Annotated in this window: 190 protein-coding genes and 11 pseudogenes (2 of these 201 only partly in view); 90 read left to right on the plus strand and 111 right to left on the minus strand. The window is 72.9% G+C overall.

Translation table 11 applies throughout. From position 1 onward, the window contains the following. Window positions 1–344: the 3' portion of a MerR family transcriptional regulator gene (locus QRN89_RS01365; RefSeq protein WP_290347489.1), read on the plus strand. The gene continues 661 nt to the left of window position 1, outside the view; 344 of the gene's 1005 nt are visible here — the last part of the coding sequence; its start codon lies off the left edge, out of view; its stop codon occupies window positions 342–344. A 508-nt stretch (window positions 345–852) separates the two neighbouring features. Here QRN89_RS01365 and QRN89_RS01370 read toward each other — a convergent pair. From QRN89_RS01370 to QRN89_RS01385, 4 genes are all read right to left on the minus strand, one after another. Beyond that, window positions 853–1866: a hypothetical protein gene (locus tag QRN89_RS01370; RefSeq protein WP_290347490.1), complete on the minus strand. Its 1014-nt coding sequence runs from the start codon at window positions 1864–1866 to the stop codon at window positions 853–855. A 369-nt stretch (window positions 1867–2235) separates the two neighbouring features. Continuing rightward, window positions 2236–2649: a CBS domain-containing protein gene (locus tag QRN89_RS01375; protein WP_290347491.1), complete on the minus strand. Its 414-nt coding sequence runs from the start codon at window positions 2647–2649 to the stop codon at window positions 2236–2238. Between the two features lie 154 nt (window positions 2650–2803). Continuing rightward, window positions 2804–3250, minus strand: a complete 447-nt coding sequence (locus QRN89_RS01380) for a DUF2267 domain-containing protein (RefSeq protein WP_290347492.1) — start codon at window positions 3248–3250, stop codon at window positions 2804–2806. A 118-nt stretch (window positions 3251–3368) separates the two neighbouring features. Further along, a complete protein-coding gene (locus QRN89_RS01385) occupies window positions 3369–3803 on the minus strand; it encodes an Hsp20/alpha crystallin family protein (protein ID WP_290347493.1) in 435 nt (144 codons plus the stop codon). A 777-nt stretch (window positions 3804–4580) separates the two neighbouring features. On the opposite strand from QRN89_RS01385, the gene QRN89_RS01390 reads away from it, so the two are divergent. Next, window positions 4581–5624, plus strand: coding sequence for an AraC-like ligand-binding domain-containing protein (locus QRN89_RS01390; protein ID WP_290347494.1), 1044 nt, complete (start codon window positions 4581–4583; stop codon window positions 5622–5624). Between the two features lie 317 nt (window positions 5625–5941). Here QRN89_RS01390 and QRN89_RS01395 read toward each other — a convergent pair. After that, a pseudogene (locus tag QRN89_RS01395) lies at window positions 5942–6257 on the minus strand (TetR/AcrR family transcriptional regulator); the annotation flags it as partial. A 78-nt stretch (window positions 6258–6335) separates the two neighbouring features. Continuing rightward, window positions 6336–6722 carry a winged helix-turn-helix transcriptional regulator gene (locus tag QRN89_RS01400; protein WP_290347495.1) on the minus strand — a complete coding sequence of 129 codons (387 nt, stop codon included), beginning with the start codon at window positions 6720–6722 and terminating at the stop codon, window positions 6336–6338. 143 nt (window positions 6723–6865) lie between these two features. Here QRN89_RS01400 and QRN89_RS01405 point away from each other — a divergent pair, with 143 nt between their 5' ends. After that, window positions 6866–7273 carry a RidA family protein gene (locus QRN89_RS01405; protein WP_290347496.1) on the plus strand — a complete coding sequence of 136 codons (408 nt, stop codon included), beginning with the start codon at window positions 6866–6868 and terminating at the stop codon, window positions 7271–7273. A gap of 222 nt (window positions 7274–7495) precedes the next feature. Continuing rightward, window positions 7496–8374, plus strand: coding sequence for an MBL fold metallo-hydrolase (locus QRN89_RS01410; RefSeq protein ID WP_290347497.1), 879 nt, complete (start codon window positions 7496–7498; stop codon window positions 8372–8374). Window positions 8375–8930: 556 nt separating this feature from the next. On the opposite strand, the gene QRN89_RS01415 is transcribed toward QRN89_RS01410, so the two are convergent. Further along, the gene (locus tag QRN89_RS01415) at window positions 8931–9134 is read right to left on the minus strand and encodes a cold-shock protein (protein ID WP_059190954.1); all 204 of its coding nucleotides are present in this window, start codon (window positions 9132–9134) and stop codon (window positions 8931–8933) included. Between the two features lie 386 nt (window positions 9135–9520). Between QRN89_RS01415 and QRN89_RS01420 the strand changes: the two genes are divergently transcribed. Beyond that, window positions 9521–9844 carry a hypothetical protein gene (locus tag QRN89_RS01420; protein WP_290347498.1) on the plus strand — a complete coding sequence of 108 codons (324 nt, stop codon included), beginning with the start codon at window positions 9521–9523 and terminating at the stop codon, window positions 9842–9844. Here the strand turns inward: QRN89_RS01420 and QRN89_RS01425 are convergent. From QRN89_RS01425 to tap, 3 genes are all read right to left on the minus strand, one after another. After that, window positions 9780–10250 carry a helicase associated domain-containing protein gene (locus tag QRN89_RS01425; protein ID WP_290353534.1) on the minus strand — a complete coding sequence of 157 codons (471 nt, stop codon included), beginning with the start codon at window positions 10248–10250 and terminating at the stop codon, window positions 9780–9782. The two genes, QRN89_RS01420 and QRN89_RS01425, sit on opposite strands and share 65 nt — an antisense overlap. 171 nt (window positions 10251–10421) lie before the next feature. After that, window positions 10422–10976, minus strand: coding sequence for a telomere-protecting terminal protein Tpg (tpg, locus tag QRN89_RS01430; RefSeq protein ID WP_290347499.1), 555 nt, complete (start codon window positions 10974–10976; stop codon window positions 10422–10424). Window positions 10977–10982: 6 nt separating this feature from the next. Next, a complete protein-coding gene (tap, locus tag QRN89_RS01435) occupies window positions 10983–13271 on the minus strand; it encodes a telomere-associated protein Tap (RefSeq protein WP_290347500.1) in 2289 nt (762 codons plus the stop codon). 621 nt (window positions 13272–13892) lie between these two features. Between tap and QRN89_RS01440 the strand changes: the two genes are divergently transcribed. Further along, window positions 13893–14366, plus strand: coding sequence for a lamin tail domain-containing protein (locus tag QRN89_RS01440; RefSeq protein ID WP_290347501.1), 474 nt, complete (start codon window positions 13893–13895; stop codon window positions 14364–14366). Between the two features lie 281 nt (window positions 14367–14647). On the opposite strand, the pseudogene QRN89_RS01445 reads toward QRN89_RS01440, so the two are convergent. Then, window positions 14648–15096, minus strand: a pseudogene (locus QRN89_RS01445) (transposase); the annotation flags it as partial. A 278-nt stretch (window positions 15097–15374) separates the two neighbouring features. Between QRN89_RS01445 and QRN89_RS01450 the strand changes: the two are divergent. After that, a complete protein-coding gene (locus QRN89_RS01450) occupies window positions 15375–17825 on the plus strand; it encodes a SpoIIE family protein phosphatase (RefSeq protein WP_290347502.1) in 2451 nt (816 codons plus the stop codon). 243 nt (window positions 17826–18068) lie between these two features. Here QRN89_RS01450 and QRN89_RS01455 read toward each other — a convergent pair. Then, window positions 18069–19300 (minus strand): annotated as a pseudogene (locus tag QRN89_RS01455) (RNA polymerase sigma factor). Window positions 19301–19308: 8 nt separating this feature from the next. Then, complete coding sequence (locus tag QRN89_RS01460) at window positions 19309–19716, minus strand: YciI family protein (protein WP_290347503.1); 408 nt, start codon at window positions 19714–19716, stop codon at window positions 19309–19311. 723 nt (window positions 19717–20439) lie between these two features. On the opposite strand from QRN89_RS01460, the gene galT reads away from it, so the two are divergent. Genes galT through galK form a run of 3 tightly spaced genes read left to right on the plus strand, consistent with a single transcriptional unit; the run spans window position 20440 to window position 23671 of the window. Then, window positions 20440–21516: a galactose-1-phosphate uridylyltransferase gene (galT, locus tag QRN89_RS01465; RefSeq protein WP_290347504.1), complete on the plus strand. Its 1077-nt coding sequence runs from the start codon at window positions 20440–20442 to the stop codon at window positions 21514–21516. Then, window positions 21513–22478: a UDP-glucose 4-epimerase GalE gene (galE, locus tag QRN89_RS01470; protein WP_290347505.1), complete on the plus strand. Its 966-nt coding sequence runs from the start codon at window positions 21513–21515 to the stop codon at window positions 22476–22478. The genes galT and galE overlap by 4 nt, the downstream gene beginning before the upstream one ends. Beyond that, entirely contained in the window at window positions 22475–23671 is a 1197-nt protein-coding gene (gene galK, locus QRN89_RS01475; RefSeq protein WP_290347506.1) for a galactokinase, read from the plus strand. Before galE ends, galK begins: the two co-directional genes overlap by 4 nt. Window positions 23672–23875: 204 nt before the next feature. Here galK and QRN89_RS01480 read toward each other — a convergent pair whose 3' ends face one another. From QRN89_RS01480 to melC1, 4 genes are all read right to left on the minus strand, one after another. After that, on the minus strand, window positions 23876–24724 hold the full coding sequence (locus QRN89_RS01480) for a poly-gamma-glutamate hydrolase family protein (protein WP_290347507.1): 849 nt from the start codon (window positions 24722–24724) through the stop codon (window positions 23876–23878). Between the two features lie 520 nt (window positions 24725–25244). After that, window positions 25245–25820 carry an AMIN-like domain-containing (lipo)protein gene (locus QRN89_RS01485; protein WP_290347508.1) on the minus strand — a complete coding sequence of 192 codons (576 nt, stop codon included), beginning with the start codon at window positions 25818–25820 and terminating at the stop codon, window positions 25245–25247. A 261-nt stretch (window positions 25821–26081) separates the two neighbouring features. Continuing rightward, window positions 26082–26900 (minus strand): tyrosinase MelC2, encoded by an 819-nt coding sequence (gene melC2 / locus QRN89_RS01490; RefSeq protein WP_290347509.1) that lies wholly within the window; start codon window positions 26898–26900, stop codon window positions 26082–26084. Between the two features lie 33 nt (window positions 26901–26933). After that, window positions 26934–27431 carry an apotyrosinase chaperone MelC1 gene (melC1, locus tag QRN89_RS01495; RefSeq protein ID WP_290347510.1) on the minus strand — a complete coding sequence of 166 codons (498 nt, stop codon included), beginning with the start codon at window positions 27429–27431 and terminating at the stop codon, window positions 26934–26936. Between the two features lie 520 nt (window positions 27432–27951). On the opposite strand from melC1, the gene cpt reads away from it, so the two are divergent. Beyond that, on the plus strand, window positions 27952–28473 hold the full coding sequence (gene cpt / locus QRN89_RS01500) for a chloramphenicol phosphotransferase CPT (protein ID WP_290353535.1): 522 nt from the start codon (window positions 27952–27954) through the stop codon (window positions 28471–28473). A gap of 56 nt (window positions 28474–28529) precedes the next feature. On the opposite strand, the gene QRN89_RS01505 is transcribed toward cpt, so the two are convergent. Further along, window positions 28530–29294 (minus strand): YqjF family protein, encoded by a 765-nt coding sequence (locus tag QRN89_RS01505; RefSeq protein ID WP_290347511.1) that lies wholly within the window; start codon window positions 29292–29294, stop codon window positions 28530–28532. 246 nt (window positions 29295–29540) lie between these two features. Between QRN89_RS01505 and QRN89_RS01510 the strand changes: the two genes are divergently transcribed. After that, window positions 29541–30035 (plus strand): MarR family winged helix-turn-helix transcriptional regulator, encoded by a 495-nt coding sequence (locus QRN89_RS01510; RefSeq protein ID WP_290347512.1) that lies wholly within the window; start codon window positions 29541–29543, stop codon window positions 30033–30035. Continuing rightward, complete coding sequence (locus QRN89_RS01515) at window positions 30032–30490, plus strand: winged helix DNA-binding protein (RefSeq protein ID WP_290347513.1); 459 nt, start codon at window positions 30032–30034, stop codon at window positions 30488–30490. Before QRN89_RS01510 ends, QRN89_RS01515 begins: the two co-directional genes overlap by 4 nt. Window positions 30491–30675: 185 nt before the next feature. Here the strand turns inward: QRN89_RS01515 and QRN89_RS01520 are convergent, their stop codons facing one another. Continuing rightward, window positions 30676–31134, minus strand: a complete 459-nt coding sequence (locus tag QRN89_RS01520; protein ID WP_290347514.1) for a hypothetical protein — start codon at window positions 31132–31134, stop codon at window positions 30676–30678. A gap of 251 nt (window positions 31135–31385) precedes the next feature. Here QRN89_RS01520 and QRN89_RS01525 point away from each other — a divergent pair, with 251 nt between their 5' ends. After that, window positions 31386–32225: an SDR family oxidoreductase gene (locus tag QRN89_RS01525; RefSeq protein WP_290347515.1), complete on the plus strand. Its 840-nt coding sequence runs from the start codon at window positions 31386–31388 to the stop codon at window positions 32223–32225. A 230-nt stretch (window positions 32226–32455) separates the two neighbouring features. On the opposite strand, the gene QRN89_RS01530 is transcribed toward QRN89_RS01525, so the two are convergent. Further along, window positions 32456–32935: a DUF6194 family protein gene (locus QRN89_RS01530; RefSeq protein ID WP_290347516.1), complete on the minus strand. Its 480-nt coding sequence runs from the start codon at window positions 32933–32935 to the stop codon at window positions 32456–32458. A gap of 40 nt (window positions 32936–32975) precedes the next feature. Beyond that, on the minus strand, window positions 32976–34190 hold the full coding sequence (locus QRN89_RS01535; RefSeq protein WP_290347517.1) for an RNA-guided endonuclease InsQ/TnpB family protein: 1215 nt from the start codon (window positions 34188–34190) through the stop codon (window positions 32976–32978). 183 nt (window positions 34191–34373) lie between these two features. Between QRN89_RS01535 and QRN89_RS01540 the strand changes: the two genes are divergently transcribed. The 3 genes from QRN89_RS01540 to QRN89_RS01550 all read left to right on the plus strand — a co-directional run bounded on the left by QRN89_RS01540 (window position 34374) and on the right by QRN89_RS01550 (window position 37786). After that, entirely contained in the window at window positions 34374–35123 is a 750-nt protein-coding gene (locus QRN89_RS01540; protein ID WP_290347518.1) for a MerR family transcriptional regulator, read from the plus strand. Window positions 35124–35477: 354 nt separating this feature from the next. Continuing rightward, a complete protein-coding gene (locus QRN89_RS01545) occupies window positions 35478–36644 on the plus strand; it encodes a tetratricopeptide repeat protein (RefSeq protein ID WP_290347519.1) in 1167 nt (388 codons plus the stop codon). Beyond that, window positions 36641–37786, plus strand: a complete 1146-nt coding sequence (locus tag QRN89_RS01550) for a polyprenyl synthetase family protein (RefSeq protein WP_290347520.1) — start codon at window positions 36641–36643, stop codon at window positions 37784–37786. The genes QRN89_RS01545 and QRN89_RS01550 overlap by 4 nt, the downstream gene beginning before the upstream one ends. Before the next feature lie 129 nt (window positions 37787–37915). Here QRN89_RS01550 and QRN89_RS01555 read toward each other — a convergent pair whose 3' ends face one another. The 4 genes and pseudogenes from QRN89_RS01555 to QRN89_RS01570 all read right to left on the minus strand — a co-directional run. After that, entirely contained in the window at window positions 37916–38533 is a 618-nt protein-coding gene (locus tag QRN89_RS01555; RefSeq protein ID WP_290347521.1) for a TOPRIM nucleotidyl transferase/hydrolase domain-containing protein, read from the minus strand. A 212-nt stretch (window positions 38534–38745) separates the two neighbouring features. After that, window positions 38746–39486: a lysophospholipid acyltransferase family protein gene (locus QRN89_RS01560; protein WP_290347522.1), complete on the minus strand. Its 741-nt coding sequence runs from the start codon at window positions 39484–39486 to the stop codon at window positions 38746–38748. 285 nt (window positions 39487–39771) lie between these two features. Then, window positions 39772–39924: pseudogene (locus tag QRN89_RS01565) on the minus strand (L-lysine 6-monooxygenase); the annotation flags it as partial. A 2-nt stretch (window positions 39925–39926) separates the two neighbouring features. Continuing rightward, window positions 39927–40341, minus strand: a pseudogene (locus QRN89_RS01570) (ABC transporter ATP-binding protein); the annotation flags it as partial. Between the two features lie 620 nt (window positions 40342–40961). Between QRN89_RS01570 and QRN89_RS01575 the strand changes: the two are divergent. Beyond that, window positions 40962–41456 (plus strand): peroxiredoxin, encoded by a 495-nt coding sequence (locus QRN89_RS01575; RefSeq protein WP_290347523.1) that lies wholly within the window; start codon window positions 40962–40964, stop codon window positions 41454–41456. Between the two features lie 68 nt (window positions 41457–41524). Here QRN89_RS01575 and QRN89_RS01580 read toward each other — a convergent pair whose 3' ends face one another. Then, a complete protein-coding gene (locus tag QRN89_RS01580; protein WP_290347524.1) occupies window positions 41525–41914 on the minus strand; it encodes a hypothetical protein in 390 nt (129 codons plus the stop codon). 70 nt (window positions 41915–41984) lie between these two features. On the opposite strand from QRN89_RS01580, the gene QRN89_RS01585 reads away from it, so the two are divergent. From QRN89_RS01585 to QRN89_RS01605, 5 genes are all read left to right on the plus strand, one after another. Next, the gene (locus QRN89_RS01585; protein ID WP_290347525.1) at window positions 41985–42251 is read left to right on the plus strand and encodes a hypothetical protein; all 267 of its coding nucleotides are present in this window, start codon (window positions 41985–41987) and stop codon (window positions 42249–42251) included. Window positions 42252–42404: 153 nt separating this feature from the next. After that, on the plus strand, window positions 42405–42947 hold the full coding sequence (locus QRN89_RS01590; protein WP_290347526.1) for a DUF1707 domain-containing protein: 543 nt from the start codon (window positions 42405–42407) through the stop codon (window positions 42945–42947). A 165-nt stretch (window positions 42948–43112) separates the two neighbouring features. After that, window positions 43113–44027 (plus strand): zinc metalloprotease HtpX, encoded by a 915-nt coding sequence (htpX, locus tag QRN89_RS01595; protein ID WP_290347527.1) that lies wholly within the window; start codon window positions 43113–43115, stop codon window positions 44025–44027. Between the two features lie 49 nt (window positions 44028–44076). Next, window positions 44077–44694 (plus strand): PspA-associated protein PspAB, encoded by a 618-nt coding sequence (pspAB, locus tag QRN89_RS01600; protein ID WP_290347528.1) that lies wholly within the window; start codon window positions 44077–44079, stop codon window positions 44692–44694. Window positions 44695–44918: 224 nt separating this feature from the next. Further along, on the plus strand, window positions 44919–46274 hold the full coding sequence (locus QRN89_RS01605) for a mycothione reductase (RefSeq protein ID WP_290347529.1): 1356 nt from the start codon (window positions 44919–44921) through the stop codon (window positions 46272–46274). 142 nt (window positions 46275–46416) lie between these two features. Here the strand turns inward: QRN89_RS01605 and QRN89_RS01610 are convergent, their stop codons facing one another. Both QRN89_RS01610 and QRN89_RS01615 read right to left on the minus strand, forming a co-directional pair. After that, a complete protein-coding gene (locus QRN89_RS01610; protein ID WP_290347530.1) occupies window positions 46417–50112 on the minus strand; it encodes a S8 family serine peptidase in 3696 nt (1231 codons plus the stop codon). Window positions 50113–50337: 225 nt separating this feature from the next. Beyond that, window positions 50338–50784, minus strand: a complete 447-nt coding sequence (locus QRN89_RS01615; RefSeq protein ID WP_290347531.1) for a DUF6463 family protein — start codon at window positions 50782–50784, stop codon at window positions 50338–50340. Window positions 50785–50885: 101 nt separating this feature from the next. On the opposite strand from QRN89_RS01615, the gene QRN89_RS01620 reads away from it, so the two are divergent. Then, window positions 50886–51443 (plus strand): TetR/AcrR family transcriptional regulator, encoded by a 558-nt coding sequence (locus QRN89_RS01620; RefSeq protein ID WP_290347532.1) that lies wholly within the window; start codon window positions 50886–50888, stop codon window positions 51441–51443. A 569-nt stretch (window positions 51444–52012) separates the two neighbouring features. Here the strand turns inward: QRN89_RS01620 and QRN89_RS01625 are convergent. After that, window positions 52013–53227 (minus strand): IS110 family RNA-guided transposase, encoded by a 1215-nt coding sequence (locus QRN89_RS01625; RefSeq protein ID WP_290347483.1) that lies wholly within the window; start codon window positions 53225–53227, stop codon window positions 52013–52015. A gap of 808 nt (window positions 53228–54035) precedes the next feature. On the opposite strand from QRN89_RS01625, the gene QRN89_RS01630 reads away from it, so the two are divergent. Then, a complete protein-coding gene (locus tag QRN89_RS01630; RefSeq protein WP_290347533.1) occupies window positions 54036–54509 on the plus strand; it encodes a VOC family protein in 474 nt (157 codons plus the stop codon). A 299-nt stretch (window positions 54510–54808) separates the two neighbouring features. Continuing rightward, window positions 54809–55138, plus strand: a pseudogene (locus QRN89_RS01635) (DUF6191 domain-containing protein); the annotation flags it as partial. Window positions 55139–55186: 48 nt separating this feature from the next. Here QRN89_RS01635 and QRN89_RS01640 read toward each other — a convergent pair. Then, window positions 55187–55639, minus strand: coding sequence for a MarR family winged helix-turn-helix transcriptional regulator (locus QRN89_RS01640; RefSeq protein WP_290347534.1), 453 nt, complete (start codon window positions 55637–55639; stop codon window positions 55187–55189). A gap of 285 nt (window positions 55640–55924) precedes the next feature. Here QRN89_RS01640 and QRN89_RS01645 point away from each other — a divergent pair, with 285 nt between their 5' ends. Further along, on the plus strand, window positions 55925–56830 hold the full coding sequence (locus tag QRN89_RS01645) for an NmrA family NAD(P)-binding protein (protein WP_290347535.1): 906 nt from the start codon (window positions 55925–55927) through the stop codon (window positions 56828–56830). Window positions 56831–56881: 51 nt separating this feature from the next. Then, window positions 56882–57030 (plus strand): annotated as a pseudogene (locus QRN89_RS01650) (TetR/AcrR family transcriptional regulator); the annotation flags it as partial. 100 nt (window positions 57031–57130) lie between these two features. Here the strand turns inward: QRN89_RS01650 and QRN89_RS01655 are convergent. Beyond that, on the minus strand, window positions 57131–58399 hold the full coding sequence (locus QRN89_RS01655) for an ROK family transcriptional regulator (RefSeq protein ID WP_290347536.1): 1269 nt from the start codon (window positions 58397–58399) through the stop codon (window positions 57131–57133). A 287-nt stretch (window positions 58400–58686) separates the two neighbouring features. On the opposite strand from QRN89_RS01655, the gene QRN89_RS01660 reads away from it, so the two are divergent. Further along, entirely contained in the window at window positions 58687–58971 is a 285-nt protein-coding gene (locus tag QRN89_RS01660; RefSeq protein ID WP_290347537.1) for a hypothetical protein, read from the plus strand. A 941-nt stretch (window positions 58972–59912) separates the two neighbouring features. Here the strand turns inward: QRN89_RS01660 and QRN89_RS01665 are convergent. From QRN89_RS01665 to QRN89_RS01675, 3 genes are all read right to left on the minus strand, one after another. Then, on the minus strand, window positions 59913–60422 hold the full coding sequence (locus tag QRN89_RS01665) for a hypothetical protein (RefSeq protein ID WP_290347538.1): 510 nt from the start codon (window positions 60420–60422) through the stop codon (window positions 59913–59915). 362 nt (window positions 60423–60784) lie between these two features. After that, entirely contained in the window at window positions 60785–61438 is a 654-nt protein-coding gene (locus QRN89_RS01670) for a response regulator transcription factor (protein WP_290347539.1), read from the minus strand. Next, on the minus strand, window positions 61435–62562 hold the full coding sequence (locus tag QRN89_RS01675) for a sensor histidine kinase (protein ID WP_290347540.1): 1128 nt from the start codon (window positions 62560–62562) through the stop codon (window positions 61435–61437). Before QRN89_RS01675 ends, QRN89_RS01670 begins: the two co-directional genes overlap by 4 nt. Before the next feature lie 160 nt (window positions 62563–62722). On the opposite strand from QRN89_RS01675, the gene QRN89_RS01680 reads away from it, so the two are divergent. The 3 genes from QRN89_RS01680 (at window position 62723) to QRN89_RS01690 (ending at window position 64471) form a co-directional block, all read left to right on the plus strand. Then, window positions 62723–63292 carry an RICIN domain-containing protein gene (locus tag QRN89_RS01680; RefSeq protein WP_290347541.1) on the plus strand — a complete coding sequence of 190 codons (570 nt, stop codon included), beginning with the start codon at window positions 62723–62725 and terminating at the stop codon, window positions 63290–63292. 353 nt (window positions 63293–63645) lie between these two features. Beyond that, complete coding sequence (locus QRN89_RS01685) at window positions 63646–63900, plus strand: EF-hand domain-containing protein (RefSeq protein WP_290347542.1); 255 nt, start codon at window positions 63646–63648, stop codon at window positions 63898–63900. A 280-nt stretch (window positions 63901–64180) separates the two neighbouring features. Then, window positions 64181–64471, plus strand: a complete 291-nt coding sequence (locus tag QRN89_RS01690) for a WhiB family transcriptional regulator (protein WP_290347543.1) — start codon at window positions 64181–64183, stop codon at window positions 64469–64471. A 145-nt stretch (window positions 64472–64616) separates the two neighbouring features. Here the strand turns inward: QRN89_RS01690 and QRN89_RS01695 are convergent, their stop codons facing one another. Then, entirely contained in the window at window positions 64617–65102 is a 486-nt protein-coding gene (locus QRN89_RS01695; RefSeq protein WP_290347544.1) for a PaaI family thioesterase, read from the minus strand. 94 nt (window positions 65103–65196) lie between these two features. On the opposite strand from QRN89_RS01695, the gene QRN89_RS01700 reads away from it, so the two are divergent. Then, on the plus strand, window positions 65197–65679 hold the full coding sequence (locus tag QRN89_RS01700; RefSeq protein ID WP_290347545.1) for a winged helix-turn-helix transcriptional regulator: 483 nt from the start codon (window positions 65197–65199) through the stop codon (window positions 65677–65679). 76 nt (window positions 65680–65755) lie between these two features. On the opposite strand, the gene QRN89_RS01705 is transcribed toward QRN89_RS01700, so the two are convergent. Beyond that, window positions 65756–66316, minus strand: a complete 561-nt coding sequence (locus tag QRN89_RS01705; protein WP_290347546.1) for a TetR/AcrR family transcriptional regulator — start codon at window positions 66314–66316, stop codon at window positions 65756–65758. 125 nt (window positions 66317–66441) lie between these two features. Between QRN89_RS01705 and QRN89_RS01710 the strand changes: the two genes are divergently transcribed. From QRN89_RS01710 to QRN89_RS01735, 6 genes are all read left to right on the plus strand, one after another. After that, a complete protein-coding gene (locus tag QRN89_RS01710) occupies window positions 66442–67128 on the plus strand; it encodes an SDR family oxidoreductase (protein WP_290347547.1) in 687 nt (228 codons plus the stop codon). A 104-nt stretch (window positions 67129–67232) separates the two neighbouring features. Further along, a complete protein-coding gene (locus tag QRN89_RS01715; RefSeq protein ID WP_290347548.1) occupies window positions 67233–68285 on the plus strand; it encodes an ABC transporter permease in 1053 nt (350 codons plus the stop codon). Between the two features lie 225 nt (window positions 68286–68510). After that, a complete protein-coding gene (locus QRN89_RS01720; protein ID WP_290347549.1) occupies window positions 68511–69152 on the plus strand; it encodes a chloramphenicol phosphotransferase CPT family protein in 642 nt (213 codons plus the stop codon). A 71-nt stretch (window positions 69153–69223) separates the two neighbouring features. Next, entirely contained in the window at window positions 69224–69925 is a 702-nt protein-coding gene (locus tag QRN89_RS01725; protein ID WP_290347550.1) for a ribonuclease H family protein, read from the plus strand. Between the two features lie 79 nt (window positions 69926–70004). Then, window positions 70005–70682 (plus strand): helix-turn-helix domain-containing protein, encoded by a 678-nt coding sequence (locus tag QRN89_RS01730; protein ID WP_290347551.1) that lies wholly within the window; start codon window positions 70005–70007, stop codon window positions 70680–70682. Then, a complete protein-coding gene (locus tag QRN89_RS01735) occupies window positions 70672–70812 on the plus strand; it encodes a DUF6126 family protein (RefSeq protein ID WP_290347552.1) in 141 nt (46 codons plus the stop codon). The genes QRN89_RS01730 and QRN89_RS01735 overlap by 11 nt, the downstream gene beginning before the upstream one ends. 665 nt (window positions 70813–71477) lie before the next feature. Here the strand turns inward: QRN89_RS01735 and QRN89_RS01740 are convergent. Beyond that, window positions 71478–71654, minus strand: coding sequence for a hypothetical protein (locus QRN89_RS01740; RefSeq protein ID WP_290347553.1), 177 nt, complete (start codon window positions 71652–71654; stop codon window positions 71478–71480). A gap of 227 nt (window positions 71655–71881) precedes the next feature. Further along, window positions 71882–72457: a CGNR zinc finger domain-containing protein gene (locus tag QRN89_RS01745; RefSeq protein WP_290353536.1), complete on the minus strand. Its 576-nt coding sequence runs from the start codon at window positions 72455–72457 to the stop codon at window positions 71882–71884. 240 nt (window positions 72458–72697) lie between these two features. On the opposite strand from QRN89_RS01745, the gene QRN89_RS01750 reads away from it, so the two are divergent. Continuing rightward, a complete protein-coding gene (locus QRN89_RS01750) occupies window positions 72698–73120 on the plus strand; it encodes an organic hydroperoxide resistance protein (RefSeq protein WP_290347554.1) in 423 nt (140 codons plus the stop codon). 183 nt (window positions 73121–73303) lie between these two features. After that, window positions 73304–73819: a peptide-methionine (S)-S-oxide reductase MsrA gene (msrA, locus tag QRN89_RS01755; protein ID WP_290347555.1), complete on the plus strand. Its 516-nt coding sequence runs from the start codon at window positions 73304–73306 to the stop codon at window positions 73817–73819. Window positions 73820–73856: 37 nt separating this feature from the next. On the opposite strand, the gene QRN89_RS01760 is transcribed toward msrA, so the two are convergent. Then, a complete protein-coding gene (locus QRN89_RS01760; RefSeq protein WP_290353537.1) occupies window positions 73857–75326 on the minus strand; it encodes an FAD/NAD(P)-binding protein in 1470 nt (489 codons plus the stop codon). A 289-nt stretch (window positions 75327–75615) separates the two neighbouring features. After that, entirely contained in the window at window positions 75616–76311 is a 696-nt protein-coding gene (locus QRN89_RS01765; RefSeq protein ID WP_290347556.1) for an SDR family oxidoreductase, read from the minus strand. A gap of 315 nt (window positions 76312–76626) precedes the next feature. Here QRN89_RS01765 and QRN89_RS01770 point away from each other — a divergent pair, with 315 nt between their 5' ends. Further along, window positions 76627–82107, plus strand: coding sequence for a DUF7507 domain-containing protein (locus QRN89_RS01770; RefSeq protein WP_290347557.1), 5481 nt, complete (start codon window positions 76627–76629; stop codon window positions 82105–82107). Between the two features lie 386 nt (window positions 82108–82493). Then, window positions 82494–83036: a tetratricopeptide repeat protein gene (locus tag QRN89_RS01775; protein ID WP_290347558.1), complete on the plus strand. Its 543-nt coding sequence runs from the start codon at window positions 82494–82496 to the stop codon at window positions 83034–83036. A gap of 67 nt (window positions 83037–83103) precedes the next feature. Here the strand turns inward: QRN89_RS01775 and QRN89_RS01780 are convergent, their stop codons facing one another. Then, window positions 83104–83490, minus strand: a complete 387-nt coding sequence (locus QRN89_RS01780) for an FAD-dependent oxidoreductase (protein WP_290347559.1) — start codon at window positions 83488–83490, stop codon at window positions 83104–83106. Between the two features lie 319 nt (window positions 83491–83809). Here QRN89_RS01780 and QRN89_RS01785 point away from each other — a divergent pair, with 319 nt between their 5' ends. Continuing rightward, window positions 83810–84655: a class I SAM-dependent methyltransferase gene (locus QRN89_RS01785; protein WP_290347560.1), complete on the plus strand. Its 846-nt coding sequence runs from the start codon at window positions 83810–83812 to the stop codon at window positions 84653–84655. Between the two features lie 329 nt (window positions 84656–84984). On the opposite strand, the gene QRN89_RS01790 is transcribed toward QRN89_RS01785, so the two are convergent. The 3 genes from QRN89_RS01790 to QRN89_RS01800 all read right to left on the minus strand — a co-directional run bounded on the left by QRN89_RS01790 (window position 84985) and on the right by QRN89_RS01800 (window position 87233). Beyond that, on the minus strand, window positions 84985–85545 hold the full coding sequence (locus tag QRN89_RS01790; protein ID WP_290347561.1) for a nitrobindin family protein: 561 nt from the start codon (window positions 85543–85545) through the stop codon (window positions 84985–84987). A gap of 160 nt (window positions 85546–85705) precedes the next feature. Beyond that, window positions 85706–86419, minus strand: coding sequence for a bleomycin resistance protein (locus QRN89_RS01795; protein WP_290347562.1), 714 nt, complete (start codon window positions 86417–86419; stop codon window positions 85706–85708). Between the two features lie 55 nt (window positions 86420–86474). Next, window positions 86475–87233 (minus strand): SDR family NAD(P)-dependent oxidoreductase, encoded by a 759-nt coding sequence (locus QRN89_RS01800; protein WP_290347563.1) that lies wholly within the window; start codon window positions 87231–87233, stop codon window positions 86475–86477. Window positions 87234–87410: 177 nt separating this feature from the next. On the opposite strand from QRN89_RS01800, the gene QRN89_RS01805 reads away from it, so the two are divergent. Continuing rightward, the gene (locus QRN89_RS01805) at window positions 87411–88295 is read left to right on the plus strand and encodes an AraC family transcriptional regulator (RefSeq protein WP_290347564.1); all 885 of its coding nucleotides are present in this window, start codon (window positions 87411–87413) and stop codon (window positions 88293–88295) included. Window positions 88296–88329: 34 nt separating this feature from the next. On the opposite strand, the gene QRN89_RS01810 is transcribed toward QRN89_RS01805, so the two are convergent. Next, on the minus strand, window positions 88330–89172 hold the full coding sequence (locus QRN89_RS01810) for a hypothetical protein (RefSeq protein ID WP_290347565.1): 843 nt from the start codon (window positions 89170–89172) through the stop codon (window positions 88330–88332). A 460-nt stretch (window positions 89173–89632) separates the two neighbouring features. Here QRN89_RS01810 and QRN89_RS01815 point away from each other — a divergent pair, with 460 nt between their 5' ends. Next, window positions 89633–89950: a hypothetical protein gene (locus QRN89_RS01815; protein ID WP_290347566.1), complete on the plus strand. Its 318-nt coding sequence runs from the start codon at window positions 89633–89635 to the stop codon at window positions 89948–89950. Window positions 89951–90027: 77 nt separating this feature from the next. Here QRN89_RS01815 and QRN89_RS01820 read toward each other — a convergent pair whose 3' ends face one another. Further along, on the minus strand, window positions 90028–91752 hold the full coding sequence (locus QRN89_RS01820; RefSeq protein WP_290347567.1) for an MOSC and FAD-binding oxidoreductase domain-containing protein: 1725 nt from the start codon (window positions 91750–91752) through the stop codon (window positions 90028–90030). 411 nt (window positions 91753–92163) lie between these two features. Between QRN89_RS01820 and QRN89_RS01825 the strand changes: the two genes are divergently transcribed. Then, window positions 92164–93033: an alpha/beta fold hydrolase gene (locus QRN89_RS01825; protein ID WP_290347568.1), complete on the plus strand. Its 870-nt coding sequence runs from the start codon at window positions 92164–92166 to the stop codon at window positions 93031–93033. 229 nt (window positions 93034–93262) lie between these two features. Next, the gene (locus QRN89_RS01830) at window positions 93263–93541 is read left to right on the plus strand and encodes a type B 50S ribosomal protein L31 (RefSeq protein WP_290347569.1); all 279 of its coding nucleotides are present in this window, start codon (window positions 93263–93265) and stop codon (window positions 93539–93541) included. A 73-nt stretch (window positions 93542–93614) separates the two neighbouring features. Here QRN89_RS01830 and QRN89_RS01835 read toward each other — a convergent pair whose 3' ends face one another. From QRN89_RS01835 to QRN89_RS01850, 4 genes are all read right to left on the minus strand, one after another. Further along, window positions 93615–95693, minus strand: a complete 2079-nt coding sequence (locus QRN89_RS01835) for an ABC transporter permease (RefSeq protein ID WP_290347570.1) — start codon at window positions 95691–95693, stop codon at window positions 93615–93617. A gap of 86 nt (window positions 95694–95779) precedes the next feature. After that, complete coding sequence (gene modA, locus QRN89_RS01840) at window positions 95780–96586, minus strand: molybdate ABC transporter substrate-binding protein (RefSeq protein WP_290347571.1); 807 nt, start codon at window positions 96584–96586, stop codon at window positions 95780–95782. Between the two features lie 97 nt (window positions 96587–96683). Then, the gene (locus tag QRN89_RS01845; protein WP_290347572.1) at window positions 96684–97082 is read right to left on the minus strand and encodes a TOBE domain-containing protein; all 399 of its coding nucleotides are present in this window, start codon (window positions 97080–97082) and stop codon (window positions 96684–96686) included. Window positions 97083–97428: 346 nt separating this feature from the next. After that, window positions 97429–98439: a glutathione S-transferase family protein gene (locus QRN89_RS01850; RefSeq protein ID WP_290347573.1), complete on the minus strand. Its 1011-nt coding sequence runs from the start codon at window positions 98437–98439 to the stop codon at window positions 97429–97431. Between the two features lie 321 nt (window positions 98440–98760). On the opposite strand from QRN89_RS01850, the gene QRN89_RS01855 reads away from it, so the two are divergent. Further along, window positions 98761–98985, plus strand: a complete 225-nt coding sequence (locus tag QRN89_RS01855) for a response regulator transcription factor (protein WP_290347574.1) — start codon at window positions 98761–98763, stop codon at window positions 98983–98985. A gap of 176 nt (window positions 98986–99161) precedes the next feature. On the opposite strand, the gene QRN89_RS01860 is transcribed toward QRN89_RS01855, so the two are convergent. From QRN89_RS01860 to QRN89_RS01880, 5 genes are all read right to left on the minus strand, one after another. Continuing rightward, entirely contained in the window at window positions 99162–99983 is an 822-nt protein-coding gene (locus QRN89_RS01860; RefSeq protein ID WP_290347575.1) for an SGNH/GDSL hydrolase family protein, read from the minus strand. A 188-nt stretch (window positions 99984–100171) separates the two neighbouring features. Further along, complete coding sequence (locus QRN89_RS01865) at window positions 100172–100489, minus strand: hypothetical protein (RefSeq protein WP_290347576.1); 318 nt, start codon at window positions 100487–100489, stop codon at window positions 100172–100174. Between the two features lie 223 nt (window positions 100490–100712). Next, window positions 100713–101900 carry a GDSL-type esterase/lipase family protein gene (locus QRN89_RS01870; protein ID WP_290347577.1) on the minus strand — a complete coding sequence of 396 codons (1188 nt, stop codon included), beginning with the start codon at window positions 101898–101900 and terminating at the stop codon, window positions 100713–100715. A 194-nt stretch (window positions 101901–102094) separates the two neighbouring features. After that, window positions 102095–102664, minus strand: a complete 570-nt coding sequence (locus QRN89_RS01875; protein WP_290347578.1) for a TetR/AcrR family transcriptional regulator — start codon at window positions 102662–102664, stop codon at window positions 102095–102097. Between the two features lie 194 nt (window positions 102665–102858). Then, complete coding sequence (locus tag QRN89_RS01880; protein WP_290347579.1) at window positions 102859–103950, minus strand: NAD(+)/NADH kinase; 1092 nt, start codon at window positions 103948–103950, stop codon at window positions 102859–102861. An 89-nt stretch (window positions 103951–104039) separates the two neighbouring features. On the opposite strand from QRN89_RS01880, the pseudogene abmR reads away from it, so the two are divergent. Then, window positions 104040–104455, plus strand: a pseudogene (abmR, locus tag QRN89_RS01885) (ATP-binding transcription factor AbmR); the annotation flags it as partial. A gap of 49 nt (window positions 104456–104504) precedes the next feature. Here the strand turns inward: abmR and QRN89_RS01890 are convergent. Beyond that, entirely contained in the window at window positions 104505–104723 is a 219-nt protein-coding gene (locus tag QRN89_RS01890; RefSeq protein WP_290347580.1) for a hypothetical protein, read from the minus strand. A gap of 306 nt (window positions 104724–105029) precedes the next feature. On the opposite strand from QRN89_RS01890, the gene QRN89_RS01895 reads away from it, so the two are divergent. Beyond that, on the plus strand, window positions 105030–105773 hold the full coding sequence (locus QRN89_RS01895; protein ID WP_290347581.1) for a restriction endonuclease: 744 nt from the start codon (window positions 105030–105032) through the stop codon (window positions 105771–105773). 137 nt (window positions 105774–105910) lie between these two features. Next, window positions 105911–106747: a DUF1206 domain-containing protein gene (locus tag QRN89_RS01900; protein ID WP_290347582.1), complete on the plus strand. Its 837-nt coding sequence runs from the start codon at window positions 105911–105913 to the stop codon at window positions 106745–106747. Window positions 106748–106913: 166 nt separating this feature from the next. Here the strand turns inward: QRN89_RS01900 and QRN89_RS01905 are convergent, their stop codons facing one another. Then, window positions 106914–107408: a hypothetical protein gene (locus QRN89_RS01905; RefSeq protein WP_290347583.1), complete on the minus strand. Its 495-nt coding sequence runs from the start codon at window positions 107406–107408 to the stop codon at window positions 106914–106916. A gap of 701 nt (window positions 107409–108109) precedes the next feature. On the opposite strand from QRN89_RS01905, the gene QRN89_RS01915 reads away from it, so the two are divergent. Continuing rightward, complete coding sequence (locus QRN89_RS01915) at window positions 108110–108373, plus strand: GlsB/YeaQ/YmgE family stress response membrane protein (RefSeq protein WP_290347584.1); 264 nt, start codon at window positions 108110–108112, stop codon at window positions 108371–108373. 148 nt (window positions 108374–108521) lie between these two features. Here the strand turns inward: QRN89_RS01915 and QRN89_RS01920 are convergent, their stop codons facing one another. Further along, window positions 108522–109568 carry a class I SAM-dependent methyltransferase gene (locus tag QRN89_RS01920; RefSeq protein ID WP_290347585.1) on the minus strand — a complete coding sequence of 349 codons (1047 nt, stop codon included), beginning with the start codon at window positions 109566–109568 and terminating at the stop codon, window positions 108522–108524. A 308-nt stretch (window positions 109569–109876) separates the two neighbouring features. On the opposite strand from QRN89_RS01920, the gene QRN89_RS01925 reads away from it, so the two are divergent. Further along, on the plus strand, window positions 109877–113122 hold the full coding sequence (locus tag QRN89_RS01925) for an AfsR/SARP family transcriptional regulator (RefSeq protein WP_290347586.1): 3246 nt from the start codon (window positions 109877–109879) through the stop codon (window positions 113120–113122). A gap of 27 nt (window positions 113123–113149) precedes the next feature. Here the strand turns inward: QRN89_RS01925 and QRN89_RS01930 are convergent, their stop codons facing one another. Together QRN89_RS01930 and QRN89_RS01935 are read right to left on the minus strand one after the other, a co-directional pair. After that, window positions 113150–114001: a PIG-L deacetylase family protein gene (locus QRN89_RS01930; RefSeq protein ID WP_290347587.1), complete on the minus strand. Its 852-nt coding sequence runs from the start codon at window positions 113999–114001 to the stop codon at window positions 113150–113152. Further along, on the minus strand, window positions 113998–115509 hold the full coding sequence (locus QRN89_RS01935; RefSeq protein WP_290347588.1) for an MFS transporter: 1512 nt from the start codon (window positions 115507–115509) through the stop codon (window positions 113998–114000). Before QRN89_RS01935 ends, QRN89_RS01930 begins: the two co-directional genes overlap by 4 nt. Before the next feature lie 332 nt (window positions 115510–115841). Here QRN89_RS01935 and QRN89_RS01940 point away from each other — a divergent pair, with 332 nt between their 5' ends. From QRN89_RS01940 to QRN89_RS01950, 3 genes are all read left to right on the plus strand, one after another. Beyond that, entirely contained in the window at window positions 115842–116750 is a 909-nt protein-coding gene (locus QRN89_RS01940; protein ID WP_290353538.1) for an endonuclease/exonuclease/phosphatase family protein, read from the plus strand. A 381-nt stretch (window positions 116751–117131) separates the two neighbouring features. Further along, window positions 117132–117893 (plus strand): hypothetical protein, encoded by a 762-nt coding sequence (locus tag QRN89_RS01945; protein ID WP_290347589.1) that lies wholly within the window; start codon window positions 117132–117134, stop codon window positions 117891–117893. 371 nt (window positions 117894–118264) lie between these two features. Beyond that, window positions 118265–119026 carry a metallophosphoesterase family protein gene (locus QRN89_RS01950; protein WP_290347590.1) on the plus strand — a complete coding sequence of 254 codons (762 nt, stop codon included), beginning with the start codon at window positions 118265–118267 and terminating at the stop codon, window positions 119024–119026. Between the two features lie 85 nt (window positions 119027–119111). On the opposite strand, the gene QRN89_RS01955 is transcribed toward QRN89_RS01950, so the two are convergent. From QRN89_RS01955 to QRN89_RS01970, 4 genes are all read right to left on the minus strand, one after another. Beyond that, the gene (locus QRN89_RS01955) at window positions 119112–120467 is read right to left on the minus strand and encodes a PP2C family protein-serine/threonine phosphatase (RefSeq protein WP_390702580.1); all 1356 of its coding nucleotides are present in this window, start codon (window positions 120465–120467) and stop codon (window positions 119112–119114) included. Between the two features lie 381 nt (window positions 120468–120848). After that, on the minus strand, window positions 120849–121886 hold the full coding sequence (sbnB, locus tag QRN89_RS01960; protein ID WP_290347591.1) for a 2,3-diaminopropionate biosynthesis protein SbnB: 1038 nt from the start codon (window positions 121884–121886) through the stop codon (window positions 120849–120851). Between the two features lie 101 nt (window positions 121887–121987). Next, entirely contained in the window at window positions 121988–122995 is a 1008-nt protein-coding gene (locus QRN89_RS01965; RefSeq protein ID WP_290347592.1) for a TauD/TfdA family dioxygenase, read from the minus strand. A gap of 67 nt (window positions 122996–123062) precedes the next feature. Continuing rightward, a complete protein-coding gene (locus QRN89_RS01970; RefSeq protein ID WP_356948601.1) occupies window positions 123063–125576 on the minus strand; it encodes a non-ribosomal peptide synthetase in 2514 nt (837 codons plus the stop codon). Between the two features lie 722 nt (window positions 125577–126298). Between QRN89_RS01970 and sbnA the strand changes: the two genes are divergently transcribed. Continuing rightward, a complete protein-coding gene (sbnA, locus tag QRN89_RS01975) occupies window positions 126299–127288 on the plus strand; it encodes a 2,3-diaminopropionate biosynthesis protein SbnA (protein WP_290347593.1) in 990 nt (329 codons plus the stop codon). 131 nt (window positions 127289–127419) lie between these two features. Then, window positions 127420–128043 carry a FadR/GntR family transcriptional regulator gene (locus QRN89_RS01980; RefSeq protein WP_290347594.1) on the plus strand — a complete coding sequence of 208 codons (624 nt, stop codon included), beginning with the start codon at window positions 127420–127422 and terminating at the stop codon, window positions 128041–128043. 116 nt (window positions 128044–128159) lie between these two features. Here QRN89_RS01980 and QRN89_RS01985 read toward each other — a convergent pair whose 3' ends face one another. Together QRN89_RS01985 and QRN89_RS01990 are read right to left on the minus strand one after the other, a co-directional pair. Then, window positions 128160–128588 (minus strand): TIGR03668 family PPOX class F420-dependent oxidoreductase, encoded by a 429-nt coding sequence (locus QRN89_RS01985; protein ID WP_290347595.1) that lies wholly within the window; start codon window positions 128586–128588, stop codon window positions 128160–128162. A gap of 12 nt (window positions 128589–128600) precedes the next feature. Continuing rightward, on the minus strand, window positions 128601–129425 hold the full coding sequence (locus tag QRN89_RS01990; RefSeq protein ID WP_290347596.1) for an LLM class F420-dependent oxidoreductase: 825 nt from the start codon (window positions 129423–129425) through the stop codon (window positions 128601–128603). Between the two features lie 1270 nt (window positions 129426–130695). Between QRN89_RS01990 and QRN89_RS01995 the strand changes: the two genes are divergently transcribed. Next, the gene (locus QRN89_RS01995; RefSeq protein WP_290347597.1) at window positions 130696–132810 is read left to right on the plus strand and encodes a SpoIIE family protein phosphatase; all 2115 of its coding nucleotides are present in this window, start codon (window positions 130696–130698) and stop codon (window positions 132808–132810) included. 132 nt (window positions 132811–132942) lie between these two features. Here QRN89_RS01995 and QRN89_RS02000 read toward each other — a convergent pair whose 3' ends face one another. The 6 genes from QRN89_RS02000 to QRN89_RS02025 all read right to left on the minus strand — a co-directional run bounded on the left by QRN89_RS02000 (window position 132943) and on the right by QRN89_RS02025 (window position 146760). Beyond that, on the minus strand, window positions 132943–136071 hold the full coding sequence (locus QRN89_RS02000) for a condensation domain-containing protein (RefSeq protein ID WP_290347598.1): 3129 nt from the start codon (window positions 136069–136071) through the stop codon (window positions 132943–132945). After that, entirely contained in the window at window positions 136061–137935 is a 1875-nt protein-coding gene (locus QRN89_RS02005; RefSeq protein ID WP_290347599.1) for a non-ribosomal peptide synthetase, read from the minus strand. Before QRN89_RS02005 ends, QRN89_RS02000 begins: the two co-directional genes overlap by 11 nt. Before the next feature lies 1 nt (window position 137936). Next, a complete protein-coding gene (locus QRN89_RS02010) occupies window positions 137937–140411 on the minus strand; it encodes an amino acid adenylation domain-containing protein (protein ID WP_290347600.1) in 2475 nt (824 codons plus the stop codon). After that, window positions 140411–143557: a non-ribosomal peptide synthetase gene (locus QRN89_RS02015; RefSeq protein ID WP_290347601.1), complete on the minus strand. Its 3147-nt coding sequence runs from the start codon at window positions 143555–143557 to the stop codon at window positions 140411–140413. Before QRN89_RS02015 ends, QRN89_RS02010 begins: the two co-directional genes overlap by 1 nt. A 369-nt stretch (window positions 143558–143926) precedes the next feature. Then, a complete protein-coding gene (locus tag QRN89_RS02020) occupies window positions 143927–145222 on the minus strand; it encodes an amino acid adenylation domain-containing protein (RefSeq protein WP_290347602.1) in 1296 nt (431 codons plus the stop codon). A 149-nt stretch (window positions 145223–145371) separates the two neighbouring features. Beyond that, window positions 145372–146760 (minus strand): MFS transporter, encoded by a 1389-nt coding sequence (locus QRN89_RS02025; protein ID WP_290347603.1) that lies wholly within the window; start codon window positions 146758–146760, stop codon window positions 145372–145374. A 338-nt stretch (window positions 146761–147098) separates the two neighbouring features. Here QRN89_RS02025 and QRN89_RS02030 point away from each other — a divergent pair, with 338 nt between their 5' ends. Continuing rightward, window positions 147099–147806 (plus strand): AAA family ATPase, encoded by a 708-nt coding sequence (locus tag QRN89_RS02030; RefSeq protein ID WP_290347604.1) that lies wholly within the window; start codon window positions 147099–147101, stop codon window positions 147804–147806. Window positions 147807–147994: 188 nt separating this feature from the next. Here QRN89_RS02030 and QRN89_RS02035 read toward each other — a convergent pair whose 3' ends face one another. Next, window positions 147995–149713, minus strand: a complete 1719-nt coding sequence (locus tag QRN89_RS02035; protein ID WP_290347605.1) for an acyl-CoA dehydrogenase family protein — start codon at window positions 149711–149713, stop codon at window positions 147995–147997. Between the two features lie 107 nt (window positions 149714–149820). Then, a complete protein-coding gene (locus QRN89_RS02040) occupies window positions 149821–150387 on the minus strand; it encodes a PadR family transcriptional regulator (protein WP_290347606.1) in 567 nt (188 codons plus the stop codon). Window positions 150388–150955: 568 nt separating this feature from the next. Here QRN89_RS02040 and QRN89_RS02045 point away from each other — a divergent pair. Continuing rightward, window positions 150956–151429 (plus strand): lamin tail domain-containing protein, encoded by a 474-nt coding sequence (locus tag QRN89_RS02045; protein ID WP_290347607.1) that lies wholly within the window; start codon window positions 150956–150958, stop codon window positions 151427–151429. A gap of 101 nt (window positions 151430–151530) precedes the next feature. Here QRN89_RS02045 and QRN89_RS02050 read toward each other — a convergent pair whose 3' ends face one another. The 5 genes from QRN89_RS02050 to QRN89_RS02070 all read right to left on the minus strand — a co-directional run bounded on the left by QRN89_RS02050 (window position 151531) and on the right by QRN89_RS02070 (window position 158527). Then, window positions 151531–153015 carry a peptide MFS transporter gene (locus QRN89_RS02050; protein WP_290347608.1) on the minus strand — a complete coding sequence of 495 codons (1485 nt, stop codon included), beginning with the start codon at window positions 153013–153015 and terminating at the stop codon, window positions 151531–151533. Window positions 153016–153280: 265 nt separating this feature from the next. Next, window positions 153281–155080, minus strand: coding sequence for a S8 family peptidase (locus QRN89_RS02055; protein WP_399011659.1), 1800 nt, complete (start codon window positions 155078–155080; stop codon window positions 153281–153283). Between the two features lie 351 nt (window positions 155081–155431). After that, window positions 155432–156655: an MFS transporter gene (locus QRN89_RS02060; protein WP_392855189.1), complete on the minus strand. Its 1224-nt coding sequence runs from the start codon at window positions 156653–156655 to the stop codon at window positions 155432–155434. A gap of 275 nt (window positions 156656–156930) precedes the next feature. Then, window positions 156931–157593 carry an NADPH-dependent F420 reductase gene (locus tag QRN89_RS02065; RefSeq protein WP_390701828.1) on the minus strand — a complete coding sequence of 221 codons (663 nt, stop codon included), beginning with the start codon at window positions 157591–157593 and terminating at the stop codon, window positions 156931–156933. Window positions 157594–157657: 64 nt separating this feature from the next. Beyond that, window positions 157658–158527, minus strand: coding sequence for an aldo/keto reductase (locus QRN89_RS02070; protein ID WP_290347610.1), 870 nt, complete (start codon window positions 158525–158527; stop codon window positions 157658–157660). Window positions 158528–158659: 132 nt separating this feature from the next. Here QRN89_RS02070 and QRN89_RS02075 point away from each other — a divergent pair, with 132 nt between their 5' ends. Both QRN89_RS02075 and QRN89_RS02080 read left to right on the plus strand, forming a co-directional pair. Beyond that, a complete protein-coding gene (locus QRN89_RS02075) occupies window positions 158660–159370 on the plus strand; it encodes a DUF429 domain-containing protein (protein WP_290347611.1) in 711 nt (236 codons plus the stop codon). Window positions 159371–159730: 360 nt separating this feature from the next. Continuing rightward, on the plus strand, window positions 159731–160153 hold the full coding sequence (locus QRN89_RS02080; protein WP_290347612.1) for a hypothetical protein: 423 nt from the start codon (window positions 159731–159733) through the stop codon (window positions 160151–160153). A gap of 115 nt (window positions 160154–160268) precedes the next feature. Here the strand turns inward: QRN89_RS02080 and QRN89_RS02085 are convergent, their stop codons facing one another. Together QRN89_RS02085 and QRN89_RS02090 are read right to left on the minus strand one after the other, a co-directional pair. Beyond that, the gene (locus tag QRN89_RS02085; protein ID WP_290347613.1) at window positions 160269–160892 is read right to left on the minus strand and encodes a TetR/AcrR family transcriptional regulator; all 624 of its coding nucleotides are present in this window, start codon (window positions 160890–160892) and stop codon (window positions 160269–160271) included. Window positions 160893–160931: 39 nt separating this feature from the next. Then, entirely contained in the window at window positions 160932–161516 is a 585-nt protein-coding gene (locus tag QRN89_RS02090) for a GNAT family N-acetyltransferase (RefSeq protein ID WP_290347614.1), read from the minus strand. Window positions 161517–161572: 56 nt separating this feature from the next. On the opposite strand from QRN89_RS02090, the gene QRN89_RS02095 reads away from it, so the two are divergent. After that, window positions 161573–162463: an NAD(P)-dependent oxidoreductase gene (locus tag QRN89_RS02095; protein ID WP_290347615.1), complete on the plus strand. Its 891-nt coding sequence runs from the start codon at window positions 161573–161575 to the stop codon at window positions 162461–162463. Window positions 162464–162773: 310 nt separating this feature from the next. Here QRN89_RS02095 and QRN89_RS02100 read toward each other — a convergent pair whose 3' ends face one another. Next, window positions 162774–163337, minus strand: coding sequence for a TetR/AcrR family transcriptional regulator (locus QRN89_RS02100; protein ID WP_290347616.1), 564 nt, complete (start codon window positions 163335–163337; stop codon window positions 162774–162776). A gap of 232 nt (window positions 163338–163569) precedes the next feature. Beyond that, a complete protein-coding gene (locus tag QRN89_RS02105; protein ID WP_290347617.1) occupies window positions 163570–163914 on the minus strand; it encodes a hypothetical protein in 345 nt (114 codons plus the stop codon). A gap of 292 nt (window positions 163915–164206) precedes the next feature. Here QRN89_RS02105 and QRN89_RS02110 point away from each other — a divergent pair, with 292 nt between their 5' ends. Then, window positions 164207–165925 carry an alpha/beta hydrolase gene (locus QRN89_RS02110; RefSeq protein WP_290347618.1) on the plus strand — a complete coding sequence of 573 codons (1719 nt, stop codon included), beginning with the start codon at window positions 164207–164209 and terminating at the stop codon, window positions 165923–165925. A 36-nt stretch (window positions 165926–165961) separates the two neighbouring features. Here the strand turns inward: QRN89_RS02110 and QRN89_RS02115 are convergent, their stop codons facing one another. Then, window positions 165962–168007, minus strand: coding sequence for a transglycosylase domain-containing protein (locus tag QRN89_RS02115; protein WP_290347619.1), 2046 nt, complete (start codon window positions 168005–168007; stop codon window positions 165962–165964). Window positions 168008–168377: 370 nt separating this feature from the next. Between QRN89_RS02115 and QRN89_RS02120 the strand changes: the two genes are divergently transcribed. Next, complete coding sequence (locus QRN89_RS02120) at window positions 168378–169952, plus strand: glutamate synthase subunit beta (protein WP_290347620.1); 1575 nt, start codon at window positions 168378–168380, stop codon at window positions 169950–169952. A gap of 682 nt (window positions 169953–170634) precedes the next feature. Here QRN89_RS02120 and QRN89_RS02125 read toward each other — a convergent pair. Further along, on the minus strand, window positions 170635–171798 hold the full coding sequence (locus QRN89_RS02125) for a 4-hydroxybenzoate 3-monooxygenase (RefSeq protein ID WP_399011691.1): 1164 nt from the start codon (window positions 171796–171798) through the stop codon (window positions 170635–170637). Window positions 171799–172152: 354 nt separating this feature from the next. On the opposite strand from QRN89_RS02125, the gene QRN89_RS02130 reads away from it, so the two are divergent. Continuing rightward, window positions 172153–173514, plus strand: a complete 1362-nt coding sequence (locus QRN89_RS02130; RefSeq protein ID WP_290347622.1) for an FAD-dependent oxidoreductase — start codon at window positions 172153–172155, stop codon at window positions 173512–173514. Between the two features lie 293 nt (window positions 173515–173807). On the opposite strand, the gene QRN89_RS02135 is transcribed toward QRN89_RS02130, so the two are convergent. After that, a complete protein-coding gene (locus QRN89_RS02135; RefSeq protein WP_290347623.1) occupies window positions 173808–174380 on the minus strand; it encodes an ATP-binding protein in 573 nt (190 codons plus the stop codon). Between the two features lie 404 nt (window positions 174381–174784). Between QRN89_RS02135 and QRN89_RS02140 the strand changes: the two genes are divergently transcribed. Next, window positions 174785–175501 (plus strand): trimeric intracellular cation channel family protein, encoded by a 717-nt coding sequence (locus QRN89_RS02140; RefSeq protein WP_290347624.1) that lies wholly within the window; start codon window positions 174785–174787, stop codon window positions 175499–175501. Between the two features lie 274 nt (window positions 175502–175775). Here the strand turns inward: QRN89_RS02140 and QRN89_RS02145 are convergent. Further along, a pseudogene (locus QRN89_RS02145) lies at window positions 175776–176948 on the minus strand (MFS transporter); the annotation flags it as partial. A 211-nt stretch (window positions 176949–177159) separates the two neighbouring features. Then, on the minus strand, window positions 177160–177657 hold the full coding sequence (locus tag QRN89_RS02150) for a GNAT family N-acetyltransferase (RefSeq protein ID WP_290347625.1): 498 nt from the start codon (window positions 177655–177657) through the stop codon (window positions 177160–177162). Window positions 177658–177770: 113 nt separating this feature from the next. On the opposite strand from QRN89_RS02150, the gene QRN89_RS02155 reads away from it, so the two are divergent. Beyond that, entirely contained in the window at window positions 177771–178826 is a 1056-nt protein-coding gene (locus QRN89_RS02155; RefSeq protein ID WP_290347626.1) for a hypothetical protein, read from the plus strand. A 398-nt stretch (window positions 178827–179224) separates the two neighbouring features. Here the strand turns inward: QRN89_RS02155 and QRN89_RS02160 are convergent, their stop codons facing one another. After that, a complete protein-coding gene (locus tag QRN89_RS02160; RefSeq protein ID WP_290347627.1) occupies window positions 179225–179803 on the minus strand; it encodes a hypothetical protein in 579 nt (192 codons plus the stop codon). 177 nt (window positions 179804–179980) lie between these two features. On the opposite strand from QRN89_RS02160, the gene QRN89_RS02165 reads away from it, so the two are divergent. After that, entirely contained in the window at window positions 179981–180496 is a 516-nt protein-coding gene (locus tag QRN89_RS02165) for a hypothetical protein (protein ID WP_290347628.1), read from the plus strand. Between the two features lie 144 nt (window positions 180497–180640). Here QRN89_RS02165 and QRN89_RS02170 read toward each other — a convergent pair whose 3' ends face one another. After that, window positions 180641–181477 carry a class I SAM-dependent methyltransferase gene (locus QRN89_RS02170; protein ID WP_290347629.1) on the minus strand — a complete coding sequence of 279 codons (837 nt, stop codon included), beginning with the start codon at window positions 181475–181477 and terminating at the stop codon, window positions 180641–180643. Between the two features lie 311 nt (window positions 181478–181788). Next, on the minus strand, window positions 181789–182547 hold the full coding sequence (locus QRN89_RS02175) for a nucleoside/nucleotide kinase family protein (protein WP_290347630.1): 759 nt from the start codon (window positions 182545–182547) through the stop codon (window positions 181789–181791). 146 nt (window positions 182548–182693) lie between these two features. Between QRN89_RS02175 and QRN89_RS02180 the strand changes: the two genes are divergently transcribed. The 5 genes and pseudogenes from QRN89_RS02180 to QRN89_RS02195 form a co-directional block, all read left to right on the plus strand. Next, the gene (locus QRN89_RS02180; protein ID WP_290347631.1) at window positions 182694–183527 is read left to right on the plus strand and encodes an ABC transporter substrate-binding protein; all 834 of its coding nucleotides are present in this window, start codon (window positions 182694–182696) and stop codon (window positions 183525–183527) included. Continuing rightward, window positions 183494–184324, plus strand: coding sequence for an amino acid ABC transporter permease (locus QRN89_RS02185; RefSeq protein WP_392855202.1), 831 nt, complete (start codon window positions 183494–183496; stop codon window positions 184322–184324). The genes QRN89_RS02180 and QRN89_RS02185 overlap by 34 nt, the downstream gene beginning before the upstream one ends. Window positions 184325–184332: 8 nt before the next feature. Next, window positions 184333–185196 (plus strand): amino acid ABC transporter ATP-binding protein, encoded by an 864-nt coding sequence (locus QRN89_RS02190; protein ID WP_290347633.1) that lies wholly within the window; start codon window positions 184333–184335, stop codon window positions 185194–185196. A 230-nt stretch (window positions 185197–185426) separates the two neighbouring features. Next, window positions 185427–185510: pseudogene (locus QRN89_RS35765) on the plus strand (IS200/IS605 family transposase); the annotation flags it as partial. Window positions 185511–185629: 119 nt separating this feature from the next. Then, window positions 185630–185776: pseudogene (locus tag QRN89_RS02195) on the plus strand (AMIN-like domain-containing (lipo)protein); the annotation flags it as partial. Between the two features lie 109 nt (window positions 185777–185885). On the opposite strand, the gene QRN89_RS02200 reads toward QRN89_RS02195, so the two are convergent. Continuing rightward, entirely contained in the window at window positions 185886–186635 is a 750-nt protein-coding gene (locus tag QRN89_RS02200; protein ID WP_290347634.1) for an SRPBCC family protein, read from the minus strand. Between the two features lie 22 nt (window positions 186636–186657). Continuing rightward, the gene (locus QRN89_RS02205; protein WP_290347635.1) at window positions 186658–187308 is read right to left on the minus strand and encodes an ArsR/SmtB family transcription factor; all 651 of its coding nucleotides are present in this window, start codon (window positions 187306–187308) and stop codon (window positions 186658–186660) included. A gap of 601 nt (window positions 187309–187909) precedes the next feature. On the opposite strand from QRN89_RS02205, the gene QRN89_RS02210 reads away from it, so the two are divergent. Further along, complete coding sequence (locus QRN89_RS02210; RefSeq protein ID WP_290347636.1) at window positions 187910–189304, plus strand: cytochrome P450; 1395 nt, start codon at window positions 187910–187912, stop codon at window positions 189302–189304. Window positions 189305–189476: 172 nt separating this feature from the next. After that, entirely contained in the window at window positions 189477–190925 is a 1449-nt protein-coding gene (locus QRN89_RS02215) for a PP2C family protein-serine/threonine phosphatase (RefSeq protein WP_290347637.1), read from the plus strand. A 122-nt stretch (window positions 190926–191047) separates the two neighbouring features. Here QRN89_RS02215 and QRN89_RS02220 read toward each other — a convergent pair whose 3' ends face one another. Beyond that, window positions 191048–192541, minus strand: coding sequence for a DNA-binding protein NsdB (locus QRN89_RS02220; protein ID WP_290347638.1), 1494 nt, complete (start codon window positions 192539–192541; stop codon window positions 191048–191050). A gap of 233 nt (window positions 192542–192774) precedes the next feature. Between QRN89_RS02220 and QRN89_RS02225 the strand changes: the two genes are divergently transcribed. The 4 genes from QRN89_RS02225 (at window position 192775) to QRN89_RS02240 (ending at window position 199854) form a co-directional block, all read left to right on the plus strand. Then, window positions 192775–193893: an aminoglycoside phosphotransferase family protein gene (locus tag QRN89_RS02225; RefSeq protein WP_290347639.1), complete on the plus strand. Its 1119-nt coding sequence runs from the start codon at window positions 192775–192777 to the stop codon at window positions 193891–193893. Between the two features lie 362 nt (window positions 193894–194255). After that, window positions 194256–195146, plus strand: a complete 891-nt coding sequence (locus tag QRN89_RS02230) for a universal stress protein (protein WP_290347640.1) — start codon at window positions 194256–194258, stop codon at window positions 195144–195146. Window positions 195147–195513: 367 nt separating this feature from the next. Further along, complete coding sequence (locus QRN89_RS02235; protein ID WP_290347641.1) at window positions 195514–197421, plus strand: N-acetylmuramoyl-L-alanine amidase; 1908 nt, start codon at window positions 195514–195516, stop codon at window positions 197419–197421. A 144-nt stretch (window positions 197422–197565) separates the two neighbouring features. Beyond that, window positions 197566–199854: a terpene synthase family protein gene (locus QRN89_RS02240; RefSeq protein WP_290347642.1), complete on the plus strand. Its 2289-nt coding sequence runs from the start codon at window positions 197566–197568 to the stop codon at window positions 199852–199854. Window positions 199855–200193: 339 nt separating this feature from the next. On the opposite strand, the gene QRN89_RS02245 is transcribed toward QRN89_RS02240, so the two are convergent. The 7 genes from QRN89_RS02245 to QRN89_RS02275 all read right to left on the minus strand — a co-directional run bounded on the left by QRN89_RS02245 (window position 200194) and on the right by QRN89_RS02275 (window position 205928). Next, on the minus strand, window positions 200194–200694 hold the full coding sequence (locus QRN89_RS02245) for a hypothetical protein (RefSeq protein ID WP_290347643.1): 501 nt from the start codon (window positions 200692–200694) through the stop codon (window positions 200194–200196). Window positions 200695–200799: 105 nt separating this feature from the next. Next, on the minus strand, window positions 200800–201198 hold the full coding sequence (locus QRN89_RS02250; protein ID WP_290347644.1) for an ACT domain-containing protein: 399 nt from the start codon (window positions 201196–201198) through the stop codon (window positions 200800–200802). A 182-nt stretch (window positions 201199–201380) separates the two neighbouring features. Then, window positions 201381–201623, minus strand: a complete 243-nt coding sequence (locus QRN89_RS02255; protein ID WP_290347645.1) for a DUF397 domain-containing protein — start codon at window positions 201621–201623, stop codon at window positions 201381–201383. A 152-nt stretch (window positions 201624–201775) separates the two neighbouring features. After that, window positions 201776–202945, minus strand: coding sequence for a thiolase family protein (locus QRN89_RS02260; protein ID WP_290347646.1), 1170 nt, complete (start codon window positions 202943–202945; stop codon window positions 201776–201778). Then, entirely contained in the window at window positions 202935–203987 is a 1053-nt protein-coding gene (locus tag QRN89_RS02265) for a thiolase family protein (RefSeq protein WP_290347647.1), read from the minus strand. The genes QRN89_RS02260 and QRN89_RS02265 overlap by 11 nt, the downstream gene beginning before the upstream one ends. A 2-nt stretch (window positions 203988–203989) precedes the next feature. Continuing rightward, window positions 203990–205006 carry a Zn-ribbon domain-containing OB-fold protein gene (locus QRN89_RS02270; RefSeq protein ID WP_290347648.1) on the minus strand — a complete coding sequence of 339 codons (1017 nt, stop codon included), beginning with the start codon at window positions 205004–205006 and terminating at the stop codon, window positions 203990–203992. Between the two features lie 121 nt (window positions 205007–205127). After that, a complete protein-coding gene (locus QRN89_RS02275) occupies window positions 205128–205928 on the minus strand; it encodes a crotonase/enoyl-CoA hydratase family protein (protein WP_290347649.1) in 801 nt (266 codons plus the stop codon). 176 nt (window positions 205929–206104) lie between these two features. On the opposite strand from QRN89_RS02275, the gene QRN89_RS02280 reads away from it, so the two are divergent. The 3 genes from QRN89_RS02280 (at window position 206105) to QRN89_RS02290 (ending at window position 210111) form a co-directional block, all read left to right on the plus strand. Continuing rightward, a complete protein-coding gene (locus QRN89_RS02280) occupies window positions 206105–207736 on the plus strand; it encodes an acyl-CoA synthetase (RefSeq protein WP_290347650.1) in 1632 nt (543 codons plus the stop codon). A gap of 183 nt (window positions 207737–207919) precedes the next feature. Next, window positions 207920–209221: a pyridoxal phosphate-dependent aminotransferase gene (locus tag QRN89_RS02285; protein WP_290347651.1), complete on the plus strand. Its 1302-nt coding sequence runs from the start codon at window positions 207920–207922 to the stop codon at window positions 209219–209221. 86 nt (window positions 209222–209307) lie between these two features. Continuing rightward, window positions 209308–210111 carry a GNAT family N-acetyltransferase gene (locus QRN89_RS02290; protein ID WP_290347652.1) on the plus strand — a complete coding sequence of 268 codons (804 nt, stop codon included), beginning with the start codon at window positions 209308–209310 and terminating at the stop codon, window positions 210109–210111. Window positions 210112–210141: 30 nt separating this feature from the next. Here QRN89_RS02290 and QRN89_RS02295 read toward each other — a convergent pair whose 3' ends face one another. From QRN89_RS02295 to QRN89_RS02310, 4 genes are all read right to left on the minus strand, one after another. Beyond that, window positions 210142–211056 carry a LysR family transcriptional regulator gene (locus QRN89_RS02295; protein ID WP_290347653.1) on the minus strand — a complete coding sequence of 305 codons (915 nt, stop codon included), beginning with the start codon at window positions 211054–211056 and terminating at the stop codon, window positions 210142–210144. Next, entirely contained in the window at window positions 211053–212252 is a 1200-nt protein-coding gene (locus QRN89_RS02300) for a glycine C-acetyltransferase (RefSeq protein WP_290347654.1), read from the minus strand. The genes QRN89_RS02295 and QRN89_RS02300 overlap by 4 nt, the downstream gene beginning before the upstream one ends. 80 nt (window positions 212253–212332) lie before the next feature. Further along, on the minus strand, window positions 212333–213361 hold the full coding sequence (gene tdh / locus QRN89_RS02305) for an L-threonine 3-dehydrogenase (RefSeq protein WP_290347655.1): 1029 nt from the start codon (window positions 213359–213361) through the stop codon (window positions 212333–212335). A gap of 132 nt (window positions 213362–213493) precedes the next feature. Further along, entirely contained in the window at window positions 213494–214351 is an 858-nt protein-coding gene (locus QRN89_RS02310) for an alpha/beta fold hydrolase (RefSeq protein WP_290347656.1), read from the minus strand. 191 nt (window positions 214352–214542) lie between these two features. Here QRN89_RS02310 and paaK point away from each other — a divergent pair, with 191 nt between their 5' ends. From paaK to QRN89_RS02325, 3 genes are all read left to right on the plus strand, one after another. After that, window positions 214543–215868, plus strand: a complete 1326-nt coding sequence (gene paaK, locus QRN89_RS02315; protein ID WP_290347657.1) for a phenylacetate--CoA ligase PaaK — start codon at window positions 214543–214545, stop codon at window positions 215866–215868. Window positions 215869–216204: 336 nt separating this feature from the next. Further along, window positions 216205–216750, plus strand: a complete 546-nt coding sequence (locus QRN89_RS02320; protein ID WP_290347658.1) for a hypothetical protein — start codon at window positions 216205–216207, stop codon at window positions 216748–216750. Window positions 216751–216921: 171 nt separating this feature from the next. After that, window positions 216922–217134 (plus strand): hypothetical protein, encoded by a 213-nt coding sequence (locus QRN89_RS02325; protein ID WP_290353978.1) that lies wholly within the window; start codon window positions 216922–216924, stop codon window positions 217132–217134. Between the two features lie 126 nt (window positions 217135–217260). Here QRN89_RS02325 and QRN89_RS02330 read toward each other — a convergent pair whose 3' ends face one another. From QRN89_RS02330 to QRN89_RS02345, 4 genes are all read right to left on the minus strand, one after another. Then, window positions 217261–218751, minus strand: a complete 1491-nt coding sequence (locus QRN89_RS02330) for an acyl-CoA synthetase (protein ID WP_290353543.1) — start codon at window positions 218749–218751, stop codon at window positions 217261–217263. Window positions 218752–218848: 97 nt separating this feature from the next. Next, window positions 218849–219949 (minus strand): calcium:cation antiporter, encoded by a 1101-nt coding sequence (locus QRN89_RS02335; RefSeq protein WP_290347659.1) that lies wholly within the window; start codon window positions 219947–219949, stop codon window positions 218849–218851. 362 nt (window positions 219950–220311) lie between these two features. Continuing rightward, window positions 220312–221889 (minus strand): acyl-CoA synthetase, encoded by a 1578-nt coding sequence (locus QRN89_RS02340; protein WP_290347660.1) that lies wholly within the window; start codon window positions 221887–221889, stop codon window positions 220312–220314. After that, window positions 221886–222995 (minus strand): NAD(P)H-dependent flavin oxidoreductase, encoded by a 1110-nt coding sequence (locus QRN89_RS02345; protein WP_290347661.1) that lies wholly within the window; start codon window positions 222993–222995, stop codon window positions 221886–221888. The genes QRN89_RS02340 and QRN89_RS02345 overlap by 4 nt, the downstream gene beginning before the upstream one ends. Before the next feature lie 257 nt (window positions 222996–223252). Here QRN89_RS02345 and QRN89_RS02350 point away from each other — a divergent pair, with 257 nt between their 5' ends. Next, window positions 223253–224965: a serine hydrolase domain-containing protein gene (locus QRN89_RS02350; RefSeq protein WP_435833234.1), complete on the plus strand. Its 1713-nt coding sequence runs from the start codon at window positions 223253–223255 to the stop codon at window positions 224963–224965. 299 nt (window positions 224966–225264) lie between these two features. Here the strand turns inward: QRN89_RS02350 and QRN89_RS02355 are convergent, their stop codons facing one another. After that, window positions 225265–226233, minus strand: a complete 969-nt coding sequence (locus QRN89_RS02355) for an NADP-dependent oxidoreductase (RefSeq protein ID WP_290347662.1) — start codon at window positions 226231–226233, stop codon at window positions 225265–225267. 95 nt (window positions 226234–226328) lie between these two features. Here QRN89_RS02355 and QRN89_RS02360 point away from each other — a divergent pair, with 95 nt between their 5' ends. Beyond that, window positions 226329–227444: a GlxA family transcriptional regulator gene (locus QRN89_RS02360; RefSeq protein WP_290347663.1), complete on the plus strand. Its 1116-nt coding sequence runs from the start codon at window positions 226329–226331 to the stop codon at window positions 227442–227444. Window positions 227445–227585: 141 nt separating this feature from the next. On the opposite strand, the gene QRN89_RS02365 is transcribed toward QRN89_RS02360, so the two are convergent. Next, a protein-coding gene (locus QRN89_RS02365; protein WP_290347664.1) for a phytoene desaturase family protein crosses the window boundary here: on the minus strand, window positions 227586–228238 show its final stretch. 913 nt of this gene lie beyond the right edge of the window; the window shows 653 of its 1566 coding nt (coding positions 914–1566); its start codon lies beyond the right edge, outside the window — the gene reads right to left on this strand; it ends in the stop codon at window positions 227586–227588.

Consider the following 228238-nt stretch of genomic DNA (forward strand, 5'->3'; position numbering starts at 1 on the left):
AGGTGCGTGGGTGTGCGGCGCTGGCGCTCGGGCCACGCGGAGTGGCCGAAACGGTCCCGACGCTCATCGACTTGATCGTGGCGGGACGGAACGACACCGAGGCAGCCGACGCACTGAGCACGCTGGCGAGCGACACCGCGACGGCCGATCAGATCGCGACCAGGCTCGTCGACATCCTCGCCCACGACACCACGGAAGCGCCTGCACGCGGACGGCTGACCCAGGCGCTGGCGGGCATTCCGGGGACGACGGCGTCACGTGCCCTCGTGGAGCTGTCGCATGACGAAGACCGTTCTGTCGCGTTGACTGCCGCCTACCTTCTCCAGCTCCGCGACGCGCGGTGACGGACCTCGCCGCGGATGCCCCGCACGGGGACCGCGGGGCGGCGGGCTCCGGAACCTGTCACATCCGCCGAGGGGGAGGAGCCGGCCAAGGTGACGTCGTCCACGCCACCGGCTCCCGCTCCGGACGGCTCTCGTGGATCTTTGGCTTGACTCCCGCTCCGTGGTGTCGGCGAAGGCCGGCGCCGGCAGGCGAGTTGTCGTAGTCCTACGCCGCGACGGACACGGGCCTGCTTCCCTAGCCCTCCGCGGTGGCGGCGGTCCTCGGTCCGTGACGCTGAGACCGGCTGCCTGTGCAGGGCGCCGCTCCCGCCGGCAGCGCTGTCCCGAAAGTAGCGCTGCAGGTTCGTCACGGCCTGAGCGTCGCGACGAAATATTGCAGCCGCTGCCCGAACAGTTGCGGAGAAGCTGCGAACGACATGGGTGCCACTGATCCGTTCTGACGGTGGTTCCAGGGAATGCTGGAGCGTGCTCGGGTTGGTGGCCGCGGCGTTCGACCGCGTCTCACGCGTCAGCGAACGGGATCGGCCACCCCGGCGAGGAGGGCGGCAGCCTCCTCCTGCGCGAGGGCGCGCTCGTACACGAGCTCGCCGGTCATCCCGGGAAGGAATCGGCCGGCGGGCCAACTCCTCCGGTACGGGGGCGGGTCGACGACCACCAGCCGCACCCCGTCCACGGCCGGGATGTCCGCGGGTTTGCCTTCGTTCCAGACCCACTCGCCGTCGGCACCGACCAGGTTGAAGGAGCCGAAGGTCGGCACCATCCCAGACTGGTCGCGGCAACAGGCGACGGCTTCGGGCGAGGGCGCCTCGCCCTCGACGAGGCCCCTGCCGATCAGCGCGTCTGCAAGGAGAGTGTGCAGCTGGAAGTTGTCGCCGATGCCGGACATGCGCAGCACGAATCCGGCGCCGGTCGCCCGGTCGAGCGCGATGAGCGGCTCGTCGTCGAGGACGGCGAGGGCGTAGGTGAGGCACTTGAACGGCTCAGCGGACAGCTCCGCGACCCGGGCGACCGCAGCCCACAGCCCCTCTCGACCGGGGGCCTCGCGCCGCACCCGCGGCGAGTTGAGCATCGCCACACAGGCCATCTCGAACTGCGGAAGCGCCTGCCAGGCCATCACGGGCTCGAAGCCGATCCGCTCGAAGTCGGCCTCTTCCAGGCCCTCACCCTCGTGGTCGGGCAACGCGCCACGTCCCGCGGCCGCCCATCGCTCGCAGAAGACGGCGGCCTGCTCGAAGGCATCCAGGGCGCTCGAGAACACGTCGGGCGCACACACCAGCGGGTCGGCACCCCGCTCGACACATGCCCCGGTCATCACGGCCACCACCGCTCGCGGGCCGGCCGGCACCTGGCCGAGCACGGTGGCCAGCCGGGGCCCGGCCGCCTGAAGCTCAGCAGGTGCCGCCTTCCCGAAACCACGCGTCAGCCGTGTGAAGGCACGCTCAGCCGCGTCCGCGTCCTGGGCCCGTACGGCCGCTTCGAAGTCCTCGACGGCGGCAGGAAACCGCCCACGTCCGAATATCATCCGCGCACACTAGCCGACGCCTGCGACAACCCCGGGCAGCCGCCGGCACGTTGTACGGGCCACAGGCGAAGCCGCTGCGCCACCCGGGAGTCCTGGGCAGGTGCGCCGGTCGACGCGAAACATGACAACCTCGGCGCCGCACTGGACGACTCGCTCAGCACCTGGCTCGACGCCCTCAAGAAGGCAGCGGAACAGCCGGCGACCCCGCGCCGAGCCTCCCGGTGAAAGGTGGTGCCGGGGGCGAGGGAGCCGTCGAGTCCTCCCTGACCGGGCACGTTCACGCCGGCGGTGACCGGCGGCCCATCGGGCCGCCGGCTCCGTCCCCGCCGGACGCCACCCGGGGCGGGCCTTGCAGGGGCCGGGAACTCCTCAGGCGGAGATGGCCTCGAGGAGGTCGCCGACCTTGGGATCGGGCAATGCGCGGGCCACGTCGGCCTGGGTCACGATGCCCACCAGGGTGTGGCCGTCGATCACCGGAAGGCGGCGGACCTTGTGCTCGCTCATGGTCCGCAGGATCTCTTCCGCGTCGTCATCGGCCCCGATGGTCACCGCTTCGCCCTGGGCGAGTTCCCCGGCCTTCACCTGCGCAGGGTCCTTCCCGGCTCCGAGGACCTTCACGACGATGTCGCGGTCCGTGAGCATCCCCTTCAGCCGTTCGTCCGTACCGCAGATCGGCAGAGCACCCACACCGAGGTCCGTCATCTTCTTCGCCGCGTCCAGGACGGACTCGTTCGCACCGACGCACGTGGCATCCGGTGTCATGATCTCTCGCGCGGTGGTCATGACGCTCTCCTCCTCCGCCTGTCGGAACCGTTGCTACGTGGCGCCTGCTCAGAGCACGACCGCGTACGCGCCGCGGCGCCTGATTGCGAGGAGGAAGAGCCCCAGCCTGCGGGCCGGAAGGGGGAGATCGTCGGAGCAGGTGACGTGGCGCTTCCTACGGTCGGCGGCCGAGAGGCTGCGTGAGTTCGGCTCGGCCGAACAGCAGCGCATAGCCGGGAGGCAGTGCCGCGAGTACGCGGTCGAGAAGGTCCGGGCCCGCGAGTGCGGCGACGACATGGAGAACCGCTCCGGCCTCCCACCGCGCGGTGGCGGGGGTGAGTCCGGCACGTGCGGCGAGGTCCTTGACGAAGCCCCACCCGGTGAGCGGTTCGATCTCGGGGACCTGCGAGGTGAACACGAGGGCCGCCTCGACGGGGAGACAGGCGGCGAGCTGCACGCGTTCGTCGCCCGTCAGCTGCCGGCCGAAGGCGGCGAGGACGGCCCGGACGGCTGTCTCGGCGCGTTCGCGGGTGGGGTAGGCGCCTTCGTAGCGGACTCTTTCGAGCAGGTGATGGAACGTCACACCCGGTGCGGTCGCAACCGTTTCGAGCTGGGGCACCATCGGCGGAGGGACTGCCTTTCTCGTGAAGCGGTCGCAATTCTGCTACCGCGCTGGAGTGAGGGGGTGCGGGGCGGGCCGAGCCGGGAGGCGTGTCCCGCCCCACGGAATTCGGGGTGAGTCAGCTGCTGAGCTGCTTGCGGGCGGATCCCTCACCGATGGCGATCTTGCGCGGCTTGGCGCGCTCCGCGATGGGGATGCGCAGGGTCAGGACACCCGCGTCGTAGTCGGCACTGATGCGCTCGGTGTCGAGCGTGTCGGCCAGCACGAGCTGGCGGGAGAAGACACCGAGAGGGCGCTCGGACAGCTCCATCTGCACGTCGTCGGCCTTCACCAGCGGCCGGCGCTCGGCCTTCACGGTGAGCATGTTCCGCTCGACGTCGATCTCGATCGCGTCCGGGGTGACACCCGGCAGATCCAGGGCGATCACGTACTCGTCGCCGTTGCGGTATGCGTCCATCGGCACCGCGGAGGGCCGGGACCACGTCCCCGTCGTCCCCAGGAGCTGCTGCGTGAGCCGGTCGAACTCCCGGAAGGGGTCGGTGCGCATCAACATCGTGAAACACCTCCAGTCGGTTCAGGCAGTACCTGCCAATGCGCTGCAACCTGCTTCCGTTGTAGCACGTCATCCAAACGATGACAACTATGGGTGTCGTCGAAACGATGACGGGCGGTCGAGTGCCCCCATGAACCGAACAGCCCGGGGACCCCGACCCGCCGCCGGCCTCCTTGCACGCCACCGCGGCGGCCCTGAACACGATCCGCCGACGACGACCCAGCCGCCCTTCTCACCCCGCTCGCCGGCACCCACCCACACCTTCGAACCGACCACCCGGCTCGCCACCCGCGACGAACCGACCACCTGGTCCTCGCCACCCGCGTCGAGCAGATCACCCGCCACGCCGGCACCTCCGTACCGACTCCGGCGAGCAGCGACGCGACGGCCGAACGCTTCGACACGACCCCGCGCCGGACGCGGACAGGTGGGCGGCGCTCGACGTTCGGGTCGCGTCGCAGGTTGACCTTCGACGAGGTGAGCGCCTACCGCATCTCTCGACGTACTGCTCCGCTTCGGGAGGCGCCGCGGTCGAGATACGGCGCCGGGGTATGCCTCTTCCCATGAGCGCAGGAGGAGCACGTCCGTGGAGTGGGCCTTCCCTGCGCTCGTGCGGGACAGCTTGGCGCGCAGCCCGGCCGGGGTGGGCACGCCGTCGTGATCTTCGTGTGCGAGGATGCCGCGTCGCCGCGGCGCCGCGTCCCCGTGCCGCCCCGCCGCCGCGACGGCAGGGAGTAAGGGGACGTTCGGCACGGGAGCGGCGGAGGGCGAGGCGCGATGATAGGGACGGTGTTCCGCAGCGAGGACGTGCCGGTCGAGGACAGGTTCGACTGCTGGCGGGACATGCTGGGCCGGACGCGCTCCAGCGACATGGCCAGCGCGCACGCCGACGCCTTCTGGGCGGAGTGCCGGCTGATGGAACTCGGCCCGGTGACCGTGTTGCCGATGGCGGCCCTCCCGGCGCGCTACCGGCGCGGGCCCGCGATGGTACGCCGCTCGGACCCCGAGCTGTACCACCTCTCCCTGCTCCTCGACGGCGGGCTGGGACTCGACCAGGCGGGCCGGGCGGACACCTTCGGCCCGGGCGATCTGCATCTGGTCGACAGCTCCCACCCGTACGACCTCGGCCCGGACCGGGAAGGGGACTGCCGTCCCGTCAGGGGCGTGGGCGTTGACTTCCCGAAGGCGCTGCTGCCGCTCCCGGAGGACCGGGTGCACGCCCTGCTGGGCCGGGCCCTGCCGGCGGCGGACGGCATCGGCGCCCTCCTGCGGGACTGCCTGACCGGCCTGGACCGGCAGGCCGACTTCCTCCGGCCCTCCGACGCGCCGCGTCTGGGCACGGTCGTGCTCGACCTGGTCGCGGCGCTCGTCGCCCACGTCCTGGAGGCCGAGACGGCGCTGCCGCCGGAGAGCCGCCGACAGGTGATGTTCCGGCGCATCTCCGCCTTCATCCGCCGGAACCTGCAGGATCCGCGGCTCACCCCGCCCGCCGTCGCGGCCGCCCACCACATCTCCCTCAGCCAACTGCACCGGATCTTCCAGCTCGAGGCACACGGCGAGACGGTCGCGGCGTTCATCCGCGCCCGGCGACTCGAAGGCGCCGGGCGCGACCTGGCGGACTCCCGGACGAGCGCCGAGCCCGTCCACGTCGTCGCCGCCCGCTGGGGCTTCCCGCGTGCGCCGGAGTTCACCCGCGCCTTCCGCACCGCGTACGGGTGCTCCCCGACGGAGCACCGGATGCGGGCGCTGTCCGAGCGCCGTGGGCCCACCCCCGTGGAGCCCACCGCGACCACCGAGCCGCCCCGCGGTCCGGTGCCCTGAACCTATGCGCAGCGCACGGGCCTCCCGGTCCGTTCGCCACCGATTGCGACGCACGGCCAACGAACCGTGGACGCCACGCCAACGACAACCGGCTCTCGTCCGGCAACAGTTGACGCCGCTCGGATGCGTGACCCGCGCACACGCACCGGCTCCGCGCTCCCACTCGCACCCGGCACCCCGGCACCCCGGCACCCCGGCACCCCGGCACCCCGGCACCCCGGCACGAAGTTCGCGTTCTGGTGCTCCGTCGTCAACGACCACGGCAACACGTGGGTCCTGGGCCGCATCACGGGCACCGACCACACCACGGGCCGGGTGCACGACCCGCGCGCGAGCCGGCCCGCGCAGAGGCGCCACACCCGGTCCGTGCCCGGCGGGAGCCCGTCCGCGGTCCACGACATGGTCGAGAAGGATCCCGCCTGCCGCGCGGACCGTGGCGGGCCGGAGGTCCTCCTCGGACCCGAAGAGCGCGAACACCCCGTTCTTGCTCAGCCCCGACTCGCTCGCCGGGCGCCCAGCGACAGTCCATCCAGCCCTTCCACCGAGGCGATGCCGACAATGCGCCGGAACCAGCGGCCGGGTCCGGTCGCCGCGCTCGATCCGCCCGTCCGTCCGCACATCAGCCCTGCCCAGCAGTCCAGTGACGGACCGCCCGGCGAAATCCACCGCCGGACCGCCCCGCCGGGCTGCGGCGAGAGCCCGGGCAGATCTTCACCGAGATGTCTCGAAGCGGCTGCGGGAGGCCTCGATCTCACCGAGGAACTGGTGGGTCCAGTCGCACAGGCCGGAGATCGTCACGCGCAGCGCCCGGCCCGGTTCGGTCAGGGTGTATTCGACCCGGGGCGGCACCGTCGGGTGCACGGTCCGCTCGACCAGGCCGTTGCGCTCCAGCATGCGCAGGTTCTGGGTGAGCATCTTGTGGCTGATGCCCTCTATGCCGTTGCGGACCTCGCTGAAGCGCAACGTACTTTCACCCAGGGTTTCGATGATCAGCAGCGCCCACTTGTTGGCGACGTCCGAGAAGATTTCCCGGGCCAACGAGTCCGCGCGTGTGAGGTCGGCGTCCATGTCCGAGCCGCTGAACTGCTTGGTCACCATCAGGTACCCCAGTCACTGAAAAGTGCGTTCTTCCCCGTCAGAAGCCAGTCTCCTACGGTTTCCGAGTAACCAGAAGAGACCGGGCCCCTTCACCGACGGAAGCGGGCCCGCAGGCTCGTACGAGACGAGGAGACGGACACAGCATGGCCATCACCCTGGTGAACCCCGAAGGACTGCCCAAGATCGATGCCTACCGACAGGTGTCGGTCGCGACCGGGTCGAGGCTGGTCTTCGTCGCCGGCCAGGTCGCCTGGGACGCCGATGGAGCCACGGTCGGCGAAGGCGACCTCGCCGCTCAGGTCGAACAGTGCTACCTCAACGTCGCCACCGCCCTGGCCGGGGTCGGCGCCTCCTTCGACGACGTCGCGAAAGTGAACGTGCACGTCGTCGACTGGACCCCCGACAAGATGCCCCTGCTCATGGAAGGCCTCACCCGGGCCGCCACCAAGCTCGGGACCACCGCCGCGCCGCCGGCCACCCTGCTGGGCGTTGCGGCCCTGGACGTGCCCGAGCACCTGGTCGAGATCGAGGCGACCGCGGTCCTCGACTGAACAGGGGCCCTCGACGCCGAGGTTGGCGCGACACCACCCTCCGTGCCACGTGTGCAGTGGGCGTGGGGGAACTTTCAGGCGGCCGTGGGTCCCGCTCCGCCTCCGCTTCCCCATGGGTCGAACCGCGTCGTGGTAGCGTCCGGGTGGAGTCATGCAGGTGCCCGCCCCGGACGAGATGTGCGCCGTACCCGGCCCGCCAGACCGCGCACTCGAGGAGACGTCGTGGACGCAGGCCCACCCCTGATCGATTTCGCCGTTGCGACTCCCGAGCCTCGTGCGCTCGACGTCCGGTGGATCCACGGCTCGCCGTCGGCCAAGCACAACACCGACCCGGACATCCAGGTCCACGCGTACGACGAGCACACGTTCATCCTGCGCCAGAACATGGCGATCAACTACGAGGCGCCCTTCCTGTTCCTGCTGTTCGGCAACGCCCAAGCGGTGCTGATCGACACCGGCGCCACCGCGTCCGTCGAGTTCTTCCCCTTGCGGCCGGTGGTCGACGACCTCATCGAGGGCTGGCTCTCCCGCCACCCCCGCGAGGGGTACCGCCTGTTGGTGCTGCACACCCACGCGCACGGCGACCACATCGCGGGCGACGGCCAGTTCGCCGACCGCCCCGACACCTCGGTGGTCGGCGCAGAACTCACCACCGCCTGGAAGTACTTCGGATTCAGCGAAGACCCCGACGCCGTGGCCCAGGTCGATCTGGGAGGGCGCATGCTGGAATGCCTGGCCACTCCCGGCCACCACGAGGCAGCGGTCACGTTCTTCGACCCCTGGACCGGGTTCCTGCTCACCGGCGACACGGTCTACCCCGGTCGGCTCTACATCCAGGACCGGCAGGCCTTCGCCCGGACCGTCGACCGCCTGATCGAGTTCTCCGACCACCGACCGGTCACCCACGTCCTGGGCTGCCACATCGAGATGACCCGGCAGCCAGGCGTGGACTACCCGATCCGCACCACCTACCAGCCCGACGAGCCCGCACTGCAGATGTCCACCGGTCACCTGCGCGAGATCCGTGCCGCGCTCGACGAGATCGGCGAGCGGCCCAGCCGGCGTGCCTTCCCCCTCTTCGTCCTGTGCCCCAGCGAATGAACTGCACCAGCGAAGCGGCCCCGCGTGCGGTTCAAGCCGACTCCCCGCCGCAGATTCCCGGCCTCGCAGACGGCACCGGCGTCTGGACCGGTGCCACGGCGACGGGGACCACGACGTTCACCACGGTCCGCACATCGCCGCGCGCCGGCGACGCACGGACCGAGTCGGTGTGGCCTGGGCACGGGCTCAGTACGCCCGGCGGGTGCGGCGCTCGCCGGTGACCTTCGAGGCGGGCAGGCGACCGGCCTTGGAGGTTCCCGTCAGGGTTCTCCGTCGATCTTCACGGTGAAGGCCAGGTTCAGATCATCGCCCGCCGACGGTTGCGGAGCAGCGCACTCCTGCTCTGGCATCGGCAGCTTGGGCGACTGAGCCGCCGAGTTGCCGGCGCCCGCTGCGTCGAACGTCGGAGAATCGCCCGGCCCGGAGGCAGGCGCGTCTCCCGGGCCCGGTCGGGCCACGGCACGAGCCGTTCCCTTGGCCTCGCTGGCCGATTCCCTCACACGGACCAGGCCCCCGGAGCGTCGCTCCGGGGGCCTGGTTCACGGCTGGGGCCGAATCAGGCGGGGGTGATGTTCTCCGCCTGGGGGCCCTTCTGGCCCTGGGTGATGTCGAAGGTGACAGCCTGGCCTTCCTGGAGCTCACGGAAGCCGCTGGCGTTGATGTTGGAGTAGTGCGCAAAGACGTCGGGGCCGCCGCCGTCCTGTGCGATGAAGCCGAAGCCCTTTTCCGAGTTGAACCACTTGACGGTTCCGCTGGCCATGCCGGTGCCTCTCAGTCGATAGCGGATCCGCACCGCGCGGACCCGGAGGTGATCGCCCTGGTCCTCAGGCACTGCACAGCAAAACGCCCACGCCAGGGCGCGGGCAGGTACTGCGAACCACGACAGCTAACGATGACGCTACACGGCGATACCGCCCATGACCAGAGAGCAACGTGTGTCCGTGACCTCGCGGAGTAGCACCTCCCACTCGCCCGGAGCCGTCTCCGTGCTGGAGGGAACCCAGCCGGCGTAGGTCCGCCGACGCGAGGTGGGCCCTCGGCCACGGTCGCTGCGGAGGTGCACCCGTGTCCTGGCCGTCTGTGGTCATTCTTGTCCCCTCGAAGCGACGCCCGTCGCTCGAAGGGCGCATCCGTTCCCTTGGCCTCGTGCCGGATCCTGGGACGGGTGACGCAAGACTGCACTGGCGCGGCCACTCGTACGACATCAGCCTTTCGGGCGAGATCCTGGCGGACTACGAGCCGGAGGAGCCCGAGCGGGTGAGAGCCCGGATCGGCGAACCGTACGCGGTCTACGTGTCGTGCCCGTCCATGGACGCCGCCCGGGCCTTCCTCCGCCACGTCCTGCCTGGTGGCGACGGTCTTGTCGACACCAACCATTTCGAGATCCTGCAGACGGGCGAGTTCCTCACGCTGCTGGCCCGTTATCCGCAATGGGACTGGCGTCGCCTACCGAGCACAGATCTCCAGTAGTCGGCGCCTCGTCATCTGTGGGACCGGACGAGGAGGGCGTGCAGGACCGGCCGCGCCCCTGTGCACGTGGTGACCTGCGAGGCGCAGGGCTCGCAGCAGGTGGCTGCGAACAGCGCATCCCGAGGGCGGTCAGCTGCTCGACCCTCTCGGCGGCGAGCGCGGCGGCGCGGGAGCGCTGGTTGCTGATCCGGGTCCCGAGACTGACGTCGCGCTGCTCCGGGCCCTCGCAGCTGGCCGGCGGAACGCCGACGGTCTCGATGTGCTCGCGGGGGACCTGGAGGTGCCCCTCGCGCTCGCGGTACCGGGTGGCGGCGGCGAGGTTGAGGGACCGCTCGTCCGCGTGTGTGGTGCGTGGTTCCGGCTGCTCGGCGGCGGTGTCCGCAGGCTCGACCCCGCCGGTGGCCATGACGACCTGGGTCCGCGGCCCGCGCTCCGGCACGGCTGTCCGGGGCTCGGCCTCCAGGGCGCGGAGCACCGCGTCCACGGCCTCGCGCCGGTGGGGGGACAAGGGCTTCGTCGTGCGCAGACAGCCTTCGTGTCGGTTCTGCCAGGCGGTGATCTGGGGCGCGCGACGGGGTCAGAGGTCGAACTCGACGTAGTCGACATCCGTGAACTCCACGGACAGGCCCGCCGCACGGCGGCCTCGGTCCTTGAAGTACTCCTCCTGGAGGGCCTCCGCCGCGATGGTCCTCAGCTCCTGGTCGGTGGCTCCCTGCGTCTGGGCGTCGAAGAGACGGGCCGCGTACGCCGGCGGCAGGTGATGCGTGATCAGCCGGACGCGGGCGTCGTCGGTGCTGCCCGGAGCCGCGGTGAAGCCGAACCTGGCGCGGGTCTCGATCACCATGCCCGTGGACGTGGCGGCCTGCTTCTTGGCCCGCTCCCGCACCCGGGGCTGCCAGCGCCGTCGCACTTCGGTGGCGAGTCGGGCCGCGAGTTCCGGGCGGGGCCGCCTGATCTGGTCCTTCACGTAGCGTTCGACCGTGCGTTGGGAGATGCCGAGCAGTTCGGCCACCGGCCTGGTGCCCTTGAGCTGCTTGACCAGGTACCGCATCTGCGCCGGGGCGCTCTTCGGTGCCGGCCGGGTGGCCTTGTTCGCCACCGCTTCGTCGAGGCTGTCGTCGAACATGCCCATCGCGTACTACTCCCCCTCGTGGGCGGCGTCGGTGCCCTTGATGTGCTGAGCGGGATTGTGTCCCTCCTCGAGCATCCGGACAGCCCACATCAGGTCCTGCGTTCCTTCGTGCTTGACCATGCCGGGGCTCACCCCCAGCCGGAACGTACCGGGCGCGGGCTTGCCGTCCGGGGTGTACGGCAGGACGTCCAGCGGCGAGGGCCCGTCGGAGAGGTACACCGCGCAGTCCGACAGCAGCGCGACCGGGACCAGCGCGTCGTCCCCGAGGACGAGATGCCCGGTGGGGGCGGGTGCGTGCTGGGTGGCGAGCGCCGTCTTGAGCAGCTTGCGGTGCATGTTGACGCGCGCGGTGGAGATGACGGCTGCCCGGATGTCCGGGCGCCACGTGGGGCGTTCCAAGGCAGGCCACCGCTCCCCCGCCCGGTATCCGGCGCCCTGCGGGCGCTCGCGGAGCTTGCCGATCCCGCCCTTGACGGTCGCCTTGATCGCGGACAGGACGGCGGCCGTGCCGGGATCGGCCTGCCGGTGCGTCTCCATCGCGGCGAGGAACTCGGCGTCGTCCATCCCGGCCACCACACCGAGGTCGGCCATCGTCGCCTTGTACGCCTCGCTGAGCTGCTTGTACCAGGGGTCCAGGTAGGGCCCCGACTCCGGCCGCAGCCACGCCTCGACCGGCTCGACGGTGACGGGCAGCCCGTGGTTCGCGACGAGTTCGGCCGCGTAGGCGACGGTCGGGGTGGCGTACCAGGCCGGGCCGTCGGGACGTTGGCCGTTCGGGGTGAAAGGGCTCGGCAGCCGGGGATCGAGTTCGATGCCGGAGAGGTCGACGAGCCAGGAGCCGGGGATCCTCTTGTCGAAGGCGGGCTTCTTCACGTGGACCGGGGCCGACAGGCCGACGACGAGGCGGTTCGCGGCGGCGAGGAACGCGGTGTTGACGTCGATCCCGACCGCGAACCGGCGCGCGCACTCGGCGCCGGTGAGCAGCTCGGGCTCGCGGATCCAGTCGAACGCCTCCTCGTCGAGGACCTGGTCGGGAGTGCGCTGGTGGTGACGCGGGTACAGGCCCGCGACGATCGGATGCTCGGCCGGTGCCTCAGGCGGCGCCGGGTCGACCGGCTCGGACAGCGAACCGGGCACCGCGCCGGACATCCACGTGCCCGACGCCTCGTCCCGTACGGCGCGGGTCGGCGGGCGCAGCGCCGTCATCAGCTCGAGCCCGCACACTGCCGTCGACCCGCGCGGCGTGATCACGCGGGACGCGTACCTGCCGAGCACGGCAGCGACATCCGGGGCGGGAAGCCGGGCGGTGCCGCCCCACGAGCGCGTGTCGAGCGCGTCCCACGGCAGGATCGCGAACTGCACACACTGCCGCCGGTCCCCCTCGGCAGGCCGGTAGACGCGCGCCCACGGCCCGAACCCGCGCTTCGTGAGCTTCCAGCCCGCCTTCACGATCTGCTTCACCACCGGATGGCTCTCCGGCAGCCGCAGGCCTCGCCGGTCCTCCAGCACCGGTGGCAGCCCGAGGCGTTCGGCGGCAGCCGCCGTGACCACGATGAGCGGATCCGCGTCCTTCCCCGAACGGTGCAGCCGCTCCGCTCCCAACCTCGCCTCGCCCAGCGCCCACTCCACGACCCCGACGAGTGTGTTGGCCGGGCACTCCAGCACCAGACCGCCCAGGCCGTACACGGACCCGTCGCCGTCGAGCACACCCAGCGGACCGTGCGCGAAACGCGCATCGGCGGTGACGCCGACCGGAAGGGACGGGCGCCCCGTTGTCGTCCTCCTGGGCTTCGTCGTCTTCGTCGTCTTCGTCGCCGTCGGCTGCGTCGCCGTCGTCGGCCCTGTCGTCTTCGCTGGGGCGGCGCGACGAGGTGCCGCAACGGGTGAGGCAGTGCTTGCGGAACCGGTCGCTCCGGTCTGGGTGCGGTCAGGGTCCGGTGTTGTGGGCGTAGGTGACGGCTGGGGTGTCGGCTGCGTATCGCCGGGCGCGGGGAGTGCGGCGTCCGGTGCCGTCGGGCCGGGCACCGCCTCCGGCGCCGGGTAGCGGGCCGCAAGTCCCTCCAGGAGCCGCGCGTAGGCGGCGCGTTTCGGCGCCCTCGGCTCCGTCCGGCCCGCCTCCCAGCCGCTGACCGCCTCCCGTCGGACCTGCAGGACCTTGGCCACCTGCTCCTGACTCAGACCGGCAGTCTCCCGCAGTCGCTTCCGCTCGGCCGGGTCCGGCAGTGGCTCCCTCGACGCCACCTCCTCCAGCAGAGCGTCGACCGCACCGAACAGCGTTTCCTCATCGCTCGACACGCCACACCTCCCTCCCGAACGCTACACCAATCGCACGCCATATCACGCACGAATCACACGTGTTGACATGGATCGTGCATTGCGACGGATCCGCCGGGCGGTTCCGGACGTGCCGAGCCGGGATCGAGGGGTGTTCAGCGCTTCCCCTCATGTGCCGATGGGAACAGCGAGGGCCGTTACCCGACGGCGAGTTCCCGGATCGCGGCATGGTCGAGGCGGCCGCGATCCGGACGGCTCGGAATCCGCGCGCCGGCGCGAGCGTGGGCCATTCGTGCGAACCGCCGCGCGGTGGCGCTGTTACACAGCGGGCCGAGCCGGAAGGCGGGCGCGGAGAGGCGCAGCCGAAGGGGCGCGTGGGGCGCTGGAAACCGCTTGTTGTTGATCAGTGAACGGATCGGTGCAACAGGAAACCAATTCCGTTCGGGACGGATGCGAAGTACATGCCCCTTGCAGGCAAGAGTTACGGACATGTCCGCATTTCGTCATAGCGTCCGGTTTGCGTCTCGTCGGGTCCGCGACCAGGCCACAGTGAGGGCCCTCGGCAGCAAGCCGGGAACCCGAACCGCCGCACAAGGCCCCCGAACAGGACCTTGTCAGGCACGTCCACGAAGGGGCATCCACATGTCTGCTTCCCGCATCACCCGCCGCGTCGTCGCCACCGCACTCGCCTCCGGCGCACTGCTCGCGGCGGCCGCGCTGCCGGCGACCGCGGCCGACCACGACCGGCACCACGGCTTCCGGTCGACGGTCGTCATCGGACAGGTCCAGTACGACAGCCCCGGACGCGACGACCACTCCAACCGCAGCCTCAACGCCGAATGGGTCGAGGTCCGCAACACCGGCCGACACGCGGTCAACCTCCGCGGCTACACCCTCAGCGACCGCGACGGCAACCGCTACCGCTTCGACCACCTCCGCCTCAACGGACGCTCCAGCGTCCGCGTCCACACCGGCATCGGCCGCGACACCCGCACCGACGTCTACCAGGACCGCCGCAACTACATCTGGGACAACCGCGACACCGCCACCCTCCGCAACGACCACGGCCGCACCATCGACACCAAGTCCTGGGGCCGCTTCGGACACCGCCACTGACCCCACACCCCCGCAAACCCGAGGGCCGGCCGCACCACGCGACCGGCCCCGGGCCATTCCCCGAGCAGGGCGGGACAGTCGGCGACCAGCCCGGGTACCGATCGCCCATAGGCCGACGCCAGTTGCTCACCCCCACGGTGGCCGCACCCGTTCCCCCGACCAACTGCTCCCGTGCGTCGGTCCGTCGGCGAGGGTCACCGCAGCGTGGCGGTGTCGGCGCGGTGACCGCCCCCAAGGTCGACAGCAGCGGAGACATCGACTGGTGAACTGAGCCCTGCCGATCAGCTTCGTGCCCAGACGGAGATGCCGAGGTGGAGTGCGGCCTGATGGGCGATCGCGAGCTTGCGTGTGGTCGGGCACCGCCACCGCTTGAGGTGGCTGATGCACCGCTCGACGGTGCTCCGATGCTTGCGTGCCTCGAAGCCGGGTGGACGGCCGCCGAGTCGGCCTCGTCGCAGGCGGTGGCCGACTCGGCCGGACGGCTGTGGCATGACCGTCCGGATGCCCCGGCGCCGCAGTGGGCTGCGGATGGCACGTGAGGAGTACGCGCGGTCGGCCAGAACGGACAGGGGCCGGGTCCGGGCCTGCCCAGGCCGGTGCGGGGTACGCGGATGCGGGACTTCGCCGTCTCGCAGGCGGGTGCGTCACCTGTCTGGCCTGCGGTGACGGAGTCGAGGGGCCGTGGGCGGCCGTCTGCGGCCAGGTGGACCTTGGTGCGCAGTGGCGCCCGGCGGCAGGCGGCCGGCGAGGCCCTCGGACCCGCCTTCCGGAACCACCGGCTGTGATCAGCCTCTGCGGGCGAGCAGTTGCGGAGCCGGCCCGCGACCACTCACCGCTCCCCCGGTGGCGCCCGCCCCGGCACGGGCGGCTCGCGGCGGCCGTTGAACATCCTGCACCGCGTGCGGAAAGTGTTCGGTGATCACCCTCTGCGGTCAGAGTGGATCGCGTGTGCGGTTGTCGTCCGTCTTGCGGCACGGGATGCTGGGGAGCACGAAGGGAAGCGGTGCCATGGATCGTTTTCCGCATGCGGCAAACGTCGATTTCCACAGCCCCCTGGACCCCTCCAAGGCGGCCACCGCGGTGCTCGACGACCAAGGCCGCATCGTCGGGTGGGGGTCCTCCGCCCAGCGCCTGCTCGGGCATTCCGCCGAGGAGGCACTCGGCCGGTCGGCCGGCCGGCTGCTGGAGACGTCCTCCGGGCGCCGCCTGAGCGCCCTCTGCAAGGCCCACCAGTCCCGCAGCGTCGTCATGGACCTCTGCCACCGGGACGGACGTAGGGTGCGTGCGGTCGTGACGTTCTGCCCGCTGTCGCACCGGAACGGAGCCGCGACCGTCGTGATGGCTGCCGAACTGGACGCGCTCCGCAGCTGGGAGGCGCAGCTGGCGATGCTCCAGGGCCTGGCGACCGAGTCCCCCGTGGGCTTGACGATCTTCGATACCGATTCGCGCGTCGTCTGGGGGAACGTCTCCACGGATCTGGAGCTCGGGGGGATCGCCCAGTACACCGGCCGGTCGGCCGCGGATCTCTTTCCGGAGGGCGAGTTCATCTCCCGCCACCACCCCCCCGACGAGGACCAGGTGATACATCACGTGCTGACGACCGGGGAACCGATCATCGGCATGCACTACCGCGGGCGGGCCCCCGCCGATCCGGTGCGGGAGCACGTCTGGTCCTGCTCGTACCACCGGCTCGTGGACGCCCGGGGTGAGCCACTGGGACTGTTCGAGGAGTCCCTGGACATCACCGACCAGTACCGTGCCCAGGAACGGCTGTCGCTGCTGGTGCGGGCGGGAAAGCGCGTCGGCGCCTCGCTGGACGTGCGTCGTACGGCTGCGGAGCTCGCCGACGTGGCCGTACCGCAGCTGGCCGACGAGGTGCTGGTGGATCTGCCTCCGGCGGTCATGGAGGGACGGCAGCCGCCGACGCGCTCGGCGCCGGGGCACGGACTGCTGCGGATGCACGGACGGACCCCGGAGGAGTTCCGGACCAGCCCCGTCTCCTACCCGCCCTCGTCACCGCAGGCTCTGAGCCTTGCCACAGGCCGCTGCGTCGTCGGCGCCGCCACTCCCGAGGCACCGGGCGAGGCGGGGTCGAACGCCTCGCGCTCCTGCCTCTTCGTCCCGCTGCTCACCCGCGAGGCAGTCCTGGGCCTTGCCACCTTCCGGCGCGACAGCAACCCCGACCCCTTCGGCCCCGAGGAGCAGACACTCGCCATGGAGCTGGCGGAGCGGGCCGCCGTCGGCATCGACAACGCCCGCCAGTACACCAGCCAGCATGCGGCAGCGCTGGTACTGCAGCGAAGCCTGCTGCCACGGCACCTGCCCCAACTGAGCGCGGTCGACGTCGCGTACCGCTACCTGCCTGCCGACAGCCGCGTGGGCGTGGGCGGCGACTGGTTCGACGTGATCCCGCTGTCCGGGGCCAGAGTGGGACTGACGGTGGGCGACGTGGTGGGCCACGGTATGCACGCCGCAGCGACCATGGGCCGGCTGCGCGCCACCGTACGGACCCTTGCGCTGCTGGACCTGGACCCTGCCGAGCTGCTCACCCGGCTGGACGACCTGGTCGCGCAGGAGTCGGAGCCCGACGGGGACGACGGGCTGGGCGGCGAGACGATGGTCGTGACCTGTCTGTACGCGATCTACGACCCGGTCAGCGGCCGGTGCGTCTGGGCCAGCGCGGGCCATCCCCCGCCGCTGGTCGCCGACGCGAACGGCTCGGTGGCCATGTCCCCCTTGATTCCGGGGCCACCCCTGGGGCTGGGCGTTCTGCCGTACGAGAACGTCGAGCTGGACCTGTCCGACGGCAGCGTGCTGGCCTTCTTCACCGACGGCGTCGTGGAGGACCGAGGCCAGGACATCGACAGCGGAATCGACCGCCTGGCGGAGGTACTGACCTGGCAGCGATGCCCGTTGGAGGAGTTGTGCGACCGGGCGCTGTCGGCCCTGCCGCCCGGGCCGCAGGTGGACGACGCCACGCTGCTGCTCGTCCGCACGCGGCGGCTCGGCTCAGAGCAGGTGGCGGACCTTGAGCTGCCGTCCGATCCGGCCATGGTGTCCCACGCGCGTACCCTGACCGAACGTCAACTGAGCACCTGGGGCCTGTCCGAGCTCTCGTTCACTGCCGAACTCGTCGTGAGCGAACTGGTCACCAACGGCATCCGGTACGCCGGCGGACCGGTCGTGCTGAGGTTGATCAGGGATCGCTGCCTGCTGTGCGAGGTCTCCGACAGCGCACACACTGCACCACACCTGCGGCGAGCGCGCCGGGACGACGAGGGCGGCCGCGGGCTGTTCCTCGTCGCCCAGATGTCCCAGCGCTGGGGCACGCGGTACACGTCCTCCGGGAAGACGATCTGGGCCGAGCTGACCATTCCCAAGGAGCTCTGCGGGGATCAGGGGCAGGAGACGCCGCTGGACGCGGCCCGCGGCGATCAGCGGCTCGCCGGCCACGCGTGATCCCGCTGAGCGAGGGCGGCATCGCGCCCGCGGGCCCCTCTGCGTGCGATCTTGTCGAGCCCGCGACGACAGCGGGCGTACTCCCCCTGGCTGCGCCGGAGCCACTGCCCCGTTGCGTCGGCGAAGACGCCCGGGTCGGGCACCTCGGCGACCGAGGTGATCGAGGCGACCGAGCGGCGGGAGCCGGGCAGCAGGTCGCAGGCCGGGCGCGCCCAGTCCGTGGGAGGACCCGGGCGCGGCCCGTCAGCGGCTTCGGCGGGCGTTGAGCCGGGCGGCCTGGCGCGTCAGGTGGTCGCGTTCGGCGAGGTTGGGCGCGTTGTGGGCCGCCTCGGCGTACAGCCGTGCCGCCGTCGCCAGGTCGCCGTCGCGCTCGTGGAGGTACGCGGACACAGCGGCGCGGCGGGGCAAGGACTGTCCCTTGCTCGAAGAGCTCGGGGAGGAAGCGTCCAGCGCGGCGAGCGCTGCGAGGCCGGCGCGCGGTCCGTCGGCCTCGCCGACGGCGACCGCGCGGTTGAGCCGGACGACAGGGCTGTCGGTCAGGCGCACGAGTTCGTCGTACCACTCGACGATCTGCACCCAGTCGGTCTCCTCGGCGCTGGGCGCGTCGGCATGGAGTGCCGCGATGGCGGCCTGGGCCTGGAACTCGCCCAGCCGGTCGCGGGCGAGGGCCGCCTGGAGGATCCCGACACCCTCGGCGATCGACGCGGTGTCCCAGCGGCCGCGGTCCTGCTCGGCGAGCGGCACGAGGCTGCCGTCGGACGCGGTACGGGCGGCACGCCGGGCGTGGTGGAGCAGCATGAGGGCGAGCAGCCCGGCCACCTCGGGGTGGTCGATGCGGGCCGCGAGCTGCCGGGTGAGCCGGATGGCCTCGGCGGCGAGGTCGACGTCGCCGGAGTAGCCCTCGTTGAAGACGAGATAGAGGACGCGCAGCACGGTGGCGACGTCACCGGGCCGGTCGAAGCTTCCCCGAGCTCTTCGAGCAGGGGAGACCCCATGGCCGGAGACGATGCGCTTGGCCCGGCTGATGCGCTGCGCCATGGTCGCCTCGGGCACCAAATAGGCCCGGGCGATCTGCCGGGTGGTCAGCCCACCGACGGCACGCAGCGTGAGCGCGACCGCCGATGCCGGCGTCAGCGACGGGTGGGCGCACAGGAAGTAGAGCTGGTGTCGTCCACGGCGGGCGCCGGACCGGGCGCCGGCTCGTCCTCCACGCGGTCCTCACGCCGGCGGCGGGCAGCGTCCGAGCGGGCAGCGTCCAGGAACTTCCGCCAGGCCACGGTGATCAGCCAGCCCTTCGGGTCCCGCATGGGGCCGCCACCGCCCGAAGAGCTGGGGGAAGGGTCGGCCGCCCAGGCCCGGAGCGCCTCGACCAGAGCGTCCTGGACGGCGTCCTCGGCCGCCGCGAAGTCGGCTCCGCGGCGGACGAGGACGGTGAGCACGCTCGGCATGAGGCTCCTGAGCAGGACCTCGTCCATCGGTGATGTCACTCCGTGATGGTGGGCGGTGCGGTGAGGAACGGGCGCAGCTCCAGCCACTCGTGGATCGGCTTGCCGCCGGCCCCGGGGGCGGCCGACAGTTCCCCGGCCAGCTCGACGGCGCGCTCGTCACTGTCGACGTCGATGATCATCCAGCCGGCGATGAGGTCCTTGGTCTCCGCGAACGGGCCGTCGGTGACCGGCGGGCGCCCCTCACCGTCGTAGCGGACCCACGCTCCCTCGGGTGCGAGCGCTTGGCCTCCGACGAACTCGCCCGTCTTCTCCAGCCGGGCCGCGAAGTCGTTCATGTACTGCAGATGCGCCGAGATCTCCTCCGGGCTCCACTGGTCCATCGGTACGTCGTTGACCGATGCCGGGGCGCCGCGGTAGTGCTTCAGCAGCAGGTACTTGGCCATCGTGGTTCTCTCCTCGGTACTCCTGCGACCCGTTGTGGTCGCGTCCACCCCGGGGACGGAGCCGGACGCGGGTTCTCGACATCGCCGTCGGACTGTTTTTCGGGATCTCGTGGATGAGCCTGAGTGAGCGTCCTCCGCGGCGACATCTCGGCCCCGTTCCCCGCGCCGATGTCGTCGCCGAGGCTGACGCCATCGCCCGGAGCATCGGTGGGAGCCCCTGCGAGTTCTCTCCGATGGACCACGCCTTCGACCCCGTCGGCAACCTCGGCGACACCGCCGAACGGAAGCACCTTGCCGACTCAGCCGCTGCCCCACCACGACGACTTCGGCGAACGCCCGGAAGGACAGAGACAGCCCGGCTTCCCCGTTCCATGTGTCGAACCGGAGGAACGCGCAACAGACGCGTGGTCCGATCCGAACGATCTCCGCAACGCCTTCGAAGGACCGCCAGGAGAGCTCCGGGAAGGTGCTGAACCCGACGCCGGGGAAGAGTGGGTGGTCGGCGCCGGTACGGCCGTGCAGGTTGTCGGCCGGCGCCCGGCGGAACGTCTCCGTACGGCGGCGAGATCGTCGGCGTACGTACGCGACGGACGGCTCCGGGCATGCCGCAGGCGGGCTGCCGCAGCCTCCCGCCCACCCATCCCCCTGTTGACGAAGCTGTTGACTCATGATTGATTATGTTTGGTTCTGTTGCATTGATGGGGTCACGGAGGAGCGCTCCGCGTGAAGAAGACGGTCACCCGACTCGCCGACGGCCGAGAGCTGCTCTACTACGACTCCCGCGACGACGTCGTCCGCGACGACGTCGACCGCCGGCCGCTGGAGTCGACCGCCACCACGTCCGAGATCCGGCACGACCGGCTCCTCGGCGACGCCGTCGCCGTCGCCTCGCACCGCCAGGGCCGGACCTACCACCCGCCCGTCGGCGAATGCCCTCTCTGCCCGTCCCGCGGCGGGCGGCTCAGCGAGATCCCGGACAGTGACTACGACGTCGTCGTGTTCGAGAACCGCTTCCCCTCCCTCGCGGGAGGGAACGGTCGCTGCGAGGTCGTCTGCTTCACCCCCGACCACGACGCGTCCTTCGCCGCGCTCACCGAGGAACAGGCCGCGCTCGTACTGGAGGCCTGGACCGACCGCACCGCCGAGCTGGCGGAGCGTCCGCAGGTCAGGCAGGTCTTCTGCTTCGAGAACCGCGGCGCGGAGATCGGCGTCACGCTAGGCCACCCGCACGGCCAGATCTACGCCTATCCCTTCGTCACCCCCCGCACGGCGCTGATGCAGCGCTCCGTCGCCGCCCATCGCGCCGCCACCGGCCGCAACCTCTTCGACGACATCGTCGCGAGCGAGCTGGAGTCCGCCGCCCGGGTCGTGCTGGCGGGCGAGCACTGGGTCGCCTTCGTCCCGTACGCGGCGCACTGGCCCTACGAAGTGCACCTCTACCCACGGCGCCGGGTCCCCGATCTGCGGGCGCTCGACGACGCGGCGCGCACAGAGTTCCCACAGGTCTATCTGGAACTGTTGAGACGCTTCGACCGGATCTTCGGTGCGGACCAGCCGCCGACGCCGTACATCGCCGCCTGGCACCAGGCCCCGTTCGACGACGGCACCCACGACGGCGGTACGCGTGACGAGCGTGGCGAGCGCGACGACTTCGCGCTGCACCTCGAGCTTTTCACCGTCCGCCGAACTCCCGGAAAGCTGAAGTTCCTCGCCGGTTCCGAGTCCGGCATGAGCGTGTTCATCAACGATGTGCCGCCGGAGAGAGCGGCCCAGCGACTGCGAGAGGTGGCGAGCGAGTGAGCAAGTACCTGGTGACGGGCGGAGCCGGCTACGTCGGGAGCGTGGTGGCCGCGCACCTGCTGGAGGCGGGACACGAGGTCACCGTTCTCGACGATCTGTCCACGGGCTTCCGCGAGGCCGTCCCCGACGGCGCCGCCTTCGTGGAGGGCCGGGTCCAGGACGCCGCCCGGCATGTCGTGCCCGCGTACGACGGCGTCCTGCACTTCGCCGCGTTCTCGCAGGTCGGCGAATCGGTCGCGCAGCCCGGCAGGTACTGGGAGAACAACGTCGGCGGGACGATGGCGCTCCTCGCCGCCATGCGCTCCGCCGGGGTCCGCAGGCTGGTCTTCTCCTCCACGGCGGCCACGTACGGCGAACCGGTCTCCACACCGATCACCGAGTCCGACCCGACCGCGCCGACCAGCCCGTACGGCGCATCGAAACTCGCCGTCGACCACATGATCGGCGGCGAGTGCACCGCGCACGGGCTGGCCGCCGCGTCCCTGCGGTACTTCAACGTCGCCGGCGCGTACGGCGCCTGCGGGGAGCGCCACGAGCCCGAGTCGCACCTCATCCCGCTGGTCCTCCAGGTCGCGCTCGGCACCCGCGAGACGATCTCCGTGTTCGGCGACGACTACCCGACACCGGACGGCACCTGCGTGCGGGACTACATCCATGTCGCCGACCTCGCCGAGGCACATCTGCTCGCCATGGACGCGATCACCCCCGGGGAGCATCTCGTCTGCAACCTCGGAAACGGCAACGGCTTCTCCGTCCGCGAGGTCGTCGAGACCGTCCGCAAGGTCACCGGCCATCCGGTCCCGGAGGCCGCGGCCGCGCGCCGCGCCGGCGACCCGGCCGTGCTGGTCGCCTCCTCCACCACCGCGCAGGAACGGCTCGGCTGGACCCCGTCACGGCCGGACCTCGCCGGGATCGTCGCCGACGCCTGGGACTTCGCCCGCGCCCGGCGGGCCGAGGCATGAGCGTCGCCGAGAAGTTCCGGGAGCTGTACGGGTACGGGCCCGAGGGCGTCTGGGCGGCGCCGGGCAGGGTCAACCTGATCGGCGAGTACACGGACTTCAACGACGGCTTCGTCATGCCGCTCGCCCTCCCCCACACCGCGGTCGCGGCGGTGGCGCGCCGCACCGACGGGGTGCTGCGGGTCCACTCGGCCGACACCGGGGAGGGTGTCGTGGAACTGGCCGTGGACGCGCTCGAGCCCCAATCGGGCACGGGCTGGGCGGCGTACCCGGCGGGCGTCGTATGGGCGCTGAGGGACGCGGGACACCCCGTCACGGGCGCGGACCTCCATCTCGCGTCGACCGTGCCGACGGGTGCCGGGCTGTCGTCGTCGGCGGCCCTGGAGGTGGTCACGGCACTGGCGGTGAGCGAGCTGTACGGACTCGGCCTGCCGCCGGAGGAACTGGCGCGGCTGGCGCAGCGTGCCGAGAACGCCTTCGTCGGTGTGCCGTGCGGGATCATGGACCAGATGGCGTCGGCCCACTGCACCGAGGGTCATGTGCTGCACCTCGACACCCGTGACCTCGGACGCCGCCAGGTCCCCTTCGACCTCGCCGCGCACGGCCTGCGGCTGCTCGTCGTCGACACCCGCCTGAAGCACGCGCTCGGCGACGGCGCCTACGCCGAGCGGCGCGCCGGGTGCGAGGCGGGTGCCCGGGCACTGGGTGTGCGCACGCTGCGCGACGTGGACTACGGGCAACTGGACGATGTCCTGCGGATGTTGGCCGACCTGCCGACCGGGGCAGGGGCGGGGGCCGGTGCGGGGGGCTCCGGGCCGGCGGCCGAGCAGGTCGTCCGCTACGTCCGTCACGTCGTGACCGAGAACCACCGTGTGGAGCGGACCCTCGCGCTGCTCGACGCGGGCGACGTCCGCGGCGCCGGCCCGGTCCTCACCGAGGGCCATGCCTCGCTCCGCGACGATCTGCGGGTCTCCTGCCCGGAGCTGGACCTCGTGGTCTCGGCCGCGAACGCCGCGGGCGCATTGGGTGCCCGGATGACCGGCGGTGGCTTCGGCGGCTCGGCGATCGTCCTCGTCGAGACCGCGAACGAGGACACGGTGAGCAGGGCGGTGCTCGACGCCTTCGCGGCGGAGGGCCGCACGACGCCCCGGGTCTTCCCCGCCGTCCCGTCCGCGGGCGCCCGCCGGCTGCGGTGAGCCGCGCCGGACGGCCGGGCATCCGAGCCGGGGCGGGGCCGGAAGGGCCCGGTCCGCTGCGGACGGCGCCGGCTCGACGGTACGGAAACCGCCGCGCGCCGGCTGCCGGCCCGGGTATCGCGGTGACGTGAGGCCACGCAGGGCGCAGGCCCGGGTCATCGTTCCTGCGGTTCGGGCTCCGGGCTGGGGCCCGAACTCCGCGCATCAGAGGATGGCTTGGTCCGCACGAGCCTCCAGCCGGGCGATGGCCTTGCGCGCAGCCGCCACAAAGGCCGTGAACCTCTCGTTGGTGTGGGTCGGCCTGTCGAGCCGGGTGAAGTGCCCCTCGTCGAAGAGGCTTTGGCGCAGCTCCGTTGTCATCTCCAGCTGGGCGCCCTTGCGAAGCAGCGTCCTGTTGCAGATGTTCTCCGGGTTCTCACCGGCCAGGGCGGGGACGGTGGAGCCGTCGACGGTCTGGAAACCGGCGGCCTGGAACTCTTCGTGCAGACAGGTCTTGAAGGCGGTGTCGAGACCTCCGACGACGACGGCCTCCGGCTTCCCTGCGGGTGTGCCGGCCTGCTCCTTCCTGCAGCCGTGCAGGCTCAGCACGTTGAGGCTGCCCGCGGCCATGGACAGGGCGACCCGGTCGTCGTTGTTGGTCGAGGTGACGTGCAGGTCACCGTTGTCGGCCGACGCGATGCCCTCGAACATCCAGTAGTCGTGGGCCGGCCCGTCCGCGGGGGTGGCCGCGAGCGTCGCGGGATGGTACCCGGCTATCGCGAGGCACAGTTCGGACGTACCGCCTTCGATACCGCCACCGTGGAGGGCCATGATCGTGGTCCGGTTGAACGGGTATCTCTGGCCGTCGCTGACATCGGTCATCTCGTGGCGCTTGTAGCGGCGGGCGAAGAGCGTCCCCTCCTTCCCCGCGAGCTCGGTGTAGAGGTCGGTGTTGGACGAGTACAGGTCTGCCGCGGCGTGTGCGGGCGCAGCGGTGAGCGCGTCGAGGGCGGTGGCGCCGAGAGCAGCCCCGGCGAGGCCGGCAAGTACCGTGCGGCGGTTGGCGTAGGTCATGCCTTTCATGATCAGGCACAGGTGTTCCTCGCTCGGCCGAAACGCGTGGGAAGCGTCACGCTCCCGGTACCAGGCGCCGGTTCCGCCGCATCGGTTCAGTGGTCGTCCGCGTGCTCATCGGCTCGGGGAGGACCAGGGCTCGGTTCAGCGGCAGGAATCGTCCGGACCATCGATCCGCTCAAGACGAACATGCCCGAAGCCGGGACCTTGGCTTCGCGGCGCTCCAGCAGTTCGGGAATCCGGTGCCGCTGCTCGTGCACCACGATTCTGCACCGTTGGTCCTGCCGCTGTCGGTGATCCCGGCCGTCAGGCACGAGGACGCCGAGTTCCGGCTCCACGGCGCCAACGGCCTGATCTGCGCGGCACACATCGCGCTGCGCGCCGCGGAGTGGCGACGGACAGGGACCACCGGGCCGCGGGCGACGGCGCAGGACGTGGCCCGAAGCCCCGTGTTGCGGGCTACCACCGTTGCCCCGGCAGCGGCAGGCCCGTCCCTCGTCCCGAAGGTCGGGCCGTCCGGTCACCACTTGTGGGCGACGTCCACGATCAGTTTCCCGTCGGTCTGGAGCACCCGGAACGGCAGCCTGGCCCGGACGCCGAGCCCGACCTGGGTCTGGCCTTCGAAGCTCGCCCCGAACTTCGTGTCCTTGAACGTCCTGAAGCCGGAGAGGTCCACACCTGGCAGCGGCTTCCCTGCCCGCCCCGCGTACACCTGGCGCATCGTCTCGGGGTCGTAGCTGGGTGCGGAGACGAAGATCTGGAGTATGGCGCCCCCGCCCACGGGTATCGGGTCACCGGATCCGTCCTGGTGGAAGGCGTCGACATAGCCGACGTGGTGGCCCAGCGGGCCCTTCGCTCCGCTGACGTCGAAGACCATGCGGTCGAAGCAGGTGTGCTGCCCCACCCTGATGTCCGTCAGAGGTTCGGCGTTCCCGTGTGCCGCCGACTTGACGCCGCTGCCCCAGGCGGTCGAGCAGGCGTCGGCGGGGGCTGTCGCCGCGGTGGAGTGCGGGGCCGCTGCCGCCTGACCTGCCGAGGCCGCCAGGCCCGCTCCCGCGAGCAGAAGCGCCGCGACCAGTGCCCATGAACGTCGCATGTTCACTCCTCAGAATCGTTGGTGACGTGCGTGTGCGCGCAGTGAGACGGATGAGCAGCGCGCAGGTTGCTCCGCTCCCGGCTTTCAGCCGGCACACGGTCCGAAAATCCCCTGAGGGGCCCGAGGGACGGTGAACCACACCCCGCCCTCAGGGCGTTGCGCGTACCGGACGGCTCGGCGGAGCCGGGAGCCGCGGCGAGAGCGCCGGATGGCGAGCCGCGCACCGGCGAAAGGAGCGCGGCTCGTCCCCTCCTGCCGGCGTCAGCGGTACGTGTAGAACCGCGTGTGGTCGAGCATGTCCTGCGGTGTGACGTCGTTCCACGGTTTCATCGTGTCCCGCAGGGCGACGACATTGCGGGTGGACGAGACGGGGGCGTACGCGGACGCGGGATGGAGACGCTGCCAGTCGGCCCACAACTTGTCGATGAAACAGTGGTGGAGCCAGAACACCGGGTCGTTCGGCGACGCCCCTGTCGTCATCTGGCCTCCGACCCACACGTGCACCCGGTTGTGAAGGTTCGGTCCCTGCCAGCCCTCGACGCTGTTGCGGAAGCCGCCGGACCTGCTGTTCCACGGAGCAACGTCGTACGTGGGATCGGCCAGGACGGCGTCCACCTCGGCCCGGGTGGGCAGTTCACGGACGCCCACGCCGAGGGCGCGCCGCAGGAAGGTCCGGCCGTCGACCCGTATGTTCATGGGCCAGTTGCCCCCGGCGAAGGCGAACGGGCCCGTGGTGACCCGGCCGTCCCCGGTGCGGCCGTCCCCTCCCAGGAAGTTGTCCGCCCACAGGGAGCTGCGCGGTGTGCGGTCGACGGTCCAGTCCCAGTACGGGAGCGTGACGGTGGGACTGACGCTCTGCAGCGCCTGCTCGAACTGCAGCAGGAACCTGCGGTGCCAGGGGAGGAACGACGGTGAACGGTGTCCCGTGCGCTCGCCGGTGTCCGTGTCGCTGAGGATGAACGCGTTGTGGGTGGTGATGAACTCGTCGTAACGGCCCTGGCGCTTGAGTTCGAGGACTGCGTCGACGAAGTTCCTCCGCTCGGTGGCGGACAGGTCTGCCTGGTTCCTTCGGTCTGCCATGGCGATCCTTTTGTGGGGGGTTCGAAGGCGATGTCAGACGGTGACCGGCACCAGGGACGCGCCGTGCAGTTCGCGGACCGCGGCGCGGGCGGCGTCCCGCGGCGTGCGGTACTTCTCGTAGTGGTTGACGACGCTGATCCACGTTCCGTCGGCGTTCTGCATGACGTGCAGATCGTCGTCGTCCACGCGGACGACGAACGCGACGGGGTCTCCCGGCTCGCCGGCGGGCCGCCCGCCGGTGCCGTGGCCCGCGGGACCACCATGACCACCGTGACCGGCGTGACTCCCGTGACCGCCGTCGGCGGGCCTGCCCTCTATGTGCCGACCGAGGTACATCTCGTCGAAGGCCTCCGGCTCGGCAGCGGCAGCCTGCTCCGTGCCGTGGTTCGGTCGATTCGCGGCACGGGTGGTCGCGGCTGATCCGGTCCGTAAGCCTTTCGCTGCCGCGACGGTGGCCGGTGCAGCGATCACGGCGCCGGTCAGCGCGAGCATGGACACGCGGACCGCTTCGCGGCGGGTGGGACGTTGCACGATCTGCTCCTCTCGTCGGTCCGCCCCGGACCGGTTGGGGCCTGGGACGGAAGACACTTCAGCGCATGACGGGACGAGAAGGTCCCGTGCCGCCACATGGTGGCAGCGGCGCGCGTGGCACGAAGGGGTGCGCAGAGGCGGATCGTCACGAACGAGACAACATTACGTGGAAGGTACACCGTTCAACGGCGAAGATCTTCTCAGTGCACCGGTGCGGGGAAAGGGAGCGGACGGAAATCCGGAACTCGTCCACGGCGGTTTCCGCACATCCTTCCTGTGGGCCGCCCTCGACGGGCAGCCGCACGGGTGCCGGAAACTCGACGGGAATGGACGGGCGCCCGTCGCTTTCCCGGGTACGCGGTCCGGTTGGCCCGCGCGCGGTTCCCGGAGCGAGGCACGCACGGCCGGTACCGGAGTCGGCGGCAGGCGACACCGGCCGTCACGCGCTCGCAGCGGTCCGGACCGATATGCGTTTCGCGCCGTGGGGACAGCGGACTACCGTGGCGCGGTGACGACTCGGATGATCATTCTCAACGGTGGTTCCAGCTCGGGGAAGTCCGGGATCGTACGGTGCCTGCAAGCCGTACTGCCGGATCCTTGGCTGGCGTTCGGGTGCGACTCGTTCGTCGACGCCCTGCCCGCGAAGTTGCAGACCTCGGACGGCGGGATCGTGTTCGCCGCCGATGGCGGGGTGAGCGTCGGGGCGGAGTTCCGGGCCCTTGAGGCGGCCTGGACGGAGGGGATCGCGGCGATGGCTCGCGCAGGCGCCAGGGTCGTCGTCGATGACGTCTTCCTCGGCGGAGCGGCGTCCCAGCAGCGGTGGCAGAAGGCCCTGGGCGGGCTGGCCGTGTTGTGGGTCGGCGTCCGGTGTGAGAGTGCGGTCGCCGCAGACCGTGAGGTCGCACGAGGAGATCGCGTTCAGGGGATGGCCGCGTCCCAGGCGGATGTCGTCCACGACGGGGTGTTCTACGACCTGGAGGTGGACACGACGCGGACCGAGTCCATGGTGTGCGCGCGGACCATCGCCGCCCACGTCTGCTGATCGCCGTGCCGATTCCCGGGTGCCCGGCGGGCGACGCGGCCCTCACCCGTGGGCCGTCAGGGCGTGGGGATGCCGCCCTGCCGTGCCGGTCGGCCGAAACGGACCGGTACGCCCGGGGAGTACAGCACGCTGACCGGCGCTCCGGTGGCCGCCGGAAGTCCGGCCACGCGCACCAGGTCCTCGTCGCACCCCAGCAGGTCCGCGCGGTGGAGGGCCCAGCGCGGATGGGTGTTGGGCAAGTACAGCGACCGGTCGAAGAACGTGCTGTGCATGACCCAGCGCGCCGTCAGGAAGTGCTCCAGTTCCGTCGGTTCCTCGATGCGCTCCCCCACGCGTATCACGATCCGGCTGTGCGCCCCGCGGGGCCCCGGCCGGCGCCGGGTGCTGGTGTAGGTGAGGGTGTCGCCGTCGTGCTCGACGGACATCCGGGACCAGAAGTACGGCAGGCGGAAGACGGCGCGCGCGACCATGACCGGGATCAGACGGGAAGCGTCCAGCGACCGGAAGACCACACCGCGGCGGCCGTGAGCGTCGACGGAGTACAGCCGGACGTTGGTCTCGGGAAACGTGCCCAGATAGGGGACACCGGGGAGGCGGAACCAGCCCACCCGGTGCATACGGAAGGCCACCAGCCCGACGTAGGTGACGCCGTCCAGGGTGTCGGGGAACGTTCCCGCAGGCAGGAGCCCGGCCACGTCGGCGGGGTCCGCCGCCCAGTGCAGGAAGGCGAGGTCGAGCCACGACTGCGTGAGCAGGGGACGGGCTGTGTCTCCTGGCGGGTCCGGGGTGATGTCGTCCGGGGTTCGGCGGAGGGGCGTCACCGGGCCAGTGTCTCAGTCGCGTCGCGAGGGCGGTGCGTTCCGGTCGGCAGTGGCCGTTCCGTCGACCACGGGGCCGTCCGCGACGCTCCGGGACGGTTCAGGCCCGATGAGCAGGCGGTGACGGCGCCGACGGAGCCGGGAACCTCCACCGAGCGGGACTCTCCGGACAGGCGGAGATCCCCCGCCCGGACGTCGCACCGGAATACATAGTAGCCATGGACATAATCGCCATGTACTCTATCGAGCATGAGCAAGGGCGCACCGGGTCCCACGCCCGGCTTCCTGGTATGGCGGCTCGCCAACAAGTGGCGCGTCGCAGTCGATCGAGCCGTGGCTCCGCTGGGCCTCACCCACGCGCAGTACTCACTCGTCGCGTCGCTGTACGGAATGCAGCGCGGCGGTGAGCGACCCAGTCAGCGCCGACTCGCCGACCACACCGGTCTGGAGGCGCTGTACGTGTCGAAGCTGGCGCGCGCCCTGGAGTCGGCCGGGCTGATCGAACGCACCCGTGATCCCCGTGACCCTCGCGCCGTGCAACTCGCCCTCACCGAGCAGGGACAGGCCGTCACGCAGCAGGCCATCACGAAAGTCCAGGAACTGCTCCAGCAGTTGCTGCAACCGCTCGGCGGTCTCGACGCGCCGCGGACACGCGCGTTCACCGGCGAGTTGACGACCCTGCTCGACGCACCTCTCGCTCCCTCCGTACCGAACGACGAGAGCACCAAGGGGACAGGACCATGACCACCACCGCATACACCGGCACCTCACCTCTCGCCGACGCCCGTGCCCTCGGGCTCGCCCACTACGCCGCCCGCGGCGTCCTCGAGCACGTCCTGGCCCGGCACGGCATCACCTTCCAGCAGCAGATCGCCCTGCGCGCCGCCGTCACCGCCGACGCCCGGCAGACGCCGGAGGAACTGGTCGCCCAGGTCCGGGGCTCCCTCAAGGCCGACCCCGCAGACATCCGCACCACCCTCGACGAACTACTGGCCAGGGAACTGCTCGTCGCGGACGGCGCGCACCTCCGCCCCACGGGCGCGGGCCGCGAATTGCTCACCGCCGTCGCTGCGGACACCGCCCCCCTCACCGCACATGTCTGGGGCGGGATACCCGCAGAGGACCTGGCCGCCGCCGGCCGTGTCCTCGCCCTGGTCACCGAGCGCGCCAACGCCGAGCTTGCGGCGCTGACCGCCTGACCGCCCGCTCCGGCGGGCCCCCGCAGGGCGAGTCCCGCGGGGCCCGCCGGCGCTCCCACGCCGGGCCGGGGTTGCGCCTGCCGCGTACGGTACGGCCGGCATGACGGCGGGGCATGCCGACTCCGGTCGGACGCCGACGTGCTGCCCGCCCCGGCTCAACGGCCGTGCGGGTGGCCGCGCTCGGATCACTCGGGCACCTGAATACTGGCGCTCCAACGCACGTTGCCGGCTGTCTCGATGTGGAAACGCCCCTTGCCGCCCTCGGCGAGGTCGAGTTGGTTGGCGCTCATGCGGGGTGTCGTGCTCGGGCAGGAAACGGTGAACTCCCCCACGGTGTCGATGACCAGCGTGAGGCTGCCGGTTCCGCTGTCGGCGACGCAGTTGACGTTCACCCAGGTGACGCCCCTGCCGAGTCGGACGACACCGAGGTCCGCCGCGCCGCGTCGAGGTCCACCGTGGGCGATCTGCCGGTGGCCGGGCGGAAGCTCCGGTGGAGTCAGCACCACGTCCGACGTCGCGTCGGACGGCGAGCCCCATGGTGCGCTCGGACCGGGTGCGGGCTGGTCGGTCCTCGTGCACCCCATGGCCGTCGTCGCGGTGGCGGTGATGACGACGGCGGTCGCGGCAATGCGGGAAAGGGTCATCGGGAACGGACCTCTGGATGGCTGAATCCCACGGCCTTGTCCCTCCCCCGGCCGGCCGCTGTTTCGGCGCCAGGGTACCCGCAGGGCCCCGGTCGCGGACAGTGGACGGAACCGCCCCGGTAATGCGCCGAGCACGCTCTCGCACGCCCCTTCCGGAGTGATGACCGCGGGCCGGGAGACGGACGACCATGAGGTGCCGCGGTGTTCACCTCCGCGACGGGGAGGCACAGACCGGACGCACAGGGGGAACGATGGCACGACGATGGCTGGTGACGGGGTGTTCCTCGGGGCTGGGGTACGCATTGGCCACGGCGGCCGCTGAAGCGGGCCACCGGGTGGCCGCCACCGCGCGCAGGTCCGAGGCGCTCGAAGGACTGGCTCGTGCGTGGCCCGGCCGGATCACTCCGCTGGCCCTGGAGCTGCGCGACGCGGCCCAGTGCGAAGAGGCCGTGCGCAGTGCCTGCGACGTCCTCGGGGGCATCGACGTCCTCGTCAACAACGCGGGAAGCGGCCTGTTCGGCACGGTCGAGGAGGTCTGCGATGCCGAGGTGCGGGACCAGTTGGAAACCCTGGTCGTCGGTCCCTGGCGCCTCACGCGACTCGTCCTGCCGCTCATGCGGGCCCAGGGCCACGGGCACATCGTCAATGTGTCCTCCGTGGCCGGCCGTATGGCCTTCCCGGGGCTGGGAACGTACGTGGCCGGCAAGCACGCCCTGGAAGGGATGAGCCAGGCGCTGGCGGCCGAGGTCGCCCCGCTCGGCATCCGCGTCACCGTGGTGGAACCGGGGAGCTTCGCCACCCGTTACGGGACGGCCCTCGGCGAGGCACGCCACCAGCTCCCGGCCTATGCCGAGTTGACCGGCGACATGCTCGCCGCCTGCCGGGGAATGGCCGACGACCCTGCCAGCGGACGCCCCGAGGACTTCGCCGCCCGGGTCCTCGACATCGTCGGCGCCGGCGCCTCGGCGCCCCTGCGGATTCCCATCGGCGACGACGCCTATGCCTATCTGGGCGTGGCCGAACAGGCAGCCAGGGCAGAGCTCGACGCGGCTCGCGCTCTCATGCGAGCGGCGCCGTCGCCTCAGGGCTGACGCTGCGGCGAACGACGGGCCGGGCCGCCCGAACACCGCCGGGCAGCCGGACGGCTCGCCGGCCTCCGGGACGGACAAACGGAAGCGGTCCACGAACACGACCTCCCCGGGCGGCGACGACCTCCGGCACCCGCCGGCCACGTGGTGGTGGACTCTCTGCGCCTCGTGTCGCGCTCGTGTCGCCCCCGGGCGAGGCGGACAGCGGGCCGTGCACGTACGCGTCGGCCGTGTCAGTCGCATCCGGGCGGCCCCGACCGTCCGCGTCGCCGCTCGCATCGGGCACGAGCGGCGTCGTGTGCATCGCGCAGAAGCCGGATGACCGTGTCCGTCGTGCGCTCGCCGGGATTGACGACCGAGATCCAGCCGAGCGGGCCGTGGACCGGGTGCGGCATCACACGGTCCACGGCCGCATGGTCGCGGGGCAGGCTGAGACGGCGCGGCTCCTCCCCGGTGAGTTCACGGAACGTCGCCCGGTCGACGTGGATGTTCACTCGCCATCGGTCCGGTGGGTCGAGGTCGGAAGCGGAGTCGTCCGGATAGTTCTTCGTGACGACGGTTGCGTACGGCTGCGCGGGCCGAGGCATCGGCCCGTCAGGGGCGTAGGAGAAGAAGACATCCCCCCAGGCCACTTCGGGAGAGCCGTCGCCCGGCCCAGGGACGACGACGAGGGCGCCTTCGAGGCCTCGCACGGCGGCGATGATCTGTTCCATACTCGTGACTCCTCCACCCCGTAAACGGGGTGGCTTCTCGCTATGCCGGTTGGGCTTTGCGACGGACCAGCCCGGCCCGTAGAACGTTGGTGGCTCCCACTGTGTCGGCGTGTGCGGTGTGGTTGCAGGCGACGCAGTGGAACTTCTCCTGCGTGCGCCGGTTCTCCTTGGCGGTGTGTCCGCATTCGGGGCACCGCCGGGAGGTGTTGCGGGGGTCCACGGCGATCACTTCCCGTCCGGCGCTTTCAGCCTTGGCGTTGAGGATCGTCAGGAACACCCCCCAACCGGCATCGTTGATCGAGCGGTTCAGCCCGGCCTTGGCGGCGGCTCCGTTGTGCAGGAAGCTGCCTGGTGTCTCGGTGTCGGGCCTCGGTGCGGGGGACCGGCTCATGTTGCAGATCTTGAGGTCTTCGTGCGCGATGAAGTCGTGCTCACGGACCAGCGCGAGCGCGGTCTTGTGTGCGTGGTCGAGGCGCTGGCGGCGTACCTTGCCGTGCAGCTTGGCGACCTTCTCCACCGCCCGGCGGTGATTCGCCGTGCGCTTGTCCCGGCGGACACGCAGGAACCGGGAAAGAGCTTTCTGTGCGGCTTCGAGCCGGGCGGCGTTGCTGCGACCGTGGCGGGGGTTGGGGACGAATCCGCCGCCTGAGTCGGCGAGGAAGTTGGCGATGCCCAGGTCGATGCCGACCGCGCTGCCGGTCGCGGGCAGCGGCTCCGGCCGCTCTTGCTCGGCGGTCAGCACGACGAACCACTTACGGCCCTCGTGCTTGACCGAGACCGTCTTGACCTTGCCGACCACGGGCCGGTGCTGATGCACCTTGACATGCCCGACACCCTGACATCGGACGCGGGTGACCGGGTCGTGCGGGGTGGAGTCCCACCGGCAGCCGTCGCCGTCCCTCGGGAACTCCACCGTGTCGAACCAGTGGACTCCACGGAAGCGGGGATAGCCCGGCACTTCCCGGGCCTTGATCCGCCGGAAGAACGCCTGCATCGCCTTGTCCAGCCGGCGAAGCGTGGCCTGCTGGGAGGAGAACGACCAGCGGCCCTGACGCTCCGGATCGAACGCCCTGATCTCTTTGAGCTGCGCCGACTGCATCCCGTACTTGACGCTCGTCTTCGAGCCGTGCCGGTAGGCGTCACGGCGTTCCTGCAACGCCCCGTTGTACAGGGAGCAGTGATCCCGCAGCATCTCGCCGAGCGCGGCCTGCTGACCCACGGTGGGCCGCATGAGGAACTTGTACGCACGGATCACCCGGCCCACCCCCTTCCAACTGGCCTGATCAACCTAATGCACGCCACTGACAACGCTGCGAACCCCGCCGCTGCGCGGCTCCGGCCCCAGGATCGGATTCCCTCCCCGCCTGAAGGCGGGGATTCCCTCCGAAGGGGAGCGATGGTTCAAGCATCACCTTCAAGTGCTCATGTGGGGTTGGCCATGGAGGAACCGGAGAACGGGCCGCGCGGAGCACCTCTCCGCACGGTCGACGTCGCCAGAGTGTCGGGATACTCCCTGCAGCAGGTCCGCGACCTGGAAAGGCTCGGAGTCATTCCCACGGCTGCCCGGTCGGGCAACGGCTACCGCTCGTACACAACGGTTCATGTGACGGCCCTGCGCGCGTACCGAGGTCTCGCAGCCGCCGTCGGCCCCGTCGCCGCCCGCCGGATGCTCCCGGAGCTGCGGACGGCGACGATCACGGAGGCGGCCTCGGCGGTCAGCGCGCTCCACGTCCAACTCACTTGGGAACGGGACGAGGCCCTGCTCGCTCAGGAAGCCCTGCGGGCGGCGCGGGCCGAGGTGGATGCTTCGGCGTCCGAGCGGGAGAGCGACGCCATGACGATCACCGAGCTCGCCGGAGCACTTGCCGTGCGCCCCTCGACCCTGCGCTTCTGGGAGCAGGAAGGGCTGCTCGTGCCCGAGCGAGTGACGTCGCTGCGGGCGCGCCGGTACGGCCTTCCCGCCGTCAGGACGGCACGGATCGTGGCGGCCCTTCGGGGAGCCGGCTACGGCATCCCCGCGGTGCGCGAGATCCTCGGCTCCCTGCAGGGGCCCGCCGGCCCGGAGGAGACCCGACGCATTCTGGCGCACCGCCTCGACCAGGTCGCCGCACGGACCGTGGCGCTGCTCCGGGCGGGCTCGGACCTGGCGGCCGTGGTCCTGTACGAGCGGGAGACCGACGCCGGTTGACGGGTCCGCGGCGTCGGTGGCCCGAGGCACCACCGGCGCGGAGCGTCACGACCCGGCCGCGGGTTCCGGCAGGGCCCGGTTCCGTCGCGGAACCCCCGGACCGGTCGGTGCCGCGGGTCCGGCCGGTCCGGCCGTCGTGACGGCGATGCCGGACAGCGGCGACCGGATCCGTCACCGCGGGCGGGCCGTCGCAGGGCGCAGGACTGCCGTACACCTCGCCGACGATCTCCTCCCGCGCCCGTAGCACTTGAGTATGACGCGGCCCCCGTACCGAGACTGATATCGCGGCTCATGCGGAACCTCCGCCCTCCGTCGGCATCTTGATCACCAAGTCGACCGGAGGAGAGAGTTTTGATGGCCAGTCAGGTGAGCGCGACGGAGCGGGCGAAGGCTTCCGCCCCGGAGTACCAGGGTGCTCTCGGGTCGCTCTCGGTGAACGCCTCGCTCCCGGAGGTGCTCGCCCGGGGCGTGGAGGAGTTGCGGGCGGCGGAGCGGGCCGGTGACCGGCGGGAGGTTGCTCGCTGCGGGCTGGCCGTGGCCGAGGCGTGCCGGCGGCTGGGGCGTGTCGAGGAGGCGGACCGGGCGTGGAAGGCGAGCTACCGGGCAGCTCGTTCGGCCGGTCACGAGGGCGCGATGGCGTGGGCCCTGTGGAGTGGGGGCACGCTGGCCCGGCAGCGGGGGTCGTTCGCTCTGGCGTACCGCTTGCTGCGGCTGGCGGCGGACATGGGCAAGCAGGGTGGCGACGTCGTCGTACGGGGCTATTCGCTGGCCGGGCTCGCCGAGACGGGGCGGATCCAGGGCGACTACGAGGCGGTGGGCAGGCTGCACGAGCAGCTACTGGCCGAGGCCCGCCGTCGTGGCGAGGCCCGGCACACGGTGTGGGCCCTGGAGGGCATCGCGCAGATGCACCGCAACACCGGTGCCTACGACAAGGCCCTGGCACTGTTCGAGGAGGCGGCCGACACGGCGCTGCGTGCGGAGGACCGGCGCGGGTGGGCCTGGGCGCTGCGCGGCATCGCGGACGTGGTGTCCGTGCGCGACGGCGAGGTGGAACGCGCCCTGTCGCTGTTGTCGCAGGCGGAGGAGGCCTGCCGTGACATGCGCTTGTCGAGCGCGCTCGCCTACAACCACAAGATGCAGGGCAACGTGCTGTACCGTGCGGGCCGTTACGCCGAGGCCCGGGAGCTCTACGAGCGGGCGCTGGAGGAGTTCCGCGACATGGAGGAGCCTCGGGGGACGGCACTGTCGCGGCTGGGGCTGGTCAAGGCACGTGCCCGACTGGGTCGGGACGCCTCCCGCAGCGCGGCCGAGCTGGCGGAGCTGCGCTCGACGCTGGACCGCATCGGGCTGCGCCACGCCCGGGAGATGGTGGAGAAGGCGGCGGCCGAGCTGGGGGTGGGGCCGTTGCCGGACGGCGGCGGGGAGCAGGTGCCGGACGGCGGTGTGGGCCGTGGGGAGCCGGTGCTGCCGGCGGGCGGAGCGGAAGCGCTGCGGGCGGCGGATGTGGAGGGCCTGCGATGAGCGCCTCCTCGTCATCGGTGTACGCCCCTGCCGGGTCGGCAGAAGCTGCCGGGGCGCCGGACGTTCCCGGGTCGCCGGACGCTGCCGAGGCAGGTGCGTCGCGCGGCGGCAACGCCGCTGTGGGCCGCGTTCTGAGGCGCTGTCGTGAGCTGGTGCGGCCGGCGCTGGTGGAGGCGGTGGGGCAGCTGCATCCGTGGACCGGTGAGATGGCGGCGTACGCGCTGGGCTGGCGCGATGCGGCCGGGACACCCGATCCCGGCGGCTCCGAGGGAAAGGGCGTGCGGCAGGCGCTCACCGTGCTGGGGGCCGAGGCGGTGGGGGCTGACGGCGGTGTGGCCGTCGCGGGGGCGGTGGCCGTGGAGCTGGTGCACACGTTCTCCCTGATGCACGACGACATCATGGACGGTGACGGCCTGCGGCGGCAGCGCGCGGCGGTGTGGAAGGCCTATGGGACGGGTCCGGCTGTCCTGGCCGGGGACGCGCTCCTCGCCCTCGCCGTGCAGTGTCTGGCCGAGGCACCGGGGCCGCGGACGGGGGACGCCGTACGGCTGTTGTGCGGGACGCTCAACGCGCTCGTCAGCGGCCAGGCGGAGGACCTGCGGTTCGAACGGCTCCCGTGGAGCGGGCCGGACGCGGTGCGGATGGACCAGTACCGGTCGATGGCGGAGCAGAAGACGGGGGCCCTGCTCGGCTGCGCGGTCGCGCTCGGTGCGGTGCTGGGCGGCGCTCCTGCCGGAACGGTGGGGGTGCTGGAGCGGGCCGGGCGGCATCTGGGCGTGGCCTTCCAGGCGGTGGACGATCTGCTGGGCATCTGGGGTGAGCCGGCGGTGACGGGAAAGCCCGTCCACGGCGACCTGCGAATGCGCAAGAAGACCTATCCGGTGCTCGCCGCGCTGGCGGGAGATGGTCCGGCCGCGCGCGAGCTGGGGGTACTGCTGGAGTCGTCCGGGCCGTTGGACGGCGCGGCGGCGGCGCACGCCGCCGTGCTGGTGGAGGAGGCGGGCGGGCGGGCCGCGACCCGTGCGGAGGCGCGCCGGCATCTCGGCGCCGCGCGCCACGCCCTGCCGGGTGGGGGACTCGCGCCGGGTGCGGCCGGGGAACTGGACGCGCTGTTCGCCTGCTTGCTGGACCGCAGGTGGTGAACGGGCGGTCGGTGAGGCGCCGGGGCGGCGACGCACGGCCCCGGCGTGTCCCCGGACCCGCCGGCCGCGCGCTCGGGTCGTGACCGGTCGACGCGACGGAGCACGAGACGGGCGCTCGGCGCCCGGCGGTCAGAGGCTGGTGAGCAGGTCGTCGAGCGGGGCCGGTACGCCTTCGGGGTCGAGTGCTTCGACGAGGACGTGACCGTAGCGGATCTTGCGCCCCTTCTTCGTCCCGAGGAAGCGCCGCAACTGCTGCTGTGGCGTGCGGCCCTGCTGCGCGGGCTGGCGCTGGAAGGTCTCCAGGGCGCGCAGGTCGCCTTCCGCCCGGACGAGTTCCTCCACGCGTGTCACGCCCAGCGCGCGGATGAGTTCGTCCTCCAGGTCCGCGGCGCAGACGAAGAACCCCTGCGGTGTTGCGCCGGCCCGCTCCCAGCCGCGGGCGTAGTACCGGCGCTCCGCCTCGTCGCAGAGTCCCGTGAGGCGGAGGCCCAGCCCGGGCGGGCCGAGGAGGTGGGCGAAGCGCCCGACGTTCATCGCACCGCCCATGGACAGCACGCAGACGCCCTCGGCCGCCAGGTCCCGGCCGCGGCTCGCCGCCAGCACGCCGACGGCGGCGACGTCGCTCGGCCCCTCGAGGAGGACGACCGTGCGGACGCGCGACCGCGCTGCCAGCTCCCGGGCTCCGTCGCCGGGCCCACCGGCCGCCCATTGGGTGACCGCCTCCTGGAACAACCCCATGTCACTCATGAACCGAGTCTCCGTTCTTTCCGGCGGACGCGGTAGGCAATTTCCGTGGGCGCGACGACCGGCGGTGGGCCTCGCGCACCACGCCCGACCAGCACAACGGCTTCCGGGCCACCGGCTTCCCCGGCCCGCCGTCCCTGCCGGGTTCCCCATCACGGCTTCCACAGGCCTCCGTTGCCGTCGAGTGGGGACCAGCGCGGCTCCCACCGTGTGCGTCACCGCCGCCGGGCCAGGCCGGGAACGGCGCCACGATCCGCCGAACGCCCCGTTCCGTGCCGGGGCGCAGCCGGACTCGGGAAGCGGTGCGCGGCGGGTTCGCCCAGCCGGGCGGCCGCCGTCAGCCAGGCAGCCGTCACCGCACCGTGCGCCTCGGCGGTACGGGCGGACCGGTCGCCCCTGAGACGGACCGGTGCTCCGACGTGGACGTGCAGGGCCGGGCGGCGCAGGGGCGCGGTGGCCAGACCAGCGATCTGCTTGGCGACGTTCCCCGAGGTGACCCGGCGGGCCCCGGCCTGGCCCACGGGTACGACAGGCGCACCCGTGCGCCCGGCGAGTCGCGCGAGGCCGCTGCGGAAGGCCACGGGCGGGGATTCGGCGGAGTCCGCACGGGGCGGGATCCCGCCCTCCCCGTAGATGAGGACGAGTCGTCCCTCCCCCAGTGCGGCCGCGGCGAGGTCGAGGCAGCGGGCGGCGCGCCGGTCGTTGCGGTGTACGGGGATGTGGCCCCCGCGGGCGAGCACGCCGCCCAGCACGGGGATGCGCCACAGACCCGCGGTGGCCATGACGACGGGTTCGACGCCGAGGTGGTGCAGCGCGGCGAGAACGACGGCCGGGTCGGCGAGCGAGGTGTGGTTGGCGGCGATGATGCTGCCCGGCGCGAGGACGGCACGGGTGTCCGTGGTCACGGTGAGTCGGCCGAAGGCCGGCACCAGGACCTCGGCGAGGCGGCTGAGCATGTGGTCTCCCGGTCTCGGCGGTGATGGTCCTCATCGTCGAGTGCGGGATCCGGCCGGGCATGAGCACGAGTACTCACCGTCGCCCGTGCCGGATACCCAGACCGGGAGCGCCGAGGTGTCCGGCAGCGCCGGCGCGCAGGACACGCAGGACAGGCAGGCAGGCTTACCCAAGGCATCGTTCAGGACGTGGGAGGGGATCACGGCAATCCGCCCCGGACGCACCGCGACGGCGACCGCGCGGCCCGCCGGACGCCAGCGGAGCCGCGGCGCCGGCGGCACGCACGCTCAGGCGGCGGAGTCCGTCCTGGACGTACGTGCCGCCCGGTCGGCGAAGAGCGCGCCGCAGATCTCCCCGGCCCGCACCGCGGTCGTCGACAGCAGGGTCGACGCGAGACCGTGGGTGTGCTCCGTGCCGCCCTGGAGACAGACGGCCGCCGTCTCACGGCCATGGACACGGCGCCGACCCGTTTGGCGTCCTCGGTGGCGATGTTCGCCAGTTCGCCCGGCAACCGGCCGTCCTCGGCGCCTCCTTCGGGTGCGAGGACGCGCTCGACGAGAGCGACGCGGAGCAGATGGGCGGCCGTCAACGAGGCGCGTTCGCCCGCCCGGGCGCCGTACCGGAAACTGAAGGAGAGCCCGACGTAGACGACGGCGAGCACGCCGAGCCACAGCATCAGACCAGCGGCATCCCCCTCGACGACTCCCTGATCGACGGCCAGTCCGAATGAGGACGGGCACGACCGCCTCGCCACCCTGATGGCACGCCCCGAGGAGCACGCCGAGCGCGACGGAGCGACGCTGGCCGCGGACTGCGCGCCACAGCACGTCCCGTCCCCGGAGCTCCGGCTTCTCCACGCATCCCTCCGGATACGGCTCAGAAGTGCCCGGGAACCGCACGACAACTTAGGCAAGGCTAACCATCTTTGACGCCCTTCGCCCCCCTCCTTCCGGACGGGAAGTCGTCGATCGGCGCGGCGGTCGTCTTGGCCGCGCACCGCTCGATGTCGCCACCGGGTCGCCCCGCGCACGGATGACCGTCGGCACACCATCGGCCCGGGTCTCCAACCGGCCTGGCGATTGCGCCACTTCATCGATTCCGCACGCTTCAGGTGGGCGCGGCCCGAGCACCATGTCGTCCCGCCGGCCCCGCCGCTCGCCCGAAGCGCAGGAGAGGACTTCCGTGCTCTGCACGAGAATCACCGACGCCCGCCCGGCGCCGGCCGGGAGCGGGGGCGCCCGCGCGGGCACGGGCCCGCGCGGGGGCCGGTCAGGTGCGGGGGCCGGTCAGGTGCGGTCACCGACAGTTCGAAGACCGCCCGCGGGCCCGGGCCCGCGCGCCGGCCGGGCCGCGGTCGCGGCTCCGAATGCCGGTGCCCCGGTGGCGCCGCCCCTCGGCGGGCCTGACACGATGGGCGCCGCTGCACCGGGCACGGTCGGTGACAGCTCATCACGGTCGTTCCGATACGGAGGCGTACATGAGCGCAGGCCCTCGAGTGGGCGAGCAGATCGCCGACTTCTCCCTGCCGGGCGGTGTCCTGGTGGGCGACTCGTTCGAGCGCCGCGAGTTCACCGCGTCCGGGCAGCGGGGCACACCGCTCATGCTCGCCTTCTACCCCGGTGACGACACTCCGGTGTGCACCAAGCAGCTGTGCTCCTACTCCAGCGGGCTGGAGGTGTTCGAGGACTGCGGCGCGCTGGTGTGGGGCATCAGCCCCCAGAGCGTGGACAGCCACGAGGCCTTCGCCAGGAAGCACTCACTGCGCATCCCGCTGCTCGCCGACACCGACCGCACGGTCTCGAAGGCGTTCGGCGTCAGCACCCCGGGCATCGGTCTGCGCCGCGCCGTGTTCCTCGTCGCCCCGGACGGAACCCTGCACTGGAAGCACGTCTCCCTCCTCGGCATGACGTTCCAGAGCGTCTCGACCCTCTCCGCCCAGCTGGAGGCGATGGGGAAGCACCCCTCACGCTAGATGATCAGTTCCAAGGGATGCCTCCGGAGGGTGTGGGGCGGGCGGCGGCCGAGGACACCGCGAGACGGTCAGGCGGCGGGGTCGACTTCGGGGTGCGTGAACCGCAGGGGCTTGCCCAGCGACCGGGCGTAGGCGATTTCGGCTCGGGTGCTGTCTCCGATGTAGTCGCCGACTACGAGCACCTCATCAGCGAGCCGGATCTTCGCCCGGTGCAGATCGTCGAGTCGAACCTTCAGCGCCTCGGCCTCGGCAGGATCGGACCAGAGTTCGTGCGGCGACTTCATGTCGCAGCCCGGTTTGACGACAATCCTTCCGGCTCCGGTCTCCCGCAGATCGGCCTCGTTCATCTCGATCATGAAGCGGGTGGAGCCGCAGATCACGACGATGTGCGGGAGGTTCAACAGCTTCTTCGCGTCGGCGAGCTTCCCCTCGGGGGTGAGCAGTTGCGGGTATGACACCGGTTCCTCCTGGTGGTGTGGTCCAAGGGGTGCCTGCGGAGACGAGAACGAGGGTGTCCAAGATCGTTTTGTGACGAACGACGTGGACACCCTCGCGGCAGCACTCTATGCGACGACCGACGACATGCTGAAGGAGCATCCCGACCTGGACGCTTCGCCTGGATCATCCAGTGCCGCATCAGGCAACGTTCGCCCCGTCGCGACGCCCGGCACGGCGACTCGCGGCGTTGCCGAATCCACCGAGTGGACCCACTGCGAGGTCGATCCGCGCCTCGCGATCCCTCCCCTCGGCCCGGAGGGGCCGGGGAGACCCCACGCACCGGACGCCGCTCCCTGACGGGCACTCCCCGCCCGACGCGGTACGAGTCCTCCGGCCGCGGGTCCGGAGGTCGAGGCACCGTGATCCGAGTGGCCGGCCTTCCCCTCGAATGCCGCGCCGGCGACGGACCTTGACGGGTTCGCGTCGCCTTCGCAGCACTAGAGTGCAACGGTGACCTCTCTGCCGGAAGACCCGACGCGACTGATCAGAGAAGACGACCGCGACAGGGCCGTGCAGCGCCTCCAGGACGCGTACGCCCAAGGTCACCTCTCGCACGAGGAGTTGGACGAGCGCCTTCACCGGTTGCTCACCGCCAGGACGCACGGCGAGCTCGTGTCGGCGCTGGACCCGCTCCCGCAGGAGGATGCGGCCACCCCGTCCACGATCGCCGTCGCGGGCGGACGGATCCGGCGGCGCGGTGCATGGCGGGTGCCCCGGTTCCTCAAGGTCGAGTCCGCATACGGAAGGGTGCACCTGGACCTGTCCCGGGCGGTCATCGAGCATCCGGTGATCGACATCGAGTTGCACCTCGGCACCGGCAAGGCCAAGATCACGGTGCCTCGCGACGCGATCGTCGACGCCGAGGAGGTGCGAACCGGGTGGAAGGACACGCTCTACAGGACCCGGCGGCGCACCCGCCCCGGCGGGCCGAGGATCCGGATCTCCGGGACCATGGGGTTCGGACGCCTCGAGATCCGCCACGCGTGGCGCTGACGGCGCGTCCGGCATCACGTGCCCGGGCATCGCCGTAACCACCGGTTCACGACGCCGGCCAAGATCCCGCCGCGCCGGCCTCGGCCCCCCTCGTCCGGCTCTGGGCGGCGGCGCATACTCGGTAGTGAGGGGTGGGGACGGAATTCCGCCTGGAGTGTGAGCCGGATGCCACGGACCCGATCTTCTTCACGTTATGCGGCCGACCGGGGACTGACCACCCGCATGGTGACGACCATGTTCCTGATCGGGCTGCTGTACGTCGTCCTCGTGGGCGTTCTGCTGGCCGTCCTCCGGGACTCCTGGCTCCTCGTCCTCGTGATCGCGGGCAGTCTGTTCGTCGCGCAGTTCTGGTTCAGCGACCGGATCGCCGCGTACAGCATGGGCGCCCGCGAGGTCACCCCCGAGCAGGCGCCCGAACTGCACGGAGCCGTGGACCGCGTCTGCGCCCTCGCCGACATGCCCAAGCCCCGTGTGGCCGTCGCCGACAGTGACGTGCCGAACGCGTTCGCCACCGGACGCAACGAGAAGACGGCCCTCGTCTGCGCCACGACCGGACTCCTGCGCCGACTGGAGCCGGAGGAACTGGAGGGCGTGATCGCGCACGAGCTGTCGCACGTCGCCCACCGCGACGTCGTCGTGATGACCATCGCCTCCTTCCTCGGCGTGCTCGCGGGGATGATGGCCCGGGTGTGGCTCTACAGCGGACTCGGACGCAGCAGCCGCGACAGCAACACCGCCATAGCGGTTCTGGTGATCCCGCTCGTGAGCGCCGTCGTCTATGTGATCAGCTTCCTGCTGACCCGGCTGCTGTCGCGCTACCGGGAGCTGTCCGCAGACCGTGCGGCCGCGCTCCTCACCGGTCGCCCGTCGGCACTCGCGTCGGCGCTCACCAAGGTGACCGGCCAGATGGCCAGGATCCCGACGCAGGACCTGCGCAAGGCGGAGCCGTTCAACGCCTTCTGGTTCGCCCCGGCCTTCTCCTCCAAGGAGAGCCTGGGCAGGCTGCTCTCCTCGCACCCGACGCTGGAGCAGCGCCTGGACCAGCTGGGCAGGATCTCCCTGCAACTGGGCCGCCCGTGACCGGCTCGGCACCCTGCCGGGCCCGCACCCGAGGAACAGGACACTTCCCATGGGACTCCTCGACTCCATCCTCGGCCGCAGCAAGCCGGTACGGCCCGATCTCGACCGGCTCTTCGGGCTGCCCGTCGCGGCGATCACCCTCCAGGCGGGAGCGGGCCTCGTCCCGACCGGGTCGGGCTCGGTGTGCTTCGCCGGGGTCGAGGGAGGGGCCTTCGCGAGGATCCGCGAAGACGTGCGCGACCTCCTCGACGCCGACACCGACCGGGGCGGTACACCGGTGGAGTTCACCGTCGACGCGTACGGATACACCTGGCTCCTGGCCCGGCACCCGGCCGACGACACGGCCTCGCTGGTCAACGACCTGCATGCCGTCAACACCCTCCTCCAGGAAGCAGGTTTCGGCCCGCACCTGCTGTGCTCGCTGGTCGGCTTCCACGACACCGCGGCGCGGCGCGTGCTGGCCCTGGTGTACCTGTACAAGCGCGGCACCTTCTATCCCTTCGCGCCCCTCCCCGGAACCGGTGAGAAGCGCGACAACGCCCTGGAGCTCCAGGTGCGGGCCCTGCTCACGGACGACCTGCCGATGGAGGAGGACCTGAGCCGGTGGTTCCCCCTCTGGGGCGCGCCCGGAATCGCCGCGCCGGAGGGGAGCGGCGGCAACGGTTGATCACGGGCGCGCGGCGGGGCGGGCGCTGCTCCGTCCCGCCGGCAGCGCTCGCACGGGAGAGCCGTGCCGCGCGGCGCGGACCGCGCGGCACAACCCCGAGAGGGCGTTTGCACGCCTATGGCAATCAGGACAAAATCGAAACGAAAGGGACTTGTGGCCTCCTGCGGAGGACCACGCGCCGCGCGCTGCGAGGCCGGCATTTCGCCGACGGAAGGTGGGCGGGCATGCGGCACTACGATCTCGCGGTTCTGGGAATGGGCAGCGGCAACATGCTGCTCGACGACGAACTCGCTCATCTGCGCACCGCCGTCGTGGAGCCCGACCGCTTCGGCGGGACCTGTCTCAACCGGGGCTGTATTCCGAGCAAGATGTTCGTCGTCACGGCAGACGCGGTCGAGGGCGCGCGGGCCGCGGCGCGGCTCGGCGTCGACGCGACCGTCGGCCGGGTGGACTGGAAGACCGTCCGGGACCGGGTGTTCGGCCGCATCGACCCGCTGCACGACAGCGCGCTGAACTACCGCAGGGAGCACGGCATCGACGTGTACACCGAGGAGGGACGCTTCGTCGCGCCGAAGGTGCTGCAGGTCGGAGCGGAGCAGCTCACCGCCGACACGTTCGTCGTCGCCGTCGGGTCACGGCCCCTGGTACCGGACATCCCCGGCCTCGACACGGTGCCCTTCCACACGTCGGACACCGTCATGCGGATCGACGAGGCGCCCGCGTCCATGGTCGTCATCGGGGGAGGCTTCATCGCGGCCGAGTTCAGCCATGTCCTCGGTTCGTTCGGCACCGACGTGACCATCGTGCAGCGCGGGCCGCGCCTGCTGACGTCGGAGGACGAGGCCGTGTCGGCGCGCTTCACCGAACTCGCCTCGCGTCGGCACCGCGTGCTCCTCGACACGGCGGTCGGCTCCGTCGCCGGGGATGCCGACGGCGTCGCGGTCACCGTGACCGGCCCGGACGGCGACCAGGTCCTGCGGGCGGCGACGCTGCTGGTGTGCGTGGGCCGCCGCCCCAACACCGACCGGCTCGACGCCGCGGCCGGTGGGCTGGATCTCGACGAGCACGGCCACATCGCCGCCGACGACGCCTACCGCACGTCGGTGCCGGGAGTCTGGGCCCTGGGCGACGTGGTCAACCACTTCCAGCTCAAGCACATGGCGAACGCCGAGTCACGGCTGGTGCGGCACAACATGGTCCATCCGCAGGACGTTCGCACACTGACCCACAAGGTCGCGCCGCACGCCGTGTTCACCAGTCCGCAGATCGCCGGCGTCGGGCTGACCGAGCAGGAGGCACGGCGTCGCGGGATCCCTTACCTGGTCAGTGTGCGCGACTACGCGGACACCGCGTACGGCTGGGCGCTGGAGGACACCACCAGCTTCGTGAAGGTCCTGGCCGATCCCCGGGAGCGGACGATCCTCGGTGCCCACCTCATCGGCCCTCAGGCCGCCACGCTCATCCAGCCCCTGATCCAGGCCATGGCCCTGGGGCAGACGGTGGACCAGGTCTCCCGGGAGGCGCTGTACATCCACCCCGCCCTCACCGAGGTTGTGGAACAGGCCCTGCTGGGGCTGTAGTCGGCGCCTGCGGGCGCGCCTCCGGGGCGGGCCGGCCGCGGTGGACTGCCGGCCCGGTGGAACCGGGCCCACCGCGCCGGCGCGGAACCGGGCGGGGCGACCGAGGCCGCCCCGCCCGTCGTGTCGCCCCGTCAGGCGTCCGTCAACGCAGGCCGAAGGCCCGGGTGATGGTCTGGGAGACACTGTTGCCGGCACGGTCCCGGGCGGTGACCCGGAGGCTGACGAAGTCCGCGGACTTCGGCGCGCGCAGCCCCGTGCGCCATCCCGCACCGCGGCGGTCGAGTGCGGACCGCTGCCAGGTCGCCCCGTCGTCGTACGAGATCTCGACGGAGACCTTGTCCATGGCGGAGGCGGTACCGGGCAGGTGCGAGGCGGTCACCGTCAGCCCGGCGCGCCGGTCGGCCAGGCCGGCCCGGTCGGTGTCGACACCGTAGTCGAGCTGGATCAGCGGCAGGACCTCGGCCGCGTCGCTGCCGGTGGCCGCGGAGGTGAACCGCCACTCCGTGGTCGTGTGCGTCGAGTACGGATGCGTCCAGGCGGCCCGGTCGTTGTCGACCACCAGCCGGTAGGGCTGCCGCTCCGCGGCGAGCCCGGGTACCTGGAGCCGCTCGGCATTGCCCCAGTCGAGCGGCCGCTCCCCCTGGTAGAGCGTCATCGAGTTCCTCACGTCGAAGTTCCCGTGCGTCTCGCCGACATGACCGGCGCCGGAGTCGCCCCAGCCGGGCGCCGGGATGTACACGGTGTCGAGGTAGCGCACCGGCTGATAGCCGATCGGGCCCATCCGGGGCCGCTGGATGGGCCCGAACCAGTGGGCCCGGGCGGGCTTCCCGGCCGGGTAGCGCAGGACGCCGAGGGCGTGCTGCCCGGTCTCGGCGGGGATGAAGGCGTCCTCGAGCCAGGCGGCTTCGGCGGTGACCCAGTCGGTGCGCTCTCCCTGAGCGGGTGCGACGAGCTGGTTCCCGACGACCCAGCCCCGCCAGACGTCGGCGCGGAACTCGTTGGCCTTGCCGGGACGGTGGTTGCGGAAGGACACGTCCACCCGGCCGAGGCCGTCCGGTCTCACCCGCCACGTCGGGTCGGCGGGCACGGCACCGGACCAGTGGTGGACCACGTCGTAGAGGTAGTCGGTGGTGGGCTGCGAGGTGACCTTCAGCGTGACCGCGCCGCGCCGGAGCGCGTCGATCAGGGCACCGCCCTGGTCGGCGTTGAGCGTCGCCACCGTGAGGGGTGCCGGGCTCTGCGGGCTCCAGGCGGTCTCGTCCCAGGGCTTGAGCCGGCCGCTGCCGTCGTTGACGACCAGGAGCATCCGCGCACCTGCCGCCGCGGCGGCATCGGCCTGCTCCCTGATCGCCACGGTGTCGCCGCGCCGTACGACCACGGCCTTGCCGCGCGCGTCGCGCAGGGCCCGCTCCCGGGCCGAACCCTCGCCCGCGAAGACCGCCCTGAGGGTCCGGGTACCGGCCGGCAGGGGATCGGCCGCGCGCTTGACCAGCAGGTCGTAGTTCGCCGAGGCCGTGCCGAGGGTCAGCGCGGGCTGTTCGAGGCGGAAGCGGGCGCCGAACTCGAACTCCCCGTTGGTGACCTTCCTGCCGGTCGGCAGCGCCCACATGCTGTCGTATGACTCGTCGGGCAGCATGGACGACTCGACCAGGCTGTCGCCGAAGGAGCGGTGGACGTCGAGTCGCGGGGCGACGGCGGTGGTCCGCCGCGGCACGTGCGCCAGGATCCGCCGGGTCTTCCGGCCGTCGAGGGTGACGGTGCGGTCCTGGTCCAGCCGGACGTCGTTGAAGGCGAGCAGCGCCATGCCGCGCGAGCGCGGCCCGTTCGCGCCCCGGACGTCGGCGGTCAGCCATCCGCTGTAGGTGCCGACGGGGAGCCGCGCGGTGCCGGTGCCGGACGCGTCGAGGTCCATCACCGTGAAGAGGCCGGCGGCGGTGAGGAGGACCCGGCCCGCCAGCGGCTTGCCCGAGCGGTCCTTGGCGACGACGGTCAGGGTCTGCCGCTGACCTTCCTTCGCGGTCCCGATCAGCGTCCGGGTCCGGACCTTTCCGGTGCCGTCCGTCCCGGTGACCATGCCGCTCACCGTCCGGTCGGCCGGGAGCCGGTCCAGGTCGGCGGTCAGGGTGACCGAGGCGGTGCCGTGTGCGGGCACGGTGACCCGGTCCGCGGAGAGGGCGAACAGCCCGGGCGGGACGTCCGCGTCGATGGCCAGGTCCAGGTCGACCGGGGTGTCCCCGGTGTTGGTGTACATCACCTTCCGCACGTCGGTCTCCCCCGGCTCATGGGGCCAGGAGTGGAAACCGGAGGAGACGCCGGCGGTCGCGAAGACCGAAGCGCGCACGGCCGCCAGGGCGTCGAGCCGCCCGGCACCCGCCTGGTACGGGGTGTACGACGGCGTGGCCTTGGCGCTGCTGACCAGTGCCTCCTTCAACTGCGTACCGGTCCAGTCGGGGTGCCTGGCGGCGAGCAGCGCGGCGGCGCCGGCGACGTGCGGTGTCGCCATCGACGTACCGCTCATCGTGGTGTAGTGACCCGAGCCGCCCCGACGGTGACGGGAGCGGGCCGCGAGGATGTCGACCCCGGGTGCGGTGATCTCGGGCTTCAGCCCACCGTCGCCGTCACGCGGGCCCTGGCTGGAGAACTCGGCGAGCCGGTCCTCGGAGTCGACGGCTCCGACGGTCAGCGCGGCGTCCGCCGCGCCCGGGCTGCTGATGGACTGCGGGCCGCCGTTGCCCGCCGCGATCACGAACAGCGCGCCGGTCTCGCGGCTGAGCCGGTTGACCGCCTGGCTCATGGGGTCCGTGCCGTCGCCGCTGCCGCCCAGGCTCATGCTGACGATCCTGGCCTTCTGGTCGCGGGCCGCCCATTCCATGCCCGCGATGATCCAGGACGCCTCTCCCCCGCCGTCGGCGTCGAGGACCTTGCCGACGGACATCCGGGCACCGGCGGCGACGCCTCGCTCCTTGCCGTCGGAGGCGCTGCCGGTGCCGGCGACGGTGGAGGCCACGTGGGTGCCGTGCCCGTGGTGGTCGGTCATCTCCGGCTCGTACGGGACGAAGCTGGCGGTCGCGTCGACCTGCCCGGCGAGATCCGGGTGTTCGGAGTCCAGGCCGGTGTCGAGCACCGCCACCTTCACGCCCTTGCCGGTGTTGCCCTCGGCCCAGACCTGCGGGGCACCGATCTGGGCGGTCGAGTCGGCCAGGTTGGCCCTCACTCTGCCGTCCAGCCAGACCTTGGCGACTCCGCCCGCGAAGGCGGGCTCGGCCGACCGGACGGCCGCGGCGGCACCGCCGGTGAGCGCGGACCAGAACGCCGGTGCCTGCGTGCGCTTCTGCGCGAGGGCCGCGCCCTGGATGCTGTCCAGCCGGCGGACGACCGTCGAGCCCGCGACCTTCGGCCGGCTGCGGGATCCGGCGGCGGCGTCGGTGTAGCTCACGATGAGCGGCAGCTCGGCGGAGTGCGCGTCGTCGTAGCCGTCGGCGATCAGCCGGGTCACGTTGAACAGCTGTCTGTCCAGTTTGCCGGAGCTCACGTACGGCAGGACGGAGTCCGGATAGACGTACGTCGAGCCGTCGATGACGGCGCGGTGGAAACCGGTGGTGGTGCCGTTCGCGCCTTCGAAGGAGCGTACGGCCGTGCCGTCGGCCGCGGTGCCGAGCGTGACCTTGTCACCGGTGATCAGGGTGACGGTGTGCGTGCCGGCGTCTCCGTGCGGCCCTGACGGGGCAGCGGCCGGTGGGACCGGCCCGGCCGGGTTCCCGGGGGAAGCGGCGGCCGGCAGGACGCCCAGGGTCAGGGCGGCGACCGCGGCCAGCGCGATCGGTCCTGACCTGGACATGGCAACAGCGGGCAAAGAGGACCCCCAGAGGGCGAGGAGGGACGAGGGACGTCCTGGATGATCGAGGGCGACTCCGGCCTCGCACAATGGATTCGGCTGGCGCTCCCGCGCCATGGCGCAGGTTCGCCACGCGGCACACCGCCCGTCCCCGGCCGGACGGCCGGGGGACGCGAGGCGCCCGGCGGGGCAGCCGCGGGATCGGCCACCGCCCCGGGCGGACCGCGCTCAGGCCGGGTCGCTCCCCCGGCCACCTCCCGCTCCCGCCTCGTCCCCTCGCCGCGACGCGAGGACGATGAGGACGCCGGAGACCGCGCCCACGAAATAGGGAGAAGGCACGAGCAGGACGCCGCCGACGCAGCACCAGACCGCCAGGCCCCAGCCGATCCCGGCGGGCACCGCCACCCCGCGTCCGGCGAGGTGCCAGGTCAGGAGGCCGAGCAGGACCAGCGGCACGGCGAAGCTTCCCGGCCCGGCCCAGAAGGTCAGCTGGTTCTCCAGAGACTCCTCCGACGCGGCGCCGCCGTCCGCGAGCGGTACCGCCGCCCACAGGCCGCGTTCCGCCCAGTCGGCGACGGCCTCCCGCGCCATGACGGCCAGCAGCAGCAGATGGCCTGCTCCCAGCCCGAGCATGATGCCGCTCGCCCACCGTACGAGTCGCCTGCGTGTGTCCATCGTCAGCCCCGTCCCCCTCGTTGTGTACGCACCCGTACATTCGATGTGTACGGTACCGTACACCTCTCTCGACACGACGTTCACCGGGAACAGGTGATCAGATGCCTCCCTCCGCGCGGACTCCCCGAAGCCGCTGGATCGAAGCGGGACTTGACGCCCTGGCCCGCGGCGGACCGGACGCCGTCCGGGTGGAGGCCCTGGCCGCCGAGCTGGGCGTGACGAAGGGCGGCTTCTACGGCTACTTCGACGGCCGTCCCGCGTTGCTCGACGAGATGCTCGACGAGTGGGAGCTCCGTTGCACCCGGGACATCCTCGACCAGGTCGAGTCCGAGGGCGGCGGCCCCGCGGAGAGGATCCGGCGCGCCGGTGAGCTGACCTTCGCCGACGACCTGCACCGCGTCGATCTCGCGGTCCGCGAGTGGGCCCGCCACGACCCGTCGGTCGCGACGCGGCTGCGCCGGATCGACAACGCCCGGATGGAGTTCCTCCGTGCGATGTTCGGCAGTTTCCTCGCGGACCCCGACGAGGTCGAGGCGCGCAGCACCCTCGTCTTCACGCTCGCGATCGGACGCCACTTCATCGCCGCTGACCACCCTGGACGCACCACGCGTGAGGCCGTCCGTCTCGCGGGCGAACTCCTCCTGCGGCCAGGGCCGTGAAGTCGCCCGCTCCCCCGCCGGATTCCGCGTGCGACCGCCACGGTGTGCTCACCGGCGTCGAGTGCGTCGGCCGGCCCGCAGCGGCGACGGCTCCCAGAGCAGGCGTGTCCCGCTGACTCGGGCGACGGCCCGCAGATGGGGTCCCGTGTTGCCGATGTAGCAGACCGGACGGTCCGCCCGCGGCCAGGCGTAGGCCGGGACACCCTCGTCCGGCAGCCGTTCGTTGACGGCACGCCACCAGGGGCTGCCCGGCGGGCCGGAGGTCTCCGGGCCAGCACGCCGCGGGCGAGCGACCAGCGCAGGAAACTCGGCTCGGCGCGGCCGTAGCGGCGGCGGGGGCCCGTGGCGTGCCGGTAGAAATCCCGCGCAAGCGCGTAGCGTCCGGCCGGATCGTCCCGTACGCGCGCGACCTCTTGCTCCGCGCGCGTGGCCGCGTCGGCCACGGCTGCTCGTTCGGCTCGTCGTCATGCGGGAGACCTCGAGGCCTTCCGGGGCCGGCGCCGCGGCGGGGGGTGTCTCTATGTCCTTCGTCAAGGACGTGGCGTCGGGTTTGGTGTTGTTTGGGGTGGTCATGCGGCGAGGGTGATGTCGGGGGTTCTGGATTCGTAGAAGGTGCCGTCGCGGAGCATGGCGAACAGGACGCTGATGCGTTGGCGGGCAAGTCGGAGGAGGGCCTGGGTGTGGGTTTTGCCGCGTGCTCGTTGCCGGTCGTAGTAAGCGCGGGAGGCCGGGTCGGCGTTCATGCAGGCGAACGCGGAGAGGAACATGGCGCGTTTGAGCTGCCGGTTTCCGCCCCGTGGTGCGTGCTCACCATGAATCGAGGTCCCCGACGACTTGGTCGTGGGGGCGAGGCCGGCGTAGGAGGCGAGGTGGGCGGCGCTGGCAAAGCCGGTGCCGTCGCCGACGGTGACCAGCAGGACGGCGGCGGTCCTGACCCCGACTCCGGGCATCGAGGTCAGGACCTGGTGAAGAGGGTGGGCCTCCAGCAGGGTGTCGATCTGGGCTTCCAGGGCCCGGCGCTGGTCGTGGACCGCGGCGAGCGAGCGGGCCAGCGAGGGGATGACCACGTTGAGGGTGTCTGTGCCGGGGACCACGACGGTCTGCTCGTCGAGGGCGTCGAAGACGTCGTCGATCAGGCGGGCGGCCATGCGCGGGGCCTTGGGCCGGATCACCTCGACGAGTCTGCGGCGGCCGGCCTTCCGCAGTGCGGCCGGGGATCCGTAGCGCTCGAGGAGCCAGGTGATGGCGGGGTGGTCCAGCCGCGGGCCCAGGACCCGCTCGAGGCTGGGGTGGAACTGGGTGAGCAGGCCGCGTATCCGATTGGAGGTGCGGGTGGCTTCCGCGGCGAGGTCCTGGTCGAAGCCCGTCAGGACGGTCAGCTCGGCGGTGATCTCGTCGGTCAGCTCCAGCGACCGCAGAGTGTGAGGCATCGTCCGGGCCGCGTCCGCGATCACCGCCGCATCCTTCGCGTCGGTCTTCGCCTCTCCGGGATAGAGATCGGCGATCCGCCGCATCGCCAGTCCCGGCAGGTAGGCGACCTCGCAGCCCGCGTCTCGGGCGACGGTCAGGGGCAGAGCGCCGATCGACGCGGGCTGGTCCACGATCACCAGGACGGTGCCGAACTTGGCCTTGAGCTTGTCGAAGACGGCCCGCAGCTTCGGCTCGCTGTTGGGCATCGGCTTGTCGAAGACCTTCTTCCCGGCCGGCGTGAGCCCGTGACCGTGGTGGGCCGTCTTGCCGACGTCCAACCCGAGGAAGACGCCTATGCCTTCGGTGTCTAACATCGCACCCTTCCGCAGGTGTTGATCGTGCTGGCCTCGGCGGTGGCACCGTGCTCGCGCATCCACGTTATGCAGACCTGCCGCCCGCGAACTGCCCGGCATTGCACCAGGCCGGGCGGTGGCCGGGTCTCTCATCAGCGTCTCCGACGGCACCTCCCGGGCCCGGCGACACCACCCCCCAGGTCATGCCTTCGACAGAGGGGACACAGTCATACCGGGCCCGGAGGCCAGCAGCCCCATTGCAGGACCGCGAAAAACATAACGGGGGGAGGGCATCACCTCGGCGTGGAACGTGAGGAAACCGCGAGTTGGCGGGCCGCCCTGGCGCGGGCGGCACCGGGCGTCCGAGGAGTCTCGCGGCCCCCTCGCTCCAGCCCCGTACGAGACCCGCGCCGTCGACCACGACCACGGCGGTCGTCGGAGCCGGAGAGGTGTCTGCTGCCGTGGAGAGGAATCTCCCGGGAGCACTCATACCCGCCATCCGGTGCAGCCGCCTTCCCGGCCTGCGGACCCCTGCTCGGACACGGCTGCCGGGCTGGTTCCACCCTACTCGCGGCGGATGCCCCGGCCGGTGGCGCCGGTCGCGGAGTGGCCGCCGGGAAAGCGGCGGTGGGAGCCCTCGGCCGCCCGGACGTGGCGGGCACAACACAACCCAAATCGGGACAACCTTGCCACTCCCCCAATAGGAGCATATGCTCATATACACCGAGGTCCACCGACACCGCCGCCCGGCCCCGGCCGGAGCGGCGGGAACGGACCCGTGAGCAGAGCGGTCGCGCCGTGCGGCCGTTGCACAGAACAAGGAACTTCCATGGATCTGAAACTCGAAGTCATCGTCCTGCCCGTCTCCGACGTCGACCGGGCCAAGGCCTTCTACGAGGCGGCGGGATTCCGCCTGGACCTCGACGCCGCCCCGAGCGACGAATGGCGCGCGGTACACCTCACGCCGCCCGGCTCCGAGTGCTCGATCATGTTCGGCACGGGCTTCACCCAGGCCGCTCCCGGTTCCGTCCAGGGCCTCTACCTCGTCGTCACCGACATCGAGGAGGCCCGCGCGGAGCTCGCCGGGCGCGGCGTCGAGGTGAGCGAGGTCTTCCACGACGCCGGGGGGATCTTCTTCCACGGCCACGAGGGCGGGGACGTCACCCACCGCGTGGCCGGCCAGGAGCGCATCACCGGCCCGCACCCCGACCGCTCCAGCTACGGCTCGTACGCCACCTTCAGCGACCCGGACGGCAACGGCTGGGTGCTCCAGGAAGTCACCCAGCGGGCCCCCGGCCGCTGAGTCACCCGCGGTCACCGGGCGTCGCCCCCACCGGCGCGCCATGAGCCCGCGGCCGCCCGTGCGGCGCCGGCCACAGGGGTCCGGGCCGGGACGCGCTCCCGGCCCGGACCCCGCACGGGGCCGGACGTTCGGTGTGCAGCCGAGGCACGAGGACGATCGCGGCTCCCCGGCGGACGTCCGAAGAGCCGGGGCGGCCCCGGAGGAGCCGTGCGCGAGCGCTGTGCGCGTCAGAGGTGCACGCAACGAGCCGGTCCATCAGGGCCGTGCGCGAGCGAGCCGCCGTCCCGGACACTGCGCGCATGGGGTCCGTCGTCTTCGTGATCGTGCCCGGACCGGTCATCCTGCTGACCGCCCTGGCCCTCGTCGACCAACTCCTCCTGCGCGCCGGGCGAGCCGGGCCGCTGCCCCGGCGGAACGGCGTCAGGCAGGGACAGCTCTCGGCGACGGGCTTCGAACTGCTCCGCACGACGTTCTCGCCGGCAAGCAGAGCGAACCGGCCGGGCAAGCAGAGCGAACCGCAGGAGCGCCGGACGGCGCTTTTGTTGCGGGACGACGAGGAGAACGGGGCGCCCCCGAACCGGACCCTGGTGGATCTGGACGGCGGTACCGCGGTCGTCCGCGTGCCCCCGGCCGACCGTCGGCGCCGGCCCACCAGGCCCGCGCAGCGCCGTCGCCGGCTACTCGGCCCACGGTTCGAAGCCGGTGCCGAGAACGGCCTTCAGCGAGGCGCGCATCCGGGCGGCCTCCTCCGCGCCGAAGTTCTCCTCGAACCGCTCCTGCACGGCCTCCCACAGCGGCATCGCCGCCTTCATCCGGGAAAGGCCCTCCGGGGTGATCGCGACGATGCGCGCGCGACGGTCGGCCGCCGACGGCTCGACGGTCACCAGGCCCTCCCGCGCCAGCGGCTTGAGGTTGGAGGCGAGCGTCGTGCGGTCCATGGCGATCATCTCGGCGAGATGGCTGATGGTCACCTCTCCGTGCCCGTTCAGCATCTGGAGGATGCTGAACTGCGTCGCACGAAGACCGGCAGGCCCCAGGGCCTTGTCGTACGTCGCGCCCAGGTAGCGGGCCGCCTTGCGGAGTGCCAGGTTGTTGCACAGGTCCCCGAGGTTCGTCGGTGCAGAGCTCATGATCTCCTCCAGAACGTACCCGTCCATGATAAGAGCAGCTACTCGTAAACGCGAGGAATCATCGCCACCCCGAAGGTACGAGCATATGCTCGTATCGCTCTGGGCGGAGGCGGCGCGCCTGCCGGGCACGCCCCCTGCAGCTCGCCTCCACGAGGCCGCCCTCGTCACGGATGTCCCCGCCGAAGCCGCCACTCGACGGGCGCGGGCGTGGACGCCGAGTGGCGGCCCCGACCACGCGGGAACCTGTGACCACGTCCCGTCCAGTCACCCGAAGGAGACCGACCGATGACTGCCGGAAACCCCGTACTCATCGCCAACGCCGGAGGCGTGGGCCGTACCGTCCTCGAACAACTGCGCGCCCAGGACGTGCCCGTACGCGCCATGGTCCGCCACGACGACGATCGTGCGGCCCGGCTGCGTGCGCTCGGGGCGGAGGTCGTCGTCGGCGATCTGACCCGGCCCGAGAGCGTCGCGGCCGCGCTGGAGGGCGTCCGGAGGATGTACTTCGCGATGCCCGTGTCACCCGACCACCTGCTCGCGACGACCGTGGTGGCCAGCGTGGCCCTGGAGCACGGGCAGTTGGACGGCCTGGTCGGCATGTCCCAGATGACGGTGTCGCAGATGACCGCCACCAGCACCGGGGAGTCGCACCAGCAGCGCCTGCACTGGCTGGCCGAGCAGGTGCTGAACTGGTCGGGCCTGCCCGTGGTGCACATCCGCCCGACGTCCTTCCTGGACAACCCGTTGTTCACCACCCTGCCCGCCCGGACGATCCGGGAGAACGGCACGATCGTGCTGCCCTTCGGCACGGGTCGCACGTCACCGGTCGCCGTGGACGATGTCGCCCGGGTGGTCTCCACGGTGCTCCGCGACCCCGCACCACACATCGGGCACGTCTACGAACTGACCGGGCCGCGCACGGTCGACATGCACGAGATGGCCGAGGAATTCTCCCGGGCGCTGGGTCGTCCGGTGGCGTACGTGGACGTTCCCCTGGACCGGTGGCGGACCGAGGTGCTCGCCAAGGTGGGGCTTCCGCCGCACACCGAGCAGCACATCGCCACGATGGCCCGGCTGCACCAGGAGAACCGCTACGACCGTGCGTCCGACGACGTGGAGCGCGTGACGGGCGTCGCCGCCCGGTCGGTCGAGGAGTTCGTGGCCGCCCGCAAGGACTTCTACGTGGGCTGACCCGGCCCGGTCCGCCGCGGGAGACCCGTCCCGAGGGGCCGCGCTCCCGCGGGCCCCCTGTTCGAGCGGGCCCGGCAGGCCGGGGAGGCACGCGGGGACATGACCTTCGACGACCTGCTGCGGATGGCCGCCGGGACACGGCGACGAACTTCCCCGACGACGACCAGCGCGATCGCGACCTGGCGATCGCGCTCGACGGGGGTTCGCACGGCGCGCTGAGAACGGGGCGCCCGACGGCATCCCGGCGCGCACCGCCGCGCGGCGATCGGCGGCCGGTCGCCCCGCGCCGGTACGACGTACTCAGTGCATGCGCAGCCCGGCCGGGGCCTCGGTACGGCCGAACACGGGCGCCAGAACCAGCTGCGCCGCGCCCTCGGCGATGCGGTAGGCGCTGCCCCCGGCCGGCGCCACCATCAGCCGGGTCCGGGACCGGAGCGCGGCCCGCACGCCTCGTACGAACTCGGCCTCGGCCGCGGCCACGGCCCGGCCGCCGAGCAGCACCTGGTCGATGTCGAGCAGCTCGGCGAGGTTGGTGACACCTACGGCGAGTACACGTGCGGCCTCGGCGATGTCGCCCCGGGCGATCGCGGCCAGGCACAGCGCCTCCAGGCACCCTCGCTTGCCGCAGGCACAGGAGGGGCCGTCGAGCTGGACGACCTGGTGCCCGAACTCGCCGGCCCCGGTCCGCACGCCCCGGTACACCGCCCCCTCCAGCACCAGCCCCGCGCCGATTCCGGTACCGAGGTGCACATAGGCGAACGAGCCGCTCTCTCCCTGGAGCAGGATCCCCAGGGCGGCGGCGTTGGTGTCCTTGTCGAGTGCCACCGGCAGACCGAGCCGGCCCGCCAGCTCGTCGCGAAGGCGGTAGCCGTCCCACTCCGGATATCCCGTGACCCGCAGCGGGACACCGGCGCGGTGGTCGAGTGGGCCGGGCATGGCGACGCCGACTCCCAGTACCCGTGCCGCGCCCTCGTCCACCGGGTCCACGAACCCCTCGGGCTCCCACCGTGCACGGGTCCGCTCCCCCACGTCCGGAAATCCCGCGACACGCGCGCGAGCGGGGCGCCCCCCGGGACCCCCGCCGAGCGACTGGGCGAGCAGCGCGCGCACCTGGTCCGCCACCTGGTCGGTCACCACGTCGGGCCCCGCACCGAGGTCGGCGGACACCGCCCGCGTCGCCACGCGTGTACCGGACAGATCCAGCAGGAGCGCGGTCATCTCGTCCCGGTCCAGCTGCACGCCCACGGCGTACGCCGCCGACGGCTCCAGGCGCAGCGCCGTACGCGGCTTGCCCCCCGTCGAAGGATGCCGTCCGGCCTCCGCGAGCAGCCCTGCCTGCCGGAGGCGGGCCGTGATCTTGCTGACCGCCTGCGGGGTGAGACCCGTGTAGTCGGCGATCTCGGGACGGCTGATTCCGTCCTCCCCGGCCTTCCGCAGCAGATCGAGCACCAGCGACGCGTTGTGGTTCCGGAGCAGGGAGAGATTCCCGCCCTGGCCGCTCCCCTGGTCTGCGGTCGCCGAGGCGGCCGCCTCCTCGCCCGGCGGGCCGATGGCATTTGCCCAGTGCACACGCACACTCTCATTGTGCGCCCGGCCCACGGTTCGGCAACGGCGTTGTCTAAGAGGTCGCTCCTTACGGCCGCGACAACTGTTGAACGGTCCATGTCGGACCGGGTCGAGCGGCTGGTCCACGACGGGGCGCGGTGGCCGGCGAGCCGTCGAGGATCCGCGCGGGCCGCCATTCGGACCACCTGCCGGTCCCTTCCGGTGATTGCCGCACGGCTCCCGAGCGGAGCCCGGGGCGCAGGGGTACGGCGTGGGCAGTCGAAGCCCGCCCACTCGTGAGGAGATCAGCCGTGTACGCAGCCGTCAGAAGGTACTCAGGGGTCACCGACCCGGTCGAGGCGGGCCGCCTCGTGAACGAGGGGTTCGTGCCGCTCATGCGGGAGATCCCCGGCCTGCTCGCCTACTACTGGGTCGACGCCGGGAACGGAGTGATGGTCTCCACGAGCGTCTTCGAGGACGAGTCGGGGGCCGAGGAATCGATCCGGAAGGCGGCGGACTTCGTCCGGGACCACCTCGCGCCGCTGCTCCCCAACCCTCCCGAGGTCATGGCCGGCCAGGTCGTGGCCTCCGTGTAGCCGGCCCCGGCCCGGCTGGAGCAGGTGCCGGGCGCCCTTGCCGCCCGGCTGCGGCACCTCGGACGCCGTGTGGCGCACCCGGAGGAGCAGCCCCGGGTTCGACCGGCCGACGGGCGGGTCCGGGCCCGAAGGCGGGCCGCCGGGTGGGGTCCGGGCCCGAAGGCGGGCCGCCGGGTGGGGTCCGGCTCCGAAGGCGGGCCGCCGGGTGGGGTCCGGCTCCGAAGGCGGGCCGCCGGACGGGTCCGCTGACGCGGTCGGCCTGCCGGACGGGTCCGCTGACGCGGTCGGCCTGCCGGGGGATGGGAACAGGACGCCGCTCGGGGCCGCCGTACGTGGGCTCCGGGGCGCGTACGAGGAGTCGATGCCGCGGTACGAGGGGTCGATACCGGCGCATGAGGGTTCCGCTGCGTCGAGCGACGGTTCCGTGCCGCCGCACGGCCGGGCGAAGACCTCGCACGCGGCCCAGGAGCGCCTCGTGGCGGACGCGGGGAAGGACCCCGAGTTCGCAGGACACGGGATCCCGTTCCCCGAGGGCGCGAAGGAGGTTCCGGCCTTCCTCGTCATGCATGCAGTTCACCCGCGACCTCCCCGGACGCGAGCGTGGGATCCGCAGGATCGGGGGTGGCCCGCCGCGCCTGGTGGGCGCGAAGCACTCCGTCTCCGAACCGCGCAGGACCCGGGCGGAGTTGATGAGGCTCGTGGCGGCGAGGACCCCCGGCTCCACGGGTGTCGGCCAGGCCCCGGAACAACAGGGTGCGGCACGCCGTCACGGCTCCGAGCGACCACGTGCTGCGCGATCTCGACCGCCGTTCCGGCAGGGGCATGGCCGGAATCCGGGCCGCCACCGCGATGGAGGCGGTGCCGTCGGCCGGACGGGCGCGGACGCGGGTGCCCCGGCCGACGGCCGCCGGGGCACCCGTCCGCAGGCGCCCGCGAAGGGCTCAGCAGCCGCCGCAGTTGTAGTAGGTCACGTCCCAGTGGTTGCCCTCGTCCGCGTAGATGTTGCCGGACGCGGACCGCCACTGCGGGGCGCCGTCGCCGCGCGGGCCGATGTACGTGAAGGTGTTCTTGATGTAGTTCCCGACGCAGGTGTACTTGCTGTAGTCGAGTTTGTAGCCGTTCCAGTGCGAGTACGTGCCGCCGGCGTGGCCGGTCTCCGTACCGCCGGTGATGTTGAGCGCGCAGCCGCTGGCGCTCTTCAGCGTCTGGGCGCCCTTCGCCGTGGCCTGGTTGAGCTGCTCGAAGGAGGTGCAGGTCGGGTTGTTCCGGTCCGAACAGCCGCCGGACGACGACCAGGTGATTCCTGACGCTCTGAACATCGAAGTCGCCGTGGCATGACTGATCTTGGTGACGGCGTGGGCGTCCGTCGCACTGGTGAGCACGCCGAATCCCGGGGCGAACAGCGCCCCCAGGACGAGCGCGAGCGCGCTGAGGACCGAGCGGACCTTCATGTCGGGTTCCCTCCTGCTGACGTGGACGACCGTGCCTGCCGCGCGCCGCGCCGTCACGGACCCGGCTGACGAAGGCGCGAACTGCAGGTGCCCACAAGGCTGATGGGGCGGGGGTGCAGGTGGAGCACAGTGATGATGCCCGAGGTCTACGCGCGTCCGCCAGAGGGCCGCGCAACCGCTTTCCGGCGCATGCCGGCATCCCGCGCACGCCGCCGGGTCCCGGCAGGATGTCGGGTGGCCCGCCCGGCCGACGGGGACACCGGGACCCGTGCGAAGGCGGGACACCCGAACGAGGAGCAGACGCGCCCCTGTTCCCCTCACCGCCGCGCCCTGCCGGGTCGGCGGCCTGACGCCCGGGGCGGTCAGTCCTCCGCCCAGCCGTCCTCCCGCACCCTCGCCGCCAGGTCGATCTTGGTGTACGTCGGGCGGCCCGCCTGCTGGTACTTGTCCTTGACCCGGTCCAGGTAGTACTTGGCCGTGTGGGGGCTCACACCGGCCCGGCGCGCCGTGGCCTTCAGCGTGAGACCGGAGGCGTACTCCAGCAGCACCTGGCGCTCCTTCGGCGACAGGCTCGGCCGGACGGGCCCGTCGTCGTGCGCCCAGGCGAAGGCCAGCTCGGCGGAGTGGGCCGTACCGCCCGCGGCGACCTCCTCGACCGCCCGCACCAGCGTCGGCAGGTCGTGGTCCTTGGTGAGGTAGCCGTCCGCGCCGGCCGCGATCGCGGCGACGATCCGCCGCCGGTCCGCGACGGTGCTGATGACGAGGACCCGTGGTCCGGCGGCCCGCAGCCGCCGGATGTTCTCCGGCGGCTGCGAGCCGTCCCCCAGCACCAGGTCCAGCAGGACCACGTCGTAAGGGAGTTGCGCTCCCCGACCGCGGACGGGGCGCTCGTGGGCGAGGAGTTGCCCCACCGTGCACGCCGTCGCCGCGAGCCGTACGTCCGGGACACCGTCCAGCCAGACCCGCAGCCCGTCGAGCAGCATCCGGTCGTCGTCGACCACCGCCACGCGGATCACGCCGGCCACCGCAGTTCGACACGGGTGCCCTCGCCGGGGACGCTGTCCACGTCCGCCGCGCCCCCGCTCTCGCGCATCCGCGCGCCCACGGAGGAACGCAGGCCGAGCCCTTCGGGGACGGTGTCCGGGTCGAAGCCGACGCCGCGGTCGACCACGGTGACCACGACCCGGCCCGCGGCGCCGGTGACCGTCACGTGGGCACGTCCCGTCCCCGCGTGCCGGAGCACGTTGTTGAGCGCCTCCGTGACCGCGGCCCCGAGCGCGGCCGCCGCGGGGGCCGGTATCTCCACCAGGCCGTCGTACTGGGCGCTCACCCGCAGCCCCAGGCTCTCCGCCGACCGCACCGCCCGCTCGACCGCCGCAGCCGTCCCCGGCGCGCGGTCCTCCTCCGCCTGCTGCTGCAGCACCAGGCGCCGCAGATACGCCGCCTCCCGGGCGCACCGCTCCCGCACGGGAGCCGCGCCGGCGTCGGCGCGGCCGCTCGCGATCGCGGTCAGCGTCGCCAGTACGGTGTCGTGCAACGCCCGGTGGTGGGCGATGCGTTCCGCGTACCGGGCCCGCTCCGCCTCGGCGGCGAGGGCCTGGGCCGTCGCGGCGTCGAGCAGACCGCCCTGGCGCCGCAGGTACCACCAGAAGACGCGGGCCAGCACGGCCGACGAGACGATCGCGTTGAGGTGCGCGGCGATCACGGCGACGTCCGCCCCCGTCGGCCAGTACCCGGCCGCGTGGGTGGCCACCAGCGCCGCGACCGCGCCGGCCACCGCCGCCGGCTTCGCGAACGCCACCGCCGCGACCGCGCTCGCCGAACCGCCGAGCAGCATCGACCAGGCGATGTCCGCCGGCCGGTGCGCCCCGCCCGCGTACACCACGAACGGCAGCACGCATCCCACGAGCGCCACGTCCAGCAGCGGCGGCCAGGTGCCGAACCAGCCCGCCGATCGCGCCCTGCCGAAGACCAGCAGGGACGTCGACAGGGCGAGCACGAGCCCGGCCCAGGACAGGGCGCTGCCCCGCTGGTGCTGGACCACCGCGACCACGCCCACCACCAGATGGCTGGCCCGGTACAGGCCGGTCGCGAGGACCATGAACGCCTGGGCCCGCTGGAGCCCCGAACCCACCCTCACGGCAGGAACCCCCCGCCCACGCAACCCCCCTGAAACGGCGGTACATCCCGGTCGCCGGGGCCCGTAGTTTCGGAGCGTTCCGGCACCGGATCCGACGAGCCATCAGACCATCGCGTCGGGTCCCGGCGCCGCCCGGAATTCAGGCAAAGAAGGAGGCAAAGTGGCTCGAAGTGTGCGCCGCGGGGGAATACTCGCGGTCCTGGCATCACTGCTCGTCCTGCTGATCCCCGGTAGCGCGACCGCGGCCGATCCGCCGGTCCGCTACACCTCGTGGATCACCAACGCCGCCATCTACGAGATGCGGGCCTCGTACTCGTGGCAGTGCATGGACGTACGCGGCGAGTCGCAGAACCCGGGCGCCGTCATCCAGCGGTTCGACTGCAAGGGCCGGCTGCACCAGCGCTTCTACTTCCAGCCCTCCGGCACCCCCGGCCTCTTCATGATCGGCGTCTACGGCAAGTACTGCATCGGCGCGCAGCACGCCTCGGTCGCGGACGGCACGCCCATCGTGCTCGGCCACTGCCAGGGACCGGGTCAGCACTTCCGCTGGGTGGACCGGGGCAACAACCACTGGGAGATCGTCGAGGCCGCGAGCGGCAAGTGCCTGGTGGACACGGGCCGTCGGAGCGCGATCCAGCTCGGCGCGTGCGGCAACATCTCCGAGCCGTACCCCAGTCTCTGGACCCCGATCTACGACCGTCAGTACGACTACACCAGCGTCCGGGGCTGAACGGACCGCCGAGTACGTGCCGCCGGGCCCGGCCGGCCCGGCGGCACGCGCGGTCGCCCAGGGCGTACGCACCACCACATGCCCACCGAGGTGCCGCGGCAAGGACAGGGGTCTTGCCGCGGCACCTCGTCGCGTGCTGCGCCCACCCCCGCCGGGCCCCGGCCCCGCCCGCCGTTCGGGCGCCCCCGCGCGTCGTCGCACGTCCGCGCCACGGCGGGGCGGTGCCGCCCGACTGCGATGCGGGTCACGCGTCCCCCCATGGTGGAACCAGGAGGCGGTGCTCCGCGTTTGATCCCGTGAGCGGCGGGCCCACGCCGCCCATCCGTGAAGGCGAAGGGGACGGGGACGACGTGATGAGCGACAAGGCCCGCAAACTGTTCGAGGCGCTCGATCTCGACCACAACGGGACGCTGACCCGCGAGGAAGTGATCACCGCCCTGCGGACGAAGGGCCCTCATCTGGCCGCTGCGGGGGACCTCCCGTTCTGGGGCGTCGGCGACGCCGACTCCTCCTCGGCCCTGTTCGACGCGGCGGACCAGAACGGGGACTCGGTGCTCACCCTCGAGGAGTTCGCCGCCGTGGTGGACCGCCGGTTCGGCTGGCGCTGAGACCGGGCCGCCCACGCCTGACATGGCCTGGCGCGGCCCTGCCGTCGTTGTCGTGTCGCCGTCGCCGTCGCTTCGATCAGGTGCGCCTGGCGATGCCTCGGCAGTTCGCCCCGGGCTCCGTGGCGCACGGACGCCGGAACGGCAGCTCGCAGCGGCGCGCAGGCATGGCCCGGGCCCTGGCGGGCAAGGCGGTGAGGGCGGCGACGACCGGTGACCGTCAAACCGGCTCTCGTCAGCGCACCTGCGGCGTGTCGAGGCCCGAAGAGGGGGGAGAGGACCGATGGAGTCGAGGGACCACTGGAGGGAGCTGGCGGCCTGCGGCGGCCAGGAGGCGGACGGCCTGTTCGCCGAGGCCGACGAGCAGAAGCGGGCCAAGGCCATCTGCGCGAAATGCCCGGTGCAGACCGAGTGCCTGGCCGAGGCACTCGACACCCGGGTCCGGTTCGGCGTGTGGGGCGGCATGACCGAGCGGGAACGACGCGCACTGCTGCGCCGGTCCCCTCATGTGACGTCCTGGCGTCGGGCGCTGGAGGCGGCCCGCCGCGACCACACGCGCCCGCGCGCGGGCTGAGCACGGCACCGCCGCCGGGACGGCGCTCGGGCGGGGAGCGGAGCCTCCCGGGTGGTGAGCCTTACCGATGGGGCCGCTCGCCCCCCGCCCGCGGCCCCGGCCTCACTCGTGGGGCACGACCCGGGGAACCTCGGGCCCCGCCCTGTCACACGGGGAAGATCAGGCAGCTGCTGGTCGCGTGGGCGAGGACTCGGCCGGTGCCGTCGAGCAGCTCCGCCTGCGCCAGCGCCGTACGGCGCCCCCGGTTCAGCACGGTGCCCACGGCCCGGACCTTCCCGGTGTCGGCGGACATGGGCCGCAGGAACTTCACGGACAGGTCGAGCGAGGTGTAGCCCTCCCCCTGCGCCAGGGTCGACTGGACGGCACAGCCGGCGGCCGAGTCGAGAAGGGTCGCGTAGACCCCGCCGTGCACGCTGCCGATGGGGTTGTAGTGCTCCTCCCCGGGAACCAGCGAGAACACCGCGCGGCCCTGCTCGACCTCGTCCAGGGTGAAGCCGAGGCCGGCGCTGACGGGCGGTGCCGGCAGTCGCCCGGCGATCATGTCGCGGAGGAAGTCGAGCCCGGACCCCTGTCCGACGGCGGCCGCCGATATCGCCGGGTCTTCCCACTCGAAAGTCCGTGACCTGCCCATGTCCGATCCCCTTGTCCGCTGGCTTCAGTGACCGAAGCTAGACGCGGCCCCGCCTGACTGTCAATCTCGAAGCCAGCGGGCGTAGGATGCCCCCATGGATTGGCTCGAGTTCAGCACCGACAACTGCTCGGTCCAGCGGACGGTCGGCCTCGTCGGGGAGAAGTGGTCACTGCTGATCCTGCGCGACGCCGTCAACGGGATCCGCCGCTTCGACCACTTCCGCCGGCACGTCGGACTCTCCGAGGCCGTCCTCGCCGACCGGCTCCGCAAGCTGGTGGCCGCCGGGATCCTCGAGACCACGCCGTACCGCGACCCGGGCAACCGCACACGCCACGAGTACCGACTCACCGCCAAGGGCTGGGACCTGTGGCCCGTGGTCGTCGCCCTCATGCAGTGGGGCGACAAACACGCCGCGGACCCGGGAGGGCCGTCGGTGACCGTCCGGCACACCGGCTGCGGGGCCCCCGTGCGGCTCACCGTCGGCTGCGACGAAGGACACCACGCGCTCGCACCGCGCGACGTCACCGCCACCCCCGGCCCGTCGGCGTCCCGGCACCCGGCTCGACGCGAGCCCTGAGAGCCGGAGCAGGGCGCCGCGGTTCACCACCCGGGGGCCGTCGCGGTCACGGTGCAGGGCAGCCGCGGCGCCCGCGTCAGCCCCGCGGTGAGAGCGCCGAGCGGGCCGCCGCGAGGATCTCGTCGGACAGGGGCGAGCCCTTGGTGGCACGGGCCAGCACCATCGCCCCGATCAGGGTGGACAGCCTGGCGAGGCCGTCCTCGTCGTCGGTGGCGAGCCAGCCGGCGAATTCCACCACCCCGTCCGCGTAGGTACGGCGGGCCTCGGGGTCACCGGCCTCCCGGGCCATGTCGGAGGCCAGCGCGGCGGCGGGGCACCCTCGGCCTGGGTCGTCCCGGTGCCTGGGCGACAGGTACGCGTTGACGAGGGCCTGCTGTGCGGCCTCCCGCCCCGCCGACTCCCCGGCCAGGGCGTCCGCGTGCCGCCCGGCGAATTCGCCGAACGCGTACGTCAGCGCCTCGTCGATCAGGGCGTCCTTGGAGGCGAACTGCTTGTAGAAGCCGCCGTGCGTCAGACCGGCCGCCTTCATCAGGTCGGCGACGCTCACGCCCGTGCCCTGCTCACGGAACAGCTGGGAGGCAGTCTCCACGACCCGCCTGCGGTTCTCCTGCGCCTGGGCCTGTGACACCCGCCCCATGAGCACCTCCTCATTTGGATGACGACTGGCATCTATCGTACAGTCCATTTAGATTCTTTACGTCATCTATTTTGCGCGCGCGGTTCCTGCGTCCCGACCGCACCGCCCATCCCTGAGGAGAAGACATGGAACTGAACAACGCGGTCGCCCTGGTCACCGGAGCCAACCGGGGCCTGGGCCGCCATCTCGCACAGCAGCTGATCGACCGGGGGGCGAAGGTCTACGCGGCCGCGCGCCGCCCCGAGACCGTGGACGTGCCCGGAGCCGTCCCCCTCCGGCTGGACGTCACCGACGCGGAGTCGGTGCGGGCCGCAGCCCGCATCGCCACGGACACGACCCTGCTGGTCAACAACGCCGGGATCTTCACCCCCACCCCGCTGGTCGGCGGCGACCTCGACGCGGTGCGCCGGGAGATGGAGACGAACTTCTACGGCCCGCTGACGGTGACCCGCGCCTTCGCCCCGGTCGTCGCGGGGAACGGCGGCGGCGCCGTCCTCAATGTGCTGTCCGTCCTGTCCTGGTTCCATCCGGCGGGGCTCGGCGCCTACTCCGCCGCCAAGACCGCCTCCTGGGCCATGACCGACTCCGTCCGCGAGGAGCTGGCCCCGCACGGCATCGCCGTGACCGCGCTGCACGTCGGCTACATGGACACCGACATGGCGGGCCACATCCCCGCCGAGCAGAAGGCCGACCCGGCCGCCGTCGCCGCTCTCGCCCTGGACGGCCTCGCCGCGGGCCTGACGGAGGTCCTCGCGGACGACATCACCCGGCAGGTGAAGCAGAACCTCGCCGCCGCCCCGGCAGCCGTCTGAGCCGCCGACCGACCGGCCGTCCCACCGCGCCGGCCGCCACCCCGGGACCCCGCCCCAGGCGCCTTCCCGGGACGCCACCCACAGGAGCCACCGGAAAGACCCTCATGGACAGCACCCTCGAACCCACACCTCAGCGCGAGCAGCCCACCACGACGGCGCGGCTCCCCCGGCCCGGCACCCGGGCGACGACGGCGCGGCCGCCGGTGCGCGCCTGGCTCCAGCCCGCCGTGATCGCGCTGGTCGTCGTGGCCGCGTTCATCGGCTGCTACGTCGGCCTCCAGCGCGATCCCCGCCCCCATCAGGTGCCCATCGCCGTCAGCGGACAGGCCCTGTCCGTGGAGGTGGGTCACGCCCTCGGGGACAGCGTCGAGGTCCACCCGGCCGCCGACGCCGCGGCCGCACGCCAGGCGCTCGAACGGCACGACGTCTCCGCAGCGCTCAGCACCGCCGACGACGGCCGGCTGCACCTGCAGGTCGCCGGGGCCGACGGCCTGTCGACGACCACGGCGGTGAAGAGCCTGGTGAACGCCTACGCCGCTGGGGCGGACAGACAGGTCACCATGGAGGACGTCGTGCCGCTGGTGCGCTTCGACGCCCGCGGGCTGGCCGGCTTCTACATCGCCTTCGGCGTCACACTGGCCGGGTTCGTCCTCGCCCAGAACACCCTCGGCCTGGCGAAGCTGCTGCACCTGCGCCACCGGTTCTGGCTGATCGCCGGCACGTCCGCGGCCATCGGCCTCGTCGCCACCGCCATCGCCGGCCCGGTCCTGCACGCCGTTCCGGCGCCCTTCGTCCCGCTCGCGTTCACCCTCACGCTGCTCTCCGCCGCGGCCGCCTTCGCCACCAAGCTGCTGGGTACGTACCTGGGCCCCGTGGGCATCCCCGTAGCGACCCTGCTGCTGCTCACCGTGGGCAATGCCACCAGCGGAGCCACCACGGGAGCGGACCTCCTGCCCACCGCCGCCCGTGCCGTCTCTGCCCTGCTGCCGCCGGGCGCCGCAGTCCGGGCCATCACCGACCTGAGCTACTTCCACGGTGCCCATGCCGCCGGGCCGCTCGCCACGCTCGCCGCCTGGGCCGTGATCGCCGCGCTCCTCGTCGCGCACCGCTCCCGCCGGCGCCGGGGAGGCAAGGCCCCGGCCCTCTCGTCGCCGTAAGGCACCCCACCGGTGACGGCGCACGTTCACGCGTGCGCCGTCACCGCGCGGGCGGACCGCGGGCATCCGAGGCCCCGCCCGGGCCCCTCCGGTGCGAGGACTACGCTGCTCGCTGATCGCGCGAGGAGGCGTGGCCACCGTGGCACCGGCCCGTACGACGGTCTGTCGCGGCGCCCGGACGGAAGCGGCGATCGGGCGATCACCGCCGCAGCGAAGGAGCCGGAGATGCCCGAACCCACTCATGGCAGCGCGCCCGAGGCGACATGCTCGGCCGCCCTTCCCGGCGGAACGCGCCCGGGGCAGATCATCTTCCTGAACGGGACGTCCAGTTCGGGCAAGTCCAGCATCGCGAGCGAACTGCTCCGGATCCTGGACGAGCCCTACTTCCACATGCCCGTGGACGCCTTCCATGCGATGCGTTCCCGCCGGGAGATCGGCCCGGAGGCACTGCCGCAGGTGCTCCGGCGCACGTGGATGGGATTCCATCGGGCGGTGGCGGGCATGGCGGCGGCCGGCAACAACGTGGTGGTGGACCATGTGCTGAGCGAGGAGTGGCGCCTGCTGGACTGCCTGGAACTCTTCGACCCGAGGAGCGTCGTCCTGGTCGGTGTGCGGTGCGACCTCGAGGAACTGCGACGGCGCGAACAGGCCCGCGGCGACCGTCCGGTGGGACTTGCGGCCCGTCAGTTCCGGCAGGTCCACGCGCACGGTCCGTACGACGTGGAGTGCGACACGACGACGGCGGGCGCCGCTGAGTGCGCCCTGCAGATCAGCTCGTTCCTCGCCCGGCGGTCCTTTCCCACCGTGTTCGAGCGCCTCCGCACGAAACTGCTCCCGGGTGGGCACCCGAGCGCGGCCGAGGGCTGATTTCCGGGCACTGGCATACGGGGCCTGCGCCCCTCGAGTGCCGCCACTCGGCGGCATGACAGCATCGGGGGATGGTGGAACGGATCATTGCCGCGTGCGACGGGGCGTCGAAGGGGAACCCAGGACCGGCGGCCTGGGCGTGGGTCATCGCCGGTGCGGAGAGCGAGGTGGCGTCCTGGGAGGCGGGCCCCCTGGGCCGCGCGACGAACAACGTGGCGGAGCTCACGGCGTTGCGGCGGCTGCTGGAGTCCACCGACGCGGGTGTGCCGCTCGAGGTACGGATGGATTCGCAGTACGCGATGAAGGCGGTCACGACCTGGCTTCCGGGCTGGCGCCGCAAGGGCTGGAAGACCGCCGCCGGCACCCCGGTGGCCAACCGGGACCTGGTGGTGGCGATCGATGAACTGCTGGCGGGCCGGGACGTCGACTTCGTCCACACCCCGGCCCACCGGGTGGACGGGGACCCGCTGAACGCCGCTGCGGACGCTGCGGCAGGCCACGTCGCCCGCACCCAGGAGCCGGCCGGCTCGGCGTTCGGCCAGGCACTGCCGGCGGCCCAGTCACCGGCTCCGCCCGCGGCCCGCAGGGAATCACGCCGCCCGGACGGCACCAAGCGGCGCTCCTCGGCAGGACCGTCACGCGCTTCCGTCAAGGCGAGGTTCCCGGGCCGGTGCTCCTGCGGTCGCTCCTACGCCAAGGGCGAGACGATCACCAAGAACTCCGACGGCTGGGGCCATCCCTCCTGCGCCCCGGTCGCCGACAGCCCTTCGTGAACGCCTCCCGCCGTCGAGCCCCTCTTGCCTCTGAGGCAAGACATTTGCCTCCGGGGAACGGCTATGGCTCAATGGAGGCATGCCCGAAGACGCCACCGCGATGAGCACCAGGGAGACGAGCGCCGCTCTCTCAAGTGTCGCATCACAACTCCGGGACCTGCGCAAACGCAGTGGTCTCACCGTCGAGGCGGCCGCGGTACGACTGGGACTGTCCCCGGCGCACCTGTCCCGACTGGAGACAGGGCAACGGCAGCCGTCGTTGCCCATGCTGCTGACACTGGCCCGTATCTACGGCACCACGGTCTCGGACCTGCTCGGCGAGACCCCTCCCGACCGGGATCCCGTCATCCGGGCCTCGGCCACGGGGTCGGTGGGGGCGGACGGATGGACCTACTGGCAGGCCGGCGGGTCACGGCGGGCGATGCAGGCGCTGCGTGTGCACGTCCCGCCGAAGGTCCGGGACGAACTGGTCCGGGTCCACGCCGGTGAGGAGTGGCTCTACGTGCTCAAGGGCAGGCTCAAGCTCTCGCTCGGCGGCGAGGAGCACGTCCTCGACCCGGGCGACTCCGCCCACTACGACAGCCTCACCCCCCACCGGATCACTGCCGTGCCGCCGGGGGGTGTGGACCTTCTCTTCGTCCACACGCTGCTGCAGAGCCACGCCAGTGATCTGTGCGTGGGAGGCGGGGAGCGTCCCACTCCGCTCGGCGCCGGGCGGCGCACGAGCCCTTCAGAAGGTGACGATCATGGTGAGTGAGAAGACGGGCGTCGAGCGCGGAGACGGCAGGTTCCCGAAGGGGTTCGTCCTGCGCCTGTTCGCCTACATCGTGGCGGGGCACCTCGTGGCGGGCTTCCTCTACATGCTGTTCTCCGTCGGCGCGAAGTAGGCGCTCCGCAAAGCCGGCACGCGTCGCCGTCACCCCTGGTCACGTACGGTCAGACGAGACGCGGGTCTGCGAGCGGCATCACCCGGTCCGCGACGGGATCGAAGCCGAGCACGGGGTTGCCGTGGTCGCCTTCGGGGGTCATGACCACGGGGTTGCCCCCTGCAGCTCCTGAAGGTTCACGTCGAATCCGATCTCCTCGGCGGACGGCAGCCGGACGTCATGCCGCCCGTCGCATCGGGCGGCGACAGCCGGTTTCACCCGGGCTGCGGAGGAGCCACCTGGCTCCGGCCGCCGCCGTGGCGCCGGTGCGGGGACGGGACGGGACGAGCAGCAGCAGCACGGTTGCCGCGCTCAACGCGGGTCCAACCGCAGCCGTCGTCGGGCCTTTCGGACGCAACGCAGGTGCGGTGCCGGTGATGCCGGGCAGTCGAAGAACGCCTCAACACCTCGTGGCGGGCAGCGAGGGCTCGCCACCCGCCACGAGAGGACGGCCAAACGTCTAGAACACCTGGAGGAAGCAGCCGACGGCGATCACGCCCGCTGCCGCTATCGAGGAAATCTTGATCAGGATCTTCTGGGTCTTCACAAGTGCCTCCCGGAGACACGGCGTTCGCTTCGTTGAGGTCGGCGGTACTCGACCGCCGGGGAGGTCCGGTCGCCTCGGCTCAGAGGCACGTGCGCACGAGCCACTCGTCCGGGTTGTACGTGTACCTCGCGGAGTCCCGCGTCACAGCGGGACGTTCCTCGACCATGTCGTCCCACCGGATACGCTCCGGCAGCCGCGAGAACCGCAGTTGACGTGCCACCTGGGCCTCGTCCGTGGCTCTGCCTTGGTTGTCCATCTCCACGCCTCCTCCGTGCGGGACTCACCGCACCGCATCCGACGGCAGTGGTTCCGTCGCTCCGGCGAGTCAGGACGGAATCGGTGCGTTTCCTCATGACTTCGCCGGATCCTGGAGCGGCGGTGCGGCTCAGCGAAGTACGATGCTCGCACGCACGCCGTCACCCGTCAAGGGGGTGACGATTGAGGCGGTGCGACCACGACGTCACCACGACACGGAAGGGCCCGTCAGGACGGCGAGCCGACGGAACGCGCCACCTTGCCACTCGCGCGCTTGCGCGCCCGGTAGGCCGCGGCCTTGATCTTGTTGCCGCACGGATCCATCTTGCACCACTCCCTGCGCGCCCCCCGGGAGCGATCGATGTAGAACTGGGTGCAGTCGGGATTCGCGCACTCCTTGAGCAGCGGCACTTCCGGGCCGCTGAGGACCGCGACGGCATCACGGGCGACATGGGACAACGCCTGCTCGACGGTCGCCTCCACACTGCGCCCGGCATCGGTCAGCTGCGGCACGGGAGCCGGCCGGCGGGCCGCGGCGTTCACCAGACTCAGCGCTTCCGGGTCGTAGACGTCACCGTCGATCCTCGCGACGACCAGCTGATAGATCGCCTCACGCAGCGCCACCGCCCGGCGGAGGTCGTCCGGCCCGCACACGAGATCACGGTCCGTGATCCCGCCTTCACGAAACCACGAACTGAGACTTTCGGGCGAGTGCAGCATCTCCCGCGGGCTGGCGCTGCGACGAACACGCAGCGTTCCCGCGAAGTCGAGCGCCGGACTCCCGGCGGGAAAGCCATGTTCCATATCACCATTCTGACAGGTGACATATCGGTACGCAACGTTCCCCACCGCAACGCGACCGTCACGCCACGCCACCTCAGGCGGCGTCGACCCGGTCACGCGTCACCCGCTTGACAGGTGACGCTCCGCCTGCCACTATCGAGTCACCGCCTGAGCAGGTGACGCGTGAGACGCCTCCCTGCCGAGAAGGCCTCTCGGCTTACGTGCCACGTAACGCCCCCCGACTCCCCCAGAGGACTTGCCATGTCCAACAGCTACACCGCCGTTGTCAACGTCACCGGTGAGGGCCGCAACGGCGGCCGTGTCCAGTCCGACGACCGGCTGCTCGAGACCACGCTGTCGTACCCCAAGGAACTCGGTGGCGCCGGCACCGCCACCAATCCCGAGCAGCTCTTCGCAGCCGGCTGGGCAGCCTGCTTCCTCGGCGCCGTCCGCAAGGCCGCCGCCGAACGCAAGGTCACGCTGACGAGCACCGAGATCAACGCCCAGATCACCCTCGCGCACGGCGACGACGGCTACTCCCTCGCCGCAGTGCTCAATCTCGAGGTCGGCGGCGTCGACGACGACCGGGCGACCGAGCTCGCCGACGCCGCCCACCAGATCTGCCCCTACTCCAAGGCGATCCGCGGCAACATCCCCGTCACCATCCACGCCACCGCCGTGTGACCCGACGGGGAACCGGCCGGCCCTGACCGGCCCCTGATCCGGCGGTCCCGCATCGTGCCCGGCCCGACCCCGATGCGGGACCGCCTCAGCCATGAACCACACCTCGTACGGACGCGCGGGGACGCCGGCACACCGCAAGGCACCCGGACCCGCGGCCGCTCGCGACAGAAGGCAGGAGCACACGTGACGAACCGATCCCAGCAGAAGGCATGGCTGGCAGGCGGCTGCTTCTGGGGGATGCAGGACTTGCTGCGCAGGCTCCCGGGTGTGCTGAGCACCCGGGTCGGTTACAGCGGTGGCGACATGCCCCGGCCGACGTATCGCCGCCACGACGGCCACGCGGAGGCGATCGAGATCACCTTCGATCCCGACGCGACGGACTACCGCGCCGTCCTGGAGTACTTCTTCCAGATCCACGACCCGACCACGAGGAACCGTCAGGGGAACGACATCGGCTCGAGCTACCGCTCCGCGATCTTCCATCTCGACGACGAGCAGCGGCGCGTGGCCGAGGAGACCATCGCCGACGTCGAGGCGTCGGGCCTGTGGCCGGGAAAGGTGGTGACCGAAGTCGTCCCTGCCGGCGAGTTCTGGGAGGCCGAGCCCGAGCATCAGGACTACCTGGCGCGCTACCCGGACGGCTACACCTGCCACTTCCCGCGCCCCGGTTGGCGGCTGCCGAAGCGGTCCGCCTCCTGATCCGGTTCCCTGCGGGGCGGTCGGCGCCTTCCGGTCCTCAGGGAGTGAGCACCTCGCGGGCGATCTCCCGGGCCAGTTTCACGATGACCGGAATCGCCGCGGTGATGAACAGGGAGCCGAACGTCAGGTCCCCCAGTGCGTAAAAGCACTCCTGGGACCCGCCGTCGGCGACGAGCCGGTTGGTCTCTCGGCGCACCCGCAGCCCTCCGTGCGGGTGCGCCGAGGCCGCGGATGACGCGATCAGGGACCGGACGAGCGGCGCCGCGGCCGGGGGAACCCGGTGCGGCGCGACGGAGCCGGCGTTGATCACCGTGCCGGCGTGGATCGTACGACCGTCCGCGGTGGCGCTGAACCCCTCCCCGGTGCGGCGGACGTCGTCCAGTCCGCCCACGACGTGGAGCCGGCCCGCCTCGCTCATCGCCAGCAGACGGGCCCCGGTGGACGGTGGCATCGGGCAGCACAGCGAATGGACGGCACGGTAGTGGCGGCGCAGGAGCTCGTCGCGGTCCCGGTACGGCATCAACGGCCAGACGTCGACGGCGACGGGCAGGGTCTGCTGCAGGATGCGCAGCCCAAGGCCCTGCCCGTGGACGAGGTCCAGTTGGCGCCGCAGCCGGCGTACCGGATCCTCGCGGAGCAGCGCGAACTCGGTCTCGAGCTCCGCGAAGTCCTGCCCCGCGGAGGTGAGTTCGTCACGCAGCACCCCGACGACGGCGCTGAAGGGGACCTCTCCCCCGTCGCTCAGCGCCCGGAAGTGGTCGGGAGTGAAATGCCGCAGGGTGTGGACGACCGGCTGCTGGCGGACCGCGGGCAGCACCCCGTGCCGGGACAGCAGGAAGACGGGGCCCTGGTGCCCGCCGGCCCGCAGGGCGAGAGCCACGTCCACGGCGGTCAGGCCCGTGCCCAGGACGGCGACCGTGTGCTGCGGGTCGATGCCGGCCAGGGTCCTGGCCACCGGATAGGGGTCGGGGACGAACCCCGGTTCCGGCCCGTCCAGAGCGAACCCGTCGTCGGGCACGCCCGCTCCGATGCACAGGACGACGCGGTCGGCTTCGTGCCGTGTGCCGCGTTCCGTGGTCAGTACGGCTCCTCCCGCGGCCGGGGTCGCGTCGACGATCCGCTCCCGTACCAGGCGGACCTTCCCTCCACGCTCGTCGAGCCGGGCCATGCTCTGCTGCGCCACGGATTCCAGATAGTCGCCGAAGACCGCCCGCGGAGGGAAGGCCGCGACGTCGAAGGGACTGGCCTCCCGCAGGGCTCCGGTCTGCCAGCGGCGGTCGGCGAGCCAGCGGTCGAAGTGACGGGTGTCCCCCGCGCGGACCGACATGGCGCGCGACGGGAGGTTCACCAGGATGCAGTCGGCGTCCCGCTGGTACGGGCGGCCACGCCACAAACGGTCCGACGGCTCGAACACGGTGACCGCGGCAGGGGGTCCGGACGCCTGGGAGAGCGCGTCCAGCAGGCACACCGCTCCCCCACCGCCCCCGACGATCGCGATCTCGCGCATACGGGCCACGCCGTGCACCTTTCGCCTGCCGACGGCCGTGGCGGCGGCTCGCCACCGGAGTGCCGGGCACATCTCCCATTCTGCTCCCGTGACCACGGTCGGCCACCTCGGGAGCGTGCGCCTGAGCCCGGCGTGCACCTGTGTCCGTGGCCGGTCGGGGCCGATGAGCGTCCGGTGGGGCACTGGGTCTCCAGGGCCTGCTCCCCCGGTCGCCCCGCGCGTGTTCCCGGCCCCGCCACCGCGCCTCGTGCCTCGCCGCCGGCGCACGACGCGCACGGCGGCGCGGGCCTCAGGCGCCGGGGGCGCCGACGGCCTGGGACAAAGCCGCCTTGACCCGACGGGTCTCCTCGTCGGCGAGCACTTCGAACTGATCACCGGTCAGGGCTTCCATGGTGAGCTCGGCCACCGTGGACGCGTCGATCTTCGGCGCGTCCGTCCAGGCACTGAGTTCCGTGTCCACGAAACCGGCGTGGACCCCCACCACCAGTGTTCCCTGCGGGTGCAGGGCCTGCCGCAGCGCGTCCGTCAGCGACCACTGCGCGGCCTTTGAGGCCGCGTATCCGGGGAACAGCGGCTGACCGACCCATGAGGCGACGGACAGCATGTTGACCAGCGCGCCGCCCCCGTTGCGGGCCAGGACCGGGGCGAAGGCGCGGGACACGGCCCAGGTGCCGAAGTAGTTGACCTCCATCGCGCGACGGGCGCCGTCGAAGCTGCCGTCCATCAGCCGCGTGCTCGCGCCGCCGATTCCGGCGTTGTTGATCACGATGGAGACGTCCCCGGCGGTGGCGGCCGCCGCCTCGACGCTCTCCTGGTCGGTGACGTCCAGCCGCAGCGGAACGAGGTCCTGGTCGGCCACGCTCGCCGGGTCGCGGACTCCGGCGTAGACCTTGGCCGCGCCGTGGTCGACGAGTGAGCGGGCGAACGCGCGGCCGATGCCGCGGTTGGCGCCCGTCACGAGGGCGACTGATCCCTTGATGTCCATCGTGCTTCCTCCGACCGGGCATGCGTGGTGCAGGCGGGTTCGCGGACGTGTCCCCCGACCGTGCGAGCCCACGACCGGGTCGGGTCGGGCCGTACGGGCCGGTGGACACGGTTGCCGTACCAGCTCACCTCGGTACCCGCTCCGGCACAAGCGGGCGCGTCGGTGGGCCCCCGGCATCGCTCCGCCGGAGCGCCCGCCCGTTCCTCGGAGCCCACCGGTGCGCAGGACGACCCGGGCAGCGACGTTTGGGGACACCGATCAGTTGCGATGTATTTGGCAGCAAATTTCACATTCTGACCCCTCCGGGAGTCGTCCATGTTCGTAGTGAGACCCCCAGACGGGTCGGACCCCGCGCCCGTCGTGGCGCGCGCTGTTTCCCGTACCCGGCGCTGCTGGTCCGCGCTCCTCGGCGCGACGCTGCTGCTGGGTCCCGTACCCGCGTTCCCGGCGGCCGCCGCGCAGGGTGCCGAGGCCCCGTGGAAGGTGCGGGAGGCGACCGGGCGCGGGACCCAGGCGTCCGCCGGCGGGCCGAGTGCCGCCGCGGCGGGCCTGCAACCGCCCTCGTCCGTACCTCCGCCCGGGGCCCCGCGACAGACCGGGCACAAGGCGGCGCAGCGGGCCGCGCTTCCGCTCGACTGTTCGGGCAGCACCATCTACGCACTGCAGAACGGCGCTTCCGCGTCCGACCCGGGCACCCTGCTCGCCCTGGACGCCGCCAGTCTCGCCGGTCCCACCCCCACCGTGACCGCGAGCGTGGTGAGCCGGATCCCCCAGGGGGGCCAGACCAACGCCCTCGGTGTGCTGCCCGGTGGCACCGGTGCGTACCTCGTCAATCGCACGGGTACCGCGTCCTCCATCGTCGTCCACGGCTACGACGCCGCGAGCGGCACGTGGACCAGGTATGCGGGGACGACCCCCGGCAACGGCGTGGTCGTCGTCGCCGGCGCGATCGACCCGGTGAGCCGCATCTACTACTACGCCGCCCTGGGCACCGGTACGAGCACCACACCGGGCAAGGTCTCCGTCTACGGCTTCGACACCGAGACCAACACGGCGATCCCCGGAGTGATCGCCACCTTCGACCTGCCCATCACCAGCCGGTTCAGCGCCAACGGGGACATCGCCTTCGACGCCTCGGGCAACCTCTACATCGTCACGTCCGCCAACAGCTCCAACAACGCCGCGATCGGTGTGGTGCGCGGACCGCTGCCCACGACCGGCTCGGCGACCGGGGTCGCTCTGACGGACACACTGCTGACCACCATCAACAATCCCCAGCAGCGGCAGTACAACGGGATCGCCTTCAACAACGACGGGGAACTCTTCATCCAGTTCAGCGCGCCGGCACCGTCCACAGCGACCTACCTGCAGGCCGTCAACCCGAACAACGGAGCCCTCATCGGCCAGCCGAAGCTCCTCTCGGACACCACCTTCGCCTCCGTCGACCTCGGGGCCTGCTCCACCAACCCGACGCTGACCCTGCGCAAGAACATCGTCGGCCGCTTCGCCTCGTCCACCACGGCGAACGACCAGTTCGCCCTCTCCATCACCGGAGGCGGCGTCAACGGCGGGAACACCGCCACCACGACGGGCAGCACCAACGGCGTCCAGACACCGGCGGCGGGGCCGGTCATCGGTGTCGCGGGCACCACGTACACCCTGGCCGAGACGGCCGCCAACGGCGGCAGCCTCGACAACTACGACACCACCTACGCCTGCGTGGACACGGCCAACGCCAACGCGCCGGTCACGTCGGGCACGGCCGACTCGTTCGCCCTGCATTTCCCTGCCACCGAGCCGGGAGGCAGCAGCCCTCGCATCCTCTGCACCTTCACCAACACCCCCGACGCACCCTCCCCGTCGATGACGCTGACGAAGTCGGCCGAGCCGGAGACGGTGACCGCGGCGGGCCAGCTGGTCGAGTACGCCCATGTGGTCACCAACACCGGCAACGTGACGCTCACCGGCATCGACGTCACCGAGACCGCGTTCTCCGGCACCGGCACCGACCCCGACGTCTCCTGCCCGGGCACGACCCTCGCCCCCGGACAGTCCATGAACTGCACCGCCACCTACACCACCACCCAGGCCGACATCAACACCGGCCGGATCGACAACACCGCACGCGCCACCGGCACACCCCCCACCGGACCCGCCGTCACCACCACCGACGACGCCACCGTCACCGCCGACCAGGACCCCTCGATCTCCCTGGTCAAGACGGTGGTCGGCGACGACGGCCCCTTCCGTTCGGGTGAAGTGCTCACCTACACCTACCTGGTACGCAACACCGGCAACGTCACGCTCTCCGCCCTCGACGTGAACGACGTCGAGTTCTCCGGCTCGGGTCCCGACCCGGAGATCGAGTGCCCCGACACCGCACTGGCCCCGGGCGAGACGGTGACGTGCACGGCCACGTACACACTGACGCAGGCCGACGTGGACGCCGGCCGGATCGAGAACACCGCCGTCGCCACCGGCACACCACCCGGCGGCACGGCGGTGGAATCCAACGAGTCGACGGCGGTGTTCACGCCCCGGCGCACCCCCGCGATCTCGCTGGCGAAGTCGGCGTCGCCGTCCGAGGTGACCGCCGCGGGCCAGCAGGTGGACTACGCCCTCGTGGTCACCAACACCGGGAACGTGACCCTGGACGACGTCGGTGTCGAGGAGACGGCGTTCAACGGCTCGGGGCCCGACCCGCAGGTCTCCTGTCCCGAGGACTCCCTCACCCCGGGACGGTCGATGACCTGCACCGCTTCGTACACGGTGACCCAGGCCGACGTCGACAGGGGCACGGTGGCCAACACGGCCGTCGCGTCGGGCACCCCCGCGGGCGGCGGCCCCGCGGTCACGGCGACCGCGAGCGACACCGTCACCGCGGACCGGAACCCGTCGCTCAGGCTCTCCAAGTCGGCCGAGCCGGAGACGGTGACCGCGGCGGGCCAGCTGGTCGAGTACGCCCATGTGGTCACCAACACCGGCAACGTGACGCTCACCGGCATCGACGTCACCGAGACCGCGTTCTCCGGCACCGGCACCGACCCCGACGTCTCCTGCCCGGGCACGACCCTCGCCCCCGGACAGTCCATGAACTGCACCGCCACCTACACCACCACCCAGGCCGACATCAACACCGGCCGGATCGACAACACCGCACGCGCCACCGGCACACCCCCCGCCGGACCCGCCGTCACCACCACCGACGACGCCACCGTCACCGCCGACCAGGACCCCTCGATCTCCCTGGTCAAGACGGTGGTCGGCGACGACGGCCCCTTCCGTTCGGGTGAAGTGCTCACCTACACCTTCCTCGTCACCAACACCGGCAACGTCTCGCTCACGGGTGTGGAGCTGAGCGACATCGCCTTCTCCGGCTCGGACCCGGCCCCCGAGGCAGCCTGCCCGGGCACCGCGCTCGCCCCCGGCCAGACGATGACGTGCACGGCCACGTACACACTGACGCAGGCCGACGTCGACTCCGGGTCGGTGACGAACACCGCCCGCGCCACCGGCACACCGCCCGCGGGGGCCCCGGTGGCGAGCCAGTCCTCCGCGCTGTTCACCCCGCGGGTCAATCCGGCGCTGGCCCTGACCAAGACCGGCGAGCCCGTCGTCGCGAGTGCCGTCGGACAGCTCGTCACCTACACGTTCCTCGCCACCAACACCGGCAACGTGACCCTGACGGGCGTGGACGTGGCCGAGACCTCGTTCTCCGGCTCCGGTGCCCGCCCGCAGGCATCGTGCCCTGCGGGACCGCTCGCGCCGGGAGCGTCCGTCGCGTGCACCGCCTCGTACGTCGTCAGCCAGGCCGACTTCAACACGGGCAGACTGACGAACACGGCCGTCGCCACGGCCGAGCCGCCCACCGGCCCTGCGGTGACGACGCCGCCGGCCGGGGCGACGGTGACCATGGAGCAGGCCCCGGAACTCACCCTGACCAAGTCCGCGTCGCCCAGCGAGGTGACCGCGGCCGGGCAGGAGGTCGCGTACACCTTCGTGGTCACCAACACGGGCAATGTCACGCTCACCGCCGTGGACGTGAGCGAGACGGCGTTCTCGGGCACCGGTACGGCCCCGCAGGTGTCCTGCCCGGGCACGACCCTCGCCCCCGGACAGTCCATGAACTGCACCGCCGAGTACACCACCACCCAGGCCGACATCAACGCCGGTGCCGTGACGAACGGCGCCGCCGCCACCGGCACTCCGCCGGCCGGTCCCGCCGTGACGGCCACCGCCACCGACACGGTGACGGCCCTTCAGGACTCCTCCCTGTCGATGGTGAAGACGGTCGTGGGGGACGGTGGCCCGTTCCGTTCGGGTGAGGTGCTGACCTACTCGTACCTCGTGCGCAACACCGGCAACGTCTCGGTCTCGGCGCTGGACGTGCGCGACCTGGGCTTCACCGGTTCCGGTCCCGATCCCGTCGTCGAGTGCCCGGTCACCGCACTGGCCCCGGGGGCGTCGGTGACGTGCACGGCGACGTACACGGTGACGCAGGCCGACGTGGACGCCGGCCGGATCGAGAACACCGCCGTCGCCACCGGCACACCACCCGGCGGGGCGACCGTGGACTCCAACGAGTCGACGGCGGTCTTCACACCGCGGCGCAATCCCGCACTCTCGCTGTCGAAGTCCGCGTCCCCCTCCGCGGTGACCGCCGACGGGCAGGGCGTGCACTACACGCTGGTCGTCACCAACACGGGCAACGTGACCCTGAACGCCGTCGACGTCGAGGAGACCGTCTTCACCGGCACCGGACAGAACCCGCGCATCACCTGCCCCGAGGGTTCGCTGCTGCCCGGACAGTCCAAGACGTGCACCGCGGACTACACCGTCACCCAGGCGGACGTGAACGCGGGCGCCGTGGCGAACACGGCGGTCGCGTCGGGCACCCCCACCGGCGGCGGCCCGGCCGTCACCGCGACGGCGAGCGACACCGTCACCGCCGGACAGGACCCCGCCCTGGCCCTGGTCAAGACCGCGACCCCCGCCGTCGTGACCGGCGCGGGCCAGCGGGTCGACTACCGCTTCACGGTGACCAACACCGGCAACACGACCCTCACCGACGTCACCGTCACGGAGCCCGTCTTCACCGGCACGGGTCCGGCACCCCTGGTGGCCTGCCCCGAGGGCCCGCTGGCCCCCGGGCAGTCGAGGACGTGCACGGCCGCCTACACCGTCACCCAGGCGGACGTGGGCGCGGGGGCGCTGACGAACGCCGCTCTCGCCACGGGCACTCCACCCACCGGACCGCCCGTCACGGCCACCGCCGACCGGACGGTCATCGCGACCTTCTCCCAGACGGCCTCCCTCACCGTCGTGAAGACCGCGGACCCCACCAGGGTGAGGAAGCCCGGAGCCGAGGTCGAGTACAGCTTCGTGGTGACGAACACGGGCAGTGCCGTGCTGCAGGACATCACTGTGGACGAGGTCCGGTTCACGGGATCCGGAACCCGGCCGGCCGTGTCGTGCCCGCGCACGTCCCTCGCGGCGGGCGAGCGGATGACCTGCACGGCGACCTACACCGTCACCGGGGAGGACATCCGCAAGGGCTCGGTGAGGAACACCGTCACGGCCTCCGGAACCCCGTCCGGTGGCCCCCCGGTGACCTCGCTCCCGTCGAGCGCCGAAGTGACGACGTCCCGCGGTCACGGCCACCACGACGGACACCGCGAACCGGGTCGCCCGCACCACGACCACGAGGGGCCCCACAAGCCCCATGACCCGCACGGCAGGCCCGACGGCCCGCACGGCGACGGACACCACGAGAAGCGGCCGCGCCAGGCGGCGTAGCCGTCACCCACGACGGCGGGTCGGATCCTCGTGCCGAGGATCCGACCCGCTCTCGTTTCCCTCTGCGGTCCGGAAGACGTACGCCCCACCGGTGTCTTCCCTGTTGCAGAACCGGGCGGAGAGGTACGTACGTTTGGGTGGTCTGTTCCGTCCCCTTACCCCCGACAGATGACGGCATACCGGGTCGCCTCGTAACTTTGGCGGCAGTGGCGGCGGTTCGGGAGCTCTCCCGTCGGCGCCGTCCCCCCACCCCTCCTGTGGCCGCCCTGCAGCAGCCGGACGACCACACCCACTCCATGAGATGTGACCAAGTGAAAAGTTGGCGATTGTGGACAGGCCTCGGCGCATCGGTCGCGGTCGCTGCCGGGGCGGTCACCTGGGCGGTCATGTCCCACCCCGCGACCACCCCGGACGGCAAGTCCGAGAAGGCCCCTCTCACCCCGCTCACCGCCCACGCACTCCTGCAAGCCGGCCACGTACAGGCGCAGCACCAGGACTTCGACGGCGCGGAAGCCACCTTCGAGCGGGTCCTGGAGATGGAGCCGGGCAACAAACTGGCCTGGTACAACATCGGCGTCGTCGCCGCGCGGGACGGCAGGCCCGCCGACGCCCGCAAGGCGTACGACAGGGCACTGAAGATCGACCCCTCGTTCACCTCGGCCCTCTTCCACCAGGCCGTGTTGCTCAAGTCGAGTGATCCCGACCGGTCGATCACGCTGCTGAAGCGAGCCATCACCCTCAACCCGCAGGCGTCCACGGCCCATTTCCAGCTCGGCGACACACTGGCGAGAAAGGGCCGGGACAGCCAGGCGCTCGACGCCTACCGCCGCGCCGTCGCGGTCGATCCGTCACTGCACGCCCAGGTGCCGAAGAAGTTCAGGGACTCCACGAGGCCGAGCCCCTCATCCACTCCGAGCGCAGGCGGGTAGCCCCAGATGGCGTCGAAAGCGACACCGAGGTTCTCCGCCTTCACCCCCGGCCACCGGCCGCGCCGGCTCAGGACCCCGACAGCGCAGGGCCACGGCGCCTCAGGACCGTGACCCGCTCAGGACGCGGTCGGACGCGGGTCCCGCGACCGCCTCGGCGAGCAGACGGCGCCCCGCCGGGGTGAGCGGCCGGGCCGAAGCCGCCGAGCCAGCGCCCCTGGGCCCACATCTCCACCCTGTCCACGCGCCGGCCCAGCGGATGCAGCGCTTCGGCCGGCCCGCTCGGGGCGAGGGCCTCCAGCGTCCTCGCGTGCAGGTCCGTCGCGCGGGACTCGGTGACGGGCCCCGGACGGCGTTCCAGCACGACCACGTCCAGCCCCGCCCGGGCGAGCAGCAATGCGGCGGTCAGTCCGACCGGCCCCGCCCCCACCACCACGACATCCCTGTCAACCCCCATGCCCGGCACTCCAGTCGGGCGCGGGACCGGCATCCGGACGAGCCCGAGCAGAACGGACCGGGCCGGCCGGGACCGCGGCAGCCCCGCCGGACGGCAGCGGCGACGACGTGTCCACGAGTCGCCACCGGAGCCACGCCGCGCCACGCGGAGCGGCCCTTCCCGCCGGTGTCCGCAGCCGCCCCACCAAGTGACCCGCGGTGCGCGAGAGCCGGGCAGGCGCGGGAGCGGTCCGCGGCGGATGATGGGAGGGAGGACGACGTGGCCGCGGGGCCGTATCGTGCGCGCTCCGACGGCAGGACGGCGAGGGAGGTGGTCCGTCATGGGCGACGCGACGAGCGACGCCGACCGGGCCGTGAAGGCCAAGCACCGGGCGATGTGGGCGCTGGGCGACTACCCGGCGGTGGCGGACCAGCTGATCCCGGCTCTGGGCCCGACGCTGGTGGAGGCCTGTGGCATCGGCGCCGGTTCGCGGGTGCTGGACGTGGCGGCGGGCACCGGCAACGCCGCGATCCCGGCAGCGCTCGCCGGGGCCGACGTCGTCGCCTCGGATCTGACGCCCGAACTGCTCGACGCGGGTCGGCTGATCGCCGGAAAGCTCGGCGCGGAGCTCGAATGGCGCGAGGCCGACGCGGAGGCGCTGCCTTTCGACGACGGCGCTTTCGACACCGTCATGTCCTGCGTGGGGGTCATGTTCGCGCCGCACCACCAGGCCGCGGCGGACGAGATGCTGCGGGTCTGCCGGCCAGGCGGCACGATCGGGCTGCTCAACTGGACCCCCGAAGGCTTCATCGGGCGCATGTTCGCGACGATGAAGCCCTATGCTCCCCCGCCGCCGCCCGGCGCGCAGCCCCCGCCGCTGTGGGGCGACGAGGATCATGTGCGGGCACTGCTCGGAGAGCGGGTCACCTCGGTGGAGGCGCGCAGGGGCACTGTCCGCGTGGACCGGTTCGCCACCCCCGAGGAACTCCGGGACTACTTCAAGGAGAACTACGGGCCCACGATCGCGGTCTACCGCAACATCGCCGACTCCCCCGAACGCGTCGCGGCGCTGGACCGGGAACTGGCCGCGCTGGCACGCGACCACGCGTCCCCCGCCGGGGACGCCGACGGCGCCGGAACGGCCGTGGACTGGGAGTACCTGCTCGTGACGGCACGCCGTCGCTGAGCGGGAGGCGGCGCCACGACGGGCACGTGCTCGTGGCCCGGGGCGCGAGCTGCGCGGGGCGTCCGCGGCGCACCGACGTCACGTGTGGCCCGGACCGAGGGAACCGGCCGTGCCCCGTTTCGGAGGGGCAGGGCCGCGACCGGGCCCGGGGCGCGTGTCTTCCCTGCTGTCGGCGACCGGCTGCGGCGCGCCTCCGGGAATCCGCGGCCCCTGCCCGCGCCGCCGCCGGACGGCCGACAGGACGGCTCACCGGGGCGTGCTGCACCGGTGGCCACCCGCTCCGTCCTTCGTCCACGGTCAAGGGACGGGCGCCTGCCCGACGTCCGCGGTCAGACGAGCCGGTCGGGGTACGGGCGCCGGAGCCGCGCCGACAGATGGTGCTGGAGCGGCCGGCCGACCGCCGCGAGGTCGTGGACGAAGTCGAGTGTCGCGTCGTCGGTCAGGGTGTACCGGCGGCGGGTGGCGGTGACCTCCTTGGCCGTCGGTGTCAGCCCCACCTGATGGGTGGTGAGATCGACCGTGCCGTGGTCCGCACGGCCGACCATGATCTCCGCGATGCCGGTCGGCTGGGTGATCAGGGCTTCCACGCGTCCCTCGGGCTGCACCCGCCACCACCCGCTCTCCCGGGCCGCCGGCCTCAGCGGGGTGTCGTCCGCGTCGAGCAGCCATGCGCGTGCCTCGTAGCGGAGGAAGGGCCGTCCGTCGTGGCTGAAGGTGACCTCCTGCCCGTACGTGAACTCGTCGGCGAGGGTGGGGTACCCGCCGCTCCCCCGCCCGACCCAGGTACCGAGGAAGCCGACCAGCGGCGCGAGCAGCGGATGCGGCTCGGGGGCTTCGCCGGAGTGGAGGGCATCGGGATACGGGGACTGCGGAACGGGTTCGGGCGGCATGCGTGCTCCTGGGTCGGGCGGGTGCAGGGGCAGCCTAGGGTGTCGTCCCGTGGGGCGGGTGACGACCCGCGTCATCCGGGGAGTTGAGCGAGGGCCGGCCGCGGGGGACGCCGGGGCGGCCGTCCGGCGCACCAGTGGCAGCGGTGCCCGTGGCCGGGGTTCAGGGACGGTTCACCTCCCGCAGGTCCCCCAGCCGCACAAGCGAGTCCCGGGCCGACTCCCGCTCCTCGGTGGTGAGGTGGATCGCCGCGGCTTCGGTCAGTGCGGACGCCGCCGTCCCCTCGTCCCCGAGTCGGCCCGCGACGTCCGCGCGCAGCACGAGGAGCCGGAGGAGTTGCACGGGTGTCGGCCGCTCGTCGTCCAGGCGCAGCGCGCGATCGATGACCTTCGCCGCGGCGGCCGGGTCGTCCTTCGAGTCCGCGAGGAGGGACGCGTGGTGCAGGGCCCTGGCGAACGTCTCCTCGGGGGCGGGCCGGTGGCTCTGGTCGCTGCTCGTCCGCCGGCCGATCCGGATGCAGTTGCCTCCCGGGTCGCTCATGAGGAACTGCCGTACGCCGTACGACATGTCCTTGAGCGGTCCGATGCGCGGCAGCCCACGGGTCGGCACCCTTCCGTACGCCGTCTTGAGCCCGGCCCGGAAGGAGTCGTACATGCTGTCGACGTCCTCGGTCAGGACGTAGCACGTACTGATGGACTCGCTCGGCTCGTGGTTCTTCAGCCCGAAGAACTGGAGCTCGATACCGCCGTACTCGACGACCGCGTACGGATTGGGGCTCCGCTGCTGGAAGGTCACCTCGAACCCGAGAGCGGTGTAGAAGTCGAGAACGGGCTGGATGGTCCGGCAGGGCAGGATCGGAATGGTCCTCGCGTTCATGACCCCACCCTAGTCAAAGTTGACTAGAAAGGGGACCCCGGACCCCGATCCTCGGTCAGAGACCGTAGCCGCCGGCCACCTCGATGTTCTGTGCGGTGATCCAGCGGCCTTCCTCGGAGAGCAGTGCGGCGATCACCATGCCGATGTCGTCGGGTTCGCCGACGCGGCCGAGCGCCGTCTTCGCCGCGATGGCCGGGATCACCTCGGGGAACCGCTCGAAGGCGTTGTCGGCGAGCCGGGTACGCGTGGCGCCCGGCGCGATGGCGTTGACACGGATGCCGCGCCTGCTGAACTCCTTGGCCATGCAGCGGGTCAGCACCATCAGGCCGCCCTTCATCGTGGCATAGGCCGAGTAGCCCTCCTCCAGGCCGGACTCCATCGCGGAGTTGCTCGTCGTGTTGACGATGACTCCGCCGTCCTCCATGAGCGGAAGCAACTGCTGCGTGAGGAAGTACGGCCCCTTGAGCAGGACCCGGAAAAGCCGGTCGAAGAGTTCCTCGGTGGTGTCCTCGAACATCGCCATCTGCGCGAAGCCGGCGTTGTTGACCAGGTGGTCGAACGTCTCGCGCTGCCAGGTGTCGCGGAGCGCGGCGACGACGGAATCCCGGAAGGCCGGGAAGTCACCGCTCCGACCGAGGTCCAGTGGCAGCGCGACGGCCGTGCCCCCCACCGCCTCGATCGCCTCGACCGTGTCCAGGGCGCCCTGCCGGTTGGCGCCGTAGGTCAGGATCACTCCCGCGCCGCGCTTCGCGATGTGTACCGCGGCGCTCTGTCCGATGCCCGAGCTGGCGCCCGTGACGATGGCGACCTTCATGAGGTGCCTCCTGTGCATTCGTGGAGCCTCATGGCTCCGTCTGGTGATGCGACTCCTTCATGGAAGCACTCTGACCTGCACTGACAGAAGAATGATCCTCTCGCTTCCTTGCACAATCCTGCTCGCTTCGGCAGTCAGCGCTGTGCCGTCGCGTGCGCCGGGTGCTTCACTGAAGCCATGCTTCTGGACGAGTTCCGTACCTTGCTGGACCGGCATGCGCGGCCGGACTGGACCACCGGTGTCGACGGCGTGCTCATCTCGAGGGTCGAGCGCTCCGACCCGCCGACGCCGTCGATGTCAGGGACGGTGCTCGCGGTCATCGCCCAGGGGGCGAAGCGCCTCGCGCTCGGCGACCGGGTGTACGAGTACCGTGCCGGCCAGTACCTGGTCGCCTCGGTCGACCTGCCGGTCACCGGCAACTTCGTCGACGCCACCCCGAATCGTCCGGCGTTGGGCTTCGGTCTCACCCTGGAACCGTCGGCCATCGCCGACCTGCTCCTGCGGACGTCTCCCGGAGCTGTGCCGCGGAGCACCAGGGCATCCGCCGGCCTCGCCGTGAGTGACGCCTCCCCCGAACTTCTCGACGCCGTCGTCAGGCTGCTGCGCCTGCTGGACCATCCACGCGACGTCGATGTGCTCGCACCGCTCTACAAGAGGGAGATCCTCTGGCGGCTGATCACCGGCCCCGACGGTGCGACGATCCGTCAGATCGGCCTCGCGGACAGCAACCTCACCCATATCGCCCGGGCTGTGCGGTGGATCCGCGAGCACTATGCGACGTCCTTCAGGGTGGAGGACGTGGCGCGGTTCACCGGGATGAGCCCGTCCGCCTTCCACCGCAACTTCCAGGCCGTCACGGCCATGAGCCCGATCCAGTTCCAGAAGCAGATCCGGCTCCAGGAGGCCCGGCTGATGCTGGCCGCGCACCCCGAGGACGTCGCGAGCGTGGGTCACAGCGTGGGTTACGACAGCCCATCGCAGTTCAGTCGCGAGTACCGTCGCCTCTTCGGGGCGGCGCCCAGCCAGGACGCCACGCTGCTGCACGGCGCGGGCACGCCGTAGGGGCTGTCGTGGAGCGCCGTGGACGCGGCCGGGGTCAGCGTGTGCGTACCGCCGTCACCGTGAACCGTTCGACCGCGGCGACGTGTCCGCCGGTGGAGGCCACCACGGTGAGCACGGGGTCACGGGCCCCGGAGAAGGCGACCGTCACCTTCCAGGGCTGGTTCTCGCCCCCTGCGGGTGTGCAGCACGGGGAGGTGCCCAGCGGCGCGTCGGACGACGGCTGACGCACCTGGACATGGATGCTCTCGTCGACCCCGGTGATCCGGCCTCCGGTCACCAGCGGGGAGCGTACGAGCGCCCCGTACGCGGGTGCGGTGAGGGAGAACGTCGTGTCGTCGGTGCCGACGACCTCCCACGGTGCGTCCGGGCCCGTGCCGAACCGCACGAGGTGGATCACCGCGGCGGTGCTGGTCTCGGGCCCCGTCGGCGCCACTCCGACGCGGGCGTGCCGGCCGCTGACCTTGCTCGAGGTGACCCTGTCGATGTCCTTGAAGTTCAGATGGTCACGGGTGAACGAGAGTGCGGTCTGATCCGCGTCGAGGTGCCACGGCTGGTGGCCACCGGAGCGGTAGGAACGCTCCCATGCCTCGGCTTCGGCGAGTGTGGTGAAGGGCCAGATCGGCTGGAGGCTCCAGGAGCCGAGTGGCGGCGTGCCGCTGGCGGTCGGCGTGGGCGCGGTCGAGCCGGGCGAGGGCGTGGGGGAATCCGCCGGTGAGGGCGGGGCGGCGGACGTCGTACCCGACGGTGCGGGCGTCCCCGGTGCGGCGGTCGTCGATCCCGACGCGCTCGGGGACCCGCCGGAGCCGCTGCACGCGGTGAGGGCCAGCACGGCCGCGGTCGCCGCGGCGAAGTGCCGTAACGGGAGCCAGGTGTTCATACGTGCGCCCCTGGGGAGATGGAGCCGGTCGGGGACCGGTCGGTACCGCCATGGTGCCACCAGTTCCGTCCCCGTCACAGGAGCTCTGCCCGCGAAGACCCCTCAAGGGTTACCCCCCGGATCTCGTCCTTCCGGTGGCCGGACGGCCACCGGAGGCGACGTGCACCTTCCTGGTCGGCGTGTTCTGCTGGAGTCAGGCGCGGCCCGGATGTTCGCGGCCGCAGGGAGGTGCGCCATGGGGAAGGACCGCGACGCCGACCCCCGGGGCGGCTCCGACAAGACCGGCGTGAGGCCCCGGAACTGCCCTGGCCATCGCCCGAGGAGGCACCGGCTACCGGGGAGACCGGGTCGGAGGACGAGGGGTGATCTCCGCGCCGGGTCCACAACCGCGCACCGACACGCCGACCGCACTGGCGGACACGGTGGCGTGCGCCCGGGCACGACCGGGAAGGCCCTCTTCATGACTGTCTACGTCGTCACCATTCCCGGCACGTTCCTCAAGGAGCTCTCGGCATCGGCCCGCACGGAGCTCGTACGGGCACTCAGGCCCGCCGATCCGCGTACCACCGACTTCGGCGCCGCCGAGGATCTCGACATCCTCACCTTCTATCCCGACTCCCCCGCGTTCAGCCTCCGTCTGGAGGTCGAGGCCCATGACAACGCCTCCGCGGAGGCCAAGGCGCGTGAGCTCGCCACGGACGCTCTCAGGTCGGTGGGGTTCCCCGAGGAGGAAGTGCCCCTCGGCCAGCCGGTGATCACCGGTATCGACGCGGAGTAGGCGTCCGGCGGCGCGGGCCCCGGCTCCGGCGCCCGCCCTCGGCCGGAAGCGCACCTCGCATCGTTCGTCACCGGGTCTCAGAGGTCGAGGACGACCTCCCCGGCCGGCCTGCTGCAGCAGGTCAGCACGGAACCGGCGTCGGGCGCTTCGAGCGGTGCCGGGGCGTAGGCGACGTCGCCCGCCAGGAGCAGGGTGACGCAGGTGTGGCAGACGCCCGTGCGGCAGGACCAACGCGTGGGAACGTCGCAGGCTTCGGCGAGTTCGAGGAGCGAGGCCCGCGCGGGCGACCAGCGGGTGGTGATGCCGCTCCGGGCGAAGGTGACGGGAGGGCCGCTGCCCGGAGAGCCTGCCGGCTGGTGGGGACGTACGGCGGCGGTGGGTGTGACGCCGGGGTTGAGGGCGGAGAGAGCGCCGAACGCCTCGGTGTGAATGCGCTCGGCGGCGAGCCCGTACCCTCGCAGGTCGGCGTCGAGTGCGTCCATGAAGGCGGCCGGACCGCAGAGGTACGCGTCGGCGTCGCGGGGAATGCCCATCTCGGCCGGTGAGTCGGCGGTCAGGCGGCCGTACCGGATGCGGGGTCCGCCGGGCCGGGGGTCCTGGGCGGCGCCTACCGCCGTGTAGTGGATCCGCTCGTGCCCGTGCGGGAGTTGGGCGACGAGGGCGTGGGCCTCGTCCGCGAAGACGTGCCGTGCCCGGTCGCGGGCCGTGTGGATCCACCACACCTGGCGCGTGTCGCGTGCGGCGGCGAGCTCGTGGAGCATGGCCAGCACGGGTGTGGCCCCGATCCCCGCGGAGACGAGGAGGACGGGACGGGTTCCCGCTTCGAGGACGAACGTCCCCCGGGGGCTTGCGATGTCGACGAGATCCCCCGGGCGGAGACCGGTGTGGAGATAGCCGCTGACCTGCCCGTGGGCCTCACGTTTCACGCTGATGCGGTAGGTCCCGGCCCCGGGCGCCGACGACAGTGAGTAGCTCCGCACGGTGGGGGCTGTGCCGTCCGTGGCGAGCCGGAGGGAGAGGTACTGGCCGGGCCGGGCCCGCGGGAGGGGCGTACCGTCGGTGCTGTCCAGGTAGATCGACGAGACGTCGGGGGTCTCGGGCAGGATACGGGCGACGCGCACGGGTCGGAAGCCCTGCCAGGCCGGTTCCTCCTCCTGCTCCCGGGCGGCGGCGAGTTCACGGAAGGACGTCTGCCAACCGGGGCTGAGCGCGGGGATGTTGAGCGCTCTGCGCAGCCGGGCCGGGTCGCGGCCGGGGAGGTAGAGCAGTGCGTCGATGTCGGCGACGCTGAGCTCTTCCGGGCCCCGGCGGACGAGGGTGATCTCGTCACCGGCCTCGACGCGCCCTTCGGTGAGCACGCGCAGGTAGAAGCCGGGGCGGCGGTGGGCGACCAGGAGCGACGCCATGGCGGGTTCGCCCAGGCGCATGCCGACCCGGTAGCAGGTGACGCGGGGTTGGGTGACTTCGAACTCGGCCTCGCCGATGCGGAAGCGGTCGCCGATGCAGACGTCGTCGTCCGCCAGGCCGTCGACGGTGAAGTTCTCGCCGAACATCCCGAACGTCAGGTCGTCGCGGCCGAGTTGCTCCCTCCAGTACCGGTACGACTGCAGTTGGTAGACGAGGACGGCGCGCATCTCGCCTCCGTGCCCCGCGAGGTCGCCCTGGCCGTCGCCGTCGACGTTGAGCCGCCGCACCGTCCTGGCTCCCCGCACCGGAGACTTCCAGGCGCCGGTGCGGACGGTCCTTCCCTGCCAGGAAACGTCCTCGGGCGTGCCTACGTTGACGGACAGCAGCGTTGCCATCACGGTTCTCCTGCGTGAGGACTCGCCGGTCGGCGGTTGTCACGTTGTCGGCAGTGCGCTGCGGCCGATCCTAGTTGTCGGGGATGTCCGTCGCCATTTCCGGCCGGCGCCGGTGGGCGGCTGGGCGCCGGTGCGGTCACCGGAGGGCGCGGGACGACAGGCGGCAGCAGCCGGCTGTCACGGGGCACCGCGGCGCGGCCGCACTCGCCGGCGGCCGCTGCCGGGCGGATGGTTGAACCGGTGCGCTCGTCCGGTCCCGGATCGCCCCGCAGGTCGGCGTGGTGGGCGTCCCGCCGCCCGGCCCGCCCCGACCCCCCGTAGCAATCTAACCGCTCACATCATATTGACAGGTTAGACCATGGCGTGCTCGACTTACCTTGTAACCGCTCATATCAAATAAAGGGGTTAGGCATGATCCCCTCGGTCCACCACCGCACCGCCACCGTCGACGGGCTCGACGTCTTCTACCGGGAGGCCGGCGACCCCCAGGCGCCCACCGTGGTGCTGCTCCACGGCTTCCCCACCAGCTCGCACATGTTCCGCCACCTGATCCCCGCGCTCGCCGACCGCTACCACGTCGTCGCGCCCGACCACATCGGGTTCGGACAGTCCGCGATGCCGTCCCTCGATGACTTCCCGTACACCTTCGACGCGCTCACCGGGATCACCGCCGGGCTGCTCCGGCAGCTGGGGATCGACCGCTTCGCGATGTACGTGCAGGACTACGGCGCGCCCATCGGCTGGCGTCTCGCACTCCGGTCCCCCGACAGCGTCACGGCGATCGTCAGCCAGAACGGCAACGCGTACGAGGAGGGCTTCGTCAAGCCCTTCTGGGATGCCGCGCTCGCCTACGCGCAGAGGCCCGGGCCGGACACCGAGGGCCCCATGCGCGGCGCCCTGACCCCGGAGATCACCCGCTGGCAGTACGTGAACGGCGTCCCCGACCCCAGCCTGGTCAGTCCGGACACCTGGGTTCACGACCAGGCGCTGCTCGACCGTCCCGGCAACGACGAGATCCAGCTGAAGCTCTTCCGCGACTACCCCACCAACGTGGACCTCTATCCGCAGGTCCACCGGTACTTCCGCGAATCCCGGGTGCCGCTGCTCGCGGTCTGGGGGGCCAACGACGAGATCTTCGGCCCCGCGGGCGCGGAGGCGTTCGGACGGGACCTCCCCCACGCCGAGATCCATCTGCTGGACTCGGGCCACTTCGCCCTCGAGAGCCACCTCCCGGCCATCGCGGAGCTGATGCGCGACTTCCTCGGCCGCGCCCTCGGGTAGGACGCACGTCCCCGACCGGGCGCCGGCGGTGCTCCGGTGGCGCTGTTGCGAGCCCCTGGTGAGGGGTGGAAGGTGAAGTGCAGGTGCCTCGGAGCGCAGTCCGCGGACCGGTCCGCGCGCCGTTCGTACGGTCACTGCGGGCCTGCCGGACGGCTTCGCGCGCCATGCCGACGGCTTCCGCGGGCCCTGCGGACGGCTCTCCCTCCGCCCCGCCCCTGAAGGAGCGCACATGCAGCAGGACAAGCATCCGGACTACCGGCCCGTGGTGTTCCGCGACCGCGCGGCGGGCTACGCCTTCCTCACCCGCTCCACCGCGACGAGCAAACAGACCATCGAGTGGGACGACGGCCAGACCTATCCGGTCGTGGACGTGGAGATCTCCTCGGAGAGCCATCCCTTCTACACGGGCAAGGCCCGGACGGTGGACTCCGAGGGCCGCATCGCCCAGTTCGAACGCCGCTACGGCGCCGCGGGCGGTGACACGCCCGGCGCGGGGAACGCGGGCTGACCTGCGCGTCGGTCGTCGTTCCCGGCACCGCCGCTGAACCGTTCGGCGCCCGTGCCGCCGGCGGCACTGGGGTTCAGCGGGGCACCAGGGTCGTCTCGGTGGCCTTGACGCTGGTCCACACCGCCGTGCCGTCGGCAAGGCCGAGTTCGGCGGCGGCCTGGGGGGTGATCTCGGCCACCAGGTCGGGGGCGGAGGGCGAGGTGATGAGCACCCGGAGCCTGCTGCCGCTGGCGGTGATCTCGCGGACGGTACCGGGCCACACGTTGCGAGGGCTGCCGGACGGGCGCTCCGGATGTACGGAGACGGCTTCGGGGGCGATGATCGCGAGGGCGTCCGTGCCGGGCGGCAGGGGGTCGGAGACGACGAGCGTGCCGCCGTCGGCGAGCCGGAGCCCGTGAGCCGTGGTGGTGCCCGGCCAGGCGTTGCGGCCGAGCATGCGGGCGACCCACGGGGAACGGGGATGGCGGGTGACCTCCTCCGGTGGCGCGTCCTGCAGAGCGCGGCCGTCGTCCAGGACGAGGACGCGGTCGGCGAGGGCGACCGCCTCGACCGGATCGTGGGTCACGATGAGGCAGACGCCTCCGAAGCCGTCGAGGTGGTGCCGGAGGGTGTGCCGGACGCGGGCGCGGGTGGTCTGGTCGAGCGCGGCGAGGGGTTCGTCGAGCAGCAGGGCGCGGGGGCGTGCGGCGAGGGCGCGGGCGAGGGCGACGCGCTGGGCCTGGCCGCCCGAGAGCTGGCCGGGTCTGCGGTGGGCGAGGTGCCCCACGCCGAGCCGGTCCAGCCACTCCTGGGCCTCGTGGCGTGCCTCGCCCCGGGGGATGCCGTGGGCACGCAGCCCGTAGGCGGTGTTGGCGAGGGCGGTGAGGTGCGGGAACAGGGCTCCGTCCTGGGGGACCCAGGCAACTCCCCTGCGGTGCGGCGGTAGTTCCGTGACGTCCGTGCCGCCCAGCGTCAGTCGGGCGTGCGCGCGGGTCGTGAGGCCGAGCAGCGCCCGGAGGAGGGTCGTCTTGCCTGCGCCGTTGGGGCCGACGACGGCGATGGTGGTGCCGGGTTCGGCGTCGAGCGTCAGCTGGTTGAAGCCGGTGACGTGGGCGTGCAGGGGCCAGAGCTCACGGGTGCCCGCCGGGGACGGGGCGGTGGCCTCGGGGACTGCGGCGGTCTCGGGCCCGGCGGTGGAACGGTGATTCCGGGTCGGGTCCGGAAGACCGGTGGTGTGCGGAAGGCCGCTGGTGTCCGGAAGACGGGCCGCGTCCTGAAGACCGGCAGGGTCCCGCAGGGCGACGGTGTCGGCACCGATGGGGTCGGGGCCGGCCGCATCGGCCACGGCCTTGGCCATGTGGTCGGCGGGCGTACCCGTCCAGCGGCCCCTGAGCGCGATGAGCACCAGCATGGCGATGGCGAGCAGGAGCAGGGAGACGGAGGTGGCCGCCTCGGGCGCTTCCTGCAGAAGCAGGTACACCTGGAGCGGAAGCGTCTGCGTGGTGCCGGGGAGATTGCCCGCGAAGGTGATGGTGGCACCGAACTCACCGAGGGCCCGGGCCCAGGTCAGGGCGGCTCCGGCGATGAGTCCCGGCGCGACCATGGGCATGGTCACGGTGAGGAAGACCCGCACGGGTGAGGCACCGAGGGAGGCCGCCGTCTCCTCGTAGCGGGGCCGCAGACCGCCCAGTGCCCCCTCGAGGCTGATCACCAGGAACGGCATCGCGACGAAGGTGGCCGCGAGGACCGCGCCCGAGGTGTGGAAGGGCAGTGTGATGCCGAACCAGTCCTCCAGGTACGGCCCCAGGAGGCCCCGCCGGCCGAAGGCGAGCAGCAGCGCGACGCCGCCGACGGTCGGCGGCAGCACCATGGGCAGCAGCACCAGCGAGCGCACGAACGCCTTGCCGCGGAACGGGACCCGGGCCAGGAGCCACGCGAGCGGCACGCCCAGGACGAGGGACAGCCCCAGCGCCCAGAACGAGACGAGGAGGGACAGCCGAAGGGCCTCGACGGTTCCCGGGGTGGTCAGATGACCCACGAGGTCGTGCCACGGGGTGCGGGCGAGGATGCCGATGAGGGGCAGCAGCAGGAACGCGACGGCGAGCAGCGCCGGGACCGTCAGGGTGAGCGGTGCGCGGGAGCGGTGGTCTGTGCGGCGGCGGAGCTGTTGCATCTGCGTGTTCCTGGGGCGAGGAGTGGGGGCGAGGCGGTGGGCTGCCCGAGGGTGTGGCCGGGCGGCCCCCGCGACGGCTGTCGGGATCAGGGCTGCTGGAAGCCCGCGTCCCGCAGGATCTTCTGCGCCTCGGGCGAGGAGAGCCATGCGACGAACGCTGCCGCGGCCTCGGCGTTCCTGGAGGTCTTCAGGGTGGCGGCGGGGTACTCGGCGATGGCGTTCTGCGCGTCGGGGATCTCGACGGCGTCGACCTTGTCCGGTGCGGTGGCCGCGTCGGTCCTGTAGACGAGGCCGGCGTCGGCCTCGCCCAGCTCGACCTTGCTCAGCACGGCGCGCACGTTGGGCTCCTGGGAGACCGGCTTCACGGAGATCTTCTGGGCGTCCAGGATCTTCTTGCTGTAGCGCCCGACGGGGACCTCGGGGGCGGCGAGCACGACCTTCAGCTCGGGATCGGCCAGGTCCTTCAGGTCGTCGACCTTGTCCGGGTTGCCCTCGGCCGTGGCGATCACGAGCCGGTTCCTCGCGATGATCTCCGGGGTGCCGGTGTCGGCCCTGAGGCCGTCCATGGTCTTGGTGTCGGCCGTGACCAGTGCATCGGCGGGCGCGCCCTGCTTCACCTGCGCGGCGAGTTCCTGTGATCCGGCGAAGGAGAAGGTGATCTTCGTACCGGGGTGGGACTCCTCGTAGGCGGCGCCGGCGGCCTTGAACACGTCGGTGAGGGAGGCGGCGGCCAGCACCGTGAGGTCGGCCGCGGGTGCGCCGGGGGCGGACGGTGTCGCCTCGGCACCGCTGCCGGATTCGGCGTCGCCGCTGCCGCACGCGGTGAGCGGCACGAGGAGGGCCGCGGCGAGGGCCGCGACGGCAGCGCGACGGCGGGCGGGGGTGAGCGACATGAGGCTGGGCTCCTGGAGGACGAGATCGGCGCGTCGGCCGTCTGTACGGGTCGTGACGAGCCGCGCCGGGACGGCGACGCCGCTGGGTGCTCAAGGGTCAGGTGCGGTCGATGTGCACGCTGGTCGCCTTCACACGGGCGGTGGCCCGCATGCCGACCTCGAGGGCCAGTTCCTCGACGGCCTCCCTGGTGAGCAGGGACACCAGCCGGTGGGGCCCGGCCTGGATCTCCACCTGTGCCGCGACGTCGCCGAGTTTCACGGCGGTGACGATGCCGGGGAACGCGTTGCGGGCGGAGGTGCAGGAGACGTCCTCCTCTCCGCCCGGAGCGGACTGTGCGAGTTCGACGGAGAAGGCGGCCAGGTCCCGGCCGTCGACGAGGCGCCGCCCGCCGTCGTCGCGATGGGTCGCGATCCGGCCGGCGTCCGCCCAGCGGCGTGCGGTGTCGGGGCTGACCCCGAGCAGTCGCGCCGCCTGTCCGATGGTGTAGGACTGCATACGCGCCACCGTAGGGCCCTTCTCCTCTTATCTGCAAACCATTCGTGGATTCCTCACGGCAGATGCGGGATCCCTCGGAGGAACGGACGACGTCGACGCTCCGGATCCCGCCCGGTGAGGGGTACCGGCCGGACCGCGGCACGGACGCGCGCGGATGTGGTCGGTGCACGCAACCGGCCGCCTCCGAGAGGCCCGTTCGGGGCGGGCGCACGTCACCGGCCGCACCGAGAGTTCCGTTCGAGGGCGGGCGCACGAAGACGTCCGCACGGAGAGATCCGTACGGAGACGTCATCGTCACCGGCAGAGCGCCGAGGCTCGCGTCCTCGTGCGGCCCGCCCTCCGGGCGTCAGCCGGCGAGCGGGCTGTGGCCGGCCGGTACGGCCTCGTCGGGCGCGACCGGATCGGGAGGCGTGCCGTCGCCGAAGGGCGTGCCGCCGAGAGCCGCACGGCCGTGCGGCGCGAGCCAGTTCGACAGGTCCGGGCCGTCCGGCACGATCCCGGTCGGATTGATGTCGCGGTGCACCACGTAGTAGTGCCGCTTGATGTGGTCGAAGTCGACGGTGTCGCCGAAGCCCGGCGTCTGGAACAGGTCCCGCGCGTACGCCCACAGCACCGGCATCTCCGAGAGCTTCCGGCGGTTGCACTTGAAGTGGCCGTGATACACGGCGTCGAAGCGCACCAGCGTGGTGAACAGCCGTACGTCGGCCTCCGTGACCGTGTCGCCGACGAGGTAGCGGGAGCCCTCCAGGCGGTCCGACAACCAGTCGAGACGGGAGAAGAGGCGTTCGTACGCGGCGTCGTACGCCTTCTGCGAGCCGGCGAACCCGGCACGGTAGACCCCGTTGTTCACGTCCTTGTACACGACCTGGTTCACCGCGTCGATCTCGGGGCGCAGCGCGGCCGGGTACAGCGCGGGGGCTCCTGCGCGGTGGTGGGAGGCCCACTCGAGCGACATGTCGATCGTGATCCGCGCGAAGTCGTTGGTCACCACTTTGCCCGTCGTCACGTCGACGATCGCCGGGACCGTGACGCCCCGGTCGTAGCCGGGGTCCAGGGCCAGGTAGGCCTCCTGGAGGCGTTCGATGCCGAGGACCGGGTCGCGCCCGTCCGGATCGAGGTCGAAGGTCCAACTGCGCTCGTCGTGGGTGGGGCCGGCGATGGCCATCGGCAGGGCCCGCTCCAGCCCCAGGAGCCTGCGGACGATCACCGCGCGGCTCGCCCACGGGCAGGCGCGGCTGACCACCAGGCGGTAGCGGCCCGCTTCCACCGGGAAGCCCTCACGTCCGTCGGCGGTGATCCTCGTGGTGATGTACCGACTGTCGCGCGCGTACTCCCCGCCGGGGTTCACATAGCTCATCCGATCGCCTTACCCCTCAGTGATCGCCCTACCCGTCAGTGGCCCCGACGAACGCCCGCGGGGGCGTTCGTCGGGGTTCGGATCGGGCGGGCGGGCCGGCTCGTGCGAGCGCCCGGAGCGCGCCTCTCCCCCGCCGCCCGGACGTGATGCGCCTGGCGGGCTCCCCTGTGACGCGCCTGTGACAGTCGACGGACATCACGGTGAAACCCGGCGCGCAATCTATTTGGAAAGAGGGCAAAACGCACTCTTCGGGCATATGCCCCCTCTGCTTCCGAGGGTGTGAGCAGTGAGGACCGAGCCGATACCGCCGGAGGAAATCCCATGAGCCTCACCCTCACCACCCCGGACGTCGAAGCCCCCGCCCTGGCCCCGCGCGAGCGCGAGACGCTGCGCCATATCGCCGCAGGTCGCACCTATGTGCAGACGGCCCGCCACATGGGCCTCTCCAAGCACACCGTCGACGCCTACCTCCGGCGGATCCGGGCCAAGCTCAACATCAACACCACCGCCGAACTCACCCGACTGGCCATCTCCCTGGGGCTGTGACCTCCACCCCCGTCACCGACGCGATCCCGACCGGGGAACGACGTTCGGGCAGCACGCGACGACCGGCGGTCGTCCGGCAGCGAGCCGGGCGACCGCCGAAGCGACCGCGGCACGGACGGAGCGGCCCGCCTCCACCCCTCACGGAGCAGGGCCGTCTCGACCTCGCAGGGCCCGGCTCAGTCCGGGTGCCCGCCGAGGCCGGTTCCGACGGGGCTCTCCACCGCCAGCAGGTGGGGGCGCTTGGCGGTACGCCCGTCGCCGGAGGAACGGCCGCGGAGGCGTCTGGCCAGCCAGGGTCCGAGATACGCGGCGACCCAGCGGAGTTCCGCCGCGGTCGCCCTCCACCCGGCGGGGAGCGGCCTGGCGGGAGCGGGCAGGGGGAGGGTCCAGGTGTCGTCGCTGCCCGGCAGTGCGAGAGCGTGTGCCATGGCGGCGGCGATCCGCTGATGGCCGAGCGCGCTGGCATGCAGCCGGTCCGGGCTCCACAGCCGGGGGTCGGTGACGACGGGATGGTGTCCGGTCTCGGCGACGACCACCCCGTGGCGCCGGGCCGCCTGACGGATGAGGTCGTTCAGGGCGGTGACGCGGGAGCCGAGCGGCCGGGCGAGCGGGATCACGCGTGCGATGTCGGGGAAGGTGAGGGTGGCGACGCGGGCGCCCTCCGCGGTGAGCGCGGCGAACATCGCCTCGAGGTGGGCGGCGACCTCGTCGGCGTCGAACCTCGGTCGCAGCAGGTCGTTGACTCCGGCGACCACGGTGACGAGGTCGGGGCGGAGGGCGAGTGCCGGAGCGAGCTGTTCGGCCCGGACCTCGCCGGCCAGTCGTCCGCGTACGGCCAGGTTCGCGTACCGCAGACCGGGGTGGTGGCGGGCGAGCTGCTCGGCGAGCCGGTCGGCCCAGCCCCGCAGTCCGGCGGTGTCGTCGCCGTCGCCGAGCCCTTCGGTCTGGCTGTCGCCCAGGGCGACATAGCGGAGCAGGCGCGGTTCAGTACCGGACATCCGAATCCCCTCCTCGCGGCCCCGCCCCCGTGGACGGACGAACCGACGAACCGACCTCAGCATACTCATGAATATGACTAAACAGATTCATGAGTACCGTCTCCGGTGGGTATCGGTCCCGCCCACCGGCGGGGGCGCACCCCCGCCCGCTCGGCGGAACCCGGTTCCGCGTGCCTCGGGCCGATCCGTCACTGCCCGCGGGACGAGGGCTCCTCGTCACCGCCCTGCGCCGCGGGGCCGTCACCCGGCGGGGCCGCGGGACGGCGCTTCGCGCGGGCGTCGGCCTTCTCGGTGGTGCGCAGCACGGCCCAGCAGCCGAGCGTGATCGCGCTGAGCGTCCAGGCGTTCTGCCACACGAACGGCCACCACGGGGCCGCCGGTCGGGCGAACGCCTCGACGGTGCTGAGGAGTACGGCTGCGGCGAGTACACCGCACACGACTCCCTCGGCGACACGGATCCTGCGAGTGCCACCGGTGGCACGGTCCGGCGGTCGGTCTGCGTGCATGCGGTGTTCCCCTGGTTCGCGCCCGTGCGGGCCTCGCTGTCGGGCGAGCCCGGGGTCCGCCCCGGCGGCCGAGCGGCGAGTGCGGCCCGTACCGGCCTCCCGTCTCACTCGTTGCCCGACGCCCGTGGTGCAAACGGCGGTGGAGGCCGGATCCGGTGTGAACTCGTGCGCATGTGTGCGACGGATCGCCCGCCGCCCGCGCCCTGTGCGGCGTGCCCTCGTGTCAGAGGTCGGACCCGGCCAGTGGGCCCCCGGCGGTGAAGGCGAGCCGGGCGAAGCGTTCGCCGATGCGCCGGTGGGTGGCGGCGTCCGGGTGGAGGTCGTCCGGGAGGGGCAGTTCGGCGGAGTCGGCCTCACCGTAGAGCGCGCGGCCGTCGAGGTGGTGAAGGTTCGGATCCTCGGCCGCCCGCTCTTCCACGATGCGCGCCAACTCGTCCCGGATGACGCGCAGGGTCAGCTTTCCGCTCGCACGCTCCGCGGGGTCGCCGGCGGCGCGGAAGCGCAGTCGTCCGGCGCTGAGCGCGCTGAGGTCCGGGGCGCTCGGACCGGGAGTGTCCTCGTGGATGGGGCACAGGATCGGCGAGACGACCAGCAGTGGTGCGGTGGGCTGCCCTTCGCGGACCGTGTCGAGGAAGCCGTGGACGGCCGGGGCGAAGGCGCGCAGTCGCATCAGGTCCGTGTTGACCACGTTGATGCCGATCTTGACGCTGATCAGGTCCGCCGGGGTGTCCCGCAGGGCGCGGGCGGTGAAGGGGTCGAGCAGGGCACCGCCACCCAGTCCGAGGTTGATCAGTTCGACGCCGCCGAGGGCGGCGGCGAGCGCGGGCCACGTGGTGGTGGGGCTCGCGGCGTCGGAACCGTGGCTGATCGAACTGCCGTGGTGCAGCCACACCTTGCGCCCCGCGGCCGGCGCGGGCTCGACGAGTGCGTCGGTGCGCAGGGCGACGAGTTCCGTGGTCTCGTTGTGCGGCAACCAGATCTCGACGGTCTTCGTGACCGCGGGCATTCCGGTGAAGCGGAGGGTGCCCACCGGGCCCGGCCGGTTCTCGGCGGTGCCCGTGGTCATGTCGACGGTCAGTGTGTCACCGCCGGACACACTGCCCTGGCCGGCGAGTCGACCGTCGACGACCAGGTCGTACACGCCGTCCGGGCGGGGCGGGGCACCCACGTACACCCGCTTGGTGGGGAGGGTGTCCAGTTCCACGGCGGTGGCCCGGGTACGGAACACCAGCCGTACGCCGGAGGGTTGGGACTCCGCCATGGCGAGCTGTCCGTCCGCGCACTGCGCGCGGGCCCGGGCGGGAAGCCGGTGGGGCAGCACACCGCGGGCGGTGCGCTCCAGTTCGAGGGCACCGCGGACGAGGTCGGCGGTGAGGGGCGTGGAGATCCAGTCTTGCTCGGTGTGGTGCATGGGTCGGCCTGTTTCGCATGGTCGGGACGGACGGGATGATCACGTGGTGGCGACGCACGGGGTGATCACACGGTCGGGACGGACGGGGTGATCACGATGGCGCGGAGGAGGAGGTGAACGGCACGGGCGGGGCCGGCGGATGCGGCCGGCGGTCATCGCCCGGGGCGGGGGCCGGGCGCAGGCCGCGGACGCGGTCAGGGCGCGGGCCAGTTGCGCAGCAGGGCGTCGAGCGCGTCCAGGGACCGGGACCAGGACTCCTGCGAGTCGGGTGCGCTGTGGCTGAACCCGCCCGCCAGCTCCAGGCTCACGTATCCGTGGAAGACACTGCCCAGCAGCCGGACGGCGTGCGTCCGGTCCGGCTCCGCCAGGTCGTACCCGCGCAGGATCGCCCGCATCATCTGCGCGTGTCTGCCGCCCGCGCCGGCGGCCGCTGCCTCCGGGTCGAGCCTGAACCGGGCCGCGTCGTACCGGCCCGGATGCTCGCGGGCGTAGTCGCGGTAGACGTTCGCGAAGGCGGTCAGGGCGTCCTTGCCGGAACGACCGGCCAGCGCCTCCGCGGCCCGGTCGGCGAGTTCCTCCAACGCGAGCAGGGCGATCCCGGTCTTCAGGGCCTGGGAGTTCCTCAGGTGCGAGTAGAGGCTCGCGGCCTTGACGTCGAACCGCCTGGCGAGCGCCGACACGGTCACCTGGTCGAACCCGACCTCGTCGGCCAGTTCCGCGCCTGCCCTGACCAGGCGCTCCGTGGTGAGTCCTGCGCGTGCCACGACTTCCTCCCCTCCCCTGCGGACCGGCTCAGTGTGCAGCTTCCTATGACCTTTAGGCAATATCTTAAATGCCTTAGCCCGCGCGCGAAACCCCGGAGGCCGGACGCCGCACTCGGGAGGCCGGGGACCACGCGGTACTCAGAGGCGCCGACTCGTCGCGCGCGGCTCACCGGCGCGGGTCCGGCCCGGTTGCCTCAGCGCGTCCGTCGAGCCTCGTCGACGGCGCGGTCACGGAAGGGCCGGCGCAGATCACGCAGGTGGGCCAGATCGTCGGGCGGCGGGGTGTCGGGCCGGTGGAAGAGCGGCGCCTGGTCGATGGCCGTCGCCGGAGCGTCCGTCAGATGGAAGCGCTCACGCAGCCGGTGGTAGAACTCCAGGGGCGCGAGACGCGCCAGGCGCAGCCGGTAGGGCGCGCGGTAGGCGGCGACCCAGTCGCCGGGGTCCAGTACGCCCCGGTGCTGCCCGTCGATGCTGACCGCCACCCGCCCGGAGTGCGGCAGTACGCGCATGGCGACCGCCTCGTCGGCCGCGGCGATGACGGTCCGGCCGAAGGCCATGTGGGGAGCGACCGGTGTGAAGACGATGGCATCGGTGGCCGGGTCCACCACCGGACCTCCGGCGGCGAAGCTGTAGGCGGTGGAACCTGTCGGGGTGGCCACGATCACCGCGTCGGCCGAGTACGACGCCAGCAACTGCCCGGCCAGGTAGACGGCCACACCCGCCTGCCGGTCCCTGGCGAGCTTCTCCAGGACGACGTCGTTCACCGCGGTGACGTCCAGGGCGACGCCCCAGTCCACCGCCTCCGCCGCGTCCGGGCGGACCGCCGGGGCGGGCAGCGCGGGACCGCGGCCGTAGCACAGCAGGGTGTCCAGACCGACCGGCGTACGGAGCGGGCGCGACGCGCGCATGGTCAGCACCATCCGGTCCTCGATGACGGCCTCGTCACGGTGCAGGGCGTCCAGGGCCTCCTCGACCTGGTCGGTGGTGATCTCGGTGAGAAAGCCGACCCGGCCCACGTTCACACCGAGGACGGACGCCCCGTCCTTGGCGGCCACGCGCGCGCCCCGCAGGAACGTGCCGTCGCCGCCGAACGTGATGATCAGCTCGGGATGGCCCGCGGCGTCGGCCTCCGCCTGGCCGCCGCGCCTCGGTTCGCCTTCCCGCCACACGTCGATGTCGGTGCAGCTGACGCCCTGCGCCGCACACCACGCCCTGGCCGTCCGCGCCGCCGCCACGGCGGCGGGACGACCTTGATGGACGACCAGTCCCAGCCGGTTCAAAGGCATCGCCTTCCACGCTAGACCGCCGGGTGCCACCGCGCAGAAGCTCCGGTCGGGGCGCGGCTGGACGCCTTCCGGGGCCGGCGCCTGGTTTCCCCGCGCCGCAGCTTCCGGAGGGAGCCGCCGCGGCCGGGGCGAAGACCGCGGCCCGGGGACGCGTAAACAGGAGTTCCGGGAGCGCACGCGCGACGCCCGGGTCGCCGTGGCCCGCGAGGCCGAGGAACACTTGGGGAAGAAGGCCTCCTGGGGTGTGGAGTGCGGCGGGGACCGCCTCTTCACGCACGTCGCCGCACGTCATGACCCGGCTGCTGCAACCGAGCGTCAGGTCCTGGACACTCTGGTCGCGGGTGGCGTGGCCCGCCGCCGCAGCGACGCCCTCGCCTGGTGCGTCCGGCTCGTCCAGCAGCACTCGGACACCTGGCTCACGGACCTCCGGGACTCCCTGGAGCATGTGCAGCACGTCCGGGCGCAGGGACCCGTGAGGGCGGGTCCGGGGGAGGAACCGACATGACACGACACCGGCGCAGGCCCCCGTCCCCCCGCGTTGTCCGCGTGGGGGCTCAGGCCCCCAGACCGAGCAGCGCCACCTGAAGGGGCAGAGCGGGCCGCTCGGGAAGCGCCGGCGGCTCCTCACCACGGCCCGAGTGGGTGGGCGGCACCGCGCGCAGCGCCTTGATGCCGTCGGCCGCCCACGGCGCCCCGGTCGGCGGGAGCGAGAGTGTCATCCGCCGGCCGTCGGCGAGCACGGTCTCCACCTTCGTCGGGTCGTCCGCCCCCATGACAGTTCTCCTCCGTCGCTGTCGCACGCCCGTCGGACGGCGTCCGTTCTCACCCTTCATGACGCTCGCGTCACGGAGGAGGTTCCCCGTCCGAGAGCCGGGGACGCGGGCGCTCGGTGCGCGGACCGGCATGAACCGTGCGTCGCCGCCCCGGAGCAGCTTCACCGTGGACGGCATTTCCCCCGACAGTGCCGCCGCGACGGGAGGAGCGAGGGGAAACCGGCCTGTTAGAGGCGGCGGGGACGGGGCAGAGGGGACCGGGACGATCTTGGAATGAGCTGATCCCGAATGAGGTGAGCGCTGCACATGACGATACCCGTCCGGCGTCCCCGGCCCGCCGATCGAGCCGTCTTCAGCATGAGGCAGACGATTCTGTGGTTCGCCCTGACCGGGTCCGTGCTCTGCGGGTGCGGTCTGATGCTCAAGTCCCTTGTGAGGGCGGCGGGGGTGGGCGGGGCCCTCGGGGGTGTCGCGCTGGTCGGCACCGCCTTCGTGCTCGTCGGGCTGCGGGGAGCCGGCCGGCGGCGGAGGGCCGTGCCACGCCCAGAGTCCGTACCCGACGACCCGTGGGAGACCGAGCCGGTCGCCGTCGCCGCGCGGACCGCGGGGACGGTACGGGCCGGCAGGGGCGCGCAGTTCGCCGCGGAGGACCTGGCCGCGATGGACGCCGAGACGTTCGAGCTGGCGATCGCGGCGCTCTGCGAGCGAGACGGCTGCACGGACGTCGAAGTGGTGGGCGGCAGTGGGGACCTGGGCGCCGATGTGCTGGCCGTCGCACCGGGCGGGCGACGCGTGGTCATCCAGTGCAAGCGGTACGGCCCCGTCAACAAGGTCGGTTCGCAGGACATGCAACGCTTCGGCGGCACCTGCTTCGCCGTGCACGAGGCGGACGTCGCCGCCGTCGTGACCACGGGCGAGTTCACCGGCCCCGCCACTGACTACGCGGAGCAGTGCGGCATCCTCTGCCTGGACCTGACCGCACTCACGGCTTGGGCGGACGGGTCGGCCCCCGCCCCGTGGCTCAGCGGCAACTCCCGGTGCTCGACCTGACGTCGACGCGCCGCACCGGAGCCGTGGCGTTGCGGGACCCCCTCGGCGCCCCTGCCGCGCCGAGGCCGCCTCACGCCTCGACCCGGCGCCCTGAAGTCACCGCGTTCGTCCCGGTGTTTCGGGGGCAAGCGAGGGACATGAATGCACGCGCATTGACATTCCGGAGCCGCTCGGTGGCACACCGCGCGGCACGCAGCGACGCCGTGGAGACCGGGGCACGTTGCGGGCTCGCGGCACGCGGGCTGATCTATCTCCTCATCGGAGTGCTCGCCCTGCAGGTGGCTTTCGGGTCGGACGGGGGTCGTGAGGCCGACCGCGGCGGCGCGTTGGAGGAGCTGTCCGCGCAGCCCTTCGGTGCGGTGCTGCTGTGGGCCGTGGGCGTGGGTCTGATCGGCATGGTGCTCTGGCGGTTGTCGGAAGCCCTGTTCGGGGCGGCCGGACCCGACGGACGCAAGGCCCGCAAGCGCGCGTTGGCGGCGGTGCGTTGTGTCTTCTACGCGTTCGTCGCGTACTCGGTGCTGGCCTTCGCCGTCGGCGACCGCGGGGCGGGGTCGAGCGACCAGCAGTCGCGGGACATCACGGCCCGTGCCCTCGAACTTCCCGCCGGTCAGTGGATCGTGGGCCTCGGTGGCCTCGGGATCGCGTGCGCGGGTGTGTGGATCGGTGTGCGCGCGGCGCTGCGGAAGTACCGCAAGCATCTCAGGACGGGGGCCATGGGCCGGCGGGCCCGGCAGGCGGTGGACGTGACCGGCGTGGCCGGGGGCATCGCCCGGGGTCTCGTCTTCGCGGTGGCGGGAGGCTTCGCCGCCCGTGCGGCCCTCACCTACGACCCCTCCGACGCGAAGGGGCTCGACGACACGCTCCGCACCTTCGCCTCGACGGCTGCCGGCCCCTGGCTGCTGGTCGCGACGGCCACGGGACTGGTGCTGTTCGGTGTCTTCTCGTTCCTGATGGCCCGGTGGCGCAGGGTGTGAATCCGGTCCGCCACGCCACGGCCCGGCTTGCGGCACCGGGACGCGCGGTTTCGCGGTTTGAGGCCCGGCGGCCGCACCCCACACCGGCGGACGCGCCCCCGCCCCCGGCTCACGGCCGATGGCCGACACCGGGGGCGGGGGCGCGAGAAGCGCGAGGCGGGAAGCGTCAGCGCACGAGATACAGGGTGAAGGAGCCGCCCTCTTCGGCGATACGGCCGATGTGGGCGTGGCCGCGAGCGGTCCGGTAGGCACCCGTGCCGCCGGTGACGGCGACGTCGAAGTCACTCGGCGGGGTGCCCACGGGCGTGCTCTTCAGGTGCTGCCAGGTCACCTGGCCGAGGGGAAGGCTGAACGTGCCCGTGCAGTGGGTGGTCGCGGGTGCCACCCGGGTGCAGACGGCCGCTTCGGTGCCGTAGCTCCGGCCGTTGCGGAAGAGCTTGGCGGTGATGATGATCTGGTCACCGAGTCCCGGACCGGGTGTTCCGTTGTCGACCATCGTCGTACCAGTGCCGGTCGACGTCAGGCTGATGACCTGGACGCGGTTGAGCGTCGCGGTGCGGCGCGCGTCGTACGGCTCGTCGGATGCGGAGACGGGGCTGACAAGGGCGGCCACGGACAGTGCCGTAGCCGCCACCACGCCCCATGGGGGAAGGGAGATCATGTGTTCCTCGCCTTTTGCCGTCGGCTCCTCGGGTGCGGCACAGAATCGCCTTCGGCCTGACGTGGATTCAATTCTGAAACACTGAAAATGTGCCCGTTCATCCGTCCGGCTGCCCTCGGCCGGATTCCCACCGCCCCGGCCGACACCGCCCGGCGCGCGCACCGTCCTCATCGACGTCGCGGACGCGTCCGTGGCCGCCGCGTCGAAGGCCGTGGAGGCCGACAGCGGACTGGAGGACCGGGGCTACGTCGACGCCGAGGGCCCGCTTCCTTGGTAGCCGGCACCGCCGTCAGGGACGGACCACCCGTGGGCCGGGGAGTGCCGGTTCCTCGGCCGCCCGGCGGCACCGGTCGGCGTCGCGGCTGCCGATGCAGCCGTTGTGGCCTGCGGCGACGAGCCGGCGGGCGGTCTCGTCTCCGGGTCCCTCGCCGGCTCCGGTGGTCAGTGTTTCGTCATGTGTCCGGGCTGCGGCGGCCGGTGGGGTTCAGCCGGTCGCCCGGTGTTCCTGCCGGACCGTCGGCCCTCCGCGGACGGGTCCACTGGCACCGGGCCGCGATGTGCCCACGACCGCGGGCGGCGATCGGACGGCGAACTGCGAGGGCAAGGACCGTCCAGAACGGCCGACCGTGTCTCGTGCGGCGCACGCGTGTGCGGGGCGATGAGGGGCATACGGAGCCCAGGACCCTCGGGAAGGGACAGCGATGGAAATCTCCGGCATCCTCAGCGCCATGGTGATCGGCATCGTCATCGGTGTGCTCGGGCGGCTCGTGCTCCCCGGGCGGCAGCACATCGGCATCCTGTGGACGATCGTCGTCGGCATCGTCGCCGCACTGATCGGCACAGCGGTGGCAGCGGCTCTCGGTGTCGCGGACACCAACGGCGTCGACTGGATCGAATGGCTCATCCAGATCGGCCTCGCCGCGGTCGGCGTCGCCGCCCTCGACCGTGTCAAGGCACTGCGTTGAGTCCTTCCGTCCGAGCACGCACGCGAGGGCCCCTGCGGATTCCACCGCAGGGGCCCTCGCGTGCGGGGACATCGCGACGGCACGGCGTCTCCGGGCGTCTGTGGGGCGGCTCCGGGTGTCTCCGGGTGTCGATCAGCCGGGGCGCAGCTCACGGCCGGATCTCGTACACCGCGTTGAAGCCGGTCTGTGCCGCCTTCCGGAACCGGGTGAAGCCCGCCTCCGTGACGATCTCGCGGACCGCCGTCTCGCCTGCCTGGGCACCGAGGGCGTAGCCGCCCGGCTGGGAAAGGCCGTTCGGCACGCAGAGGAAGGTGGAGCCGCTGTAGAACAGCCGTCCGACCGGGTTGAGGTTGTCCTCGATGCGGTCGGAGGCCGCGGGCTCGACCAGGAGCCAGGTGCCGTCCGGGGCGAGCGCCTGCCGCACCCGGCGGGCGGCGCCCACCGGATCGCCCATGTCATGGAGACAGTCGAACATCGCCACGAGGTCGTACCCGGTGCCCGTGAACGTCTGGGCGGTGGCCACCTCGAAGGACACCCGGTCGGAGACGCCCGCCTCGGCCGCCTTCTTCCGGGCCAGCTCGATCGACGCGGCGTGGTAGTCCGAACCGGAGACGGTGGTGCGCGGGTAGGCCTCCGCGATGAGCAGCGACGACGAGCCCAGGCCGCAGCCCAGGTCGGCGACCCTTCCGGCGGCGCTCAGCTTGGCGTCGACCCCGTCCAGCGCCGGGATCCACGTACGGACGAGCTCGGCCACGTAGCCGGGACGGTAGAACGCGTCGCACCCGACGAAGACGTCCTCGTCGTGCTCGTGCCACCCGACCCCCTCACCGGTGCGGAAGGCCTCGGTGATCCTCGGCTCGGCCCGCAGGTACCCCAGCACCACGCGGAAGGCGGCAGCCAGGTTGGGGCCTTCCGGATCGGCGAGGCAGTACGCCTGCTCCTCGGTCAGCGAGAACGTCCCGGTCCCGGGGTCGTAGTCGACGTACCCGCCCGCAGCCTGGCCGCACAGCCATTCGGTCAGATACCGCTGGTGGCATCCGGTGCGCCCGGCGAACTCCTCCGGGGTCGCCGGGCCGTCCGCGAGGGCCCGGTAGAGGCCGAGTCGGTGGCCGATCACCACGGAACCGGCGGCGCCGGTGGCACCCAGGTCGCCCACGAACCGCTCCAGGAACGCCGTCACCTTGTCCTGATCCATCACTGGCTCCTTCCTCCCGCGACCGGCCCGCGCCGGCCACACGAGAAAGCGTCGGCACATCACCTGTCACGGCCCTCGCACGGACTATCGTCGTGCTAACAGGCACGGTCGTCGCTGCCGGGCTCCGCCCTCGTGGCCCTGCCCGTCCGCGTGACCCGCCGGCCCGTGAACCGGCGGCCCGTGAACCGGCGGCCTGCGGCCTGTCCGGCCTCACGGCCCGCTCGTTCCCCGCCGGCCCGTTCGACCTCACGTCCCCTTCACCACCGCTTCCTCGTCCCTTCCGTCTCTCGTCCTCCCACGGGGGTCCCATGGCAGTCGGGTGTCCGCAGCCGTCGGTCCGGGTCGAGGTGCTCGGGCCGCTGCGGCTCCTTGTCGACGGCGCCGGTGTGGACGTGCCCGGCCCGAAACGGCGTGCGGTGCTCGCCCTGCTCGCCCTCGCCGAGGGCCGGATCGTCACCGTCGACCGTCTCGTGGACGCGCTGTGGCCCTCGCAGGTACCCGACTCCGGCCGCCAGGCCCTGCACAATCACGTCTCCCGGCTGCGCGGACACCTCGGCGCCGCTTCCGGCCGGCTCGAGACACGGCACGGCGGCTACCGGCTCGTCCTCGGGGACGGCGAACTGGACCTGGCCGAGGCCCGTGCCCTCCTCTCGGCGGCGCGGCACGACGGGGCCGCCGGCGGGTACGACCTGCTCCGGCAGGCGCACGAGCTGTGGCGGGGACCGGTCCTCGCCGACCTCACCGGGATCGAGCCCATCGAGGCCGCGGTCGAGGACTGCGCACGGCTGCGGCAGGACGTGACCGACGCGCTGATCGCCCAGGCCATCGCCGCCGGCCGGGCCGAGCAGGTCGTGGGCCTGGCGGCCGCCTCCTCGGCCGCCGACCCCCTGCGCGAGCCGGCGGTCCTGCTCCTCGTACGGGCTCTGGCCGCGACCGGGCAGGCGCCCCGGGCGCTGCACACCGCCAGGGAGTACCGGCGGCGGCTGATCGACGAGACCGGGCTCGACCCCTCCCCCGCGCTGGACGCGACCGAGCACGACATCCTCACGGGCACCGCGCCCGCCGCGGTGACGCCCGCGGCGGTGCCGTCACCACCTGCCGCAGCGACGCCCGGCCTCCGGCCGTCGCCGTCCGCAGTACCCCACGTGCCCGCCGGGTCCCAGTCATCCGCCGACGCGACGTCCGCGCCCGCACGGCGACCCACGGCACCGGCACCGGCACCGGCACCGGCCACAGCGGTACCGCGGGACACAACGGCGCCACGGGACACAACGGCGCCACGGGAGACACCAACACCGCCCGCCGCACCGACACCGCCCGCCGCACCGGCTCCGCCCGGCTCTCCGGGCCCGGCGACCACCCGTCTGATCGGCCGCGAAGCACAGCTCAGTGCTCTGAAGGAGCTGCTGGCGGCCGAGCGCCTCGTCACCCTCGTCGGGCCGGGCGGTGTCGGGAAGACGCGGCTCGCTCTGGAGGTCGCACGGCAGGACGGGGCGGCGACGGTGCTCCGCCTCGCGCCGGTCACCGACTCCGCCGCCCTCGCGCACGCCCTGGCGACGGCCCTCAATCTGAAGGTCGACCGGGGTGACGTGCTCTCCGCCTGCCTCGCCGTCCTGGCCGACCACCCCGGCCTGCTCGTCGTCGACAACTGCGAGCACCTGCTCGACGGTGTCCGCGACGCCGTCGACACGATCCTCGCCGCCTGCCCCGGGACCACCCTGCTGGCGACGAGCCGGGAGCCTCTCGGCCTGCCCGCGGAACAGCTCTCCCGACTCTCGCCGCTCGCTCTCCCGCAGCCCGGTGAGGACCCCGCGCACGTACCGTCCTCGGCCCTCTTCCTGGAGCGGGCCCGCCGCGTCCGGCCCGGCCCGCCGCCCACCGACGAGGAGCTGCGGACGGTCGCCGGGATCGTGCACCGGCTCGACGGGATGCCGCTGGCCATCGAGCTCGCGGCGGGCCGGCTGTCGACGTTCTCCCTCACCGATCTGCAGTGCCGGCTGGAGCGCTCGCTCGATCTGCTGGCGGGCGGCACACCGAGCGCCGACCGCCGGCACCGCACGCTCCGGGCCACGCTGGAGTGGTCGTACCGGCTCCTCACACCGGACGAGCAGCGGCTCTTCCGGCATCTGGCGGTCTTCCCCGACGGCGTCGACCCGGACACCGCCGAGCAGATCGCCCACGACCTGGGTCTGGACAGCGACCCGGGAGCCGCACTCGCCCGACTCGTCGACGCCTCCATGATCGAGGCTTCGTTCGAGGGAACGACCCGCTACCGGATGCTCCAGACGCTGCGGGCCTTCGCCCTGGACCGGCTGGAGGCGGAGGGCGAGGACGAGACCGCGGCCGGCCGGCTGGTGACCTGGGCACGCGGGCTGACCGCGTGGATCGGCACCACCCTGGACTCCGGGAACGAGGGCGAGGCCGACAGCGCCCTGCGCCGCGAACTGCCCAACCTGCGGGCCGCCTGGCGGCTGGCCCGTGCGCGGGGGGCCGTGGACGAGGCCGCGGCCGTCGTCACCGCCCTCTACGACGCCGTCGCCTACCGGGACCTGGTCGAGATCCGGGACTGGGCCGTGGAACTGGCCACCGACGATGCGCTCGACGGCCACCCCCTGGCCGGCCAGGTGCTCGGAACGGCGGCAGAGGCCACCTACCACCGAGGGGACTACCGACGCGCCGATCTGCTCGCCCGTACCGGGCTGGAGAGGGCCGCCGGCACCACGGGGGCCTGGCACTGCCTGTCGGTGCTGTCGGTGGCCGACCTCGCCCGCGGAGCGTACGAGGACGTGGTCGAGCACTCCCTCGCCGCCCTCGCGCTCGCCGGCCCCCACCGGGAGAACCTGGGCATCGCCGCACTGGCCATGGCCTACGCGGGCGATCCGGAAGAGGCACGCCGCCTGAACGAGCGGGGGCGGGCAGCAGCGGTGTCGCCCTCGATGAAGGCGTGGGGCGCCTATGTGGCCGGGGAGATCGACAGCCTGGAGGGACGCAGCGAGACGGCCGAGGAGCGGTACGTGGACGCCGTCGAACTGGCCCGCGCCTCCGGGGCGACGTTCCTCGTCGGGGTCGCGACGGTGGGGCTGATGTCGCTGCGGGCCCGTACGGGCCGGGTCCACGAGGCGCTGGGCGGCTACAGCGAGGTCATCGACTACTTCGCCCGCAACGGCAATTGGACCCACCTCTGGGCCACGCTGCGCAATCTCGCCGGGCTGCTGAGAGGGCTCGGCGACGACGAAACGGCCACGCTGATCGAGAGGGCGGCCGACCGGGCTCCCGACGCACCCGCTGTGGAGGGGCCGGGGAACGCTGCCCTCGAGGAGCCCGGGGCAGCCGCCCCGGAGGGCTCCGGGACGGCCGCCACCGCGGACGGTGCCGCCGCAGTGGGGGGTTCAGAAACTGCCGCTGTACGTCCGGGAGGTGCCGGCCCGCGAGACGGGACGGTCCCGGTGGCGGGCGTCCCGGCCTCCACGGCGCCCGTGGCCGGCCGGGCCGCGGTGCTGGACGCCGCACGGCGGGCGATCGAGCGGCACCTCTCCCGGCCCTCGCAGACATGAAGCGCCGGGGGCGTCCGGCGAGGTCGATCACCTGGAGGTGGAAGCCGCCGTAGCCGTACGGGCGTTCCCCTCGGTCCGCGCTTCTCCGGCGTCCCCGTCCGGGGCCGCTCTCGCTGCAGCCGCCCGGACGGCGTCGACCGCGCGGGACGTGTCCGTCGCGTCGACGAACGACTCGTCACCGACCCATGCCGTGAAGCGCTCCAGCCCCAGCAGCGCCATGAGCTCCGCCGTCTGGGTCCGCTGCGCCGCCAGCGCGCGCACCTTGCGGTCGGCCGTGCGAGCGTCCAGCACCACGTCGACCGCCAGCAGACGGTCGGGGGTGAGCACCGGCAGCCCGGGCGGAAAGATGCCCAGGCGCTCGTTCAGCGCCGCCCAGCGCGGGCCCCGCCGCTCGGCGAACGTGGCGTGGAGCAGCCTCGCGCCGTCCGGTGCGGCCCGCGCGAACGCGGCCGTGGTCCAGTCCGAGACCGTGCGGTGGTCCGGATGGCCGGTGATGCCGTCCGGGCCGAAGGTGAGGACGGTGTCGGGCCGTACGCACGCGATGATGTCGCCCAGCCGCCCCACGGCCCGGGAACGGGGCACCGCCGCGCACTGACCGTCCCGGTAACCGAGCCAGTGGTGCTCGTGCACCCCCAGGACCGCGAGACACTGAGCCAGTTCGTACGTACGGGCCGCGGCCAGCCGGTCCGGCGGCCAGACCTCCGGCTGCTCCGTGCCGAGCTCGCCGCGGGTGGCGGTCACGCACACGACGCGCGACCCGCGGTCGCGTGCCAGCGCCATCAGCCCGCCGGAGAGGTAGGCCTCGTCGTCCGGATGCGCCCAGACGCCGAGCACCGTCCCCAGTCCGACGACGTCCCGTGCGGATTCGATCCTGGTCATGAGCTGTTCTCCTTCCCGGCGAGGACCGTGTGCACGGCCCAGGCGCCACCGCAGCAGACGACGGCAAGCGTCCAGAGCCATCGGGCTCCCGCGCCGTCGACGACGAGACCGCCCAGCAGCGAACCGGCCGCGGCCCCGAGATGGACGGCGCCGCTGTGCAGCGCCAGCAACAGCGCGGGCGCCGCCGTGCCCAGGCCGAGCAGCCGGTGCTGTTGGGCGGGTACGAAACCCCACACCGCCGCTCCCCAACCGGCCACGACCACCGCCGCACCCGCCGCCGTGGACGTCGTGTGCGGGAGCGCCGCGAAGGCGGCGGCGGAGACGGCCACGGCCGGCCCCACCACGCGACGCGGACCGTGCCGGTCGGCCGCCGAGCCGCCCCACCGGGTCCCCGCCATGCCCGCGAGGCCGAACACCGCGATGAACAGGCCGCTCCCCAGCGGCGCGGCCGCGCCGGCCAGCAGCAGGGGGAGGAAGGTGTACATGCTGTAAGAGGCGGTCATCAGCAGGAACGTCACGGCGAGAGTGGCGGCGACGGCCGGCGACGCGAGGGGCCGGAACCGTTTCCACGACCCCGCACGGCCCCCCGGGACCGGCGCGCCACCGCCGTCCCGCGCATCACCGCGGTCCGGCCGGAGAGGCCGGCCCCGCGGGCAAGGCGGGCCGGGAAGGAGCAGCCGGTACCGGAGGAACAACCGGTCCGTGGGGAACAGCCGCGGCCGGAGCAGCGCCCGGGACCGGAGAGACGGCCGCGGCGGGGAAGCCGGCCGGCGCGGTGGGAGCGGTTGCGGCCCGTCGCGGTGCCCCGCGGTGCGCGCCCGCTGCGGCTCGCCGGCGGACGGCGGGCGCTCGCCTGCCGGCGTCGCGGGCGGGTGCGGATCGTCGCGGGTGAGCAGCAGGCCCGTGACGGTGGCGGCGGCGAGGACGGCGGGCAGAGCGAACGCCGCCCGCCAGGAGAGCGTCGATGCCAGCAGCACACCGGCCGGAGCGCCGAGCACCGTCGCCGCGGACATGCAGCCGACGATCGTGCCGAGCGCACGCCCTCGATGGCTCGCCGGCACGGCGGCGGCAGCAGCCGCGGCCGCTGCGGGGACACCGGCGGACGCGGCGAGCGCGCCCAGCAGTCGTGCCGCGAGAAGCACGGGCAGTGCGGGCGCCAGTGCCGCCGGAACGTTCAGCACGGCGAAGGCCGCCAGGGAGACGACCAGGACGCGGTGCGGCGGGAAGGCGGCGACGAGGGGTCCGAGCAGGATCGCGCCCGTCGCGTACGTCAGTGCGAACACCGTCACGGCAAGTCCCGCGCTGCCGACGGTGACACCGAGGTCGTGCGCGATCCCGCCGAGGAGTCCGGCCACGACGAACATGTCGGTGCCGATCGCGAAGACACCGGCTCCCGGCAGCGCCACCGAGCGCCGTGCGGCGCGCGGCCTTCGCGCTCCGCACAGCGTGGGCTGCCGCACCGCCGTGCCCGTCGCGTCGTCGCCCATCTCGTCCTCCCGGTCCGTCACCCGCATCGTCGGAGCACGGGCTGGCAGCGCCCTACCGCGGCGCTGTCACACGCGCGATCCGGACCGCCCGGCGGGAACCGCAGCGGGATGCGCACGCGTCGCCGATCATGACCGCGGCCCGTGGGGTGGGCCGGGGACGGTGGCCGGCGGAAGGCGGGGAGCAGGTGGTGAGGGGCGGGAACGACCGGGTGGGGACAGAGGCCGACCGGATCGGGACGAAGGCCGGGCGGGTGGGGACCAGGGCCGCCCGGCTGCGCCGCTGGGCACCCCCGCGGCTCCGCGGGGGACGAAGGGCGGCTCCGTCCCCGCGCGCGGTGGCGTACCGGGACGCGGTGGCGGTGGTGGTCCCGGTGCTCCTCGCATGCCTGCTGGTGTTCCACTCGGCGGTGCCCGACACGGCCGGACGCCTCGGCAGCCTCCTCGAGACGTTCCTCCCCTGGCTCGCGGCGGCCTGCCCCGTCCTGCTGGTACCGGCGCTGCTGCGGCGCTCGCCCGCCGCCGCGGGCGCCGCGCTGCTGCCGGTGGTGGTGTGGGCCTGTGTCTTCGGCGGCCTGCTGCTCCCCCCGTCCCGGCCCGCCCCCGACGACCTCACGGTCGTCCAGCACAACATCAGCGACGTGAACCCCGATCCGGGCCGAGCGGCGCGGGAGCTCGCCGCGAACGGGGCCGGTCTCGTCGCGCTGCAGGAGGTGACCGAGACGGCCCTGCCGGATCTCACGGCGGCTCTCGCTCCGCGCTATCCGCACCACGCGGTCGTGGGGACGGTGGGCCTGTGGTCGGCGCACCCGCTCACCGACGTGCGACGGGTCGACATCAGACCGCAGGGGATCGCCGAGGGCTGGGAGCGCGGTCTGAGGGCGACGGTCCGGCTGCCGGGACAGGGGGACGTGGCGGTGTACGTCGTGCACCTGCCCTCGGTCCGGCTCGGCTGGGACCGGGGCTTCGCCTCGGCGCACCGGGACGAGAGCGCACACCTGCTCGGTGCGGCACTGGCGGCCGAGCGGCTGGAGAGGATCGTCCTGCTCGGGGATCTCAACGGCACGGTGGAGGACCGTGGTCTGGGCCCGGTCCTCGCCCGGCTCGGTCCGCCGCGTTCGGGCATGGCGTTCAGCTGGCCGGCCTCCTTCCCCGTGGCCAGGATCGACCAGATCCTGGCGCGTGACGCCACGGTGGTGGAGGTCCGGTCGCTGCCCGCGACGGGCAGCGATCATCTGCCCGTCGCCGCCCGCATCGCCTTCTGAGGGCGCCGAGGGCGGGCCGCGGGCCCGGGCGGGACCTGACGACCGTCCGCCATCCGGCGGGGCAGCATGGCCCGTGACGGCCCCGGGCGGCTCGGATCCGTTACGTCGGTCCCGCGACCGTGACGGTGGACTCAACGCACGGAGACGACGGGACTTCCCTCCCCGGCGTGCGCGCACCAGCGCACCGACAGCCGCTGAACAGGCAGAATCGCGCACAACACCGTGCCGCCCGCAGTGGATTCGGGTCCCACTGCACTCCTCCGAACCCTCGAACGCACAGGCGGTGTCACACCACCTGCCCCGAACTCCGGGCAAACGGCGTACCCTGCATCACAACATTCCCACCACCGGCAGCAGGCACAGCCGCGTCAGGAGAGCACCATGACATCGACGCCCACCGCAACACACAGCATCGAAGCCACAACTGCCGCGCTGCAGGCGGAGCTTCCCCAGCTGGAGGAGCAGCAGATCACACTGCAGAAGGAACTCGCCACGGTCTCCGAGCGGTTGGAGTCGGTACGCGCGGCTCTGGCGGCGCTGAGCGCCCTGTCGGCGACCGTGGTCCCGGCACCGCGCGCCGCCCAGCCGGTGGTCGAGACCCCTGTCGAGGAGGAACCGCAGGCCGAGCCGGTCGCGGAGGTCGCAGCGGAGACAGCGGAAGCCGTCACCGAGGCCGTCACCGAGGACGACGCGACGGCGGACTCCGCGGTCGAGGCCGGGACGGAAACCGCGTCCGACCGCCCTCGCACGTCCCGCAAGAGCGCAAGCGCCTCGAAGTCCAAGGCGAAGAAGCCCGCCGCCACCGCTTCCACGCGCCGACCGGCGAAGAAGGCCCCCACCACACCGGCCAAGTCCGTGAAGTCGAAGGCGAGGACGAAGACCGCGGGCACGGCGAGGAAGTCGGCGGCGAACGCGGCACCGGTCGAGACGGCCCCGGAGTCCGGGGGCCTGACCGAGCAGGTGATCGCGGTGCTGTCCCGTCGCGCCGACACCCCCCTGCGGGCCCGGGACGTGGCCCAGGAGCTCGGCCGTGACGACAGCTCCGGGAACATCAACACCGTGCGCAGCACCCTCGACCGGCTGGTCGCGACCTCCCGCGCCCACCGCGCGGGCCGCGGCCTGTACCAGTTCCCGACCGGCTGAACCCTCGCCGGGCCGGGAGCGTTCCCCGCGTCGGCGCCCCGTTCGCCGCGGGCTGCGGCGCCCCTCCCGGAGGGGGCCGGACGGACCGGTCCGGCCCCTTGTCACCCGTCCCTGTGCCTCTCCACGCGGAGCAGCACGTACCCCGTGGGCCGACCGCAACTCCGTCCACGTCGTGCGGCCGTCGGGGAGCACGGTCCGTGGGGCGACGCAGGTTCCCGGGCGCGGCGGCACTCGTCGGGAGGTACCGGTGAAGGCCGCACCGGACGGCGCGCGGGTCCCTCCCGCCTGCGTCCGGCGGCACCGGGCCCGGGGCGTACGCGGTGGGCGAAAGGCCCGGCGGCGCGGGGTGGTTGCGTCGCACCGTGGTGAGCATGCCGAACCGAGTAGCCGTGCTGTCCGACACCCACGGAGTTTTGCCCGCCCTCGAAGCGGTCCTCGCCGAACCGGACGTACGGGCCGCCGACCGCATCGTCCTCACCGGGGACATCGCCGCCGGACCCCAGCCGGAGCGGGTCCTGGACCTGCTGACCTCTCTGGGCGGTCGTGCGAGCTGGTTGAGCGGCAACGCCGACCGCGAGCTCGTCGCGTGCCGGCGCGGTACGAGTGCTCTCGCGGGCGATGCCATCGGCGCATGGGCGGCGGGTTCGCTGCGCGCCGACCAGCTGGACCTCCTGGCCGGGTTGCCCGCGTCGCTGCGCCTGCCGGTGTCCGGTCTGGGCGACGTCCTGTTCTGCCACGCCACCCCGCGCGACGACGAGGAGGTCGTGCTCGTCGACTCCCGCCCGGAGCGCTGGCGGGAGGTCCTCGCGGGCCTGGACGGCGATGTCCGCACGGTCGTCTGCGGTCACACGCACATGCCGTGCGTCCGTCTCGCGGACGGACGGCTGGTCGTGAACCCGGGCAGTGTGGGCATGCCGTACGGCAGGGCCGGCGCCCACTGGGCCCTCCTGGGGCCGGGCGTCCAACTCCGGGTGACCGACTACGACATCGACGCCGCGATCGCGCAGGTCACCGAGGACTCCGGCTACCCGGGCGCCGCCCGTTGGGCGGACTACCACCTGCGCGCCCGGGCCACCGACACCGAGGCCCTGGCGGTCTTCGCCGAACGCGACGGCCGGGGCGGCGCCTCCTGATCGGGCGGCGGCGCGGCGCGCGGTCCGGCCGGCGCGGAGTCGCGAGGTGAGCCTCGTGGTGATCCGCGAGGTGGGCATCGGGGCGCTACGGAGCCGGGGACCGGGGGGCGGCCGGCGTACGGAGGGCGAGGAGGGCGATGTCGTCGTGGCCGTCGCTGGGGTGGTTGTCGGCCAGCGTCGTGACGTACTCCCCCAGAGGAAGGGAGGCGTGGGCGACGGCGAGTTCGGCGAGCTCTTGGAGGCTGTGGTCGACGGGGTGGGCGGGGTGTTCGACGAGACCGTCGGTGAAGAAGACCACGGTGGCGCCCGGAGGCAGGGGGTGGGTGTGGTCGGGACGGGGCAGGGACGTGTCGACGCCGAGGGGCACACCGGGGTCGGCGTACAGGTACCGCGCCTGTCCGTCGGGGGTGACCAGCAGCGGCGGGAAGTGGCCCGCCGAGCTCCAGTGCAGCCGCCACGCCGGTCCGTCGGGCTCGATCCGGGCCAGGCTGGTGGTGGTGACGGGATTGTCGGTGATGGCCTGCAGGGTGCGGTCCAGTTGGGCGAGCACCGCGCTGGGCGGGGTGCGCCGGTCGAACAGCAGGGCGCGCAGCATGTTGCGCGTCTGGGCCATGGCGGCCGCCGCGTGCAGGTCGTGGCCGACCACGTCGCCGATGACGACCGCGACGGCGCCGTCGGGCAGCATGATGGCGTCGTACCAGTCACCGCCGACGGAGTTGGGTTCGGTGGCGGGCCGGTAGACGGCCGCGGCCTCGAAAGGGCTCAGGTCGGACAGCCGCGGCAGCAGGAGCCGCTGGAACTGCTCGGCCCGGGCACGGACCTGTTCGAACAGTCGGGCGCTCTCGATGGCGATACCGGCGGCGCTCGCCAGGGCGATCACGATGCTCTCGTCGTGGGCGTCGAAGGGCAGTCCGTCGCGCCGCTCGGACAGATAGAGGTCCCCGTAGATCTCGCCGCGGACGCTGATGGCGACACCGAGCAGGGTGCGCATGTGGGGGTGACCCGGGGGAAAGCCGACCGAGGAGGGGTGGGAGGCGATGTCCTTGGCGCGCAGCGGCTGCGGGTGGTGGATGAGGTGGCCGAGGACGCCCCTGCCGCGGGGGAAGTCGATGCCGGCCAGATCGGCACGCTCCTGTTCCGACAGGCCCGCGGTGATGAACTGCTCCAGATACCCGCCGGACTCGTGCAGCACGCCCAGCGCCCCGTAGCGGGCGCCCACCAGGTCCATGGCGGTGGTGACGATCCGGCGCAGCACCGCGGGCAGCTCCACCTCCCGGCTGATGGCGAGCACGGCGTCGAGCAGGCTCTCCAGCCGGTCCTTGGCCTGGGCCATCTCGCGGAACTGCTCCGCGATCCGGCCGAGTTCCGGCACGGCCTCGTCGTCGTTGCCGGGAGGCTGCGGGCGCCCGGAGCCGGGCTGCGGTGTGTCGTGCCCGTCCATCACGTCGGCTCGGAGACGCTGACCCGGCCGGGGCGGCCGGCCCCGTGGCCCTGCTCCGGCATCGGCGAAGTCGCTTGAGGCACCGGATGCCTGCGCACCGCGTCGGCGGTGGTCGGAGCGGGGCTCATACGAGGTGGTGTCCTTCGTCGTGCTGCGGGCATCGTCGTCCCGCGGGTGACCTGCTGCGGAATCCTCCCAGCGTGACACGGCCGAACAGCCCGAACCGCCCATTACTCCTTACGCGGCATGCCCCCCGGTCGTACCAGCGGGAACGGCACGCCCGGACGTCTTCACCCACGGCTCTCGGCGCCCGCTTCCACGGGCCGGGCCGACCGGGACCCCGCCGGGCACCGGAGCCGGCGGGGCCGCGCGGGCCGGGACTCAGCCGTAACGGCGCAGTTCGTGGAAGAAGTCGTCGATGACGTGCAGTTGGCCGGCGCGTTCCGTCTCGTCGTACACGTACTTGCCGACGGCCAGGTCGAGCACTCCCAGGCCGAAGGGCGAGAAGACCACCGGCCGGTCGTCGGGCACCTGCACGGTGCCGTTCATGGCGTCGGCGAGGGTGCCGGTGAGGAAGTCCCGGCTGCCGGTGAGCTGCTCGGCCAGGTGCGGGGAGGTGTCGGCCTTGAGGCAGTGCTCGACGTCGTCGACGAAGTTGGCCGAGGCGAGCAGGATCTCCGGGGCGAGGTCCCGCAGGGAGACGTGCAGCACCAGCGGGTTGTGGGTGAACCACGCCGGGTCGGTGACGTGCGGCTTCGCGGCGATGGTGGCGAAGACGACCATGTCGCTGGAGCGGATGAGCTCCTCGGGGTCCTCGTGCACGGTGACGCGGCCGGTGGTGCCCGTCTGCTGGAGATACCCGGCGAACCCGGTGGCGCTGTCGCCCGACAGGTCGTGCACCCCGATCTCGTCGAAGGACCAGCCGGTGCCGGCGAGGTAGGTGTGGATGTAGCGGGCGATCAGGCCGGTGCCGAAGAACCCCACCCGCGCCGGACGTTCGGGCCGGGCGCGGGCGAGGCGGTCGGCGGCGAGCGCCGCCATCGCGGCGGTCCGGGTGGCGCTGATGATGGAGCTCTCCAGGCAGGCGAAGGGGTAGCCGGTGTCGTGGTCGTTGAGGATCAGTACGGCCGAGGCCCGGGGGATGCCGGCCGCGACGTTGTCGGGGAAGCTGGAGATCCACTTGAGGCCGTCCACGCGGACCTGCCCGCCGATGGAGGCCGGCAGCGCGATGATCCGGGAGTTGGGGCGGTCGGGGAACCGGAGGAAGTACGAGGGCGGGTTCACCGAATCGCCCGCGGCGTGCAGCCGGTAGGTGGCCTCGACCAGGTCGGTGATCTGCTTCTCACGATGCTGCAGTGCGCTGTGCACCTGTGCGCCGGGGATCACGGCGAACGGCGGCACTGCGGTCGGCTGGGACATGGGGGTCTCCCGGGGGACGGTGCGGCTGGTGGGCGGTGGGGTGGCGGTGGCCGCGCGGCTCGACGTGGCCGTTACGGAGGGGGAATCGGGGGGCGTGGCGCTCATCGGGTGGCCGCTCCGCCCGCCGGTGGGGCGTCGGTGGGCTTCTGCGGGTCCGCCATGCCGACGAGGATCTCGCGGGGGCCGTCGTAGGGCTCGCGGCTGTGGGCGGTGCGGATGTTGTCGACGAGCATCAGGTCGCCGGGCTGCCAGGGTTCGCGGGCCGTGTGGGCCTCGTAGACCTCGTTGAGGGTCCGTACGACGTCCTCGCCGACCGGGTCGCCGTTGCCGTAGCGGGTGTTGAACGGCAGGCCGTCCTCGCCGTAGACGTCGATCAGGTATTCGCGGACCTCGGGGGCGAGGGTCCATTCGTTGAGGAACGCGATCTGGTTGAACCAGCAGCGCGCTCCGGTCACGGGGTGGCGCACGACCGCGCTGCGGCGCTGGCGGGTGCGCAGTCCGCCGTCGCTCTGCCAGGCGACGTCGATGGCGTTGGCGCGGCAGTACTCCTCGACGGCGGCCCGGTCGCCGGTGCCGAAGGCGTCGGCCCAGGAGGCGCCGATCTCGTCGTTGTAGCTGCGGGTGAGCAGCCAGCCCTCGCGTTCGAACCGCTCCGTCATCGCCGACGGCAGCGCCTCCAGCACGGCCGTCGCGTCCGCGACTCCCGTGACCCCGCCGGAGGCCGGCGCGGTCAGGCACGCGAACATCATCGTGCCGGGAGGGGTGAGGGCGTAGCTGAGCTCATGGTGCATGCACATCGGCTGGTTCGGCGGCCATGCGGTGGAGGAGTACACACCGTCCGCGTACGGCTCCCGCGCGGCGAACGCCTCCCTGTCGGGCATGAGGGGGCCGCCGGCGAGGTGGCGGAACACCGCGCCGACCTGGTCCGCGTCGCGCAGTCCCAGTCCGCGGACGAGGATCGCACCGTGCTCGGCGACGAGGGCGCGCAGCGCGGGAGCGTGCGCGGCGCCCCACTGCGGAGCGTCGTCAGGGGTGTCGATGGTCAGGATCGGCGGCCTGCCGGGCTGAACGGTCGCCTCGGGCAGGGTCGTGGGGGCGGGGGAGGTCATGGTGTGGGGGTCCTTTCCTTGCTGCGGTGATCCGTGGTCGGCGTCGATGCGGTGGCCGGCTCCTTGTTCAGGAGGCAGGGGCGGGTTGGTTGTCGGTGGTGTTCCTGGTGTCGAGGAGTGCGGCGAGGTCGGTCAGGACGGGGTGGCGGGTGACGTCCTTGAGGGTGACGGCCCGGTCGAGGGCGATGGCGAGTTTCACCGCGGACAGCGACGTGCCGCCGCGGTCGAAGAAGTGGTCGCCCCGCCCGATCCGGTCCTCGGGGACACCGAGCACCGTCGACCAGGCCGCCGCCAGCCGCCGTTCCGCCGCGGTCACCGGCGCCCCACCACCACCGCTGCCGGTGTCCCCGGTGGAGGTGTCCAGGGTGGCGGCGAGCGCGGTCAGGGCCTTCTTGTCGACCTTCCCGTTCGCGGTCAGCGGCAGCTCCGGCCGCCAGTGGAACACCGACGGCACCATGTACGACGGCAGCGTCGCCCCCAGCCCCGCGGCCAACTGCCCCGCCTCCAACGGCCCCGCGGCCGTGTAGAACGCCACCAACTGCGTCCCCGCCCCACCCGCCACCGCGACCACCGCACCGTCCCGCACCCCCACCTGACGCAGCAGCGTGTTCTCGATCTCCCCGATCTCGATCCGGAACCCGCGGATCTTCACCTGCGTGTCCCGCCGCCCCAGGAACTCCAGCTTCCCCGACACATCCCAGCGCCCACGGTCCCCGCTGCGATACAACCGCTCACCCGGCCGCAACGGATCCGCCACGAACGCGGCAGCCGTCCGCTCCGGATCATTGACATACCCACGCCCCACACACACCCCGGAGAACACGATCTCCCCCGGCGCGCCCAACGGCACCGGCCGCAACCCCTCGTCCACCACGTACACATGCACATTCGCCACCGGCCGGCCCAGCAGCACCCGCTCCGGCACCGACGTCATCACCTCGTGATTGGTGTCGTCACACGTCTCGGTCAGCCCGTAGGCGTTCACCAGCCGGATCCCCGGCTGCACGGCGAACCACCGCTCCACCAGCTCCCGCTTCAACGCCTCACCCGTCACCGACACACACCGCAACCCGCCCAGCGACCGCGGCGCGTGCTCCAACGCCGCCACCACCGCCTCCAGGTACGACGGCACCACCTGCAGCACATTCACCCCGGCACCCGTGACCGTGTCCAGGAACCGCGGAACATCCAGCACCGCGTCCTGCTCCACCACCACCGTCCGCCCACCCACCAGCAGGCCCGCCACCAACTGCCACAACGAGATGTCGAAACACTGCGGCGCGACCTGCGCCACCACACCACCCTCACCGATCCCCAGATCCTCGATCTTCGCGAACAGGTGATTGACCAGCCCCGCGTGCTCGCACATCGCCCCCTTCGGCTCACCCGTGGAACCCGAGGTGAAGTAGATGTACGCCAACTGCCCCGCACCCACCGGCACGTCCAGATCGTCCGCGGCATGCCCCTCGCCGTACGCCACCTCCACCAGCAGCCGCTCCACCCCGCCCACCGACACCAGCGCCTCATCGAGCGTGCCCGTACTGCCGGACTCCGTCAGCACCAGCCGGCACCCCGCCCGCGCCAGCGTCGCCGCGATCCGCCCCGCCGGGAAACCCGGCTCGACCGGCAGATACACCCCACCCGCCTTGAACACCGCCAGCACCGACGCCAGCCAGTCGGCACTGCGCTCCAGCACCACCCCCACCACACCCTCCCCCGCCACACCACGCGCCCGCAGCGCCCGCGCCAGCCGGTTCGCCCGCCCGTTCAACTCCCCGTACGTCCACTCCCGCCCCGCGTCCACCACCGCCACCGCATCCGGATGCGCCCGCACCCGCTCCTCGAACAACTCGTGCACCCGCAACCCCGGCAACTCCCGCCGCCGCCCCGCCAGACCCTCGACCTGAAACGCCACCTCCGCATCGGAGACCACGGAGGCCGGGGCCGTGTCCGGGCCGGAGACGATCTGCTCGAGCGCGGTCAGGTGGTAGCCCGCGATCCGGCCCGCCGCCTCCCCGTCCAGCACATCGGTGCGATACCGCAGCCGCAGCACCACAGCCCCGTCCACCCCGTCCGCACCGTTGACGACCGAAAGCCGCAGCACCGTCCCACCGACGACGTCCCCGTCGCCCCCGTGGGGATCGAACTCGGCTTCGGAGACCGGACCCGCGATCGCCAGCTGCTGACGCAGGGCCTCGACGGGGAAGTCCTGGTACCGGGTGAGCCGTGACACGGTGTCATGGGTGGCCGTGACGAGGCTCCGCCACGACGGGACGTCGGTGGCGACGCGGCAGGGCAGCGGCCGGGCGCCCGGGGCGGGAACGCAGCCGGTGACGGCCTCGTCCTCACCCGACAGCACCGCCAGCACATGCGCGTGGGCCGCCAGGACCAGCGAGGTGGCCGGAATGCCGAGCTCCTTCGCCAGTCGGCGCAGCCCCTGCGTGAGCTCGTCCGCGACCTGGACGTCGTGCCGCGCGCTCCCCGGCGCGGGCGTCGTCGTCCACCTCGGGATCGTGGTCAGTCCTCCGGCGCCGAGCGCGTCGCGCCAGAACTCCCGGCCCGTGTCCTCATGCATGTCCATCGTGTCTTTCCTCGGTTGCTCGGGTGATGTGTCGTGGCGGCTGATGTGCGGTGGCGTCGCGGTGCCGGTCGGCCGTCAGTGGGCGTGTTCCGGTGCCGCGGTGTGACGGGCGGCGTGGTGCGGGCCCTCGGGGTGGAGGGCCCTGTGGTCCCGTACTTCCCGGGCCGGGTTGCCGCCCCACCGTGCGTTAGGGGGAACTTCGCGGTGGACCGTCACACGGTCACGTTGCGTGACGCCGGCCGGGTGCTTCCCCGGGGCGCCCCGGTCGCGGAACCACGAATTCATGGGTCGCACACCTGCAATCCGCGTGGTTGCTCTGTCGTCTTCCTTGGAATCATTCGTTCCCGGACCGCCCTCCACGGGCTGTCGCGCGGCGGATCGCATATGCGCCGCACCGCTGGAACCGAACGCTCTCCAGTAGGCCCGATCAGGGCGGATCTGTCCTGCTGCGGGAATTCGGTACTTGACGGGACATCCCTGTCCGGATAGGCCGTCCGATCCGGTGGTACCGCCGGCGCCCGATGCCCCCCGAGCAGCCGATCACGGGTGTGACCTGCACAGATATTCCAAGACTCACGCTCTGCAGAAGGTGCGCAATTGTCAAGCCCCGAATTCCGGTGGCATGACGGCGGGGGTTCCGGCCGGGCGTACTGGAGAAGCGTTCGGGCGCCGCCCGGACGGCCTTTCCACCCACCCCTCACACGCCCTGACAGGAGGCCGCCGTGCCTGTCATATCCGTCCCCCAGGACTTCAACGAAGACGATCTCTATGTCGACCTCGAGGCGATTTCCGGGCACCCGCTGTTCCTGAAGTGCGAGGGGTTCAACTTCGCCGGCTCGATCAAACTCAAGGCCGCCACCGAGATGGTCGAGGCCGCCGAGCGCGACGGCCTCCTGCGGCCCGACTCGGTCCTGATCGAGTCCTCGTCGGGCAACCTGGGCGTGGCGCTGAGCATGATCGCCGCCAGCAAGGGCTACCGGTTCCTGTGCGTGACGGATCCACGGTGCAACCTGTCCACCCGACTGCTGATGGAGGCCCTGGGCGCCGAGGTGCACACCGTCACCGAACCCGGCGAGGGCGGCTTCCTCGGGGCGCGCATCGACCACGTGCGGGCGCTGTGCGCCTCGGACGACCGCTACGTATGGCTGAACCAGTACACGAACCCGCACAACGGAATGGCCCACTACCGCAGGACCGCCCCGGCCATCGCCCGCCAGTTCCCCGACCTCGACGTGCTGTTCGTCGGCGCGGGCACCACCGGGACACTCATGGGCTGCGCACGCTACTTCCGCGAGTGGCACCGCCCCGTGCGCATCGTGGCCGTGGACAGCGCCGGTTCCGTCACCTTCGGCGACGCTCCCGGCCGGCGGATGATCCCCGGGCTCGGCACCAGTGTCCGACCGCCCCTGCTGGACACCTCGTACGTGGACGAGGTCGTCCACGTCCCCGAGGCCGACACCATCCGTGCGTGCCATCGGCTGGCCCGGCGCGGATTCCTCTTCGGCGGCTCCACCGGCACCGTCGTCAGCGGCGCCACGAGATGGCTCGCCGCGCACGGCGACGAGAACGTCACGGCGGTGGCCATCGCACCCGACCTGGGCGAGCGGTACCTGGAGACGATCTACCAGGCCAACTGGGTCCACGATCTCTACGGCGAGCACGTACTCACCCGACCGGCCGCGACCGTCCCCTCCCCCTCCCCCGCGGTCTGACCTCCGTCCCGGCGGCGCGGCCCGCGTGAAGGTCCGCTCTCCGGCCACGGGCGCGGCGCGGCGAGAACGCACGCGCGACGAAAGACCGTCGAGCGCGACCCCGGACTGCGGACCTCCAGGACTCGGAGAATGTGACCGACACCACAGTGCGCCATACCTCCGTGTCGCGGCTGCGCAACGCCGGCCTGGTCGAACCCCGGCAGGGCCGGTGCGTGTTCGTCAGGCCCCGGCGTACCCGCCCCCTCGACCTCGATGCCGAGCCCGTCGAGGACACCAAGGCCAAGGTGCTGCAGATCGTGGAGGTACGCCGACCGCTGGAGGGCGAGGCGGCGTACCTCGCGGCCTCGCGCGCCACCCCGGGCGGCCTGGCCCGGATGCGGCAGGCCCTGGACGCGATCGACGCGGCGGTCGCCGCCGGCGGTGACGGCGTGGACGAGGACCTCGCGTTCCACCGGTCGATCGCGGAGTCCATCGGGAACGCGGTCATGGTCTCCACGGTGCGGTACCTCGGCGAGGTGCTGCGCGGCGGCATCCGCGTCACCCGGGCGAACGAGGCACGGCGCGGCGACTTCATCGAAGAGGTGCGGCAGGAGCACCACGCGATCCTGGCCGCCATCGAGGCGCGCGACGCCGACGCCGCCCGCGATGCCGCACGGCTGCACCTGAAGCACGCCGCGTCGCGACTGCAGGACGCGGACGACCGGTTCTGGACGGAGGCGGAGGTCCTGGACGTGGACCTCGACGCGGCTCACTGACGCGGGAGGCTCTCCGGAGTCACGGGAAGCCGTACGCGTCGCGGCCGCGGCGTCACACACCTGGCGCCCCGGGGCACGGGGTCGTCGCCCGGCCCGCCGGCGGGCAGCACGGGTGCTCACGAGGCGCGCCAGCCGCTCCACCGCACGACCTCGACCAGGATCACGGGGCCGGCGGGAGGCCGCCCGGTGTACTGCTCGTACTTCGCCGCCAGCAGCGCGGTGCAGCGTTCGGCCTCGGGAGACCCGGCCGCCCCGGGGAGCACACGCGCCTCGCCGTCGGCGCGGACCCACCACAGCCGGTCCCAGTCCTCCTCGTAGTGGTCCGCGAGGAGACAGACCGCCGGGTTCGCCTCGATTTCGGCCATGCGCCTGAGCCGCGTCGTGCGCTTCGGCTTGTGGTCCACGGCCATCAGCACCGTGTCCCCGTCCAGCGCGAAGACGACGGGGACCAGGTGCGGGCGGGCCGTCGTGCCGGCCGTGGCGAGACGGGCCACGCGTGCCGCCGCGAACCGCTCGCGCGCCTCGGCGTCGGTCAGGGCGGGCATCGCGCGGCCGCCTCAGCGGAACCGTGAGGCGACCTGGGCCAGCCGGTCCAGATGCGCCGTGGTCTCCGGCTCCGGCACCGTCGGGAGGTAGAACAGCACGCGTTCGACACCGAGCCGGATGTATCCCTCGATCTGCTCGGGGTCGTCCGGGACGGCGTACACCGTGACGGGCACGTCCCGGCCGGCGGTGGTCCGCAACCGTTCGATCTGCGGGCCGAGTTGCTCGGGTGGCACGCTGTTGGCGAGCCAGGCGTCACCGAGCGCGGCGACCCTGCGGAACGCGCCTTCGCCGCCGCCGACGTAGATCGGCGGATGGGGGCGCTGCACCGGCTTGGGCCAGGCGTACACGGGGTCGAAGTCCACGAACTCGCCGTGGAACTCGGCCTTCTCGGCGGTCCACAGCTCCCGCATGGCCAACAGCCGCTCGTCCGTGAGGCGGCCGCGGGTGGCGGGGTCGGTGCCGTGGTTCGTCATCTCCTCACGGTTCCAGCCGACTCCCACTCCGAAGATCACGCGCCCGTCGGAGACCAGGTCGAGCGAGGCCACTTCCTTGGCCGTGGTGATCGGGTCGCGCTGCGGGACGAGCGCGATGCCGGTGGCCGGCAGCAGGCGCCGGGTCACCGCGGCGATCACGGACAGGGCGACGAAGGGGTCGAGCGTGCGGTAGTACATGTCCGGCAGTTCACCGCCGCCGGGGTACGGGGTCCTGCGGGAGACCGGGATGTGCGAGTGCTCGGCGACGAACAACGAGTCGAACCCACGCTCTTCGAGTGCCCTTCCCAGCGGTGCCGGGCGGATGCCCTCGTCGGTGATGAAGGTCGAGACTCCGAATTTCACAACCGCTCCTCGGGGTCGAGTACGGGAGTGGGCGGGTCGGCGTCGCGTCTGCGGCGGCGTCCGGGGCCCGGCCCCGGCGCAGCGCACACGACGCGCGGTCCATTGTCCCAGGGAGCCAGGGGACGACGCGCGCGCCGGGACCGCGGCGGGTCCGGAAGCGGCATCGGCCGGCCGACGCGTCGGAGCCGGTCGGCCGGCCCGTGCCGAGCCCCGGCGGCGACGATGGGGGCGGGCGGCAGGCGGCCGGGCCGCGCCCCGGCAACGCGGGAGAGGACCGTCGGCCGGGCCGGGCCCAAGCCGCCCTCGCGGGCACCCGCAAGCCCGGGCCCGGAACGTGCCGGCCGGAACTCGGCCGGGCCGGACCGCGCCACGGCCGTCGGGCCGCCCCACCGAGGCCGGTCCGCGGACCACGGCCATTCTCCCGCCCGGTCCGCGATCACGGGCGGGAAGCCGACCACCGGGCCGTCCCCGCCCGGTCCGCGATCACGGGCGGGAAGCGGACCACCGGCCATCCCTGCCCGGCCGCCTCGCCGAGGCCCGGGAAGCGGACCACCGGGCCATCCCTACCTGGTACGCGCTCACGGGCCGGGAAGCCGACCAGCGGCCATCCCTGCGGCCGCCCCACTCGGACCGGGCGGGGAGCGGACCACCGGCCACCCTGTCCGTCGGCGATCACGGCGCGGCGTCGCGTCGTGACGCCGGGCGGCCGGCCGCCGTCCCGCGCCGGGAGTGCCGGGAGCCGCCCGGGTGTCGTCGGCAGCGGCCGGGCTTATGGTCCGCATATGGGCGATGCTCGGTGGGACCGCCACATCCCGGTCGTGCCGCGCGACCGCCGGCGTCGCGGAGCCGCGCACCGCCGGACGGTCCTGTCGGCGTACCGCCCCGGAACGCCGGCACCCGGCACGACGCGGGGTCCGGCCCCGGACATCGACGTGCCACGGCCCATGGGGGACGAGGCCCTGTACGGGACCCGGTGCCCGGGCGGTCCGTGCGCACCCCGGGACTGCCCCCGGAACTGCCCTCGGCACGCCCGTACCCGCACGAGACCTGAGGCGAGCGACTCGCACCCCCGCACCCGCACGAGGCCCGCGGCGCCCCAGGCGCACACCCGCACCCGCACGAGCCCCACAGCGCCCCAGGCGCACACCCGCACCCGTACAAGCACCCCAACGCCCAAGCCGCCCGTCCGCACCATCCGCACCCGTACAAGGCCCCCAACGCCCCCGCGCACGCACACCCGTACGAGCCACGCGCCGGCCGAGGAGTGCGGATGAGCGGGGAGCCGACCGGTTCGCGGGCCACCGCGCGTGCCGGCCGCGAAGTGGAGGCCGCGCTGATGGACGCCGTGCGGGACGCCCACGCCTCCGCCTCGATGCTGTACGGGCTCGACACCGGCGGGGACGCCCTGTGGCTGGCGGTGCTGACCGGTGTCCCCCGTCATATCGCCGCCCCGTGGACGCGGGTGGCGCTGACGGATCCGCTTCCCGTGGCGGACGCCGTGCGGGAAGGGCGCCTGGTGTGGGTCGGTGGCACGGAGGAACTGGCGCGGCGTTACCCGAGGCCGTCGCTCGTGCTGCCCTACGACTTCGTGCTGGCGGCGGCGCCGGTGACGGACGGCGGCATCCTGCGGGGCGGACTGGTGCTGCTCTGGCCGGGCTCGCATCCGGCGCAGCTCGGCGCCGAGGAGCGCGCGGTCGTCGAGGCGTCCTGCCGTCGGCTGGGCCGCGCCCTGCGGTTGGCGGCGGAGGCGGGCGAGCTGGTGCCGTGCGAACGGCCCCGCACCCTGACCCCGGAACCGGACCGTGCGCTGGGGCCGCCCGAGGCGCTGGCCGCGTTCGTCGACCGGCTGCCGGGAGGGTCCTGTGCCCTGGACCTGAACGGCCGGATCACGTTCATCACTCCGGAAGCCGCCGCCCTGTGCGGCGCCGACCCGGAGGATCTCCTCGGCGCCCTGCCGTGGGAGGCGCTGCCGTGGACGGACGTGCCCGAGGTCGAGGACCGCTACCGGTCGGCCCTGGTCAGCAAGTTGCCCACCTCGTTCGCCGTGCTGCGCCCGCCGGACACCTGGCTCACGTTCGAGCTGTACCCGGACGCCTCCGGCATCAGCGTCCGCATCACCCCCGGCGACCACGGCCCGAGGACGCCCGAGCCCGGTTCCGCGCCGCCCGCCGGTCCCAGCCGTGCCACCGTGCTCTACCACCTGATGCACCTGGCCGCCACGCTCACCGAGGCCGCCGGGGTCAAGGACGTGGTCGAGCAGACCGCCGACCAGCTCATTCCGGCGCTCGGTGCGCAGGCCATGGCGCTGCTGGCCGCCGAGGACGACCGGCTGCGGGTCCTCGGCCACCGCGGCTACAGCGACGCCCTCGTGGAGCGCTTCGACGACACCCCCCTGACACCGGACACGCCCGCCGCCCGCGCCATGCTCACCGGCGAGGCGGGCTTCTTCGGCGACTTCGAGGAGCTCCGGAGCGCCCATCCCCAGGCCGTCCGCCAGGACGGCCTGGGGTCCTGGGCGGTCCTGCCGCTCATCGCGTCCGGCCGGCCGATCGGGTCGCTGGTACTGGCGTACGAGCGGCACAAGCGGTTCCCGCCCACCGAGCGTGCCGTGCTCACCTCACTCGCGGGGCTGATCGGCCAGGCCCTGGAGCGGGCCCGGCTGTACGACACCAAGCACGACGTCGCCCGCCGCCTCCAGGCCGCGCTGCTGCCCCACAGCCTCCCCAGCGTGCCCGGTCTCGAGGTGACCGCGCGCTATCTGCCCGCTGGGCGGGGCCTCGACGTCGGCGGCGACTTCTACGACCTCATCCGGCTGGACGACACCACCGCCGCGGCGGCCATCGGCGACGTCCAGGGCCACAACATCGACGCCGCGGCGCTGATGGGTCAGGTCCGCACCGCCGTCCACGCCCACGCCAGTGCCGGCGCCCCTCCCGACGACGTCCTCCGCCGGACCAACCGGCTGCTCATCGACCTCGACAGCGATCTGTTCACCAGCTGTCTCTACGCCCATCTGGATCTGGCCCGGCAGGAGCTCTGCATGGCCACCGCCGGGCACACCCGGCCGCTGCTGCGGCACGCCGACGGCCGCACGGACGTGCTGACCGTGCCGCCCGGTCTGCTCCTGGGCATCGACCCGGAGGCCGACTACCCGACTCTGGGCTTCTCCCTGACGCCCGGGTGCGTGCTGCTTCTCTACACCGACGGGCTCGTCGAGGACCCGGGCGTGGATCCGGACGACGCGCTCGACTCGCTGCGCGAACTCCTCGGGCGCACCGATCCCGGCGACCTCGACGCCCTGGCGGACGCGCTGATCCGGCACGTCCCCCGTCCCGTGGACGACATCGCGCTGCTGCTCATCCGGTTCCACGCGCCCTGCGGATGACCTCGTACCCACCGCCCGGTGACGGCGGACCGCCCCGGCGCGGGGCGTGCTGCCGGGAACGGCGGTGCGCCGGGGCGCAGGGGTGACGGCGGGTGCCCGGTGGCCGTGGGGCCACCGGGCACCGCGGCAGGTTCAGCCCGCGCCGTCGGACCTGCCGTCGGACATGCCGTCGATCATCGCGGCCAGTACCGTCCTGCGGTCCTCCCCCGGGCGCGCCCGGAGCGGCGCGGCCAGGCGGGCGCTGTCGTAGTGCCAGTGGTGGTCGAGATCGCGGGGTGTCGCGTCGACCTCGCGGAACTCGGCGCTGGTTCCCAGCAGTTCCGTGAGATCGCGGGCCAGGTCGAGCCAGGAGACGTGCCCGCTGCAGGCGTTGGCGACGCCGTGCACGGGCCGGTCGAGGCAGTCGGCCACCGCCCGGGCCAGCGCCGCGGCGTGCACCCAGGCGACCCCGTACCAGGGGTGGCCGCCGGTGCCGGGGCGGGGCAGCTCGATCGGGCCGCCGTCGCGGGCGGCCTGGTAGAGCCGGCCGATGGCACCCCAGCGGAGCTGCTCTCGGAGCCGGTCGTGCGCGCCCCAGACGATCGGCGAGCGCACCGCGCCCGCTCCCCCGCGCCCCTCGGTGCCGGCCGCCCGCAGCAGCATGGCCTCGCAGTCGAGCTTGGCCTTCCCGTACGGGCTCAGCGGCCCGTACGACGGCGACTCCTCGGCGACCCGTTCCCCTTCGGGCCGGCCGTAGGCGTCGACGCTGCTGACGAAGACGAACGGCCCGCGCCGCCAGGCCGCCGTCATGGCCTCCATCGCCGCGAGGTCCACCTCCGGACGGGTGAAGGTGCTGGCCGCGTGGACGATCGCGTCCGCACTCCCGACGGCGTCCCGCAGTCCGTCCGGATCGGTGAGGTCGCCCTCGACGACGTCCACGCCCTCCGCGGCGAGCAGGTGCGCCGACTCGGGCCGGGCCAGGGCCAGCACGGGGCGCCCCCGGGCGGCCAGTTCCCGCAGGACGAACGCGCCCACGCCGCCGGTCGCCCCGGTCACCAGCACCGTACCGGCCCGTGCGCCGCGCGGTCGGCCCGGCCGGGTCGCGGACTTCGCCGCCGCCTCGGCCTTCGCGGCGGTCTGCTCGGCCGCCCGTCCGTCGAGCAGGGCGGTGAGCGCCCGGGGTGTGCGGGCCTGGAGCACGTCGAGTCCCGTCAGCGGCAGTGCGAGCCCGGTGCGCAGCCGCTCGGCGAGCTGCACCGCGACCAGGGAGTGCCCGCCGAGGGCGAAGAAGTCGTCGTCCGGCGACGGGACGAGTCCGAGGAGCGCGGTGAAGCCCTCGGTGACGGCCTCGGCCCGTGGGCCGGACGGGGCGCTCGGGGCCGGGAGCCCGGGCAGCCGGCTCCGGTCGACCGTGCCGTCGGCCGCGCGCGGCAGCGCGTCGAGCAGGGTGACGGTGGCGGGTACGGACTCGGGGGCGAGCGATCGCCGGAGCAGGCCCAGCAGTTCGGCACGCGCGGGGCCGAGGCCGCCCCGCAGCACGGCGAAGGCCAGCGGCGGTCCTTCGGCGGGGTGGACCACCGTGGCGTCGTCGACGCGCGGGTGGGCGCGCAGGGCCCGGACGGCCGGGTGCTCGCGGGGATCGTCCGGGCCGGCGCCGGTACCAGTACCGCCTGGGGCGGGGGCGGGGGCGTGGGCGGCCGCGGCGTGGCGCCCGGTCACGGCGACCTGCTCGGCCGGGGCGTCGCCGGTGGCGCCGCTGCCGGGGCCGAGGTCCGTGCCGGGCGCGGGCAGCCTGCTCAGCGGGAGGTCCGGGGCGGCCGCCGCCGTGCCGAGCAGCGCCGCGTAGTGCCGGGCCGTCGCCTCCGCCACGCTGTCGTCGAGCGCGGCGCGGTCGTACTGGACGAGCGCCACCGGTTCCGCCGGGTCGCCCAGCCCCAGCCCGTAGGACAGGTCGAACTTCGCGCCGGTGGCCGGCACGTCGACGTACTCCGCCGAAGTCCCGGGAAGCCGCAGCACCGTGGGCTCGCCGAGCACGTCGGAGGTGACGCGGACGAGCGCGGTGCCGTCCGTGCCCCGCGCTCCGGCACCGAGGCGTTCGAGGACGAGGTCGAAGGGGATGTGCCGGTGGCGCTGGGCCTCCAGCAGCGCGTCCCTCACCCGGTCGAGGAGCCCGGCGAAGGACGGGTCCCCGGAGACGTCGACCCGTACGGGCAGGGTGTTGACGCACAGTCCCACGAGACCGCGCATGGCGGTGCCGCGCCGGTGGGTGCCGGCCACTCCGATGACGAGGTCGTCGTCGCCGGTGAGCCGGTGCAGCGCGGCGAACGCCGCGGTGAGCGCGACCGCGAAGAGCGTGGCCCGCCGCTCGGCACCCAGGGCGCGCAGCGCGTCGGGCAGTCGGTGCCCGAGCGGGACCGTGCGGACGGCCGCGCGCCGCGCTGCCCCCTCCCGCAGGCCCGTCCCCCGACGGGGAAGGCGGGGCGGCGCCGCGTCGGCCAGCAGTCCGCTCCAGCGGCGCAGGTCCGCCTCGAGGCCCGGGGCCCCTGCGTGCTCGCGGCGCGCGTGGTCGGCGTACTGCGGCGGTGCGCCGAGGCCGTGCCGGCCGGTTCCTTCGGCGGCCGCCGTGTAGAGGGCGGCGAGTTCCCCGGCGACGGTCTCCAGCGAGCCGCCGTCGACGGCGATGTGATGGAAGGTCAGCAGGACGGTGTGGTCCTGCTGCCCGTGGCGGAGGACCAGCGCCCGTAGGGTCTCCCCCGCCGAGAGGTCGAACGGGCGGGCGGCCTCCCGCTCCAGCGCCGGCCGGGCCTCCGTCCCGGGGAGGTCCACCACGGGCACGGGGACGGTCCGCGGGGACGGGAGCACTTCCTGGCAGGGCTCTCCGTCGTGCTGTGCGTAGCGGGTGCGCAGGATCTCGTGGCGGCCCACCAGCCCGGTCAGGGCGGCCCCGAGCGCGGTCGGGTCGAACGGGCCGCGCACCCGGGTGGCGAACGGCACGTGGTACGAGTCGCCCGAGCCGCCGAGCCGTTCCGTCAGCCACATGCGGCGCTGGGCGCGGGAGAGCGGGGCACGGTTTCGGCCGTCCCGCGGCGGGGCGTCGTGGCGCGTGCGACCGGGCCGCGCGGTCTCCTCCGGTGCGTCGCCGTTCTCCCCGGCGGCGGGGGCACCGTCACCGGAGGCGGCGGGTGCGGCCGGGGTGTGCCGTGAGGCGCGGGCGCGGCGCAGCAGTTCCCGCTGGAGTTCCTGCCGCCGGGCAGGCGGCACGGGGTCGGCGTCAGTGGGCATCGGTGTGCTCCGGGGTCTCGGGACGGAGGTCGCCGTGGGCGGCCAGCAGGGCGCGCTCGACGAGTGCGGCCTGACCGGCGACGGTCGGCGCCGTGAAGAAGTCGGCCAGGGCGAGCTCGACGCCGAGCTCCTCACGCAGGTCGTCGGTGACGGCGAGGGCGAGCAGCGAGTGTCCGCCGAGGGCGAGGAAGTCCGTGTCGGCGCGGGTGACCTCGGTCCCCAGCGCCCGGCTCCACACCTCGGCGACGGCCTGTTCCAGCGGGGTCAGCGGAGCGGTGGACGGGCCGGACGGGCCGGTGCCGCCCGTGCCGGCGAGTCCGGCGAGCGCGCGCCGGTCGACCTTGCCGGACGGGGTGAGCGGCAGTCGCTCCACCACGGTGACGACGTCGGGCACCAGATGGGCCGGCAGCACGTCGGTGAGCCGGTCGCGCAGGACGGCGGGCCGCGGCACCGGGCCGGGGGCCGGCACGACGAAGGCGACGAGGCGCGCCTCGGGGGTGCCCGGCCGGTCGACGGTGACGACGGCGTCGTCGACGTCGGGCCGCTCGCGCAGGGCGTGTTCGACCTCTCCGGGTTCGATGCGGAAGCCGCGCACCTTCACCTGGTCGTCGTTGCGGCCGTGGAAGTCGAGGGTCCCGTCGGGGCGGTGGGAGACGATGTCGCCCGTGCGGTAGAGCCGTCCGGTGCCGGGGTGGTCGACGAACCGCTCGGCGGTGAGCCCGGGCAGGCCGGTGTAGCCGTGGGCCAGCCTGCTGCCGCCGATCCACAGTTCGCCCCGGTCCCCGTCGGCGACCGGCCGGCCGTCGGCGGCGAGGACGTGCACGGTCGCGCCGGCGATGGGCCGGCCGATCGGTACCGGCCCGTCGCAGTCGGCGCGGGTGACCCGGTGGGCGGTGGCGAAGGTGGTCGTCTCGGTCGGTCCGTAGCCGTTGACCAGTTCCAGCCACGGGAAGGCGGCCAGCACTTCGCGAGCCTGGGCGGCTGCGAGGGCCTCGCCGCCCACCACGACCGAGCGGAGCTGGGCGAAGACGCGGGAGCGGCGGGCGGCGAGCTGGTGGAAGAGGGCGGTGGTGAAGAACGCCACCGTCACACCGTGGCGTTCGACGTGCCGCGCCAGGTCCTCCAGGGACGGGCGTTCCACGGTGCACACGACGACGGCGGCGCCGTTGGCCAGGGCCGCCCAGACCTCGAACGTGGAGGCGTCGAACGTCATGGGCGAGTGGAACAGGACGCGGTCCCGGGCGTCGACGGTGACGTAGTCCGGTGCGGTGACCAGTTCGGCGATCGCGCCGTGCGGGACGGCGACGCCCTTGGGGCGTCCGGTGGATCCGGAGGTGAACATGATGAACGCCGCGCTGTCCGGATCGACGTCCTCCGGGAGGCCGCCGCCGGCCAGCGGTTCCTCGGGCAGGGCGAGGACGGGGCCGGCGAACGCGGCGGCGTCCAGCAGCTTGGCGTCGCCGACCGTGAGGGTCACCCCGGCGTCGGCGGTCATCGCCTCGGTACGGGGCCGCGGTTGGGCGGGGTCGAGCGGTACGCACACGGCTCCGGCCCACCACAGCGCGAGCTGTGCCACGACCGTACGGGCCGAGCGGGTGGTGAGCAGCGCGACCCGGTCGCCGCGGGCCACCCCGTGGTCGCGCAGGCGCCCGGCGAGTGCGCGGCCCTCCGCGACGAGCCGGCCGTAGGTGAGGGTGGTGTCGCCGTCGACGACGGCCAGGGCGTCGGGGGTGAGCTCGGCGTGCCGGGCGACGAGCGCGGGCAGGCCGGTCCGCCGGGCGGGCGACGGCGTTCCGGCGCCGGGCTCCGCGAGCCCGGGCAGGTCCGTCGTGGTGTCGAGGGGCTGCGGGGTGCTGTGCGGCATCTCAGGCTCCTTCCGGTCGCGGGGTGCGTCGCTCGTCGAGGAGGGCGGCGAAGGCGCGCAGATCGGTGCTGCGCAGCAGTTCGGGGGCGCGCAGCCGGACGCCGGTCGCGCGCTCGACGGCGGTGAGCAGCCTGGCGGCGACGACGGAGGTGCCGCCGGCGTCGGTGAAGTTGTCGTCGAGTGTGGTCCCGGGCCGGCCGAGGAGGTCCCGTACGGTCGCGAGGACGAGCCGTTCGGTGGGTGTGGCGCCGGCGGGGTCGTCTGCGGTCGCCGCGGTCCCGGCGGGATCCGGTGCCACGGCCGCCAGGGCGGCCCGGTCCACCTTGCCGTTGGCGTCCAGGGGGTAGCCGTCGACGACGCGCACGGCGGTGGGCACGGCCTGCTCGGGGAGCCAGGCGCGGACCGCCGCCAGCAGGTCGCCGGCCGCGGGTTCGCCACCGGCGGCGGGCCGCACGTGGGCGACGAGGCGCGCGGTGCCGGACGCGTCGCGCAGCACGGTCACGACGGCGCTGTGGACGGCCGGGTCGCGCTCGAACGCGGCCTCCACCTCGGCCGGTTCGATCCGCACGCCACTGATCTTGACCTGGTCGTCGAGGCGGCCGAGGAACTCGAGGCTGCCGTCGGCGGTCATCCGTACCCGGTCGCCGGTGCGGTAGAGGCGTTCGACGCCGGGCAGCGGCGGGTCCTGCGGCGGGGCGGTGAAGCGGCGTGCGGTGAGCTCGGGGTCGAGGTAGCCGAGCGCCAGGCAGTGGCCGCCGATGCGGAGTTCACCGTCCTGTCCGCGGGCCACGGGCCGGCCGTCGTCCCCGGTGACGACGACCGTGACGCCCGGCAGGGGCGTGCCGATCGGCGGCGGTTCCGGGCAGCCCGCCTTCGCGTCGGTGCCGCGCATGGCGTACGTGGTGGTGACGACGGTGGCTTCCGCGGGACCGTAGGCGTTGTGCACGGTGGCGGTGACGTCGCGGCCGGGCCGCCGGCGCATACGGTCGCCGCCGACCACCAGATGACGCAGCTTCAGGTCCTGCGGCCACGGCCGGTCGAGCAGCGGTTCCACCATGGGGGTGGCCGCCACGGACACGGTGACGGCGGCGTCGCGCCACCAGTCGGTGAGGACGCGCGAGTCCCAGCGGACGTCGTCGGGCGCGGGGACGAGGGCCGCGCCGGAGGTGAGTCCGGCCCACAGCTCCAGCAGGTGCGGGTCGAAGGCGACACCGATGAGCAGGGACTGGCGGTCGCCGGGTGCGAGACCGGTCTCGGACCGGTACCAGTCGAGGGCTACGGACAGGGCGGGCTCGGCCACGGCGACCGCCTTGGGCCGGCCCGTGGAGCCGGAGGTGAGGACGGCGTACAGGGCGCCCTCGGGCGCGCGTCGTGCGCCGGTGGCAGGGGCGGTGAAAGCGGCCACGGGGGCGGCCGGGGCGTTGCTGCCCTCGGTGGGCAGGGGCAGCGGGGTCCGCTCCCCGGCACGGTGGCGGGGAGGCAGGACGGCGGGGTCGCCGATGAGGCAGACGACGTCGAGGTCCTCCGTGACGGCCTCGGTGCGGCGCTCGCCGGGACGGGGGCCGAGCGGCAGGTAGACGGCACCGGCGCGGGCGAGCGCGACGGCGGTCACCACGAGGGCCGCGGACCGGTCGAGGCAGACGCCGACGAGGTCACCGGGCCGTACGCGGTCGCTCAGGGCGGTCGTGACGCGCGCGGCGGCGGTGTCGATGTCCCGGTACGTCCAGGTGCGGTCGCCGTCGATCACGGCCGGGGCCTGCGGGGTACGCCGGACCCAGTCCTCGAAGCGGGCGAGGACGCCGGTCGGTTCGGCCGCGGGGCCGTGGGCGACGCTCGACGGAACACCGGCGGGTCCGTCGGGGGCGGAGCCGCGGGGCGCATCGGTGCGGAGGGGGGCGGCGTCGGGAGCGGTCACGGCGTCGACGGCGGACGCCGGGTCGGGGCGGGTCGCCGTGCCGAGGGCGGACGTCGCCTCCGGGCGGCCGGCGGACACCACATCGCGGCCGGCCGACGTACCGGCGGACGCGGGGCCGGCGGCGGACGCCGGGGCAGTACCGGCGGACGCGGGGGCGAGACCGGCATCGGACCCCAGGCCCATGCCGACGGCGGACATCGTGTCGGCCTCGGCGGGCGACGCGGGGGCAGTGCCAGGGGCAGTGCCGGCGGCGGACGCCGGGGCAGTACCGGCGGACGCGGGGGCGAGGCCGGCATCGGACCCCAGGCCCATGCCGACGGCGGACATCGTGTCGGCCTCGGCGGGCGACGCGGGGGCAGTGCCAGGGGCAGTGCCGGCGGCGGACGCCGGGGCAGTACCGGCGGCGGACGTCGCCTCCGGGCGGCCGGCGGACGCCATATCGCGGCCGGCCGACGTACCGGCGGCGGAGGCGGGGTCGGCGGCGGTCACCGTGGCGGCGACCTCGGCGGACGCGTCGTCGCGGGCCGGTGCGGTGTCGGGGGTGGTCAGGGGCTGGGTCATCACGACTCCGTCGAGAGGGTGGCGGTGGCTGCGAGGGCGTCGGCCTGGTCGGCGAGCACGGGGTTGCGGAAGAGCACCTTCAGCGGCGGGCGCGTGCCCAGCCGGGGCTCGAGCCAGGCCGCAAGCTCGGCGGCGAGCAGGGAGTGGCCTCCGCTGCGGAAGAAGTGGGAGCGCGCGTCGAACCGGCTGTGGCCGAGGACTTCGCGCCAGCCCTCCGCGAGCAGGGCCGTCATCGGGTCGTCCGGTGCGGCGTCGGCCGTGGGCCCAGCCGCGGGTGCGGGTGCGGGTGCGACGGGTTCGAGTGCCGCCGCGCGGCGGGCGAGCGCGGTCCGGTTCGGCTTGCCGCCGGGGAGGGTCGGCATGGTGTCGAGGCGTGCCCAGCGCGCGGGGACGAGGGGGCCGGGCAGCCGGCGGCTCAGCTCGGCGTGCAGCGCCTTCTCGTCGAACTCCGCGCCGTCTCCCCCCTCTTCGAGGAAACCGACGAGCCGTGGGCCTCCGGCCGTCTCGCGGTCCAGGACGACGGCGCAGGACCGGCCGCCGAGCGCGGCGGACGCCGCCGCCTCGATCTCCTCCAGCTCGATGCGGTGGCCGCGGAGCTTGATCTGGTTGTCCCGGCGGCCCAGGAAGTACAGGAGGCCGTCCAGTCCGCGGTAGCCGAGGTCACCGGTCAGGTACACGCGCTCCCCGCCGAGTGCGTCGACGGTGACGAAACGGGCGGCCGTGGCCTCCGGGTTCCCCGCGTACCCCTCGGCGAGGCCCGGCCCGGCGATGGCGAGTTCACCGACGGCGCCGGACGGCAGGGGACGGTGGTGGGCGTCCAGGACGTGAACGCGTTCGCCCGGGAGTTCGGTGCCGAGGGGGATCTCGGCACCCTCGGCGAGGGCCTCGCGGGATATCTCGTGGACGGTGGAGCTGATGGCCGCCTCGGTGACGCCGTACACGTTGAGGACGGTCGCGTCGGTGTCGGCGAGGGCGTCGCGGAGGGCGTCCGCGGGGAGCCGCTCGCCGCCGAGGACGAGCAGCCGCGGGGCCCGGCTCCCGTCGCGCAGCGCGGGCCGCAGGTCCTCGCGGGTGGCGAGGAAGTAGCTGGTGGGCAGGTTGGCCACGGTCACGCGTGCGGACGCGAGCAGGTCGGCGAGCTCCGTGCCGGTGGGCACCTCGTGGTCGGGGAGGACCAGGCACGCCCCGGCGTACAGGGTCGGCAGGACCTCCTCCAGGGCCACGTCGAACGACGGCTGGGCGAACATCAGGACCCGGTCCCCGGCGGCGAGGCCGAATCGGTCGGCGGTCGCCGTCAGATGGTGTTCGAGCGCCGCGCGCCCGACGGCGACGGGCTTCGGGGTCCCGGTGGAGCCGGAGGTGTGGATGACGTACGTGGTGCCGGGCAGCACCGCGGCCTCGCGTGCACGGGGCAGCACGGGTGCGTCGACCCGGGCGGCGGGCAGTCCGTCCGGTACGGCCGGGTCGCCCTCGCCGATGAGCACCAGCGCGGGGCCCAGCCGCTGCAGCAGCAGTTCGAGCCGGGCGGGCGGGTCGGAGGGGGACAGCGGGCAGTAGACGGCGCCGGTCCGCAGACAGGCGAGGAGGGCGACGACGGAGTCGGCGCTCCTGGGCAGGACGACGGCCACCGGCTGTCCGGGCGTCACACCCGCGGCGCGCAGCCGCTGCGCGAGCGAGCTGACGCGCGCGTCCAGTTCTCCGTAGGTGAGGCGCCGGGCGCCGGACAGCAGCGCGGGCAGGTACGGGTCGTGGCCGGCCACGGGGTCGAGCGGGTCGCGGTCCGCCGGGACGGGCACGGCCGCGGCGGCCGGCTCCGGGGCCGCGGGCGCGAGATCGGCCAGCGGGGCCCCCGGGGTGTCGAGGTAGGCCCGGAGCAGGTCCAGGAACCGGCCGGCGAGCAACCGTGCCACGTCCTCTCCGAGGAGGTCGGCGTCGTAGTCCCAGACCAGGGTCATACCGGCCGCGCCGTGGCGCGGGGTGACGCCGCGCCGGTCGTCCGGCAGCAGCACCACGTCGAGGTCGAACCGGGTGGTGCCGGTGTTGAACCCCTCGAAGAGGGTGATGTCCAGGCCGGGTACGTCGATCTCGGGGAGGGGGGCGTCATGGGCGCTGAACATGACGGAGAACAGCGGGTTGTCGGCGCCCGTGGAGTGCATGCCGAGCATCCGCGTCAGCTCCTGGACCGGTACGTCCTGGTGCGGGAGCGCGCGGATGAGGGTGTCGGTGACCTCGTCCATGGCGTCCTGTGCGGGCGCGGCGGCGTCCAGGGCGAGCGGCAGCGGGATGGTGTTGACGAACATGCCGACCGCGTCCTCGTAACCCCGCGGACGGTTGCCGACGGCGGTGCCGACGACCATCCGGGACCGTCCGCTGTGCCGGCGCAGGAGTTCGGCGAACAGCCCGAGGAGCGTGGCGAACGGGGTGAGGCCGCGCGCGCGGGCGTGTTCGCGCAGCCGCCCGGCGAGGTCGGCGCCGATCGACTGGCGCAGCTGCCCGCCGTGGTGCCTGCGCCGGGCGCCGGGGCGGGCGAGGCCGGGCAGTGGCAGGTCGTGGGGCTGGTCGCGGAGTTCCGTCCGCCAGAAGTCGAGGCTCTCGGGTGCGTACGCGGTCTCGACCCGGCTGCGGACGTGGTCCGCGTACGAGGAGGCGGGCGGGAGTTCCACGGGCTCGCCGAGGACGTGGGCGCGGTACACGCGGAACACGTCGTCGAGCAGGATCGCGAAGGAGTGCCCGTCGTGGATCAGGTGGTGCTCGACGTGGATCAGCCGGTGGTGGCGCTCGGCGAGGCGCACGAGCGTCCAGCGGAGCAGCGGTGCATCGAAGGTGTCGAGCGGGGACTCGGCCTCGGCGCGCAGCAGTTCGGCGAAGGCCGCCTCGGGGTCCCCTTCCCCGCCGAGGTCGACCGTGCGCAGCCGCGGCGGGCACTTCTCCGCGACCCGCTGCCCCGGTACGGATCCGGCGGAGGCGACGAGTTCGAGCCGCAGGCCGGGGTGGCGCTCCAGGGTGGCGGCGAGCCCGCGGCGCAGCGCCTCGGTGTCGAGAGTGCCCCACAGGTCGAGTGCGGCGGTGAAGTTGTAGGCACGGCTGCCCGGCTGCATCTGCTCGTGCAGCCAGACGATCTCCTGCGAGGAGGAGAGCGGAAGCATGGGCGATCCCTGAGGTCGTCGGGTCGGTTGTCCGGCCGGTCACGATCGTGGCCGGCGGTGGTCCTGCGGGCGGTCACGGTGGTGGCCGTCTGTGGGCGTCCGGGCGCTCCGCGGGTCGCGCGGTGGTGCGTCGGACGGGGTGGTACGTCGGGGTGGCGCGCCGGGGCGCCACCCCGGCCGTGGGCCGTTGACGCGGTGGCGCGTGGAGGGGCGGTGACGCGGTCGTCCGCCGTGGTCCCGGCTCCCCGGTGGGTTGCGGACGCGGTGTCGGTGCCCCGGGTGCCGGGGCGGCTCGCCGGGAGTACGGGCCGGCGTGCCGTGTCCGCCCGTGCGCCGGGTCACCGTGCGCACTCCGGGTGGCGTGGCGTGTCAGTCCACGGGCCGTCCCGGTGGGCGCAGCGCGTCGGCGAGGGCCTCGAAAGCCTCGTTCGCTGTGCGGTCGTCGAGGACGGCACGGTCCCAGACCATCCGCAGACGGAGTTCGGCCCCCTGGGTGACGGACACGGCGAAGGGCCCCCGTACGGTCCGGCCGTCGACGTGGATCTCCCGGCCCTCGACACCGGCCAGCCGCAGCGGGGGCCGGCGGCGGTCGTCGTCCACGGTCAGCAGTCCGTCGAGGCGTCCGGTCCAGCCCGAGCCGGCCGACCGCGCGGCGCTCACGACCGCGTCGAAGGGCGCGTCGGCGCGGTCGAGATCGTCCCACCAGGCGTCGGCCGTCACCTCCGGTGCCGGGCCGTGGCCGGTGGCCGCGGGAAAGACGACGGTGTTGAGGAAGCAGCCGACGACCGGCTCCGCACCGGCGGGGCGGCCGCCCCAGGGGTAGCCGAGCGGGACGACGCTGCCGGGTCCGTAGAGCGCCCGCGCGGCGGAGCGGCAGGCGTCGAGCAGTTCGGGGAAGGGCACGGTGTCGTCGTGGGCGGGCAGCAGGGCCTCGGCCGAACCGCTCGGGAGCGCTCCGGCGGGCACGCGTTCCGGGCGCGCGGTCGGGGCCTGCTCGCGTACGGCGCGGAGCCGGTCCGCCCAGTAGGCCGCCGCCTCGGTGGTGTCCGCCCGTTCCTCCGCGGCGAGTTGCAGGAGGACGGCCTCCCGGTAGGCGGCGAGTTCGGCCTCCGTCTCCTCCGGGGCGGGAGGGCTCGCCGTGATGGTCTCGGCGTAGGCGGCGCCGAGTTCCTCGACGATCCGGGTCAGCGAGCGGCCGTCGCACACGGCGTGGTCCAGGACGACGGCGAGGACGTCGTCGTCCCGGCCCCGGTCGTCCCGTACGAGGAACAGCCGCAGCGGTGGGCCGTCCGGGTCCCAGGCGGCGAGCGCGCGGCGGAGCGTGTCCGCGGGCCGCTCACCCGGAGCGGGGGCCGGCCGTGAAACGGGGACGTCCGGTTCCCCGGCGCGGAGGACGGGCGTTCCGCGGACCACGGCGGGTCGCGAGCGCAGGGCGGTGTGCCGCGCGGCCACGCCGCGGGCCGCCGCCCGGAGGCGTTCGACGTCGACGGTGCCGGAGGGGAAGGCGAAGAACATCGGCACCACGTCGGGTCGTCCCGACCGGTCCAGCGAACGCACCAGTACGAAGCGCCGCTGTGCTCCGGTGACGGGCAGCAGGTCGTCTGTCCGGTCGCCGGCGGTGAGGTGCCGGTAGCGGGCCAGGTACTGGCTCGTGATGCTGAGCACGTGGTCCTCTCTGTCGTGGCCGCGGGTGCGCGGGAGGGGGCGATGGGTCGCGTTCGGGCGGGTGCCGCCGTCGGCCTTGCGCGTGCGACCGCCGCGGTGTGATGCGCGGTTCGTACGGCGTGTCCGCCGCACGGGCGTGTGACGGTGGTTCAGCGGGCGGGCACGGGCCGTTCGTCGCCGTCCGCGACCTCGCCGGATGCGCCGGCCCGGGGCGCCTCGGGCCCGGTGCCGCCGTGCCCGGCCGACTCGGGCACGCTGTCGTCCGGGAGGCCGTCGTCCGGGAGGCCGTGGGGCGTCGGCAGGTCGCGCATCCGGCGCATCGGGGACAGCAGCAGCGGCAGCGGTACCGCGAGGAACCCGGCGGCGCAGCAGGCGAGTGCCGTGCGCGGCCCGAAGGACTCGGCGAGGGCGCCGCCGAGGAGGGCCCCGAGGGGCAGGGTCCCCCACATGAGGAAGCGCAGGGTGGCGTTCATCCGGCCGAGCAGCCTGGGCGGGCACAGCGCCTGGCGGAAGCTGACCTGCGCGACGTTGTAGACGACGGCGCCGAAGGAGACGGCAGCGGACCCGGTGGCGAAGAGGACCGCGCCGGGGACGCCCGGGCCGGACAGGGGCCACAGCACGGCGAACGGTCCGGTCGCGAGGGCGGAGAGGCGGATGAGCCTGGCCTGCCCCAGCCGTGCGGCGAGCCGGGCGGCACACAGGGCGCCGAGGAGCCCGCCGACGGCCGAGGCGGACAGGACCAGGCCGAGCGCCCCGGGCCGCAGTCCGACGGTGCGGACGAGGTGGACCGTCTGCGTCGCCATGAGGACGGCGGTGCAGAGGTTGGCGAGGCCCGTCGTGAGGGCGATGACGCGGAGCAGCGGATGGCGGGTGACGAAGCGGACACCCTCGCCGATGTCCTGGCGCAGGGAGCCGCCGGGGGTGGGCTCGGGCCGTTCCTCGGGCCGTTTGACACCGAGGAGGAACAGCGCGGAGAGCATGTATCCGACGGCGTCGGCGATGACGGCGAGGTGCGCTCCGGCGAGCTGGACGAGTCCGCCGCCGATGCCGGGACCGGTCACCTGGGCGGTGGAGCGGACCGTCTCGAGCGCGCCGTTGCCCGCGACGAGCTGGTGATGGGGCAGGAGTTGCGGGAGGTAGCTCTGGTGGGCGACATCGAAGAAGACGGTCGCCACGCCGACGACGAGCGCGACGACGTAGAGCTGAACCATCGTCAGGACGTCGGCGACCGCGGCGGCGGGGATGCTCGCCATGGCGGCGGCGCGCACCAGGTCCGCCCGGATCATCAGGGGGCGCTTGCGCATCCGGTCGGTGAGGGCGCCGGCGGGCAGTCCGATGAGCAGGAACGCCGCGGTCTCCGCGGCGGTGAGGAGGCCCACCTGGAAGGCGGAGGCGTCGAGTTCGAGGACGGCCACGAGCGGCAGGGCCACCAGTGTGACATGGGCGCCGAGCTGTCCGGTGGCCGCTCCCGCGAGCAGCAGCCGGAAGTCACGTATGCGCATCGGGCCGCCGGCGGCGGCTCGGGATGTGACGGACATGTGAACGACATTCACTGAACGGCCGATCAGCAGTCAAAAGCTCACAGCCACTTTCGGTCGATTCTTGCGCTGCTTCGGCGATACTTCAGTAAAAGTTTCTCTGTACCCGAGGTACATCCGCATGAATGCCTTTCGTGCGGCGCCCGCACCGAATCCGGGCACCCCCAGCGACGAGGGAAGCACCCCGGATGTCCGCTCAGCCGTCCCCCACGGAGAGTGACCGCTCAAATCCTGACCGAAAACAGCCACCTCCGATCACCCCGGGACTGAAGCGGTCATTCCGCCCGCTATGGAACGTGAGTGACACTCAGGGACACACCCCGTGAGAGACTCGAACCGTGATCATCGAACGTGCGTACGCAGTCGGGGACTCGCGCCACGAGGACGCCTGGCCCTGGGACGTACCGTGCGTCCGTGACCTGCTGGCGGACGGGCTGCGCTTCACCGCGCCGGTGACCTTCCTCGTGGGGGAGAACGGCTCGGGCAAGTCCACCCTGGTCGAAGCGCTCGCCGAGGGCTTCGGGCTGGACTCCTGGGGCGGTTCGCACGACTGGCGCTACGCGAGCCACCGCCCCAAGTCCGCCCTGGGCGAGCGGATCCGCTTCGACGCCGCGCCGCGGGGGCGGCGCATGATGGGCAGCTGGTCGGCGCGCAGGGGCTTCTTCCTGCGCGCCGAGACGGCTCTGGACGCGCTGGACCGGGAGGGGTTCGCCCCGGACTCCGTCAGCCACGGCGAAGGCTTCCTGGCGGCCTTCCGGCACAAGTTCCTGCAGCCCGGGCTCTATGTCATGGACGAGCCGGAGGCCGCCCTGTCCTTCGGCTCGTGCCTGGAACTGATCGGGCACATCGACGAGTTGGTGGGGAAGGGCGGCCAGGTGGTCTGCGCCACGCACTCCCCGCTGCTGACCGCCCTCCCCGGGGCCGACATCGTGGAGGTCGGGGAGCACGGCATGCGCCGTGCCGCGTGGGACGAACTCGCCCTCGTGGACCACTGGCGCCGCTATCTGGCCGACCCCCGGGCCTATCTGCGCCACGTCCTCGGCTGAGGGCCCCTCCTCTCCACGACTCTTCCGCGCCCCGCCACGAGGGCGAGCCCCTGTCCCGCCGACGTGTGAGACAGGGGCTCCGGCGTCTTCTTCCGCCCCCGACCCCCCATCGGATGCACGGGAGTCCGGGGCCGGCCGTCAGCGCGGCGGCCGCCCCCGCACACGGGCGGCCGCCGGGTGCCCCCGGCTCAGGGCGCCATCTCGTACGCCCCGGCCAGCGCCTCGACGCGCTCCCAGACACGAGCCGAACGTGCCTCGTCGACGACCGGCCGGCGGACGGCGCCCAGGGCCCAGCTCTGCTGCTGCTCGGTGGCGGAGTCCTTCCCGTGGAGTTCGACGGCGTGGCCGGAGAAGTCGCGGACGAGGACCGAGAAGAGCTCGTCGAGCACGTCCTCGTCCAGGCCCGTCAGCCGGGCCTGCTCGAGGATCAGCTGGCCGTGCACGACGAGGGCGAACAACTGGCCGACGGCGAGGAGGAGGTCCAGGTCACGGCTCTGCTCCTCGTCGGGGGCCGCCGTGGTGACGAACTCGCACAGGGCGTCGGCCTGTTCGCGGAAGCGGGCGACGTTGGGCACCCCGGCACAGGCGTCGAAGGCGGTGCGCCAGTCGTGGAAGCGGATGGAGCCGAGGCCCCGCGCCGGGCCCTGCCGGAAGAGGAAGTCGTCGTCGGCGGCGTCGAGCCGGGTCGGCACCTCCGGATGGGCGACCGGGTCCAGCAGGTGGTTGCGCATGAACTTCAGGATCAGCGCGAGGTTGACGTGGACCGTGCCCTCGAGCTTCGGCAGGCCCCGGATCTCGACCGCCGCCTGGGCGAAGTAGTTGTCCTTCTCGAAGCCCTTGGCCGCGATGACGTCCCACATCAGGTCGATGACCTTCTCGCCCTCGGTGGTCACCTTCATCTTGGTCATCGGGTTGAAGAGGAGGTAGCGGCGGTCGTCCGGGCCGGCGGAGCGGAAGTAGTCGACGGCACGGTCGCTGAAGAGCTTCATCCCGACGAGGCGTACGTAAGCGTCGGCCAGTTCGCGCCGCACGTGCGGGAAGGCGGTCACGGGACGGCCGTACAGGATGCGGTTGTGGGCGTGGGTCACGGCCTCGTACATCGCGTGCTCGCAGATGCCGATCGAGGCGGTGCAGAGGTTGAACTTGCCGACGTTGACGGTGTTGAGGGCGGCGTCGAAGGCGGCGCGGCCGGTGTGGAGGACGTCCTCGGGAGCCACCGGGTAGTCCTCGAGCCGGAACTCGCTGACGTACTTCGAGGAGTCGACGACGTTCTTCACGAGGTGGTACGCCGGGTGCCGGCTGTCGGCCGCGAAGAACACGTAGCCGTCCGGCCCCTCGACGTCGGTGCGGCGACCGAAGACGGAGACGAGCCCGGCCGCGTTGCCGTTGCCGATGTAGTACTTCGAGCCGGTCGCCCGGAAGCCGCCGTCGCCGTCCGGCTCCAGCAGCATGTCCGTGGAGTAGATGTCGGCGCCGTGGCTCTTCTCGGAGAGCCCGAAGGCGAACACCTCGCCCTGGGAGAGGAGTTCGGCCGCGCGGGCGCGGGCGGCGGCGTTGTCGCTCTGCCACACGGGCCCGAGGCCGAGGATGGTGACCTGCCAGGCGTACCAGTAGTCGAGCCCGTAGAACCCGAAGATCTCGTTGAGGGCGGCGATACGGGCGGTGTCCCAGCGCTGGTCCGGCCGGCCGGCGTCGCGGGCCGGGGTGAGGAAGGTGGCGAACAGGCCCTCCTTGGCGGCGAAGGCGAGGAAGTCCTCCAGCCAGACGCGGGAGCGGTAGTCCTCGATCAGCCTGCGCTTGCCCCGGGCCTCGAACCAGTCGACCGTGGCGCGCAGCAGCCTGCGGGTCTCGGGGTCGAAGTGCGCCGGGTCGTAGGTGCGCGGGTTGAACAGGAGCTGGTCGGCCATGGGGTACGCCTTCCGGGGGTCGAGGGTCGGATGCGGTGCGTCGACGGTGCGAAGCGGTACGGGTGGGCTGCCGCGGGCGTTCGGCACGGCCCGGGCGGCCGCGCGGTTCAGGTGCCCGGAGGTGCGGCGCCGAGCCGGTGGAGGGTGGCGAGGACGTCGTCGAGCCAGGCGATGGTCATCCGCTCGTAGGCGATGCCGCCGCGCAGCACGACGTGCTGGAGCTCCTGCCCGGCGTCGAGCGGCAGGTGCGCTTCGGGCCCGGTGAAGTCCCGCCGCTCCCCCGAGAGGTAGTGCGCGAGCCGGTCGCGGTGGGTCTCGCGGTGCCGCTCGACCTCGGAGACCAGCGCCGCCGGGTCGTCGAAGGCGGCTCCCCGGATCTTCACGGCGAGTTCGTGCCGGATGCTCTCGGGTTCGACCGGCTCGTGCAGCCACTGCGAGAGGGCGGTGCGGCCGGGACCGGCGACGGAGTACTCCTTCTTGTCCGGCCGGCCCTGCTGGGCCACTTCGCGGGCCTCCAGCAGGCCGTCGCCCTCCATGCGCTTGAGGACGCGGTAGATCTGCTGGTGGGTCGCGGTCCAGAAGTACCCGATGGACCGCTCGAACCGGCGCGCGAGCTCATAGCCGGAGCCGGGCTTCTCCAGCAGGGAGACGAGGATCGCGTGTTCGAGCGCCATGCTCACGATCCTTCTATGCAACTCGTTGCATAGACAAGCGGCCGGGCGCGGATGAGACACGGCTCACCCGGCCCGGTGGCGACGCCACCCTCACGAGCCCTTCAGTCCCGACGGCGATGTGCCGATCCGCTGAAGAGCGCCCGCGCCACGGGGCCGTACGCGGCGGCCCCGCCCGACCGCCGCCCGGAAACCGCACGAAAGCACGATGCAGGGCTGCCCGTTCGAGCGGCGAAACAGTGACGCTGTTACACAAAACCACCCCTTTTCGCGGCGGCACACCCCCGCATGAACGAGGGGCGCGTGGGGCGCTGGAAACCGCTTGTTGTTGATCAATGAACGGATCGGTGCAACAGGAAACCACTTCCGTTCGGGACGGATGCGAAGCACATGCCCCTTGCAGGCAAGGGTTACGGACATGTCCGCATTTCGTCATAGCGTCCGGTTTGCGTCTCGTCGGGTCCGCGACCAGGCCACAGTGAGGGCCCTCGGCAGCAAGCCGGGAACCCGAACCGCCGCACAAGGCCCCCGAACAGGACCTTGTCAGGCACGTCCACGAAGGGGCATCCACATGTCTGCTTCCCGCATCACCCGCCGCATCGTCGCCACCGCACTCGCCTCCGGCGCACTGCTCGCGGCGGCCGCGCTGCCGGCGACCGCGGCCGACCACGACCGGCACAACGGCTTCCGGTCGACGGTCGTCATCGGACAGGTCCAGTACGACAGCCCCGGACGCGACGACCACTCCAACCGCAGCCTCAACGCCGAATGGGTCGAGGTCCGCAACACCGGCCGACACGCGGTCAACCTCCGCGGCTACACCCTCAGCGACCGCGACGGCAACCGCTACCGCTTCGACCACCTCCGCCTCAACGGACGCTCCAGCGTCCGCGTCCACACCGGCATCGGCCGCGACACCCGCACCGACGTCTACCAGGACCGCCGCAACTACATCTGGGACAACCGCGACACCGCCACCCTCCGCAACGACCACGGCCGCACCATCGACACCAAGTCCTGGGGCCGCTTCGGACACCGCCACTGACCCCACACCCCCGCAAACCCGAGGGCCGGCCGCACCACGCGACCGGCCCCCGGGCCATTCCCCGCCCCGAAGATCCCCGGGGGCGACGGCCGCGGGGACCGTCAGTGGTGCCCGACGAACCGCCGGGCGATCTGCTCGCGGAAGGCCAGGATGAGCGCGCCCACGGCCACCGCGACCGCCACCTCGACGACGACGAACGGCCGCCCGTCCAGGTTCGCCCCGGCCAGCGAGGCCAGCGACGTCACACAGTCCCCCGCGGTCACCGCGAGGAACCACACGCCCATCATCTGACTGCCGTACTTCTCCGGTGCGAGCTTGGTGGTCACCGAGAGACCGACGGGGGAAAGGCACAACTCGCCCACGGTCTGCACGAGATAGATGACGGCCAGCCACATGGGGGAGACCGGGGAGCCGCCCGAGGCGGCCGTGAGGGCCGGCAGGAAGACGGCGAAGGACAGTCCGACCAGGATGAGGCCGAGACCGAACTTGACCGGCGTGGAGGGCTCCTTGTCCCGCGCGGCGAGCCACTGCCAGAGCCAGGCGAAGACGGGTCCGAGGGCCATGATGAACAGCGGGTTCAGCGACTGGAACCAGCTGGACGGGAAGTCGATGCCCGCGACCACGGTGTCGGTGTTCTTCTCGGCGAAGAGGTTGAGCGTCGAGCCGCCCTGGTCGTAGATCATCCAGAAGACCGCCGCCGCCACGAACAGCCAGACGTAGGCGGTCATCCGCTGCTGTTCCGCCGGCGTGAGCTCCGGGTCCCTTCTGATGCGCATCAGCGTCCAGGCGGGGAACACCAGGCCGAGGACGGTGAGCGGGACGATGACCCAGTTCAGCGTGTAGTGGCCGGAGAGGCCGAGGACCGTGTAGACGGCGACGGGCACCAGGAGCCACAGGAGTCCCTTCCTCACCATGGCCCTGCGGTGTGCCGCGTCCATGGGCGAGGGCACGACGTCGCTGTGGGGGCTCAGCCAGCGCCGCCCGAGGAGGTACTGCACCAGTCCCAGGGCCATGCCGACGCCGGCGACCGCGAACCCGAGGTGGTAACCGACCTTCTGGCCGATGGTGCCGATCACCAGCGGAGCGAAGAAGGCACCCAGATTGATGCCCATGTAGAAGATGGTGAAGGCGCTGTCGCGGCGCCATTCCAGCGGGCCCACGTAGAGATGGCCGACCATGGTCGAGATGTTGGCCTTGACCAGGCCGGACCCGATGGCCACGAAGAACAGCCCGGCGAAGAAGAAGCCCTCGGTGGGGACGGCCAGGAGGAAGTGCCCGATCATGATGATCACGCAGGCGACCGTCACCGCCTTCCTCGGGCCGAGGAACCGGTCGGACACCCAACCGCCCGGCAGTGTCAGCAGATAGACCATCGAGAGGTAGACGCTGAAGATGGCGATGGCCGTGTTGTCCGGGAAGCCGAGGCCGCCCTCGCTCTTGGGCGCGGCGAGATAGACGGCGAGCAGGGCCCGCATGCCGTAGTAGCTGAAGCGCTCCCACATCTCGGTGAGGAAGAGCGTGGACAGACCCCTGGGGTGTCCGAAGAATGTACGGGTGGTTTCGGGAGCCTCGGGCGTACTGACCACTTTGCACCTTTCGGACGGCGGTGATGCAGAACCTATGCATCCGGAGCCCGTCCGGCCGTTCGCCACGCCTTCCCGCTCGCGCGGCTGACGGCGTTCGCCGGAACCGTGCCCCCTTGGGCGCGGGGGCACGGCACGGGCCCCGGGGAGGGCGCGGACGCGCTCCCCGGGGCCCCTTGTCGTGCTCGGCCGTGCTGCTGGGACGTGTTGCGAAAGCCCCTCCTGGCCCCGCCCTGCGGGCGGGACGGAGCTGCTTTCGCAACACGGCCTAGAAGGTGAGGTTCCAGGCGTCGATCCGGCCCGTGTCCTGGGCGGCGGTGTCCCGTACGCGCAGCTTCCAGGTGCCGGCGGCCGCCTCCGAGGAGGCGTTCACCGTGTACGTCTTCACGACGTTGTCGGCCCCGTCACCGTCCGGGACGTCCTCGAGCAGGTACACCGAGCCGTCGGGGGCGACGAGGGACAGCACCAGGTCACCGCGGTAGGTGTGCTTGATGTCCACACCGACCTTGAGCGCGGAGGGGGCGTTGCCCGCGACACCGGTCACGGTGATCGGGGACTCGACGGTGGCGTTGTCGTTCACGGCCACGTCGGCGGTGTTCTCGAAGTAGCGGGCCGGGGGCGGCGTGCCGCCGACCGCCTTCAGCGCGTCGACCTGACCCTCGCCGAAGAAGGCGTTGTTGGCGGTCGTGCCCGTGCAGCGGCTGTCGGAGGGGCAGGCGGTGTCGTTGGCCTGTGCGGCAAGGCGGGCACGCAGATCGGCCGGCGTCGCGCTCGGGTCGGTGCTCGCCAGCAGCGCGGCGACGCCCGCCACGTGCGGGGAGGCCATCGACGTGCCGTTCATGTTGCCGTACTTGCCGCCCGGGAGGGTGGAGTACACCCCTGACGCACCGTCACCACCGGGGGCGGCGACGTCGATGATGTTCCGTCCGAGGTTGGAGTACGACGCCTTGACGTTGCCGTTGCCCATCGCCGCGACCGTGACGACGCCGGGCAGCTCGGTCGGGATGTCGATGCACGCGTTGGTGATGGTGCGGGTCACCGGCGTCGAGTCGTTGGGGCTGGAGGTGTCGGTCCGCTTGTTCGCCAGGTCGTAGTTGGAGTTGCCGGCGGCGGCGACCTGGAGCGAGCCCTTGCCCTCCGCGTACTGCTGGGCCCGCTTCACGCCCTCGATGATCGCGGCCTGGTCGGCGTCGTCCGGGCAGTTGAACATCCACGGATCGGTGTAGTAGCTGTTGTTGGTGACCTTGAAGCCGTGGTCACCGGCCCACATGAAGCCGCAGATGGTGTTCTCGGCGAAGAACATGCTCGTGGTGGGTTCGGCGATACGGACGGAGGAGATCCGCACACCGGGAGCGACACCGATGACGCCCTTGCCGTTCTTCGCCGCGGCGATGGTGCCCGCGACGTGTGTCCCGTGGTCGCCGATGTCGCGCCAGGCACCCGCGCGGGTGTCGGGCCGGCCGTAGGCGCAGGAGACCGAGTCGGCCGCGTTGAAGTTGGGCGCGATGTCCTGGTGCAGGTCGTCGACGCCGGTGTCGAGGACACCGACCTTGACCGAGGAGGAACCGGTGCTGACCGCCCACGCCTTGTCCGCCTTGATCTGGGTCATGTCCCAGCGGTTGGACTCGGTGAGAGTGGTCGGCGACTGCGACGGGGTCGCGGGCAGCGCGGGGTTGTACGCGTCCGCGGGGACGTCCGAGGTGCGGGTCGCACCGACCTGCTGCACCCCGGCGACGCCGCGCATGGTGCCGGCGAACGCCGACGACGCGGAGTGCGCCACGATCACGCCGATGGCGTCGTGGTGCGCGAAGACCGTCCCGCCGTTGGCGGTGACGGCGTTGCGCACGGCGGACGTGTCACCGGGGGCGGTGATCACCAGGTACGCGCGGGTCCCGGCGGCCCAGACGGCCTGCGGCGCGGCGGGCGCCGCGGACGCGCTCGCCGCCGCGGGCGCGGCCGGCGCGGCCGGCGCGGCACTCGCGGGGACGGCCGTCAGCAGAGCGGCGCCGACGGCGGCGGCCGCCACGAGCGGACGTCTCAGGCGGCTGGATATGAGGGGGGTAGGCAATGCATCCTCCGAAAGCCCGGCCGCGCCGAGGCGCATACCGGGCGTGTGATGAACGGAATGGACGCAAGATCTCAGACCGCGACGCCGCAAGGGAAGGCGTTCCGGCGCCCAACTGGCCCCGTCGGACAAGTGGTTGGGTGCCATTCCGCCCGGTTTGAACCCGACTCGAACGGCTTGTCTCACCGGCAGACGGCCGTCCGCCCCCGGCATTCGGACAGCGAGCGGGCGTACGCCGTCGCTGTTCACCGCCGGCCGTCCACCCCGGACTTGGCAGCCGCGTCGCCCCACGTCCGGATGGCGGTGCGGTTCCGCCGGGTCGTCAGGTGCCCCCGGCCCCCGCGAAGCGGGGCGTCAGCCGCGTACCGGCGGGTGGAGTGCCGCGTACGCGCCCGCGCAGGCGGCGACCACCGTGACGCAGCCGGCGAAGACCAGACCCGCCGTGCGCAGGCCCAGCCCCATCGCCAGCGCGCCGACGCCCACCACGGGGAGCGAGATGCCGGCGTACGCGACGACGAAGAACGCCGAAATGGTGCCGCCCCGGTGATCCGGCGGCGCCGCGCCGCTGACCAGGGTGAGGGCGGCCCGGAAGGCGAGGCCCTGGCCGGTGCCGCCGAAGAGGGCGCCCAGGACGAGCAGGGGCAGGGACTCGGCGAGCAGGGACGAGGCCACCAGCAGCAGTCCGCCGACGAGGACTGCGCAGCCGACGGGGAGCGCACGGACGGCGCCGACCTTCGGCGTCAGCGACTGGCCGATGGTCGAGGCCAGGAACACGGAGAACACGACGGCTCCGGACACGGCGAGGTTGTGCACGTCCAGGGTCCGCGCCACGAAGCTGGGCGCCACCGCCGTGAACAGCCCGAGCAGGGCGAAGCCGGCGAACGCCGCGACGGACGCGGGCACGAAGACGCCTTTCACCCCGGGCGGTACGGAGATCCCCTGCGGGCTCAGCCGTGGCCATCGCCGCGGGTCCTCGACCGTCTCGGGCAGCAGCCACGTCAGTACGCAGGCCACCGCGATCAGGCCCAGGTGCACCCAGAAGACCAGGTGCAGCGGCCAGGGCGCGTACTCCGCGAGCAGCCCGGACAGCAGCGGTCCGCAGCCCAGGCCGCCCATGTTCGCGGCGGTGGCCGCGAAGGCGGCGCGCGCCTTCTTCCCGGGCGCGGCGAGTTCGATGACGGCGGCGGTCGCGGCGCCGCTGAGGAGCCCGGCCGCGAAGCCGGACAGCAAACGTCCCGCGAACAGCAGCGGCAGACCGGTCTCCAGCAGGAAGCAGCAGGCGCTGGCGGCCGAGAAGCCCATGGCGGCCAGCAGCACGGGCCGGCGCCCGACGACGTCGGAGTAGTTGCCGGCGACCAGCAGGGCGGTGATGACGGCGATCGCGTACACGGCGAAGACGACCGTCACCATCAGCTCGGAGAAGCCGATCTGTTCCTGGTAGAGCCCGTACAGCGGGGTGGGGAGCGTCGTCCCGGCCATGCCGATCGCGAACACGGCCGCAGCCGCCGGATATCCCAGCCGTGCCCCGCCGGCTCCGCCGCGGTCCGTCCCGGCTGTCCCGCCCGTGCGCTCGACCATCCCGGCACCCTACGAGTGACGGCCCGTCAGGACCGCCCGCCACGACGTGGGGGCGTCACGGTCCGCCGACCGGACGTGGTCCCGCCGCATGCCCGGTCACCCGTACGGTCCGCGCGGCCCGGGGCGCACGGGCCGCGCTGCCGTCCCCGCCCGGGCGTCGCCAGGCCGGCCCCGACGAGGCGCCTCCGTCCGGGATCCCTCGGAATCCGCGGGAACCCCCCGGCGGGCGGGCGGCGGCCCAGGGATCGGGGCCGCCGCCCGCATCGCGTACGGCGTCACCCCCGGAAGGCCGCCGGACGTTCGGGGGACGCCTCGGCCAGGGCCTTGCCCACCGCCTCCGCCCCGGCGCGCAGGCCGTACACGGGGGTACCGGGCTGCTGACGCCAGGAGTCGTCGATGCCGCCGGCGTCGACCGTGTCGAAGCCGAGCTCGTCGATCAGGGCGCGGACGACGCGCTTGGCCCGTTCGTCGTCCCCGGCGACGGGCAGGGCCATGCGCTCGGGGTCACCCGCGGGCCGGGGGCGTTCGAGGAGGTCCTGTGCGTAGGTGCCGTTGAAGGCCTTGACGACGGGGTGGCCCACGTGGCTCTCGGTCCAGCGGCTCTCGGTGAGTCCCCCGTCCTCGATCTCCGGGATGCGGCCGTCGCGCTCCCTGGGGTAGTAGTTGCCGGTGTCGATCACGACGAAGCCGTCGGCGGCGCCCTCGAACAGGCCCGACGGCAGGTCCGGGACCCTCTTGAGCGGCACGGTGACCACGACGACCTCGGCGTCGCGAGCCGCGTCCTTCGCGTCGGCCGCGGTGGCTCCGGTCTCCTCGACGAGTGCGGTCAGGGTCTGCGGACCCCGGGAGTTGGCCACCGAGACGTCGTGGCCCAGGGCGGTCAGCCTCCGGGTGAGGTTCCCGCCGATGTTGCCCGCTCCGATGATGCCGATCTTCATGGTTGTCCCCTCGGATGGTGGGTCGTTGGACACGGTTCCCCGGCAGGGCGCAGCCGCGCCGGGGTCAGACGGCCTTGGCGAGTTCCTCGAACTCGTCGTCGGTCAGGTCGATCTCCGCCGCCCGGACGTTCTCCTCGAGGTGCGCGACGCTCGACGTGCCGGGGATGGGGAGCATGACCGGGGAGCGGCGCAGCAGCCAGGCCAGGGCCAGCTGCGCGGGAGTGGCCCCGTGCCGCCGGGCGGCGGTGTCGAGAGGTCCGCCGGGGCGCGCGAGTTCGCCCGTGGCGATGGGGAACCACGGGATGAAGGCGATGTTCCGGGACTCCGCGTAGCGGACGACGTCCTCGGCGCCGCGGTCGGCGAGGTTGTACAGGTTCTGCACGGAGACGACGTCCGCGTACGCGCGGGCCTCCTCGAGCTGGTCGACGGTCACCTCGGAGAGGCCGATGTGGCGGATCTTGCCCTCCTGGCGGAGGAGTTCCAGTTCGCCCAGCTGGTCGGCCGTCGGCACCTTCGGGTCGATGCGGTGCAGCTGGTACAGGTCGATCCGTTCTACGCCGAGGTGGCGGAGGCTCAGTTCGAGCTGCTGACGGAGGTACTCGGGGCGGCCCAGCGGGCTCCAGCCGTCCGGTCCCGAGCGGGCCAGACCGGCCTTGGTGGCGATGACGAGACCGTCCGGGTACGGATGGAGCGCCTCGCGGATCAGGCGCTCACTGACGAAGGGGCCGTAGGAGTCGGCCGTGTCGATGAAGTCGACGCCCAGATCGACGGCGCGGCGCAGCACGCGCACGGCCTCGTCGGGGTCCTCGGGTTCGCCCCAGATGCCGGGCCCGGTGAGCCGCATGGCTCCGAATCCGAGGCGGTTGACGGTCAGGTCGCCGCCGAGGGCGAAGCTGCCGGATGCGTCGGCCGGGCGGGAGGCTGTGGTGCTCATCAGAGCGTTCCTTTCGCGTGCCGCGGGACACTGACGCTCTGGGTGAACCCGGCCGGCGGTCGCCGTATTCCGTCCGTTCCGCATTCCGGACGGATTGCGGGTGCCGGCGCCGTCGGAGGGAAGCTGTCGGGCATGGGTGACGCGGTGAGGGTCCTCGGGGTCGACGCCTGCCCGGGCGGGTGGGTCGCGGTCGCGCTCAGCGACGGGCGGTTCGACGGTGCGCGCTTCGGCACGGGCCTGCGTGCGCTGGTGGGCGGCGCGGGGCACGGCGAGGCGACGGATGACGCGCGTGTCGTGGCCGTGGACATTCCGCTGGGGCTCCTGGACACGGGGTGGCGGCGCGCCGACGCGGACGCCGCCGCCCTGCTGGGGAGGCTGCGCGGCAGTGTGTTCCGGGTACCGCCGCGTGCGGTGTGGCAGGAGGAGGGGTACGAGGCGGCGAACCGCCGTTGCCGGGAACTGACCGGCGCCGGGCTGAGCCGGCAGAGCTGGGGCCTGGCCGCCAAACTGCGCGAGGCGAACGCGTGTCTGGCCGACGCCGGGGGCGACCGTCTCCGCGAGGTGCATCCGGAGGTGTCGTTCCGGGCGCTTGCGGGTGGGCGCCCGCTGTCGTACCGCAAGAAGAGCTGGGCGGGGCAGATGACACGTCGCTCGCTCCTCGAGGACGCGGGCATCGTGCTCCCCGGTGACCTCGGCGACGCGGGGGCCGTGCCTCCGGACGATGTGCTGGACGCTGCCGCCGCCGCCTGGAGCGCCGACCGGATCGCCCGGGGCCGGGCCCGCAGCCTGCCGGACCCTCCGGAGCCCGGCGACGGGGGCCGCCCGATCGCCATCTGGTACTGAGCGTTTCCGGGGTGGCGCCTTCCCGTGACGCGGTCACCGGGAGGGGCGGCCACCGGTGCGCCGCGACGGCGTGACGTCCCGCCGCCGCGTGCGGGGCGGGAGGGCCGAGAGCCGCGGGGCACACGCGTGCCGGGCGGGGAAGCCGGGATGAGTATCCGCACTCATGACACCTCCAGGCCGTGGCGGGAGACTCGACTCATGCCCCTCGGACGATCAGCAGCGGCGGCCGTGCTCGTCGCGCTCACCGTGACGGCGTGCGGAGCCGAGCGGGACGGTCGGGGACCGACCGAGGAGGCGGCCCCCTCGCCGTCCTTCAGCCCACGGCCGACGTGCGCGCGGCCCCCCGAGGTGCCCGCGGCTGTGCCGTCGTCGCCGGACCCGGGCACGGACGGCGGCCGGGCGCAGGGCAACGGCCGCACGAAGGGGAACCGTGACGCTCCTCCCCACTACGCCGACAACCACACCTACCGCGTGCAGGCTCCGCTCACCGCGGACAGGCGCGCTCAGGGCGAAGCGTCGGCCGCGCTGATCCGCGGGGAGTTGGAGCGGGTCCGTCGCGAGGGTGACCTCGGGGACGAGCGGATCGCGGCCGCGCTGAGGAGGCTCGGCTGCCGGGAGGAGCACGGCGTCCACGTCGGGCACGGCTTCTACAGCGTCCACACGGTAGCCGCCTGTGTGTCCGGGCGGGTCACGCAGGAGGAGTCGACCAGCGAGGTGCACGGCGCCTACGCCGAGCCCCAGCCCGGTACGGGGCCCTGTGTCGAGAACCGGGGAGGCCACTGACCGGCCTGGTTTCCCTCACGGCCCGGTCCCCTCACGACCCTGTCCGCTCACGGCCCCGGTCCCCTCACGGCCCCGGTTCTCTCACGGCCCCGGTTCTCTTACGGCCCCGGTCCCCTCACGGCTCCGACGGCTCCCCCGGTCCCGACGGCTCATCGGTGGCGCAGCCGTCGAGCAGCGGGCCGAGTTCCCGCGCCACGCACGTCAGGGCGCGCACGTCGCGTTCCGCGCGGGCGATGAGGATCGCGCCCTCCAGGGCGCCGATCATGAGGGTGGCGAGCGCCTCGGTACGGCCGGCCGGCACCCCCATCGTGCCGAGGGCGCGGGCCAGCGGACGGTTCCAGCAGGCGAAGGCGTCGGCGGCCGCGGTGCGTGTGGACTCGGTGGAGGCCGTGCAGTCCACCGTCGCGGCGGCGACGGGACAGCCCGTGTCGAAGCCGTGCTTCTCGTACTCGTCGGTCCACTGGCGCACCATGGCGGCGAACAGCCCTCCCGGCGTGGGGTGGGCCATCCCGGCGAGGAAGCGGTCCACGCGCCCGGCCGCGTACCGGCCCGCCCATGCGACCGCCTCGTTGACCAGTTGCTCCTTCCCTCCCGGGAAGTAGTGCTGGAGCGAGCCGCGCGGCGCCGCGGCGTGGGCGGCCACGTCCCGCATCCCCGTCGCCGTGACACCGTCGCGCCGGATGAGCTGGGCAGCGCTGAAGACCATCCGCTCCCGCGGTCCCCGCCCGGAACCCTCCATCTTCGACCTCCACACCGACCGGCGAACACGGGCGCGTGGTCAGCGCCCGTGCGGTCTCAGCCTATAGACGCCGGTCAGACCGTCCCGGTCGAGGGACGAACTCTCGGGCTCGAGGTGGCGCGCCAGCGCGTCCAGGAGCCGGGAGCGGCCCGGCAGGACGGACGCCGACACCCGTTCGACGCCGCGTCTCCGGGCCCGGACGAGGAGTTCGTCGACCATGGCCGCGCCCAGGCCCCAACCCTGGCAGGCGTCGGCGACGAGCACCCCGAGCACGGCCGCGCCTCCGGGAGCTGCTTCGGCGGGGGCGGCGAGACTCGCGAGACCGGCGGGACGCCGGCGGTCGCCCTGGTGGACCAGGACCGCGTCGTGCTCTTCCGGCCGGCAGGCCAGCACGCTGTCGGCGTACTCGCGCGGGAGCTCGCGCAGGTACCCGAAGAAGCGCAGGCGGACCGTCTCGGGTGAGCATCGGGCGAACAGGTCGTGCAGGGCATGCCCGTCACCGGGCCGTACGCCCTCGACGCACCACCCCCCGGTGCCTGGGAGCCGGGTCGCCGCACCGGGCCCGACCCGACCACGACCGCAAGGGGCAGGAGGTACCGCGGAATCCACTATGACACTCGTCATGGAACCCAGTATTATGACGAGCGTCATAGACGGCAAGGCGACGCTGGCGGTGCTGCGTGGACACGGATGTGGGCTTCGTGGGGCTCGGCATCATGGGGCAGCCCATGGCCCTCAACCTGGTGCGGTCGGGCCGGCCACTCGTCGTCTGGAACCGCAGCGCCGCCCGGTGCGAGCCGTTGCGCGCGGCGGGCGCCCGGGTCGCGGCAGGGCCCTCCGAGGTCTTCGCCCGGTCCGGAGTGGTGCTGATGATGCTGGCGGACGGACCGGCGATCGACTTCGTACTGGGCCGCGGGACACCGGAGTTCGCCGCGAACGTCGAGGGGCGCACGATCGTCCACATGGGGACGACGTCCCCCGAGTACTCCCAGGGTCTCGAGTCCGATGTGCGCGCCGCCGGCGGACGCTACGTCGAGGCGCCGGTCTCCGGTTCCCGGGGGCCGGCGGAGGCCGGGCGGCTCGTGGCGATGCTGGCGGGAGAGGGGGCCGCGGTGGAGGCGGTCCGCCCGCTGCTGCGGCCGATGTGCCAGGAGACGTTCGTCTGCGGCACGGCACCCGGCGCCCTGCTGATGAAGCTGGCGGTGAACCTGTTCCTGATCACGATGGTCACCGGGCTGACCGAGGCGTACCACTTCGCCGACCGGCACGGCCTGGACCGGGAGCGGTTCCTCGCGGTGCTGGACGCGGGCCCGATGGCCAGCGGCGTCTCCCGGATGAAGGCCCTGAAACTGAGGGAGCGCGACTTCGAAGCGCAGGCCGCTGCCGTGGACGTGCTCAAGAACAACCACCTCATCGCGGAGGCGGCACGGACGTCGGGACTGGCTTCACCGCTGCTCGACGTCTGCCACAGCCTCTTCGGGGAGACGGTGGCACTCGGGCACGGCGCGTCCGACATGATCGCGGTGCTGCGGGCGATCGAGGGGCGCACCGAAGCGGAGCCGCCCCGCTGAGGTGAACGGCCCACGGGGCGCGGCAGTTGCCGCCGCGGCCCGCCGTCGCGAGGCGTGGTGCCCGCGGACTCCGTCCACGGTCCTCGACCGGCCCGGCCGTTCGGCCCCGTCCCCCTCGGCCGACGGCGATCCCGCCACCGCGGGCGGGACCACCGGCCGGAACCGGGCCACGGCGCCCCGGCCTGCCCCACCCGATCTCGGTCCACCCGCTGCAGCCGCAACCGGCCGGTGCCGGGTGCCTGGCAACGGCCGGAACCGGTAACCACGGCGCACCGGCCCGGTCCTCCGCCTCGACCAGGGCGGTCCCGGGCTACCCGCCGTGGTCGAAGAGGAGCTTGATCACCGGTCGTGCGGCCGCCTCGGGGTCGTCCCCCAGGGTGTCGGGCAGAGCACCGGCCAGCCACAGCGTGGCGAAGCCGTGCACGATCGACCACGCCGCCGTGGACGCGTGCGGGGACGCGGGGCCCGGTCCGGCGGGCATCCGCCCCAGTCCGCCAGCGAGGACCAGACCGGCCCGCTCACGCGCGGCACGCACCTCCGGGGCGTCGGCGTGGTAGAGGTTCGGCCGGAACATCACCTCGAAGTGCGCCCGGTGCGTCACGGCGAAGTTCACGTAGGCCACGCCCACGTCCAGGAGTTCGTCACCGGCCCGGCTCAGCGCGTCGGCGAGGAGTTCGTACCCCTGGCACGCCACCGCGGTCAGCAGCCCGGCCTTGTCCCCGAAATGGTGCTGCGACGCGGCGTGCGAGACCCCTGTCCGACGGGACAACTCCCGCAGGCTCATGGCACCCGGACCGGACTCGCCGATCACCTCGACCGCCGCGTCCAGGAACGCCCTGCGCAGGTCACCGTGGTGATAGGACTGACGCGCCATCGGAGCACCCCCAATCTTTCCCCTGGCAAGTTACTACAGCGCACACACCCTCCGGCCCCCGGCGAGCGCCCAGGGCCGCCCGGTCCGTCGACAGCGGCCGGCGGTCGCGGGCCGGGCTCCCGGGACAGACGTACGCCCGCGGCCGCCGTGGCGGTCGCGGGCGTACGTTCGCGGTGCTCCGGCACTACCGGGCCTTCGGTGCACCCGCGACCGGGCCGGTCGCGCGGGCCGGTCAACTGGCGCGGGCCGGCCTCGGGCCGGGGACGGTGATCCAGTGGAGGATGGTCTCCACCGTCCGGTCGTCGAGCGCACTGAGGATGTTGATCGCGTCCAGGTCGCCCGGCAGCGGCGCAACGCCGTTGGCGGTCAGCGCCGAGTGCAGGTCCAGTCGCCTCCGGTCGTGCGCCGCCAGCGGGATGGACAGCCGCTGCGCCGGTGCGGGCGGCAGGAGTTCGGCTTCGTCGCCCGCCATCGCGGGGTACAGCCCGTCGATGTCACGCGCGCCGGGGACCCGGTAGGGGTCGGCGCCCGTCTCCGACAGCACCGACGACAGCGAAAGAAGGGGCTCAGCGGTCATGGAAGCCTCCAGGGTTGCGTCACTGACACCACTGAAGGCGCTACCTGGCGGGGCGGCGGTTCCTCCTCGCCCCGCACATCACCCGTACGCCCCCAAAACCACGTCATCACACCATCGCGCGGGCCGGGACCCGCGACGACCTCGGCGCACCGCCTCCGGCCTGCACGGACACCGCGGACCAGCAGGTCCCCGGCCTGTCAAGCCACGGGTTCCCGGACGTGTTCCCGGGCGCTTCGCGCCGCTTCACTCGGGGTGGGGCCGCAGCCGCGGCCATCTCCGGATTGGAGCGACCATGGACACCCGAGCACCCGGCCACGACCACCCCGGCGGGCCGACGGACGCCGCCCCGGTCCACGGCGCGCCGGCCCCCGCGAGCCGGGCGGTACGGCGCCGGGCGGCCGGACTGCGAGGGGCGCTGTACCGGGTGGTGGTCGCCGCCGGCACACCGTTCGGACACCCCGGCCGTGCCCGGCCCTCGGGCATACGCGGTCGCCGTGGAACGGCACTGCTGTCGGCCGTGCCCCTGGCCCTGGTCGCCGGAGCGGGGCTCCCGAACGCGGCGGCCGCCGACGACGGAGCCGCGGCGACACACTCCCAGGGCACCCCGGCGAGCATCCCCGCCGCCGTGCCGGAAGGGCTCCGCCCGTTCTACACACAGCGGATCGACTGGGAGAACTGCGGCGCGGACGTCCAGTGCGGCGGCCTCGAGGTGCCGCTCGACTACGCCGACCCGGCCGCCGGCACCATCCGGCTCGCGCTCGCGCGGGTGCGGGCGGGCGATCCGGCCGGCCGCGCCGGCTCGCTGGTCTACAACCCCGGAGGACCGGGCGCGTCGGGCGTCGACGCCCTCAAGTCCGCTCCCGAGCCACCGGCCACCCCCGAACTCGCCGCGCGGTACGACCTGGTGAGCTTCGATCCGCGCGGGGTCGGCGAGAGCGCGCCGGTGCGCTGCGCGCCCGTCGGAGCGGCCGGTGACGCCGGCCCGGTCGACATCACCCCCGACACATCGGCCGAGGTCGACGGACTCGTCCGGTCGGCCCGCGAGACCGGCGCCGCCTGCCGTTCCGCGACGGGTCCGCGTCTGGGTCATGTGTCCACCCTGGAGACGGCCCGCGACATGGACGTGCTCCGCGCCGTCCTGGGCGATCCCCGACTGAACTACCTGGGCGTCTCCTACGGCACGTATCTGGGCACCCTGTACGCCGATCTCTTCCCGGACCGGGTCGGCAGGCTGGCCCTGGACGCCGCCGTCGACCCCCGGCTGGACGCGCTGGAGACGCTCCGCGGTCAGGCCGCCGGTTTCCAGCAGGCCCTGGACGCCTTCCTCGCCGACTGCACCACCCGGCCGGACTGCCCCTTCGGTACCGATCCGGCCCGGGCCGCGAAGCGGCTGACGGATCTGCTGGCACGGCTGGACCGTGCCCCGCTCCCGGCGAGCGGGTCCGCGTTCCTCGACCGGGACAGCGCTGTGGTGATCATGGCGCAGGCGCTCTACAACAGGGACTCCTGGCCGGTGCTGGAGTCGGCTCTCGGCGCGGCGCTCGCCGGGAACGGGACCGAGTTCTCCGGACTGGTCGGGACCGCCGAAGGCGAGGCGGCAGACCAGTCGTTCCAGGCCGTCTCGTGTCTGGACCTGCCGCCGGCCGTGACCTCGCCCGAGCAGTTGCAGGCCGCGCTGCCCTCCTTCCGGCAGGCCTCCCCCGTCTTCGGTGAATGGCTCGCCTGGAACGGGCTGGCCTGCACGGACTGGCCGGTCGAGGCCGTCGGCGCCCCGCGCACGATCACCGCGCCGGGCACTCCCCCGATCCTCGTCGTGGGCACCACACGGGACCCGGCCACTCCGTACGCCTGGGCCGAGGCCCTGGCCGGGCAGCTGGAGTCCGGTGTGCTGCTGACCCGCGAGGGCGACGGACACAGCGGGTACAACATCGGCAGCGCCTGCGTCGACCGGGCCGTCGACAGGTACCTGATCGAGGGCCTGCCGCCGGCGGACGGCACCCGCTGCGGCTGACGGCCCACCGGGCGGGGCTGCCCCGGCCCGGCGGGCCTACTCCGGCGCGGTGGAGGTGGGGGCCGGCTCCTGGGCGGCGACGGGCCGCGGCGGCGCGATCCTCCGCAGGGAGTCCGAGGTCATGTAGTCCACCCAGATCCGCGCCGGGAAGAGACTGCCGCGGACCGAGCCCTCACCGCCCGTGCCGGCCATGGGGAGCAGCGGCCTGCCGGGCTGCGAACGGAACATCGTGACGGCCGTCGACAGATTCCCGGTGTACCCGGCGAACCAGGCGGCGCGCTGGATGTCGCTGCGGCCCGTGGAGGCCCCGGCGAAGCGGCCGAGGGCCGTCACGGCGGGCGCCGCCTCGGTGCCGAACGCGGTGTCCTCCAGCACGGACGTGACGCCGAGGGCGACCTCCGCGTTCATGACGCGCCGTGACGCCGGCAGGGAGAGACCGGCGACGGGCTCGTCCCCGCGGAGCACCTTGGTCACCGAGTACGGCTCGTGGCGCACGCCTTCGCTCGCGAACGTCGCGTACGACCCGGCCACGCGGATCGCGCTGGGTGAGGAGGTGCCGAGCGGGAACTCCCGGGTGCGCGGCGCCATGCTGCTCCGGAGCATGCCGGCTCCGACGGCCATGTCCTCGACCCGCGCCAGTCCGGTCGCCGAACCCAGGCGCTCGAACGGGGCGTTGACACCGGCCGCCATGGCCTTGCGCAGCGTCAGGAAGTCGCGGGTCCCCGCCAGCGGGGACAGGAACGTGCCGTCCTGCCGCACGGGCGGGAGGCCCGTGGTCAGCCTGCCGAACTCGTCGAAGGCGCTCTCGGTGGAGACGGCCTGCACGGAGCCGTCCTCGGCCACGGCACCGTGCTGGAGCGCGGCGGCGAGGACGAACGGCTTGAAGACCGAACCCGCGGGCACCCCGGAGGTGTCGGCGTTGTTGGTGAAGTGCGTGGTGGCGTCGGGGCCGCCGTAGACGGCGACGATCGCGCCGTCGTCGGGCCGCACGGAGGCGGCGCCCACCTGGACGTGGCGGTCCGCCGCACGTGTCCTCGGGTCGATGTTCCGCCGGAGGACGCCCCGGACGGAACGTTCGAGCTGCTGGACGGCCGCCCGGTCGAAGGTGGTGTGGATCCGGTAGCCGCCCCGGTCGAGGTCGGCGTCGGTGAGGCTCGTGCGCTTCTTCACGTAGCGCTTGGCGATGTCGACGAGATAGCCGGTCTGGCCGCTGAGATTGGTGGACTTGGACTCGGCCCGGGGCGCGGGGAAGACCTTGTACCGGGCCCGCTCCCCCGGGTTCATCAGGCCCAGTTCCACCTGGCGGTCCAGGATCCAGGACCAGCGGTCGACCGCGCGCTTGCGATGGCTCGCGCCGAGCGCCGGATCGTAGTCGTTGCCACCCTTCAACAGAGCGGCGAGGAAGGCACCCTGACTGGGATTCAGTTTTTCGGCGCCGACGCCGTAGTAGGCGTTGGACGCGGCCTGTATCCCGTAGGCGCCCCGGCCGAACCAGCTGGTGTTGAGATACCCCTGCAGGATGTCGTCCTTGGTCTTGCGGCTGTCGAGCTTCAGGGCGATGCAGAACTCCTGCACCTTCCGGGACAGCGTCTGCTCCTGGGAGAGGTAGGTGTTCTTCACGTACTGCTGGGTGATGGTGGAGCCGCCCTGGGTCTCCTGGCCCCGGGCCATGTTGGCCACGGCCCGCGCGAGACCCGAGACCGAGACGCCGGAGTCCTCGTAGAAGCCGGCGTTCTCGGCCGCGATGGCGGCGTTGCGGACGGAGACCGGGATGCGCGACAGCGGCACGTTCTGCCGGTTCACCGCGCCCACGCTCACCATCTGGGTGCCGTCGGCCCAGTAGTAGACGTTGGCCTCCTGGCGCGCCGCCGCGTTCTCGCTGGGCACGTCGACATAGGCATAGACGGCGGCGAAGAGCGCCAGGAGCCCGCAGACGACGGCGGAGAAGGCACCCAGGAGCAGCTTCCACGAGGGGAGCCAGCGGCGGAAACCCTGTCTTCCCCGGCGCGGGTAGTCGATCCGGCGGGGGCGCGGCACGCTCCGCCGTGGGCGCGAGCGGGACGGCTGGGTTTCTTCGCTCATGTGCGGCTGCTCCTCGGTCTGGCCCCGCGCGCACGCACCCGCGGCACGCGGATCTCACCGAGCAATACGACGGGTGCCGCCCCGGCGTTGCCCGGCCGCGCTGTGAAGGAGAGCACGCCGCGCGACGGGAACCCCGGAGCCCGTTTCGGCCTCGCGCCGTTACCGGCGGGTCAGGTCCGGGGGCGGGGTCGCCTCCGGCGCATGCGCGACGGCGCGCGCGGAGACCGTGGGGCACGGGCTCGGCACGGGCTTTCCAGGGGGTGCGGGCATCGGTGCCGGGGTGCCGCTCGCCCATGACAAGGGAGGACGAACCAGGCGTAGGCTGGTCGGAACGTCGCAATGCAGTGCGAGTGGACGACGGAGACGGCGCATGACCGACCCACGCGGCTTCCTCAGGATCCCCCGGCGGCCCGTCCCGCCGCGCCCCGTCGAGGAGCGCCTGGACGACTGGCAGGAGGTCTACGCGGGGCAGGCGCTGCTGCCGCTCGTGTCCGAGCAGGCCCTGCGCTGCATGGACTGCGGCATCCCGTTCTGCCACAGCGGCTGCCCGCTGGGCAACCTCATCCCGGAGTGGAACGCGTACGCCTCGCGCGGTGACTGGCAGGCCGCGGCGGAGCGGCTGCACGCGACCAACAACTTCCCCGAGTTCACCGGAAGGCTGTGTCCGGCGCCGTGCGAGGACGCGTGCGTCCTCGCGATCAACGCGGACCCGGTGACGATCAAGAACGTCGAGCAGACCATCGCCGACGAGGCCTGGGCGCGAGGGTACGCGCCGCCGCAGCCGCCGCAGCGGCTGAGCGGCAGGACCGTCGCCGTCGTCGGTTCCGGTCCGGCGGGGCTGGCGGCGGCGCAGCAGCTGACCCGCACGGGCCACACCGTGGTCGTCTACGAGCGCGACGACCGGCTGGGCGGTCTGCTCCGCTACGGCATTCCCGAGTTCAAGATGGAGAAGCGCCATCTCGACCGCCGCATCGAACAGATGCGGAAGGAGGGGACCAAGTTCCGGACGGGTGTGGAAGTCGGCGGTGAGCTGGACGCCGCCGAGCTGAGACGGCGTCATGACGCGCTGATCGTCGCCGTGGGCGCCACGGAGCGGCGTGAACTCCCCGTGCCGGGCCGCGAACTGGACGGCATCCACCAGGCCATGGACTACCTGACGTACGCGAACCGCGTCCAGGAGGGCGACTACCCCGCTCCCCCGGTGAGCGCCGAGGGCAGGCACGCCGTGATCGTCGGCGGCGGGGACACCGGCTCGGACTGCCTGGGCACCGTCCTGCGCCAGGGGGCGCTCTCCGCGGTGCAGTTGGACATCAATCCGGAGCCCGGAGAAGCCAGGCCCGATGCCCAGCCGTGGCCCGTCACCCATCCGAAGGTGTACCGGATATCCCATGCCCATGCGGAGGCACGCGGTCGTGAGGGGATCGATCCCAGGCTGTTCGCGTCGGCGACCCTTCACTTCGAAGGCGATACGGCGGGGCATGTGCGGGCCCTGTGCCTGACGGAGGTGGAACCGGCGGCGAGGAGTCCGCTGCCGGGGACCGAGCGGGTGCTGCCGGCGGAGCTGGTGCTGGTCGCCCTGGGCTTCTCGGGGCCCGAGCAGGGCTCGGGCCTGATGGAGCAGCTGGGGCTGACCGTGGACGGCCGGGGCAACTTCGCCCGGGACGACGACTTCGCCGCCCTGCCGGCGCCGGTCGGCGGGGACGGCCCCGGCGAACAGGGCTCCCCGACGGGCGCGGGCACCCCGGCGGGACAGGCCGAGCGCACGGGCGGGCAGACCCGGACGGACGGGGTGTTCATCGCGGGCGACGCGGGACGGGGACAGTCCCTGGTGGTCTGGGCCATCGCGGAGGGACGGGCGGCCGCCGCGGCCGCCGACCGGTACCTGACCGGCTCCACCGTGCTTCCCGCACCCATCGCCCCCCGGGACCGGCCCCTGGTCGCCTGAGAGCCGCGCAACCGGCTGCCGCCGGAGCGTGCGGCGGAGCGGACGAACGGTCGCCGCCGTGGCGGGCGCCCGGACCCGCACCTCGCCCGCGGGGCAGCGGCCACGGCCGGCAGACCGGCACGCCGGGGCGCGGCCGGGGGCGCGGCGGTGGCCGGCGACTGTGCCGGCCGGGAAGCACCGCGCGCTCCTCCGGCGCAGACGGCACGCCGGGGGCACGGGTCACCGGGCACCTCCGTCGCCCTGGACTCCCGCACACACACCCCGCCCGGGTGACGGCGCAGGGCACCCGCCTCGGCCGGAGAAGAGCAGCCGGGCCCGCATCTCGACGCGCGGGTGACGGCGGTCGCCGGACCCTCGCCTCGCCCGCTGGCCGGCGGCGCCCGGGCCTGCACCTCGCCCCGGGGAAGCGGCGCCCGGGCCGCACCTCGACCCGGGGAAACGGCGGCCGGACCCGCACCTCGACCGGAGTCACGGCCTTCGCCCCGACCCGCGTCTCGCCCGAGAAGCGGCGCCCGGGCCCGCGTCTCGCCCGAGAAGCGGCGCCCGGACCCGCACCTCGCCCCGGGGAAACGGTGCCCGGGCCGCACCTCGACCCGGGGAAACGGCGCCCGGGCCCGCACCTCGCCCCGGAGAACCGGGCCCGGGCCAGCACGCGCCCCGGACACGACGTCAGCGGGAGCGCTCAGCAGTCGATGCCCTTGCCGATGTACAGCTCGGCGAACGCGGCCGCGGCGGCGGGCGAGTCGAAGATGCGCCGGAGGCGGGCGTCCGCGGCGCCCGCGCGGAACGGGTCGCCCGACGAGGCTCCGTGCATCACCTCCGAGAGCCACTGCGAGAACTCCTGGTACTGCCACACCTGCCGCAGACACGCCGCCGAGTAGTCGCGAAGGCCCCGGGTCTCGCCCTTGGCGCAGTACGCGACGAGCGCGTCGCCGAGCAGCAGCGCGTCGTGCAGGGCCAGGTTCATGCCCTTCGCGGCGATCGGCGCGGCAAGATGGGCGGCGTCGCCGGCGAGGTGGAGCCGGCCGTACGACATGTGCTCCACCACGTAGTTGTGCATGTCGAGCACCCGCTTCTCGATGAGCCGGCCCTCGTTGAGCGGCGGGGCACCGTCAGCCGCCAGCCGGTGGTGCAGTTCGGACCAGACGCGCTCGTGCGACCAGTTCCCGGGGTCGTCGCCGGGCGGGCACTCGAGGTAGTAGCGGGTGACCTGGGGGCTGCGGGCCATGTGTGCGGCGAAGCCGTCGGGGTGGACGCCGAAGACGACGCAGTCGCTGGACGGCGGGGCCTCGGCGAGGAGGGCGAGCCAGCCGATGCCGTAGTCGTGCCGGGCGACGGTGGCGTGCTCCGGCGGGATGGCCCTCCGCGACACACCGCGTGCGCCGTCGCACCCCGCGACGGCGTCGCAGTCGATGCGCTCCCGCCGGCCCGTGTCCGGATCGGTGTACGACACCGAGGGCCGGTCGCCGTCGACGCCGTGCACCTCCACGTCGCGGACGCCGAACCGGATGTCGCCGCCCCTGTCGTCCGCGTACGAACGCACGAGGTCCGTCACCAACAGGGGCTGGGGGTACACGAAGTGGCGGCGCCCCGACAGTTCGCCGTACGGGAAACGGCGGCGTTCACCCGCGAACCGGAACTCGAACTCGTGGTGGGCGTGGGCCCGTTCGAGGAGGCCGTCGGCGAGGCCGCGCCGTTCCAGGGCGCGCACCGCCCATTCCTCGAGGAAGCCGGCGCGGGGCCGCTGCTCGATGAAGGCGCGGCTCTCGGCCTCGAGCACCACGCAGTCGACGGAGGCGGCCCGCAGGATGTTCGCGACGGTGAGCCCGGCGGGGCCGGCTCCCACGACGACGACACGGGTGCGGTGCCGGGCACCGGCGGAGGCGGCCGTCGGGGCGTGGGCGGGGAGCGGCGTGGGGGTGGCGGTGGGGGACGGCTCGGATATGGCCGGTGACGGAGTGGGGGTGGTGTCGGAAGTCACCCGGCCATTATGACGGTGATCAGTCAAGCCTCCCGGACCTTCGCGGCGGCCGCGGCCACCTCGCTCCGACCGGCGGCGACAGCCGCCCATCAACCTCATCTTTGAGACCCCATAAGCTTGACTTATGGGGTCATAAATTAGGGCCCCCTTACCTGACCAGGTCGTCCGGGTGAGAGAGTGATCGGCAAGACCGCCATTGCCGTTCGAAGGGAATCAGTCATGCCTCGCCCCCTGCGGGTAGCTGTCGTCGGAGCCGGACCCGCGGGGATCTATGCCGCAGACGCCCTGCTGAAGTCCGAGGCCGCCGCCGACCCCGGTGTGTCCATCGACCTCTTCGAGCGGCTGCCGGCTCCCTTCGGGCTGATCCGCTACGGCGTGGCCCCCGACCACCCGCGGATCAAGGGCATCATCACCGCTCTGCACCAGGTGCTCGACAAGCCGCAGATCCGGGTGTTCGGAAACGTCGACTACCCGGGCGACATCGGCCTCGACGACCTGCGCGCCTTCTACGACGCGGTCGTCTTCTCCACGGGCGCCAACGCCGACCGCGCACTCGACATACCCGGCATCGGCCTCGACGGCTCGTACGGCGCGGCCGACTTCGTCTCCTGGTACGACGGCCACCCGGACGTGGCGCGCACCTGGCCGCTGGAGGCGGAGAAGGTGGCGGTGCTCGGTGTCGGCAACGTCGCGCTCGACGTGGCGCGCATCCTCGCCAAGACCGCCGACGAACTGCTGCCCACCGAGATCCCGCCGAACGTGTACGACGGACTGGCCCTGAACAAGGCACGCGAGGTGCACGTGTTCGGGCGCCGCGGCCCGGCGCAGGCGAAGTTCAGCCCCATGGAGCTGCGCGAGCTCGACCACTCCCCCAGCATCGAGGTCATCGTCAACCCCGAGGACATCGACTACGACGAGGGCTCCATCGCCACGCGCCGCGCCAACAAGCAGGCGGACATGGTCGCGAAGACGCTGGAGAACTGGGCGATCAGGGACGTCGGCGACCGGCCGCACAAGCTGTTCCTCCACTTCTTCGAGTCCCCCGTCGAGGTCGTCGGCGAGGACGGCCGGGTGACGGGGCTGCGCACCGAGCGGACCGCCCTCGACGGAAGCGGGAACGTCGCCGGCACCGGGGAGTTCCACGACTGGGACGTACAGGCGGTGTACCGCGCGGTCGGCTACCTCTCCGAGGAGGTCGCCAAGCTGCCCTTCGACCTCGACAGCGGCACCGTGCCGCACGAGGCGGGCCGCGTCGTCGAGGCCGGGAAGCACCTGCAGTCCACGTATGTCACCGGCTGGATCAAGCGCGGCCCCGTCGGCCTCATCGGCCACACCAAGGGCGACGCCAACGAGACGGTCGCGAGCCTCCTCGACGACCACGCCAACGACCGGCTGCACACGCCGTCGGCGCCGGACCCCGAGGCGGTCGTCGCCTTCCTCGAGGACCGGAACGTCCGCTACACCACCTGGGACGGCTGGTACCGGCTGGACGCGGCGGAGCGTGCGCTGGGTGAGCCCGAGAGCCGCGAGCGGGTGAAGATCGTGGACCGCGAGGGGATGCTCCGAGCGAGCGGCGCCTGACGGACACAGCCGGCCCCCGCAATCCGGTGGCCCCCGACCACCGGATTGCGGGGCCGCACGGTGGCAGGGGCTCCTGCAGCCGCGCGGCCGAAGGGCCCGGCGGCGGTACGGCCGGGTGGGGCCCCATCGGCGCTCGCCCGCCCGCAGGATCCCGGGCCCGGCCGGAGCACCCGGCGGCGCGGCACGGACCCCTCACCTGGTCGCTGCCGGGGGTGGACATTCCCCCGCGCCGGCGCCGGGCCCCGTCGCCAAGTGCCGGGCGGGCGGAGCGGACAGCCCGGGGGCCCGGCCTCTCAGCGCGCTCGGCGCTCCACGTCGAACTGCATGTACGGGCACAGTCCGGCCGGGCAGGCCGTCGCGTGGCCGTGGGCGCAGTCCGCGGCGCGGAAGATCGCGCGGACCTCCTTGCCGCGGCTCGGCGTCCGGCGGATCTGCAGTGCCCCGCCGGCCTCACGGGCCAGGCAGTCGACGATCATCAGGCCCCGGCCTCCGTCCTGCTCGGGGTCGGTGGCGAACCGGAGCCGCGGCAGCGCCGGGTGCCCGTCGTGGACCGTCAGGGTCAGCGTGGCACTGGTACGCGTGAGCCTGACCGTGGCCCTGGTGGTGTGCGGTACCGCGTGCCGAACCGCGTTGCCGACGAGTTCGGAGATCACGAGCTGGGCGGTGTGCAGACCGTCCTCGCGCAGCCCCCACTCCCGCAGGACGCGCGCCGCCCTTCTGCGCGCCCCGGGGACCTCGGCCGGTACCGCGGGCAGACAGAACGCGTGGACGAACACCGCTCTGCCGGGTGGCCGGCAGGACGCCGGGGCGCCGGGGGCGGCCGGGCCGTGGCGCGTCGTGAACGGACTGCTGGAGATCGTTCCCATGGCGGTTCCCGGTTGTCAGCTCGATGACCACCCGGCGGGGTACGCCCGCGCGCGGCCCTGACTGCTCGCTCTGCTTCGACCAGCGGGGCGCCACGCTGCGTCAACCGCTGCACATGTTCGGTTCTGCCCTGACCGACCCTGCCCGACCGAGGGTCATCCCCGACCGTTGTTCGGCATTATCGAACCTTAAGCACGGTTCGGGTGAGGTGACAAGCGCCACGCCCGGCTGCACGGGACGACCAGGACGTCGAGGGGCGGCGGGACCGGTGCGACCGGAACGTGCGCGGCGCGGCCGGAAACGGGCCGGGCGGGTACCGGTGGCAGGGAATCGGCCCCGGCCGTCCCGCGCACGGCCGCCCCAATGGCGGAGCCTCGCCGTCCACCCCGCCAGGAAGAGATCCCGAGTGGCGCAGACGTACGAGATCCTCGATCACTCGGTGCACCTGGTGGCGGACATCTCGGGCATCTTCATCTTCGCGGTCACCGGTGCGCTGGTGGCCGTGCGCATGAGGTTCGACGTCTTCGGCATCATGGCGCTCGCCGAGATCACCGCACTGGGCGGCGGGATCTTCCGGGACCTCGTCATCGGCGACATCCCGCCCGCGGCCTTCCGGGACATGGGCTACTTCGTCACCCCGATCGTCGCGGGGACGCTGGTGTTCTTCCTGCATCCCGCGATCAACCGCATCGGCGGAGCGGTCCAGGTCGTCGACGCCGCCGGGCTCGGGCTCTTCAGCGTCTCGGGCACGGTCAAGGCCGCGGTGTGGGGCATCGAGCCGTTCCACGCCGCCGCCATCGGGGTCGCGACAGCCGTCGGCGGCGGGGTGCTGAGGGACCTGCTCGCGATGGAGGTCCCCTCTCTGCTGCGCCGCGACCGTGAGATGTACGCGCTGCCCTCCGTGCTCGGCGCGGGCACCGTCGCCGTCCTGCTGCAGTTCGGCCTGCTCGGACCGATCAGCAGCGCCGCCGCCATGCTCGCCACCTTCCTTCTCCGGTTGCTGGCCCTGCGTTACGGCTGGCGGGGCCCGCTGGCCTGGAAGAGCGAGCGGCCGGCGCCGTCCCGTCCGGAGGCGCGGCGCGTCGGCCGAGGCCGCCCGCCAGGGCGAGCAGGACCGCACTGAGCAGCACCAGGCCTCCGAGGGTCAGCAGGCTGACGTCGAGCGCGGCCACGAACGCGCTGTCGGCGGCCGCACCGACCCGTTCGTGCGCGGCGCCGGGAAGCCGGGCGAGCAGTTCCTTCCGTTCCTCCTCGCGCGAGAGCACGGTGTCGAGGGCACGCTGCTCCCGTGGGGTGAAGTCGTCCCCGTCACCGGCGGCCGAGGCCAGGAGGTCATTGCGCTCGTCCCACTCGGCCGTGGTGAACAGCGCGTTCAGCAGCGCCAGTCCGAGGGTCGCGCCGATCTGCCGGCTCTGTACGGTCAGGCTCGCCGCCACGCCTCGCGCCGACGCGGGCACGGAGGCCATGATCAGGGCGGTCGCCGCCGGATAGACCAGCGGCGGCGCGAGCCCGAACACCAGCAGCGCCGGGACCAGCAGGGTGCCGTGGCGGTGGGTCACCCCGTAGGTAAGCCACAGCAGGCAGCAGCCCAGCACGGCCAGCCCCGTCAGGATGAGCCGCCGCCCGTACCCCTGATCGGTGCGCCGTCCGACGAAGGGCGACAGCACGACCGTGCCGACGCTGGACGCGGTGAGCAGCAGTCCGGTGCGCAGCGCCCCGAGGTCCAGCACATGCTGGAGATAGAGCGTGATGTGGACGGCGACGGCGAGCGAGGTGCACTGGACGAGGGCCAGGGCGGCCATCGGCACGGTGACCGCCGGGGAACGCAGCGGCCGCAGGTCCAGCAGCGGCTCGGCGGTCCGCAGCTCCACGGCGACGAAGAGGATCAGCAGCACGCTGCCCGTGATGAGCGGCAGCAGGGTGCCGGGCGCGGCGAAACCCAGGTCGGAGGAGCGCTCGCAGGCGAGGACGACGAGGGTGAGGCCGACGGCGATGAGCACCGCACCCGTGACGTCCATCGACGCCCCGGCGGGCGCCCGGCTCTCCTCGAGGTGCCTGCGGGCCGTGGCGACGACCAGCGCACTGAGGGGGACGCAGACGGCGAACGCCCAGCGCCAGCTGCCGAACTCCACGAGCAGTGCGATCCCGAGCGGTACGGCCACGCCGAAGAAGCTGGTGAAGGCCGTCTGCACCCCGATGGCCCAGCCGTGCCGCCGCTCGGGCAGCGCGGCGGTCAGATTGGCGAGCGCGAGGGGGACGGCCAAGGCGGTGCCGAGGCCCTGCACACCACGGGCCACCACGAGGACGAGCCCGTTTGGTGCGGCCGCGCACAGCGCCGAGCCGATCCCGAAGCAGACCATGCCCGTCAGGAACACCCGGCGCCGCCCCAACACGTCGCCGAGGCGGCCGCTGACGACGGCGACGGCACACAGCGGCAGCAGGGCGGCGACGACGACCCAGTGAAGGGTGGAACTGTCCAGTCCGAAGTCCCGCTGGATCTGCGGCAGCGCGACGATGATGCTCGTCAGGCTGGAGAACAGCAGCACACTCGCGGTGACGGTGGCGATCATGGCCGCGCGCTGCCGTGGTGTCAGTTCCCTGAGGGTGCCCACCCGGACCACTGAACCGCGCCGCGGCGGGGACGGCACGTGGCCGCGGGCCGCCGGAGTGGGACGGAGGTGCCTCCGAACCGCGAGGGCGACGCCTCCGAACCGCGAGGGCGATGCCTCCGTTCCCCGAGGCTGGTGCTTCCGTGCCCCGGTGGCGACGGGTGCGGAGGCGTTACGGGGTCCCGGCCACGGCGCAGTGGCGCAGCCAGACGTAGTCGACCGGCTGGGCGGCGTTCCAGGCTGCGGCGAGGTGGGGGTCGACCGGAAGGAAGGAGGCGTGGCGGTAGCACCGCAGGGCGGGCTCGTTCTGGGGGTGGACCCGCATGAAGACGTCCTCGTGTCCCGCGTCCCGGGCGGCTGCGGTGAGCCGGCGGACGAGCTCCCTTCCGACACCGCGGGCGCGGACGGCGGGCGACACGATGAGCCGGGCGAGTTCGACCTCGTCCTCCTCGGCCTCGAACCACAGCTCCCCGTAGGCGACGAGCTCTCCGTCCCGCAGCAGTGCGTGGGCGCGCACGTCGTCGGCCGCCTGCCACTGGGCGACCACCCCGGCCGCGAGGGGGAAGTCGTGGCGCCCGCACCACATCGCGACTTCGCCCGACGTCGCGGGCCAGCCGGCGACCGTGGCCGCGTGCGTCACGTCGAAGGGGACCAGTTCCGTTCTCGCCATGGGGCGTCACTGTACGGCCGGCCTCGAAAGGCCCGGCGACGGCCCCTCCACAGGGAACAACGGCCGAGAACGGGCAGGATGGAGGACATCAGACGAAAGGTGCCGGGTGAGCCGTGGATCTGGAGAGCGTCGCGGACGAGTTGTACGGGCTGCCACCGGAGGAGTTCGTCGAGGCGCGCGGCAGACATGCCGCCGCCGCGCGGAACGCGGGTGACCGGGCGCTCGCCGGGCGGATCACCGCGCTGCGGCGGCCGACGCTGTCGGCGTGGGCGAGCAATCACTTCGTCCGCTCCGAGCCGGACCGGACGGCGGCGCTGCTCGGGCTCGGCGAGAGCCTGAGACAGGCGCACCAGGAACTGGACCGCGACCGGATCCGGGAGCTCGGCGCGCAGCGCAACCGCCTTGTCGGAGCGCTGTCCCGGCACGTACGGGAGCGGTCGGCCGAGGTGGGCAGGCCGCTCGGCGACGCCGCGGTGCGCGAGGTCGAGTCGACGCTCCAGGCGGTCCTCGCCGATTCCGAGGCGGCCGGGGAATGGGCGACCGGCCGGCTGGCGAGACCCCTGACGCCCCCGGTCGGCTTCACGGGCGCCGCGGTCGCCGGAGCGGCACGCCGCCCGGCCGCGGACACCGCTCCTGCCGAGGGAACGGGCCCGGGGAGGAAGGGGGAACCGGAGGCTGCCACGGAACCCGAGGGAACCGGGGAACCCCGGAGCACCGGGCGCCGGAAGGCGTCACCGCGGCCGGCCGCGGCACATGACACGCGGCAGGAGCGGCCGACCGACGAGGCCCGGGACGAACACCGTCGGCGGGAGCGCGAGCGGAAACTGGCCTACGCGCGCCGGGAAGCGGATGCGGCCGAGCACCTGGCACGCGACGTCGAGGACGAACTCCGGCAGACCGAGTCCGCACGCGAGGCCGCGGAGGAGCGACTGGCGCGGACGAAGGAACAGGCGGCCGCCCTCAGCGCGGAGGTGAAGCGGGCTCAGGAGCAGTTGCGCGTCCTCGGTGAGCGGCTGGACGACGCCAGGGCCGCCGTTGCTCCCGCCCGAGCGGGACTGGACGATGCCCGCAAGCGCGTCACCGCGGCGAAACGGACGGCCGGGCGGGCACGCCGGGCGGCCCGTACGGCCGCCGACCGGGTCCGCCGGCTCGAGGCGGACTCCCCGTAGGGCAGAGCGATGTGCCGTGACGACGACGCGAGTTGCCGAGCACGCGGGAGCCGACCCGCCCCGCCGCGTCCCTGTCGGACCGGATCGGTCCCGTCGGCGGGGCCGGTCCGGCCCTGCCCGGCCGTCGCGCCTCCTCCGCCCCCGGCCCCAGGCCGCCCCGGAAGCCGCTTCTGACTCCAGTCAGGTAGAACGATCACCTGACCGGATCACTGCGTGTCCCGGCGGCGCGCGGGCCTCGGCGCCGACGGCTGGGATGACCTCGTACGGGCCGTCGGTCCGCACGCTGTTCCCCAGCGCTCCCGCGCAGTCCTTGTGACCGCGGGGAAGGATGCCAAGAGATGAACACTCGTATACCGATGGGACTGCCCCGGGCGCGACGCGCTCGGGTCCTGCTTGCCTCAATCGCCGGTGTGGTCGCTGTCACCGGCCAGCTTCTGGTAACGGCTCCTGCCACTCACGCGGCCGACCCGGATCCGCGCGGCGACCAGCGGACCCAGGCCGACGCCCGCCCGTCCTCGCCCGATGACCGCGGTGAGGAGGAGGCCGAGAACCAGGACGAGGAGCGCGGTCAGGAGCAGGAGGGCGACCGCGAGGAGGGACAGGGCCGGGACCAGAGCGGCAACCGCGGCGAGGACCGCGAAGAGAACAAGACCGACGAAGACGAGGACGAAGACGAAGACGAAGCCCGCGACGAAAACCGCCAGGAAGAACAAGGCCGGGACCAGAGCGGCAACCGCGGCGAGGACCGCGAAGAGAACAAGACCGACGAAGACGAGGACGAAGACGAAGACGAAGCCCGCGACGAAAACCGCCAGGAAGAACAAGGCCGGGACCAGAGCGGGGACCGCGAGAAGGCGGACCAGCACGGGGACCGTGAGGAAGCGGCGCAGGGCGGGGACCGCGAGGAAGCGGACCAGCGCCGGGACCGCGAGGAAGCGGCGCAGGGCGGGGACCGCGGCGAGGCCAAGAAGGGCCACGGCAGGGAGTTCGGCTGGGACCACGGCAAGAACAAGCCGAAGCGCCCCGAAGTCCTGCACGGGATCAAGCAGTTCACCAATGACGACACGTTCACCCCTCCGGCCGGCGTCACCTCGGTGTTCGTCCAGGCGTGGGGCGGTGGCGGTGGCGGGGCAGGCGGAGGGGGCGGCGGCAGCGTGCCGACTGCCGACGGTGGTGCCGGCGGCGGCGGTGGCGGTGGCGGCTTCACCTGGTGCCTGGTCCCCGTCAAGCCCGGCAAGACCTACCTGGTCGACATCGGCACCCCCGGTGACAGCGGGTCCGGTGGCGGCCCCGGCCGGGACGGCCGTGAAGGGTCCGCCGGCGGCGCGACCTCCTTCCACTCCCCGAGCGGCGCCGAGCTCCTCTCCGCGGAGGGCGGCGGCGGAGGTGAGGAAGGTACGTCCGGCGACACCGATGCCGGCGCGCCCGGCGGCGGTGGTGACGGTGGCGACGGCTCCTGCTCGACCGGCGGCGTGAACCGTCCCGGTTCCGACGGCTCTTCGGGTGACGGCGGTGGGACGGTCGCCGACGGCATCGTCGCCCTGCCCGCCAATGCCGCCGTCGGTGGCAGCGGCGGTGACGGTGGCGAGGGCGAGGACGAGGAGTTCTTCGCCCGCCCCGGTGAGTCCGGCGAGGACGGCGGTTCCGGGTTCGCCGTCATCTACTGGTAGGGGCCGACACGGGCAGGCGTCCGTTGGACGCCGTCCACGGGTGGGTCCGTACGTCCCGGTAAGTCTGTGCGGGCAGACGTCTGCCGCCCCCGGCCGTGCGACGGCCGGGGGCGGCAGAGGTTCGGTGGTCACCGCGGCGCCCGATCACGCCCCGCGGGCCCTGCGCCCCCACGCCGTGATCATCCCCGCCGAGAGCGCGGCGCAGTCGTCGGAGTCCAGGTACGCCTTGGCCTCGTCGATCGTCGCGCCGTCCACCTGTCCCGTGGCCAGGATCGCGTCGCGTGCCCGGTCCCAGGTCTCGGCCCAGAAGCGGCTGACGGGGCTGCCGGGCAGCAGCGGCGGGACATGGATCTCGGCGCCCACGGACGCGAGTCCCGCGCGGCGCAGCAGTTCGGGGTAGCGGGGCACCCAGGAGATGTCGGTGCCGATGGTGTCCCGCAGCCCCTGCCACATCGCCCCCATCACCCGGGTGTACGGGTTCGGGGGCGCGGTCGCCGTGGTGAGGTCGATCGCGTCGCCGAGCACGAGGACTCCGCCGGGGGTGAGCAGGCCGCTGAGTCTGCCGATGAGTTCCTCGTGGCCGGGCAGGTGCATCAGGACGAACCGCGCGTGGACCAGGTCGAACCGGCCCGGGTCGAACGCCGGGTCGGTGACGTCTGCCTCCAGGGCGGTGAGTCCCGGCGTCGGCCGGGCGGCGAGGAACCGGACGTCACGGTCCACTGCGAGCACCGACCGCACGCCTGCCCGGTGCAGCAGGCCGCGCGCGACTGTGCCCGTACCCGCGCCGATGTCGAGGCAGCGCCAGTCCGGTCGCGCGCCGAGGTCCGTCAGGCGCGCCAGGGTCGTCTCGTCGTACGCCAGGGCACCGAGGTCGATCCGGTCGTCCTCGCCCGCCCGGCCGGGCGGGAAGACGTCCTCGCCGTAGCGGCCGTCGTCGTGCGCGTCCGGGCGGGCGGCACCGCCGTGCTCGGGGTGCTTCAACGCCTGGCGGCGCGGGCCGCGGTGTCGGTGACGGTCATGGCGGGCCCTCTTCGTCGTGCGGGCAGGGCCCCGGGTGACGCCGGCGCGGCCCCGGGGGGCGAATCCTCCTCGCGCCCGCGGCCGTCCGGCCGAGGCGCGCCGCGCGCGGGGCCAACCGGCCCACACCCCGGCCGTGGTCACACGTGCAACCGCCGCACCCCGGCGGCCGGTTCGACGCGGCACGCCGTTCGAGATCGTCGAGGGCCTCGGTGGCACGACGGGCCGCGGCTGCCGGGCGGTCCGTGTGGCCCCATCGGTGCCGCCCCGGCCCGTCACTCCGGCGGCGCCGGACGCGGAGGGCCGCCGTCCGGGCCGACGAGACGAGGGTGGGCGAAGTCCGTGTTGTCGACGATCGCGTCCACCCGGGACAGCGGGTCCGTCTCGTCGATGTGGACCCGCATCGCGGCGAGGTACCGGTCGCGGTGGACGGCCTCGGCCCCGGAGCCGGCCCAGTCCCCGTCACGGGCGGCGCCGCGGCGTACGGAGTGCTCGGCGTCGACGTCGAGCCAGATGCGGAAGTCCCAGTACGCGTCGATCCCGGGGCGGAAGGCGAAGACCCCGTCCACGATCAGCACGGAGTCGCGCGTCAGAGGTGTCCTCGTCGCCGAGAGGTCCTTCTGGGTCAGCGGGTCGATGCTGCACAGGGCGCAGGACTCGGCGCCCGGGGTGCGGCAGGGGTCGAGCAGCAGCCGCCGGGCGGCGTCGTAGTCGTACGCGTCGCGGTAGTAGCCCTCGCCCGACTCCCTGTCGTACAGGTGCCGGTCCTTCCAGGGCCGCTTGAAGTCGTCCAGGGTGGCGCGGAGCACCGGTCGGCCCGCCGCGCCGATCCGCGCGCCCAGCTCATGGCCGAAGCTCGTCTTGCCGGAGGCCGTGAGCCCGTCGATGCCGACGAGCACCCGGCCGTCGCCGATCGCGAGCACCCGCTCCGCGATCCCCGCCACGAGGGCCGCGCGCCCGGGGGACGCCGGGGCCGGACACGGTTGCTGCCAGGTGGAGGCCGAGAGGTGCATGGGGGCATGCCGCGTGGTCATCGCCCCACCGTATCCATGTCCCTCACCTGCGGAAAGGCCACCTCGTCGGGGCAGGGTCCACGATCTTCCGGGCCGGGGCGGCACCGGTGGCCTACGCTCATGTGTGGCGGTGCCATCCACCGTTCCCTGCGCCCATGGAGGTCACCATGTCCAGGACTGCCGGCGGCCGTGCCCACCCGATCCGCGTTCTCGCCCTGCTCGCGGCGGCGGGCCTGTCGCTCACCGCCGGCTGCTCCTCCGGGGAGGAGGGGCCCGGCGAGGCGGCGGGCGGAGTGCCGGTGGTGGAGAAGGGGAAACTGACCACCTGTACCCACCTGCCCTATCCCCCGTTCCAGTTCGAACAGGGCGGCAAGGTCGTGGGCTTCGACGTCGCCCTCGTCGACCTGGTGGCGAAGGACCTCAAGGTCGAGCAGAAGATCCTCGACACACCTTTCGAGAACTTCAAGACGGGCGCGTTCCTGAACTCCGGCGAGTGCGACCTGGCCGCCGCCGGTATGACCATCACCGACGAGCGCAAGAAGAACGTCGACTTCTCCGTCCCGTACTTCGACGCCACCCAGGCGCTGCTCGCCACGAAGAAGAGCGGCGTCACCTCGCTGGCCGACGTCAAGGCCAAGGGCGCGAAGCTGGGCGCGCAGGCGGAGACGACCGGCGAGAGCTACGCGACGTCGCAGGGCTTCGACCCCGTGGCCTTCGAGAGTTCGGACGCCGTGCTCAACGGGCTGCGCACGGGGCAGGTCGACGCCGTCGTCATCGACTACCCGGTGGTGCAGGGCTGGCTAAAGGACAAGGCCAACGCGGACGCCTTCGTGCTCGGGCAGAACATCGAAACCGGCGAGCAGTACGGCTTCTCGGTGAAGAAGGGCAACGACAAGCTCCGCGCCGCCATCGACAAGGCGATCACGGACGCCAAGGCCGACGGCACGTACGACAAGCTCTACCGGCAGTGGATCGGGCCGCTGCCCGAGGGCCGGTCGTGACCTCGCGGCTGACCCGGCGGCAGCGCCGCCGGGTGTCGCAGGGGATCCAGTACGCGGTCTTCGTCGCCGCGGTGGTCCTGATCGCCGTGCTGGCCGACTGGGACCGGCTTCGGAACCAGTTCGCGCAGAAGGACCTCGCGAGCGAGCTGTTCCCCGACATCATCACGATCGCGCTGCGCAACACGGTGGTGTACACGCTGTCGGGCTTCGCGTTCGGTCTGGTGCTGGGCATGGTCGTGGCGCTGATGCGGTTGTCGTCGGTGGCACCGTACCGCTGGGTGGCGAGCGTCTACATCGAGCTCTTCCGCGGTCTGCCCGCACTGCTCATCTTCATCTTCGTGGGGGTGGCCGTGCCGCTGGCCTTCCCGGGGACGGAGATCCCGGGCGGGGTGTACGGCAAGGTCGCTCTCGGTCTCGGGCTGGTGGCCGCCGCGTACATGGCCGAGACGATCAGGGCCGGGATCCAGGCCGTGCCCAAGGGGCAGATGGAGGCGGCGCGTTCACTGGGGTTCTCCCATGCCCGGGCTATGGTGTCGGTGATCATCCCGCAGGCCTTCCGGATCGTGATCCCCCCGCTGACGAACGAGTTGGTGCTGCTGTTCAAGGACTCGTCGCTGGTGCTCTTCCTCGGAGTGACGCTGAGCGAACGTGAACTGACCAAGTTCGGCCGGGACCTGGCCAGTCAGACCGCCAACTCGACGCCGATCCTCGTCGCCGGGCTGTGCTACCTGCTGGTGACGATCCCGCTGAGCCTCGTCGTGCGCCGGCTGGAAGCCCGTACCGAGAAGGCCAGGTGAGGACCGGGATGGCGGAGAACGAGATCGAGATCCGCGGACTGCGCAAGTCCTTCGGCGAGAACGAGGTGCTCCGCGGCATCGACCTGGACGTGGCCCGGGGCGAGGTGGTGTGCGTCATCGGGCCGTCGGGCTCGGGCAAGTCGACCCTGCTGCGGTGTGTGAACCTGCTGGAGGAGCCGACCGCGGGCCGGGTCTTCGTGGGCGGTACGGAGGTCACGGACCTCGACGTCGACATCGACGCGGTTCGGCGCCGGATCGGCATGGTCTTCCAGCAGTTCAACCTCTTCCCGCACGTGACGGTGACGGAGAACCTCACCCTGCCGCAGCGGCGCGTACTGGGGCGCGACAGGACGCGGGCCGCCTCGGTGGCCCGGGAGAACCTGGAGCGCGTGGGGCTGGCGGACAAGGCGGACGCGTATCCGGCGCAGTTGTCCGGTGGGCAGCAGCAGCGGGTGGCGATCGCGCGGGCCCTGGCGATGAGCCCGGAGGTGATGCTCTTCGACGAGCCGACGTCGGCGCTGGACCCGGAGCTCGTCGGGGAGGTCCTCGCGGTCATGCGGATGCTCGCGGCGGAGGGCATGACCATGATGGTCGTCACCCACGAGATGAGCTTCGCCCGGGAGGTCGCCGACCGGGTCGTGTTCATGGACGAGGGAGTGATCATCGAACAGGGCCCGGCGGAACGGGTGGTGGGCTCACCGGGGCACGAGCGGACGAGGAACTTCCTGACCCGCATCCTGGATCCGGCGGCCGCGGAGGAGCCCGGCTCCGCGGCGGGCGGGGACGGGAGCCCCGCCACCGATGCGGATTCCGGCCCGGGCTCCGGCTCCGGCTCCGGCTCCGGCTCCGGCTCCGGCAAGAAAATCGGCTGAATCAGGCGCTACCACGGCGACCATCCGGGTGTCGGAAGTGTCCTCCGTTGATGACACCACTGTCCCCGTGCAGGAGATATGGGGGACGTTCATCAGGACCCAGCCAGGGGACGCCCCGCTTCGGCGGGGTGGGGAACGGGTTCTGAGTCCCTGCTCCGACCTCAACTGGGTGCACGGATCCGCACTGTTCACCTGAGCCAGCCTTTCTGCCGCGCTGGACAGCGGCGCGTGTGACTGTGACCAGGAAGGTTCGCCGATTCTCCGGCGGTGTGCAGGACCTCGGGCTCCACGTGGTGTGGTGCCCGAAGCACCGCGAATGCACGGCGCGGCCAACGCGGACCACGTCGGCGCGGCGAACGTCCTCAACAGGGCCGGGCCGGTCCTCTGCGCGGCGGCTTGGCCACCACGCAGGAAGCCCGCGCGTTTACGCGTGGGCGGAGTCACGACGGGGGACTTCGAGGGCTATGTCACCTTCGGCGCGGCCTTCGACTCCAAGCCGCTCCACAGGACCACGCGCCTCCACCCGCCCGAACGGGTGGTGATCGACGTCCGGCACCCGCCCGCCGGGGGCGGGGTCTGACCGGGAACGGCGGGACCGGGTACCGAGCACCGGCCGCGGACGGCTCCGGGCCGCCGCGGCCGGCACGCGGTCGGACCGTGCGGTGCGGCCGCCCGGCGGGCGGACTCGCTCACGCGGCGAAGATCTCCTCCAGCCGCCCCCGCCACGCCAGTTCGGCCTTCGCCGCGTCGGCCCCCGGCGCGAAGTCGTGGACACTCACGCCCACCGGGGCGCCGAAGTGGTTGCGGCCGAAGACGCGGTACATCGCGTCCTCGGTGCGCAGCCCGACGAAGTACCGGTTGCGGTAGTCGAGGACCGCGTCGACCGGGCCCGTGCCCGGGAGGTCGAACCGCACGGTCGCGCCCTCCGCCGCACCGTCCGGGATGCCGAGCGCGCGGGTGACGACGTCGAGGGCGTCGGGAGCGACGGAGGCGGCAGGCGCGTCCAGGGTGGCGAACGCGGCGGGACGGCCGGCGAAGTACGTCAGGTACTGGCGCAGGGTGTGCAGGTAGAAGTCGGTGTGCTTGTTCGCGCCGTCGTACTGGTTGTCCCAGTCGTCGACGAGGATTCCGCTGTGCACGTACCGCACCCGGCAGCCGCCGCCCTCGAGCGGCTCGACGAGGTGGTCGAGCTGGTTGAGGGTCTGGACGTCGATGCCCTCGACGTCCTCGGTGCGCGCGGTCAGCCGGCGCGGCGGGTCCCAGGCGGTGACGGTACCGCCGAAGGGTGCGGCGCCGCCCTCCCGCGGCTCGTACTCGACGGGCCACAGCCATCCGCCCGTACCGGTGGTGATGGCCTCCCAGACCTGCTCGGGGGCAGCCTCGACCTCGAATTCGCGGACGATCTCGAACTCCCCGGACCGCATGGGTTCCTCGGACATGGTGACTCCTCGTGCTCGGCCGTCAGGCCGGTTCGGGCGGCGCCTCGACCGAGGCGGCGCGTGCGGGGTTTGCGGGGGACGCCTCGGGGCCGGGCCTGACCGTCGGATGGAGCGCCACGACGATCCGGTGGTCACGGCCGCCCTCCGCGTGCGGATCGTGGTACTTGGCGACGAGCGCGCTGACGCCGTGCGTCAGCTCCTCGACGAACGCGGCCCGGTCGGCGGCGGAGGCGAACCGCACGTCGGCGTCGAGGGCGTAGGTGGCGAGCCGCTTGCGGGCCTTCGCCGCCCCGGTGATCAGCGCCCCCACGTCACGGACCAGTCGGGCGGCGAGAGCCAGCAGCCATCGGGCCGAGAGCTGGTCGCGGAAGCGGTCCGGATCGGGCTGCACCGGGGCCAGCGCGAGCGGGGAGATGACGTACGAAGCGGCAGTGGCGCGCATCAGCCGCTCGGTGACATTGCCCTTGCGGCGCTCCCCGGCCAGCTCGACCAGGCCGTGCCGCTCCAGGGCCTTCAGGTGGTAGTTCACCTTCTGCCTGGGCAGCCCGACCCGGCTCGCGAGCATGGCGGCCGACGCGGGGCCCGCGGCAAGCTCGGCGAGCAGCCTGGCCCGCATCGGGTCCAGCGACACGACGGCCGCCGACGGGTCCTCGATCACGGTCACGTCCAGCATGGGTCCCACCCTTCCACCGAAAACTTTATTTGTCCAGAACTCTTTCCTTGTCGGTGGGCCCGCCGTCGCGACCGGTGGCTCAGGACGGCTGCTTCCGGAGCGGATCCCGGTGGATCGGGAAGCGGGCGCTCCGGGGCGGCGGCCGCACTGGCCCGGCTCGTGCCCCGGCCGGGGCTGCTCGGCCCCCGTGCCCCGGCGCGGCTCGGCCGGACGGGCACGGGCGCCCCGTACCAGGGGGGCCGCATCAGCGGGTGACCGTCGCGGACGAGGACGGCGCGGGAGACCCTCCAGCCGTGGTTGCCGGCGATCTTGCTGTCCGGGTACGTGATGCCGGGGTCGACGGTCTCGGACACCCAGCCGTGGCCCGGGCCGCGCGTGGGTTCGAACGCCGGTCGACAGCCGCGCAGTTGGTCCGGGTCCGTCGATCCGGGCGACGAAGGAGCCGCAACCCGGCGGAGTGGATCCGGACGTGTGCGCCGCCGTTCCGGCCGGATCGCCGCGCCCACCGGCGGGCGGTCCTGGCAGAGTGGTCGTGCACACGTCGTGCAGGCGGAGACGCCGCCGGGTGCCCGGCGGTTCACGGCTCGGGGAGGCATCAGGGATGACGGCGGAAACCGCACTGCCCGGACCGGATTCGGTGGTACGCGGTCCGCGGCGGCTGCCCGGCCTCGGCAATCTGCCGGCGTTCGCCCGCGATCCGCTCGCCTTCTTCACCGGGCTGCGCGACCGCGGGGACCTCGTGGACTGGCGGCTCGGGCCGCAACGGGCGCTGTTCGTGTCGCGTCCCGAGCACATCGGCGAGCTGCTCAAGGGTGTCGAGACGGTCTTCCGCCATCCCGAGCTCGGCTGGGCGTTCACCCTGCTTCTCGGAGACGGTGTGGTGACGTCGGAGGGGCCGGCGTGGCGGCGCAAGCGGGCGCTGGTCCAGCCCGCGGTCCGCCCCCGGCAGGTGCGGTCGTACGCCGGGACGATGGCGGAGTGCGCCGCCGCGCTGGCGGACGGCTGGCGGCCGGGCCAGTGCGTCGACGTACGGCGCGAGATGCTGGCGCTCACTCAGCGGATCGCCGTGCGCACGCTCTTCGGCGCCGAGACCGCGGGCCGGGAGGACGTGATCGGCTCGGCCATGGACGTCGCCCAGCGGGCGATCGGCGCCGAGTTCCGGGGGCTCACGCTGTTCCTGCCGGCGTGGGTCCCGACACCCGGCCGCCGTGCCCTGCGCGGGGCCGTCGGGGTGATCGACGCCGAGGTGGGCCGGGTGACCGAGCAGCGGCGGCGCAGCGGCGAGGAGCGGGACGACCTCCTCAGCAGGCTGCTGGCGGCGCGGGACGAGGAGGGCCGCCGGCTGTCGGACAAGGAGGTCCGTGACGAGGCGGTGACGCTCTACATCGGCGGGCACGAGACGACGGGGACGACTCTGGCCTGGGCCTGGTACCTGCTCTCCCGCAACCCCGGGGCACGCGCCAGGCTGGGCCGGGAGCTGGCGGACGTCCTGGGCGGCCGGACGCCCTCGTTCGACGATCTGCGCCTGCTGCCGTACACCGAGCAGATGGTGAAGGAGACCCTGCGGCTGTACCCGCCGGTGTGGCTGATGACGGGCATCGCGAAGGAGGGTTCGACGCTGGGCGGGCTGCCGCTGGCCGAGGGCACGGTCGTCTGGTCCAGCCAGTGGAGCGCGCACCGGGATGCGCGGTGGTTCCCCGATCCCGGTGCGTTCCGCCCCGAGCGGTGGGAGGTGGACGCCGAGCCGGCGGTGCCGGATCACGCCTGGTTCCCGTTCGGCGGGGGTGCGCGCGCCTGTCTGGGGGCGCGGTTCGCGATGGTGGAGGCGGTGCTGGTGCTGGCGACGCTGGCGCAGCGCTTCCATGTCGATCTCGGTCCCGGCGAGGTTGCACCGCGTACGGGACTGACGCTCCAGCCCGGGTCGCCGATGCCGGCGCGGCTGCGGAATGTCGAACAGGACATTCCGGAGGCACGTCTCACGAGGACTCAGGAGTAACAGGGAGGCCGATTATGGCTGGTGGGACCTACCGTGAGCCATTGACATATGCCAGGTGCACCACCGTATCGAGTGTTGCCAAATCCCTTACGCGCCCCCGTTACCTGTGCAACAGTCGTAACCGGTCCATCTACTGAGACCTGGCCATGCCGCGCCTGCATCGGAGTACGACATGCCGTCCCATCTGTTCGCGGACCGTTCCGCCCCGCAGCCTCCCCGGCGCGGCTCGGTGGACGAGCTGATCACGCAGACCCGGCGGCTGCGCGGAGACGTGGACGCGGTCCGGCGCGACGCCGTGGTGGACGAGGACGACCCACAGGGTCGCTGGCAGCGGGCCCTGTGCGACCTGGCGGTCCACCAGCTCGACGACCTCGGGGCGCACTTGGGCCAGCTCAAGGAGGGGCTGCCCGCCCTGCGGGAGTCCGAGGAGTTGCTCGGCCCTGAGGAGTCAGCCCCGTACGAGGGGCCGGACCGTCGTACGGGTTCCCTCCTGAGCCGGGTCGGCAGTGCCGAGTGGAATCTGCTGACGGACGAGGCGAGTTGGTCCGAGGAACTGCACCAGATCTTCGGACGCCCCGCCGGCAGCGAGCCGATGACGCTGGACGAGCTGCCCTCCGTGGTGTTCGCCGAGGACCAGGGGTTGCTCACGGAGATGGTGACGGACTGCCTGGTCGACGGGAAGCCGATCGACGGGGAGTTCCGCATCGTCCGCACCGACGGACGCGTCCGTACGCTCCACATGATGGGCGAGCCGGTCCTCGACGCCGACGGCTGCACCGCCTCGATGTGGGCGGTCCTCCGGGACGTGAGCGAACTGCGAAGGTCGCAGCGTGCGGTGCGCGAATCCCAGGACACACTGGCCCGACGGCAGCACGTCGACCGGACCGAGCGCCGGGTCGCGGCAGAGATGCACGAGGCGGTCCTCCCGCCGTGGCGCGGCTCGCTCAGCCTCCCGGGGAACGGTCCGGCGGTGCTGGACCTGGCGGGCCACCACCTCCCTTCGTCGGACAGCGCGCTCATCGGCGGACAGTGGTTCGATGCCCGGGAACTGCCGGACGGAAGGGCCCTGTTGAGCGTGGGCGACCTGACCGGTCAAGGGGTCGCCGCGACCTCCACGATGGCGATGCTGCTGGGTGCGCTGCGGGCACTCGCCGTGGCGGGTATCCCACCGGGGCCTCTGATGGGCCATCTCAACGGGCTGCTGGACTCCTCGGCACATCCCGCGCTCGGCAGCGCGGTCTGCTGCCACTACGACCCGTCGACCCGGGTGCTCTCCTGGTCCCAGGCGGGACACCCTGCCCCGCTGCTGTTCCGCGGCGGGACGGGGCGTGCGCTGCCCCAGCCGGACGGCGTCCTGCTCGGTGCGACTGCCGGAGGGGCTTACGAGCAGGCGGAGACGGGCCTGCTGCCCGGCGATGTGCTGGTTCTGCACACGGACGGGCTGACGAGGGGGACGGGAGCCGCTCATGACGGCTCCGGTCGGGACCGTCTGCTCGCTCTCGCCCCCGGGCTCACCGTGGCCCGAAGCGCACAGGACTGCGCGCGGTTGATCGTGGAGGAGTTCGGGGAGAGCGAGCGTCAGGACGACGCCTGTGTGATGGTGGCCAGGGTCGGTCGCTAGGGGCGGTCACTACGGGCGACAGCGGGAACGCGCACCAGTCGTCCCGCGCACGGTGCAGCTGTCTTGGTCCTTCCCGGGCGCTCCTGACGCGGTCCGGCGCCGAGGTCCTCGGGCGGCGGCCCTCAGATCCTGGCGCTCCGCGCGCCCCTGGACGGGCTGGTGGGCAGCGCGTGCTGGATCTCCTCACGGAGGTCCTCGATCTTCGCGTAGCCCGAGAACTGCCCGGTGAGGCGGTACATCTCCCGGAGCCGGTCCCAGGTGCGGTGCGAGGAGGTCTCCCCCATCGACACCAGCGCCAACCGGGCGTACCTGTCGGCCTGTTCCGGGTCGTCGGCGATGAAGCACGCCGACGCCATGGAGATGTAGTCGAAGATCTTGGACCGCTGGCGGCCGCCCTCCCTGAGCTCCAGCGCCTGCTTGGCGTGGCGTTGGGCGATGCCTGCGGCCGCGGGGTCGTACTCGGCGAGCGTGCGGTAGGCGAGCGCCTGCATGCCGTGCATGTCCGCCTCGTCGAACATCTGCATCCAACTCGGCGGGGGTACGTCACCCTTGTCCGAGACGAACAGCTCCTCGGCCTCCCCGAGGGTCCGGCGCATGGCCTGGGCCCGCCCCATGGACGCCTGCGCCCATGCCTCGATGGTGTGCAGCATCGCCCGTGATCGGGGCAGGGTCTCCTCCCCGGAACCGGACTTGGCGAGTTTCATCAGGTCGAGGGCGTCGTCCGGCCGGCCCAGGTGCACCATCTGGCGCGCGGCCCGGGAGAGGGCCTCGCCGGCGCGGGGGCGGTCGCCGCCCTCGCGCGCCGCGTGGGCCGCGATGACGAAGTACTTCTGGGCGGTGGGTTCGAGGCCGACGTCGTGGGACATCCAGCCGGCGAGTACGGCGAGGTTGGCGGCGACGCCCCACAGGCGGCGCTGGAGGTGGTCGGGGTGATGGTAGGCGAGCATGCCGCCCACCTCGTTGAGCTGGCCCACCACGGCCTTGCGCTGGAGCCCGCCGCCCCGGGAGGCGTCCCAGGCGCGGAACACCTCGACGGAGCGCTCCAGTGCGTCGATCTCCTGCGACCCGATGGGGGCGGCCTCGTAACGGTCGAACCCAGCGGGGTCGGCGTGCAGGGGGTCGTGGACACGAAGAGCGTCGGTGCTGAGAGCGGGGTCGGTGTGCAGCCAGTCGTACATGGCGCTGCTGAGTGCGGAGCCTGCGGCGAGCGCGGCGCCCGCGCCCACCAAGCCGCGTCGGTTGAGCATGAGGTCCATTCCCGTGAATTCGGTGAGGACCGCCGCCGTACGTTCGGGTGCCCAGGGCAGGCCGTCGGGGTGGCCGGCGCCGCCGGCCTCCCTCCGCTTGCGCGTGCGCCCGTGCCGTACGAACCCGAGGTCCTCGATGGTCACGACACGGCCGAGTCGCTCGGTGAACAGAGCCGCCAGCACCTTCGGCACGGGATCGCGGGGGGATTCCCCCATGTCGATCCAGCGCCGCACCCGCGAGGTGTCGGTCGCCAGCTGCGGATGGCCCATGGCCGCCGCCTGCCGGTTCACGAGCCGCGCGAGCTCGCCCTTGGACCAGCCGGCGAGGCCGAACAGGTCCGCGAGACGGGTGTTGGGTTCTCCGGTCACGTCAAGCCCCCAGGTTCTCGGCTGAGTTGACAGTAACCCCCTGTCAGATGCGCCGCGACTATTCGCCAGGGTTCGCCAGGGTCCGCCAGATGGTGTGCCACCCGCGGCCGGGTGTCAGGTAGGAAAGCGCCACCCCGCCCCGGGAGCGAGACCGCATTCCCCAGGGTGCCGAAGGCTTCCGGGGCAGGGCCGCGCACGCGACTTGTCGGCACACGAAGGGATCTGTATCGCCCATGTACACAGCATCGTCCTCCGTGTCCGCCCCGTCCCGCCCGCGCTCCCTGCAGGCAGGCGGCGGGCCGTTGCTCGAGCCCTCCACGACCGGCAGGACCCGGCGGTGGCCGGGGGCGGTCGGCCAACCGCTCAGCGGGAGAATCGACTTGTCCGGCCCCCAGGGCGCGCAGCTGCGCATGGCGATCGCCTCGGTGCACCGCATCTGCCCGGAGTTCAACCCGGTGCAGGTGCTGCGCAGGAGCGGTCGCTCGGTGCTGCTCGTCGGCACGACGGGGCGGACCACGGCCGTCGCCAAATGCTTACTGGACCAGTCGCCGGCGTGGGCGGAGCGGTTCAGGCACGAGATAACGGCATATCGTGCGTTCGTCCGGCACCGGCCGCCGGTGCGCGTACCCCGGCTCATCGCCGCGGACCCGGACAACTGCACGCTGGTCGTCGAGCGGATGCCCGGCCGTCCGGCCGCCCTCGCCAGGCATCCCTCCGAGGCTCCGCCGCGGTCGGACGTCCGTGCCGTGCTCGGGGCGATCGCCCGGCTGAACTCGTGGCGGCCGCCGGCCGGGATGTTCGACGCACCGCTGGACTACGCGTCGCGGATCGCCCGGTACCACGAGCTGGGGCTGTTCACGGACCGTGATCTGGGTGATCTGCAGAAGCTGCTGCACGGTCTCGCGCACTCCGGCGGACGGCAGGGCGGTCTGGGGCAGTTCTGTCACGGCGACGCCCTCCTGTCGAACATCCTCCTCGCGCCGACGGGCCCCGTGCTCGTCGACTGGGAGCACGCGGGCTGGTACCTGCCGGGCTACGACCTCGCGACGCTCTGGGTGGTGCTGGGGGACGCCCCGGTGGCTCGTCGCCAGATCAGCCAGCTCGCCCAGCAGTCGGGCCCCGCGGCACGCGACGCCTTCCTGGTGAACCTGATGCTGGTGCTGACCCGGGAGATCAGGACCTACGAGACGGCGGTGCAGCGGACGATGCGGGAGGCGCCGCCGGCGGGCACCGCCCCGTCCCCGCACGCCGGACTGTCCTCCGGGGAGGAGCAGCGGTTGCTGTTGCGCCGGCTGCACGATGACTGCGCGCTGGCACGACGAGCCGTGCGCGCGGCGGTCGGCACCCGCTGACCGCGACGAGGGGGAAGAGCGCTGTGTGCCCAGTGCCGACACTGGACGCACAGCGCTCTGTCGTCTGGCGAGGCCACACCGCGCCAGGTGTGACGGCCGCCCCCGCGACGGCCGTGGCGGGATCACCTGCCCGGCGGACCGGCTGTCCGCCACGGGAGGGCGGGCCGTGGTGCCAGGTGTAGCGGATCCGGCGCGGGGGAACTCGTTACCGGTCGCAGCCGGTCCGGGCGGCGCGGCGGGACGGCTCCGAGATCGGGAGCCGGCCGGCCCCGCCCGCGGATCCGGGGCCGGTCCGGCGACACCGACACGCACAGGGCGGCCCGCGCGGTCGAGCCCGGACCACGGACGGAGGCACGACCCCCATGGCCGGACCCATCACTGCAGGAGTGGACGGATCACCGGAGAGCCGGGCAGCGGTGCACTGGGCGGCCCGCGAAGCGGCGCTCCGCGGGCTTCCGCTCCGTCTGGTGCACGCATGGCTGTGGCAGCCCCTGGATGTGCCGATCGTGCAGGACCGGGAGGCACAGGCGCGGTCGGCCGAGAGTCTGGTGCGTGAGGCGGAGTCGGAGATCACCGGGCGGTACCCGGACGTTCGGGTCTCCGCGGAGGTGGTGCCGGACACCGCGGTGGCGGCCCTGCTCGACGAGTCCGAGCGCACCTCGATGCTGGTGCTCGGCTCCCGGGGCCATGGCGCGATCGTCGGCTTCATCGTCGGCTCCTACGGCCAGCAGGTGATCGCCTCCGCGGCGTGCCCCGTGATCGCCGTGCGCGCACCGGCCGGGGAGGAGGACCCGGCCACGTTCCCCGAGCCCCGCACGGGCGACGAGGTGGTGGTGGGTCAGCACGGCTCGCCCGACGACTGCGACGCGGTCCTCGGATTCGCCTTCGAGACCGCTGCCGCGCACGGCGTGGGTGTGCGGGCGGTGCGCGCCTGGAGCCTGCCGACGCTGTACACCTACAGCCCGGGGTCGATGCGGCTCGCCGACGAGGCCGGGGGCCTGGAACCGTTCGAGAGGAAGGCACTTGCGGAGGCGGTGAAGCCCTGGCGGGAGCGCTACCCCGGCGTTCCGGTGACGGAGCATGTGGAGATCGGCAGCGCGGGACAGGTACTGATGTCCGCCACGGGCCGTGCGCTGCTGCTGGTGGTCGGCCGGCGCGCCCGCCGCTCCCCCATCGGCTCACGGATCGGTTCCGTCGCCCATGCCTCGCTGCACCACGCGCCCTGCCCCGTGGCGGTCGTGCCGCCGGGCTGACGCGCCGGTGTCCGGCGGCCGGACGCCCCCCGTCTGACCCGCCGCCGCGGCCCGCAGCTGATCGCACGGCCGGGGTCGGCAGGCGGGCGGTGCTGCGGGTGCCTCACGACGGCCGCGCTCCAAGCGACCTGCCCGACGGGCCTCTCCCGACGGGCCGTTTCCAAAGATCATTGGTCCACTCCACTGACGCTGCGCAGGCCGCGCCCTTCCCGTCCCTGACGTGGACTTCCGTGCCGCTGAGCCTCATTGACGGATCGTCCGGGAGCCGCTACCCCTGTACGGGTCCCTCGCGCACCATCCGTCACTGGAGGCTGCATTGCAGGCATCCGCCCTCGTACGACCGAGACATGCTCGCAGGCGGGGGGCGGTGGTCGCGGCGCTGCTGCTGACCCTGGTCTCGGCCGCTCCGTCCGCCACCGCGGAGCAGACGGCGCCGTCCGACGAACTCCAGCGCGCCTTCGCCGACGCCGCCGCCGAGTACCGGGTGCCGCAGAGCGTGCTGCTCGGTGTCTCCTATCTCCAGTCGCGCTGGGACGGGCACGGCGGCGCCCCGAGCGTCACCGGCGGCTACGGGCCGATGCATCTGACGGACGCGGCAACCGCCCTGGCCGAGGCCCCCCACCATTCGCACGGCTCGGAGGACGCCCGCGGCGACGCGGCCCGCGCTCCCCGCACGAGCGACGGCGCCCCGCTCACGGAGCGCGCCGCGCTGCCGCCCCGGCTGCGGACCCTGGAGCGGGCCGCCGGCCTCACCGGTATCCCCGCCGCACGACTGCGGACGGACGCGGCAGCGAACATCCGGGGCGGTGCGGCGCTGCTCGCCGATGCCCAGCGGAAGCTGGGCAGAACGCCCGGCGGCGGCGCGGCGGACTGGTACGCGGCGGTCGCCCGGTTCTCCGGCGCCGACGACACGGCGACCGCGACGACGTACGCCGACGACGTGTTCGACGTCATCCGCACGGGCCAGAACCGGACCACGGACAGCGGGCAGCGGGTGTCGCTGCGGGCCGACGAGGGCGTGCGTCCCGACAGGTCCGACGTCGCCCGCCTGGGCCTGCGCACCACCGACCGGACGCTCACGGAGTGCCCGGTGACCGTGGCGTGCGAGTGGATCCCCGCCCCGTACGAGCAGTTCGGTGAGGGCGACTACGGCAACCACGACAAGGCGAACCGGCCCGCTTCGCAGTCGGTCGAGTACATCGTCGTCCACGACACCGAGGCGACCTGGGACACCACCCTCCAGCTGGTCCAGAACCCGGAGTACGTGTCCTGGCAGTACTCGCTGCGGTCCTCGGACGGGCACGTCGCCCAGCATCTGCGGCTGAAGGACGTCGGCTGGCACGCCGGCAACTGGTACGTCAACGCCAAGTCGATCGGGCTGGAGCACGAGGGCTTCCTCGCCAGTCCCGACGCCTGGTACACGGAGGCGATGTACCGCAGCTCCGCCCGTCTGGTGCGTCATCTCGCCAAGCGGTACGACGTCCCGCTGGACCGGCAGCACATCATCGGGCACGACAACGTGCCGGGCACGCTGCCCTCGACGATCCCGGGCATGCACACCGACCCGGGGCCGTTCTGGGACTGGGCGCACTACTTCACGCTGCTGGGGCGGCCGTTCGTCCCGACGGCGGGGCCGGGCGCGGCCGCGGTGACGATCCGTCCCGACTACGACCGGCACCAGCCGGTGTACACGGGCTGTGAGAAGGCGGGCGACACCTGCGCGCCGCACGGTTCGGGCGCGGTCCGGCTGCACACCGCGCCGGACGCATCGGCGCCGCTGGTCAAGGACATCGGTCTGCGGCCGGGCGGCGGCGACTCGACGACAGGTGTCAACGACACCGGTGCGCGGGCCACGACGGGGCAGCAGTACGCCGTCGCGGAGCGCCGCGGTGACTGGACGGCCATCTGGTACCTGGGCCAGAAGGCCTGGTTCCACAACCCGCGCACCCAGCCGACCGCGGTGGGCGCGCGGGCTGCGCTCGTCACCCCGCGGGAGGGCCTGGCGGAGGTTCCGGTGTACGGCCGCGCCTATCCGGAGGCGTCGGCGTACCCGGCGGGTGTGCCGGTGCAGGCGGTGACGCCACTGCCGTACAGGCTGGCGGCGGGACAGAAGTACGTGACCGGTGGCAGCACGCAGGGCGAGTACTACTGGGCGACGACGTTCGACACGTCGAAGCACACCGTGGTGCGCGGCGACGAGCGCTACTACGAGATCCAGTTCGGGCACCGGGTCGCCTTCGTGAAGGCCTCCGACGTGCGGGTCGTGCGCCGTTAGCGGGCCCGCCGGCGGGCGACCGGTTCATCCGGACGGGTGATCATCGGGGCCGCGTGGTCCGGAGAGGCGACGGGTAGGGCTGGCCCGTACGCCGACCGGTCCGCGCGGCTCGCGCGCGGACGCTCACCGAAAGGCCGGGCACGTATGGCACAGCCCTTCGAACTGCCGGATTTCTACGTACCGTATCCGGCCCGACTCAACCCCCATGTCGACGCGGCACGCAGGCACACCCGGGAGTGGGCGCGCCGCATGGGCATGCTGGAGGGGTCGGGGATCTGGGAGCTCGAGGACCTCGAGGCGCACGACTACGCCCTGTTGTGCGCCTACACCCATCCGGACTGTTCGGCGGAGGCGCTGTCGCTGGTCACGGACTGGTACGTGTGGGTGTTCTTCTTCGACGACCACTTCCTGGAGGTCTACAAGCGCACGGGGGACACGGCGGGCGGCAAGGCCTATCTGGACCGGCTGCCGGCGTTCATGCCGCTGGACCCGGAACAGGGCGTCCCCGAGCCGGCCAACCAGGTGGAGGCGGGCCTCGCCGATCTGTGGGCGCGGACGGTGCCGAGCATGTCCGCGGCGTGGCGGGCCAGGTTCGCCGAGGCGACGGAGCATCTGCTCAACGAGTCGCTGTGGGAGCTGCACAACATCAACCAGGGCCGGATCGCGAACCCGGTCGAGTACATCGAGATGCGCCGCAAGGTCGGTGGCGCGCCCTGGTCCGCGGGGCTCGTGGAGTTCGCGGCGGGCGCGGAGGTCCCCGAGCGGGTCGCCGGCTCCCGGGCGATGCGGGTGCTGCGGGACGCGTTCTCCGACGCGGTGCATCTGCGCAACGACCTGTTCTCGTACGAACGGGAGGTCGGCGACGAGGGCGAGAACAGCAACGGCGTCCTGGTGCTGGAGACGTTCCTCGGCTGTTCCACCCAGGAGGCGGCGGACGCGGTCAACGACCTGCTGACGTCGCGGCTCCAGCAGTTCGAGAACACCGCCCTCACCGAAGTCCCGGCGCTCTGCGCGGAGAACGGGCTGGATCCGGCGGAGTGCGCGGCGGTCGCCGCGTACACGAAGGGCCTGCAGGACTGGCAGTCCGGCGGCCATGAGTGGCATCTGCGGTCGAGCCGCTACATGAACAAGGGTGCGGTGACGGGGCCTTCGCTGCCCGGCGGGGTGCTCGGGACGTCGGCCCTGGACGTCAGGACGCTGTTCGGCCGGCCGGCGGCGGCCCGGCCGCGCGGTCTGACGCAGGTCCCGCACCGGCCGACGGGCCCGTCGCTGCTGCCCGACTTCGACTGCCCGTTCCCGCTGACGCTCAGCCCGCACCACGAGGAGGCGCGGCGCCGGTCGGTCGCGTGGGCGAAGCGGATGGGGTTGCTCGGGGACATCTGGGACGAGGCGATGCTCACAGGCTTCGACTTCGCCCTCTGCTCGGCGGGGCTCGACCCGGACGCCACGCCCGAGGAGCTGGAGCTGAGCGCGGAGTGGCTGACGTGGGGCACGTACGGGGACGACTACTACCCTCTGGTGTTCGGCCGCCCCCGCGATCTCCTCGGCGCGAAGGCGTGCACGGAGCGGCTGATGGCGTGTGTGCCGCTCGACGACCCGGCGGCGGGCGCGGCGGTCGCGGTGAGTCCCATGGAACGCTCGCTCGCGGACCTCTGGGCACGGACGGCCGGACCGATGGGACCCGAGGCCCGGGCGGGGCTGAGGCGCGCGCTGGACGTGATGCTGGAGAGCTGGTTGTGGGAGCTGCACAACCAGGCGCAGCACCGGGTGCCCGATCCGGTGGACTACATGGAGATGCGGCGCCGTACCTTCGGGTCGGAGCTGACGATGATGCTGTGCCGGCTCCGGCACGAGGGGGAGCTGCCGCCGGAGATCTACGGGACCGGGACGGTGCGGAGCCTGGAGAACTCCGCGTCGGACTACGCCTGTCTGATCAACGATCTGTTCTCGTACCAGAAGGAGATCGAGATCGAGGGGGAGCTGCACAACGGTGTGCTGGTGGTGCAGAACTTCTTCGGCTGCGACTACCGGGCCGCCGTCGCGATCGTCGATGATCTGATGCGGTCGCGGCTGAGCCAGTTCCTCCATGTCAAGGAGCATGAACTCGCGCTGCTGCGGGAGCAGTTCGGCCTGGACTCCGGGGGCAGGGCGGCGCTTGACTCCTATGTGCGGGAGCTGGAGGACTGGATCGCGGGCATCCTGAACTGGCACCGGGGAGTGCGCCGTTACGGCGCGGAGGACGTGGGGTCGGGCGCGGGTTCGGCGCTGCGGGTCGACGGTCCCCTGGCTCTGGGGATGTCGGCGGCGAGGATCGTCGATCTGCTCCGCGCGGGTGCGGGTGCGGGCCCCGGCGGACCGCGGCCGATGGCCGGCACGCCGACGGGCGTGGCGGGGCCGGGGGTCGGCACGCCGACGGGTGCCGGGCGGCTCTGACCCGGGCGCGTCGGAGGGTGCGACCGGTCGGTGTCCTCGCAGGAGCGCCGTCCACCCGGGGCCGGGGCTCGCGGCGTCCGGTGCGTGCGACCGCCGGGACGGAGGGTGCCCTCGTACGGGGCGTACCCCGACGATCCCGGCGCCGGGGCGCGTACGTGTGCCGGGCGTCGCGGGCTCGGCGGGGCTCTGCGGTCACCGGGCCGGGTCACGCGCCGCGGGGCTGCACGGTGTCGTACGGCTCCGCGGCGTGGACGGAGGCACGGCGGTGCCGGACCAGGCAGCGCGGGAAGGCGGGCGGGGGCGTTCCGCCCGCCGGACGGCCGCGGGCCGGGCGGCGGGTCAGCCCTGCTGGAAGAGTTCCGCGGGCAGGGGCTTCAGCAGGGCGTACAGGTCGTCGGTGATCGGCCGGTCCCAGCTGGCGATGGTGACGAGGACGTTGTCGCTGCGGTCGAACTGCACGCAGGAGATCCGGCTCTCGGAGAGCTTGATCCTGCGTACGATCAGCAGGTTGTCGCCCTGCATGACGGGGACGTCCTCGGTGCCGACGACCGTGACCTCCTCGTCGTTCTCCAGCGCCGCCAGGAGCTGGGCGACCTCGAAGGGGGCCTGTCCCTCGCCGACCTCGCGGGCGGGCGATCCCTCCGGCAGATTGCCGATGATCATCGCGGGACCCCGGCCGCCGAACAGGTCGTAGCGCAGGAAGACGCCCTGGCAGCTGCCGTCGGGCGCGGGGAGCAGCCCGGCTCCCAGATTGCCGGGCCAGTCACCGGGGTCCATGGCCAGGACGTCGAAGTCCGGGCCCGCGGGAGTGGCGGCGCTGCGGCGGCGGAGGAAGGACATGCCGACATGGTACGTGCCCGGGAGGCGCTGCCGCCGACCGGGCACAGGCCCGCACGACACGCCGGAGCGGGGCCGCCCGGCCGGTCGCGCCGGGGCACCGCGGCCTCAGCCGGCGCGCCCCGCCAGCTCCTGCAGGAGGGTGACGGCCTCGTCCACGCGTTCGTACGGAACGAACAGGTGGTCGTGGTGGTGGCCGGCGACGACGTTGCAGCTGATGCCCGCGTCGGCCAGGGCGGTGGCGACAGCGGCGGTGAGGCCGACGGCGTCGAGTGCGGAGTGCACGCGCAGGGTGATCCAGCCGGCGACGTAGTCGTAGGCCAGCCCGGCCGTGTCGGCTTCCTCGCGGCGTACGACGAGGGTCAGGCCCTCGTCCTCGGCGACCGTGACCGCGGGGGCGAGGCCGGGCGGCGGGGCCCCGGTGACGGTGGCGAAGACGTAGCGGCCGGGGTTGAGTTCGGGCCGCATGCCGGTCAGGAGGCGGCCGAGGTCGCGTTCTGGACTCATGATCACCAGCCTAGGCCGCCGCACGAACCGCTCGCGCCCCGCCGGCCCCGCCCCACCCCCGCCGAGGGCCTCCGAACCCAGGATCCATGGAGATCCTGGCGCGGCGCCCTTTCATTCCAAGGTCGACCTCCGGAGTGGCGGCCCGTCCCGCATAGCACTCGGGCCGCCGGCCGGACGTGCGGTCAGGTGAGGTCGAACTCCCCGTGCCGGGCGTTGATGACGAAGGCGCGCCACTCGGCCGGGCTGAAGATCAGTGACGGGCTCCCGGGACGACCGCCGTTCCTCATCGCGATGAAGCCCTCGACGAAGGCGATCTGAACGTCGCCCGCCCCCTGGCTCCCCGACCGCCAGTCCGCCTGGCTGAGGTCGAGATCCGGCTTGTCCCCACCCGAAAGCGGCTGCTCCGTGGTGATGCTCTCGGCCACGTCCCCACTCCTCCCGGTCGTCGTCGGGGGTCAGCGTAGCGAGCGGGGCGGGTGGCGGACAGGCCGCCGCGGAAGGACTCGCCGACCGGCTCCGGGAAGGGCCCTCCGGGGCCGTCCGGAGCGGGGCGTCACCCTGCCCCGGGGCCCGGTGTTCAGGTCGCCGGGGGCTCCGCGCCCACCAGCCACATCGAGAAGAACTGCGAGCCGCCGCCGTACGCGTGGCCGAGGGCCCTGCGGGCCCCGTCCACCTGGTGTGCGCCCGCCCGGCCCCGTACCTGGAGGGCCGCCTCGGCGAAGCGGAGCATTCCGGAGGCGCCGATGGGGTTGGTGGAGAGCACCCCGCCGGACGGGTTCACCGGCAGGTCCCCGTCCAGTTCCGTGGCACCGGACTCGGTGAGCTTCCAGCCCTCGCCCTCCGCCGCGAATCCCAGGTTCTCCAGCCACATCGGCTCGTACCAGGAGAAGGGCACGTACATCTCGACGGCGTCGATCTCGCGGCGCGGGTCGGCGATGCCCGCCTGCCGGTAGACGTCGGCCGCGCAGTCCTTGCCGGCCTGCGGCGACACGAAGTCCTTGCCGGCGAACAGCGTGGGTTCGCTGCGCATCGCGCCGCCGTGCACCCAGGCCGGGGGGTGGGGTGAACGGGCGGCGCCGGCCCGGTCGGTGAGGACCATCGCGCAGGCGCCGTCCGAGGACGGGCAGGTCTCCGAGTACCGGATCGGGTCCCACAGCATCGGGGAGGACTGCACCTTCTCCAGGGTGATGCCGTGCTCGTGGAGATGCGCGTACGGGTTCTTCAGCGCGTTGCGGCGATCCTTGTACGCGACGAGGGAGCCGACGGTGTCGGGCGCGCCGCTGCGGCGCATGTACGCGCGTACGTGCGGTGCGAAGAACCCTCCGGCGCCGGCGAGGAGCGGCTGCTGGAACGGGATGGGCAGCGACAGACCCCACATGGCGTTCGATTCGGACTGCTTTTCGAAGGCGAGGGTGAGGACGGTGTGGTGGACACGGGCCGCCACGAGGTTGGCGGCGACCAGTGCCGTCGAACCGCCGACCGAGCCCGCCGTGTGCACGCGCAGCATGGGTTTGCCGACGGCGCCGAGCGCGTCGGCCAGGTACAGCTCCGGCATCATCACGCCCTCGAAGAAGTCGGGGGCCTTGCCGATGACGACGGCGTCGACGTCGGCCCAGCCGAGTCCGGCGTCGTCGAGGGCGCGCCGCGCGGCCTCGCGGACGAGCCCGGCGATCGAGACGTCGTGGCGGGCCGCGACGTGCTTGGTCTGGCCGACGCCGACGACGGCCACGGGCTCCTTAGCGGACATGCGGCTCTCCTTCGAGGACGGCGACCAGGTTCTGCTGCAGGCAGGGGCCGGAGGTGGCGTGGGCGAGCGCGCGGCCGGAGTCGCCGCGGTGGACGGCGGAGGCGGCCTCGCCGATCCGGACGAGCCCCGCGGCCATGACGGGATTGGCGGCGAGCGCTCCGCCCGAGGCGTTGATCCGTACGGAGTCGTCGAGACGCAGCGCCTTGCGCAGCACGACCTCCTGGGACGTGAACGGGGCGTGCAGCTCCGCGGTGTCGACGGGCCGCGCGAAGGCTCCGGCGCGTTCGGCGGCGAGCCGGGTCGAGGGAGAGTCGGTGAGGTCGCGCACGCCGAGGGCGTGCGGTTCGATGCGGTGGTCCATGCCGCGGATCCAGGCGGGGCGTTCGCACAGCTCCCGGGCCCTGTCACCGGCGGCGAGGACCACCGCCGCGGCGCCGTCGCCGACGGGCGGGCAGTCGCCGGTGCGCAGGGGGCGGACGACGTACCCGCCCTGGGCGCGGGGCCCGCGGAGCTGGGCGTGGGGGTTGTCCTCGGCGTCGCTCCGGCTGCGCGCCGCGATCGCGGCCAGGGCCTGTTCGTCCGTCTCCCCCGCGTCGATGAGCGCCTGGGCCTGGAGGGCGGCCAGGGCGACCGAGTCGGGCCACAGGGGCGCCAGGTAGTACGGGTCGAGCTGGCGGGTGAGCACGTCGCGGACGGAGCCGGGCGAGGACTTGCCGTAGGAGTAGACGAGGGCCGTGTCCGCCTCGCCCGTGAGGAGTGCGACCCACGCCTCGTACAGCGCCCAGGCGCCGTCCGTCTCCACGTGCGACTCCGGGATGGGCGGCCAGGCGCCGACGCCGTCGAGGGCCATCGTGAAGGAGAACGCCCGGCCGGCGAGGTAGTCGGAGGAGCCCGAGCAGGTGAAGCCGATGTCGCCGGTGCGCAGCCCGGTCCGTCCGAGGACGTCGTGGAGCACGGGCATGAGCATCTCGACCTCGGAGAGCTCCTCGCTGCTGCGTACGTGGTCGGTCTGGGAGAAGGCGACGATCGCGACGTCTCGCATGGCTACAGCAGCTCCTTGTAGGTGTCGTAGTCCGCGTCGGGTTCGCCGGTCGGCCGGTAGTGGTCGGGGTGCCGGCCGCTCTCGGTCCAGACCGGTTCGACGCGCAGGCCCATGCGCACCTGGTCGTACGGGATGCCCCCGATGCGGCCGTGGAGTGCCAGGCCGGCGCCGTCGAGGGCGATGTGGGCGTAGACGTACGGCACCTCGATGTCGAGGTTCTTCGCCTTGATGTTGACGATGCAGTACGTGGTGACGGTGCCGCGGGGGCCGACCTCGACCTGCTCGGAGGTGGCGATGCCGCACGTCGGGCAGGCGCCCCGGGGCGGTACGTACACCTTGCGGCAGGAGGGGCAGCGCTCGCCGGTGGTCCGCCGTTCGGCGAGGGCGTTGATGAAGCGGGCCTGGGCGCGGCCGGGCGTGTAGGTGTAGTCGAGCCGGGCCGGTGCGACGATACCGGTCACGGGATCGGCGAACTCGCCGCTGTGGGCGGGTGGTTCGGTCGCCGTGCTCTCGTCGGTGCCGGGGTCCGCCGCCGGGCCCGTCCCGCCGTCCTCGTGCGGCTCGAAGCAGGCGATGTCGGTGATGGCCCCGGCGCGCTCGGCGGCCCAGCGGACGCGGACGCGCATTCCGGAGCGCACGGCGTCGGGGCCGGGGGCGTCGAGTGCGTGGAGGAGGGCGGTGTCGGCGCCGTCGAGCCTGACCAGTACCCAGGCGAACGGGGTGGCGAGCGGCTGGCCCCGTCGCGGTTGCGGATTCCAGGCCCAGGTGGTGACGGTGCCGGCGGTGCCGACCTCGACGAGGTCGCGGATCTCCTCGGCGGTCTCGGGGTCGTACTCGACGGGCGGGACGAGGACCCGGCCGCCCGTCGTCCTGACGCCGAGCACGGTGCGCTCGCGCAGGCCGGTGAGGAAGGCGGACTGGACGGGGCCGAGGGAGCGGGTGAAGGGGAACTCGAGGACGAGCGGGGCGCGCAGCACCTCCGGTGCCGGGTGCGCCTCGGATGCGGGGGTGGCGGACATGGGACTCCTTCTGCCGTTGCGTACGGAGGGCCCTGCGGGTCCCCGGGGCTCCGTGGTGCGCCCGCGCGGGCCGGCGGCCGGGTGGCCGGCGGTGAGGCCGGGCGGCCGGTCGCCGAGGCGGTCAGGCCCGGCGGTACACGGGATCGCGCTTCTCGGCGAAGGCGCGGGCGCCCTCCTTCGCGTCGGCGGTGTCGAAGACCGGCCAGCCGCGCTTCAGTTCGGCCGCCAGTCCTTCGGTCTCGGTCATCTCGGCCGTCTCGTACACGGACGCCTTGACCGCCTCCACGGCGAGCGGCCCGCAGGAGTTGATCCTCCCGGCGATGTCCAGGGCCCGCTCCAGCGCCGTTCCGTCGGGCACGACGCTGCCGACGAGTCCGATCCGCTCCGCCTCGGCGGCCGTGTAGGGGCGGCCGGTGAGCAGCATCTCGAGTGCGTGGGTACGCGGGATCTGCCGCTGGAGCCGTACGGTCGAGCCGCCGATCGGGAACAGGCCCCTGCGGACCTCGAACAGCCCGAACACGGCACCCTCCCCGGCCACCCGGATGTCCGTGCCCTGGAGGATCTCCGTGCCGCCGGCCACGCAGGGGCCCTCGACCGCGGCGACGACCGGCTTGCGGGGTCGGTGGTGGCGGAGCATCGCCTTCCAGTGGAGGTCGGGATCGGCCTTGAGCCGGTCCCGGTACCCCTGCCCCTCCATCCCCCTGCCGGCCAGGGCCTTGAGGTCCATGCCGGCGCAGAAGGAGCCGCCCGCGCCGGTCAGGACGACGGATCGGACGCCGTCGTCCGCGTCGGCCTCCAGCCATGCGTCGTACAGCCCCACCAGCATGGGCAGCGACAGCGCGTTCCTGGCTTCCGGCCGGTTCAGTGTGAGCACCAGGGTGGCGCCCTCGCGCTGCACGGTGAGGTGTTCCGTACCCGTCATGACCGTCCTCCCGTCTCAAGACCTAGAACAGGTTGCAGGAGCCCGGGGAGCAGTTCAATAGTTTTCTGACAGTCAGTCAGTTTTCTTCTGCGGCACCTCTTCCCTGTTGTGCGCGGCGGCGCTCTAATGACCGCTCCGAGGCGGTTGCGCCGCACGGGCCGGGGTCAGGAGGAACGGTGGAGTACAACCTTGCCGACCTGTTCGAGTCGGTCGTCGACGTGGTGCCGGACCGCGAGGCGCTCCTCTACCTCGACCATCCCGGCACGGGTGCGGAGCGCCGGCTGACCTATGCGCAGCTCGACGCGGCGGCCAACCGGATCGCCCATCATCTCGCCGACGCGGGGCTGAAACCCGGGGAGCACCTCGGGCTGCACCTCTACAACGGCGTCGAGTACCTGCAGACGGTCCTGGGCTGCCTCAAGGCCCGGCTCGTCCCCGTCAACGTGAACTACCGCTATGTGGAGGAGGAACTGGTCTACCTCTACCGCGACGCGGACCTCGCCGCGCTCGTCTTCGACGCCGAGTTCACCGGCCGGGTGGCCGCCGCGCTCCCGCGGACGGAGAAGCTGCGGCACCTCGTGCGCGTCGGCGCACCGGGCCGGGACGCGCCGGACCTCGACTGCACGGCGTTCACGGACGCCGAGGCGTCCGGCTCGCCGGAGCGCGGCTTCGGCGCGCGCTCGGCGGACGACCAGTTCATCATCTACACGGGCGGCACGACGGGGATGCCCAAGGGCGTGATGTGGCGCCAGGAGGACCTCTTCTTCGCCGGGCTCGGCGGCGGCGCACCGACCGGTGAACCGGTGAAGCGGCCGGAGGAGCTGGCGGAGCGGGTCGCCGCGGCCGGCGACGGCATCACCTTCTTCCCCACTCCCCCGCTGATGCACGGCACGTCGACGCTGACCTCCTTCATCGGGTTCGGCTTCGGCCAGCGGGTGGTGCTGCACCGCAAGTACGTGCCCGAGGAGGTGCTGCGCACGATCGAGCGGGAGCGGGTGACGTCGGTGTCGCTGGTGGGCGACGCGATGCTGCGGCCGCTGGTCGACGCGCTGAACGGCCCGCTGAAGGGCACGGACCTGTCGTCGCTGTTCAGTGTGTCGTCCTCCGGCGCGATCATGTCCGAGACCGTGCGCGAGCAGTTCAGGGCGCTGGCGCCGCAGGTGATGCTCCTGGACAACTTCGGCTCGTCGGAGTCCGGTTTCAACGGCACGGCCACGGAGGACTCGGGTCCGGAGAAGGGGTTCCGGCTGCGGGTCAACCACCGTACGCAGGTGGTCGATCCGGTGACGCACGAGCCGGTCGCGGTGGGCGAGCCGGGCCGTATCGCCCAGCGTGGCCATGTGCCGCTCGGCTACTACAACGACCCGGCCAAGACGGCCGAGACCTTCTTCCGCAGGGGCGACGAGCGCTGGGTGCTGCTCGGCGACATGGCCACGGTGGACGAGGAAGGCGTGGTCACCGTGCTCGGGCGCGGGTCCCAGTGCATCAACACCGGCGGGGAGAAGGTCTATCCGGAGGAGGTCGAGCAGGCGCTGAAGGCCCATCCGGACGTCTACGACGCACTGGTCGCCGGCGTTCCCGACGCGAAGTGGGGCAACCACGTGGCCGCTGTCGTGCAGCTGCGGGAGGGGGCGCCCGCGCTGGACCTGGAGTCCGTGCAGGCGCACTGCCGCAGCCGGCTGGCGGGGTACAAGATCCCGCGGCAGCTGGTCCTCGCTCCCGCCATCCAGCGGTCCCCGAGCGGCAAGGCGGACTACCGCTGGGCACGTGCGGTCGCCGCGGCCGCCGGCGGGACCGGGACGGACTGAGCCGGCCCGTCGCCGGGGGCGGACCAGGACGAACCGGCCCGGGTCCGGAGCGTGCAGGCCCGGACCCCGCCCCGGACACCACCGGACGCCCCGCGCACCGCATGCGTCACTCGCGTTGAGCACGGTCGTGCGGCCGTACGTATTCCCCGGCAGGGAGCAGCGAGCCACCTCCGGAGGACCCCCATGGCCGAAGCCGGCAGCAACGTCACCGAGCTCTTCCGCACGTCCACGGCGCACAGCCCGTCGTACGCGGCGCTGAGCCGGGCCGCCGGTGACCGGCAGCCGATCACCGACTTCTGCATCCCCTGCAACCCGTACTTCCCGACACCCGAGATGTTCGACGCGCTGGGCGACCGGCTGCGGGAGATCCTCACCTACTACCCCAGCAGCGCGGACACGATCACCGCGGAGCTGTGCTCCGTGCTGGGACTCAATCCGCAGACCGTGGCCATGGGCAACGGCTCCACCGAGCTGATCACCTGGATCGACCATCTCCTGGTGCGCGAGTCGCTGGCGGTGCCGGTGCCGACGTTCGGCCGCTGGACCGACCAGCCGATGGAGACCGGCAAACGCGTGGACATGTTCCCCCTGCCCGAGTCCCACGGCTTCGCGCTCGACCCGGCGTCGTTCGTCGACTTCGTCCGCTCGCGCGGCTCCCGCACCGCCGTCATCTGCAACCCGAACAACCCCGACGGCGGCCTGCTGCCGCGGCACGGCGTCCTCGCCCTGCTCGACCAGCTCCAGGACCTGGACCTGGTCGTCGTGGACGAGTCGTTCCTGGAGTTCGCCGACGCGGAGGCGGACGCCAGTGTCGTCGGCGACGCGGTGCTGCGGCCCAACACGATCGTGCTGAGGAGCCTGGGCAAGAACTTCGGGCTGCACGGGGTGCGCTTCGGCTATCTCGTCGCCAACCCGGGGCTCGCCGGGCGGGTGCGGGCCGCGCTGCCCAAGTGGAACCTCAACTCCTTGGCGGAGACCGTGGTGTTCATGCTGAAGGAGCACCGGCTGGAGTACGCGCACAGTCTGCGGCTGGTGCAGCGCGACCGCCAGGAGATGATCTGGCACCTGAGCCGGCTGCCGGGGCTCACCGTGTACCCGTCGCAGGGCAACTTCGTGTACGTGCGGCTCCCGGAGGGGGCCGACGGCGCGCTGCTGCGGGACCGGCTGCTGGAGGAGCACGGCGTGCTGGTGCGGGAGTGCGGCAACAAGATCGGCAGCTCCAGCAGATATCTGCGGCTCGTGGTGCGGCCGCAGCCGGACGTCCAGCGGCTGGTGGCCGGGCTGGAGCGGACGCTGTACGGGGCGCCGCACACGACCGGCCCGGCGCTGCTGCCCGACAGCCGGGCCCAGGAGCCCGGCCAGGCCCTCGTGCCGGCCGGCCGGCATCCCGGCCCCATGCCCATGCACGCCCACGCCGCGCCGGCCCACGCGCTGCCGTACGGCTCCGGTACGGCGGCGGTGGACCGGCTGGTGCAGGGAGCCTGAAGCCCGGACCGGGCGACGGCCGCCTCCCTCCGCGTCCCGGCACAACTCCGTTGCCGCGCCGGCCCGCCCGGTGCTGGACTGACCGGATGGATCGACATGACGCGGTACTCGCGCGGTACGACAGGCAGATGCGGCGGGGCGCGGTGGCGGACGGGCCGGGGGCACGGGTCGAGCACGTGGGCGGGGTCGTCCGGCAGACCGCCGGGCACGGCGGCTGGAACGGGGTCCTCTGGTCGGACCTGGACACGGCGACGGCCGACGCCGCGGTCGCGGAGCAGGTGCGCCACTTCACCTCCCTCGGGCGGGAGTTCGAGTGGAAGCTGTACGGGCACGATCTGCCCGCCGACCTGGGGGACCGGCTGCTCGCCGCCGGATTCGTGCGGGAGCCCGCCGAGACGCTGATGGTCGCCCCCGCCGCCGGTCTCCGGGACCTCGAGGTGGAGCTCCCCGCGGGCGTGGAGCTCCGCGAGGTGACGGACGCCGACGGAGTGGAGCTCGCGGTACGCGGGTACGGGCGGGCGTTCGGCACCGACGGCTCCTGGCTGCGGGAGCACCTGCTGACGCAGCTGTCGTCGGAGCGGCGGACCGTGGTGGCCGTGGTGGCGACGGCCGACGGGGAGCCGGTCGGCTCCTCGCGGCTGGAGCTGGCACCGGGCCGGGACTTCGCGGGTCTGTGGAGCGGCGGCACGGTGCCCGAGTGGCGCGGCCGCGGCCTGTACCGGGCGTCGGTGGCCTTCCGCGCGCGTCTCGCGGCCGAGCGGGGCCACCGCTTCCTCCAGGTGGACGCGCTGCCGACGAGCCGGCCGATCCTGGAACGGCTGGGCTTCACCGCGCTGAGCACGACGACACCGTTCCTGTACCGGCCGCAGACGCCGGCACGGGTTCGCTGACCCGGGGCACGGCCGGCTCCTCGCGGGCGGTCAGCCCGTGGAGAGGCCCTCCGCCGCCCGGGCCAGGGCCTCCAGGACCGGGCTGAGCAGCGGATGGCTCTCGGCGCCGCGCCGCACCGCCGCGAAGACGCGCCGGGTGGCGGCGGGGCCCGCGACGGGAAGCACGACGGTGTCCTTCAGCTCCATGCCGCGCAGGGCCGAGCGGGGTACGAGGGCCACTCCGGCGCCCGCGCCGGCCAGTGCCACCACGGCCCGGAAGTCGTCGGAGGAATGGGTGAGGCGCGGCTGGAAGCCGGCGAGTTCGCAGGCCAGGAGCATGACGTCATGGCAGGGGTTGCCGGGGTACTGGCCGATCCAGTCGCTGTCGGCGAGGGCGGCGAGCTCGACCTGGCCGCTGTCCGCGAGGGGATGGCCGCAGTGCAGCACCGCGTCGAAGGGCTCCGCGTAGAGCGGGACCCGGGCGAGTCGGCGGTCGTCCTCGCGCGGGGCGCCCCGGTACTCCACTGCCAGGGCCAGATCCGCGTCCCCGTCGATGACCATGGGCAGGCTCTCGTCGCCCTCGGCGTCCCGGACGCGTACCCGGATCCCGGGGTGGTCCTGGGCGAGCCGTCCGATGGCCGGGGCCAGCACCTCGGCGATCCCGGTGGCGAAGGAGGCGACGGTGACCTCGCCGGCGGCGCCGCCCGCGTACGCGGCGAGCTCCGCCTCCGCCCGTTCCAGCTGGGAGAGCACGGCGTGGGCGTGGCCGAGGAGGATCTCGCCGGCCGCGGTGAGCCGGACGCCCCGGCCGCTGCGGACGAGCAGGGTGTGGCCGGTCTCCTGCTCCAGCGCGGCGAGCTGCTGGGAGACGGCCGACGGGGTCAGATACAGCGCCGCGGCCGCGGCGGTCACCGTACGGTGGTCCGCCACGGCGCGCAGAATGCGGAGCCTGCGAGGGTCGATCACCCGGCCATTGTCGCCCGGGCGTCGACGAACGCCGCCACCGCCCGCTCCACGTCCTCGGTGGAGTGCGCGGCGGACAGCTGCACCCGGATGCGGGCCTGGCCCATGGGGACGACCGGGTACGAGAAGCCGATCACGTAGACGCCCCGTTCCAGCAGCAGCTCCGCCATGCGGCCCGCCTCGGCCGCGTCGCCGATCATGACGGGGGCGATCGCGTGGTCGCCGGGGAGGATCTCGAAGCCCTCCTCGGTCATCCGGCGGCGGAACAGCGCGGTGTTCGCACGGAGCTTGTCGCGCAGGTCGCCCGCGGACTCCAGCAGGTCGAGGACCGTGAGGGAGGCGGCGGCGATGACCGGGGCGAGGGAGTTCGAGAACAGGTACGGGCGGGAGCGCTGGCGCAGCAGCTCGACAATCTCGGCGCGGGCCGCGACGTAACCGCCGGAGGCGCCGCCGAGGGCCTTGCCGAGGGTGCCGGTGATGATGTCGACGCGGTCCATGACGCCGTGCAGCTCGGGGGTGCCGCGGCCGCCGGCGCCGACGAAGCCGACGGCGTGCGAGTCGTCGACCATGACCATGGCGTCGTACCGGTCGGCCAGGTCGCAGATCTCCGTCAGCGGCGCCACGTAGCCGTCCATGGAGAACACGCCGTCGGTGACGATGAGCTTGCGGCGGGCGCCGCCGTCGGACGCCTCCTTGAGGCGGGCCTCCAGCTCGGCCATGTCGCGGTTGGCGTAGCGGAAGCGGGCCGCCTTCGACAGGCGGATGCCGTCGATGATGCTGGCGTGGTTGAGCGCGTCGGAGATGACGGCGTCCTCCGGGCCGAGGAGGGTCTCGAAGACACCGCCGTTGGCGTCGAAGCAGGAGGAGTAGAGGATCGTGTCCTCCTGGCCGAGGAACGCGGAAAGGCGCCGCTCGAGCTCCTTGTGGACCTCCTGGGTGCCGCAGATGAAGCGGACCGAGGCCATGCCGTAGCCCCAGCGGTCGAGGGCTTCCTTGCCGGCGGCGACGACCTGCGGGTGGTCGGCGAGGCCCAGGTAGTTGTTGGCGCAGAAGTTCAGCACCTCGCCGGGGGCTCCGCCTGCGGTGACGGCCACCGAGGCCGACTGGGGGGTGCCGATGACCCGCTCGGGCTTGTGGAGGCCGGCGGCGCGGATCTCGTCGAGGGTGGCGCGGAGGTCGTCGCGCACGGAGGCGTACATGCGGGGTGCTCCCTTGGGGTGTGGCTGCGGGCGAGTGGCGGAGGGCGCGGACGGGCCCGGCGCACGGGCCGGGCCCGGGATCAGGCGGTCCAGTCGAGGATGATCTTGCCGCTGCGGGCGGTGGCGGCCTCGTCGAAGGCCGCGTCGAAGTCCTGGTAGCCGTAGCTGCCGGTGATCACGGGGCCGAGGTCGAGCCCGCCCTCCAGCAGCACCGTCATCGCGTACCAGGTCTCGAACATCTCGCGGCCGTAGATGCCCTTGATCGTGATCATCGAGGTGACGATCTTCGACCAGTCGACGGCGAACTCCTGCGCGGGCAGGCCCAGCATCGCGATCCGGCCGCCGTGGGTCATGTTGTCGATCATGTCGCGGACGGCCTCGGGACGGCCGGACATCTCCAGACCGACGTCGAAGCCCTCCTTGAGCCCGAGCGTGCGCTGCGCCTGGGCGATGTCGGACTCGGCGACATTGACGGCCAGGGTGGCGCCCACCTTGCGGGCCAGCTCCAGGCGGGGCTCGCTCACGTCGGTGACCACGACGTTGCGGGCGCCCGCGTGGCGCGCGACGGCCGCCGCCATCACGCCGATCGGGCCGGCGCCCGTGATCAGGACGTCCTCCCCGACGAGCGGGAAGGAGAGTGCGGTGTGGACCGCGTTGCCGAACGGGTCGAAGATCGCGGCGATGTCGAGGTCGACCTGGGTGCGGTGCACCCAGACGTTCGACGCGGGCAGGGAGACGTACTCGGCGAACGCCCCGTCGCGGCCGACACCGAGCCCGACCGTGCTGCGGCACAGGTGGCGGCGGCCGGCCAGGCAGTTGCGGCACTTCCCGCAGACCAGATGGCCCTCACCGCTCACCAGGTCGCCGACCGCGACGTCCTCGACGTCCGCACCGACGGCGGCGACCTCGCCGACGAACTCGTGTCCCGCCACGAGCGGCGTGGAGATCGTCTGCTGCGCCCAGCCGTCCCAGGAGCGGATGTGGAGGTCGGTCCCGCAGATGCCGGTGCGCAGGACCTTGATCAGCACGTCGCCGGGGCCGTACTCGGGCTCGGGGACGTCCATGAGCCACAGCCCGGGCTCGGCGTGCTGCTTGACGAGTGCCTTCATGAGTGCGGCTCCAGGCATGGCGGGAGGGGTTGACCAGGCATGACGGCCCGGCCGGCGGTGACGCGCACCAATCTGCCGAGCCTTGGGCGTTCAGTCCATCGAGATCTTCTTAAGCGGGCCGACAGCAGAGCTTCACGGCGGGCGTCCGTCCGCCTCCAGGAAGGCGGTGACGGTACGGCGGAAGGCGTCCGGGTCGTCCAGCCAGGGATAGTGGCCGGCGCCGGGCTGCACGGCCGCCGTGCCCCGCGGGAACAGCGCGGCGATCTCGTGCGCCCGGGCGGGGGTCGGTCCGCCGTCGTACTCCCCGGCGAGGACGAGGACGGGAGCCTCCCACGCGGACAGGGCCTCGCGCGTGGCGGCCGGATCGAACGCACCTTCGGAGTAGTAGACGCCGCGCGCCCGGGGGTTCGTCTGGTGCGCGTCGTCCGCCGCGTGCTCCCGGGCGGCGGCGTCCCAGCGGCCGTACAGGAACGGCACGATGTCCGGCCAGAGGTCGTCGAGCTCCGCCCCGCCGAGGAACGCCTCCCAGGCGGCGCTGCCCGCCTCGAACCACGGCTCGCCCCGGCGCAGCGCGACCGCGCCGCGCCAGTCCGCCTCGGTGGCCTCGATGCCGAGCGCGCGGGTGCCGGGGGCGACGAGGGTCAGGGAGCGTACCCGCCCGGGATGCGCCGCCGCGTACAGCAGGGCGAGGTTGCCGCCCGCGGAGTGGGCGAGGAGATCGGCGCGGTCGAGTCCGAGGTGCTCGCGCAGTGCCTCGACGTCGTCGACGAGCCGGTCGCAGCGGTACGTCGTCTCGTCGATCGGGACGGCCGAGTCGCCGGTGCCCCGCAGGTCGAACCGTACGAGCCCCCGGTGCGCGGTGAGACCGCCGAGATCGCCGAGGTACGCCGAGGCGCGCATGGGGCCGCCGGGCAGACAGAGGAGCGGGGCGCCCCCGCCCTCGGCGTGGTAGGCGAGCGCCGTGCCGTCGTGGGCGCTGAAGGTCGGCATACGGTGATCCTCTCCGGGCGGCGGCGATCCCGCCAACGGATCGGGTGGTCCCCGGAGCGCCCCTTGCGGCCGGCGGGCGGCCCCGCGGTGCCGATCCCTTGACGCCCGGCCGGGGGGCTGGATTACTGATCCCGGACAGCTCGACCGAATGATCGGTCGCCCGGTTTGCGAGTGACACGGGAGTCATCCGTATGACGGATCGGACGGACCTGACGGAGCCGACGGAGCCGACGGCAGCGGCGGACCTGCTGGACGCCGGCGAGCGCCTCGGCCGCGACGAGCTGCGGGCCCTGCAGCTCGAACGGCTGAGGACGACCCTGCGCCACGCGTACGAGAACGTCGGGTTCTACCGGGAGGCGTTCGACAAGGCCGGGCTGCGGCCCGAGGACTGCCGCTCGCTCGAGGACCTGGCCCGCTTCCCCTTCACCGCCAAGGCCGATCTGCGCGACAACTACCCGTTCGGCATGTTCGCCGTGGAGCAGTCGCGGGTGCGCCGCGTCCACGCCTCCAGCGGCACGACCGGGCGACCCACGGTGGTCGGCTACACCGACCGGGACCTGGACACCTGGGCGGACGTGGTGGCCCGCTCCATCCGCGCCGCCGGCGGCCGGCCGGGCCACAAGGTCCATGTCGCGTACGGGTACGGCCTGTTCACGGGCGGGCTCGGCGCGCATTACGGCGCGGAGCGGCTCGGCTGCACGGTGATCCCGGCGTCGGGCGGGATGACGGCCCGGCAGGTGCAGCTGATCCAGGACTTCCGGCCCGAGATCATCATGGTGACCCCGTCGTACATGCTGACGCTGCTGGACGAGTTCGAGCGGCAGGGCGTCGATCCGCGTTCCACCTCCCTGCGGGTGGGGATATTCGGCGCGGAACCGTGGACGGAGGAGATGCGGCGGGAGATCGAGGAGCGCTTCGCGATCGACGCGGTCGACATCTACGGGCTGTCGGAGGTGATGGGGCCGGGGGTGGCCCAGGAGTGCGTGGAGACCAAGGACGGACTGCACATCTGGGAGGACCACTTCTATCCGGAGGTGGTGGACCCCTTCACGGGCGAGGTGCTGCCGGACGGCGAGGAGGGCGAGTTGGTCTTCACCTCGCTCACCAAGGAGGCCATGCCGGTGATCCGGTACCGGACGCGGGATCTGACGCGGCTGCTGCCGGGGACCGCCCGGGCGTTCCGGCGGATGGAGAAGGTCACCGGGCGCAGCGACGACATGATCATCCTGCGCGGGGTGAACCTCTTCCCGACCCAGATCGAGGAGATCGTGCTCCGCACGCCGGGGGTCGCCCCGCACTTCCAGCTGCGACTGACGCGGGAGGGCCGGATGGACGCCCTCACGGTCCGGGCCGAGGCACGCGAGGGTGTGTCACCGGAGCAGCGGGAGGCGGCGGCCCGGGGGATCGCGGCGGCGGTCAAGGACGGGATCGGGGTGTCCGTCGGGGTCGAGGTCGTCGATCCGGAGACGCTGGAGCGGTCCGTCGGCAAGATCAAGCGGATCGTCGATCTGCGCTGAGCCCGCGGGCGCGGCGGGGCGGTTCGCAGGCGGGCGTGGCCCGGCAGCCACGGGGCCGCGGAGCCGCCCTGCGGTGCGGGGGAACCGCGCGCCGATCGGAGGGAGCGGTGCGGGGAACCGGGCGCCGGGCGATCGAACGGCGGCACCGGGGCGCCGATCGGAGAGTGCCGCGCGACCGCCGGCGATCGGAGGGCGCCGGGCGAAGGCCGGCGCCGGGGCGCCGTGCACCCGAACGGGCGCCACGCTTTGCGGGTCACGCGCGCCGGACGGAGCATCCTTGCGGAAGCGTCCCGTCACAGGCCGCCCCGGCCTGTCGTTCCCGCGGAGGGATACACCTTGGACACGACCTCACTGGCCGGGATCGAGTCGGTCGTCAAGCGCGGCAGAGCCGTGATGGCGGCCGACGACACCGCTGTCGTGGACGCGGTGAAGGAGACGGTACGGAGCGGCCGGACGGCGACGTTCTATCTGACCAGGTCCCAGTTCGACGCCGTCAACGCCTGGTACTGGACCCCCAGCCGGATGAAGCAGCTCGGTCTGGAGCCGGTGTCCGACGAGGAGATGGCCCGGATCACGGCGGAACTCGGCGCCGAGGCGTGCGGATCGGCCTACTCCAACCGGATCAAGTGCCCGTCGGGCCACGTCTACGGGGCGTTCGAATTCGTCAAGCAGGGAATCGAGGAGCACGGGCTCGAAGCCACCCGGGCCGTGTTCGCGCTCAAGGACACCGCCGTGATCCGCGCCAACCCGCACCAGCAGGTGCAGTGCGTCGAGTGCCGCCGCCGGCTCGCCACCCCGCACTACTACGTCTACTGGGGCTACGGCTGCTGCGTGGATCTGGACGACACGTCGACCGCGGCGTTCGCGCTCCGGCACCGCTGAGCCGGCTGCCGTCCCGGCGCCGACCCCAGCGCGCCGGACGGGCCGCTTTCGACGGACGGTTCGGCGGACGCTTCGGCAACGGTGCGCCGGACGGTCGGGCGAGCGGTCGGACGGGCCGGTTTCGGGCCCGCGCCGAGGACCGGCTAAGCTCGGCAGCCGCCTCCGGTACCGGTGGTGGAACTCGTCTGCGGAAAGGGCTGGTTGGCTGTGTGGCAGGAGGCGCCGATCTACGACCGGCTCGTCACCGAACGCGGTGACGTGCCCACTCAGGTGCGCCGGGAGGCCGAGCAGACTCTGCGCAGCCTGGAGCAGGTCATCCGGCTGGGTGCGGTTCCGGCCGGCATGCCGTCGCAGCATGCGCAGCCGTTCCCGCCCGGCCGGTAGACCCGTACCGACCGGCGGCAGGCACTCCCGGCCCGGCCGGGAAACCCGTGCCGCCCGGTCGGCGGAACCCCGGCCGGGCGGTGAGAACCGCTTCCCTGCTCGCGCGAACCGGTCGCGCTCACCCGCTCATGCGAACCGGTCGCGCAGCTCCCGCTTGAGGATCTTGCCGCTCGCGTTGCGCGGCAGCTCGTCGACGAACAGCACCCGCTTCGGCGCCTTGAACCCCGGCAGCCGCTCCCTGGCATGGGCGAGCAGTTCCTCCTCCGTCACTCCTCCCCGGGCGACCACCACGGCCGTGACGGACTCGATCCACCGCTCGTCGGGCAGGCCCACCACGGCCGCCTCGGCGACCGAGGGGTGTGTGTAGAGCACGTCCTCGACCTGGCGGGAGGCCACGAGGACTCCCCCGGAGTTGATGACGTCCTTCACCCGGTCGACGATCGTGTAGTACCCCTCCGGGTCGCGGACCGCGAGGTCGCCGGAGCGGAACCAGCCGTCCCGGAAGGCCCGACCGGTCTCCTCGGGCTTGTCCCAGTAGCCCTCGCAGAGCTGGGGCGAGCGGTAGACGATCTCACCCGGTGTCCCGTCCGGTACGTCCTCGCCGTCCTCGTCGACGATCTTCGCCTCGACGAAGCGCACCGGCCGGCCGCAGGACTCCATCCGTCCCTCGTGCTCCTTGGGTCCGAGCACCGTCGCCAGCGGCCCGATCTCGCTCTGGCCGAAGCAGTTGTAGAAGCCGAGCCCCGGCAGCCGGTCGCGCAGCCGCTCCAGGACGGGCACCGGCATGATCGACGCCCCGTAGTACGCCTTGCGCAGGGCGCTCAGATCGCGGGTGGCGAAGTCCGGGTGGCGGGACAGTCCGATCCACACGGTGGGCGGAGCGAACAGGCTGTCGGCCCGCCCCTCCTCCACCAGGTCGAAGATCTGTGCGGCGTCCGGCGCGTCGAGAACCGTGTTCTCCGCGCCGACGGCCAGGTACGGCAGCAGGAACACGTGCATCTGGGCGGAGTGGTACAGCGGCAGCGAGTGGACCGGCTTGTCGTCCTCGTCCAGGTCCAGGGCGGAGATGGCGCTGACGTACTCGTGCACCAGGGCCCGGTGCGTCATCATCGCGCCCTTCGGCTGGGCGGTGGTGCCCGAGGTGTAGAGCAGCTGTACGAGGGCACCGGGGCTCCGGTCGGCTTCGAACTCCCGTGGGTCGGCGAGTGCGGCCGACAGCGAGCCGGCGGAACCGCGCAGGTCGCGTACGGCGAAGTCGCCGGGAACGCGGTCCCTGAGCGCCGGGTCGGCGAGGACGAGCGAACTGCCCGACTGGCGCAGGACGTAGACCAGGTCGTCGCCGGTCAGATTGTGGTTCACGGGCACGTGGACGAGGCCGGCGCGGGCGCAGGCCAGGAAGGCGATGAGGTAGGCGTCGGAGTTGTGTCCGTAGGCGGCGACCCGGTCCCCGGGGCCGAGCCCGTGGCCGGCCAGAACGGCGGCCGCGGTGCTGACCGCCCGGTCGAGCTCCGCGTACGTCCAGCTCCGGTCGGCGTAGCGGACGGCGGTCCGGTCGGGGACGCGCAGGGCGCTGTCGCGCAGGATTCCGTCGACCGTGCTGCTGAGGAGGTGCTCCATGGCTGCCATGGCTGGATCCTGGGCGCCGGCCCGGACCGGGTCAAGGACGCGGCCGCTGCGGTCCGCCCGTGGGCTGCGGCCTGTCGCCCACAGGCCGTCAGGGGCTGAAGGACAGCAGGACGAAGGTGGCGAACAGTACGAGGTGGACGAAGCCCTGGAGCAGGGTGGCCCGGCCGGGGACCACGGTCAGGGCGCTCACCACGGCGGTGAGCGTGAGCAGCACCATGTGGGTGGCGCCGATCCCGAGGACCAGCGCGCCGGGCAGCCAGATCGAGGCGAGGGCGATCGCAGGTACGGTCAGCCCGATGCTGGCGATGGCGGAGCCGTACGCGAGGTTCAGACTGGTCTGCATCCGGTCCCGGCGCGCGGCCCGTACGGCGGCGAGGGTCTCGGGCATCAGCACCATCAGGGCAATGACGACGCCGACGACGGAGTTGGGCAGTCCCGCCGACTCCACTCCGCCCTCGATCGTCGGCGAGACGAGTTTGGCGTCCCCGACGACGGCCACCAGCGCCACGAACAGCAGCGCGACGCTCCACCAGGTCTGGCGCATGCCGGGCGGCGGCGCGTGTTCGTCGGGGTCGCTCGTGTGCCCCTCGCGCTCCACGGGCAGGAAGTAGTCGCGGTGCCGGACGGTCTGCACGGCGATGAAGATGGCGTACAGGCAGAGCGAGGCGATCGCGGCGAACGCCAGCTGCCCCGTGGTGAACTCACGGCCCGGGCGGCCGGTGGTGAAGGTCGGCAGCACCAGCGTCATGGTCGCGAGGGTGCACACCGTGGCGAGCGCCCCGCCGGAGCCCTCGGCGTGGAAGACGGCGACCCGTTTGTGCAGGGCGGTGACGAGCAGGGACAGCCCGACGATCCCGTTGCAGGTGATCATCACGGCGGCGAAGACGGTGTCCCTGGCGTACGTGGAGGCCTTCTCCCCGCCGCCCGCCATGAGGGTGACGACGAGTCCGACCTCGATGACGGTCACGGCGACGGCGAGGACGATCGAGCCGAACGGCTCGCCGACCCGGTGCGCGACGACCTCGGCGTGGTGCACCGCGGCCAGCACGGCACCGACGAGGCACAGTCCCACCACGGTCACGGCGAAGCCGGGAAGGTGCCTGCCCCAGCCGAGGACGAGCGCCAACGCGGCGGCGACCGGCACCCAGGTGGTCCACTGCGCGCTCAGCGTGTTCGTGCCGGTCTTCATGCGCGCCACGCTGCCAGGAGGCCGGGCGGGTCGCGCGGGCTGGTGCGCCGACGGGACCACGGGGGTCCCTCGGCCGTCCGGCCCGTCCGCGGCCGGGATGCGCCGCGGACACCGCTCGCGTCCCGCCGCCGGGGCGCCCGGTTCCGCGGCGTGCGGGTGCCGCTGACACCGCTGAGGTACGCGCCACCGTGTGGCCCCGACCCCTCCGCCCGACGGTCCGGCGGACACCGCACGCGTACGCGCCGGCGGGGTGCCCGACCCCTCCGCGTGCGGGTGCCGCAGGCATCTCGCGCGTACGGAAACGGGTCACGGCCCGCCCCTGCACCCGGGGCGCCGGGGGCACGACGCTCTCCCCGCACTCCTCAGACCGGGCGGTCGTGTCCCTCCCAGTACGGTTCCCGCAGGCGGCGTTTGTAGAGCTTGCCGTTGGGGTCGCGGGGCATGGCGTCGACGAAGTCCACGCTCTTGGGCCGTTTGTAGCCCGCGAGACACCGCTCGCAGTGGGCGAGGATCGCGGCGGCGAGTTCGGGGCCGGGGGCGTGACCCTCGGCAGGCTCGACGACGGCCTTGACCTCCTCGCCCCAGTCGGCGTGCGGAATGCCGAAGGCGGCGGCGTCGGCGACGGCGGGGTGGGCGAGGAGCGCGGACTCGATCTCGGCGGGGTAGATGTTGACTCCGCCCGAGATGATCATGTCGATCTTGCGGTCGCGCAGGAACAGGTAGCCGTCCTCGTCGAGGAGGCCGAGGTCGCCGACCGTGAAGAAGTCGCCGATGCGGTTCTTCCGGGTCTTGGCCTCGTCCTTGTGGTAGCTGAAGCCTCCGGTCGACATCTTCATGTAGACGGTGCCGAGTTCGCCGGGCGGCAGCCGGTTGCCGTCGTCGTCGAAGACGGCGAGTTCGCTGATGGGCCAGGCACGGCCGACCGTGCCGGGCTTCTTCAGCCAGTCCTCGGCGGTGGCGAAGGCGCCCCCGCCCTCGCTCGCCGCGTAGTACTCCTCGACGCAGTCCCCCCACCAGTCGATCATCGCCCGTTTCACGTGGTCGGGGCACGGCGCGGCGCCGTGGATGGCGTGCCGCATGGAGCTGACGTCGTACCGGTCGCGGACCTCCTCGGGCAGCGCCAGCAGCCGGTGGAACTGGGTCGGGACCATGTGGGTGTGGGTGCAGGCGTGGGTGTCGATGAGGCGCAGCATCTCCTCGGGCGTCCATTTGTCCATCAGCACCAGCCGGTGGCCGATGTGCAGCGACGCTCCCGCGAACTGGAGCACGGCGGTGTGGTACAGCGGCGAGCAGACGAGGTGGACGTTGTCGTCGAACGGTCTGATGCCGAAGATGCCCAGGAACCCGCCGAGATGGGTCTCCTCCGGCGGCCTGCCGGGGAGCGGGCGGCGGATGCCCCGGGGGCGGCCGGTGGTGCCGGACGTGTAGTTCATGACCCAGCCGAGGGTGCGGTCGGCGGGCGGTGTCGCGGGCTGCCCGTCGAGCAGTTCGGCGTACGGCCGGAAGCCGTCCACGTCGCCGACGGCGTAGCGCCGGTGGGCGGGCAGCCCCGCCTCGTCGGCGGCGGCGGTCGCTGCGGCGCCGAAGCGTTCGTGCGCGATGAGGACCCTGGCCCCGGAGTCGGCGACGATCCAGGCGATCTCCGGGCCGACGAGATGGTGGTTGACGGGGACGAGGTAGAAGCCGGCCTGCGAGGCGGCGAGGTACGCGGTGAAGAACTCGACGCCGTTCGGCAGCACGACGGCGAAGGCGTCGCCGCGTTCCATCCCCGCCGCGCGCAGCCCGTGCACGAGCCGGTTGACGTCGTCGTGCAACCGTCCCGCGGTCCACTCCTCGCCGCCGGGGGCGATCAGCACGGTGCGTTCCGGGTCGGCACCGGCCTGCGCCCAGAAGCCTCCCGGGGATTCGGTCCGCGGGGCTTCCGCCGGCCGCTCGCTCATGATCCACTCCTTCCGGCGATGCGCTGGATGCGGTCCACGGCGCGTTCGAAACCGCGGGTGAGCTCGTCGAACACCTGCTGGACGCTCCGCTCCGAGGTCATCCGGCCGACGATCTGGCCGACCGGGGTGCCGAGGAGCGGTTCGGTCCCGTGCTTCTGGATGCGCGAGACGGCTTCGGCGACGAGGAGGCCCTGGAGTGGCATGGGCAGGGCGCCGGGGCCGTCGGGGTCGTCCCAGGCATCGGTCCACTCGGTGCGCAGCTGGCGGGCGGGTTTGCCGGTGAGCGCACGGGAGCGGACGGTGTCGCCGGAGCCCGCGGCGAGCAGTTTCGCGGTGAGGGCACGGGAGTGGAGGTCGGCCTCGGTGGTGGTGAGCCAGATCGAGCCGAGCCAGACGCCCTGGGCTCCCAGGGCCAGTCCGGCGGCGATCTGTTCGCCGCTGCCGATGCCTCCGGCGGCGAGCACCGGCAGCGGGCCGACGGCGTCGACGACCTCGGGGGTGAGCACCATCGAGGCGATCTCGCCGGTGTGGCCGCCGGCCTCGTAGCCCTGGGCGACGACGATGTCGATGCCGGCTTCGGCGTGGCGGCGGGCGTGTGCGGAGCTGCCGGCGAGGGCGGCGACGAGCACTCCGCGGTCGTGGGCCCGGTCGACGACGTCGGCGGGCGGGGAACCGAGGGCGTTGGCGAGGAGCTTGATGGGATAGTCGAAGGCGACGTCGAGCTGGCTGCGGGCGACGTGCTCCATCCAGCCGGTGATCCGCCAGCCGGAGGCCTCGCCCTCGGGAAGCGGGGGTACGCCGTGCTTGGTGAGGAGTGCCTCGACGAAGCGGCGGTGCCCCTCGGGGATCATGGCTTCGACCTCGGCCTCGGTGACGCCCTCGACCTTTCCGGCCGGCATCACGACGTCGAGTCCGTACGGTCTGCCGCCGGAGTGCTCCTGCATCCAGTCGAGGTCCCGGGCGAGGTCGTCGGGGGCGGTGTAGCGGACCGCGCCGAGGACCCCGAAACCACCGGCCCGGCTGATGGCGGCGGCGACCGCGGGGAACGGGGTGAAGCCGAAGATGGCGTGCTCGATTCCCAGTCTCTTGCTCAGCTCCGTCTCCATGGGCGCAGGATGCCGCAGGGGAACGGCCGAGGGAAGAGATTTTCTGATGCAGTGTCAGATTCTTGGACGGCCTTGACTCCCCCTCACCGCGGTAAGAAAGTTTCACGTGTTACAGGATCGCCCGAAGGATTCCTTCAGGGAGGGTGCGGTATGACGGAGGCCTCGGCAGGCAGGGGGATCAGCCGCCGCCGGTTCGGCGGCGGAGTGCCGGCACTGGGAGGAGCTCCCCCGGAGCTTCACACGGGAGGTACCCCCAGGTGATCGGACCGGTCCCGGGAGCCGCCGCCGCGGCCCCGTCCGCGGGCGGGGGGCGCCGGCGTACGACGCTGCGGCACGGGACGCCCGAGCAGGCCGGGCTCCTCACCGGGCCCCTGGACCGGCTGGTCGCGGACGCCGAGGCCTTCCTGTCCCCCTCACCCCGGCGTCCCTGGTACGCCGGAGCCGTCCTGCTCGCCGGGCGCGGCGGCACGGTCGCGCTGCACCACCCGATCGGGAAGGCCGTGCGCTACTCCGCCTACGACGAGAAGACCGACACCGGCGTGGAGTTCCCGCCGGATCGGCAGATCCCCATGACCGAGGACACCGTGTTCGACCTGGCGTCGGTGTCCAAGCTGTTCACCTCGATCCTCACCGTGCAGCAGATCGAACGCGGCACGCTGGAGCTGGAGGAGAGGGTCGTCACGTACCTGCCGGAGTTCGGGGCGGCGGGCAAGCAGGACGTCACCGTACGGCACCTGCTCACCCACACCTCCGGATTCCGGGCGTGGATCCCGCTCTTCAAGGAACCCACGCACGAGGGCCGGCTGCGGCTGCTGTGGAACGAGGCACTCGCCGGCCCGCCCGGAACCAGGTACCTGTACTCCGACCTGAATCTGATCACGCTTCAGCTGATCCTGGAGGAGGTCACCGGGCGGGGCCTGGACACCCTGCTGCGGCAGGAGGTCACGGCCCCGCTCGGCATGGACCGCACCCGCTTCAACCCGCCCTCCTCCTGGCGGCCGGGGATCGCCGCGACCGAGGACGCCCGGCTGCCGTGGTCGGGCCTGGACCGCGGGCTGGTGTGGGGCGAGGTCCACGACGAGAACGCCCACGCGTTCGGCGGGGTCGCCGGGCACGCCGGGGTGTTCTCCCGCGCCTGGGACCTGGCGGTGCTCGCCCGCGCCCTGCTCAACGGGGGCGCGTACGGACGGGCCCGCATCCTCGCCCCGGAGTCCGTGGAACTGCTGTTCACCGACTTCAACACGGCGTTCCCCGGCGACGAGCACGGGCTCGGGTTCGAGCTGTACCAGCACTGGTACATGGGCGCGATGGCCACGCCCCGCACCGCCGGGCACACGGGATTCACCGGTACGAGCCTCGTGATCGACCCGTCGACGGACTCGTTCCTGGTCCTCCTCGGCAACTCCGTCCACCCGGTGCGTACATGGCGCTCCGGCAGCGCACCGCGCGTGGCCGCCGCGAACAACCTCGCCCGTGCCGTCCCCGTGCGGCCCGCGCACGGACGCACCGCCTGGTTCTCCGGGATGGCGTCGGCCGCCACCGCGACCCTGGCACTGCCCGAGGTCACCCCGTCCACCGGGCGCGCCCGGCTGCGCTGCGCCCTCTGGTGGGACACCGAACCCGCCTCCGACAAGGTCTTCCTGGAGGCCTCAGCCGACGGCGGGACCACCTGGCAGGCCCTGCCCTTCGCCACCGTGCGCCGGGGGGAGCGGGCGGTGCCCCGCCCCGAGGGCTGGGTCAGCGGCTGGTCCGACCGGGTCTGGCACGGCGTCGATGCGGGTCTGTCCTCGTGGCGGGGCCGACCGCTCCGGCTCCGCTGGCGGTACACGACGGACCAGTTGTACGTCGGGCGGGGGGCGTACGTGGACGGCCTGCGGGTCGACGACGGCGGCAGGACGCTGTTCGACGGGACCAGGCCCGGTGACGCGGCCCGGATCGAGGCGTCCGGCTGGAGCCCTTCCGCCGACTGAGGGGCGGACGGACGGGGAACGGGCCCTTCCCGCCGGCTCGGATGCGGCCGGACGGGCCCTCCGCAGGCTCCGGGGGCGGACAAGCCTGTTCCGCGGGCCCCGGGGGCGGCCGGACGGGCTCGTTCCCCGGGCCCCCAGCGTGGGCGGCCGGGCCGGGTTGAGTGGAGGCACCAGTGCCGAACCGGGAACGCCGGCCACGGCCGGGACGGGCGCCGAGGCGCCGGTCCCGGACCGGGCCAGGCCGGACCGGGGTTCGGCGGTCGCCTCGGGCCCGGCCGTACGCGCGCCGTGCGAACGGGTCAGACGTCCGCGACCGTGAGCACGATCTTCCCCCGGGTGCGTCCGGTCTCGCCCAGCCGGTGGGCGTCGGCGGCGCGCTCCAGCGGCAGCACGGTCTCGACGACCGGACGCAGCCTTCCCTCCGCCGCGAGGGACGCGAGGGCCCGCATCCCGGTGGAGTCCGGCTCCACGAGCGTGAATCCGGTGCGGATGCCCCTCGGCACACCCCCGTCGGGGACCGGCACCTCGTCGGGCGAGGGCAGGGTGAGGAGCGTGCCGCCGTCCCGCAGTACCCGCAGGGACCGGTGACCGTAGTCCCCGCCGATCGAGTCGAGGACGACGTCGACGTCCTGGCTCCCCAGCACGTCCGCGAAGTCCTGCCGGGTGTAGTCGACGAGTTCGTGCGCGCCGAGTCCCTTCAGCAGTGCGTGCTTCTCCTCCCGGGCGGTGCCGATGACGTAAGCGCCGCGGGCCGCCGCGATCTGGACCGCCAGATGGCCGACGCCGCCCGCCGCCGCGTGGACGAGCACCCGCTGACCGGAGACGAGCCCCGCGGTCTCCACGAGGGACTGCCAGGCGGTGAGGCCGGCGAGCGGCAGGGCGGCCGCCTCCACGTGGCTCAGGACCGCGGGCTTCGGGACGAAGTGCCGGGCCGGGCCGGTGACGTACTCGGCGTAGCCGCCGGCCTGGCGCGGGAACTCCGGCATGCCGAACACCTCGTCGCCCGGGCGGTGGAGGGTGACGCCCGGTCCGACGGCCTCGACGACGCCGGAGACGTCGTACCCGAGCACCGGCGGCTCGCCGTGCATCCCGAAGCCTCCGGTGGCACGCGTCTTCCAGTCGATGGGGTTCACCCCGGCCGCGTGCACCCGCACCAGGATCTCGGTGGGGCCGGGGGCGGGCCGGGCGAGGGTCACCTCGCGCAGCACCTCGGGGCCGCCCCAGGCGGCCGGGCTGATCGCGCGCATCGTGGACTCGGTGTCGAGCATGAGAGGTCCTTTCCGTTCTCGGTACGCCCCCACCATCGGCGTCCACGGCGCCGCCCAGAACTGGCCGGATGGCCATGATGTGACAGAATCTGGCCATGAGCACTTCGGGACGGGGCAGGGGGCGCACGGCGGACCGCGCCGACCGCCAGCGGAACGCGAGCGGCGAATGGGACGTGCACGAGGGCTGTGTCGTACCCCCCGGGCCGGATCCCCATCGCGTGGTGGTCCTGGCCCTCGACGGGGTGATGACCTTCGAACTCGGCATCCCCGCGCGGATCTTCGGCAGCGCCCGGTCCGCGGACGGGACGGCGCTGTACGAAGTGATCGTCTGCACACCGGACGGCGGTCCCGTCCGTACCGAGGCGGGCTTCACGATCGACGTGGCCCACGGTCCCGAGGCGCTGGAGAGCGCCGGCACCGTGATCGTCGCGCCCACCCACCGGCTCGGGACCATCGCCGAGGAGGGGGTGCTGCCGGCGCCTCTCGCCTCCGCCCTCGCGCGGATCCGGCCCGGCGCCCGCACGGTGTCGATCTGCACGGGCGCCTTCGTCCTCGCCGCGGCCGGACTGCTCGACGGCCGTCCCGCCACGACCCACTGGGCCGAGGCCGGGCACTTCCGCCGACTGTTCCCGCGGGTGCGGTTCGACGAGGACGTCCTGTTCGTCGACGACGGCGACCTGCTCAGCTCGGCCGGCGCTGCGGCGGGCGTCGACGTGTGCCTGCACCTGGTCCGGCGTGACCACGGCAGCGCGCTCGCCAACCAGGTGGCACGCCGCTGCATCGTGCCGCCGTGGCGTGACGGCGGGCAGGCGCAGTACATCGAGCGGCCCGTTCCGGAGCCCACGACGGCCACGACGGCCCCCACCCGGGCCTGGGCGCTGGAGCGGCTGGACCGGCCGCTGACGCTGGGCGAACTGGCCGCGCACGCGCGGATGAGCGTACGGACGTTCACCCGGCGCTTCCGCGACGAGGCGGGCGTCACCCCCGGCCAGTGGCTCACCGCCCAGCGGGTCGAGGTGGCCAAGCAACTGCTGGAGACGAGCGACCTGTCGATCGACCTGGTGGCCGACCGCGCCGGGTTCGGCAGTGCCAACTCGCTGCGGCAGCACATGCGCGAACTCGTGGGCGTCTCCCCCGCCGTCTACCGGCGTACCTTCCACACCGAGGCCACCGGCGGCCGGGCCGGGGCGCTGAACACCGCGAAGGCCTGAACGGCCCACGCCCACACCACCGCCGACGGTGTCCGAACGAACCGCGGGCTCCGGCACCCCCCGGGTTCCGGCCCACCCCGGGTTGCGGGCACCGCGGTGCCCGGCGGCCGGTGCCGGCCGCCCGCCACCGGAGGGGAACGGTCAGCGGCCCAGCGCAGCCATCGCCGCGTTGTGCCCCGGGATGCCGCTCACGCCTCCGCCGCGCACGGCTCCCGCCCCGCACAGCAGGACGTTGGCGTGGGCGGTCTCCACGCCCCAGCGGCCGGTCGAGGCGTCGGCCCAGGGGAAGGCGAGATCGCGATGGAAGATGTGCCCGCCCGGCAGCCGCAGATCGTGCTCCAGGTCCAGCGGGGTCTTCGCCTCGATGCAGGGGCGGCCTGCCTCGTCGAGCGCCAGGCAGTCGGTGATCGGCTCGTCGAGATGGGCGTCGAGTTCGGCGAGGGTCGCCTTGAGCAGCGCGTCGCGGGTCGCGTCCGGAGCCTCGGTGAACAGCCGGGCCGGGGTGTGGAGCCCGAAGAGGGTCAGGGTCTGATAGCCCTGGGCGGCCAGTTCCGGGCCGAGGATGGACGGGTCGGTCAGCGAGTGGCAGTAGATCTCCGAGGGGGGCGCCTCGGGCAGGCGTCCCGCCGCGGCCTGGGCGTACGCCGCCGCCAGCTGACCGTAGCCCTCGGCGATGTGGAAGGTGCCGGAGAACGCCTGCCGCGGGTCGACGGAGCGGTCCCGCAGCCGGGGCAGCCGCCGCAGCAGCATGTTGACCTTGAGCTGGGCGCCCTCCGCCGGGGGCGGTGCGGGCT

The organism is Streptomyces sp. HUAS CB01 (genome assembly GCF_030406905.1).
Classification (GTDB): Bacteria; Actinomycetota; Actinomycetes; order Streptomycetales; family Streptomycetaceae; genus Streptomyces; species Streptomyces chengbuensis.

What these genes read in the sequence shown, in the direction of transcription:
- QRN89_RS02135 (WP_290347623.1), bottom strand. Translation starts at nt 174,380, where the DNA reads ATGGGAACGATCTCCAGCAGTCCGTTCACGACGCGCCACGGCCCGGCC.
- QRN89_RS01790 (WP_290347561.1), bottom strand. Translation starts at nt 85,545, where the DNA reads ATGCCGCCCGAACCCGTTCCGCAGTCCCCGTATCCCGATGCCCTCCAC.
- pspAB (WP_290347528.1), top strand. Translation starts at nt 44,077, where the DNA reads ATGGGACTCCTCGACTCCATCCTCGGCCGCAGCAAGCCGGTACGGCCC.
- QRN89_RS01640 (WP_290347534.1), bottom strand. Translation starts at nt 55,639, where the DNA reads ATGAGCTCTGCACCGACGAACCTCGGGGACCTGTGCAACAACCTGGCA.
- QRN89_RS01845 (WP_290347572.1), bottom strand. Translation starts at nt 97,082, where the DNA reads ATGCAGTCCTACACCATCGGACAGGCGGCGCGACTGCTCGGGGTCAGC.
- QRN89_RS01390 (WP_290347494.1), top strand. Translation starts at nt 4,581, where the DNA reads ATGATAGGGACGGTGTTCCGCAGCGAGGACGTGCCGGTCGAGGACAGG.
- cpt (WP_290353535.1), top strand. Translation starts at nt 27,952, where the DNA reads ATGATCATTCTCAACGGTGGTTCCAGCTCGGGGAAGTCCGGGATCGTA.
- QRN89_RS01880 (WP_290347579.1), bottom strand. Translation starts at nt 103,950, where the DNA reads ATGCCTTTGAACCGGCTGGGACTGGTCGTCCATCAAGGTCGTCCCGCC.
- galK (WP_290347506.1), top strand. Translation starts at nt 22,475, where the DNA reads ATGAGCGTCGCCGAGAAGTTCCGGGAGCTGTACGGGTACGGGCCCGAG.
- QRN89_RS02025 (WP_290347603.1), bottom strand. Translation starts at nt 146,760, where the DNA reads ATGTCCGTCACATCCCGAGCCGCCGCCGGCGGCCCGATGCGCATACGT.
- QRN89_RS01775 (WP_290347558.1), top strand. Translation starts at nt 82,494, where the DNA reads ATGTCCCACCCCGCGACCACCCCGGACGGCAAGTCCGAGAAGGCCCCT.
- QRN89_RS02075 (WP_290347611.1), top strand. Translation starts at nt 158,660, where the DNA reads ATGGGTGACGCGGTGAGGGTCCTCGGGGTCGACGCCTGCCCGGGCGGG.
- QRN89_RS01695 (WP_290347544.1), bottom strand. Translation starts at nt 65,102, where the DNA reads ATGGGCAGGTCACGGACTTTCGAGTGGGAAGACCCGGCGATATCGGCG.
- QRN89_RS01385 (WP_290347493.1), bottom strand. Translation starts at nt 3,803, where the DNA reads ATGTTGATGCGCACCGACCCCTTCCGGGAGTTCGACCGGCTCACGCAG.
- QRN89_RS01530 (WP_290347516.1), bottom strand. Translation starts at nt 32,935, where the DNA reads ATGGAACAGATCATCGCCGCCGTGCGAGGCCTCGAAGGCGCCCTCGTC.
- QRN89_RS01825 (WP_290347568.1), top strand. Translation starts at nt 92,164, where the DNA reads ATGATCCCCTCGGTCCACCACCGCACCGCCACCGTCGACGGGCTCGAC.
- QRN89_RS02285 (WP_290347651.1), top strand. Translation starts at nt 207,920, where the DNA reads ATGGCCGAAGCCGGCAGCAACGTCACCGAGCTCTTCCGCACGTCCACG.
- sbnB (WP_290347591.1), bottom strand. Translation starts at nt 121,886, where the DNA reads ATGTCCCAGCCGACCGCAGTGCCGCCGTTCGCCGTGATCCCCGGCGCA.
- QRN89_RS01400 (WP_290347495.1), bottom strand. Translation starts at nt 6,722, where the DNA reads ATGGTGACCAAGCAGTTCAGCGGCTCGGACATGGACGCCGACCTCACA.
- QRN89_RS02330 (WP_290353543.1), bottom strand. Translation starts at nt 218,751, where the DNA reads ATGGAGCACCTCCTCAGCAGCACGGTCGACGGAATCCTGCGCGACAGC.
- QRN89_RS02345 (WP_290347661.1), bottom strand. Translation starts at nt 222,995, where the DNA reads ATGGAGACGGAGCTGAGCAAGAGACTGGGAATCGAGCACGCCATCTTC.
- paaK (WP_290347657.1), top strand. Translation starts at nt 214,543, where the DNA reads ATGACGGATCGGACGGACCTGACGGAGCCGACGGAGCCGACGGCAGCG.
- QRN89_RS01520 (WP_290347514.1), bottom strand. Translation starts at nt 31,134, where the DNA reads ATGACCCTTTCCCGCATTGCCGCGACCGCCGTCGTCATCACCGCCACC.
- QRN89_RS01750 (WP_290347554.1), top strand. Translation starts at nt 72,698, where the DNA reads ATGTCCAACAGCTACACCGCCGTTGTCAACGTCACCGGTGAGGGCCGC.
- QRN89_RS02215 (WP_290347637.1), top strand. Translation starts at nt 189,477, where the DNA reads ATGCCGTCCCATCTGTTCGCGGACCGTTCCGCCCCGCAGCCTCCCCGG.
- QRN89_RS02060 (WP_392855189.1), bottom strand. Translation starts at nt 156,655, where the DNA reads ATGGTCGAGCGCACGGGCGGGACAGCCGGGACGGACCGCGGCGGAGCC.
- QRN89_RS01545 (WP_290347519.1), top strand. Translation starts at nt 35,478, where the DNA reads ATGGCCAGTCAGGTGAGCGCGACGGAGCGGGCGAAGGCTTCCGCCCCG.
- QRN89_RS01685 (WP_290347542.1), top strand. Translation starts at nt 63,646, where the DNA reads ATGAGCGACAAGGCCCGCAAACTGTTCGAGGCGCTCGATCTCGACCAC.
- QRN89_RS01555 (WP_290347521.1), bottom strand. Translation starts at nt 38,533, where the DNA reads ATGAGTGACATGGGGTTGTTCCAGGAGGCGGTCACCCAATGGGCGGCC.
- QRN89_RS01700 (WP_290347545.1), top strand. Translation starts at nt 65,197, where the DNA reads ATGGATTGGCTCGAGTTCAGCACCGACAACTGCTCGGTCCAGCGGACG.
- melC2 (WP_290347509.1), bottom strand. Translation starts at nt 26,900, where the DNA reads ATGGCAGACCGAAGGAACCAGGCAGACCTGTCCGCCACCGAGCGGAGG.
- QRN89_RS01560 (WP_290347522.1), bottom strand. Translation starts at nt 39,486, where the DNA reads ATGCTCAGCCGCCTCGCCGAGGTCCTGGTGCCGGCCTTCGGCCGACTC.
- QRN89_RS01995 (WP_290347597.1), top strand. Translation starts at nt 130,696, where the DNA reads ATGAGCGGGGAGCCGACCGGTTCGCGGGCCACCGCGCGTGCCGGCCGC.
- QRN89_RS02290 (WP_290347652.1), top strand. Translation starts at nt 209,308, where the DNA reads ATGGATCGACATGACGCGGTACTCGCGCGGTACGACAGGCAGATGCGG.
- QRN89_RS01900 (WP_290347582.1), top strand. Translation starts at nt 105,911, where the DNA reads ATGAATGCACGCGCATTGACATTCCGGAGCCGCTCGGTGGCACACCGC.
- QRN89_RS01860 (WP_290347575.1), bottom strand. Translation starts at nt 99,983, where the DNA reads ATGTCCGGTACTGAACCGCGCCTGCTCCGCTATGTCGCCCTGGGCGAC.
- QRN89_RS02045 (WP_290347607.1), top strand. Translation starts at nt 150,956, where the DNA reads ATGTCTGCTTCCCGCATCACCCGCCGCATCGTCGCCACCGCACTCGCC.
- QRN89_RS01450 (WP_290347502.1), top strand. Translation starts at nt 15,375, where the DNA reads ATGGATCGTTTTCCGCATGCGGCAAACGTCGATTTCCACAGCCCCCTG.
- QRN89_RS02000 (WP_290347598.1), bottom strand. Translation starts at nt 136,071, where the DNA reads ATGCCCACTGACGCCGACCCCGTGCCGCCTGCCCGGCGGCAGGAACTC.
- QRN89_RS01815 (WP_290347566.1), top strand. Translation starts at nt 89,633, where the DNA reads ATGACTGTCTACGTCGTCACCATTCCCGGCACGTTCCTCAAGGAGCTC.
- QRN89_RS01615 (WP_290347531.1), bottom strand. Translation starts at nt 50,784, where the DNA reads ATGGACACACGCAGGCGACTCGTACGGTGGGCGAGCGGCATCATGCTC.
- QRN89_RS02335 (WP_290347659.1), bottom strand. Translation starts at nt 219,949, where the DNA reads ATGAAGACCGGCACGAACACGCTGAGCGCGCAGTGGACCACCTGGGTG.
- QRN89_RS02005 (WP_290347599.1), bottom strand. Translation starts at nt 137,935, where the DNA reads ATGCCGCACAGCACCCCGCAGCCCCTCGACACCACGACGGACCTGCCC.
- QRN89_RS01985 (WP_290347595.1), bottom strand. Translation starts at nt 128,588, where the DNA reads ATGCCCGCCCTGACCGACGCCGAGGCGCGCGAGCGGTTCGCGGCGGCA.
- QRN89_RS01370 (WP_290347490.1), bottom strand. Translation starts at nt 1,866, where the DNA reads ATGATATTCGGACGTGGGCGGTTTCCTGCCGCCGTCGAGGACTTCGAA.
- QRN89_RS02245 (WP_290347643.1), bottom strand. Translation starts at nt 200,694, where the DNA reads ATGTCCTTCCTCCGCCGCCGCAGCGCCGCCACTCCCGCGGGCCCGGAC.
- QRN89_RS01950 (WP_290347590.1), top strand. Translation starts at nt 118,265, where the DNA reads ATGCCGAACCGAGTAGCCGTGCTGTCCGACACCCACGGAGTTTTGCCC.
- QRN89_RS01515 (WP_290347513.1), top strand. Translation starts at nt 30,032, where the DNA reads ATGACCACCACCGCATACACCGGCACCTCACCTCTCGCCGACGCCCGT.
- QRN89_RS01820 (WP_290347567.1), bottom strand. Translation starts at nt 91,752, where the DNA reads ATGGCAACGCTGCTGTCCGTCAACGTAGGCACGCCCGAGGACGTTTCC.
- QRN89_RS01710 (WP_290347547.1), top strand. Translation starts at nt 66,442, where the DNA reads ATGGAACTGAACAACGCGGTCGCCCTGGTCACCGGAGCCAACCGGGGC.
- QRN89_RS02265 (WP_290347647.1), bottom strand. Translation starts at nt 203,987, where the DNA reads ATGCGAGACGTCGCGATCGTCGCCTTCTCCCAGACCGACCACGTACGC.
- QRN89_RS01930 (WP_290347587.1), bottom strand. Translation starts at nt 114,001, where the DNA reads ATGACCAGGATCGAATCCGCACGGGACGTCGTCGGACTGGGGACGGTG.
- QRN89_RS01705 (WP_290347546.1), bottom strand. Translation starts at nt 66,316, where the DNA reads ATGGGGCGGGTGTCACAGGCCCAGGCGCAGGAGAACCGCAGGCGGGTC.
- QRN89_RS02120 (WP_290347620.1), top strand. Translation starts at nt 168,378, where the DNA reads ATGACCGACCCACGCGGCTTCCTCAGGATCCCCCGGCGGCCCGTCCCG.
- QRN89_RS02105 (WP_290347617.1), bottom strand. Translation starts at nt 163,914, where the DNA reads ATGACCGCTGAGCCCCTTCTTTCGCTGTCGTCGGTGCTGTCGGAGACG.
- QRN89_RS01850 (WP_290347573.1), bottom strand. Translation starts at nt 98,439, where the DNA reads ATGAGCTATGTGAACCCCGGCGGGGAGTACGCGCGCGACAGTCGGTAC.
- QRN89_RS01830 (WP_290347569.1), top strand. Translation starts at nt 93,263, where the DNA reads ATGCAGCAGGACAAGCATCCGGACTACCGGCCCGTGGTGTTCCGCGAC.
- QRN89_RS01780 (WP_290347559.1), bottom strand. Translation starts at nt 83,490, where the DNA reads ATGGGGGTTGACAGGGATGTCGTGGTGGTGGGGGCGGGGCCGGTCGGA.
- QRN89_RS02010 (WP_290347600.1), bottom strand. Translation starts at nt 140,411, where the DNA reads ATGACCCAGCCCCTGACCACCCCCGACACCGCACCGGCCCGCGACGAC.
- QRN89_RS01760 (WP_290353537.1), bottom strand. Translation starts at nt 75,326, where the DNA reads ATGCGCGAGATCGCGATCGTCGGGGGCGGTGGGGGAGCGGTGTGCCTG.
- QRN89_RS01770 (WP_290347557.1), top strand. Translation starts at nt 76,627, where the DNA reads ATGTTCGTAGTGAGACCCCCAGACGGGTCGGACCCCGCGCCCGTCGTG.
- QRN89_RS02300 (WP_290347654.1), bottom strand. Translation starts at nt 212,252, where the DNA reads ATGTACGCCTCCGTGCGCGACGACCTCCGCGCCACCCTCGACGAGATC.
- QRN89_RS01425 (WP_290353534.1), bottom strand. Translation starts at nt 10,250, where the DNA reads ATGGCCACCGGCGGGGTCGAGCCTGCGGACACCGCCGCCGAGCAGCCG.
- QRN89_RS02230 (WP_290347640.1), top strand. Translation starts at nt 194,256, where the DNA reads ATGGCCGGACCCATCACTGCAGGAGTGGACGGATCACCGGAGAGCCGG.
- QRN89_RS02360 (WP_290347663.1), top strand. Translation starts at nt 226,329, where the DNA reads ATGAGCACTTCGGGACGGGGCAGGGGGCGCACGGCGGACCGCGCCGAC.
- QRN89_RS01895 (WP_290347581.1), top strand. Translation starts at nt 105,030, where the DNA reads ATGACGATACCCGTCCGGCGTCCCCGGCCCGCCGATCGAGCCGTCTTC.
- QRN89_RS01810 (WP_290347565.1), bottom strand. Translation starts at nt 89,172, where the DNA reads ATGAACACCTGGCTCCCGTTACGGCACTTCGCCGCGGCGACCGCGGCC.
- QRN89_RS02035 (WP_290347605.1), bottom strand. Translation starts at nt 149,713, where the DNA reads ATGGCCGACCAGCTCCTGTTCAACCCGCGCACCTACGACCCGGCGCAC.
- QRN89_RS01970 (WP_356948601.1), bottom strand. Translation starts at nt 125,576, where the DNA reads ATGGACATGCATGAGGACACGGGCCGGGAGTTCTGGCGCGACGCGCTC.
- QRN89_RS01440 (WP_290347501.1), top strand. Translation starts at nt 13,893, where the DNA reads ATGTCTGCTTCCCGCATCACCCGCCGCGTCGTCGCCACCGCACTCGCC.
- QRN89_RS02175 (WP_290347630.1), bottom strand. Translation starts at nt 182,547, where the DNA reads ATGACCACGCGGCATGCCCCCATGCACCTCTCGGCCTCCACCTGGCAG.
- QRN89_RS02205 (WP_290347635.1), bottom strand. Translation starts at nt 187,308, where the DNA reads ATGCTGGACGTGACCGTGATCGAGGACCCGTCGGCGGCCGTCGTGTCG.
- QRN89_RS01730 (WP_290347551.1), top strand. Translation starts at nt 70,005, where the DNA reads ATGCCCGAAGACGCCACCGCGATGAGCACCAGGGAGACGAGCGCCGCT.
- QRN89_RS02200 (WP_290347634.1), bottom strand. Translation starts at nt 186,635, where the DNA reads ATGTCCGAGGAACCCATGCGGTCCGGGGAGTTCGAGATCGTCCGCGAA.
- QRN89_RS01800 (WP_290347563.1), bottom strand. Translation starts at nt 87,233, where the DNA reads ATGAAGGTCGCCATCGTCACGGGCGCCAGCTCGGGCATCGGACAGAGC.
- QRN89_RS01645 (WP_290347535.1), top strand. Translation starts at nt 55,925, where the DNA reads ATGACTGCCGGAAACCCCGTACTCATCGCCAACGCCGGAGGCGTGGGC.
- QRN89_RS01905 (WP_290347583.1), bottom strand. Translation starts at nt 107,408, where the DNA reads ATGATCTCCCTTCCCCCATGGGGCGTGGTGGCGGCTACGGCACTGTCC.
- modA (WP_290347571.1), bottom strand. Translation starts at nt 96,586, where the DNA reads ATGTCGCTCACCCCCGCCCGCCGTCGCGCTGCCGTCGCGGCCCTCGCC.
- QRN89_RS01720 (WP_290347549.1), top strand. Translation starts at nt 68,511, where the DNA reads ATGCCCGAACCCACTCATGGCAGCGCGCCCGAGGCGACATGCTCGGCC.
- QRN89_RS02340 (WP_290347660.1), bottom strand. Translation starts at nt 221,889, where the DNA reads ATGAGCGAGCGGCCGGCGGAAGCCCCGCGGACCGAATCCCCGGGAGGC.
- tpg (WP_290347499.1), bottom strand. Translation starts at nt 10,976, where the DNA reads ATGGGCATGTTCGACGACAGCCTCGACGAAGCGGTGGCGAACAAGGCC.
- QRN89_RS02015 (WP_290347601.1), bottom strand. Translation starts at nt 143,557, where the DNA reads ATGCTTCCGCTCTCCTCCTCGCAGGAGATCGTCTGGCTGCACGAGCAG.
- QRN89_RS02180 (WP_290347631.1), top strand. Translation starts at nt 182,694, where the DNA reads ATGTCCAGGACTGCCGGCGGCCGTGCCCACCCGATCCGCGTTCTCGCC.
- QRN89_RS01415 (WP_059190954.1), bottom strand. Translation starts at nt 9,134, where the DNA reads ATGGCCAGCGGAACCGTCAAGTGGTTCAACTCGGAAAAGGGCTTCGGC.
- QRN89_RS01630 (WP_290347533.1), top strand. Translation starts at nt 54,036, where the DNA reads ATGGATCTGAAACTCGAAGTCATCGTCCTGCCCGTCTCCGACGTCGAC.
- QRN89_RS01765 (WP_290347556.1), bottom strand. Translation starts at nt 76,311, where the DNA reads ATGGACATCAAGGGATCAGTCGCCCTCGTGACGGGCGCCAACCGCGGC.
- QRN89_RS02355 (WP_290347662.1), bottom strand. Translation starts at nt 226,233, where the DNA reads ATGCTCGACACCGAGTCCACGATGCGCGCGATCAGCCCGGCCGCCTGG.
- QRN89_RS02310 (WP_290347656.1), bottom strand. Translation starts at nt 214,351, where the DNA reads ATGCCGACCTTCAGCGCCCACGACGGCACGGCGCTCGCCTACCACGCC.
- QRN89_RS01890 (WP_290347580.1), bottom strand. Translation starts at nt 104,723, where the DNA reads ATGGGGGCGGACGACCCGACGAAGGTGGAGACCGTGCTCGCCGACGGC.
- QRN89_RS02275 (WP_290347649.1), bottom strand. Translation starts at nt 205,928, where the DNA reads ATGACGGGTACGGAACACCTCACCGTGCAGCGCGAGGGCGCCACCCTG.
- QRN89_RS02225 (WP_290347639.1), top strand. Translation starts at nt 192,775, where the DNA reads ATGTACACAGCATCGTCCTCCGTGTCCGCCCCGTCCCGCCCGCGCTCC.
- QRN89_RS01740 (WP_290347553.1), bottom strand. Translation starts at nt 71,654, where the DNA reads ATGGACAACCAAGGCAGAGCCACGGACGAGGCCCAGGTGGCACGTCAA.
- QRN89_RS02130 (WP_290347622.1), top strand. Translation starts at nt 172,153, where the DNA reads ATGCCTCGCCCCCTGCGGGTAGCTGTCGTCGGAGCCGGACCCGCGGGG.
- QRN89_RS01375 (WP_290347491.1), bottom strand. Translation starts at nt 2,649, where the DNA reads ATGACCACCGCGCGAGAGATCATGACACCGGATGCCACGTGCGTCGGT.
- QRN89_RS02070 (WP_290347610.1), bottom strand. Translation starts at nt 158,527, where the DNA reads ATGAGCACCACAGCCTCCCGCCCGGCCGACGCATCCGGCAGCTTCGCC.
- QRN89_RS01945 (WP_290347589.1), top strand. Translation starts at nt 117,132, where the DNA reads ATGACATCGACGCCCACCGCAACACACAGCATCGAAGCCACAACTGCC.
- QRN89_RS02210 (WP_290347636.1), top strand. Translation starts at nt 187,910, where the DNA reads ATGACGGCGGAAACCGCACTGCCCGGACCGGATTCGGTGGTACGCGGT.
- QRN89_RS01865 (WP_290347576.1), bottom strand. Translation starts at nt 100,489, where the DNA reads ATGCACGCAGACCGACCGCCGGACCGTGCCACCGGTGGCACTCGCAGG.
- QRN89_RS02090 (WP_290347614.1), bottom strand. Translation starts at nt 161,516, where the DNA reads ATGACGAGTGTCATAGTGGATTCCGCGGTACCTCCTGCCCCTTGCGGT.
- QRN89_RS01715 (WP_290347548.1), top strand. Translation starts at nt 67,233, where the DNA reads ATGGACAGCACCCTCGAACCCACACCTCAGCGCGAGCAGCCCACCACG.
- QRN89_RS01690 (WP_290347543.1), top strand. Translation starts at nt 64,181, where the DNA reads ATGGAGTCGAGGGACCACTGGAGGGAGCTGGCGGCCTGCGGCGGCCAG.
- htpX (WP_290347527.1), top strand. Translation starts at nt 43,113, where the DNA reads ATGCCACGGACCCGATCTTCTTCACGTTATGCGGCCGACCGGGGACTG.
- QRN89_RS02150 (WP_290347625.1), bottom strand. Translation starts at nt 177,657, where the DNA reads ATGGCGAGAACGGAACTGGTCCCCTTCGACGTGACGCACGCGGCCACG.
- QRN89_RS01735 (WP_290347552.1), top strand. Translation starts at nt 70,672, where the DNA reads ATGGTGAGTGAGAAGACGGGCGTCGAGCGCGGAGACGGCAGGTTCCCG.
- QRN89_RS01965 (WP_290347592.1), bottom strand. Translation starts at nt 122,995, where the DNA reads ATGACCTCCCCCGCCCCCACGACCCTGCCCGAGGCGACCGTTCAGCCC.
- QRN89_RS02110 (WP_290347618.1), top strand. Translation starts at nt 164,207, where the DNA reads ATGGACACCCGAGCACCCGGCCACGACCACCCCGGCGGGCCGACGGAC.
- QRN89_RS01805 (WP_290347564.1), top strand. Translation starts at nt 87,411, where the DNA reads ATGCTTCTGGACGAGTTCCGTACCTTGCTGGACCGGCATGCGCGGCCG.
- QRN89_RS01835 (WP_290347570.1), bottom strand. Translation starts at nt 95,693, where the DNA reads ATGCAACAGCTCCGCCGCCGCACAGACCACCGCTCCCGCGCACCGCTC.
- QRN89_RS01920 (WP_290347585.1), bottom strand. Translation starts at nt 109,568, where the DNA reads ATGGATCAGGACAAGGTGACGGCGTTCCTGGAGCGGTTCGTGGGCGAC.
- QRN89_RS01955 (WP_390702580.1), bottom strand. Translation starts at nt 120,467, where the DNA reads ATGGACGGGCACGACACACCGCAGCCCGGCTCCGGGCGCCCGCAGCCT.
- QRN89_RS01575 (WP_290347523.1), top strand. Translation starts at nt 40,962, where the DNA reads ATGAGCGCAGGCCCTCGAGTGGGCGAGCAGATCGCCGACTTCTCCCTG.
- QRN89_RS01620 (WP_290347532.1), top strand. Translation starts at nt 50,886, where the DNA reads ATGCCTCCCTCCGCGCGGACTCCCCGAAGCCGCTGGATCGAAGCGGGA.
- QRN89_RS02240 (WP_290347642.1), top strand. Translation starts at nt 197,566, where the DNA reads ATGGCACAGCCCTTCGAACTGCCGGATTTCTACGTACCGTATCCGGCC.
- QRN89_RS01510 (WP_290347512.1), top strand. Translation starts at nt 29,541, where the DNA reads ATGAGCAAGGGCGCACCGGGTCCCACGCCCGGCTTCCTGGTATGGCGG.
- QRN89_RS01785 (WP_290347560.1), top strand. Translation starts at nt 83,810, where the DNA reads ATGGGCGACGCGACGAGCGACGCCGACCGGGCCGTGAAGGCCAAGCAC.
- QRN89_RS01485 (WP_290347508.1), bottom strand. Translation starts at nt 25,820, where the DNA reads ATGCGACGTTCATGGGCACTGGTCGCGGCGCTTCTGCTCGCGGGAGCG.
- QRN89_RS02065 (WP_390701828.1), bottom strand. Translation starts at nt 157,593, where the DNA reads ATGAAGATCGGCATCATCGGAGCGGGCAACATCGGCGGGAACCTCACC.
- QRN89_RS02270 (WP_290347648.1), bottom strand. Translation starts at nt 205,006, where the DNA reads ATGTCCGCCACCCCCGCATCCGAGGCGCACCCGGCACCGGAGGTGCTG.
- QRN89_RS02250 (WP_290347644.1), bottom strand. Translation starts at nt 201,198, where the DNA reads ATGAGTCCAGAACGCGACCTCGGCCGCCTCCTGACCGGCATGCGGCCC.
- tdh (WP_290347655.1), bottom strand. Translation starts at nt 213,361, where the DNA reads ATGAAGGCACTCGTCAAGCAGCACGCCGAGCCCGGGCTGTGGCTCATG.
- QRN89_RS01925 (WP_290347586.1), top strand. Translation starts at nt 109,877, where the DNA reads ATGGCAGTCGGGTGTCCGCAGCCGTCGGTCCGGGTCGAGGTGCTCGGG.
- QRN89_RS01550 (WP_290347520.1), top strand. Translation starts at nt 36,641, where the DNA reads ATGAGCGCCTCCTCGTCATCGGTGTACGCCCCTGCCGGGTCGGCAGAA.
- QRN89_RS01665 (WP_290347538.1), bottom strand. Translation starts at nt 60,422, where the DNA reads ATGAAGGTCCGCTCGGTCCTCAGCGCGCTCGCGCTCGTCCTGGGGGCG.
- QRN89_RS02085 (WP_290347613.1), bottom strand. Translation starts at nt 160,892, where the DNA reads ATGGAGGGTTCCGGGCGGGGACCGCGGGAGCGGATGGTCTTCAGCGCT.
- QRN89_RS01480 (WP_290347507.1), bottom strand. Translation starts at nt 24,724, where the DNA reads ATGACCTACGCCAACCGCCGCACGGTACTTGCCGGCCTCGCCGGGGCT.
- QRN89_RS02040 (WP_290347606.1), bottom strand. Translation starts at nt 150,387, where the DNA reads ATGGCGCTCGAACACGCGATCCTCGTCTCCCTGCTGGAGAAGCCCGGC.
- QRN89_RS01610 (WP_290347530.1), bottom strand. Translation starts at nt 50,112, where the DNA reads ATGTCCAGGTCAGGACCGATCGCGCTGGCCGCGGTCGCCGCCCTGACC.
- QRN89_RS01380 (WP_290347492.1), bottom strand. Translation starts at nt 3,250, where the DNA reads ATGGTGCCCCAGCTCGAAACGGTTGCGACCGCACCGGGTGTGACGTTC.
- QRN89_RS02115 (WP_290347619.1), bottom strand. Translation starts at nt 168,007, where the DNA reads ATGAGCGAAGAAACCCAGCCGTCCCGCTCGCGCCCACGGCGGAGCGTG.
- QRN89_RS01870 (WP_290347577.1), bottom strand. Translation starts at nt 101,900, where the DNA reads ATGCACCACACCGAGCAAGACTGGATCTCCACGCCCCTCACCGCCGAC.
- QRN89_RS01795 (WP_290347562.1), bottom strand. Translation starts at nt 86,419, where the DNA reads ATGAACGCGAGGACCATTCCGATCCTGCCCTGCCGGACCATCCAGCCC.
- QRN89_RS01540 (WP_290347518.1), top strand. Translation starts at nt 34,374, where the DNA reads ATGGAGGAACCGGAGAACGGGCCGCGCGGAGCACCTCTCCGCACGGTC.
- QRN89_RS01605 (WP_290347529.1), top strand. Translation starts at nt 44,919, where the DNA reads ATGCGGCACTACGATCTCGCGGTTCTGGGAATGGGCAGCGGCAACATG.
- QRN89_RS01915 (WP_290347584.1), top strand. Translation starts at nt 108,110, where the DNA reads ATGGAAATCTCCGGCATCCTCAGCGCCATGGTGATCGGCATCGTCATC.
- QRN89_RS01460 (WP_290347503.1), bottom strand. Translation starts at nt 19,716, where the DNA reads ATGGCCAAGTACCTGCTGCTGAAGCACTACCGCGGCGCCCCGGCATCG.
- QRN89_RS01525 (WP_290347515.1), top strand. Translation starts at nt 31,386, where the DNA reads ATGGCACGACGATGGCTGGTGACGGGGTGTTCCTCGGGGCTGGGGTAC.
- QRN89_RS01405 (WP_290347496.1), top strand. Translation starts at nt 6,866, where the DNA reads ATGGCCATCACCCTGGTGAACCCCGAAGGACTGCCCAAGATCGATGCC.
- QRN89_RS02260 (WP_290347646.1), bottom strand. Translation starts at nt 202,945, where the DNA reads ATGTCCGCTAAGGAGCCCGTGGCCGTCGTCGGCGTCGGCCAGACCAAG.
- QRN89_RS01855 (WP_290347574.1), top strand. Translation starts at nt 98,761, where the DNA reads ATGAGCCTCACCCTCACCACCCCGGACGTCGAAGCCCCCGCCCTGGCC.
- QRN89_RS01745 (WP_290353536.1), bottom strand. Translation starts at nt 72,457, where the DNA reads ATGGAACATGGCTTTCCCGCCGGGAGTCCGGCGCTCGACTTCGCGGGA.
- QRN89_RS02100 (WP_290347616.1), bottom strand. Translation starts at nt 163,337, where the DNA reads ATGGCGCGTCAGTCCTATCACCACGGTGACCTGCGCAGGGCGTTCCTG.
- QRN89_RS01625 (WP_290347483.1), bottom strand. Translation starts at nt 53,227, where the DNA reads ATGTTAGACACCGAAGGCATAGGCGTCTTCCTCGGGTTGGACGTCGGC.
- QRN89_RS01725 (WP_290347550.1), top strand. Translation starts at nt 69,224, where the DNA reads ATGGTGGAACGGATCATTGCCGCGTGCGACGGGGCGTCGAAGGGGAAC.
- QRN89_RS02190 (WP_290347633.1), top strand. Translation starts at nt 184,333, where the DNA reads ATGGCGGAGAACGAGATCGAGATCCGCGGACTGCGCAAGTCCTTCGGC.